Raw genomic sequence first — 163,373 nt, forward strand, 5'->3', positions numbered from 1 at the left:
GTCTTGATCATTGATGATCTTTACCACCTCAAGGCTGCTGAGCGTATCAATCTCGCGTGATGCCGCCAAGCGGCCTTCGGTGGTCAATTGCTGAATATTTTCGCTCATAACATCTCCTTTTTCTCTACTTTGGCAGATCGCACAAAAAATGCCAGCACCAAAATGCGATTTTGTGAGCTAGGTTACGTTTAAATTATTTGATCTTATTCGCATTTTTACGCATTGGTGCTACTCAAATACGGCAAAAGCGATTATGTTAATGATCTGTAAAATCCAAAAGGAGGCGGTATGAGTGGTTTAGGTTTAGTCATTTTGTTGAGTATAGCCATTATCTTTATTGTGGTGTCCACCGCAAAATTTAAGCTCCACCCGTTTGTGGCACTATTGATCGCCGCCTACGGCATTGCGCTGGGCTCAGGCATCACGTTAGATGATACGGTGAAAACCATCACTTCAGGTTTTGGCGGCATTTTAGCCTACATCGGGATTGTGATTGTGCTCGGCACCATCATTGGCACCATTTTGGAAAAAACTGGTGCGGCGATTGCGATGGCGGATTACATTCTGCGCAAAGTCGGCCGCCAACGCCCCGCACTGGCAATGACTATTATCGGTTACATTGTCTCCATTCCTGTGTTTTGTGACTCGGGCTTTGTGATTCTCTCCGCGTTGAAAAAATCTCTCGCCAAACAAACGGGCAAATCGGCTGTGACGCTCACTGTCGCACTGGCCACGGGGCTTTACGCCACGCACACCTTAGTGCCACCCACTCCTGGCCCCATTGCCGCGGCGGGTAACTTGCATGTTGACAATTTAGGGCTGGTGATTTTATTTGGGCTGGGCATTTCCATTTTCACGGCACTGGCAGGCTTTGCCTACGCCCAATGGATTGGCAAACGGGTGAAATCGGGCGAAGATGAAGCGATTAACCTGCGTGAGCATGACGATGTGCGCACCCAATACGGCAAGTTGCCCTCCACTCTCAACGCCTTTTTGCCGATTATCGTGCCGATTGCCTTGATTGCGCTGGCCTCGGTGGTGAAACTGCTGTTTGGTAAAGAGCAAAGCGTACTGCTCAGTGCCATTTATTTCTTAGGTCAACCTGTAACCGCACTTTTAATCGGCTTGTTCTTCGCCTTTCGCCTGCTGCCGCACTGGAATGAAGAAACGCTCAATGGCTGGATTGGCAAAGGCGTGAAAGATGCTGGCTCCATTCTCATCATCACCGCCGCGGGTGGCGCACTCGGCAGCGTGCTCAAAGCCAGTGGCATTGGCGATTATCTCGGCAGCGCACTGCAATCGATGAGCTTGGGCATTTTGGTGCCGTTTGTGATTGCCGCCGCGCTGAAAACCGCGCAAGGCTCCAGCACCACCGCGCTAGTAGTGACTTCCACTATCATTTACCCGTTGCTACAACCGTTGGGGCTAGAGAGCACCATCGGCTCGATTTTGACCATCATGGCCATTGGCGCAGGTGCGATGACCGTATCCCACGCCAACGACAGCTTCTTTTGGGTGGTGGCAGAATTTAGTGAAATGGACGTGGCCACCGCCTACAAATCCCACACCATGGCCACCTTGGTGCAAGGCTTGGTGACCATCACGATTGTGGCGTTGCTCTCAGTGGTGTTATTGTAAAACACAAAGTGCGGTTAACCGCACTTTAGTTTTTCAAATGCGCAACGCCGTATTGGTAGAGTGCATTTTTTTTCATGTCAAAAAGCTCGGCGGTGATGCTGGCGGCTTTTTTCAGGGGCAATTCGCGGCTTAATAAGGTCAGCGCTTTGATAGCCTGCTCGGGTATGTCTGACGTTGCAACCGCACTTTGCCCTTCGACAATCACCACCATTTCGCCTTTGCTGCGGTTGGCATCTTCCCCCACCCACTGGCATAACGCCTGAAGGGTGTCGCCGTGAATTGTCTCCCACGTTTTCGTTAATTCACGCGCGAGCACCACATAGCGATCATCGCCAAAAATAGCACGCATATCGGCCAGCGTGTCTTCAATGCGGTGGGTGGATTCATAAAAAATCAAGGTGCGCGGCTCATCGCGTAGCGCGCGCAATTTGTCGCCACGCGCTTTCGGCTTGGCGGGCAAAAAGCCTTCAAAACAAAAACGATCCGAGGCGATGCCAGCGGCGCAAAGTGCGGTAATCAGCGCGCTTGCGCCTGGAATTGGCACGATGCGAATGCCCGCTTGGCGGCAAAAGCGCACGAGATGAAAGCCAGGATCGCTTATTAATGGCGTGCCCGCATCGGAAATCAGGGCGATATTCTCGCCACGCTCAAGGCGGGTCAGCAACTGCGCCATCTTGTCACGTTCGTTGTGGTCATGCAGCGCAAAGAGCGGTTTTTTAATGCCAAAATGCGTCAAAAGCCCTGCGCTGTGGCGAGTGTCTTCTGCGGCAATGAGGTCAACCGCACTTAGGGTGTCCAACGCGCGAGCGCTGATGTCTTGCAAATTCCCGATCGGGGTTGCCACAATATATAAAATTCCAGGTTCTGTCGCCATATTTTACGCTCTTTGATTGATTTTCATGCGGGAGATAAGTAAGATCACGCAAGCTATTCTAACCAATTTGGAGCTACTATGCCGACTACTTTTTCTCATCGCAATAAAATTAAACACTTTGTTGCCTCCACCGCCATGGCATTATTGCTGTCTGCGTGTGGCACATCGCTGTTTAACAACCCGTCTGCTATTTTGTTACAAGATGCCAATGGCAACTCTGAATTCTACCTCAACCGTGCAGAGCAAGCACAAGATGTGGTAGAAAAACAAAACTTCCAATTGCTCGCCGCACGCGTGTTGTTAGGCGAAAATAAAGTGCGCCAAGCGGAAGTGTTACTCAGCGAAATCAACGATAAAGACTTAAGCGAAGAGCAATTATTGGACAAAAATTTAGTCAGCGCACACATCGCCGCCATTAAAAAGAAAAACACCCAAGCGGCAAAAATGCTCAAAGCCATTCCCCTTGAAGGGCTAAGCGCCTCGCAAAAAGCGCGTTATTGGCAAATTCAAGCACGCATTGAAAGCAACCAAAATCATACCATTGAGGCGGCACGCGCCTTGATTAATGCTGATAATCTCATCACTGACAACGAGCGCAAACAACAAAACATCAATCAAATTTGGCGCTTATTACGCTCTGCGAATGCAGGCAAACTCAACGCCACGCAACCACAAGCGGGCGAAACCGCACTGGCAGGCTGGCTTGCGCTGATCAACACTTACAATAGCACTATTTCACAACCAGAAAATATGAAAAGTGCGGTTGAAAACTGGCGTGCGCAATATCCAAACCATAGCGCGGCTTATATGCTGCCGTCTGAATTACAAAACGCCCTGAACTATCAGCATGTGGCGTTAAATCATGTGGCTTTGATGCTGCCATTAAGTGGTAACGGGCAGCCGTTTGGCGACATTATTTTAAAAGGCTTTAATGATGCAAAAGGCGCTGAAAGTGCGGTCAGTGTGACCACTTACGACACCGCATCAGGTACGCCAGTGGCTGATTTGCTTGAACAGGCCAAAATGAGTGGTGCCGAAGCCGTTGTTGGCCCTCTTTTAAAACCTAATGTTGACGGCATGCTGAATGCGAACACCACTGGCTTACAAGTGCTCGCACTCAACAGCACAGCCAACAATCGACCTGCGGTCAATATCTGCTATTATGGGCTTTCCCCTGAGGCCGAAGCCCGTTCTGCGGCGGATAAGATGTGGGCCGATAACGTGCGCACGCCTTTGCTGGTTGTGCCGCAAAATGACCTTGGGCAACGCACCGCTGCCGCCTTCAACCTGCGCTGGCAACAGCTATCAGGGCTAGATGCGCAAACCCAGTTTTATAACACCTCAGCAGATATTTTATCAGCCTTGCAAAGTGGCCTCGCGAACGGCGCCAATGGCGAACAGCCCGCCGTTTATATTGTTGCCAACAGCCAAGAATTACTCGACATCAAAAACGCTATCAACAACGCCGGCTTTGGTGCGAACTTGCCGCTTTATGCCAGCTCTCGCAGCAACAGCCCGAATAATGGTGCCGACTATCGCTTGACTATGGACGGCTTAAAATTCAGTGAAATTCCATTTTTAAGTGATGCTCACTCAAGCCAATATGCCCAAGCCAACAGCCTCACAGGCGGTGACTACACCATGATGCGCCTTTATGCGATGGGCGCTGACGCATGGCTTTTAATCAATAAATTCAATGAGCTGCGCCAAGTGCCAGGCTTTAGTATCAACGGCTTGACAGGTAAACTCAGTGCGGGCAATGGCTGCACCATCGATCGCGATATGAGTTGGTTGGAATACCGCGGTGGGCAAATTCGCGCGTTAAATTAATGCCTAATCAACGTGCTATCGGCGCGGCTTACGAACAACGAGCGCGCCGATTTCTTGAGCAGCAAGGCATGCGATTTCTTGAAGCTAACCGCACTTTTAAAGGCGGCGAGCTGGATTTAGTCATGCAAGACGGCCACACCATCGTGTTTGTGGAAGTGCGGTTGCGCAAAAATAATGACTTTGGCAGCGCGCTGGAAAGCGTTTCCACAACAAAACAAAAACGCTGGATTCATGCCGCAGAATTATGGCTTTTAGAGCGCCAACAAAGCATTGAAACCGCACTTTGCCGCTTTGATTTGATCACCTTTGACTTAAACCAAGTGCAGCCGACGTGGTTTAAGCATTTTATTGAGTTTAATTCATGATAGACACCGCTGACCCTTTGCTGGAAAAGGTGAAAGGGATTTTTAACGAGAGCATTCAAATTCAAATTGCAGCCGATCAAGAGTTGCCCGCTGTGTTAGTCAATGTTGCACAAAAAATGGTCGAATGCCTACTCTCAGGCAACAAAATTATGGTGTGTGGGCAAGGACGCGCCTATGCCAACGGGCAATTTTTAGTCGCCAATTTGCTCCATCGCTACAACCTTGAGCGCCCAAGCCTGCCTGCGGTATTGCTGGGTCTTGATGGTGCGCTGGGTTCTGCCATTTTTGCCGACAATAATCCTGCACAGCTGTTCACGCGTCAGTTTGAAAGCCTCGCACACAGCGGCGATTTGCTGGTCATTTTAGCGCCTTATAGCGCAGGTGAAGGCATTTTGAACCTTGTGCATATGGCCAATAGCCGTGAGATTCCCATTATTACGCTTACTGGACGACAAAACGATCACATTCGCGGCGCACTTGGCGAGCAAGATCTTGATGTTTGCGTGCCTGCGCAAAAAGAAGCGCGCATATTAGAAAACCACCTTCTGGTGATCAATATTCTGTGTGAATTAATTGAACACCAGCTGTTTTCCCATTAATATAGCTAAAACCAATTGTTCAAGGGGATGATTATGTTAACGCAATCTGGATTGATTAAAGGGCTTAAACTTTCAACCGCACTTTTGGCGATCATCAGTCTGCAAGCCTGCGTCACCGCGGCGGTGGTCGGTACTGGCGCGGCTGTTGCAACAAAAGTGGCGACCGACCCACGCACCACAGGCACACAACTTGATGACGAAACCTTGGAAGTGAAAGTAGTCTCCGCCATGAACAAAGACGCGGAAATCAAACAAGATGCCAATGTCAATGCGGTGTCTTACAACTCTCGCGTACTATTAATTGGTCAAGTGCCTAACGACAGCCTGCGTGACACAGCGAAAAACCTCGCCAGTGGTGTGGACGGCGTGACCGATGTGTATAACGAAATCCGCGTCGGGCAAAATATTGGGCTGGGGCAAAACAGCACTGACACATGGATCACAACCCAAATCAAATCCAAATTGCTGGTCAACTCTGAAGTAAAATCAACCAATATCAAAGTGGTCACCGAAAACGGTGAAGTCTTCTTGATGGGCAATGTCACACCAGCGCAAGCGAATGCCGCCGTAGAAGTTGCACGCCATATTGCAGGCGTGAAAAAAGTGGTCAAAGTGTTTTCTTATATTAACTAAACATTAGGGGATTTATGCTCTTAGGCACACGAAAAATGCTTGGCGCAACCACTCTGGCGCTGTTGCTCACAGGCTGCGCCAGTGAACTGGCAGTACCACCTGAAGTGGACACGGTGGCGCAGAGCGACGCCAGCTGGCAACAGCATTTGGCGCAATTGCGACAAATCAAACAATACCAAGCACACGGTCAGCTGGGTTATATTAGTGCGAAAGAACGCTTTTCCACCCAGTTTGATTGGCAATACGTCAACGACAACAATTATCAGCTGTTCTTATCATCGGGGCTAAGCCGTGAAACACTCACATTAAAAATGACGCCGATGGGGCTGGTGGTGAGCGATAACAAAGGCAATCAGCGCACCGAAAAAGACGCGCATATGCTACTACAAGAGATTGTAGGTATGGATTTCCCGATTGAACTGTTTAGCTACTGGCTCAAAGGTGAGCCGAAGGGCACGCAAGATTATAAAGTGCGGTTGAGCGATCATCTCTTAAATGAATTTGCCTACACCGTCAATGGCGAACGCTGGGTGGCAAACTACGGTGAATATCAGCCGACCACACCTAAATTGCCGCAGGATATTCTCATCCAAGGTGACGCGCAAAAACTCAAAGTGCGGGTTGATAAGTGGACATTCTAGCACCACACTTTGACCTAACAACTGCGCCGGCGCATTGGTATCCAAGCCCAGCGAAGTTGAACCTTTTTTTATACATCACAGGCCAGCGCAGCGATGGCTACCACACGCTTCAAACTCTTTTCCAATTTTTGAATTACGGCGATTGGCTGCGCATTACACCGCGCGCCGCGCCAGAAATCACCCTTTCACCAAGCCTTGATGGGGTGCGCGATGATCAAAATTTAATTATCAAAGCCGCGCGCTTACTTCAGCACGAAACGCAATGCCAGCAGGGGGCAGAAATCCTGTTGCAAAAAAATCTACCTATGGGCGGTGGCATTGGTGGAGGTTCATCGAATGCAGCAACCGCACTTTTGGTGCTTAATCAACTTTGGTCATTGCATCTGCCTCTCTCTGAACTTGCCCAGTTAGGCTTGCAGCTGGGTGCTGATGTACCCATTTTTGTTCACGGGCAGTGCGCTTTTGCCGAAGGCGTGGGGGAAATAATTACACCATGCCAGGCGCCTGAGCAGTGGTTTGTGGTGGCGAAACCCAAAGACACAAGCATTGCGACTGCAGCAATTTTTGCCGACCGCACTTTGCCACGCAATACGCCCAAACGCAGTATGGACGCCTGCCTACACGCGCCGTTTGGCAATAACTGTGAAAAAGTTGTCTGCAATCACTTCGCAGAGGTTGAACAACTGCTTAGCTGGTTGCTAAAATATAGCAAAGCACGACTAACGGGGACGGGTGCATGTGTGTTTGCGCCCTTTGATCAGGAAGCGGTTGCACGCGCGGTATTGAACGAATTGCCCGCGCAATTTAGTGGTTTTATCGCCCGCAGCTGTAATCGCTCGCCGTTACATACACTGCTAGCACAACGATTTATGCCGTAAAATTTGCCGATTGTTCACTCAATCATAAACTTTCATCGACTTGGGGTAACACAATGCCTGATATGAAGCTTTTCGCTGGTAATGCAACGCCTGCACTAGCACAAAAAATTTCCGAACGTTTATATACCTCTCTAGGCAAGGCGACCGTTGGGCGCTTTAGTGACGGAGAAATTAACGTTCAAATCAACGAAAATGTGCGCGGAAGTGACACATTTATCATTCAGTCCACTTGCGCACCAACCAACGACAACTTAATGGAATTGATCGTGATGGTTGACGCACTACGCCGCGCCAGTGCTGGGCGTATCACCGCTGTGGTGCCGTACTTTGGCTATGCACGTCAAGATCGCCGCGTGCGTTCTGCGCGTGTACCTATCACCGCCAAAGTGGTGGCCGACTTCCTCTCCAGTGTTGGCGTTGACCGCGTGCTGACCTGTGACTTACACGCTGAGCAAATTCAAGGCTTCTTTGATGTGCCCGTAGACAACGTATTCGGCTCCCCTGTGTTGCTCAACGACATCATTAAAAAACAAGATTTGGTCAACCCAATTGTGGTCTCGCCAGATATTGGTGGTGTGGTGCGCGCCCGTGCGGTTGCTAAATTGCTCAACGATACCGACATGGCGATTATCGACAAACGCCGCCCACGCGCTAATGTGTCACAAGTGATGCACATCATCGGGGAAGTGGCGGATCGCGACTGTATTTTAGTCGATGACATGATCGACACCGGCGGCACCCTGTGCAAAGCGGCCGCGGCCTTGAAAGAACGTGGCGCCCGTCGTGTATTTGCCTACGCCACCCACGCCGTATTCTCGGGCAATGCCGCTGAAAATATCGCGGGCACCGAACTTGATGAGATTGTCGTCACCGACACTATCCCACTGTCACCACGCATCGAAGCCCTCGGCAAAGTGCGCGTGCTGACACTCTCTGGCATGCTGGCAGAGGCCATTCGCCGCATCAGCAACGAAGAATCGATCTCCGCCATGTTCGATTAACACGCAACCGCACTTTGGTTTTAACTAAAGTGCGGTTGTGCTTTAGCCATTCAAATTTCACTTGATGCGCTGTGTTAGCGCATTGATACTCTTTACCCGAAAAGACTGGAAATTACGCAGTAAAATCGCTACAATCAAGGCGTTATGCTCGATAAAAGTGTAATAATTTAAAACAGTTACTTCCTTTTGACCGCCGTGGGCACGCTTGCGGCCTTTTTAACTGGAGAGACAATCTATGTCGTGGAATGGTTCGGACAATAACCATCAATCAGATCAAGACCCATGGGCGAAACCTGGGCAATCGACTGGCAAAAAGCCTGAACCCCAACGAGGCGAAGAACGCCCGCAGCAAGGTGAGCCGCAGTCTTCAAATGAGCAAGGCCCACCAGATTTGGAAGCCGTCTTTAGCTCACTTTTGAAAAAAATGGGGGCTGGCAAATCGGGCAACAATAACAGCGGCACACCCAATGGCTTTGCAGGCTTTGGCAAACTCATTCCCGTTGTGGTGGTGATTGCGTTAGTTGTGTGGGCCGTGAGTGGGTTTTATACCATTAAAGAAGCTGAACGCGGCGTGGTGTTACGCTTCGGAAAGGTGAATTCTATTGTGCAGCCTGGGTTGAATTGGAAACCGACTTTTATCGATCGCGTGTTGCCTGTCAATATTGAGCGTATTAGCGAGTTGCGCACCCAGGGTAATATGCTCACGCAAGATGAGAATATGGTGGTGGTCGAAATGACCGTGCAATATCGCATTAACGACCCTGTGAAATATCTCTTTAGCGTCACCAATCCTAATGACAGCCTTTCTCAAGCCACAGATAGCGCGTTGCGTTATATCATCGGGCATATGAATATGGACGAGATTTTGACAACAGGCCGCTCTGTGGTGCGGGAAGATACATGGCGTTATCTTGAAAAAGTGATCAAGCCATACGATATGGGGCTTGAGGTGATCGATGTCAACTTCCAATCTGCTCGCCCACCTGAGCAAGTGAAAGATGCGTTTGATGATGCGATTAAAGCGCAGGAAGATGAGCAACGCTTTATCCGCAATGCAGAAGCCTATGCTCGCGAAGTCGAGCCTATCGCACGAGGTAACGCGCAGCGTATTGTTGAGCAGGCCACCGCCTATCGCGAGCAAGTGGTGCTCGACGCACAAGGGGAAGTGGAGCGCTATCAACAACTGTTGCCAGAGTATAAAGCTGCGCCTGAGTTATTGCGTGAGAGAATGTATATCCAGGCGATGGAAAATATCATGAGCAAAACACCAAAAGTGATGCTTGATAATAGCGCAGGTAACAGCCTTAACGTTCTGCCGTTAGAGCAATTGCTTAAAGGCAAAGCGAGCAATAAGAACGCTAAAACGAATGATGACAGTAAGCCTGAGGGCAAAAGTGCGGTAAACAAACCGCGCGAGAAAGAAACTGTGCCGCCATCACGCTCTAGCAACCCAAGCAATGCGATGGAAAACTACATCGGCTCACAATATGACGAACAAATTTTCAACAATAACCGCCAAGGGAGATTTGAATAATGCGTAAATTTTTATTACCTGTTGTTATTGTTCTCGCGGCGGTGCTTTACTCAAGCCTGGTTGTAATCAACGAAGGCTCACGCGGCATTATGTTGCGCTTTAGCAAAGTGCTGCGTGATGAGGGCAACAAAGTGAAAGTCTATCAACCTGGGCTACACTTTAAAATCCCATTTATTGACAACATCAAAATTTTGGATGCCAAAATCCAAACCCTTGATGGGCAAGCCGACCGCTTTGTCACTGTAGAGAAAAAAGACCTATTGGTTGATTCTTATGTGAAATGGCGCATCAGTGACTTTGGACGTTTTTACACCAGTACTGGTGGCGGTGATTACACCCATGCTGAAAACTTGTTGCGCCGTAAAGTCAACGACCGTTTGCGCAGCGAAATCGGCTCACGCACGATTAAAGATATTGTATCAGGCACCCGCGGTGAACTGATGACGGGCGCGCTCAATGCGCTCAACACAGGGGCGGACAACGCTTCTGACTTGGGGATTGATGTCATTGATGTGCGCGTGAAACAAATCAACCTGCCTGAAGAGGTGTCATCATCGATTTATCAACGTATGCGTGCTGAGCGTGATGCCGTGGCGCGTGAGCACCGTTCACAAGGGCGCGAAAAAGCGGCCTTTATCCAAGCAGATGTGGATCGCAAAGTCACTTTGATTTTGGCCAATGCCAATAAAAAAGCGCAAGATTTGCGTGGTAATGGGGACGCCACCGCGGCGAAACTGTATGCGGATGCGTTCAGCCAAGATAGCGAGTTTTATAGCTTTGTGCGCAGCATGAAGGCCTATCAACGCAGTTTCAACGATGAGAACAACATGATGATTCTCAAACCGGGGGAAGATTTCTTCCGTTATATGCAATCCCCACAGCATAAATAACCGCACTTTAATGCCCCGCACTCGGGGCATTTTTTATGCTAAACAGATGATTGTTGATTGTAGTTATTGACAGAAAATAGTAAAGTAAACAGTTGCGAACTAAACTAGCTAAAAAGGTAAAACATTATGGGCAAAAGTGTTGTTATTCTCGGCGCACAATGGGGTGACGAAGGGAAAGGCAAAATCGTTGATCTATTAACCGATCGCGTCAAATATGTGGTTCGTTATCAAGGCGGACACAATGCAGGACATACATTAATTATCAATGGGGAAAAAACAGTCTTACGTCTAATTCCATCAGGTATTTTACACGATAATGTGACTTGCTTAATTGGTAATGGTGTTGTGCTCTCTCCAACCGCACTTATGCAAGAAATGGGTGAACTGGAATCCCGTGGCGTGAACGTGCGTGAACGCTTGTTAATCTCAGAAGCCTGCCCACTGATTTTGCCTTACCACGTTGCTATGGACCACGCCCGTGAAAGCGCGCTGGGCAAAAAAGCCATCGGCACCACTGGCCGAGGCATTGGGCCTGCCTATGAAGATAAAGTGGCACGCCGTGGCTTGCGCGTCGGAGACTTGTTTGACCGTGAAGGCTTTGCCAGCAAGCTCCAAACCATTTTAGACTACTACAACTTCCAGCTGGAAAACTATTACCACGTCGAGCCTGTGGATTATCAAAAAACCTTAGATGACATTATGGCAATCGCCGATGTGATCACAGGCATGGTGGCTGATATTCCAACCGTTCTATCGAAAGCCCGCGCAAACGGCGATAATATCTTGTTTGAAGGCGCACAAGGCACCATGCTCGACATTGACCACGGCACCTATCCGTTCGTGACCAGCTCCAACACTACCGCTGGTGGTGTGGCAACTGGTGCAGGCTTTGGCCCGCGCAATATTGATTACGTACTCGGCATCATTAAAGCCTATTGCACTCGCGTAGGTGGAGGTCCTTTCACTACTGAACTATTTGACGACATCGGTGCTGCCATCGCTAAAAAAGGGAATGAGTTTGGTGCGGTAACAGGTCGCCCACGTCGTTGTGGCTGGTTTGATGCCGTTGCTGTGCGCCGTGCCGTGCAACTCAACTCTATCACGGGTTTTTGTATGACCAAGCTCGATGTGCTCGACGGCTTTGACGAGCTGAAAATCTGCGTGGGCTACAAAATGCCAAACGGCGATGTGGTAGAATACGCCCCAACCGCGGCTGAGAACTGGGAAAACGTCGAACCCATCTACGAAACCCTCCCAGGCTGGAAGGAAAACACCTTTGGCGTGACAGACATCAACCAATTGCCAGACACTGCACGCGCGTACATCAAACGCATTGAAGAGGTCACCGGCGTACCAATCGCCATCCTCTCCACCGGCCCAGACCGCCTGCAAACGATGATCTTAGACGACCCATTCGCCGTCTAATCCCAACAAAAAACCTCTGCCTTGGCAGAGGTTTTTTTATTAAGATCTGAGCCACTAACTCTCTAAATCATATAATCAAGTGTAAACTCAGTCATATTTGTTTGTAATAAAAATTGTTTTGTTCTTTCATGCTGAGGATTGATAAAAAAAGCTTTGGCTTGGTTTTGCTCAACAACTTTCCCCTTGTCCATAAAAACAACAGTGTCAGCCACCTCTTTAGCAAACTTCATTTCATGTGTGACGATAATCATCGTCCACCCTTCATTTGCTAAAACTCGCAGTGTTTGTAGAACTTCACCCACTAGCTCTGGATCAAGCGCCGAGGTTGGTTCATCCAATAAAATTAATTTTGGCTCCATGGCGAGCGCTCGCGCAATACCTACTCTTTGTTGCTGACCACCTGATAATTGTGCGGGATAAAGCGCTGCTTGCTCAGCTAATCCCACTTTTTTTAATAATCGAAGTGCGGTTTGTCTTGCCTCATCTCGATTGACTTTTTTTACTACAATTGGCCCTTCCATCACATTTTCTATCGCACTACGGTGTAGAAATAGATTATAGTGTTGAAAAACCATAGATGTACTACGGCGTAACCTGAGTTCATCATGCTTATTAATATGCGCTGAAAAATCCAAAGTTAAACTACCATCGCTAAAAGATAAAATGCCTTTATCTGGCCGCTCCAATAAATTCAAGCAGCGCAAAAACGTTGTTTTCCCTGATCCTGAAGGCCCTAAAATCGCAACAACTTCACCCTTTTTAACATCCAAATCAATGCCTTTTAAAACATCATTGCCTTTGAAGGATTTATGAATATTTCGAATTTGTAACATGAGTACATACTCCTATAAGTGGCGTGAAAACCGCACTTCTAATCGTTGTTGCACAATAGAGAGGATAAAGCAAACAACCCAATAGATAAATGCCGCCTCGCTGTAAACCAAAATAAACTCATAAGAGGATGCTGCAACTTTTTGAGCCACCTGAAAAAGCTCTGAAACTAATACCAATGACGCCAACGAGGTGTCTTTCACTGTACTAATGAATGTGTTGGTTAATGGTGGCAAAGAAACTCTCAATGCTTGAGGCATAATCGTGCGCAAAAAAGCCTGCCGATAGCTCATACCAATTGAAAAGGAGGCCTCCCACTGCCCTTTAGGGATAGAGAGAATACCCGCTCGTAGGGTTTCAGATGCATAAGCGCCAATATTAATAGAAAACGCAATGATCGCAGTTGGAAAAGGATCTAACACCACACCCACTTCGGGCAATCCATAAAAAATAATAAAGATTTGCACCAATAAAGGCGTCCCACGTATCAGCGAGATATAAATTTTGCACAGTCCATTAATCAGCCGTAACACAGAATTTCGTGCAGGCATTGTCCGCACCACCGCAACACCTACTGCTATCAACAATCCCCCTATAAAAGATAAAATCGCCAGCGGTATGGTATTCATTATCGTTGCATAGAGCATTGGCAAAAAAGAGCTGATGATAAGATCAGCTCGTTGTGTGCTCATGAATGGCAAATGGCTTAAAAAATCATTGAGTAATGTCATCGCCAAACCATTTTATCGAAATTTGTTTTAATGTCCCCTCTGTGCGTAACTGTGCCAATGCTTGATTAACTTTATCAATAAGGGGCTGCTCGCCTTTAGTAAAAGCAAATGCTGTACCCAATTGAGCTTTATCTTCAAAAGCTATCACCAACCCAGAGTGCGGTATTTTTTGGAAATAATCGAGCACAGCCAATTTATCATTCACTGTTGCTTGCGCACGTTTTTGACGGATAAGCTCCAACGCTTGTGCCAATCCATCCACTGGAACAATGTGTGCAGCATTTTCTTGTGCAATTTTTGTGAAATTACTGGTTAACGACTGTGCTGCTTTTTTATCTTTTAAATCAGAAAATTGTTTAATGCTATCATCATCTTTTTTCACCACAACAACCGCACTTGAGTAGTTATATGGCTCACTATAATCGTATTTTTTCAGCCGCTCTGGCGTTGGTGTTGTTTGATTGGCTATTACATCAAAACGTTTGGCATTTAGCCCAGCATACATTGCATCCCATTGTGTTTCCTTGAACTCTACTTTAAGCCCCAATTTATCAGCAACTGCTTTCACAACATCAATATCAAAGCCTGTCAACTCACCTTGTTTGTTGTGAAAAGTAAAGGGGGCGTATGTACCTTCAGTACCAACTAATAGTGTTTTAGTTTCCTCAACTCGATCGGAAACTTCACCTGCATATGATGTAACCGATACGCTTGCCACACCCAATTCCAAAGCAGTAATCAGAATTGATTTAAGTGTCATTATTAACTCCTTTAATTTGAAATTGATAACAACAGCATAAAGGGTTTACGATATGAAATAAAAGAAGAAAAATGAATGTGATATAACGAATGGATATAAGGGGCTAATAGCCCCTTAAAACATTTTAGACCAACAACTCATGTGGGATTTTAACGACTAATTTTTTGATTTTTTCCGCTTTACCATTCACCCAGCAGGTTGGGGTGTGTTCTTCGTATGGGAAGAAGACGGCGAACATTTTCGGTTTTAGCACAATGGTGTTTTTGTTCGGGATGGCTTGAGGGGTGAGATGGAAGTCGTTTTCTTCGTTGTAGGGCTCGTAGCCGTCGAGATTAGGGTTACCAACACCATATTCCATCGCTTCTTGGCCACTGATGAGCACTTGAATGTCGGTGTGTAGGCGGTGGAGCTCAGGCTTGCGGGTAGAAGCTTCTTCAGTTTCTGGCGTCATCACATTCATGAAAATCTTATCATCAATGTCGTGGCGACCAGTTTCAAGTGCATCCAAATCCAAGGTATTGAGATAATCACACACGCGTTTGATTACAGGATGGAGACCAAATGCGTAATCTTTTTTTGTTAAATCACCTAAAATCATATTTTTATCCTATTTTTCTAGATTTTCACTCAACCACAGCGCTGCGCCAAGTAGGCGTTCATCTTGCACTGTGCCACGTTTGACAACTTCACAATGATAAAAGTGCGGTTGTTCATCAAGATACTCTTTCACTAAGTCGAGATAACCTTCTGATAGCCCTACGCTACCGCCGAGAGAAACACGCTCTACATCATCTACCACCACTAAATCAGCAACTAAATTAGCAATTACATGCGCAGAACGCTTAAGCATAGCCACCGCTTCGCCGTCACCTTGCTGATATTGCGCGAAAATATCTTCCACCGCACTTTGGGCACCTTGCATATTGGCAAAATGTACCATTGCGTTAGCAGAAGCCATCGCATCCACACAGCCTCGCCGACCACACTCGCAGGTTGGGCCGTTCGGATCGGCCAGCGTGTGGCCAATGTGACCAGCAATGCCTTTAGAGCCGATTTGCAGCTCACCGCTCAGTACTAGTCCGCCGCCAACAGCTTGGTCAACATCAATATAGGCAAAATTTTTCACCTCTTGTGGTGTGTTAAAGCGATATTGTGCAAAAGTCGTCGCCTGCAACCGAGTGAGAATACCCACTGGATGGTGGTAGCTACATTGGTTTAATGCGTGCTCAAGTGGGAAAGCCGCCAGCCCTGCAGGCTTATCAGGATTCAAGGCACTCAATGGGCCATTTTTCACGTTATCGCTCACCACCGCCACCGCATCGAACATGCCTTTATAATGCTTAAAAATTTCTTTGAGTTGTTGTTCCAGAACATTATCTTGATTTTCAGCCAGCAGTGGGAAATGCTGACGGTCTTCTAAAATTTGCTCTGTGACCAACGCACTTTCAATGTAATCGTTTCCAATATCAATCGCCAAACAACATTTCATAGCTCACCTCACATTGCCGCGAATACGGCTCATGACACAGTATAAACATTTCTAAAAAGGGATTTCAATAAATGATAGCCCTACTGTAATACGATGCTCAAAAAGCAACAACTAGCAAGACTAAAAAATGAGATCTCAAGCAGATTTTTCTCACTGACCGCACTTTTATTTTCCATTTTGAAAATTAAAAACAAAATAGCATTTAAATAAAATTATTAGATGAAATATAGTTTCATTGTCTTTTATTAGTTCATATCTAAAGTATATCGCCATTTATTAATTTTTAATAATTGACTTTAAACCGCACTTTGATAATATGCCTACTACTTCCTTTCTCATTGTTATTGGTGGACTATGGACTACATTAAGCAATTTTTTGATTTGATTGGCGATCTCACCTGGGGGTGGGCGTTAATTCCGATGTTAATTATCTTTGGGCTGCTGTTTAGCATCATCAGCAACTGGGCTCAATTTCGCTATTTCGGGCGTATGTTCCACTTTTTACGCTCAGACAAGCAAACCCAAAATAAAGAGGCAATTAGTGGGCGACAAGCCTTGCTGCTCTCCATTGGCGGGCGCGTAGGCGGTGGCAACATTGCTGGTGTTGCGGTGGCCATCTCGCTTGGTGGACCAGGCGCAGTATTTTGGATGTGGGTGGTGGCACTCATTGGCATGGTGACCAGTATCATTGAGTGTACACTTGCGCAGCTATTCAAACACAAAACAGCCGAAGGGCACTTTCGTGGCGGGCCAGCGCGCTTTATTTTGCACGGCTTAGGCGAAAAATACCGCTGGATGGCAATCGTCTATTCTATTTGTCTCATGCTCTCATTTTCCATCGGCTTTAACGCCTTCCAAGGCAACACAGTAGCAGGCGCTGCGCTCGACAGCCTTGGCATAGAACGTTTATGGACAGGAATAGCCCTGGCTGTGCTCGGTGGCTTAATTATTTTCGGCGGTATCAAACGCATCTCACAAGCTGCCGATGTCATCATCCCAATCATGGCGCTATTTTATTTGGTACTGGCGCTTATCGTTATCGTTATGAATGTCACTGAATTACCCGCGGTAATTGTCAGCATCGTGAAAAATGCCTTTGGGATCGATTCCGTTGTCGGCGGTGGCATGGGGGTGGCGATTTCACAAGGGATGCGCCGTGGCCTATTCTCCAATGAAGCTGGGCTTGGCTCTGCACCGAATGTGGCAGCCACAGCCTCGGTCAAACACCCTGTAACTCAAGGCATTGCGCAATCACTATCAGTGTTTATAGACACCATCGTGATTTGTAGCTGCACGGCGTTTATTATCTTGCTCGGTAAAGTGTATGTGCCTGGGGCTGAAATTGACGGCGTGGTGCTAACGCAACAATCGCTGGTGTATCACCTAGGAGATTGGTCAAAATACTTACTGACTTTCGCCATTTTACTGTTCTCTTTCAGCTCCATTATCTATAACTACTACCTTGGCGAAAATGCGTTGAGCTTCCTCTTTTTCGGCAAGCAAGAAAAACTGCCTATCTTTTTGCTACGCCTTGCTGTGATTGCAATTTTATTTATCGGCGCCACTGCCAAAGGCGCAACTGATGTTTTCTTCTTTGCTGATCCACTCATGGGTGTGCTTGCCTTGCTCAACTTATTGGCATTGATTATGCTCTTCCCAATCGCCTCGCGCTTGCTGCAAGACTACCGCCAGCAACTTAAACAAGGCGCTCAAGAGCCCGTTTTTGACCCAGATAAGTTTCCTGATCTCGACATTGATAGGAATGCGTGGAAGTGATCAGTGAAACATGACAAAAGACCGCACTTTGCGGTCTTTTTTATAAAGTGCGGTTAAGTCCATGCCACATTTTTGACACACTTTACGCAAAGTGCAATATGTTATATTGAGATATAAATTACAATATACTGAAAATAAAAAGGAATTTGGTGGGTCGTGAGAGGCTCGAACTCTCGACCAACGGATTAAGAGTCCGCTGCTCTACCAACTGAGCTAACAACCCATATCTAGTTGAAACTCGGTGGTGGGTCGTGAAGGATTCGAACCTTCGACCAACGGATTAAAAGTCCGCTGCTCTACCGACTGAGCTAACGACCCATCAGGGAATTTAAAGTGGTGGGTCGTGAAGGATTCGAACCTTCGACCAACGGATTAAAAGTCCGCTGCTCTACCGGCTGAGCTAACGACCCATCAAAGGGCTTAAGTCATGGTGGGTCGTGAAGGATTCGAACCTTCGACCAACGGATTAAAAGTCCGCTGCTCTACCGACTGAGCTAACGACCCATCAGAGAAACTTAAGTGGTGGGTCGTGAAGGATTCGAACCTTCGACCAACGGATTAAAAGTCCGCTGCTCTACCGACTGAGCTAACGACCCACAATGCTACATCACTGTAACGAGCCACTATGATACTTATTTCACAGAACATATCAATCAAAAATTGCATTTTTTTGCTTGATTGTCTGATTTGTCTACAATTTAGTGTTTAAAATGCGTAAATATAAAAAAACCTCAGCCAAGCTGAGGTTTCAAAATATTTGCCTTTGCAATTAGTACGCTAACACCGCGCGACGGTTTTTAGCGTAGTCTGCTTCTGAGTGACCCAATACCGCTGGTTTTTCTTCACCGTAAGAAACTGTTGACAGTTGGTTGCCATTAACACCTTTATTTACAAGGTAGTTAACTACAGCATCAGCACGACGTTGGCCAAGTGCGATGTTGTATTCTGGTGTACCACGTTCGTCAGTATTACCTTCAACAAGTACTTTGCTTGTTGGAGTGGCTGTCAGATACAACGCGTGAGCATCTAACAGTTGTTGATATTGACCTTCGATTGAGTATTGGTCAAAGCCAAAGTAAACGGTGTTGTAGCGTTGTTGCAAATCTGCAGCGCTGTAGCTACCGAACATTTGGCCATTGTTTTGACCTTGAGATGCAGACTCATCAGATGAGCTTCCACACGCTGTTAAAACAAGCGCTGGGGCTGCGATCATAAGCACTTTTGCAAGTTTTTTCATTTAAGATTACTCCTTAGTTTTTAGTAAGAAATGGAGACCAAGCTGGGAACTTAATTTGACCGTCCACACCTGGCAACCGCGCTTTAAAGCGTCCATCGGTAGACACCAATTGTAGCACTTTCCCCAAGCCTTGGGTAGAGCTATAAATAATCATAATGCCATTTGGTGATACACTTGGACTCTCGTCTAAGAAGGTTGAACCTAACACTTCAACTTTTCCTGTTGCGAGATCTTTTTTCACGATATGATCAGAATCGATCATAATGAGATTTTTACCATCTGACGTGATTTGACCACTGTAACTGCGACCACCGCTACCAACATAACTAGCACCACCGCCGTTAGCACTCATCATATACACTTGCGGGCTGCCGCCACGGTCTGAAGTAAACACAATAGAGCGGCCATCTGGCGACCAGCTCGGCTCTGTGTTATTACCTGCATCACGGGTGAGCTGTACTTCACCGCCACCGTTAATGTTTTTCACATAAATATTCAATTTACCATCACGCGATGACGCATACGCAAGGCGCGAACCATCTGGTGAGAACGCTGGTGCACCATTATGACGTGGCGCAGAAGCCACCACTTTGCGCGCACCTGAATTAAGATCTTGCGTGACGATTTGAGATTTTTTATTCTCAAAACTCACATAAGCGAGTTTTTTGCCATCTGCCGACCAGCTTGGTGACATGATAGGTTGCGAACTGCGGTTAACGATAAATTGGTTGTGACCATCATAGTCTGCAACGCGCAATTCATAAGGTTTCGAACCGCCATTGTGCTGCACTACATAGGCAATACGAGTACGGAAAGCACCACGAATGCCTGTGAGCTTTTCAAACACTTCATCACTGACAGTGTGCGCGCCGTAACGCAATTGTTTATTGTTTGGAATATGATAGCTGTTTTGCATTAATACGGAGCCTGCCGCACCACCACCGCCAATGGTATCCACCAGTTGATAAGCCACATTGTAGCCTGCGCCATCTGGCGTGATTTGCCCAACCACGATTTCACTAATGCCCAACGCTGACCACGCTTCGGGGTTCACTTCACCCGCTGAAGCTGGCTTTTGTGGCATACGAGCAGGCGCAATGGGGTTAAATTTGCCACTATTGCGCAAATCTGCCGCGACAATATCCGCAATATCTTCTGGCGCACTGCCGGGGCCATTCCATTTGAAAGGCACCACAGCGATAGGTTGCGCGCCATCGACCCCTTCATCAATCACAATGCGCACTTCTTCCGCTTTGACGCTGGCCACCAGCACAAATAAGAAGCCAAGTGCGGTCAACATTTGCTTAAGTTGTTTCATTCAAACCACCTATTATGAAAATTGCATTTATTTTAAATCAAACTCAATGGTTGGATTTTTGTATTTATTGTAAACTGCATCCGACGGCGCTGCGGGCACTTTACGAGTACCTTTAATTGCACGCAGTGCAGAGTTACAAATATCGTTTGGGCCTGACACATTGTCATAGCCTAAAATGGTTCCATCGCGAGCCAGTGAAATACGTACGCTGCACACCTTACCAGCAAAACTAGGATCACGAATGAAGCGGCGTTGGATCACACGTTTGATCATACCTGCGTATTGATCACCTACTTTATCACCATTACCACTTCCTGCCGCAGCACCTTGACCTTGTGAGCCTTTGCCGTTTTGGTTGGACCCGCGATTAGCCGAACCACCGCCAATAGTACCGTTGTTAATCAAGTCATCTAATGCGGCTTGCTGCGCAGCCTTCGCTTTCGCGGCTTTAGCTTTTACATCAGCTTCGGCTTTCGCCTTGGCCTCAGCGGCGGCTTTGGCTTTTGCGTCAGCTTCAGCTTTTGCCTTGGCCTCAGCGGCAGCTTTGGCTTTTGCGTCAGCTTCCGCTTTTGCCTTGGCCTCAGCGGCAGCTTTGGCTTTTGCGTCAGCTTCCGCTTTCGCCTTGGCCTCAGCCGCGGCTTTGGCTTTCGCCTCGGCTTGGGCTTTCTCTTTGGCCTCAGCCGCAGCTTTGGCTTTCATCTCGGCTTGGGCTTTCTCTTTGGCCTCAGCGGCGGCTTTGGCTTTCGCCTCGGCTTGGGCTTTTAATTCGGCTTCTTTTTTTGCTTTTTCTGCCAATTGAGCTTGGCGTTGAGCCTCTTCTTTAGCTTGTTTCTCTTGCTGTAATTTTTGTTGTTGCAATTTTTCTTGTTCTTGTTTTTGGCGTTGCGCCTCTTCCCGCGCCTGCTCAGCTTTTTGCTTTTCAGCCTCGCGTTGTTTTGCAAGCTCGCGCTGCTTTTGTGCCTCACGTTGTTTTTGTTCACGTTCGGCAATTTCACGCTTTTCTTGCTCTTGTTTAGCGCGTTCAACATCGCCTTTTTGTTGCTGTTTAACACGGCCTAACTCGCGCGCAGCTTGGCCTGTGTCAACCATCACCACACCCATGGTGTCGCCGTCGCCTTCACCGCCGCCCATCGCTGGCATATAGCGATACCAAAGCGAGCCGAGAATGAGCGTAAGAAAAAGGAGTACATGCAGCAAGATTGAAACAACAACCGCACGACTTAACTTCTTGTTTTTATCACTTCGCACACTGCTTCCTTTGCTTAGAGCGGGTTGGTCATCAAACCTGCTTTGTCAACACCAGCCAAATGGAGCAAACTCAGCCCCTTGATAATCTCTTCATAGGGGGCATCTTTTGCGCCCCCCACCAAAAAGGTCGTTTGGTTGTCTTTGTCGTAAATCGCTTTTGACATTTCAGTGACCGCACTTTCACTTAAATTTTCATTGCGTTGCCCGTCGATCACCAGCGTGTATTCCCCCACGCCCGTGACTTCCAAAATCACTGGTGTTTTGTCTTCATTAGAGACACTTTTGCTGTCGGTAGAATCAGGCAGCTCCACCTCAACACTTTGGCTGATGATAGGCGCCGTGGCCATAAAAATCAGCAATAGCACCAATAACACGTCCAAAAATGGCACAATATTGATTTCTGACTTGATATTACGTCTTTGACGTCGATATGCCATAACAACCTCGATTACGCTACTTGATGTTTTGCAAAGGCTTGGCGATGCAAAATGGTGGTGAACTCATCAATAAAGTTGCTGTAATTTTGCTCCAGTTTGCTCACCCGCAAGCTTAAGCGGTTATAGGCCATTACCGCTGGGATCGCGGCAAACAAACCAATGGCAGTGGCAATCAAGGCTTCAGCAATCCCTGGTGCGACCATTTGCAAGGTTGCTTGTTTAACGTTACTCAATGCCATAAATGCGTGCATAATCCCCCACACGGTGCCGAATAAACCGATATATGGACTAATAGAGGCTACGGTTGCCAAAAATGGAATGCGGTTTTCCACATCTTCAATTTCGCGGTTAAGGGTAAGATTCATCGCACGCGTAGTGCCTTGAATCACGGCTTCAGGTGAACTGTGGGTCGACTGCAAACGCAGAAATTCTTTAAAACCAACATAAAAAATCTGCTCGCTGCCACTTAAGCCATCACGACGATTTTCAAGCCCATCGTAGAGTTTATGTAGGTCTTCACCCGACCAAAAGCGATCTTCAAACGTGGCGGACGATTTCAGTGCTTGGCGCAAAATGGCACTACGCTGGATCATGATCGCCCAAGAGATAATAGAAAACAGGATAAGAATACCAATTACGATTTGCACCACGATACTGGCATCTAAAAATAATTGTAGAAAGTTTAACTCGTTTGACATTAAAAACCTCAATCGTCAAGATCACTACTTGGTAAAATAAAAGCACTGCGAATTTCAGTTGGCAGTGCCATCGGTTTCATTTTGCTTAAATTGACCGCAACCACCACCACTGTGGCCTGCGACAGACAGTTATCACTGCGCCATAGACTTTGCTTAAACACTAAGCTTGCACCTTTGATTTCGCTGACCGCACTTTGCACAACTAACGTATCATCGAGCCTAGCGGGCTGGCGATAATCAATCTCCAACCGCTTCACCACAAAGGCAAGCTGGCGTTCAGCTAACAATGCCTGCTGCGAAAAGCCAAGCTGGCGCAAATATTCGGTGCGCGCACGCTCAAAAAAGTGCAAATAGCGCGCGTGATAAACCACGCCACCAGCGTCGGTGTCCTCGTAATATACGCGTAGGTCAAAATGATGCACGGCGCAACTCCACTCTTCAAAGCTTGATATTATCAAGAATTTCTGCCCAATTGTCTAGCAATTGCATAACAGTTATCCAATATTACGCATTTAGACCGCACTTTTACTTGATTGTTCGATAAAAAGCATCCCTTAGAGATGCTTTATGCTAGAAAAGGTAGATAAATGCTAGCCCTGAAATAGCCGCAATGTAGCCGATGAACGGATTGAAAATCAGTTTCCAACGTGCTTTGATGAGATCAAGCCCGATACCATGAATCCATAAAATGGATGTTCCCCAAATCAAAAAGGACGTAAACAACGGCGACGGTCCACCAAAATCCAAAGCAAAACGTTTCGCATTGATAAACAAAGTGACCATCAATACCACGGCTAAGATAAGTGAAAGGGCTCGCCAGGAGCCCTTGTTGACTGATTGATAGAGTTTATCAAGCATTATTTACTCGTTATCAAAAGTGCCTGTTTTTTCAGCACTAATCGTCACGATGGCTGAGAACATCACAGCAAGCATAACACCCAAGATCCATACAACATAATACATCGTGTGTCCTCCTAGTAAAGTGAGCTTTTGTTGTTTTCAATGAAGTTACTGTCGATGCGGCCAAACATTTTAATGTATGCCCAAATAGTGTACGCCAGCAAAATCACCACGAAAACGAGAGCAAAGCCAAGCATCAAGGTCAACGTTAATTGACTTGATGTTGCATCCCACATGGTTAAACTTGTGTTCGGCTGTGTAATTGATGGCATAATGAATGGGAACATTGCCACACCACAGGTGAAAATAATACCAGCCATAGTCAATGATGAGAACAAGAAGGCAAAACCTGAGCGGTTAGCTTTCGAGAACACAATGTTCAACAACGCGCCCACCAAGCCCAACGCCGGTAAAGCCCATAAGATTGGCATCGCTTTAAAGTTATTGAACCATGCGCCTGTTTCCAGCGCCACTTCTTTGCCCAATGGGGTTGAAGCCGCGTTGTGATCCATCACGCTCGTGACCACAAAGCCGTCTTTGAACAACAACCACACACCCGCTAATGCAAAGGTAATCAAGGTTGCAAAAGCACCCACTTGAGTGACCATTCTGGCACGGTCACGTAAATCACCTGTAGTTTTCATTTGCAGCCATGCCGCGCCTTGAGTGGTCAGCATAGACAAACTAATCAAGCCACACAGTAACGCGAAAGGATTCAATAAGCCCCAGAAAGAGCCAGTGTATTTCACTTGCAAAATATCATTGAATTCAAATGGCACACCTTGCAATAGGTTGCCAAAGGCAACACCAAACACCAATGATGGCACCAAGCCACTGATGCAAAGGCCCCAATCCCACGCACTACGCCATTTTGGACTGTCGATTTTTGCACGATACTCCAAGCCCACTGGGCGGAAGAATAACGCAGCCAACACCAAAATCATGGCAATGAAAAAGCCTGAAAACGAGGTGGCATACACCATCGGCCATGCAGCAAACATTGCGCCCCCTGCGGTGAGTAACCAGACTTGGTTACCATCCCAGTGTGGGGCGATGGTATTAATCATCACACGACGCTCAACTTCTTTTTTGCCTGCAAATGGCAACAAGGTCAACACGCCCATGTCAAAACCGTCTGTTACTGCAAATCCTAACAGCAATACGCCAACCAGCAGCCACCAGATAAAACGGAGAATTTCGTAATCAATCATCTTTTGTCTCCTGCTTATTTCGCTGTTTGTTCAAAATAGTAACGACCTGTTTTTAGCGCGCTTGGGCCAAGGCGACCGTATTTGAACATCAAATACATCTCAGCAACCAAGAAGATACTGTAGATCGTACAGATTGTAATAATCGAGAACCAAAGATCGCCTGTGGTCAAATCAGAGTGCGCCACACCCACTGGCAACATATTATAAATCGCCCATGGTTGACGGCCATATTCTGTCAAGAACCAGCCACTTTCAATGGCAATCCAAGGCAGAGGAAGACCCCATAGCAACAAATGATGTAGCCAACGTCTTTGACCTATTTTTTTACTTACCGTGGTCGCAAAGGCTGCAATCAACAACAATATTAGCAATCCACCTACGGCCATCATCACACGGAACGCATAGAAAGTAGGCCCTACTTTAGGAATTGTAGAAGCGGCTGCTTGTTTGATTTGCTCATCGGTTGCATCAACCACATTGTCGGTATAGCTCTTAAGCAATAAGCCAAAGCCTAAGTCTTTTTCATATTCTTTAAACTGTGCTTTCTCTGCATCAGTATAGTCACCACTACGCAGTTTTTGCAGCAATTGGTAAGCCACCATACCGTTGCGTACACGTTGTTCATTTTCCACTTTCAAATCACGTAAGCCTGTGATTTCTTCAGTTAGTGAACGGGTTGCGATGATCCCCGCTGCATACGGAATAGAAATGGCAAAATCATTTTTCATTTCTTTCTCATTTGGAATGACAAACAAGTTCCAGTCAGCTGGTGCAGGCTCTGTATGCCATTCCCCTTCCATTGCAGCTAATTTTACAGGCTGAGCTTTACCAATATAGTAACCTGACTCATCCCCCATAATCACCACAGAAATTATCGCGATCAAGCCGAAAGGTGCAGCGACAGAGAATGAGCGTTTAGCAAAGCCAATATCACGCCCTTTGAGCAAGTAATATGAGCTGATACCTAATACGAAAATGGCACCACAAACATAACCTGCTGATAGTGTGTGCATAAATTTGGTTTGTGCAATTGGACTTAACCACAAATCGAGGAAGCTGGTCATTTCCATTCGCATGGTTTCAAAATTAAATTCTGACCCTACTGGTTTTTGCATCCAGCCATTGGCCACCAAAATCCACATTGCAGAAAGGTTTGAACCAATTGCCACGAGATAGGTTGACAACAAGTGTTTGCCTTTAGATAGGCGATCCCAACCAAAAAAGAATAGACCTACAAAGGTAGATTCCATAAAGAAGGCAAGCAACGCTTCAACCGCCAAAGGCGCGCCGAAAATATCCCCAACATAATGAGAATAGTATGACCAGTTAGTTCCAAATTGGAACTCCATAGTGATCCCAGTGGTCACCCCAAGGGCAAAGTTGATACCAAATAACTTACCCCAGAATTTGGTCATATCTTTATACACTTCTTTGCCTGTCACCACATACAAAGTTTCCATGATCACTAAGATAAATGAAAGCCCAAGTGTTAGTGGTACAAACAAAAAGTGATAAAGTGCGGTTAATGCGAACTGCAATCGAGAGAGTTCAACAATATCTAACATCTCAACTCCTTGTAAACACTACAAGTTTTAGTGTTTGATTACGCAATGTAATCACCCCAGCATTTAAATCAATGCCACTTCAAAATACTCACCGCACTTTTATATTTAATGATCAATACCCCATCAATAAACAAAAAGTGTGAATAAGCAAAAATTCTATTTATCATACCTGTGATCAGACACAAAAAACAGAAATTTTAATATTTCTGTCACATTTTATTACAAAGATCAAAAAATCACGAAATGAAACCGTCTGCAAAAATTGATATAAATCAACTTTATTAAAATTTTGTTATTTTTTAACCTTATACCTTATTAAATTACTGAAGTATTTTGTTAAAATTTACGTTAATTTAATGACAAAAAATAGACATAACGGTTTTAATTTGTTACTTTTGGAACGATTATACAATTTAAAATTATCAAGTATTTTGGAAAGGGCGTTTAAATGACTCACACTATTCGATTCACTCTAGGTATGCTTTTCGGACTCGGTCTATTAGCATTCAATGCACAAGCAGAGCAATTGCCAAGCCAATGCAAAAAGCTATTCACCGAAACAGAGCAACTGATCAAAGAAGCTGAACAACAACCTGGCACCCACACCCAATTCACTTCAATCAAAAACAAATTATCACAAAGCAAAAAACAAATTTTGGCGCTTGAACGTGAAGTCCAAATTAAAAGTTGCGACAAAGGTTTAACCGCACTTAACAATCTGAAAAACAAAGACATCAGCAATAACTGATATTAACGTTTGTCTTCAGGGCAATTAAGCCCTAAGTGCAAGTATGTCTGCGCTGTGGCTACACGCCCACGAGGCGTGCGCTGCAAAAAGCCACGCTGAATTAAAAAAGGCTCAAGCACATCTTCAATTGTCTCTCTCTCTTCACCAATCGCTGCCGCAAGGCTATCTAACCCTACAGGCCCTCCTGCAAATTGTCCTGTTAATGCCAGTAATAATTTACGATCCAAATAATCAAACCCTTGATGATCAATATCTAGCATTTTCAGTGCATCTTGCGCCACACTAAGCGTGATCTCACCTTGATTTTTGACATCTGCATAATCTCGCACACGGCGTAACAAACGGTTAGCAATGCGTGGCGTACCACGTGAGCGTTTAGCCACCTCAAGCGCCGCTTGTTCTTTGAGTTTCAAGCCCAAACAATGACTAGAGCGTTCAACAATCAAGGTGAGATCCTCAATGGAATAAAATTCCAAACGTTGCACAATGCCAAAACGATCGCGCAATGGCGAGGTTAATGATCCTGCACGGGTTGTGGCACCAACCAATGTAAAAGGAGGCAAATCCAATTTGATCGAGCGTGCTGCTGGCCCTTCACCAATCATAATATCAAGTTGATAATCTTCCATCGCAGGGTAAAGCACTTCTTCAATTGCAGGAGAAAGACGGTGGATTTCATCGATAAACAGCACATCATGCGCTTCCAAATTGGTCAACATGGCAGCCAAATCACCTGCTTTTTCTAACACTGGTCCTGAAGTGGTGCGGATATTCACACCCATTTCATTGGCAATGATATTGGCCAACGTGGTTTTACCAAGCCCTGGCGGACCGAAAATTAACAAATGATCGAGCGCATCTTGGCGCAACTTTGCGGCTTGAATAAAGATCTCCATCTGCGCGCGCACCGCACTTTGCCCGATGTAGTCTTGCAATAATTTAGGGCGAATGGCGCGGTCAATAGTATCTTCCCCGCCAAGATCGGCCGCGCTAATAATTCTATCCGCTTCTATCATCTTTCACCTATATCGCACTTTTTAGCGCATCACGAATCAGCATTTCGCAACTTACACCAGCCTTCGCCACGCGTTTGACCATTTTTTCCGCCTCTTGCCCTTTGTAGCCAAGCGCCATTAATGCAGCCACCGCTTCAGTGATAGGATCATCATCAAGCGGTTGTGTATTTGGCACAGCAGATAAGTCATCAACAAAAAACACGGGTTTGACGTCTTTGAATTTCCCTTTCAGCTCCACCAACAAGCGCTCGGCGGTTTTTTTGCCTACGCCTGGGATTTTCACCAATTTGGAAAGTTCTTCACGCTCAATCGCATAGGAAAACTCATCAGCCGACATCGCCGATAAAATGGCGAGTGCCAATTTAGGACCTACACCGTTGGTTTTGATCAGCTCACGGAACAAAGTGCGGTCGCGCTTTTGCATAAAGCCAAACAAGAAGTGCGCATCTTCCCGCACCACAAGATGAGTGAATAAACACGCACTGTTGCCCGTTTCAGGCAATTGGTAAAAACTGGTCATCGGCAGCAAAAGCTCATAGCCCACCCCGTTAACGTCAAGCAAAATTTCAGGGGGTTGCTTTTCGATTAAAATACCTTGTAAACGCCCTATCATCATCGTCCTTGGAAAAATTATGTACTTATAGCATAAATAAAAACTGTATAAATATCCAGTTATTTTTCTGCCTTCAAGCGAAAACGCCCGTGACTGTACCGTGCTTTAAGTGTAAGCGCGCTGGTATTTTGCATGTTGAGCGCTTGATTGATCTGTTGTGAATGCAGCGTACTGTGCGCGTGTGTGATGGCAATGGCGAGAGCGTCGGCGGCGTCTGCTTGTGGAGAGGCGGAGAGTTGGAGCATGGCGCTGACCATGTGCTGCACCTGTGCTTTATCCGCCGACCCGATTCCCACCACCGTTTGCTTCACCAGCCGTGCGGCATATTCAAACACAGGCAACTCGTGGTTGACCGCTGCCACAATCGCCGCGCCGCGCGCTTGCCCTAGCTTGAGCGCGGAGTCAGCATTGCGTGCCATAAACACCTGCTCAATAGCGAATATATCAGGCTGAAACTGTGCGATAATCTCACTCACGCCCGCGTAAATGCGCTTAAGGCGGCTCGGCAGATCATCCACATTGGTACGGATTGCACCACTGCCGAGATAAGTCAACTGCTTGCCTGTTTGGCGAATCACGCCATAGCCCGTCACACGCGAACCAGGGTCAATGCCGAGAATGATCGCCATATTTATTACAACAACGCGGCCACTTCGTCGCTGATCTCGGCGTTGTGATAGACGTTTTGCACGTCATCACAATCTTCAAGCATATCCACTAAGCGCATCAATTTAGGCGCACTGTCTGCGTCTAACTCCACACTCGTCGATGGAATCATAGTCACTTCGGCTTCACTGATCTTAAAGCCAGCGGCTTCAATCGCATCGCGCACCGCACTTAGCTCTTCCCATGCGGTGTAAACTTCAAAGCTGCCGTCATCTTGGCCTTGAATATCTTCCGCGCCTGCTTCAAGGGCGGCGTCCATCAAGGCTTCTTCGTCGCCTTCATCCACTAAAATTAAGCCTTTTTTGCTGAAAAGATACGCAACAGACCCATCTGTACCAAGATTACCGCCTGTTTTGGTGAATGCGTGGCGCACTTCAGAAACGGTGCGGTTACGATTATCACTCAAGCACTCAACATACACCGCGGTGCCTGCTGGGCCATAACCTTCATAGATAATGGTTTCCATGTTGGAGTCATCTTCGCCACCAGCGCCGCGTTGAATCGCACGGTTGATGGTATCACGAGTCATATTACTGGCCAGCGCTTTGTCCACTGCGGTTCGCAGGCGTGGGTTTGAACTGATATCCGCACCACCAATTTTGGCCGCGGTAACCAACTCACGAATCAGCTTGGTAAAAATTTTGCCACGCTTTGCATCTTGCGCCGCTTTACGGTGTTTAATGTTTGCCCACTTACTGTGACCTGCCATTATAAATCCTCTTTGTTGTTACGTTTTAAAATAAATTCTTCAATTGCTTGCGCATTATTCCATGATTTGGTGCGCCTAACCGCACTTTGAGCATCCAGCCATTGATAAGCATTATGTTCACTCAAGGTCAATGGCTGATGCTGACTCAGCGGTAATAAAAACCAATGTTCGCGACATGTGTTCACGCCTGGAGCATAGCGGTGCTTGAACTGTTGAAAAATCTCAAACTCCACCTCTTTTTGACAATCGTATAATTCAATTGTCTCATCAGCAAGCCCTAACTCTTCTTTAAGCTCTCGCCGTGCAGCTTGCGCGGGGGTTTCGTTGTGTTCTAAGCTGCCCGTGACCGATTGCCAAAAAGTGCGATCATCATTGCGTCGGAGCAATAACACTGCACCTGTACTGGGGTCATAAACCACCACTAATACACTTTCAGGCTGTTTAAAAATTTTCACTAAAATTAATCGATTTTATGCTGTCTGCTAAAAACTCAGATTTCACCACGCCAAAAAGCGTTTGATATGGCAAAATCAAATTAATTTCACCTTCGACATAAGAGCCCAATGCATACGGTGGAAATTTAAACTCAATACCACGATAGGTGAATGTGAAATTAAAATCATCAGCGGCAAAAGTATCTTTATAGTCATTTAAGCGTTCTCGCGCGATAGTATCTACATCTGTTGCACCATCAACACCTTGATTTTCAGCTTTGATATAATCTACATAAGCCGCTTTAAGCAAGTTAAGCAACACTGAACGTTGACCAGGCTCAACAATATTATCTATGCTTAAGCGTGTTTGACTATTTAAATCAAAATTAGTAAACGTTGTCGAGCCAAATCCATGTGCACCACCTTGAAACACATAAAAATCTTCACTAAACATAGCAATATTACCACGCTGTCCTAAAAAGTGCGGCGCGTAATAGCTTTCCCAGCCGATTAACGCATCTTCACCTGACAACACTTTTTTAACACTTTCTAGCTGTACTTTTGCTAACGTTGCAAGATCAAGTTTTGCAAATTCAACCTGTTTTTGTTTAATTACTTTTTCATCAAGATCAAAAGGTAAAACAGGCTCTAAGTAATTTCTTGCATTCTCCTCAAAATAACTATCTAACCATGCTTGCCCTGTTTTTAGAGTCACAACTTGAAGTGCATAACAGTGTAAATCGGGTTTCTCCATACACGCTTTTTCAGCTGTTAACTGCACCGGCTTCACATCCAGCAGCGGTGTTTGCGCCTGAACAGCAGTTGCACTAAGTAAAAGTGCGGTCAGCGCGGTTAATTTCAAAGACGTTTTCATGCTTAATCCTTTTGTTTCACAACACTGATAGCCAACTCATTTAATGCTTGCGCATTGCCAAAACTTGGCGCGTCGGTCAATAAACAGGCTGCTGCCGTGGTTTTCGGGAAGGCAATTACATCACGGATGTTGTCAGTGCCTGTGAGTAGCATCGTTAAACGGTCTAAGCCAAAGGCCAAACCTGCGTGTGGCGGTGTACCAAATTTCAACGCATCAAGCAAGAAGCCAAATTTTTCACGTTGTTCTTGCTCGTCAATGCCTAAAATACGGAACACGGTTTGCTGCATCACAGGGTCAAAAATCCGCACGGAACCGCCACCGACTTCATAGCCGTTAATTACCATGTCATAGGCATTCGCCACAGCTTGCGTTGGATCTTGCTCCAGTTGCTCTGGCGTTGCGTTAGCTGGCGACGTGAATGGGTGGTGCATCGCGGCAAGATTGCCCTCATCGTCACGCTCAAACATTGGGAAGTCGATAACCCACAGCGGTTTCCATTCATCAAGTGCGGTCAAGCCACAATCCCGTCCGAGTTTCAAGCGCAATGCGCCCATCGCATCGGTGACGATTTTGTAAGTATCCGCACCGAAGAAGATAATGTCACCTGTTTGCGCGCCCACTCTCTCGAGCACCGCACTTAACACCTCAGGGCTTAAGAATTTGGCAATTGGGCTTTGCACGCCGTCCACGCCTGCATTGATGTCGTTGACTTTCATCCACGCCAGTCCTTTCGCGCCATAAATGCCGACAAACTGAGTGTATTCATCAATTTGTTTGCGCGTGATGGTGTTGCCATTTGGCACACGGATCGCAGCAATGCGCCCGTTTGGATCATTGGCCGGACCGCTGAACACCTTGAAATCCACAGCTTTAAGCAAATCCGCCACGTCCACCATTTCTAGCGGATTGCGTAAATCTGGCTTATCTGAGCCAAAGCGGCGCATGGCTTCTGCAAAGGTCATCACTGGGAAGTTGCCCAAATCCACGCCCAAAATTTCTTGCCACAAGCCTTTGACCATCTCTTCCATCACGTCACGCACATCTTGCGCGCTCATGAAAGAGGTTTCCACATCAATTTGGGTAAATTCTGGCTGGCGGTCGGCGCGTAAATCTTCATCGCGGAAGCATTTAACAATTTGATAGTAGCGGTCAAAACCCGACATCATCAGCAACTGTTTAAACAATTGTGGTGATTGTGGCAGGGCGTAGAATTTGCCTTTGTGTACGCGGCTTGGCACGAGGTAGTCACGCGCGCCTTCTGGTGTGGCTTTGGTCAACATTGGTGTTTCAATATCCAAAAAGCCGTGGCTGTCCATAAAACGACGCACGAAGCTGGTGATGCGGGCACGGGTTTTGATACGATCAGCCATTTCAGGGCGACGCAAATCCAAATAGCGGTATTTCAAACGCTGTTCTTCGGTATTATTTTGGTTGAAATCCAGTGGCAGAACCTCAGAGGCATTAAATACGCGCACCGCTTTAGCGGAGACTTCCACTTCACCCGTGGTCATATTCTTGTTCACTTGATTATCAGGGCGCGCTTGCACATCGCCCACCACTTGAATACAAAATTCACCACGCAGACGTGAGGCCGCTTCAAACGCCTCTTGATTGGCAGGGTCAACAAACACCTGCACAATGCCTTGACGATCGCGCATATCCAAGAAAATCAAGCCACCTAAATCGCGACGGCGGTGTACCCAACCACTTAAGGTTACTTCCTGCCCAACATTTGTGGCATTTAAATCACCACAATAATGTGTTCTCATCATTTTTTTATCCTTTGTTTTAAAGAGGTTTAACTGGTCGATTATAGCTGAATTTACACTCGGTTTGAACACGTTTTTATCCAAACCGCACTTTACTTCCGTTGTGCCAAAAAGTGCGGTAGTGCCGCGATGGAGTCCAGCACCGCATCGGCAAGGAGCTCATCTTGTAGGGAGACCGCTTTGCCTGTGCGTACCAAAATATTACAACCAATGCCTGCCTGAAGACCTGCTTGAATATCCGCCAGCTTATCACCGATCATCACCGATTGCGTAGGATCAATATCCAGCTCGGCGATGGCTTGCAATAGCATACCTGGCGCAGGTTTGCGACAATCGCATGCTACGGCATACTCTCCTTTCCCCTCAGGCAAGTGCGGGCAGTAATAGATGCCGTCTAAATCCACACCTCGATCGGCCAACGACCAATCCATCCATTCAGTCAAAGACAAAAACTGCTGCTCACTAAATAACCCGCGCGCAATGCCCGATTGATTGGTCACCAGCACCAGCAAATATCCCATTTTTTTTAAGCTGATCAACGCCTCAATGCTGCCGTCGATAAAGGTAAAATCATCAATTTTATGGACATAACCGTAATCAACATTGAGCGTGCCGTCACGGTCTAAAAAGATTGCTTTGTTCATGCCTACCTACTTTATGACAAATTTTTGTCTATTATGCGGTATTTTATAGCATATTGGCGCAACTTTTTTGCGCCTAAGAGAAAATAGTGATTGACATAGCTATCTAGACGTCTAAAATGACCAAAATCATTATTTTTATTGTAGGGCTTTATGATTAAGCTAAAAAACATTAACAAAGTCTTCAGTGTCGACGGGCGCACGCTGACCGCACTTGATAATGTCAATTTGGAGATTCCCAAAGGGCAAATCTGTGGTGTGATTGGCGCCTCAGGTGCGGGCAAAAGCACCTTGATTCGCTGCGCCAATTTACTTGAAACGCCTACCAGCGGGCAAGTGTTTGTAGACGGCGAAGAACTTACTGCGATGACCAATAGCCAGCTAATCAAAGCGCGGCGTAACATTGGCATGATCTTCCAACATTTTAACCTGCTCAGTAGCCGTACTGTGTTTGGCAATGTGGCACTGCCGTTGGAGTTGCTGGGCGAGAGCAAAGCCACAATCAAACAAAAAGTGGATGATTTGCTTGCACTTGTGGGGCTGGCGGATAAAAAAGACGCCTACCCTAGCAACCTTTCAGGCGGGCAAAAGCAGCGTGTGGCGATTGCACGCGCACTGGCGTCAAATCCAAAAGTCTTGCTGTGCGACGAAGCCACCAGTGCGTTGGACCCAGCCACCACACACTCTATTTTGGATTTATTGCAAGAGATCAATCAAAAACTGGGCTTAACTATTTTGCTGATCACGCACGAAATGGAAGTGGTTAAGCAAATCTGTCACCATGTGGTGGTGATTGATAAAGGTCAACTAATTGAACAAGGCAGCGTGAGTGAAATCTTCTCCAATCCCAAAACAGATCTTGCCAAGCGATTTATCAAATCCACCGTGCGCATCAATTTACCTAAAGAGTATATTGATCAACTCTCCAGCTCGCCGAAAGGACCTAACTCATGGCCAATCATTAAATTTGAATTCACTGGCCGCTCGGTGGACGCGCCACTGCTTTCTCAGGCGTCGAAAAAATTTGGTGTGGAGCTGAGTATTTTAGTGTCACAAATTGACTATATCGGTGGTGTAAAATTCGGCTTTACTATCGCTGAGGTGGAAGGTCCAGAAGATGCCATTGAGCAGACCAAAATTTATTTAATGGAGCACAATGTGCGTGTTGAGGTGCTAGGCTATGTTTGATCGATTAACGCCGCAAGTTTGGAATATGATTGGGCAAGCCACCCTTGAAACACTGTATATGGTGTTTGTTTCTGGCTTGATTGCAACAGTACTTGCGATCCCACTCGGGGTGATTTTATTTATTTCTCGCAAAGGGCAAATTCGCCAAAATATGAAGCTGTACCGCACTTTGAGTATGGCAGTGAATATTGGGCGGGCCATTCCGTTTGTGATTTTACTGTTTTGGATCATTCCCTTTACCCGCGCGGTGGTGGGCACCAGCATCGGCACCACAGCGGCAATTGTGCCACTGACCGTCTCCGCTGTGCCGTTTATCGCACGCTTGGTGGAAGGCTCTCTGATTGAAATCCCAAGTGGGCTAACCGAAGCAGCGCGCGCGATGGGCGCAAGCAATTTACAAATCATCACGAAGTTTTTATTGCCTGAGGCACTGCCAGGCTTGATTAATGGCATCACCATTACATTAGTCGCGCTGGTTAACTACTCTGCTATGGCCGGCATCGTTGGCGGCGGTGGATTAGGTGATGTGGCCATTCGTTATGGTTATCAAACCCATGTGCCTGAAATTTTAACCACCGTGGTTATCATTTTGGTTATCATGGTACAAATCATTCAATTTGTAGGGGACAGCCTTGTTCGCTACGTTGATCATCGTTAAACCCAATGTCTATAAAAGGAAGTTAATTATGAAATTAAAATCTCTCTTTACCCTAAGTGCGGTTGCCGCAACCTTAGCGCTGTCAACATCTGCATTTGCAAAAGATGGCAAAGTGAAAATCGGCGTGCAAAACGGTCCTGAAATGACCGTAGCAGAGACTGCAAAACAAGTAGCCAAAGATCAATTCGGTCTTGAAGTAGAATTAGTGCCATTTTCAGACTATGTTACCCCAAATGCCGCATTGGAAGAAAAATCCATTGATGCCAACGCATTCCAACATAAACCGTATTTAGACTCACAATCGAAAGCGCGCGGCTGGACGGATTTAGTGATTGTAGGGAATACTTTTGTGTATCCAATTGCAGCATACTCACAAAAAATTAAAAATCTTGATGAGTTAAAAGATGGTGCAACCATCGCCATTCCAAACGACCCAACTAACGGCGGTCGCTCACTGCTTTTACTGCAAGCCCAAGGCTTGTTGAAATTAAAAGAAGGCACAGGCTTAACTCCAACAGAATTGGACATTGTGGAAAATCCGAAAAACTTAAAAATCCGCTCACTTGACGCAGCCTTGATCACCCAAGTGTTACCAGAAGTGGATTTGGCCATCATCAACAACACTTTCGCAGGCCAAGCGGGGCTTTATCCAAGCAAAGATGCAATTTTTGTTGAAGACAAAGACTCTCCATACGTCAACATCATCGTGGCACGTGAAGACAACAAAGATGATGAAGATGTGAAAAACTTTGTTAAAGCCTACAACTCTGAGCCAGTATATAAAAAGGCGATGGAAGAGTTCAAAGACTCTGTGGTGAAAGGCTGGTAAGCCAACCGCACTTTGTATTTTCAGTTCAAGCCGAAAGTTCGCTTTCGGCTTTTTTATGGAGAGAACATGACAGACTATGCCCTACTGGCCAAAACCTTACGCGCGGTAATCAGTGATGACGATGATACCATCAGCGTGCTTGCCAACAGCGCCGCGCTGCTCAACGATATCTTGAACGACATCAACTGGGTAGGATTTTATCTACTCAAGGGCAACACGCTGACCCTTGGGCCATTTCAAGGCAAAGTGGCGTGCACTCGCATCCCTGTCGGCAAAGGAGTATGTGGAAGTGCGGTGGCGCAAAGACGTGTGCTGCGCGTAGCCAATGTACATGACTTTGCAGGCCACATTGCCTGCGACAGTGCAAGCCAGTCGGAAATCGTGCTACCAATTATGGTAAACGGCAAGATCATCGCCGTGCTGGACATCGACAGCCCCGTATTAAACCGTTTTACTGATGTAGATGAACACGGCTTAAACGAGATTGCTTCCTTGCTGGGTGCGCACTTAAGCCACATTCACGGCATAAAATAACAAATTGACAGCAAGTATACTGAGCAAAAACTGCGCGCTGATAATAAATTCTAAAATGCCCACCTGCTTGACCGTTAAGCGAAAGTGCGGTGCAATCAGCGCGCGCAAGGCAGCAGGCAAAAAGCAAAGTGCGGTCGGCAGGTTGACCCATGCGCCAACCAACAGCAGCAATGCGATGTGATAAGCATAAGACGCATAAAGATAACGCACGTTTTTACGCTCACGCAGCATGGTTTTCACATACAACGTGGTGCCAATAAAAAACAGGGTTGGCAGCCAAAATACAGACCAAATTTGGGCATCAAAAGTGCGGTGCGGGAAATAGTACGCCGCCATGCCCGCGATACCAAAAATCACAATGGCGGCAATGTCGTTGCCTAGCGCGCGCTCATCTTTAGCTTTAACATAATGCACATTCACCAACGCAAAGGGCAACATTGGTAACAAAAATAACGCCACCGCAGGATTATAATACAGCGCTGGCAGTGCAAAAATCACCGCACTCAGGGCATAACGTACCGCCCAGCGGCGATTAAGCGCCAGATTGCGCTGTTTAAACAGATTAAAAAACGGATACGTAAACAGATACAGACAACACCACGCCAACAGCAATGACACATGCCACCACAGTGGATCGCTTGTCAACATGCCATAGAAAAAAGGCAGTAGCGCCATCACAATGGCGCCGTGCTGATTAGAAACGTAAAGTTTCATTAGTGGCGATCTTTTTCTTTCATTGCGGCAAAAAAGGTTGCCAAAATCGGGCCTGACACATTATGCCAGAAACTGAAAACCGCACTTGGAATAGCCGCCACAGGGTTTAAGTGTGCCGCAGCCAACGCCGCGCCAAGACCAGAGTTTTGCATACCCACTTCAATCGCCACCGCTTTACTGTCAAAAGTACTTAGACGGAACAGTTTTGCTGCTAGAAAGCCGACTAAATAGCCTAGACCATTGTGTAACACAACTACACCGAAAATCAGCCAAAACGCATCAAGTTGGATAAGTTTATCTTTGCTTACAGCCACCACTGCCGCTAAGATTAAAACAATGGCGATCACAGAAACTAACGGCATAGCTTGACTTAACTGTGTCGCTTTTTGTTTCAATAGTGCGCGCACAACCAAGCCTAAGAAGATCGGAAATAGCACCATTTTCAGCACAGAAATAAACATCGCCATAGCATTTATATCAATCCATTGGCTGGCGAGCACGTAAAACACAACAGGTGTTAAAATCGGGGCAAGCAAGGTAGAAATTGTGGTGCATGCAACAGAAAGCGCGGTATTACCACGGGCAAGATAGGTCATCACATTAGATGATGTGCCCCCTGGACATGAGCCAACCAAAATCACCCCCACTGCCAGCTCTGCTGGCAATGCAAATCCTTTTGCGAGGGCAAATGCAATGGCTGGCATAATAACAAATTGTCCCACAACTCCCACAAACACAGATTTTGGATGGCGTGCAACCTCACTGAAGTCATGAAAAGTTAACGTAATGCCCATGCCGAACATCACAATACCCAAGAGGTAAGGAACATAGCTCAATAGTGGCTTAAAGGTATCAGGAAATTGAAAGGCTAAAAAAGCGAACAGCAAAACCCAAACAGCGAAGGTTTTGCCCGCGAATTGGCTAATTTTAACTAACGCTTGCATAATTTTTCTCTATAAAATAAATGGAGATGTAACGTTACCAAAATTGAAAAGTAAGTTCAATTTACAACCAGCAAAAAAACCGCACTTTTTATCTAAAGTGCGGTGTAAGTAATTACTTACCAATACAAAACGAACTAAAAATACTCGTCAGCAGGTCATCTGAGGTGAATTGACCTGTAATAGTGCTCAGTGCGTCTTGCGCAAGGCGCAGCTCTTCGGCGAGTAATTCGCCGGCGTGAAACTCTACCAGTTGCGTATGCCCGCGTTCAAGACATTCAGCGGCGTGTGACAGCGCATCCAAATGGCGGCGGCGCGCCAAAAAGCCGCCTTCGGGGCTGGCTTGATAGCCCATCGCTTTTTTCAAATGCTCACGCAACAAGTCAAGGCCTGCTTGAGTTTTGGCTGACAGCGTAATTTCCGTGCGGCCATTTTCAACGCGTTGGCCTTCAGCTTCACCACTGATGTCGGCTTTGTTGCGAATCACCGTCAGTGGCATATTCTCAGGCAAGCGGGCGAGGAATTCACGGCTGGCAAAATCGAGCTGCTCGGCTTGTGGTGCAGCAGAGTCAATCATCAGTAAAACATGATCGGCCTGTTCAATTTCTGCCCACGCGCGGGTGATGCCAATTTTTTCCACCTCGTCGCTCGCCTCACGCAGGCCTGCGGTGTCGATGATATGCAGTGGCATGCCGTCAATGTGAATATGCTCGCGCAGCACATCGCGCGTGGTGCCCGCAATGTCAGTGACAATCGCTGCCTCACGCCCTGCCAACGCGTTAAGCAGGCTGGATTTGCCCGCGTTAGGACGCCCTGCAATCACCACTTTCATGCCTTCACGCAAAATCGCCCCTTGGTGCGCTTGCGACCGCACTTTGGCCAGTTGCGCAATGATCTCATTCAGTTTGCCTTCCACCACGCCATCGGCAAGGAAATCAATTTCTTCATCAGGAAAATCAATCGCTGCTTCAACATAAGTGCGCAGGTAAATCAACATATCGACCAGCGTGTTAACTTTGTTAGAAAACTCCCCTTGCAGTGAGTTCAGCGCACTGCGTGCTGCCTGCACAGAACTGGCGTCAATTAAATCGGCAATGGCTTCAGCTTGCGCCAAATCGAGCTTGTCATTCAAAAAGGCCTGCTCTGAAAACTCGCCTGGGCGAGCAAGGCGCACATCATCCAGTTTTAAAATTTGCTCAAGCAGCATATCCAACACCACTTGCCCACCGTGGCCTTGCAATTCCAGCACATCTTCGCCAGTAAAAGAATGAGGCGCTTTGAAATAGAGCGCGATGCCTTGATCCAGCACTTGCCCATCAAGGGTTTTAAATGGCAAATATTCTGCCAACCGCACTTTAGGGCATTTGCCTAAAATCGCCTGCGCCACCGCTGTCGCTTTTGGCCCTGAGATGCGCAAAATGCCAATCCCACCACGGCCAGGGGCGGTGGCTTGCGCCACAATCGTTTCATTTTTCATAATGCTAACCGCACTTTACTTTTTGGTGAACGATGAAAAAGGCACTCAGTGAGTGCCTTTAAGAATTATTTTTTCTTACGGGAATGTAACCCACGTTTCTCAAGCCCGCGATAAATCCATTGCTGTTGCGCGATGGTGATCAGGTTTGAGGTTAACCAGTAAAGCACCAAGCCAGATGGGAACCACAGGAAGAAGAAGGTAAATGCCACTGGCATAAAGGTCATGATCTTCTGCTGAGTTGGGTCAGCCACAGGGGTTGGCGACATTTTTTGCAGCAGGAACATAGATGCACCCATTAACACTGGCAAGATATAGTAAGGGTCTTGCGCGGATAAATCTTGAATCCAGCCGAAGAATGGCGCATGGCGCAGTTGCACCGCTTCCATAAACATCCAGTAAAGGGCAATGAAAATTGGCATTTGTAATAGAATAGGTAAACAACCACCCAATGGGTTCACTTTTTCTTCTTTATACAAACGCATCATCTCTTGGCTCATGCGTTGTTTATCGTCACCAAAACGCTCACGCAACTCTTGAATGCGTGGTTGTAGCATACGCATTTTTGCCATTGAGGTGTATTGCGCTTTGGTCAGCGGATACAAAATCGCTTTCACGATGATGGTAACACAGATAATTGCCAATCCCCAGTTTGACACAATGCTTTGGATAAATTGCAACAATTTGAACAGCGGTTTAGAGATAAACCACGCCCAACCATAATCCACGGTTAAGTCTAAGTGCGGTGCCACTGCTTCCATTTGGTTTTGCAGTTTCGGGCCTGTCCACAATTTGCTTTCCACGCTTTGAGTGGCGCCTGCTGGAATCACCATGCTCGGCGCACGGAAGCCAATAAAAGCAAAATCTTTGTTGGTACTGGTGTAAAGCTGATTGTCTTCATGCTGATTTGGAATCCAAGCAGTAGCGAAATAGTGTTGTAACAACGCCACCCAGCCTTGCTTAGTCGCAATTGATAAGTTCGCCTTTTCCATGTCTTCAAAGCTGTATTTTTTATAATTGGTTTCTGAAGAGGAATAAGCGCCCCCCGTATAGGTTGGCATTGCCAAGTTGGTGGAGTGTTCAATCAAGGTATGTTTAATTTGCGCATACGGCTGAATTTCAATCGGCTCAGCGCGGTTATTGGTGATGCTGTAAACCACATCAACCACATAACTACCACGTTTCACGATGAATGTTTTTTCCACTTTCATGCCGTCTTTTTCCAACACAAAAGGAATCCGCAATTCATCTTGCCCGTCGGCTAACGTGAACGCATTGCCATCCACGCTATACTGCGCGCGCCCTGCTCGGGTGTCAACCCCGTCTTTACCCACCAAGCCACTTTGCGCCACATAAACAAGGTTTTTGTCATTTTGCAACAGTGAGAAAGGCTTATCTGAGTTCAACTCTGCGTTGTATTGCAACAGTTCAGAATCCACAATATCACCACCATTGGTGGCAATTTTCAGGCGTAATACGTCACTTTCAACGGTCACCACATTGCCTGTTTCTTGTGAGTCAACCGCACTTTGAGCTGCTTGGCTGCTTACTGGTGTATCACTGTTGCTATCGACTGTGGTGGCTGTTGCACTGGCCGCTGGCGTTTCAGCTTTTGGCGAATGATAGTCAATTTGCCATTGTTGATACACCAAGAAAGAGATAAAGACGAGTGCAATCACTAATAAACTACGTTTAGAATTCATTATTTTTCTCTGTGTTGGTTATGGGTTGAGTGTTCACATTGTTTTTCAGGCACGGGATCATATCCACCAGCACTTAAAGGATGACATTTTAATACACGTTTGAGCGTAAGCCAACCACCTTTTAATGCGCCAAAGCGTTTTATCGCCTCAAGGCCATATTGCGAGCACGTTGGCGTGAAGCGACAACGCGGACCGAGCAGCGGGCTGATGACCAAGCGATAGCCTTTGATCAGCCCAATGAGGCATTTCGCGCCAAGCGACGATGACGATTGCATAAAATGTCCAACACTTCAAACAGCTGTTTGTTATCCATCTCTCCTAAGCCTTTGCGGGCAATCACAATAAAATCCATCGCGGGCAAATTGTGTTGGTTGCGCCGGAAATAATCACGGCACACGCGTTTGATGCGGTTGCGCACCACAGCACGCTTAACGTGTTTTTTGGCAATGGTTAATCCCAAACGTGGGAAGCCTAAATGGTTGGCGCGGGCAATAATGCTGATTTCAGGGCGAGAGGCTTTGACAGACTGTTGAAAAACAAAGGTAAACTGTTCGGGAGTTAACAGGCGTAACTCCCGAGAGAAAGGATACTTAACTCCACTCAAGGTGAGAATTAAGCTGATAGACGTTTACGGCCTTTGGCACGACGACGCGCTAACACTTGACGACCGTTTTTTGTTGCCATACGCGCACGGAACCCGTGAGTACGACTACGTTTTAATACGGATGGTTGAAATGTACGTTTCATAATTAATCTCTACTTATCGTTAAACTCTAATGTTTTAAGGTTAAGGCTATCGCCCAAAACGGGCAATCGAAAGTTAGCCCAAAAATAAGGAATCGAATTTTAATCGTAAACGGCGCAAGTGTCAAATAAGATTGCACAAAACAGCGTGAAATTTTGTCACCGCACTTTTTCCGATCGACCACTACGCCGCCGAGAGCAAGCAGTTAGAATGTTTAAGGCAAAATTGCAAGCACTTTTTTTGTGTTTTTTTGTGTGTAAACTCGGGATTTTTACTCCTCTTTTCGGTATTATTAACAAAAACCGTACTTCCCGTTTAGAAAATGGGGATAACCCAATGGAGTTTTACATGTCGTCTTCTCTTTGGAAAGATTTATGGCAAAATTGTCTTTCTCAACTGCAAGATCAAGTGTCGTCAAATGATTTCAGCATGTGGCTCAAGCCATTGCAAGCTGAGGTGAAAAACGACACGCTGTTGTTGTATGCACCCAATCGCTTTATCATTCAGTGGGTGCAAGATAAATTCCACAGCCTGATTGTGGAAATCATAAAAGGCTTAAGTGAAAGTGCGGTCGGCAAAATTAAATACGTTGAAGGCATCAAACCTAAAGCACTGACACCCGCATCAGCGCCTACTGCTGAGCCACCAGCACTTGAAATGCCTGCCACATCAGCGAACAACGCCCCAGAAGCTTACCGTTCTGGGCTAAATACCAAGCAGACATTCGAGAACTTTGTGGAAGGGAAATCCAACCAAATGGCGCGCGCCGTAGCGCAAAAAGTGGCGGACAACCCAGGCGGTGCCAACTCTAATCCGCTTTATCTCTACGGCGGCACGGGCTTGGGGAAAACACACTTGCTGCATGCCATTGGCAATGAAATTCTCGCACGTAATCCGCAGGCGAAAGTGGTGTATATGCACTCTGAGCGTTTTGTGCAAGAGATGGTGAAAGCACTGCGCAACGATAAAATGGAGCACTTCAAGCGCTTTTATCGCAGTCTTGATGCGCTTTTGATCGATGACATTCAATTTTTCTCCAACAAAGAAGGCTCACAAGAAGAGTTTTTTCACACCTTTAATGCCCTATTTGAACACAATCACCAAATTATCCTCACCTCCGATCGCTATCCGCGCGAGATTGAAAAAATCGAGGACCGTCTACGTTCACGCTTTGGTTGGGGTTTGAGTATTGCCATTGAACCCCCTGATTTGGAAACACGAGTGGCGATTTTGATGAAAAAAGCCGAAGAAAACCACCTTAATTTGCCTGAAGAAGTGGCGTTTTTTATCGGGCAGAAACTGCGCACTAATGTACGCGAATTAGAAGGTGCGCTCAATCGCGTAGCAGCCTATGCACAATTCACTGGCAAGCCAATCACCATTGATTTTGTACGCGAAGCGCTCAAAGATATGCTCGCGCTGCAAGATAAATTAGTCACGGTGGAAAATATTCAAAAAACCGTGGCGGAGTATTACAAAATCAAAGTCTCCGATCTCACCTCCAAGCGAAAATTCCGCTCTATTGCCCGCCCGCGTCAGCTGGCGATGGCACTATGCAAAGAGTTGACTAACCGCAGTTTGCCTGAAATTGGTAAATTATTTGGCGATCGCGATCACACCACGGTGTTACACGCCTGTCGGAAGATTGAAGAATTACGCGAAAAAGATAATAATATCCAAGAAGATTTTTCTAATTTAATTCGTATTTTATCTGCCTAAAAAGGGGCCGCTATGCAATTTTCAATAAGCCGTGAAAATTTGATTAAACCATTACAACAGGTCTGTGGCGTGCTGAATTCGCGCCCACCAACAGCCGTTTTGCACAATTTATTGCTGCAAATTGACGCACAGCGCTTGATTATGACGGGCACCGACTTAGAAGTTGAACTCTCCACCCAGTCACCGTTGCAAAGTGCCAGCCAAGACGGATTTTACACCATTCCAGGCAAAAAATTCTTGGACATTTGCCGCAGCTTTCCTGATGACGCCTTAATTGATGTCACGTTTGAAGATGACCGCGCGGTGATAAGCTCGGGTCGTAGCCGTTTCACGCTGTCAACCCTGCCAGCCTCTGACTACCCAAGCCTAACCGACTGGCAAGCAGAGGTGGATTTTACCGTGGCGCAAGATACCTTGATTCGCTTAATTGATGCCACGCAGTTTTCCATGGCCAACCAAGATGCGCGCTATTTCTTAAACGGCATGAAGTTTGAAACCGAAGGCAATTTGCTGCGCACCATTGCAACAGACGGCCATCGTTTGGCGGTGTGTACCATGGCGCTTGAGCAACCTTTGCCTAATCATGCCGTGATTGTGCCTCGCAAAGGGGTGCTTGAGTTAAAACGCCTGCTCAACGAGCCTGAAGAACAAGTGCGCATTCAAATCGGCACCAGCAATATCCGTGTGCAATTTGAACACACGGTGTTTACCTCAAAATTAATTGATGGGCGTTTCCCTGATTATCGTCGCGTGCTGCCACGCAACGCTGATCATATTATTGAAGCCGACTGGACAGTGTTAAAACAAGCTTTCACCCGCGCGGCGATTTTATCCAGTGAGCGAATGCACGGTGTGCGCCTTGCATTAAGCCCGAATCAAATGGCAATCACCTCTAGTAACGCTGAAAAAGATGTGGTAGAGGAAGTGCTGGATATTCAATACGATAACGAGGAAATGGAAATCAGCTTTAATGTCAACTATTTGCTTGATGTCCTCAACGCACTCAAATGTGACAAAGTGCGGTTTCGCTTCAGTGATGCCAACTCCAGCTGCCTGTTGGAGGATTGTAACGACAGCTATGCTGAGTATGTGATCATGCCAATGCGCTTATAGTTATGGCTCTTGCAAGGCTCGTTGTCGATCACTTTCGCAATTTACAAGCCGTTGATTTAGAATTAAATCACGGCTTTAACTTTATTGTGGGCAACAACGGCAGCGGCAAAACCAGCCTGCTGGAGGCGATTTATTATCTCGGGCACGGCCGCTCATTTAAAAGTGCGGTCAGCCAGCGCATTATCCACTACGACCAACCGCACTTTACCCTGTTTGCCGACATTCACCACGCGCAGGGTAAATGGTCGGTGGGCTTACAAAAAACACGCCAAGGGCAAAGCACGGTGAAAATCAATGGCGAAGATGGTAATAAAATTGCCGATCTTGCACACCTGCTACCCATTCAAATGATTTCCCCCGAGGGCTTAAGCCTTCTCAGCGACGGGCCAAGTTTTCGCCGTGCGTTTCTTGACTGGGGATTATTTCACCAGCATAGCCAATTTTTCTCGTTATGGAACCGCTTGCGTCGCGTGCTCAAACAACGCAACGCTGCACTGCTCAGCGCGCGCCGCTATGCCGACATGACACTGTGGGACAACGAACTGATTCCACTGGCGCAGCAAATTAGCCAATGGCGCGAAGCGTATGCCTTGGCGCTCGCCACTAATATCGAACAAACCTGCCAGCTTTTCTTGCCTGAAATTGAAATCCAGCAGCGCTTTTATTATGGCTGGGATAAAACGCAGGATTTCGCCGATGTACTCAAAATGGGCTTTGAACGCGACAAACAGCTCGGCTACACTTTTGCTGGCCCGCAAAAAGCCGACCTGCGTCTTAAAGCCAACGGCATTCCCCTTGATGACGTGCTCTCCCGCGGGCAATTAAAATTGATGATCTGCGCCTTGCGCCTTGCGCAAGGAGAACACTTAATGCAAAGCCGCCAGCGCCACTGCATTTTTTTGCTTGACGATTTTGCCTCTGAACTTGATCAACACAAGCGTGAGTTGCTTGCCCAACGCCTTCAGGCTTGCCAATCGCAGGTGTTTATCAGCGCCATTCATCTCAACCAACTCCAGCAAATGCCACTTGAGCAAAGTGCGGTTTTTACCATAGAAAACGGCACTGTTTCCCGCCAGCGCTAAATTCTGTATACGAATAGCCAATAAAGGCGTGCGAAAAAGCACAAAATTTGCTATAATTCTTCCAATTTTCGCAGACAAAAACGAGCTTAAAAACTATGTCAGAAAACACCAACTCAACAGCTTATGATTCTTCTAGCATTAAAGTATTAAAAGGGCTAGACGCCGTACGCAAGCGCCCTGGCATGTATATCGGCGATACCGATGACGGCAGTGGCTTGCACCATATGGTGTTTGAAGTGGTGGATAACGCCATTGATGAGGCACTGGCAGGCTTTTGTCACGATATTATTGTGACCATCCACACCGATAACTCGGTTTCCGTGCAAGACGACGGGCGCGGTATTCCTGTCGGCATTCACCCAGAGGAAGGCGTTTCCGCCGCAGAAGTGATTATGACCGTGCTGCACGCGGGGGGTAAATTTGACGCCAATTCCTATAAAGTCTCTGGCGGCTTGCATGGCGTGGGCGTGTCTGTGGTCAATGCGCTGTCTGACAAATTACAGTTAACTATTCGTCGTGAAGGCAAAGTGCACGAGCAATTCTACAGCCTTGGCGTGCCACAAGCACCGTTGGCGGTCATCGGTGAAACACAACAAACTGGCACCACCGTGCGCTTTTGGCCAAGCCCCGCTACATTCACCAATATCCATTTTGAATACGAACTGCTGGCCAAACGCCTGCGCGAGCTATCGTTTTTGAACTCAGGTGTGTCGATCAGATTAATTGACCAACGTAGCGACAAATCTGACCACTTCCATTACGAAGGTGGCATTCGCGCATTTGTGGAATATTTAAACAAAAATAAAAACCCGATCCACAACCAGCCGTTTTATTTCTCCATTGAAAAAGAAGACGGCATCGGCGTGGAAGTGGCGCTGCAATGGAATGACGGCTTCCAAGAAAATCTCTATTGTTTCACCAACAATATCCCTCAACGCGACGGGGGTACCCATTTAGCAGGCTTTCGTGCAGCATTGACTCGCACGCTGAATAACTACATGGAAGCTGAAGGCTTTAGTAAAAAATCCAAAGTCAGCGCATCGGGCGATGATGCTCGTGAAGGGTTGGTGGCCGTAATTTCCGTCAAAGTGCCCGATCCGAAATTTTCATCGCAAACCAAAGATAAGTTGGTCTCCTCTGAAGTGAAAGGCGCGGTGGAATCCGCCATGGGTGAGCGACTGCAAACCTATTTATTAGAAAACCCAACGGATGCCAAAATCATTGTAGGTAAAATCATTGACGCAGCGCGCGCGCGTGAAGCTGCACGTAAAGCACGCGAAATGACGCGACGCAAAGGGGCGCTGGATTTAGGCGGCTTACCAGGAAAATTAGCCGACTGCCAAGAGCGCGACCCCGCACTTTCTGAACTCTATATCGTGGAGGGGGACTCAGCAGGTGGCTCGGCTAAACAAGGCCGCAACCGTAAAAACCAAGCGATTTTGCCACTAAAAGGGAAAATCCTCAATGTGGAAAAAGCCCGCTTTGACAAAATGCTTTCTTCCCAAGAAGTGGCGGCGCTTATCACTGCGCTGGGCTGCGGCATCGGGCGTGACGAATACAACCCAGAAAAACTGCGCTACCACAAAATCATCATCATGACCGATGCGGATGTGGATGGCGCACACATTCGCACGCTGTTGCTGACCTTCTTCTACCGCCAAATGCCAGAACTGATTGAAAAAGGGTATGTGTATATTGCTCAGCCGCCGCTGTATAAGGTCAAAAAAGGCAAACAAGAGCAATATATCAAAGACGACGATGCCATGACCGAATATGAACTGGCGATCGCCCTTGATGGCGCAGGTTTATATGTCGCAGAAGGCGCGCCTGTGATGAACGGGCTAGCGCTGGAGAAATTGATCACCGAATACAACAGCGTGCATAAAATGATTGCCCGTTTGGCTCGCAATTACCCGACCGCACTTTTAAAGGAACTCATTTACGCGCCGAACCTTGACAATGCACTGCTCACCGACAAAGTGCGGTTGCAAAGCTGGGCAGACGACGTGCTGAACAATCTTCAACGCAAGGACGTGGGAGGCAATCACTACACTATTAAATTAAATCACAACAGCGAACGCAATGTGTATGAAGTGGTACTCACTGTACGCACGCACGGCATTGATAACGACTATCATCTCGATTATCAATTTATCGCAGGATCTGAATACCAGCGCCTGACAGCACTGGGCGCGCAATTACGCGATTTACTACAAGACGACGCCTATGTCATGCGAGGCGAGCGCAAACAAAACGTTGCAAGCTTTGAGCAGGCTGTTGACTGGCTGGTGAAAGAATCCCGCCGTGGTTTGAGTGTACAACGCTACAAAGGATTGGGCGAAATGAATCCTGAGCAACTTTGGGAAACCACGATGGATCCAACCGCGCGCCATATGCTACAAGTCTCCATCAAAGACGCCGTCGCCGCCGACCAACTCTTCACTACCTTGATGGGTGATGAAGTCGAACCGCGTCGCGAATTTATCGAAAGCAACGCATTAAAAGCGAATGTGGATGTGTAATACGTAGGGAATAATATGAAAATTGTGATTATCAATTTGCCCGATTCTCATGATCGCAGAGCGTATATGCAGGCGCAATTTGCACGCTTATCCCATGAGGATTTGGTTTTTGATTTCACCTTTTTCCCTGCTGTGCATGGCAAAAAAGAGCCCAATCATCCACTTTTTCAACACTATAATGAGCCTGCGCGTTTGCGACGCAAAGGTAATACACTCACATTGTCACAACTAGGCTGTATTGCTAGCCATTATCTTGTGTGGCAGAAATGTATCGATGAAAACACGCCTTTAATTGTGCTGGAAGATGATGTCAAGCTGACACCGCACTTTGCTCGTTTTTACGCCAAAGCTTCACAATTTGCCGCCAACTACCGCTTTTTATGGCTGCATAAAAATTACCGTAAAAGCCATTATTATATGATCGAGCAGCGTTGTGACTTCTCCATTGTGAAATATTATAAAGACTATGTTGGAACACTTGCCTACTTAATCACACCCGAGACGGCAAGATTACTCATCAATTATTTCCAAGAAGTGATTTATCCAGTTGATGACCAAATGGCGCGTTGTTTTGAAAATGGACTAGAAAACTTTGCACTGATCCCACCGTGTGTAGAGATTGAAGAAAGCCTTGAGTCCACTATTCAAGCGAAAAACGATCAAACATCAAAATTAACTGTGTTACAAAAAATCTGTCGTGAATACTATAATACAAAAGATAATATCGCTCGCTTTTGTTATCACGCAAAATATTTTTCAAAAGCTAAGCAGCGTTAATCTGTTGCCTTTTAATCACAAAGGTATATATCGCAGCTAAAAGTGCGGTTTGAATATACTCCCCTGTTTTGAAGAACAGGAAAGACTCAAACATATTGATGGTTGAAAAATAAATAACAAAAGCGATACTCGCAAAGAGCAAAAATGCTTTGTACTGTTGTGGCGCTGCTTTAACCACTGCGCGGATCAGCAGAGTATAAATCCCCAGCACAACCAACAAACCCATAATACCATAGCCGACTAACACTTCGACAAAACCATTATGAAGATGTGAATAATTCTTTTTGACATCTTGATCAAATAAGGTGGATTTTTTAATCACAAAATCCCGTGCATCACGATGCCCCATGCCATATACTGGATATTTTTCAATCCACGGCAAGGCTGAATAGACAAACTTTATTCTCAACCCTGTGCTGCTTGAGGGAATATCTTTCACATTTTTATGAATAAAATCATTAATAATATAGATTTCCTCTGTCACTCTTTTATTGATTTCAGGTTGGTGATAAGCCGAAAATAATAAAACGGATGACGCACCTAACAATACAATCAACTTAGCAACACTGCGCTGCTGAAATAAAAAACGGTAAAGTAAAAAACACAACGCCAAGATAAAAACCAGCAACAGCGCCAACCAAACTTCTCGCGATTTAGTGCCATAGACCACTATTGCATTGACGACAAAATTGATAACAGCAAAGAATACAAATGCTATTCTTACCTTTAAAGATAACACAACACGTCTTGAAACTAACCAATAGAGAAAAATTCCGCTCAATACCATCGCCACACCTGCGATAGTCGCTGTATGGTTGGCATTTACCAAACCAAAATCAACGCGTTCACCCTGCATTACCAACGCAAATTCATGCAAAAAAACGCCACTGTTGAGTATGTAGCTCAACGTGATGCCAAGACATAAAGCGACCAAGAAAAGTGCAGTTTTCTTTAAGCTCCCCTGAAGGAAGTAACCCAAAATAACGAAATAAAAAAGATTACCCAAGGGACTAATAGAAAAATGGTCTGGACGATAATCACCACTATTTTTATTGAAGAAAAAACTCACTACACTGACAATAACCGCAGCAAGAAAGAGTTTCAGCATCGTGTCTTTGCGCAAAAGTGAATCTTTAAATAATGCAACGATAAAACCGAGCAATAAAACCGTTAAGAAGACATCACCTACTGCACGATTGGCGTATTTAAATAGTGCATACCCCAGTAAAGAGATAAAAGTAATATAATAAGTTGATTTAAAATAAATAAGACTTTGTTTAATCATAATTATTTTAGACCATAGCGTGCATATTGTTCACCAACAAAAGACTCATTCAAAAAAGGTGCATCTTTATCAAAATTATGCCGACGTAAAAGCTCATTCCATAAATGCACAGCATAAGTGTTTTTAAATAGTTTTTCACCTGATAACGTGTGGTCGAACAGTGATAAAAAATGCTCTGCCGAAACAGGATAAAAGTGAGTGAAATCTTTTATCTTGATTGGGTTATTTTTATGATTAAGAAAGCGAGTAAGTGCTTTTGGTCCGGCTGTTTCTCCCCAACCAATACTGCGATTAATCCCCAATAATTTATTGATAATTTTTTTACGCTTAATTTTAGAGGTATCATAAGGTTTTAACTTATTTGGATTTAATGCAGAATCAAGCATTTCTTTTGCAATAAAATGTGCTTTGGGCAATTTAAGAACAGAAATATTCACGAAATCAGTGCTTTCTTGTCCAATAATAACCTCTTCTTCAAAATCAAATGGTCTTAGACAGAGAACATCTGTATCTGAATAGTATCCTCCCTGTTCAAACAATAGCTTCCAGCGGAATAAGTCAGCAAATAAAGCATAAGAACCATTTTTAGTGAAAATCTTATCCTTTGAAATAATTCGATTTGCATCTTTATGAATCACCCCATTAGGTACATTCTTAATCTCAGAATAGCAATAAAGATGAACAGGATGCCCATGGAATAAAAATGAAGAAATACACAAATGCTCAAGGCGAGAGAAACGCTCGCCGATCCAAAGCATCTTAATCGGATCTAACTTTTTTATCATAAAATACGTATACAAAATAATAGATAGCGTGTTCATTCTACACTAATTCAAAAAAAAACCGCACTAATAAAGTGCGGTTTTTTGCTGAAATTTACTCCACCACAAAGCAAGCGATTTTGCTACCGTCATCATGGGTCCGTAGCGGCGGTTTGGACTCAAAGCAGCGGGGCTCCGCCAAGCGGCAGCGGCCAGAGAAAGCGCAGCCTTTTGGTGGGTTGAGCGGGCTTGGCAATTCGCCTTTGAGTTTAATCCGCTCGCGGCGTTTCTCAGGGGAAAGACGCGGGGTGGCGGAAAGCAGCGCTTGGGTATATGGGTGACGCGGATTAGAGAAAATCTGCTCCGCTGTACCTTGCTCCACGCAACGGCCAAGATACATCACAATTACCTCATCAGCGATATGTTCCACCACCGACAAATCGTGTGAAATGAAAATATATGACAACCCCAATTCGGTTTGCAAATCCATCATCAAATTGAGTACCTGAGCGCGCACAGACACATCGAGTGCTGAAACTGGCTCATCGGCTACCACAATGTCAGGGTTAAGCACTAGCCCGCGAGCAATGGCGATACGCTGGCGTTGGCCGCCTGAGAACATATGCGGATAGCGGTCATAAAATTCTGCACGCAGGCCCACTTTTGCCATAATTTCTAACACTCGAGCTTTGCGCTCTTTTGCACTCAGTTTGGTGTTAATCAATAATGGCTCTTCGAGAATTTTACCTACTTTTTGCCGTGGATTAAGTGAAGCGTACGGATTTTGGAAAACGATTTGAATCTTCTCACGGCGGAGTTTTTTTACCTGTGTATCATTAACCAAAAAATTTTGTCCATTGTAATACAGCTCACCCTCTGTTGGACTCTCGATCATGGTTAACAGTCTCGCCAGTGTTGACTTACCACACCCCGACTCACCCACTACGGCTAAAGTTTTGCCTCGCCCAAGCTCAAATGATACGCCATCAAGCGCTTTGACCATTTGCTGTGGTGCAAACAACCCTTTTTTCACTGGATAATATTTTTTGAGATCGATACCACGCAACAAGGTGGCTTGATCAGCAGTTTGTGTTAATTGAGCATCAGACATGAACAGGCTCTCCTTGCGCATTTAATGGAGTGAAACATTTCACTCTTCGCTCGCCGATATGGCGCATTTCAGGCTCTTTGGCTCGGCATTCATCCGTTGCATACGGGCAGCGAGGATTAAGCAAGCAACCGTACGGTCTGTCATATTTACCTGGCACCACACCTGGCAGAGAGTGTAAACGTGATTTTCCCACAGCAAACTCTGGCAGTGATTGCAACAGGGCTTGGGTGTAAGGGTGCATTGGCTGCGCAAAAATCTCTTTTGCTGTACCTTCTTCCACCACTTGACCAGCATACATCACCAAAATACGCTCGGCAGCTTCAGCGACCAGCGCTAAATCGTGCGTAATCAGCACTAACGCCATGTTTTCTTTTTTCTGTAATTCTAACAGTAAATCAATGATTTGCGCTTGGATGGTCACATCAAGTGCGGTTGTCGGTTCATCGGCAATCAATAATTTTGGACGACAGGCAATTGCCATAGCAATCATCACCCGTTGACTCATTCCACCCGATAATTGATGTGGATAGACCGACAGGCGTGATTCAGGATCAGGAATACCCACCAAATTTAATAGCTCCAAAGTGCGCTCACGACGGCTTTGTTTCGTGCCGCCTTCGTGCACTTTGAGCGCTTCCATAATCTGAAAACCCACAGTATACGCAGGGTTGAGGCTGGTCATCGGATCTTGGAAAATCATGGCAATTTCAGAGCCAATCAGCTCACGTTTTTGATCTGGGCTAATGGAGAGCAGATCGTTTCCCGCAAAGTTAAGTGCGGTTGCCGATACACGCCCTGGGTAATCAATCAATCCCATGATCGCCAACGAACTGACGGATTTTCCCGAGCCAGATTCGCCCACAATACCGAGCACTTCCCCTTGCTTAATTTGATAACTGACGCGATCAACCGCCTTAAATGGGGTTTTCTCATCGCCAAAATGAACGGATAATTCGTTAACTTCAAGTAATGACATCATTCGCCCCACTTATTGTTTTAATTTTGGATCAAGTGCATCGCGCAAGCCATCACCCATTAAGTTAAATGCCAACACGGTGAGTAAAATCGCCAAGCCTGGGAAAGTTACCACCCACCATGCGCGTTGCACAAATTGCAAAGCTTCTGCTAACATGGCGCCCCATTCTGGTGTTGGTGGCTGCGCACCGATGCCCAAAAAGCCAAGAGCCGCCATATCCAAAATCGCATTAGAAAAACCAAGCGTAGTTTGTACAATCAATGGCGCTAAGCAGTTAGGCAAAATGGTAATAAACATCAAACGCAGTGCACTTGCTCCCGCCACACGCGATGCGGTGACATAATCACGATTAATTTCATTGAGCACCGACGCGCGCGTGAGACGCACATAACTTGGCAACGAAACAAAGGCAATGGCGAACGAGGCATTGATCAGTGATGGCCCCAACACAGCCACAATGGCAATCGCCAGTAACAAACTTGGCAGCGCCAGCATAATATCAATAATGCGCATAATGATAATATCCACAATGCCACCAAAATAGCCTGCAATTAGCCCTAAAATTACCCCAAAAATTAGAGACAGCCCAACCACCAGCAGCCCAATGAATAATGATAAACGTGCCCCGTGGATAAGGCGTGAGAGAATATCCCGTCCCACATCATCAGTGCCAAGAATATAACTCCAATTGCCACCATCAAGCCATGCTGGAGGCAATAAAAGGGCATCACGCGCTTGTGAAATAGGATCATGAGGGGCAACCACATCGGCAAACACACTCACTAAAAAAATCAGTACAATATAACTTAGCCCAATAACCGCACCTTTACTATGGCTAAAATGTGACCAAAACTCGGCAATAGGGCCTTTCGGTTCTGGTGCGACAGACTTTACTTCAATCACGTTTTCTGACATAACTTTGTGTCACTCCCATAAATTATTTGCGATGACTGATTCGTGGATTCAAAATACCATAAAGTAAATCCACAAATAAGTTCACCAAAATGATGATGGTGGCAATAATCAACACTGCACCTTGCACCACAGGATAGTCACGTGCTCGAATGGCTTCAATCACCCACTTACCAATGCCTGGCCAAGCAAAGATGGTTTCAGTTAAAATCGCACCTGAAAGCAGTTGCCCCACAATCAACCCCACAACGGTGACCACTGGAATCAGTGCATTGCGCAACGCATGCACAATGATGACGCGCATTTTAGAAAGACCTTTAGCACGCGCAGTGCGGATATAATCCTCACCGAGTACTTCTAGCATAGATGAACGCGTCATTCGCGAAATCACTGCCAGCGGAATTGTACCCAGCACAATAGATGGCAGCACCAAATGCGATAGCGCTGAAGCAAAAGCGCCTGGCTCGCCTGACAGCCAGCTATCCACCAGCATAAAGCCTGTGACATCATCTATCCAGTATTCTGCGCCAATGCGCCCTGACACGGGGGTTAAATCGAGTTGTACCGACATCACCAACATCAGCAACAAGCCCCACCAGAAAATAGGCATTGAGTAGCCAGTAAGAGAAACCGCCATTACGCTGTGATCAAACACGGAGCCGCGTTTAACCGCAGCTAAAATACCAATGGGAATGCCCAAGAGCACCGCAAACAAAATCGCACAGGTGGCCAGCTCAATAGTGGCGGGAAAGAGGCTTAAAAATTCATCAATCACAGGTTGGCTATTTTTAAATGAAATGCCTAAATCACCGTGAAAGAGATCGGTTAAATAATTGAAATACTGCTGATATAACGGTAAGTCTAACCCCATTTGATGCAACATTTGCGCGTGCATTTCAGGTGATAACCCACGCTCACCCATTCGAATTTCAACTGGATCACCAGGAATAAAGTGAATCAACGCAAATGTAAATAATGTTATCCCGATAAATGTTGGGATAATCATCAAAATACGCTTTAAAATAAATTGCAACATAGTTCGTTTTTCTCGAAAGTTGTCATGTAAATAAAACGGATGACAATGAAGAGGAAGACCGCACTTTTACCATAAAAGTGCGGTTAAATTCAAACATTATTCTAATTCTACATAATAAAAGTTATGTAAGCCAAATGGATCAATCACATAATTTTTCACATTACTGCGCACTGGCAAGAATGTTTTAGAATGTGCAATCGTAATCCATGGCGCTTGCTCTTTAAACACCACTTGAGCTTGCTCATAAAGCTTGGTGCGCTCGGCTTGATCTGTAATTTTAACGGCTTTAGTTACAAGCTCATTAAACGGCTGATAACAGAATTTAGCGTAGTTTGAACCTTGCTCTGCTGATGCACAACTTAACAATGTGCCGAAGAAGTTATCAGGGTCACCATTATCTCCCGTCCAGCCCATCAAGCCTGTTGGGTGTTCACCTTTTTTCATACGTTGGAGGTATTCCCCCCACTCAAAGCTGACAATTTTTGCCTTCACGCCTACGGCTGCCCAGTCAGATTGGATCAGCTCCGCCATACGGCGCGCATTCGGGTTGTATGGACGAGAAACTGGCATCGCCCAAATTTCTGTATCAAAGCCTTTTTCAAAGCCAGCCTCTTTCAGCAATGCTTTCGCTTTTTCAACATCGTATGGATAATCCTTCACGCTATCATTATAGCTCCACATAGTTGGTGGAATTGGATTTTTCGCTTTATCCGCCGCGCCTAAGAAAACAGCATCGATAATCGCATCTTTATTTACCGCTAAGTTCAACGCTTGACGTACTTTTTCATTGTCAAATGGTGCTTTTTGCGTATTGAATGCTAAATAGCCGATGTTCAAGCCCGCTTCTTCCATCACTTGGATATTTTTCTCGTTTTTCATCCGCTCTATATCTGCTGGATTTGGATATGGCATAATTTGGCACTCACCCTTTTGCAGTTTAGCATAGCGCACTGAAGCGTCTGGAGTGATAGCAAACACTAAACGATCGATTTTTGAGCGACCTTTCCAGTAATCGTCAAAGGCTTTATAACGGATACTCGCATCTTTTTTATAGCTGACAAACTCAAATGGACCCGTACCAATTGGGTTTGTATCCACTTTATTTGGGGAACCAGCTTTGAGCATCGTATCAGCATATTCTTTTGATAAAATGGAGGCAAAATCCATACCAAGATTTGCCAAAAATGGAGCATTTGGTTGTTTAAGGTGGAATTTCACGGTGTAGTCATCCACTTTTTCAACATGGTCGAGAATATTTTGCATGTCCATTCCCACAAAATATTCATAGCCGAGGTTAGATACATTGTGGTATGGATGTTTGTCATTCATTTGGCGCTCAAACGAGAACACCACATCATCTGCATTCATATCACGCGTTGGTTTGAAATCTTTATTTGATTGAAATTTCACGCCTTTGCGCAAATGAAAGGTGTAAACCAAACCATCATCGCTGATATCCCAGCTCTCCGCCAATGACGGCTGCACTTCTGTTGTGCCACGTTTAAATTCTGTCAAACGGTTATAAATGGCTTGCCCGCTGGCATCAATTGACGCACCATCAGTGACCAATTGCGGGTTAAAAGACGACGGCGAGGCTTCAGAACAATAAACCAATGTTTTTGTGTCTGCTTGCGCATTCATCGCCACCGCAAATGCGATAGCCGTTAAAGATAAGGTAGTTAATTTCTTCATCAATGCACTCCATAGTCAATCAAAAAGTATCAAAGTTAGGTAAATAAGCGCAGGCTTTGCATGTGCTTGTCTTCATTGATAACATTAATTGACTTATTTAACAATATTTATACATAACTAATTGTTAAAAATTGAAGGTTCGTCAAAAAATCGGGATAATTTTCTACAAATTCGAGGATTTTTTTTGCACTGCTTAAACCGCACTTTGCTATTTAACCTAAATACCAAATAGCAACTAACGATTGATCCGTTAGAAATTTGTTAATTTTCTGAGTCAAAAATGGCAGCCGAAGCTGCCATAACAAAAGTGCGGTCAATCTTAGTCTGCCAAGCGTACGCCGTAGAAGTAACTATAACCAAATGGGCTTTGCTTATAATCACGCACACGCAAGCTCAACGGGGTTGAGGTAATTGAGTGTGCAATTGGAATCCACGGTGCTTGCTCTTTCACAATCACTTGTGCTTTTTCGTAAAGTTTAGTGCGCTCAGCTTGATCAAAAATCTTAGTGGCTTGTTCAAGCAATTGATCAAATGGTTTATTACACCAGCGTGCATAGTTACTATAACCCACACTTGCGCAGCTCAGCAGCGGCGTAAAGAAGTTATCTGGGTCACCGTTGTCGCCCGACCAGCCGAAAATGCCTGCAGTCAATAAGCCTTCTTTAGAGCGTTTAACATAATCACCCCATTCGTAACTGACCAGTTTCACTTTCACACCAATTTTTGCCCAGTCATTTTGCAAAATTTCGGCTAAACGACGTGGATTCGGGTTGGAAGCACGCACCACTGGCTGAACCCATAGCTCACTTTCAAAGCCATCAGGATAACCTGCCTCAGCGAGCAATTTTTTGGCTTTATCTAAATCAAACGGATAGTCTTTGATCGCGTCGTTGTAGCCCCACACAGTTGGTGGCAGTGGGTTTTTTGCAGGTTTCCCCGCCCCTTGATATACCACTTTGATGATAGAATCTTTATCGGTGGCATAATTCAACGCTTGACGCACTTTTTGGTTGTCAAACGGCGCTTTTTCCACGTTCATGGCGATGTAAGACACGTTCATCCCTTCTTTTTCGATCATTTGAATTTTCGGATCGTGTTTCATTTTTTCCAAATCAGCACTGTTCGGGAAATCCATCATATCGCAGCGCCCCGTTTGCAATTTGGCATAGCGGGCGGTGGCATCGGGCGTGATACTAAAAATCAAGCGTTTGATTGGAGCAACTTCACGCCAATAGTCTTCGTTGGCAGAAAAACGAATGGCTTGATCCAGTTTGTAGCCGTCAAACACAAATGGGCCGGTGCCGATTGGCTCACGGTCAATAGTTTCAGGCTGGCCTGCTTTGAGCATTTTATCCGCATATTCTTTAGAATAAATCGACGCAAAATCCATCGCAATGGTTGCTAAAAATGGCGAAAACGGATATTGCAACGTGAATTTCACGGTGTAATCATCGACTTTTTCGATAGATTTGAGCAATTGGCTCATTTTCATCGCATTGAAGTACGGATAAGTTCCTTTGGAAACGTTATGGTATGGATTATCTTCTTTCCATTGGCGGTTGAATGAGAACAACACGTCGTCGGCGTTGAAATCACGGGTTGGTTTAAAGGTTTTGTTAGAATGGAATTTCACGCCTTTGCGTAAATGGAAAGTATATTCCAATCCATCATCACTGATGTCCCAGCTCTCCGCCAAGGCAGGCTCTAAATCTGTAGTACCACGCACAAAGCCCACCAAACGCTCATAAACTTGTTGTGAGCTTGCGTTATAGGAAATACCGTCCATTTCTAATGCTGGGCTGAAGCCACCAGGTGCGCGGCTGGTACAGTTAATGAATGTATCTTTGTCTAACGCCTGTGCACCAGTGCTCACAGCTACCAAAAGTGCGGTTAAAGAGAGTGTTGCGCTCAGTTTCATTATTCCCCCTCGGAATTCCATAAATTATGAAGACATTAATCCTGCGAAACAAGATAGCCTTTATCACGACGGTGTGAAAATATCTAATCGATCTTGATTATAACTAAATGTTCTAACAATGTAATACAGCTGCGCTGATTTAGCAACTGCCCATTATTTCATCTTTTGGCAATTCATATTCGCGCCATCATCTCGTTTAAGGCGTGAAATAATCCACAATTGCACCACACACAAGCCCGCCACAGTGAAAAAAGTCGCATGGAATGCACCGAGCACCGCACTTTGCCCATAAAGTGAAAGATAAATATTGAGCACCACCGCCGCAAACGCAATGCCCAAACTTAACCCCACTTGCTGGGTCACGCTCAGCAAGGTTGCGCCTTCGCTATTTTCTTCATCGGTAAATTCACTAATGGTTAGCGTATTGGTAGCAGTAAACAACATCGACATTGCCACACCATAAAGCACTAGTGCAACGAGTAGCCACGCAAGTGGCGTATGTGACGACATCAGCCCAAACAGCAATAAACTCACCGACAACATTAGCGTGGATAATAGCAGCACAGTGCGATAGCCCAAGCGCACCAGCAACGGACGCATTAACGGCTTGGATAAAATGGAACTTACCGCAATCGGCACCAACAGCCAGCCCGCGAATTGAGCGGAATAACCTAAGACGACTTGCAACATCAGCGGCAACAAAAATGGCACGCCAGATCCGCACAGGCGCAGCATCAAGTTAGCCTGCGTACCGATGGCAAAAGTGCGGTAGCGAAACAGTGCAAAGCTCAACAGCGGCATTTCCACCCGCGAGGCGTAAGCATAATAGCCCAGCAAAAGTATCAGCCCTAGCGCGAACACAACGCCAGCGCAGCACAACGAATGGGCGCTTGAGGCAAACATATCCAGCCCCAATGTCAACCCCACCAACGCAGAGCCAAACAGCACAAATCCACGCCAATCAAGGCGCACAACCGCACTTTTTAAATTGGGCATAAAGCGTGTGCTCAGCCACAATCCGAGTATGCCGATGGGAATGTTGATGAGAAAGATCCAATGCCAGCTGGCGTAAGTCACCAGCCAGCCGCCTAATACAGGCCCCATAATCGGGCCAATTAAGCCTGCCATCACCATCATATTCCATACTCTCAAGACTTCATGGCGTGGCACCGATTTGATGATCGAAAGCCGTGCGGTGGGCATAAGCAACGCGCCGCCTAAGCCTTGTAACACACGTGATGCCACCAACATATCTAAGTGCCATGCCATGGCGCAACACACCGAGCCGAGCACAAACAACACAATGGCGAAATGAAACATTCGCAGCGTGCCAAACCTGTCGGCCAACCAGCCACTCAGTGGGATAAATAACGCAACTGTCAGGGCGTAGCTGATCACCGCTAATTGCATTTGTAACGGCGATTGTTGCAGATCTTGCGCAATGGCAGGCAAAGCGGTATTTAAAATGGTGGCATCCAGCGTTTGCATAAATAACGCACTAGAGGCCACCCACGCTAATCCCTGCTGGTTTTTCTGCATAGGCTATCCTTGCGTTGCCTTTCTCCACCAGTCAAGCACAAAATCGGCAATCTTTTCAATGTCATTTAAATCCAGCCAAACCGCACTTTGCTTGGCCTGCCAGCGCACATCACTGGCAATGGCTACCACATGGGCGTCTTGCTCGGGCGGCGCTTTGTCTAACCCTTGACGATAGACCATAATTTTATCAATTGGCTCATGCTTAAACCCTTCAACCAAAATCAGGTCAGCCAAAGTGCGGTCAAATTGCCTGCCTAATTGCGTAAGCGAAATCGGCGCAGGCGTTTCAGTCATGATCGCCCAACGTTGATCGCACGTCACCGCCACTTGTTTGGCGCCGGCTTCGGTCATGCGCGCGCTGTCTTTGCCAGGTTTATCCGTTTGAATGTGGTGGTGGGTATGCTTGATGACACTCACCCGCAGCTTGCGCTTGGTCAGCGCGGGCAGTAATTTTTCCAACAAAGTGGTTTTGCCGCTGCCACTGTAACCACTGATCCCAAGCATTGGCAAGGTGGCTTCTTGTGCAGGCAAAGTGCGGTCAAGCGCGCGCAACTGCTCGGGGTAATTAATATTGGCAAAGCGGCTGGCTTGATCGCTAAAATCTACCACAGTGTAGCGCTGGCGCTGCATAAAATCACGCACCTTGCGCCCGCCGCCGAAGAGATAATCTTGTAAATAAGGAATCAAGCTGCGACGCATCAGCACAAAGGTGGGGTGCTCTCGCTCGCCGTCGCTCACATAGGCAATATCAACCGCACTTTGCTGTATATGGGCATACAATCGTGCGCAAAGATCATCGGGCAAAAAAGGCGCGTCACACGGCACAAACAGCACACATTCACTTTGCGCGTGCATCAAGCCTGTGAGCATGCCACTTAACGGCCCTAAAAAGCCATCTAGCTCGTCTTTTATCACGGGCAAGCCACTTTGGGCATAGCGTTCAAGGTGGCGATTCGCGTTAATACTCACCGACCGCACTTGCCCTTTGAGGCGCGCATAAACCCACTCAAACAGTGGCTTTTGGTGCAATAACTGCAAGCCTTTGTCTTCACCTTGCATGCGCCGAGATAGCCCGCCGCACAAAATGACAGCATCAATTGCGTTCATTTTCATCAATCTCTCTTTAGAATTGCCTCGTTCAATGGTATCATCGCCCCCATTGATCACCAAATAGTTATTCATATAGGACACGTTATGAAATGTCATCGTTTAAATGAAGTATTAGAGTTGCTCCAGCCGTATTGGTCACAAGACCCAGACCTGCACTTAACCGAAATTTTGCAAAAAATCGCCAACGAAGCAGGCTTTGACAAACCTGTAGCGGAGCTGACCGATGAAGTGATTATCTATCATTTAAAAATGGCCGGCACCGACAAACACGCACCAATCCCAGGTATCAAAAAAGACTACGAAGACGATTTCAAAACCGCACTTTTAAAAGCCCGCGGCATTTTGAAAGATTAAGCAACAATAGTATAAGGATATGCAATGAAAAAATGGATTGTCATGGCGCTTACCTGCCTCTTTTCACTGCCAAGCTGGGCGGGCGATTTCACCCCAGAGCAAGGCGAGCAGTATCAAAGCGTTGATCTAGCGCGCAGCCCGAATAAGCAAGTGATCGAGTTTTTCTCCTTTTACTGCCCACACTGCGCCGCGTTTGAACAAGAATACAAAATCCCACAAAAAGTGCGCTCGGGTTTGCCTGAGGGTGCAGAGTTTGTGCAATATCATGTGAACTTCTTAGGGCGCCAATCTGAAAACTTAAGTCGCGCGTGGGCGTTTGCCAATGTTTCCAACACCACCCGCGAAGTGGAAGATGCGCTGTTCACAGCCACCCAAGCAGGCAAAATCAACTCGATGGACGACATCCGCCAAGTGTTTATCGACGCAGGCGTGAGCGCTGAAAGTTTTGATAGCGGCATCAACAGCTTTGCCGTCAACGGCTGGGTAAACCAACAAAATCAAGCCTTTGAGCAATACAAACAGCAAATTGAAGGCGTGCCCGCCTTTTTTGTCAACGGCAACCAAAAATTGCTGGTCGAGGGCTTCAAATTTGACTTAAGTGATGAAAAAGGCCTTGAGCAATTCGCCAAGCATTATGCCCAAACCGTGCTCTACTTGCTTAACAACTAACTGCACTTTACTTTTTTAAACCCACCGCTTGGTGGGTTTCTTTTTGCCCTTGAAATCGTGAATTTGAACCTTATATCTATTGCGTTATAGCTGTTAAAAAAGAGGATAACTATGAGCCAAAATCAAGAAACGCGTGGATTTCAATCCGAAGTGAAGCAACTGCTGCAATTGATGATCCACTCATTGTATTCAAACAAAGAAATTTTCCTACGCGAGCTAATTTCCAACGCCTCCGATGCCGCGGATAAGTTACGCTTTAAAGCGCTGAGCGCGCCTGAATTGTATGAAGGCGACGGCGAGTTGCGCGTGCGCATCAGCGCCGACAAAGACAAAGGCACGCTGACCATTAGCGACAACGGCATTGGTATGAACCGTGAGCAAATCATCGATAATCTCGGCACCATCGCCAAATCGGGCACCAAAGCCTTTTTAAACGAACTCGGTGCTGAAAATGCCAAAGATTCCAATCTCATCGGGCAATTTGGGGTTGGCTTTTACTCTGCTTTTATTGTCGCCGATAAAGTCAGCGTGAAAAGCCGCCAAGCGGGTGAAAGTGCGGACAAAGGCGTGCTGTGGGAATCCAGTGGTGAGGGTGAATACCAAGTCGCGGACATTGAAAAAACCGAGCGCGGCACGGAAATTACGCTGCATTTACGCGAAGATGAAAAGGAATTCTTAGATGATTGGCGGCTGCGTGAGGTGATCAATAAATATTCTGATCATATTGATTTACCTGTGGAATTGCTGGTGCAAGAATTTGACGATGAAGGTAAAGAAACGGGTGTCAAATGGGAAAAAGTCAACAAAGCGCAAGCGCTGTGGACCCGCAATAAATCCGAGATTTCCGACGACGAATATAAAGAATTTTATAAACACATTTCCCATGATTTCAACGAGCCACTGCTGTGGGCACATAACCGCGTGGAGGGCAAGCAAGAATACACCAACCTGCTCTATTTGCCTGAAAAAGCACCGTGGGATCTGTTTAACCGTGAATACAAACACGGCTTGAAACTTTATGTGCAACGCGTATTTATTATGGACGACGCCGAGCAATTTATGCCGAATTATTTGCGCTTTATGAAAGGGTTGATCGACTCCAATGACTTACCGTTGAATGTCTCGCGTGAAATTTTGCAAGACAACAAAGTTACCCAAGCGCTGCGCAAAGCGCTGACCAAACGCGCGCTGGGCATGATGGAAAAACTCAGCCAAGACAAAGAAAAATACGCCGCATTTTGGAAGGAGTTTGGCTTGGTGCTCAAAGAAGGTGTGGCAGAAGATTTTGCCAACAAAGAGGCGATCGCCAAATTGCTGCGCTTTGCCAGCACGCACAATGATTCAAGCGAACAAACTGTGTCATTAGAAGACTACATTTCTCGCATGAAAGAGGGGCAAAAGGCGATTTACTACCTCACCGCCGACAGCTACATTGCCGCGAAAAACAGCCCGCACTTAGAGCTGTTCAATAAAAAAGGCATTGAGGTGCTACTACTCTCCGATCGCATTGATGAATTTATGCTGGGGTATTTGACCGAATTTGACGGCAAACCACTGCAAGCCATCACGAAATCGGATCTTGACTTGGGCGATTTAGCCGATAAAGAAGATGAAAGCGCGCAAAAAGCCAAAGACGAAGCATTTGCTTCATTCATTGAGCGTGTCAAAGGCTACTTAGGCGATCGTGTGAAAGATGTCCGCTTAACCCACCGCTTAAGTGATACGCCAGCTGTTGTGTCCACCGACAATGATCAAATGACTACGCAAATGGCGAAACTTTTCGCTGCCGCAGGGCAAGCAGTGCCAGAGGTGAAATACACATTCGAGCTGAACCCTGAACATACGTTGGTGCAACGCACAGCCGACATCAGCGACGAAGCCGAGTTCGCCGAATGGGTGGAATTGCTGCTTGACCAAGCGCTCCTGTCAGAACGTGGTGCGCTGGAAAACCCTGCCGCGTTTATCAAACGTATGAACAAACTATTAGGTTAACAGCCCAATATGTAAAAAGTGCGGTTTAACCGCACTTTTTTTATCTCGCCATCAGAGTTTTAACTGCTGCACCACTTTTTTCGCTTTTGCCAAGAAGGCTTTACGCTCTTTCGCTGGCAAGCCAGCATTGTTACCTGGTAATTTCACCGTCATTGGGTTGACAGGGCGATCATTGATATGAAATTCATAATGCAAGTGCGGTCCTGTTGAGCGCCCCGTATTACCTGAAATCGCAATGCGCTGCCCACGCTTGATTTGTTGCCCTGGTTTAACCAACGTGCGGCTAAGGTGCATATAGACCGTTTTATAATTGCGCCCGTGTTGCAGCACCAAATAACGCCCCGCGCCACGGGCTTGATAGGCCACTTTCACCACTTGCCCATCGGCTGGCGCAATCACTGGGGTGCCCAACGGCACCGAGAAATCCACACCTTTGTGTGGCGAAATGCGTTTTGTGATCGGGTGGCGACGATAAGGATTAAACGGCGACGAAATACGTGGCTGACGCGTGAGTGGATAACGCGCAAAACCGCGCCCGAGCGTTTCCCCATTCACATTAAAATATGCACCATTCGCCGCTTGAATCGCATAATAACTTTTACCATTATGCAACACATGAATGGCATCAACTTTGCCCTGCCCTGTCAGTTTATCACCAAGGTATTCTCGCGTCATCAAAATGGCAAATTTGTCGCCTTTGTGCAGCTCACGCATTTTCACCTGCCATTGCAGCGCATTAGACAACAACTTAATCTGCCGCAGCGACAACCCTTTGCGATTCAAACTGCTAGAAAAGCTGCCTGAAATTTCACCTTTGATCACTTCCGTTTTCCAGACACTTTTCTTCTCTAAAATTTGACGCTTAAATTTGCCGTCGGCTTGGCGCTGGAAGATCTGTTCTTGCTTGTCGGACACCAACCAGTTGATGTAATCCACTTGGTCGTTTTTATCCAAAATCCAATAAAATTGCTGCCCTGCTTTTAAATTTTTCAACTCAGGATATTGCTTAACCAACGCTTTCGCCACGCTTGGATCCTGACCTGACTGCTCTAAAATATCTTGCAGCGTTTCGCCGCCGACTACCGTTTCACTAAACTGATTATTAATCCGCCAAGCTTGATCTGCTGCGTCAATCAGATTATCAATGGCATCTTGCGCCTCTGGTGGCAAAAAGTCCGTGTTGTCGGTCAAGTTCTCCGACCCTGGCTCCACCTCATCGTCCTTATCAGAAAGCCCATCGTCTTCGCTATCTTGACTATCATCACTTTGCACTAAATCTGCTTTGTTGTCTGGCTCGCTCGTCTGACCATCAGTTGCTTGATTCGGTTGATTGTCAGCATTTTCGCTAGCGCTTTCCTCCGCATCGGATCGGGCTTCAACCGCACTTTGCTCAGATGCGCCCGCAGGGGCATTTTGCGCCGTTTTCGGCACGAGATCTTCTGTGGCGACATACTCGGTCGGGTGATCGGCGCTGGGCGCATTTTCATTGGGTGAAAACAAGGAAGGGTAGAGAAAATAAAGTGCGCTCGCCCACAACAACACGAACAGCGTCACAAAAGCAATTTTGCGGTTACGCTGTCGACGTTTACGATCGCGGGCTAAAATAACATTCTTCACTGTATATTCTCTTAGTTAATCGCGGTTATTTTACGGCAAAGTCAGCCCCGCGCCTAATTAAAGATAGTGTTATGACAGCAAATTGTGAGCAAAAGTTCTAAAGTGCGGTGCAATTGTTGATTTATCACTCAACACTGGTGTAATAATAAGCAACGTATTGTCTGTAAGACAAAAATCAGCTATTCTTCCTTCTTTATCACAAGGCAAAGTGCGGTGACAACTCAACCTTCTCCTTTAATCGAATTGCAAGACATTACGGTGATGGTCGGCGACAAAACCATTTTAAGCCATATTAATCTCAGGCTTTTCCCCAACACCGTCACCACCATCGTTGGACCCAATGGCGGCGGTAAATCCACTTTGTTGAAAGTGCTACTCAAGCTCATTAGCCCCAGCAGCGGGCGGGTGAAACACGCCACAGGAGTGCGCATTGGCTATGTGCCACAAAAAATCCACCTCGATCCAACATTGCCGATCACCGTCAAAAAATTTCTCTCACTTAACCGCTTTTGCAACAAGCAAGCACGCGATGATGTGTTAGACGAGCTAAAAATCGCCCATTTGAAAAATCAAACCATGCACAAACTTTCAGGTGGCGAAATGCAACGGGTGCTGCTGGCGCGTGCATTGCTAAATCGCCCGAATTTGCTGGTGCTTGATGAACCTGTTCAAGGGGTGGACATCACCGGCCAAGCCGAACTCTATCAGCTAATTAACCACAGTAAATCCAAGTTCAACTGCGCTGTGTTAATGGTGTCTCATGATCTCCATATCGTCATGGCCAACACCGATCATGTGTTGTGCGTCAACCAGCATTTATGCTGCGCTGGCACACCGCAGGCGGTGTCTGAGCATCCACAATTTATTCAATACTTCGGTGACCAATTTGCGCAAACATTTGCGCTTTACACCCACCATCACAACCACAAACACAACCTACACGGCGATGTGTGCTGCGCCAATAGCCAGCCGACAAACGACAATACAGTGTGTCAACATAAGGATTAAGCGATGTTTGATATTTTATTTCCCGCCTGGCTATGTGGCATGGTGCTCTCTACCATTACAGCGCCCTTAGGCTCCTTTGTGGTGTGGCGAAAAATGTCCTATTTCGGCGACACGCTCTCCCACGCCTCTTTGCTGGGGGTGGCGTTGGGGCTATTTTTTTCGCTTAATCCGTACCTTGCAGTGGTGATTATGGTGCTTATCATTGCTGTTGCACTGGTGTGGCTTGAAAATCACACCAGCTATTCACTTGACACCATTTTGGGCACCATCGCCCACAGTGCGCTCTCTTTAGGCGTGGTGGCGATTGCTCTGATGCAAAACGTGCGGGTGGATTTAATGTCTTATCTCTTTGGGGATATTTTATCAGTTGATTATGATGATTTACGCTGGGTTGGCGCAGGCGCGCTGATTGTGCTGAGCATTTTACTGTGGCAATGGAAGGCTTTTCTGTCCACCACTATCAGCCCAGAACTGGCACAAGTGGAAGGGGTCAATGTCAAGCGCGCGCGCTTGTTAATTGTGCTTATCACCGCACTGACCATTGCATTAAGCATGAAATTTGTCGGCGCGCTTATTATCACCTCGCTGTTGATTATCCCTGCTGCTACCGCACGCCGTTTTGCGCAAACACCAGAGCAAATGGTGGGCTTCGCCTTTGTCATCAGCGCACTTGACATCACACTCGGCTTGACCCTCTCCGCCTTTTACGACACGCCCGCTGGCCCCTCTATTGTGATTGGTGCAGCGACGATGTTTGCGCTGTCGCTGTTTAAACGCCAAACCTGACACTTGTCATAAAAAAGCCTGCATCACGCAGGCTTTTAAAAGTGCGGTTATTTCTTCTCACTAAGATACTGCGCATAATCAGCTGCGATATGCTCCGCCTCAGTGGCGTAAAAATCAGGCGCTTCGTAGTCTTTCGGCAAATCATCAATGGATTTGAGCGTCTTTTTACCTTGCGCTTTGAAACGCGCATTCAACACTGCCAAGCGGCGCGCGTCGTCTTTGTCGTTTTCCTCTTTACGCACTTTAAGGTTAAGCGAGAGAAATTTGCGCTCAGCACGCGCTTGTTGGATTTCCAAATCTTTTTTCAATTCCACAAACTCACGCTCATTGGCCATACGTTTTTCATGGCGAGGGGTGAGATAATCAATCGCGCCCTTTTCGCTGGCCATCGCGGTGTAATTCGCCGCGGGGATTTTATCCCAAGGCAACGCATTATCTTCACTGCTTTCACCGTTTTCTTTGGTGTCGATGCGCTCAGGAAAGGTGATTTCAGGCTCCACTCCTTTAATTTGCGTGCTGCCGCCATTGATGCGGTAGAATTTTTGAATGGTGTATTGAATAAAACCTAGAGGCAACTCATTGATATCGTAAACAAAATTGAGTGGGCGACTTTGTTGCACGGTGCCTTTACCAAAGGTTTTTTGCCCTAAAATCAATGCGCGGTGATAATCCTGCATTGCGGCGGCAAAAATCTCACTGGCTGAGGCACTATAACGGTTGATCATCACCACCAGCGGCCCGCCGTACACTTGCGTGCTGTCAGGGTCTTGATGAATGCGAATGCGATTATACGCATCGCGCACCTGCACCACAGGGCCATCGGAGATAAATAAACCACTCATGCCCACCGCTTCCGTCAAGGCCCCCCCGCCGTTGTTGCGCAAATCAATCACCAGTGCAGCAATTTTCTTTTTCTCTGCATCAAGTAACAACTTGCGCACATCGTCAGTCAAGCCAATATAGAAACTTTTAATCTTGATAACGCCGATATTTTTACCATCAATTTTATTGATTTCAAGCTTAGCCGCGTTGTCTTCAATGCGAATTTTATCACGCACAAGGGTAACAATTTTAGTGCGTCCGCCTTTGGCGGGCTGAATTTCTAACCGCACTTTGGTGCCTTTTTTGCCTTTGATTTTATCCACCACATCATCAAGGCGCCAGCCAATCACATCTTCAATCTCGCCCTTGGCTTGCCCCACACCGAGGATCTTATCGCCAGGTGCAAGACGTTTGCTTTTCTCCGCCGGCGCCCCTGGTACCAGTGAGCGAATCACGGTTTCATCATCTTCTGATTGTAAGGTGGCGCCAATGCCCTCAAGGGAAAGGTTCATATCTTCGGTGAAACTTTTCGCGCTGCGCGGCGAAAGATAACTGGTATGAGGGTCAATTTCACGCGCAAAGGAATTCAAAAACAGCTGAGAAATGTCATCAGCTTTGGTTTGTGTCAAACGTTTGATCGCCAGATTGTAGCGCTTGGTTAAGCGTTTTTTCACCTCTGGCCATTTTTTATTTTTCAGCCGTTCAGAAATGACATCATTTTTAAAGCGATACAACCACAGTTTATCTAGCTCCGCCTCATCTTTTGGCCATGTTGTCATTTTAGAGCGATCAATTTCAATTTGATCATCGCCGTTGAGATCGGGCTCTTTGTCGAGCAAGGAGAGCATATACTTATAACGCTCATAACGACGCTGCGCCATCAGTTGATACGCATTGCGCGCAAGGGTCAAATCCCCGTTATACAGCCCTTGTGTCAGTTGCTCATCAGCTTGCTGGCGCAATTTATCTACATCACTTTGCAAAAAGGTGTTATGGCTGTAATCTAAAAAATTGAGATAGCGCGTGAAGATTTTTTTAGCGAACTCATCGTCCAAGTTAAATTTGCGATAATGTGACTGTGTCAAACGAGCTGTTACACGTTTAGCTGCAATTGACTGACTTTCGCCCATTTCGGGCATTTTAATTTGCTCATATTTAATCGCAGGTTTAATGGCTAAACTCGCCTGCGAAAACGAGAAAAAAGAAACTAACAAAAGGGCATTCAACCCAAGCTGTAGTTTTTTGAGCTTCATTACGACTACCTTGTCATTACTTTTTACGTATCAATAACGAAACACCGCACTTTGGCGTTACCAAGTGCGATGCATGTTGGTTTAGATGCGATATAGATGTTCAAATGGCACATTGAGTGTCATGCCACTATTGAGTTGCACTTTAGCAGCATCTTTCATTACATCCAGCACTACCGCGTCATTAATGCGCTCAGCCACTTTCACTTTCACCGCCTCGCCTTTGGCGAGTGTGTCGGCTTGTACCGCCTTTAAGTTCACCTTCGGTGCTTTGTTTGGGCGTGGTTTTTTCACGGTTTTGACCGCACTTTTGGCTTTTCGTTCATCTTTTTTATTCGCATTTTGCTGAGCGCGACGCTGAGCTACGCGGGATTTCGCCTCTTTTAACTCAGCTTGAGCATGCTCAATGTGCTCTTGCTCCAAGGCACCTGCATCATTGCCGTCAAGATCAACGCGCACAGCACCTTCTTTGCAGCCGTAAAGATAACGCCAGCTAGATGTATAGTGACGCAACGCATGGCGAATTTGTGTTTTACTCACGTTTTGATCGCCTTCCAGCGCATTGGCTAAATCTTGGAAAATGCCAATTTTCAGCGGACGAGCCTCACCTTCAAGAGTGAAACAACGTGGAAATTTTTCGTTGAGATACGCCAACACTGCTTTTTGGTTGGCAAATTTTGAATTTTGAGTTGGCGCACTACTAGCCTGCTCGGCACTGGCTTGCGCGTTTTGAATTTCGTCAGACATTAATGCTTCCTGTGCAATGATCGAATATGAATTCACAAAAGAGAAATATAGTGCCATAGTCTAGCGTAAATTTGCTCACAATGACAATACAAAGTGGCGTTTTGCACCACAAACCGCACTTTTATCTTCAGCATAGTCATTAATTTGAGATTGTATTATACTACTGAGCAATAAAACCAAGGGAGATATGGCCATTAGCGCACGATTTTACCGAACCGAAAACGACCATTTGCTGCGCTGCGAGGAGTGCGACTTGCTTGTTGATATTCCTCGTTTACACGGCAAGCAAAGCGCCGATTGTCCGCGTTGTGGGCACTTATTGCGTTCGGGCAGCCGTTGGAGTTTAGATCGTTGTGCCATTATTGCGCTGTCAATTTTAATTTTGATGCCTTTTGCTTTCACCTTTCCGCTGCTCAGCATTGACTTGCTCGGCGTGCCGATTCACGCATCAGTGTGGAGTGGCGCATGGAATATTGCCGTGGGCGGCGATGTGTATACGGGCTTTATGGTGCTACTGTGCGCGATTATTATGCCACTGTGCTTTGCCTCACTGGTGCTGTTTTTGTGGCTAGCTAAACGCTTTGACCACCGCCCGCGTAATTTATTGCTAATGCTTGGCTACATCAAGCCGTGGGTGATGCTGGATGTGTATCTCGTCAGCCTTGGCGTGGCGGCATTTAAAGTGCGTGAATATGCCGATTTGCATATCGACATTTACTTCACAGCCTTTGTCTTCACCGCACTTTTGACCACCTTGCTGTTTATCAAAATTAACCCACTGGCGTTGTGGAACGAATTTTACCCACGCTTTCACTATCCGCGCGATAAAAGTGCGGTCACAGGCACCATTCGCCAATGTCACTGCTGTGAATTTGCCTTCGAAGAGCACTTAGGTGTGAAAGACACCCGCGGGCGCACCTATTGCCCGCGCTGCGAATCGTTATTGGACATCAACGACAAAATTAAACTGCAACGCACTTGGGCGGCGCTGATTGCGGGCATGATTATGCTCATTCCTGCCAATGTACTGCCGATTTCCTTCATTTACCTCAACGGCGTGGCCAGTGGCGACACCTTGATTTCAGGCGTGTGGTCTTTTTTACAAGCAGGCAGCTATTTTGTCGCTTTCGTAGTGTTCACCGCCAGTATTTTTGTGCCTTTTAGCAAAGTCTTTGCGTTGATTTATCTGCTGCTCAGTGTCCATCGGCAAAACGCGCGCCATATTCATTTTAAAATGAAACTGTTGCACTTTGTGCATTTTGTTGGGCGCTGGTCTATGTTAGATTTATTTGTATTATCTTTGATGATGTCGCTGGTTGCCCGCGGGCAGATCATTAATTTTTCCGTCGGCCCTGCCGCCTTTTATTTTGGCGCAGCCGTATTTTTAACCATGATTGCCGCCGAGCAATTTGACAGCCGAATTTTGTGGAAACTCTATGACAGACAACAAGCTTGACTCCCAACCCAAAACCGCGCCGCAGGATAAACCGCGTAATGCGACCATTCGCCGTTTACGCAGCATTTCGCCGTTTTGGCTGCTACCGATTGTGGCACTGATTATTGGCATTGCGCTGTTTGCCCGCATCTTGGATGAGCGTGGAGAAACCATCACGATCTATTTCACTAACGGCGCGGGTATCACCGCCAACAAAACGCCGATTCGCTATCAAGGCCTGCAAGTTGGGATCGTGAAAAAAGTGCGGTTTACCGATGATTTAAAACAAATTGAAGTCACCGCCAGCATCGACACCGCCGCCAAAACGATTTTGCGCGAAAACACCAAATTCTGGCTGGTGCAACCCAGCGCTTCACTTGCTGGTGTATCTGGTCTAGACGCCTTAGTTTCGGGTAACTACATTACCCTCTCCCCTGGCGATGGAGAGAGCGCCGATGAATTTGTCGCCGAATCTGAAGGGCCAATGGCACAGCTGGATCAAGGCGATATATTAATCCACCTGCTCGCCGACAGCCTCGGCTCGATTTCCTCGGGTGCGTCGGTTTATTACCGCAAAATGCCCGTGGGCACCATTGCTGATTATCGCTTTTTGCAAGATCAACAAAAAGTGGAAATTGATGTGGTGATCCAAAAGCCTTATGTGCATTTGGTGAAAGAAAACTCCCGCTTTTGGAATAGCTCTGGCATTCAAGCAGATGTTAGCCTTTCTGGCATTAGCGTGGATGTGGATAGTGTCACGTCCATGATCATGGGCGGCGTGTCATTTGATTCCCCGAAAGACTCAACGCCCGCTGAAAGTGGCGCCACCTTCACGCTTTACGCCGACCAAAAAGCCGCCCAACGTGGCATTATTGTGGACGTGCAAATCCCGAATATCCCAGGGCTGAAAGTCAACAGCACGCCAGTATATTATCAAAATTTCAAAGTTGGCACTTTGCTTAGCCTTGACAGTAATACCAGCGATAAACCAAGCCACTATGTCGCTGGCCAGTTATTGCTAAATCAAAATATGAAAAAGCTGCTTAAAAGTTCGACTAAAATTGTGCTTAATGAAAATTCACTTAGCTCAGCGAGTTTCAACAGCCTAGATAAACTGCTCGCGGGTCCTTCTTTCACCTTGATTCAAGGCGAGGGCGGCGAAGCGCAAGAGTACTTTAAAGTGCTCACACAATCGGAATTATTGCTCAGCCTGCCCAATACGTTGGTGCTCAACCTCAAAGCACCTGAAACCTACAATGTCAATGTCGGACAAGGGATTTATTATAATGGCATTCGTATCGGTGAAATCGCCAAACGTGATGTGTCGATTGACGGCGTGGAATTCCAGCTGGCGATCGCGGAAGAATACCGCCACCTAATTCATGCCAACAGCAAATTTGTCGCGGCGTCCAATTTGGATGTCAAAATTGGGGTCGACGGCATTCAATTCAATGCTGCCACGCCTGAAAAATGGCTGCAAGGTGGCATTCGCGTAGTGGCTATGGCGCAAGACAAAGGGCAAGGTGAGCCACTAAAAACCTACCCATTGTATAAAGATGTGGACGATGCCAACGCAGGCATTGACAGTAGTAATTTGCAACCGACCATCACACTCAAAGCGCAATCCCTCGCAGGGGTTGATAAAGGCTCACTGGTGCTCTACAAACAGTTCCCTGTTGGGCACATTCTGAACGTGCGCCCAACACAAAATGCGTTTGTGATTGATGTGTTTATTAATAAGCCGTACCGCACTTTGCTTACCAAGCGTTCAAAATTCTGGATCGAAAGTGCCGCCAAAGTGGATCTTTCACCGAAAGGGGTCAGCGTGCAGGCAAGCCCTGTGATGCGCACCCTCAAAGGCGCCATCAGCTTTGACAACATCGGCGCGGCTAATCAATCCAGCACGCTGTTTAACAATGAAACGGCGGCGCAATCAGCGGGCAATGAACTTGTTTTCTACGCCCAAGATGCCAAAAATTTAAGCGTTGGCATGCCTGTGCGTTACAAGGGGTTGACGATCGGGGAATTGAGCGCACTCACGTTGGATAGCAAAAACAATCGCATTCAAGCACGCGCGCTGATTCAAGGGCAATATTACGCACTGGTGAGCAAAAAAGGCAGCCGATTTAGTGTAATTTCACCTGAAATCTCTGCTGGTGCGATTGAAAATATCGACAGCCTCTTGCAACCTTATATCGACGTGCAAATCGGGCAAGGTGCTAGCAGCAAAACGTTCACCTTGCACCAGCAGCAAAGCCTCTCGGCGAAATTTACCACAGGCTTGCCGTTGATTTTGGAAACCACTAGCGCCTTCAATCTCTCTGAAGGGTCGCCTGTGCAGTACCGCGGCGTCGAAGTGGGGATTGTGAAAAAAATGCGCCTGAGTCAGCTCGGTGATCGCGTGTTGGTGGATGTGATTATCGGCAATCAATACCAGCATTTGGTGCGCAACAACTCGCAATTTTGGATCTCATCGGGGTATAGCTTTGATGTGGGGCTAAAAGGTTTTGCTTTTGAAACAGGCAGTATGCAGCAGTTCTTGAAAGGTGGTATCACTTTCGGCACGCCGTCAGGGCAAGTGGTGCAACCAATGGCCAAGCCAAATCAGCGCTTCTTGCTCCAACAGCAATTGCCTGATAATTCCAAACAGTGGAATCAAGGGGCTGCGCAGTAGTGCAAAAGGCAAAGTGCGGTCAACCGCACTTTAGCCATTCACTGCCATTTGTAACAACACCTTCGCACAGTGCTGCATGCCTTGCAGGCTCAACAATGCTTTGCGGGTGGCAAAATTAAACCCACCGATGGACAAACTCGGGCAGGCAACGCCAAAGCGCGCCAAATACGCTCCCATCGGCGTATCAAGCGCGCAGCTGCTGGCAAACGTCAGCCCACACTGGCTCACCGCGCGCTCAGCCACCTTGCATGCCAGCGGTGCGTTAGCGATACACTGCGCCATATTTTCCACCACATCATAAACCTGCAATGTAGCGCACACGCCCGCGCCACGCGCATTATCTAGCGCTCGTTCAACCGCACTTTGTGTTTGATCAAACGCCGCTTTTTCCAGTGCCGTCAAATGGTATTGCATTTTCACCTGCTGCTCATTGCCTTGCAACGTCAACAAACGCAAGCCATGACGAATGTGGTGCGAAAAATAGTGTTGCAAGGCGCAGCCATATTCCAATACATTGCCTTCACCGTCATCTGAAAGTTGAATGGCAAGATTGGCGCTGTAAAGGTTTTCCACCGCCAGCTGCCCCACGCCCTCCGCTTGCAGGCTAAACAACACATCGCAACGAAAGTGCGTAAAAAAATCCGCCGTCAATGCCACGCCATTATCAGGCACAAAAGCAACACGAATATTGTTCCCACGCACTTGGTGTTGCAGCTGTTCCAGTACCCACATCACCAGCGCAATGGCGCCTTTGCTCTGCGCGCCTAGCCCATGTTTGCCATCGCCGATGACCAGCGTGTGCTCATGCAGCTGGTGCATAAAAGGAAATTGCACAGGGCTAATGCACACTTGGCTTTCGCCCAGCGAAATATCCCCGCCGCGATAACACGGCAAAATCTCAGGTGCCACCGCCTGACAATTCAGCTCAGCTGGCGTAGCTAAATTTACCAGCCAACCAATGGTGGGCTTATTCGCCGTCGAGGCAGGCAAAAGTGCGGTCAAGACGCCGTCTTTAGCAAGGGTTATCTCTTTCAAGCCCAGCTCAGCCAGCTCACTGCACAACAGCTCTGCCAGCGCGCGTTGCCCAAGACTGGCTTGCACTTTATGCCCGCGCAGCTTGGTTTGGCAATCAAAGGGGAGATAACGAAAAAATCGAGTTAATAATGGGTCGCTCACAACAGCCTCCAGTCTTGATTGCACCATTATAAAACGCGACCACGCACGTCGCGATGATTTATAACAAATTTTCCGCAAAATATCGCGCATTTGCGCTGGCGCACAATTTGCATAATCAAGGCTTGAGTTTAGCGCCGTCTAGCGGTATGTTATAAGCCTGTTTTAGTCATCAAAGAGAGTTTTTATGAATATTATCCTCCTCGGCGCCCCTGGTGCTGGCAAAGGCACTCAAGCCCAATTCATCATGAACGAATACCACATTCCCCAAATCTCCACCGGCGACATGCTGCGCGCGGCCATCAAAGCAGGCAGCGAGTTGGGCAAGCAAGCCAAAGTGCTGATGGATGCTGGCAAACTCGTGCCCGATGATTTGATCATCGCCTTAGTCAAAGAGCGCGTGGCGCAAGATGATGCCAAAAACGGCTTCCTGCTCGACGGCTTCCCGCGCACCATTCCGCAAGCCGATGCACTCAAAGACGCGAATATCAAAATCGATTATGTGCTGGAGTTTGACGTGCCCGATGAGGTGATTGTTGAACGCATGAGCGGCCGCCGCGTGCACCAGCCATCAGGGCGCGTTTATCACGTGGTGTACAACCCGCCAAAAGTGGACGGCAAAGATGATGTCACAGGCGAGGACTTAATTATCCGTGCCGACGACAAGCCAGAAACCGTGCTTGACCGCTTAAAAATCTACCATAACACGACAAAACCACTGGTTGATTACTATCAACAAGAAGCACGCGACGGCAACACGCAATACTTCCGCCTCGACGGCACGCAAAGTGTGGAAAGCGTCAGCCAAGAATTAAAATCGATTTTAGGCTAAGTTAAAGTGCGGTCTAACGCCTAGCAAAAAGCCCAGTGGTAACAATTTCTCAAAACCGTTGCCACTGGGCTTTTGTCATAGTGGTTGCCACATCGCGCCTTGCGTCGGTAGCTGCCTTTGCCTTTTTTCGGCTTCTCCACCCGCGTGCGAAACAGTTTATCCGTCACTAGCGCTTTAAGCGCATTATCAGTGATCACACCGCGTTGATGCGCATACGCGTTGTTTGATTTCTTTTTACTCATATTTTCTCCTTGGTTAATTTGGCGCTTATTATACGCACTTTGGCCTTGGGTGAAAATGTTGGGTTTGATTGGGTCATAACGCCGTTATCACTATCTTTGGTGATCTGTTTTCTGCCATCACTCCGTCATAGCGCTACGGTTTCGCCGCAGGCGATTTCCTTTCTTTGCTTGCCCAAAGAAAGGAAGCAAAGAAACGACAATGGCCCCTGTCCATAAGATATTCGCTTAGCGTCAAATTACTAAGGCTCGCTCGGGATCAAACCCTCCCTCGCCTAGCACTTTAGACACACGCTCAGCATCTTATTCCTGGGCGCGGATCGTATAGCGTAATCTCTAATTTTGAAAACATAAAGTGCGGTTTTGCGATCTACGCGACCGCACTTTGTATTTTAACCCTCGTGAATGGCTGTGGTGTTTTTGGGCCCCATAGAGCCGCTAGTGCGGAGCGTAGTGGTTATCGGTGAGAATTTTTCGTGTCCGAAGCCCGCATAGCGGGCAAGTTAAAAATTCGAACAGTTAAATAACCACGCAGGCGCAGCACGGCCAGCGGCGAACCTGGGGTGCGTTGGGTTCTTAGGGGCTTGCGCAAACAAGCCCCTAAGCCGCCGTAAGCGGAACTGCGATAGTCATGACGAAGTTATGAAAGCGCGCGTCTAGCGCCTGCGCAAAACGGCGAAACCGTAGCGTGATAACGGAATGATGGCAAAGACAAACCACCCACCTAAGGCGGAAAACCATCACCCCGCCGTCAACCCCTCGGCCACGCTCTCAGCTTGTTGCAGCACAAACTCCACCGCGTCGTCTTGCATATCGGGTGGATACTTAAATTTCCGCAGCGTGCGCCGAATCAGCAAGCGCATTCGTGCGCGCACGGCGTCTTTATATTGCCAATCGAGCGTCACGGATTGGCGTAGCTGTGCGGTGATCTCTTGCGCGAGTTGAATCAGTGCCACATCGCCCATCTGATCAACCGCACTTTGATTGCGCGCGAGTGCGTCATAAAACGCCAATTCCGACGCGCTCAGCCCCAATTCATTGCCGCGTGATAGCTCTTGCTGGATGGCTTTTGCCATCTCAATCAGCTCTTCGAGGATTTCCAGCACGGTTAAATTGTGGTTTTGATAGCGGTTCATCGCCTCTTTGAGCTTGTCTTCAAACGACTTTTTCACCGCCAAGTTTTGCGCGGCTTTGTCGTTGATTTCGCTTTTCAAAAAGCTCTCCAGCGCCGCCACCCACAAATCTTTGCTGTCCGAGCGCTGCACAATGCCTAAAAATTCATCAGACAGCAGGGCAATATTCGGATGCTCTTGCGCGAGCAGGTCGAACAAATCCACCACACCGTCTGAATGCACGGCTTGGTTGAGCAGTTGCACCAGTTGCACTTGTCGCTCACGGGGGCTGGTGCGTCCGCGCGTTTCCTGTGCTTTGGCGATGGTGGCGCGCACCGCGTCATAAAATGCCAGCTCTTGTTTATACGGTGCGCTTTCAGGGCGTGTGCTGCACAGTGAAAAGCCCTTTTTCGCCTTACGCACGGCGTCCATAAAGGCATTTTTGCGTGGCGTGCCCTCGCTGCGTGGGTTGATTCTGTCCAGCGCTAAAATATGCGAGGCAGCACGGCGAATGGTGGCGAGCAGTGCGTTGGGTTCGGTGATGGCAAGGGCGGCGTGAACGTCGATTTTCTCGCCGTCCACTGGCGTGGCAAACTGGTCGCGAATGATGGTCAAATATTCTTGCATTTTAGCAAACACGGCTTCCACGTCGGTTTTGACCGCACTTTTACCGCCTGAGTTGGTGTAGGTTCGCGTGGCGTCGCGTAGTGCGTCGGTCAGCCCAACGTAATCCACAATCAGCCCGCCGTTGTCGCGGCTTTTGTTGGCAAACACGCGGTTAACGCGCGCAATCGCCTGCATCAAATTGTGCCCTTTCATCGGCTTGTCGAGATACATGGTATGACAACACGGCGCGTCAAAACCCGTCAGCCACATGTCGCACACAATCACCATGCGCAGGCTGTCGTCGGGGTCTTTAAAGCGCTTTTCAATCGTTTGCTTGTCTGCCTTGCTGTAAACGTGCGCGCGCATCGCCTCGTCGTCGCTTGCCGAGCCGGTCATCATGATTTTCAGGCAGCCTTGATGCACGTCCGCACTGTGCCATTCGGGTTTTAACTTGATGATTTCGTTGTACAATTTCAGTGCAATGCGGCGGCTCATCACCACCACCATCGCCTTGCCGTCGAAAAGTGCGGTGCGTGCAGCAAAGTGCGCGACAATGTCGGCGGCAAGCTGCGCCACACGCACGTCCGCGCCCATCAGCTGTTCGGTGAAGCGAAAGCGGTAGCTGTTTTCGTCGTCATCGTCGAGCAGTGCCTGCGCCTCATTCACCACATCGTCAAATGCCTCGCTTTGGTGCAGCGAAATTTGCCGTGCCTCGTAAATAATCGGCACGGTTGCACCGTCTTCCACCGCGTCGTGAATGTCGTAAATCGACACATAGCGCCCGAACACCTCTTGCGTGTCGCGGTCATCGAGCGCAATCGGCGTGCCCGTGAAGCCGATAAACGACGCCTGCGGCAGTGCATCGCGCAAATGGCGCGCGTAGCCCACGCGATATTCGCCCTTGTCGTTGATGTGTTGGTTCAGCCCATACTGCGAGCGGTGTGCCTCGTCGCTAATCACAATGATATTGTGCCGTGTATTGAGCACCGGGAAGCGACTCTCGCCCTCTGCCAGGGAGAATTTTTGAATGGTGGTGAAAATCACGCCGCCGCTTTCGCGCTTCGCCAACTCCTCGCGCAGCGCCTCGCGCCCGTCTGCCTGCACAGGCTCGGTGCGTAACAACGCCTTGCCACTGCAAAAGGTGGCAAACAACTGCCCGTCGAGGTCGTTGCGGTCGGTGACCACCACAATCGTTGGGTTTTGCAGCGCACGCTGGGCGAGCAGTTTGCCTGCGTAAAACAACATCGACAGCGATTTGCCCGAGCCCTGCGTGTGCCACATCACGCCAATGCGGTTGCTGCGCTCAGCGTGTGCCGCCAGCGTGCAGTCCACCGCCTCATTCACGCCGTAAAACTGATGATACGCCGCCTGCTTTTTCACCACCGCACCTTTCTCATTGCTCTCAAACGTGATGAAATTTTGCACATAATCGAGCCACGCCTCGGGTGCAAACAGCCCTGCAATCATGCCCGAAAGCTCATCATCAAAGGCGATGCGCCGACTGCTGTTTTTTTCGTCCACCACCTTCCACGGTGTGAAACGCTCAAACGGCGCAGTGAGCGAGCCGATGCGCGCGTGCGTGCCGTCGGTAATCACCTGTGCTTGGTTGAACACGAAAAGCTCAGCAATCTCCGCCTGATAGGTTTGCAGCTGGTTGAACGCACGGCGCAAATCGGCATTGACTGCGAGCGGATGCTTCAGCTCAAACACCGCCAGCGGCAAGCCGTTGACAAAGCCGATAAGGTCTGGAATACGCTTGCCCTTTTTGCCCGTAATCTCCAGCTGATTGACCATGCAGAAATCATTATTGGATGCCGTCTGAAAATCCACCAAGCGCGCGAACTCGTGCTTTTCCTCGCCGCTTTCCACAAAACGCACGCTCACGCCGTGTTTGAGCCAATCATAAAAAGTGCGGTTGCGTACCGCCAGCGGCTGAATGTCGGGCTGGGTAACGGTTTTGATCACCTCGTCCGCCACGCTTTCAGGCAGCCATGGGTTGATGCGCAACAGTGCGGTTTTTAAAAGCGGCGAGAGTACCACATCCGCCGTGGTCTCTCGCCACGGATTCGCCCGCCCCGCCAAAATCTCTTTGCCATGCACATAACGCCAGCCAAGCTGCTCAAATTGTTTGATGGCGTGCTGTTCGATGGTGGCTTCGTTGATGTTCATAGGGTTTCCTTTTGTTTTGCTTGTTTAACCGCACTTTTGGGTAGTGGAAAACTCAGCAAGCTTCATTTGAGCTAGCTGGGACTTTTCCATCTATAAATATCCTTGCCACAGCTCTAGTAGCTGTTATAAAAAGTGCTAGTAATACCTCACCTGGGTTTGGATTAGGCTGCTTCCTTACCCACTCATCACGCAATCTATAAGTGATTCCATCAATCTCAGTTTCACTCTTCGTAGCCAAACACATCGGAAAATTAATCGCGCTGTACCATTCTCCGTAGCTTTGGTATTTCATTGTCGTCAATTCTGGTAAATCTTTGAATGTTCTCTCTAAAACAATCTTTGCTTGGAAGTCATCATCATGTATTTCTTCAAGGTGATTTCTTATCTGCCCAACCGCAACGCTATGTATACTTGTCAGCACCTGCACAGCCTGTAATCCCTTCCACTTGTCATGCAGTGCATAAGTCACACCATCAAGTTCAATCGAACTCCCAGACTCAAGCATACCAGCACAAATAATCGCATCGATCCATTCATCATAGCTTTTATATTGCGTATCTTTTAATTCAGGTAAGTCTTGAAACGTTTCTTCTAATGCAATCTCAGCGGCGATCTCAGCCCCATTTACTGCATTAAGATCTATTGATGTCGTTTCGTCTTGTAATAGCATAAGGAGTTGTTCTTGTTCTTTAAACCATACTCCGCTTACTTCTATCTTGTTTTCCTTTTTTATTTTGCTTTCTATATCAGCTCTCTCTTGTATTTCATCTTCCTCTTCTATCTCGTCTTCCTCTTCTATCTCGTCTTCCTCTTCTATCTCATCTTCCTCTTCTATCTCATCTTGCTCTTCTATCTCATCTTCCTCTTCTATCTCATCTTCCTCTTCTATCTCATCATCTTCTTCTATATCTTCTTCCTCCTCTATTTCATCATCTGCAATTTTTTTATCATCATTTAGCGAAGACTCAATGAACAAATAAGAGTATATGCCATCGAAAGCATCACGAAGTTTTAGTAAGCTACGAATACCTCTTTCCACTTTTCTTATTTCTGATTGAAAACAAAATGCTCTAACTTCCAGCCTACCATCTTCTTTTCTACTGATTATTCTATCAGAATCAAAAATAATATCCGCATTTGTCTTTACAATCTTCTTCTTAACATTCTCAGCATAATATCGACCACCGAATAAATCATAAAAGTTGAATATATTATCTTCTGATGTCAATCTATTTATGTAGTTATAAAACTCTAATTCTGCTTTATCTGACCAAAATTTTTCTAAGGTTACAAACATCTTATAGCCAAACCCCAATCCTATAACATTTTTATCATTATAAATCTCTCTAACCGCAGGCATAATATCATTAAAATTACCCTGTAAAAATATAACTGAAAGATGATAGTAAGATGAAAACTTACATAATTCTGGTGAAAAATTTATTCCGATATGCTCTTCCCAGAATCCACGACGAGCAATATCAACAATCACACAAGCCAATAATTTTTTCAATGAGGCCACATCATTGTCTTTTAAATATTCAGATCTTACACGGAATGTAATTTCAATAGTAATTGTACTATCATTTTTATCATCATTAAAAGGCTTTAATTCTCTATCACCAACAGCAATATCATAATTGGATAATCTTCCACCAATTCTTTTCTCAATCGCTACGGCATTATCGTAAGCCGACATAAATAATTTTTTCTCTTTTTCTACTCTGTCTAGCATATATTGCTCATACGAATCAATCATATTTACTCCTCTTTTATCAATTTCTTTTCTCTATGTTTTTCGCGATAGTTCATTTTCCAACTACCCCAATCCCAACAGTGGACTCCAAATCTCATCACATGCTATAGACTACAACGTATCAACCTTTGTCACTCATAACACTTTTACTATTGGAAACCAGCAATCAGTATCTCACATATATTTCAGCCAGTTCGTCTATATTATCCCCGTTATATTTCTCAGGCTGAGTTTTAATTGAAGGACGATTGATAACCTATTTTCATCGGTTCTTCTTACTCCTGCCCCTCTGCCAAGCTTCCCATAACTCACTATGCTTATGCACGTGGTATCGAAATGAGTTAGCTTTCATACCCACAATCTTTGCCGCTTTCTCAATACTCCCTGTCAGCTCTAAGGCCAAGATAAACATCTCACGGTTCTCAGGCGTGTAAATTCCCTTACGCCCACGTGGCTTAGTTTCATGTTTATTAATCAAACGCGCTGTTACATCTCGCGTTTCAACTGACCGCACGCCGCAATGAGGCGTATTCTGGTCAATCCCTCTCATCGTGTTGTAAATAAAATTCCACACGTCCACATACTTGCGGTCGTTGCCAACACGAACAATAGGGCGTTTAAATTGCGTAGCCCCTGTCCATCGTGCGCGCTTTTCCCCTTTGTCATCAACATAAAATTCAATTCGCTGTGCGATCGCCTCTTTAGCCAACGCAATATGCTCTGGGGTGAACCCGTTATGTTTCTGTCCCATTACCCTCTCCTACACCTTTCCTGATGATTAAAGCAAAACACAAAGCCTGCAGTGGCTCGGCTATGTGCTTTTTCTCGTCGCCTGTGATCACGTTAGTCAACACGTTAAATTTCTGCTGTTGCATTTGCTTTTGTTAACCGCACTTTGGTGTTTTTCTAACCGCACTTTTATTTTTGATAATACGGTCGTGGCTATCGTGTTTTAGTTTTTACGTTGGCGCTTGGCGCGCGGTCATTACTCCGTAATCTCTATCGCTGTTCCGCCTTGCGGCGGCTCAGGGGCTTGTTTGCGCAAGCCCCTAAGAACCCAACGCACCCCTGATGATTTTCTCCGTCATCACGCTACGGTTTCGCCGTTGGCGACTTCCTTTCTTTGCTTGCTCAAAGAAAGGAAGCAAAGAAACGGCAGCCATTTTTAAGGAAATCTCGCTTGTTGGGAATTTCTACGTCGCATTTGATGCAGACGCTCAAATGCTTCCTTGAAATTTACCCAACCGCTCCATTTCCGCGCGAAAAATGGCGGGATCGAACTACAACGTTTCGTGTTTTGTTCTTCAAAGTGCGGTTACCGTGACCGCACTTTAGTTTCTAATAATTAAAAATTTTCTTGATTTTCAACTTCATTATCATCAAAGTCTGGTACTTTTGGCTCTCCAATTCTTTTTCTCTCTTCATCTAAAAAAGCACAAATTTCTTTCAAATATTTTTCAAGTTTATTGTTTTGATGATTTATCAGTTCTTCTATATCAAAATAAATAGGTGTAATATCTCCATCTTTTAGCGCTTTCACTTTTTCGTGAACTGTTTTTGATTTATTTTCTTCAATCCCCTCTTTATTTCTACTGCTATCAAATCTATATGGAAAGAAACCAAAAGTATTTAATCCATGAACAGCTATTCCATACGCATGATCTTTAGCATCATTATTGAATGGATGTGCTACAAGTTTATTTCTGAGCAATCTTATTACTTGAAAATCCTCATCTTCATTTATGTATATTCCTTTTTCATCTTTTTTAAAGATACTTTCTTTCATCAAAGTATTATAAACATTAATCAAAGCTTCATTTCTTAAGTTGAGAACTTGTAAAATTCCATATATGTAAACATAATTAATCCCTCTTCCTTCTAATTTTTTCAGTTTCAAATAATCATCAATTGCGCATTCCGCATCACCTAGCGCATCGAGAGCTGAGCAAAGATGATAATACTTTTTATTAAAACCCTTCTCTGTTCTATATGAAATATACTGATGATCTATATAATGACTATAATTTACAAAACCCCTAATTTTCTCAATATAAAAATTCATAATTTCACTTCTCCGTTTAATAGTTGAGGTAATAAAACATCTCTTGTATTCCCTAAAGATAAATTTTCTTTATTATTCATATAGATCTTTTCATAAAGATTATTCACTCTTTTTACAAATAATGAATGAACTTCTTTTGAAGGGATTAATATTTCTAGTTTAGAAATATTTTGAATTGTAATCTGTGGCTGCACAGATCCTGATGAAAAGACAGATAAATCTTTATTTTTTAGAAATCTTTCTAAGTAATATAAACTAATATTACTTTTTTCGTATTCAATTACTAAGGAATTACTCGTAACAAAAGAAAATGGCTCGCATATTGACACTTTCCCAACGGTTCCCCTACAACCGATAAGTACTTGTGGTTTTTCATATAGATAATTTTCACTATATCCAATAACTCCATTTGCGCCATAAACAGGAAATCCGTGCTCTTTTAATTTATTTTTAGGCAATCCTTTACCATAAACAACATTACACACATCAGTAATTTTCTTATATTCCCACCCCTTCGGCACTTCGCCGTGTTCGGTGGTGGTGAGTTCGTCGGGGAAGGCGCTAGCGAGGGTTTGCAGGTCGGTGTAGGCGGTGGGGTTGCGTGTCGCCAGTGCGGTGAGTTCATCGGCAGTTTTGCCGCTCAGGCTCATCATCGCGGCGCGTTCGATGTCAACCGCACTTTTGCCTTGCGCGCGGGCTTGTGCTTTGGCACGCACGGGGGCGAAGTCGATAAACCAGTGTTGAAACACGGTTTGGGCGATCTGTTCTAAAGTGCGGTTGGTGTCGGTGTTGAGTTGGATTTTTTTATCATAAGAATAAAGTGTGTCTACCACTTTATCTTGTATCTTTTTTTCAACAAATGGCACTTCTAATTTAGATAGCTCACTTCCTCTTATTCCTGCCGCTCCTGCACCTTGCTCTGTTATTCTTTTAATATTTTCTCTTCCCTCTACACTATTAAAATAATAAAAATAATAAAGAGGATTAACTGTTTCTTTATTCAATCTACACCTGATTATATGTGATTCAAAACACACATCTTCTTTATCAGAGATAAATATTGAGCATTTTCCTGCACCTGATAAAACCAAGGATTGTCTTGCAAATAATAAATCTTGATCTTCCAAGAATGAGTTTTGTTTTTCTTTTGATGTCAAAGGAACTCTATCCATTTTGATATTTTCAATAAATGAATAGGAAAATATCTCCCCCATATTCACCATTTTATATCCTTGCCCTCTAACTTTTTTCGGCTTTGTAACGCCATTTCGCAATGGAATTTTAAATAGGCTTTCAAATATTACTTTTTCCATTATCATCCCCCTTACACCGCATCGATGCCGTCTGAAAAGATAGCGAGGTTGCGACGGATTTGGGCTTCGAGCTGCTGCCCTTGGCTGAATTGCTGGTTTAAAAGTGCGGTCAGCTCGCGCATTTTCTCATCAAAAGGGATGCCGTCGTCTTCCACCTCTGCACTACCCACGTAGCGGCCGGGGGTAAGCACAAAATCGTTGGCTTGGATTTCCTCCAGCGTGGCGGCGTAGCAAAAGCCCGCTTGGTTTTCATAGTCTTTGCCGTGTTGCCAAGCGTGGTAGGTGTCGGCAAGTCGGGCGATGTCCTCTAGCGTGAAGTCGCGCAAAGTGCGGTCTTTCATGTAGCCGATTTGGCGCGCGTCGAGAAACAGCACTTGCCCTTTTTGTTGTTTCGCTTTGTTTAAAATCCAAATGCAGGCAGGGATAGACACATTGGTGAAAAGTTGCCCTGGCAAGGCCACCATGCACTCGACGAGGTCGGCTTCAATGAGTTTTTGGCGAATGCTGCCCTCACCACTGGTTTGACTGCTCATCGAGCCATTGGCCAGCAGCAGCGCCATGCGCCCTGTCGAATTGAGGTGATATAGCATATGCTGCAACCAAGCAAAATTGGCGTTGCCTTTGGGTGGTGTGCCGTAGGCCCAGCGCGGGTCGCCTGCAAGTGCTTCACTCCACCATTTGTCCATATTAAACGGCGGGTTGGCCATCACAAAGTCCATTTTGGTGTCAATATGTTGTGGCTCGCTGAAGCTGTCGGCGTTGCCTTTGCCAAAGTCAAAAGCAATGCCGCGAATCGCCATATTCATGGCGGCGAGCTTCCACGTGGTCGGGTTCGATTCTTGCCCATAGATGGTGACGTTGTTGATGTTGCCTTGGTGGGCGTGGATAAAGCGCTCCGCCTGCACAAAAAAACCGCCCGAGCCCATCGCAGGGTCATAAATTCGTCCTTTGAAAGGTTCAATCATCTCAACAATCAAGGTAACGATAGATTTCGGCGTGAAGTATTGCCCGCCTTTTTTGCCCTCAGCGGCAGCAAATTGGCCGAGAAAGTATTCATACACATGACCTAGGATGTCTTTGGCTGAAAGATGAATTGGTTTGCCGTTGTGCATCGGTTTGCTGAAGTATGTATCAGAGAAAATATCAATCAGTTGCGTTAATTTTGGCTCGCTGACTTGGTAGCCCGAAATGCGCTGAATAATGCCTTTGAGCTTGTCGTTTTCGCGCTCAATGGCAGCGAAGGCGTCATCAATCAAATTCGCCACGCCGCGAAATTTTTGGCTGCTATCCCAAGGTAGCGGGTCGCCTTTGTGCAACTGCGCAGCGCTTCTCAGGTTCTCCCAGCGCGCGGCGGCCGGCACCCAAAAGATGTGTTTTTCGGTGTAGTAATCACGCGTTTCCAGCTCGGCTTGTAGCGCTTCATGGTAATCGTTTGGGTAGTCGGCAGGGTCGAGATAGTATTCGTGCTCAGGGTTTTGCAGCTGTGCTTTGAGCTCGGCTTGAAAGGCGGTGAAGCTATCAGAGATGTATTTGAGGAAGATGTAGCCGAGAACGATGTGTTTATAATTAGCGGCGTCAAGCTCTGGCAGGAGGTTATCAGCGGCTTCCCAAAGCCGTGCGTCGAGAGCGTTTAGAAAGGCTTGTTCAGCAGATGCAAGTTGGGCAGTGCTGAGTGCTGAGTGCTGACATTATACTGTCTCCGTCATAAAAAGTCAATAAATTTGTTTAAAATCAATCACTAACCGCACTTTTATTATACAAAAATGCGCTCCAGTGGTTATAGTTTGGCATGGTGATATATTAATCCCAAACATTTGAGGATTCAATGCAATGTAGCCACCTCGTATAAAATCCATTTACATAAAAAAACCGCACTTTAAAAGTGCGGTTTTTGTGTTTATTTTCCTGTCAAATCATCGAAGAACTTTTTGACGCCGTCTAAAAAGCTCGAGGATTTAGGGCGGTGTTTGCTAGTGCCTTCAAGGCTTTTTTCCAGTTTTTTGAGCAGATCTTTTTGCTCGTCGTTAAGTTTAACGGGGGTTTCGACAATCACTTTGCAAATCAAATCCCCTGCGTAGTTGCTGCGTGCGGACTGTACGCCTTTTCCGCGCATTCTAAACAGTTTGCCCGTTTGCGTCTCCGCTGGAATTTTGAGTTTGACACGCCCGTCGAGGGTCGGCACTTCTATCTCGCCGCCAAGGGCTGCCATGGTGAAGCTAATCGGCACTTCGCAGTAAAGGTTGTTGCCGTCGCGCTCAAAAATGCGATGCGGTTTGACGTGGATCACCACATACAAATCGCCCGCTGGTGCACCATTTTCGCCCGCAGCCCCTTCGCCACTTAAGCGCAGTTGGTTGCCTGTGTCCACCCCTGCTGGGATTTTGACCGATAAGTTTTTCGCTTTGTGTACGCGCCCTTCACCGTGGCAAGCTGAACACGGTTTTTCGATTTTTTTACCACTGCCGTGACAGGTTGGGCACACTTGTTCGGTGACAAAAAAGCCTTGTTGACGGCGCACTCGCCCACTGCCATGGCAAGTTGGGCAGGTTTCGACTTTGGAATCTTTTTCTGCACCACTGCCATGGCATTTGTCACATTCGGCTAAGGTGTTGATACGGATATCTTTAGTGGTGCCTCTTACCGCTTCTTCCAAAGTAATTTCGAGATCGTAGCGTAAGTCATCGCCTCGCACTACACGACGCCCACCACGACTACCACCGCCACCGAACATATCACCAAAGATGTCACCGAAAATATCACCAAAATCCGCGCCACCGAAGCCGCCACCAAAGCCGCCTGCTCCGCCACCAAAACCACCTTGTTCAAAAGCAGCATGACCATATTGATCGTAGGCGGCGCGTTTTTGTTTATCCGTTAAGATTTCGTAAGCCTCTTGCGCTTCTTTAAACTTCGCTTCGGCTTCTTTGTCGCCCGGATTACGGTCGGGGTGATATTTCATCGCCAGGCGTTTGTACGCTTTTTTGATCGCCTTTTCATCAGCGCTGCGCTCAACCCCTAAAATTTCATAATAATCACGTTTCGACATAGTTTTTCCATTTTTATCCATTAATTTTTGATTGCACTAACAATGAGGTCGCACGGCGATATAAAGCTCGATCTTTCCATCTGGCAAGCGTTTTTCAAAATCTACGCTCAATGCGCGTGGCAACATGCCTTGGCGCGCTTTTCGAACAATACTCTGCCAAGTTTGTTCCAAATTTTTCTCACTGGTGAGCGTCTTGTCATACCACGTAAGCTCTTCAATCACCACTGGCTCTGCATCATTTGGCATTTCACTGGCAATAGCAAAATCACATTCGTGACCATCTTCACTGTAGTGGTAATACACGCCCACATAGTCATGTTCTGGTAAAAGTGCGGTTTGCCCCCATAGTTGGGTGCGTGCATTACTCCAGTTTTCATGGGTTAACCGCACTTTTGCAATAGGGTAAAAAAGCTTTGCCATAGGTCCTCACATAGCACAAAAGGGCGTATTACTACGCCCTTGATTTATGATAGAAAAGATTATTTATCCTTCACTTCTTCAAATTCAGCGTCAACCACATCGTCGCCGCCGTTGTTTTGGCTTTGACCTTGTTGTGCTTGTTGTTGCTGACCTGCCTGCGCTTTAGCTTGCGCTGCTTGAATCAGTTTTTCAGACGCTTGCACAAGGGCTTGTGTTTTCGCTTCGATTTCCGCTTTGTCTTCACCTTTGGCGGCAGTTTCCAGCTCGCTTGCAGCTTTTTCAATTGCGGCTTTGTCATCAGCACTTAAGCCATCGCCTACTTCTTGCAACTGTTTGCGTGTGCCGTGCACCAAGTGGTCTGCTTGGTTGCGTGCTTGCACTAATTCTTCAAATTTGCGGTCGGCTTCGGCATTGGCTTCGGCGTCGCGCACCATTTGTTGAATTTCATCATCGCTCAAACCTGAAGAGGCTTTGATGGTGATTTGTTGCTCTTTACCTGTACCTTTGTCTTTCGCTGACACGTGGATAATACCATCGGCGTCGATGTCAAAGGTCACTTCAATCTGTGGCATGCCGCGTGGTGCTGGGTTGATGCCTTCAAGGTTGAATTGACCCAGCGATTTGTTATCCGCCGCACGTTTACGTTCACCTTGCAACACGTGAATGGTGACCGCACTTTGGTTGTCTTCCGCGGTTGAGAACACTTGCGATTTCTTGGTTGGAATCGTGGTATTTTTCTCAATTAACGCGGTCATCACACCACCCATAGTTTCGATACCCAATGACAACGGGGTTACGTCAAGCAACAATACATCTTTCACATCGCCTGCTAACACACCACCTTGCACAGCAGCACCGATCGCCACCGCTTCATCAGGGTTAACATCTTTACGCGGCTCTTTGCCAAAGAATTCCGCCACTTTTTGTTGCACCAATGGCATGCGGGTTTGACCACCGACCAAAATCACGTCGTTGATGTCAGACACGCTCAAATCCGCGTCTTTAAGTGCGGTGCGCACTGGGTCAAGTGAACGTTGCACCAAATCTTCCACGAGCGATTCTAATTTCGCGCGGGTTAACTTGATGTTCAAGTGTTTCGGCCCTGTGGCATCGGCGGTGATGTATGGCAAGTTCACGTCTGTTTGTTGCGCAGAAGAAAGCTCAATTTTGGCTTTTTCAGCGGCTTCTTTCAAACGTTGCATTGCCAGTGGATCGTTGCGCAAGTCGATGCTTTGTTCTTTTTTGAACTCATCAACAAGGTAGTTGATCACACGGTTATCGAAGTCTTCCCCCCCTAAGTGGGTGTCACCGTTGGTGGCCAACACTTCAAAGGTTTTTTCGCCGTCCACATCATCAATTTCGATGATAGACAAGTCAAATGTACCACCACCTAAGTCATAAACGGCGATAGTGTGGTTGCCTTTGTTTTTATCCAAACCATAGGCCAGCGCTGCCGCTGTTGGTTCGTTGATAATACGTTTTACTTCTAAGCCTGCAATACGACCAGCATCTTTGGTGGCTTGGCGTTGCGCGTCGTTAAAATACGCCGGCACGGTGATGACCGCCTCGGTCACTTTTTCACCCAAGAAATCTTCCGCGGTTTTCTTCATTTTTTTCAGCACTTCAGCTGACACTTGTGGTGGCGCTAATTTCTCAGTGTCTTTTACTTGCACCCACGCATCGCCATTATCTGCTTTAACGATACTAAATGGCATAATGCTCACATCACGTTGTACTTCTTCGTCTTCAAAACGACGACCGATCAAACGTTTGATCGCAAATACGGTATTTTTCGGGTTGGTTACCGCTTGGCGTTTTGCTGGCTGCCCAACCAATGTTTCGTTATCTTGTGTATAAGCAATGATTGATGGCGTAGTACGATCGCCTTCGGCGTTTTCAATTACACGCACTTTGTCACCGTCCATCACCGCCACACATGAATTGGTAGTTCCTAAGTCAATCCCAATAATTTTTCCCATAATTCTTCTCTCCTAATAAATGATTTGTTCAGCCATTGGCTTGATGCTTATAAGATGTGGACACGATTTTGAATTTCAATAGCCCGTTGCAAAAAATTCCACATTTTTTATCACCACAAGCCCAGCAAGGTATGCTTAATAAATAGGGTTTGAAATCTGATTTTCAAGTGCTATAGCAAATTTTATTGTTGAAGTGCGCGCTTTTGCCTACAATAGGCTGATAAAAAAGAGAGCTAACATGAACAAAGACACCTTATTTTCCACGCCGATCGAAAAAATTGGCGATTTTACCTTTGATGATGCCGTGGCCGAAGTGTTCCCTGATATGATTCAGCGCTCTGTGCCTGGTTATAGCAATATCATCACTGCCATTGGCATGCTGGCGGCGCGCTTTGTGAAAGCCAACACTCATGTCTATGATTTAGGCTGCTCGCGTGGGGCGGCGGCGTTAGCGGTCAAACGCAATGTGGCTTGTGATGGCGTGCGCATCATCGGCGTGGATAATTCCAGCGCCATGGTCGAACGCGCCCGTGCGCACATGAATGCCTATTCGGGCAAAAGTGCGGTCGAGATTATTCAAGGCGACATTCGCGAAGTGAACATCGAAAATGCCTCAATGGTGATTTTAAATTTCACGCTGCAATTTATCGCCCCAGCTGAGCGACGCGTGCTGCTGGAGAAAATTTATCACGGCTTAAACGCAGGCGGCGTGCTGGTGCTGTCGGAAAAATACCGCTTTGCCGATAGCGTGGTCAACGATCTGTTAATCGACTTGCACCACACCTTTAAGCGTGCCAACGGCTACAGCGAGCTGGAGGTGAGCCAAAAACGCACTGCATTGGAAAATGTGATGAAGCCTGACACCATCGCCAATCAACAAGCTCTGCTGGAAAACATCGGCTTTGCCCATGTGAATATGTGGTTTCAGTGCTTTAACTTCGGCTCGATGTTGGCTGTCAAGGGGGCTTGATGATTGATTTCAATCCGTTTTATCAACAAATCGCCAGCACCGCACTTTGCCGTTGGCTAGAAACGCTGCCCGCGCAACTGCGCCACTGGCAAGCCAACACCCACGGTGATTTTGCCAAGTGGTGCAAAGTGTTGGACTTTTTACCTATGCGCGAGTGCGAGATTGAACTCAAAAGTGCGGTCAGCGCGCGCACCAAAACCGCACTTTCAGCTGGTGAAGCACAGCAACTGCGCCACCATCTAAGCCAGCTTAAGCCGTGGCGCAAGGGGCCTTATGATTTATTAGGCGTGTATATTGACTGCGAATGGCGCAGCGATTTCAAGTGGGATCGCGTTAAGCCGCACTTAAGCCCGTTGACTGGGCGTACTATTCTCGACGTTGGCTGCGGCAGTGGTTATCACATGTGGCGCATGGTGGGCGAAGGTGCCGCGCTAGTGGTGGGGATTGACCCAACGGAGCTATTTTTGTGCCAATTTGAAGTGGTGCGCAAGCTGTTAAACAATGACCGCCGCGCGCATCTCATTCCCCTTGGAATCGAACAAATGCAACCGCTCGGCGCCTTTGACACGGTATTTTCCATGGGCGTGTTATATCATCGCAAATCGCCACTTGAGCACCTCAGCCAGCTGCGTGATCAACTCACATCAGATGGCGAGCTGGTGCTGGAAACGTTGGTGATTGACGGCGATGAAAATGCCGTGCTGGTGCCACCTAGGCGTTATGGCAAAATGAAAAATGTCTATTTTATCCCGTCTGTGGCGGCGCTCAGCGTGTGGCTGGAAAAGTGCGGTTTTCGTAACGTGCGCTGTGTGGATGTGGCCACCACCACACCCGATGAACAGCGCGCCACCGAATGGGTCGGCAAAGAAAGTTTGATCGACTTTTTAGACCCAGCCAACCCACAGCGCACCATCGAAGGGCACCCCGCACCGCAGCGAGCTGTGCTTATTGCCAATAAATAGAGGAATTTATGTGGCGCGTAGTGAGTGATCATCAAGACATTGGTATTTTCCCAACCTTCGATAAAGGCACGAAGGTTGATAATTTCAGCCCTTGTGAAAATTACGCTGGGTGGAGTGCCTGCACCCTGTTGGGGCAGGCAACCTATGTACCCGATCAGATTGTTTACCAAAACCAATTGACGCAAGACTATAATCCGACCGAATTAACCATAGGCCAAGATCAGTTGGTTGAACTCATCGAACAATATGGCGACTGGGCATGGGTGCGCACAACAACACAAAAGTGCGGTTGGTTGCCTATGGCAAAATTACGCCATTACACACCCAAAGTCTTAGCGGAGCGCGCCGATATTGAGTTACTGGTCAATACGTTTTACGACAAAGTGCTTGCCGATGAGCGCATTGGCTATGTGTTTAAGCATATTGTCGGGCGCCATTGGCAAAAACATTTGGAAAAAATGTACCGCTTTTGGGCATCGGTGTTGCTTGCTGAAGACAGCTATCAAGGCAACCCGATGCTCACTCACATCAAGCTGCACAAACGTCAGCCACTGAGTGAGGCGATGTTTGAGGTGTGGCTGACACTGTGGCAAGACACCGTCAACGCGCTGTTTGTTGGCGAAAAAGCCGACGAAGCATGCTTTCGAGCACAATCGATTAAAACATTAATGACGCAGCGGGTGCTCAGCGATGAGCTACCGCACTTTATGCAACGCATTCGAGTTGAGAAGAAATAATATGAGCCAAACCTATTGCGACTATGTATTGGCGCACCCTGATGATGCGCTAAACCGAGCTTATCACGATCACGACTACGGTTTTCCCGTGGCAGACGACCGAGCGCTGTTTGAGCGTATGCTGTTGGAAATTAACCAAGCGGGGCTGAACTGGAGTTTGGTGCTAGAGCGCCGCGACGCCTTGCGTAAAGCCTATGCCAATTACGACATTGCCAAAGTGGCGGCCTTTAGCGTGCAGGATATTTTGCAAATGTGTGCGGATAAAACCATTATCCGTCACCGTTTAAAAATTGAAGCCGCGGTGTATAACGCCCAGCAAATTTTGAAACTGCAAGCACAATACGGCTCGTTCAAAGCGTGGCTTGACGCCCACCACCCACAAGGGCTTGAGCAATGGGTGGTATTGTTTAAGCAACATTTTAAATTTGTTGGCGGGGAGATTGTGAAAGAATTTTTGATGAGCTGCGGCTATCTTGAAGGCGCGCACCGCCCACACTGCCCGATTTACCAAAAAATTAGTGCGCTGTCGCCACCGTGGCAAGTGGCTGGCAGAAAAAAATAATCCGCGTAAAATAGGGGCAAATAGCCAAGGAGTAGATGATGAATTTAGATTATCAATTATTAAAACTTAACCAACAAATTCACCCTAATATCAGCCTGCGCACGGTAGGTGAAATTCCAGTGATTGTGCTGGAACACGCCGTGGGCAAAGCAGCCATTGCCTTGCAAGGCGCACAACTGCTGAGCTGGCAACCGCACTTTGCGCAACATGATGTAATTTGGCTCAGTGACAGCGAACCCTTCAAGCAAGGGACAGCCATTCGCGGTGGTGTGCCTGTATGCTACCCTTGGTTTGGTCGTCATGGCGAGCCAATGCACGGCTATGCGCGGGTGTCAATGTGGCAGCTAAGCACTTGGCAAGTGGATGAAGAGGCGGTGAGCTTAACATTTTGCCTGTTCGATGAGCAGCATTTGGTGCAAGCTAAATTGCAAATGACCTTCAGTGAGCAATGCCGTTTGCGCTTCACACACTATGGCGTAACGCCTGCTGAAGTGGCATTGCATACCTATTACAACGTGGGCGACATCACGCAAACAACGCTATTTGGGCTGCCCGATGCGGCATTCAACAATGCTGCGCAAAAAGACGTGAGCGTGCCTTCACCGCTGCTGCTCACTGGCGCCTTTGATGGTATTTTCAGTGCCGAGCAACACATCACGCACATCGACGACAAAGCACAAAATCGCATTGTGGAGGTTGAACACATTAACGCCTCCGATATTGTAGTATGGAACCCATGGGAAAATACTCCAAGCCAAATGCGCCCTGAGGGCTATCAAACCATGATCTGTGTGGAAACCGCGCGCATTCGCCACAAATTAGTACAAAAAGAGGCGATGGAAGCGGTGATTCGCCTACAACGTTAATCATTAAAGTGCGGTTTGACCGAGTAGCCGACCGCACTTTTTACTGCCCTTTCGTGCAAGGCACCCCTTTGCCATTCAAACGCCTGCACGGGCAAGGCTTCGCCTTGATTAAACAAGGCTAAATAAAACGGCAAATGATCATAAAAGCGCGCATAACCTCGTAGCGCAAACGGCGTGATGATTTCATGAGTTTGCACAGCGTGATGCACCGAATGTAATTTTGCTATGCCCACGCCTTGCGATTTCAACACCGCCTCACGCAGACACCACGCTTGGTAAAATGCGCGCGTTTTATCCTTTTGTTGAGCAAACCACGCCTGCTCGTCCGCGCTGGCAATGTGCTGGATAATTTTGCTGAAATTGCGAGGCTTTGGCATTTCAATGTCAACGGCAACCGCACTTTGATTGGCGGATAACAGCAGCCCGACCGCCACCCACGGCCCTGAATGGCTGATGTTGAAATCCACGTTGCCCACACCTGCAAGATAAGGTCGCCCTGTTGACGTACGTCTGAGTGTGCCTAATTGCGCACATGATGGATGATATTGCGCCAAGAAATACGCGAGGAGAAAGTGTGCCAACACTCGACATTGCTGCCGCAAGTGATTGTTCGCCACTGTTTTGCGCAGCTCCGTGATAAGTGAGGCAGGCAAGTATTGGCGCAAAGTGTGCTCATCGGGCAATTCATCAATGTGCCCCCACACAAGGCGCAATTTTGTCTCTATCGGCTGATTTTTATCAATGACAGGCATAATGATTTTCGCTAAACTGATGGCATTTTCCCTATTGTAGCGAGCTTTAGACAAAATGACGAGCAATCAATGCGTTACACCGCGTGCTTGGTCTTCGCTTTTGCGCCTAACGTTACCCATTGCGATGGGTTACTACGCCGCAGGAATCGCCTATGGCATTTTAGCCATCAGTGCTGGCTTGCCGAGTTGGCTCGTTATTATTTTAAGCGTGGTGGTCTTCTCAGGTGCTGCGCAATATGCCGCGATTCCTTTGTTTGTGGTGGGTGCTGGATTCTTTCCATTAGTGATCAGCACTTTTTTAATCAGCTTGCGACATCTGTTTTACACCCTTGCGCTACACCCCGATTTGCCCGACAAAGGCGTTAAGCGTTGGTACAGCGCGCTGGCATTAACCGACGAAAATTACGCTCTACTCTTCATTCAAACCAGAGAGGAGAGAAAAGCCAATATTGTACGAGTGAATATGTTGTGCCAATTTTATTGGGTTAGCGCCAGTGCGATTGGCGTCGTGCTGGGGCAACAATTTGCTGATGTGATACCGCACTTAGACTTTGCCTTGCCGTGTTTATTTGCTATTTTAGCCTATGAGCAATTTCGCCAAGCACAACAATGGCTGCCCTTCTTGCTGGCGACCGTCGGCTTTTTCATCGCCAAAGTGATTGCACCTAACTGGTCGATGCTCGGTGGTGTGCTGTTTTGTGCTGCAGTTATTTTAGTACGGTTTTACTATCAACAACGTCGGCAACAAGGTGGCGCATAATGAACACGCTGGATACCTTAATCACGTTGCTCGGCATGGCGGGTGCGATGGTTATTTGCCGCGGTTTTCCGCTATTAATGCCCGCCAGCTGGCTCCAAATGCGCTGGCTACAAGCCTTAAATCAAATGCTGCCGCTGTGCATTATGCTGATCTTACTGCTCAGCAGTTTAAGCCTGCCCACACTCTCTGGCGACTGGCTGCCCTTTGCGCGCGAGCTTGCTGCCTTGTGTGTGGTGCTCATCAGCTACAGAACATGGCACAACACACTGCTGAGCGTGGTGATCGGCATTGTCAGCATTAACGTAATCTATTTATTAGTTTAAAAACAAAAGTGCGGTCAGGCTGCCCCAACCGCACTTTGCCTTGTTGCTTGCCATTACTGCAAGCGGGTTTTGACCGTCAACAGGCTGTTAAGCTGTGCCAAATCGCTTTGATCCAGTGTGCCTTGCAATTGGCGCAATTGCAGCTCCAGCATCAAATATTGATAGCGTGCTTGCGACAGTTGACGCTGCGCGTTATGGCGATTGCGTGTCGCTGTAAGCACGTCAAGCACCGTGCGCGTACCTGCTTCATAGCCTTCTCGCGTGGCGTTGTAGGCGCTGTTGGAAGAGACAACATATTGTTGATACGCTTTAATGGAGCTTGCTGTGGCATTCAGCCCATTCACTGTTGAGCGAATATTTTTCACTAAGTCGCGATGCGTCGTTTCTAAACTCTCCGCGCTGCTGACATAGGCATGTTGTTGCTGGCGCACTTGTGAGCTGGTTCGCCCTCCCGTGTACAGTGGCAACGATACCTCAACGCCGATGGAGGCTTGATCAAGGGTATGATCAGGAATGCCATAATTCATCGCGCGTGGCAAGCGAGCATTGGTGCGATTTAGCCCCACAACCAAGTTCACTGTCGGTAAATGTCCACTTTCTGCCACCTTAATGCCTTGTTTTGCCAGTTCTTTTGCCATTTTGTAGTAGGCTAACGTCAGATTACGGGTTTCACCTGTTTGGATATATTGCTCTGGGCTGCCGTAATTTTTTGTTTTAAACCTTGCGGTGTTCAATTTGTTCAATTGGGTTGGATACTCACCCGTTATTGACGCTAAGTTTTCAATGCTGTTATCCACCGCATTTTTAGCCGCAATTTCACTGGCCACCACGCTATCAAACTGCGCGCGTGCTTCATTCACATCGGTAATTGCCACCAAGCCCACTTGATAAAGCTGATTGGTATCTTTAAGCTGATTTTGCACTGCGCGTTTTTCTGCACGCACAGAATCCAGCGCATCAAGGCTGTTGAGCACGTCAATATAGGCTTGCGCCACGCGATAAAGTAAATTTTGCTGCGCCGCTTGGTAAGCAACTTCGGCTTGTTGTGCCGCTTTTTCTTGTAGCGACAGCGTGCGCCACAAACTCATGTTATACAATGATTGGCTTAAATTTAGCCCAATACTAAAAGTGCGGTTTTGATTGAAACTGTTGTCCGCATAAGCGCCATGATCGCGACTGTGATCAATATAACGACTGGTGCTTGCACTGCCTTTCGCAGACAGTTGTGGCAACAAAGCGCCTTTGGCTTGCTCGCGCCCTTCCATAATTTGTTGACTGTCGGCAAACGCCTTTTTCACCACAGGATCACTGACTTTGGCTTGTTCATAGGCCTGAGATAAAGTGGTTGCCAGCGCAGATTGTGCCAACCCTAACAGCAGCACACTTGCCAACACACGCATTTTGTTCATTCTTATTCTCCGAATCTTCAATTCTCTACTATGTCATTTTGTTCTTATGAACGAACGTTCATTTTACACAAAAAAGTCAGAAATGTAAGTAAAAATAAGCAGAAATTTGGTACACTAATAATTATTTTTTACGGGATTCATTATGAAAATAGCACAATTTGGGCCTGGAGATCTGCACATTGAAAAAGAAACCCTCGTCTATGATGGTTTCTTCAAACTTTATACGATTGATTTTAAGCATAAACTCTTCGCAGGTGGCGAAAGTGGCTTGGTGCGTCGCGAACTGTTAGACAAAGGTGAAGCGGCTGCGGTCATTGCCTACGATCCTGAACATGATACTGTAGTGATGGTCGAACAAGTGCGCATTGGTGCCTACATCGGTGACAAAACGCGCTCACCGTGGTTGCTGGAATTGGTTGCGGGAATGGTGGAAAGCGGAGAAAAACCCGCTGAAGTAGCAAAACGTGAAGCTTTTGAAGAAGCAGGATTACACATTGATGAGGTAGAACACGTTATGAGTGTATGGGATAGCCCAGGCGGCATCACCGAACGTATTCATATGTTTGCTGGCAAAGTAAATACTGCTAATGTTGGTGGGCTTTATGGCTTAAGCTGTGAAAATGAAGACATCCAAGTGCACGTTATTCCGCGCGAAGAAGCCTATCAAGGACTGAAAAACGGGCGAATTGATAATGCTATTGCTGTGATGGGCTTGCAATGGCTACAGCTGAACTATCAATCACTACAAAAACGTTGGCTAAAAAAGTGATATATCTCGAAATTTCAGCAAAAAATTAACGAAAAATGTGCGTTCAGGCACACTTTTATGAGAAAAAGACTGACTTATTTATAAAACTGATTATCTTATTTGCTTGAATCACGTTATTTTATAAAACTATAGGTACTTTGTGAAAACGGCTTTTATTCACCAATCGCAAACATCCCCCGTGCGCTTTATTCAGCTCTCGGACTGTCATTTGTTTGCTGATAAAAATGCACAACTTTTAGGGATTAACACCTTTGAAAGTTATACAGCGGTGTTAAACGAAATTAAAAACCGCACTTTTGCCTTTGAATTCGTGCTCGCCACAGGCGACTTAGTCCAAGACAGCTCCCGTGAAGGCTATCGCTATTTTGGCGAAGAAATCTGTGCATTGAACAAGCCTGTTTTTTGGATTCCAGGTAATCATGATTTTCAGCCACACATGGTCGAAGAGCTTGCCCATTTCGCACCACTAATCTCACCGTTGAAACACATTTTAATCAATGATCATTGGCAGATTTTGATGCTCGATAGCCAAGTGCTTAATGTCCCTCACGGCTATCTCAACCAATACCAGCTCGATTGGCTACAAGCTAAACTGGCGCAATACCCTGATCGCTACACTTTGGTGGTGTTGCACCACCACATTGTGCCGACCCGCTCCGCTTGGCTCGATCAGCACAATCTGCGCAATGCTTCAGAATTTTTAAGCTGCCTGCGAGGGCACCATAAAATCAAAGGCATTATCTCAGGCCACATCCACCACGCGATGGACAGCCAATGGTATGACTACCCGATCATGACAACGCCATCAACGTGTATTCAATTTAAATCCGACAGTTACAACTTCAGCCTCGGCGTGTTGCCACCTGGCTGGCGTGAATTTGCACTGTATGAAGACGGCCGCGTGGAAACGCAAGTGCAGCGCATTAAAGATAACTTATTTGTACCCGATTTGAATATTTCTGGTTATTAATCAACGCCCAAAATAAAACCGCACTTTGATACAAAGTGCGGTTTTGAATTATCTCAATCTCGTTAACGAAACAGTGAGCGGCTGCTTACTCTGTGTCGCTTAAACTGACTAAGCGCGACAAAAGCAAAGACTACAATATAGACCCCAAATACCACGATCAGCCATTGTGGCATCGAAAAGCCTAGCCATTGCCATTTAATCTCACTGCATGGGCCGCTGGCTTGAAAGACTTGTGGTAACCACTGATCCAACGGCAATGTTCTAGGAAATTGCACCGTTAATGGGCATTGATTCCACGGTGCGGGATTGAGCTGAAAATCAACGTGTTTAATCGCCAATAATAAGCCTTTAACCGCGCAGAAAAGCCCTAAGGCAAGCGCGAGAATACGCACTAACACCCAGCGTGGCGCAAGCCATCCAAGCAAACCTGCCAGAGCGATGCCGGCGAATGCCACCCGTTCATAAATGCACATAACGCACGGGTCGAGTTGTTTAACGTGTTGGAAATACAAGCCGACACCTTCGAACGCGAGGGCTGAGAGTAAAACCAAAAACCAACTAAAACGGCTAAGAGAAATTCGCTTGAGATAACCTAACATTCACGATCCTTATAACGGTGTTACAATCCAACCCAGCATTTCAAACCAATGCATCACGGTTGGCAATACCAATTCGACACACGCCAAGCCCACCATCGACAACACAATAGTATAAGGCAGCGCCATATACACCATCTTACCATAAGATAAACGAATCAGTGGTGCAAATGATGAGGTTAATAAGAATAAAAATGCAGCTTGTCCGTTTGGTGTAGCAACCGATGGCAGATTCGTCCCTGTGTTAATTGCCACAGCAATCATTTCAAACTGCTCTTGGGCAATCACGCCAGATTGCAATGCGGCTTTGGCTTCATTGATGTACACGGTGCCGACGAACACGTTATCAGAAATGGCGGAAAGCACACCATTGAAGATATAAAATAGTGCCAGTTGCGTTTCATCGGAAGCGTGCAGCACGAGATGAATAATGGGTTGGAATAATTCTTGATCCACAATCACAGCCACTACAGAGAAAAACACCACTAAAAGTGCGGTGAATGGCAACGATTCTTCAAAGGCTTTCCCTAACGCACTTTCTTCAGTAATGCCACAAAGTGCGGTTGCAAAAATAATCACACTTAAACCAATTAACCCTACCGCAGCAAGGTGGAATGCAAGCCCGATAATCAACCAAATTCCAGCAAGCGCCTGAACGCAGAGTTTCATTTTATCTTGTGGGGTAAGTTTTTTGTTTTGTGCTTGTTGGAAACGCGCAAGTACCACCCACACTTTTTGTGGCAAGCGATCGCCATAACCAAACACTTTGAATTTTTCCAATGCTACACAAGTCAGCAAGCCACAGATGAGTACAGGCAATGTCACAGGCAACATGCGCAAGAAAAATTCACCAAAGCCCCACTGCACACGCTCTGCGATAATTAAATTTTGCGGTTCACCCACCATTGTCATCACACCACCTAGTGCCGTGCCCACACCCGAGTGCATCATCAGGCTGCGTAAAAAGCCACGGAATTGCTCCAACGTATTTCGGCGTTTAGTAATGCTTTGATCATTGAGCAAATCGCCATGCTCGTCATCAAAGTGATAACCTGACGCAACTTTATGATAAACCGCATAAAAACCTGTACCAACACTGATAATCACTGCCACCACAGTCAGCGCGTCCAAAAATGCGGACAAAAACGCCGCACTGGCACAAAAAGACAACGAAAGCAGTTTTTTAGAGCGCACTACCAACAACAGTTTGGTAAATACAAATAGTAGCAAATCTTTCATAAAGAAAATCCCTGCTACCATAAACATCAACAGCAATAGCACCTCCATATTCGCCACCACTTCATGGTAAACATGCTCTGGCGTGGTCATACCAATGAAAAGTGCTTCGATCACCAACAATCCACCCGCTTGTAGAGGGTAGCATTTTAAAGCCATCGCCAAAGTGAAAATAAATTCAATTACTAGCGCCCAGCCTGCGATAAAGGGGCTTACGAAGAAAAAGAGAATCGGGTTTAGCACCAAAAATAGCATAATGGTAGTTTTATACCAATCTGGACTTTTCCCTAAAAAGTTGCGTAGAAATGCACTGCTCATATCCATTGTCTAATCCTAATAATCATCTAGGGGTGAAATGTATTGTTATCTTTATGGGTAGGCCTCTTATTTTAGTCATCTGACGAAAAAAAATAAGTGTTTATTTATCCGCATAAAAAAAGTGTTAAGTCTGTCACATTTTTATTGCTAATAAGTATACCGACAAATATGAAACTCTGTTTTTGTTTCAAAAAACAGCGATATTATGGATCATTTTATTTTCGGCTGTCTTGATTTTTCTCAATTTTTTATTGTTTCAGATAGCATTCAATTTGTGATATACTTCACACAGTTACAGCATCAAGGTGATCGGTTCTATTTTCCCTGAACCTCTGGGTGTTGTAGTAATTTTGTTAAACTAACCAAAGGTAAAAATCTTATGGCAATTAAAATTGGTATTAACGGTTTTGGTCGTATCGGCCGTATCGTATTTCGTGCTGCTGCAAAACGTGATGATATCGAAGTAGTTGGTATCAACGACCTGATCGACGTTGACTACATGGCGTACATGTTGAAATACGACTCAACTCACGGTCGCTTTGAAGGTAAAGTTGAAGTACAAGACGGTCACCTTGTTGTTGACGGCAAAAAAATCCGTGTAACTTCAGAACGTGACCCTGCAAACTTGAACTGGGCTGAACTGGGTGTTGATGTTGCCGTTGAAGCAACTGGTTTGTTCTTAACTGATGAAACTGCACGTAAACACATCACAGCGGGCGCTAAAAAAGTGGTTTTAACTGGCCCTTCAAAAGACAGCACTCCAATGTTCGTTCGCGGCGTAAACTTCAATGACTACAAAGGCCAAGACATCGTTTCTAACGCCTCTTGTACTACAAACTGCCTAGCACCATTAGCCCGTGTTATCCACGAAACTTTTGGTATTAAAGACGGCTTAATGACTACCGTTCACGCTACCACTGCAACTCAAAAAACTGTTGACGGCCCATCAATGAAAGACTGGCGCGGCGGCCGCGGTGCAAGCCAAAACATCATCCCATCATCAACTGGTGCTGCTAAAGCAGTAGGTAAAGTATTGCCAGCACTCAATGGTAAATTAACTGGTATGGCATTCCGCGTACCTACTCCAAACGTATCTGTTGTTGACTTGACTGTGAACCTTGAAAAAGGCGCAAGCTACGACGAAATCAAAAAAGCACTGAAAGACGCGGCTGAAGGTAAAACTTTCAACGGTGAATTAAAAGGCGTATTGGGCTACACTGAAGATGCTGTTGTTTCAACTGACTTCAACGGTGAAGTCTGCACCTCTGTATTCGACGCAGACGCTGGTATCGCATTGACTGATACTTTCGTGAAACTCGTTTCTTGGTATGACAACGAAACTGGTTACTCAAACAAAGTATTAGACCTTGTTAAACACGTCTACGATTACAAAGGCTAATCCCTTGTGCTCGAAAATACCGCACTAAAGTGCGGTATTTTTTTACCCCAAAAAAGCAAAGTGCGGTCATCAAACCGCACTTTAGTCTATTTTCTACTGTATCAACGCATTAAGCATTTTTTGTTTGGCTATTTTTCTAGGCTATAGATCATCAAGAGTCGTATAGCCTAAGTTAAACCCTGTTTGAGCCGTTCCCTAACGCGTTGATTACTCTCTCGAATACGGGCAAAAGTAGCCTGCTTACTTAGTTGCTAGCAGCTGTGCCAGCGTGCGTGGCACATCACCACTTTGGGCAATAGCAGAAATTACTGCTACGCCATCCGCACCCGCCGCGCGAATGGTGACCGCATCTTCTGAACGAATGCCGCCAATGGCCACCATCGGTTTCTCAAGCCCCGCAGCACGCACCGCGCGGATAGCCTCAACGCCCACCGCTGGGTCGGCATCTGGCTTAGATTGGGTTGGGAAAATCGGCCCAAAGCCACAATAATCAATCCCTGAAATAGTATTTGCGGCGCTAAACTGTGCGATATTATGGGTTGAAAGCCCCACCAACATGCGCCCTTGCACGCGTGCAATCAGCTCAAGAATGGGCATATCGCCTTGCCCCACGTGAATGCCATCGGCGTGCAGGGTTAACGCCAGTTGGAGATCATCATCAATAAAAAAAGGAACGTGATAACGCTGACACAAGGCCTGTGCGGCTTTGGCCAGGTGCATAATGTCGTCGCGATGTTGCAGCGCGCCTGCGCCTTTTTCACGAAATTGATAACACGTCAAACCGCACTTTAAGGCTTGCTCAAGGCAGTCAAGCAACGCTTGCGGGCGATTTGTCGCCTGTTTAAAATCTTGACTGCCCGCCACAAAATAGGCGCGCAGCATTTCGCGCACATTCATACTATCTCCTTTTTCGCTCAACATACGCCCAATGATTGGTTGGGCCATGCCCGTGGCCAATATTCAGTGGGTGACTGATGGCGGCGGTGATAAAGGCTTTGGCGGTGCGAATGGCCTCCTCTTGCGCCACACCTTTGGCCAGCTCAGCGGCAATACACGCGGAGAACGTGCAGCCTGTGCCGTGGGTGTGGCGGGTGAGCACGCGCGGCGCTTCAAGTTCAAAGTCGCCCGTGTCGGTAAACACCCAATCACAGCACTTTTTGCTTTTACTCTCTTGGCTATGCCCGCCTTTGATCACCACGGTTTTAGCACCCATCGATTGCAAAATCAATGCCGCTTTAGTGGCTGAAAGCTTGTCCACCACCTCAATGCCCGTGAGCGCATATGCCTCAGGCAAATTTGGTGTGATCACATCTGATAACGGCACCATCAACGCACTCAGCGCGCTGACCGCACTTTTATCGAGCAAGCGTGAACCACCTTTTGCGACCATGACTGGGTCAACCACAATCGGGCCAAAACGGCAGGTGCACAGTTTTTCTGCCACCGCTTCAATCACCGATTGCGTGCCCAGCATGCCCACTTTGCACGCACTCGGATTAAAATCTTCATTAATAGCTTGCAACTGCGCCAAAATAATATCGATCGGCACAGAGTGAATGGCACTCACGCCATGGGTATTTTGCGCCGTGACAGCACAAATCACACTCATGCCATAAACCTCTCGCATTTGAAAGGTTTTTAAATCGGCTTGAATGCCTGCACCGCCGCCGCTATCCGAACCAGCTACGGTGAGAGCTTGCTTAATTCTATTTAACATCAACCTTTTCCTCTTGCTTTATGGTGGCAGGATTAATCTCAGCCAAACTGTCTAACAACGCCACTACAAACTGCCCGCATTGGTGGGCACGCAAACCCTGTGCTGCGCGCTGGCCTGCAATGGCATAATCACGACACGCCTGCCACAAGGCATGAAAGTGGTCCTCTTTGCTAAGGGCTAAGTAGGCACCACACACTGCACTGAGCAAGCAGCCAGAGCCTGTGATGCGTGGGAACAGCGGCGTGCCGTTGCTCACGCGCGCGATGCGTGTGCCGTCGCTGATCACATCCACCGCGCCACTGACCACCACAACGCATTGATAGCGATTGGCCACGCTGCTTGCCATCTCTGCCACATCGCCCTCGCCTGTGCCCGCATCCACGCCTTTGCTTTGCCACTGCGCGCCAACCAAAGTGGCGATCTCACCCGCATTCCCGCGAATTGCTGTAAAGCGAATCTCCGCCAGCAGGGTGTTGACCGTTTCCAAGCGGAAAGCACTCGCGCCCACACCAACTGGGTCAAGCACTACAGGAATGCCGCATTCATTCGCACGCCTGCCTGCCACACGCATCGCCACAACTTGATCACGGGTGAGTGTACCGATGTTAATCACCAACGCTTGGCAAAGTGCGGTCAACGCGGGCATTTCCTCCTTCGCGTTCGACATTATCGGTGAAGCGCCCAGCGCCAACAGCCCATTGGCAACAAAATTACTCACCACCACGTTTGTGATATTTAATACTAACGGATTTTTAGCGCGAATGTGAGATAAATAGTCCATTTTGTGTTATTTCTCCGATAATTATATAGCTATTGGCTCAATCGCCGCACCATTTTGATAAGCCATTGAGCATTTAAAAATGAGGCAAGCATATATTATGAAGACACGATTGCTTACAGTAAGCAAAGATCATTAACGGATAATGCGTTCACGCTGTTTAACCGCAATGTAAAGCGCGCGTGAGTGTTATGCAGATCGGGGGGTAAGATTGGCTTATTTGCATGGTTAGTTTCCTACGTCAGTGTTAACTGTATCAGGTTCACGGGTATCATCTCAGCAGCAAACTGCACCCCGACTAATGGAGATAATGTACAAGCAGTGGCGTTAAATTACAATAATTTTTTTACACGCCGAGCATAAAAAAGGCTGCCTAAGCAGCCTTTAATCCATATAACTCATTATGCCATTTCGGAATCAGGATCACCTTTGGCGATCGGTTTTAAGAGGAAGAAGAAGCAGAATACAGCAGCAACTGTTAATGCCACACCAACCCACACAGCAATGCCGTATGGCAGGTGGAAACCAATTGGGGCGTAAGCGAGGTAAGTCGCACTCACCATGGTCATAAAAATAGCAGGGATTGTGCAAATCCAGTGGAACTTGCCATAGCGATAGAGATAGGCACCTGCCGTCCACAACATCACCATGGCGGTGGTTTGGTTCGCCCAACCGAAGTAACGCCAAATGACACCAAAATCCACTTTAGAAATGATAAAGCCGATCACAAACAGTGGAATAGCAATAATCAAGCGTTTCATAATGTTGCGTTGATCTAATTTGAAGAATTCCGCAATGATCAAACGTGCCGCACGAAATGAAGTATCCCCTGACGTAATCGGCAACACAACCACACCAAGCACCGCTAATAAACCACCAAACATGCCCAGCATGTGCGTAGCCGAATCATAGACCACCTTCGCTGGTGTACCTACGTCAATCGCTTGTTGCATTAGGGCTGGGCTGTCATAGAATGTTAAGCCAACAGAACACCAAATCAAGGCAATCACCCCTTCGCCAATCATCGCACCATAGAATACGAAACGACCTTCTTTTTCATTTTCCATACAACGTGCCATCAACGGTGATTGAGTGGCGTGGAAACCAGACACCGCACCACACGCGATGGTTACAAACAACAGTGGCCAAATTGGCAGATCTTTTGGTGAGAAGTTTTGGAAGATTTTATCCAAACTCATACCGCCAACACTGTGGAAAAGCGATTTATCCTCAAACAACAAGGCGAAGAACATACCAAATGACATAAACAGCAATAATGCGCCGAAGAGCGGATAAACTCGACCGATGATTTTATCAATAGGCACCAGTGTGGCAATGATGTAGTAAACAAAGATAATCGCAGTCCAAATCATCAACACTTGCGGTTGCGCCCAACCAGCGCTTGCACCGTAGTTATCTTGTGTGATGTTGGTCAACAATGCAGCAGGGCTAACCACAAAGACCACACCGACCAACACCAGTAGCAATAATGCCAAAATATTCATAAAGTGTTTAACTGGGCGGCCTAAATATTTGCCTGACAAATTCGGCACCGACGAACCACCATTGCGCACACTGAGCATGCCAGAGAAATAATCGTGTACAGCACCTGCGAAAATGCAGCCAAACACAATCCACACCATCGCAACAGGGCCATACAAGGCACCCAAAATTGGCCCAAAAATCGGACCTGTTCCAGCAATATTCAGCAACTGGATAAGCCAAATTTTACGCTTTGACATCGGCACATAATCCACACCATCACCCAACTGATGAGCGGGTGTTGCGCGTTTTGGATTGATTTTAAAGATACGCTCTACGATTGAGCCATAAATAAAGTATCCCGCTAGCAATAAGCCAAGACAACATAAAAACCACAGCATAATTTCGACCTCTAGATAAGGGATTAAGAAAACAGGTAAGTCGGGGGAATTCTAACAGAAATTTTTTGCTGTAAAACAGATGTAAACAAATCTCGGCAAATTTATATCAAAAATGTGACAAAACACACATTTCTTACCCTGCACTGCAGAAGAAATAAGCGCACAACGGCGTTGACAAAGTGCGGTTGTATGCCTATGGTGGAGGCAAACAACCAACACAGGTGAACTATGAGTAACGCATTATTAATGGACTACTATGAGCTTAGCATGGCAAACAGCTACTTTGAGCAAGGCCGAACCCATGAGTGGGCGGTGTTTGATTACTATTTCCGCCGCGTGCCTGACAACGGCGGTTATGCCGTTTTCGCAGGGCTAACCGCACTTTTGGCGTTTGTCGAGAAGCTGCGTTTTAGTGAGGAGGATATTGCTTTTTTACGCCAAAAAGGCGGGTTAAGTGAGGATTTTCTAGCCTATTTAAACGATTTCCACTTTCGTGGCGAAATTTATGCTTTTCCTGAGGGCAGCATTATTTTCCCCAATGAACCCGTGGTGACCGTACGCGCGCCACTGATTGACTGCCAGTTATTAGAAACCATGCTGTTAATTCATCTCAATCATCAATCCTTAATTGCCACTAAAGCTGCACGCATTTGCACCCAAGCGGGCACTCGCCCCGTGTTTGAGTTTGGCGCACGCCGCGCGCATGGCGCTGATGCCGCATTGCTTGGCGCACGCGCAGCCTATATTGGCGGCATTGCAGGCTCCGCCAACACCCAAGCAGAACTCACCTTTGGTGTGCCCGCAGTGGGTACGATGGCGCATGCCTATGTGCAAAGTTTCGACAGTGAATACGATGCTTTTGCGGCCTACGCCAAATGTTACCCCACCAACACCGTGTTATTAGTAGACACTTATGACACCTTACGCCAAGGCATTCCAAATGCCATCAAAGTGCAGCGTGACATTCTCGCACCCCTTGGGCACACGCTGAAAGGCATTCGTATAGACAGTGGCGATTTGGCGTATCTCAGCACGCAAGCGCGCAAGCTGCTTGATGAAGCAGGCTTGCAGCAAACGCAAATTATGGTTTCAAACTCACTGGATGAATATTTGATTAAAGATCTCACCACTCAACATGCCGCAATCGATGCCTTTGGCGTGGGTGAGCGGCTTATCACTGCGCGCAGTGAGCCAGTGTTTGGTGGGGTGTATAAAATTGTATCATTAGAGAAAAACGGGGAAATAATCCCAAAAATCAAACTCAGCGAAAATGCCATCAAAACAACCACGCCAGGCTTTAAGCAGGTTTATCGCTTATATGATCAAAAAGCGATGGCGATTGCGGATTTGGTGACGCTGCGCGATGAAGTGATTGATGAAAATGCGCCTTACATTCTCTTTGACCCACTCAACCCGTGGAAGAAAAAACGCATCACCCATTTTACCGCCAAGCCGATGTTACAGTGTGTGTGGCGAGAGGGTAAGCGTGTAGGCACCATCAATACCCTTGAGCAAGCACGTTTGCAGGCGAAAGCGGACTTGCACAGCCTATGGGATGAGGTGAAACGGCTTGAAAATCCGCACGGCTATTACGTTGACCTATCCCAGGCGCTATGGCAACTCAAACAGGATTTAATTGAACAACACACAGGACAAATGCTATGAACACCCAAGATTACTGCAACTACCTCGTTGATTGGCTCGAACAACAACGCAAAACGCTTTATCAGCTTGACGGGTATGTGCTCGGCTTAAGTGGCGGAATTGACTCGGCGGTGTGTTTATATCTTGCCGCCCAAACGGGGGCGCCAGTGTATGTGTATATGCTCCCAACGGATGTCAACAATCCGCAAGATCTCACCCATGCGCAGCTGATATTAGACGATCTTAAGCTGAAAGGCGAGGTGATCTCGATCCAGCCGATGTATGACGCGGTATGGGACAATATTCAAAGTGCGGTCAACCCCACCCCTGAGCGAGAAAATGTGTTGTATGGCAACTTAATGGCGCGGCTGAGAATGGTCACGCTATACACGCTGGCGCAAAGCCACCGTGCGGTGGTGATTGGCACGGACAATTTAGCCGAATCCTACACGGGCTATTTCACTAAATTTGGCGATGGCGCAGCTGATGTGTTGCCACTGGCGCGCCTTCGCAAAGAGCAAGTTTATCAACTCGCGTGCACCCTTGGCGTGCCACAGCCGATTATTGATAAAGCACCGAGTGCGGGCTTGTGGGAAGGGCAAACCGACGAAGGCGAGCTAGGCTTTAGTTATGCCGAACTCGATGCCTTTTTGCGGGGTGAAAAGGTCAGCGATGCGGTGCAAGCGCGGATCGCCTATTGGCACAACCGCTCACGGCATAAACGCATGCTGCCCCCATCACCTGAAAAAGCATTGGACTAATCAGCAAAGTGCGGTCAACCGCACTTTACTTTTGATCACGCGCTTTTGCTTCAGGTTCAGGGTCTTGCTTAATAACAGGCACACAGCGGCGGCAGCCACCGTTGTCAACGTTAAGGTCTTTGCAAAGCTCGTTGTATTTGTCTAACAATCGGCGAAAAAGGCCCTTTTTCTCCACAGACTCTGTCATACACGCTCCTAATCACGGAAATTATTAAATTGAAATGGCTGCCCCAGCTCGGCATTTTTCACCAGCTGAATCACCGCTTGCAATTCATCACGGGATTTACCACTCACCCGCACTTGATCGCCTTGAATTTGGGTTTGCACTTTGAGTTTGGCGTCTTTGATGAGCTTGGTCAGCTTTTTCGCCATGTCTGTTTCGATCCCTTGTTTCACCTTGACTGACTTGCTGTAAATTTTGCCGCTGTGCTCAAGGTTTTCGCTCACATCAAGGCTAGCTTGCTCAATACCGCGTTTCATCATGGCGTTACGCAAAATGTCTAACAATTGCTCCACTTGGAAGTCTGATTCACTGCTAACATTGATTAACAACTCTTTTTCGTTGAGCGTGATAGACGCTTCCACATTTTTAAAATCCCAACGATTGCCCAAATCGCGGTTGGCGTTATCAACCGCATTTTTAATTTCATGGGCGGTCACTTCAGAAACAATATCAAATGATGGCATAGCTACTCCTTCAATATAACTCAATCATAGATTGCTGCTGCGCTGTTTGGCGGTGAGCAAAATCAAAAGTGCGGTCAAATCACAAAAATTCACTTTAATCTCTGCTTGTTGCTGCACTTTGGGTTTCGCGTGATAGGCAATGCCAAGGCCAGCTTGCGCCATCATAGCTAAATCATTCGCGCCGTCACCGATGGCGATCACCTGCGATTTTGCAAGCCCTAGCTGCTCACGCAGTGCGTTTAATGTGTTGGCTTTATAAGTGGCATCGACAATATCGCCTTGCACCTGCCCTGTCAATTTGCCATTGATAATCTCAAAGCGATTGGAGACCGCTGCAAGCAAACCGAGCTTGTCTTTTAAAAAATCGGCAAAATAGGTAAAACCTCCCGAGGCGATGGCCGCGTGCCAGCCGTGAGCGTGCAGTTGCGCAATCAGCGTCTCAAGCCCAGGCATTAAGGGCAAAGTTGACCGCACTTTGGCCAAAATAGCCTCATCTGCGCCCTTGAGCGTGGCAACACGCTTGCGCAGACTTTGTGCAAAATCCAATTCGCCCCGCATTGCGCTTTCCGTAATTCGTGCCACTTCGTCGCCTGTGCCTGCCAGCTTGGCGATTTCATCAATGCACTCAATTTCAATGGCGGTCGAATCCATATCCATCACCAGCAAACCTGGCTGGTTGAAATCAGGGATGTTAGCCAGTGGCGCAAAATCCAGCGCAAGTGCGGTCAACTTATCATCAAGGGCGGCCCATTCGCCACGCACAATCGCGCACGCCACGCCTTGCAGCACAAAAGTATCACACAAGGCAACCGCACTTTGGCTTTCGCTAAAAAGTGCGGTCAACTGATCAAACGTTAATGCCTTGCCATAAAGCACGGCCATTGGTGCATCAGCCCTTGGTTGACCATGCCCATTCAATGCAACAGGCTGTGACAACGCAAAGTGAGATTGACTAAGGGAATTGACGTTAGGCATTTTTCACTCCACAATACGGCTACTGGCAAATTCAGCCTAGATTACCTGATTCAATTTCGTGTTACAATCCCCAAATCAACACGAGCAGAAAAAGAGGCGCTATGTTAACCCTAAATCGATCAAACTTGAGCAAAATGGCGCTGTTTATCAGCATTATAACGCTGTGTGCGCTGATTTTGTCGATGGTGTTTTTAGGCTTAAAACAATTCAAATTAGGCTCTCAGCTCTCTGGCAATGCACAAGTTTCGCATCTCTCCCATGCGCTGGTACGCCAACAAGCCAATTTGCTTTCAGTGCTGCTCGCCAACACCGCCAGCCAAGATATGCTTAATGCCAGCTTGGCTGAATTTTGTCAGCAAGATTTTGCCCTTGACGCCACGCTTTACGCCAGTAACGGCGCCATTTTAGCCAGCGCGGGGGAGCAGCCTTTCAACGAAACACGCTTGAAAATGCAATCCCCTAATCAACAACAAATCGTTGAGCCGATTACCAACGCTGCAGGCTTGCAGGGCTATCTGCGCGTGAGTTTTGATATACAATATTCACAAGCACCATCTGTAAAACTCAATCATTTATTCCATCAACTGTATGCCCAGCTGATCATCGTGTTTTTGTGCGGGGCAATTTTTGCCAGTAGCCTGCACTTTTGGCATAAAAAAGTACACATTATGCCTTTTCGTCGTCCTAATCGATATTTGCCACAACAAAAAAGCCCTGCCCTGCGCTTTCATGCCAACCGTCGGCGCATAAAATAGCCGTTTTGCTTTATTCCATAGTTCATTTTATAATAAATCGTTATATTAAAAAATATATAACAAGAGGTATGAAATGAAAGTCAAGGTGGCGTATAAATTTATCTTGCTGTGTGCATTGACAATCGGCTTATTCGGCATTGTCATCAGTGGCGTGGCACTTTATCTTGGCTGGCAACCATGGCTACTTAGCGTACATTTAGGATTTGCTATGTTGTTAGTCACAAGCCTTGTGTTGCATATATATAGTCGCAAAAATAAAGCACTCAAAATTACCTCTCAATTTCGCGATCTCGTGCTCAAAAGCCGTTATCCGAGCTTTTGTAATCTCGATCGTCTCATCACCACCTGTGGGAACGTCACGCCACACGCCCTGGCGCAACAACTCGGCCTGAGCTTTCAAAGCCTTGAACACGCCTTGCACGCAGCCAATATTACCCTGTGTGCGCCCGATCGCCCGTTGCGTGACAATTTCCCAACCAACGACGAGAAAATTTTCTCCGTTGTCTCCATTGCACTCTATCTCTGCTTTTCTGTAAACCCAAAAGAAAAATCTTATGAAAACAACTCTCCTGTACGCGGACATTAGCCTAGCTTGTCTGCCCGCCGCCGCTCAAGTATTTGAACTTGGACAAATTGAAGTTGTGGATGAAAAATCTCTGATTTAAGCACGGTGCGTGTTAATCAAGATGAACAGCAACGCAATAATATGACTAACATCGCTGAAATAGCGAAAGTGCTTTCGGACTTAACCCTTGAATGCAAAGGGTATGTGCACGCAACGAGTAAAACTTACTCGCATGTGGTCGTATGTCTGTGTTTATCGACGGCATTCCTGTTTATGTACCTTATGACGGTAATATGGATATTGGCCACTTTTGATCTTGCCTGTTAATAAGTATGCAGCATAAGATGCACTTTCCGCCCATTTCTGACCATTTTCAAAAATCCTTTTTTACATAGCCACTCCACAAATACAATAAAGCCCCATAAATAGGGGTTTCTCTCAACATTTTCTGTACAAAATTTTTTCTTTCACTTATGCAAAATGAATCTGTATCCTGCACTAACAACCAAAGTGCGGTCTGACCGCACTTTGGTTGTTAGTGCATAAAAAAAACCGCACTTTAAAAGTGCGGTTTTTGCGATAAATAAAAGTAATTAAGCGGCTAATTTTTTGATTTGAGCGCTTAATTTTGATTTGTGGTTTGCAGCTTTATTTTTGTGGATTAAGCCTTTAGATGCCATTCTGTCCACAACTTTTTGCATTTCAAGATAAGCGGCTTGCGCAGCTTCTTTTTCGCCCGCTTCTACTGCAGCGTAAACTTTTTTGATGTAAGTGCGCATCATAGAGCGATGGCTTGCATTGTGTTGACGGCGTTTTTCAGATTGAATCGCACGTTTTTTAGCTGACTTGATATTAGCCAAGGTCAAACTCCCAAGAATTTCTGTAAAAAATTAAGACATAAAAATAAGGTCGTAAAATATGCCTTTTTTTTATGCGCTTGTCAATGAATTTATTCAAATTGGCGTGGGCCAATGTTGGTTCGGTGAGACACAACCGAAAAACCACCTTCAAAACGTGGCCTGCGTGTGCCTTTCTCCATTTTGACGATGTGGGCAGCATTTTAACAGTTTTTTGCGCGAGAATATAGCGAAAAGCGAAATTTTCTATACAATGACGCTATTGGCTAATTATTGAAGAGTGCAGTTTTGAGCAAAGGACTTTTAAAATCAGGCATGGTGGTCAGCGTTATGACCCTGCTTTCACGCGTGTTAGGCCTCATTCGTGATGTGGTGATCGCCAACATTATCGGCGCGGGCGCCACGGCGGATGTTTTCTTGTTTGCCAACCGAATCCCAAACTTTTTGCGCCGCTTGTTTGCTGAAGGCGCGTTTTCTCAGGCGTTTATCCCCGTGCTGGCGGAATACCGCAAAGAGGGCGATTTAACCCAAACGCAAGAATTCATCGCCAAAGTCAACGGCACCCTCGGTGGGCTGGTGGCGGTGGTCACGGCGGTGGCCATGATTGGCTCGCCCGTGGTGGCGGCGATTTTCGGCACTGGCTGGTTTTTAGATTGGGTCAACGGCGGCGCGGACGGCGAAAAATATGTGCAGGCCTCGTTTTTGCTACGCATCACCTTCCCGTATTTGTGGTTCATCACCTTGGTGGCGCTCTCGGGCGCGATTTTAAACACCATCGGCAAATTTGGCGTGATGGCCTTTTCGCCCGTGCTGCTTAACATCGCGATGATCGCCAGTGCGCTTTTTCTCGCACCGCACTTTGACAGCCCTGATATTGCGTTGGCGATTGGGATATTTTTAGGTGGCTTGCTGCAATTTTTGTTCCAAATTCCATTTTTAAAACAGGCCAATTTGCTGGTTAAACCGAAATGGGCGTGGAATGACCCTGGCGTGAAAAAAATCCGCACGCTCATGATCCCCGCCCTTTTTGGTGTGTCGGTCAGCCAAATCAATTTATTGCTCGATACCTTCATCGCCAGTTTTTTGATGACGGGCTCGATTAGCTGGCTGTATTATTCCGACCGCTTACTTGAATTTCCGCTGGGATTGTTCGGCATTGCAATTTCCACGGTGATTTTGCCCACCCTTTCGCGCCACCACGTCAACCGTGCAAGCGACCAGCTCAGCGCCGAGCAAAACTTTCGCACCACGATGGACTGGGGCGTGCGTATGATTTTGCTACTTGGCGTGCCTGCAATGATCGGCATTGCGGTGCTGGCGCAACCAATGATGATGGTGTTATTTATGCGGGGAGAGTTTGCGCTCAATGATGTGCAAGCCGCGTCGTATTCGCTGTGGGCGTTCAACGCGGGGCTGCTGAGCTTTATGCTGATCAAAATTCTCGCCAATGGCTACTACGCCCGCCAAGACACCAAAACGCCCGTACGTTTTGGCATTATCGCCATGGTCAGCAATATGGGCTTTAATTTGCTGGCGATTCCGTTTAGCTATGTCGGGCTGGCGATGGCCTCTGCCATGTCTGCCACGCTCAACGCAGCACTGCTCTATCGCGGCCTGCACCAAGCTCAGGTGTATCGCTTTTCACGCCAAAGTGCGGTTTTCTTGCTTAAAATTGTGCTAGCAGCGTTGGTGATGGGGGCGACGATTTTATATTTCTGCCCACCGTTGGAAGTGTGGGCCACAATGACGTTTTTTACCCGTGTGCACTGGCTGGCATGGCTGATTTTGGTGGCGGTATTGACCTATTTCGTGATGTTGGCGCTACTGCGCATTAAAAAGCGTGACCTCAACGGCGCATAGTGGGCAAAGTGCGGTTACGTTGGCATTCACCGCAGGGTGAGAATGCGCTATAATGACGCCATTTTTAATTGATTGAGTTCTCCATGCAACTGATTCGTGGCTTATATAATCTACCGCACTTTGCACAAGGCTGTGTGCTCACCATTGGCAATTTTGATGGCTGCCATCGTGGGCATCAGGCGATTTTAACGCAGTTGAGCGAATGTGCCAAACGGCTCGCCCTGCCTTCGGTGGTGCTGATTTTTGAGCCGCAACCGAACGAATTTTTTGCCCCCGTTGAGCACACGCCCGCGCGGCTGATGCGATTGCGTGACAAAGTGCGGTTTATGCAAACCACCGCCGTCGATTATCTGTTATGTCTGCGCTTTGACCGCACTTTTGCCACTCTCACGCCAGATGCCTTTATTCGCACGATCTTGCTGCAAAAATTGAACGTTAAGCATTTAATTATCGGTGATGATTTCCGTTTCGGTGCGCAACGCGCAGGGGATTTCAGCACTCTCAAACAGGCAGGCGCACAATATGGCTTTGCCGTGCAAGATAACGCTAGCTTTATGCAAGGCGAACAGCGCATCAGCTCCACCTTAATTCGCCATGCCCTCGCGCAAGATAACTTACCGCTGGCACAAAGCATGCTTGGGCGGCCTTATGCCGTTCATGGGCGCGTGGTGCATGGTAAAAAACTCGGGCGCACCATTGGCTTTCCAACGGCGAATGTGTTTTTAAACCGCAAAGTTATTCCTATCCAAGGCGTTTATGCCGTCGAGGTGGCTACCCGCCAAGGGCGCTATTTTGGCGTGGCGAACATGGGCAATCGCCCAACGGTGGACGGGCTTTCACGCCCACTTTTGGAAGTGCATCTATTTGATTTTTCGCACTCACTTTATGGGCAAAGCATTGAGGTCATTTTTCACCACAAATTACGCCCCGAGGTGAAATTCGCCAGCCTTGAGCAGCTCAAAGCCCAAATTTGGCAAGACGCAGAAAAAGCAAAACAGTTTTTTCATAAAAAAGACACCAAAGTGCGGTCAGACGTTTGCATAACGCCTAAAAAAACGCTATAACTAGCCGATTATCTTTTATTCTTTTAATTTTGTTTTAAGTGGACAACGAACATGACAACCGACTACAAAAACACGCTCAATTTGCCGCATACTGACTTCCCAATGCGCGGCGATTTAGCCAAACGCGAACCGAAAATGCTCCAAAATTGGTACGATAAAAATCTTTATCAGAAAATCCGCGCCAGCCGCAAAGGCAAAAAGAGCTTTATCCTGCACGACGGCCCCCCGTATGCGAACGGCACCATCCACATTGGCCACGCTGTAAACAAAATTTTAAAAGATATTATTATTAAATCCAAAACTGCACTGGGCTTCGACAGCCCTTATGTGCCAGGCTGGGACTGCCACGGCTTGCCGATTGAGCTGAAAGTAGAAGGCTTGGTGGGTAAACCTGGTGACAAAGTCAGTGCCGCCGAGTTTCGTCAAGCATGTCGGAAATACGCCAAAGAGCAAGTGGAAGGCCAAAAGAAAGACTTTATCCGCCTAGGTGTGCTCGGAGATTGGGAGCACCCGTATCTCACCATGAATTTCGACACCGAAGCGAACATTATTCGCACCCTCGGCAAAGCCATTGCCAATGGACATTTATATAAAGGCTCTAAGCCTGTGCATTGGTGCTTGGATTGCGGCTCTGCGCTGGCGGAAGCGGAAGTGGAATATTATGACAAAAAGTCACCGTCGATTTATGTGGCTTTCAATGCGGTGGATAAAAGTGCGGTTTTGAGCAAATTCAACGCCAATGCCGAAGGCAACGTACAGGCGGTGATTTGGACCACCACGCCGTGGACAATCCCATCTAACCGTGCTATTGCCGTTCACCCTGAGCTGGATTATCAATTAATTGAAAGTGCGGGTCGCTACTTTATCCTCACAGCCAATTTGGTCGATAGCGTGATGAAAGCCATTGATGCAGCAGATTATCAAGTGCTTGGCAACGTAAAAGGCCGCGATTTGGAATTGCTGGAATTTCAACACCCGTTTTATGACTACACTGTACCAGTGATTTTAGGCGATCACGTCGGCGATGATGCTGGTACTGGCTTGGTACACACGGCACCAGACCACGGTCAAGACGACTTTGTAGTGGCGCAACGCTACAACTTGCCGATGTCAGGATTGATCGGCAACGACGGCAAATTCAACGCCAAAGCTGAATTTTTCGCAGGTCTTGAAGTGTTTGCCGCCAATCCTAAAGTGGTGGAAAAACTCGACGAGGTGGGCGCACTATTAAAAGTGGAAAACATCAGCCATAGTTATCCTCACTGCTGGCGCCACAAGACACCGATTATCTTCCGCGCTACACCACAATGGTTTATCGGCATGGAAACCCAAGGCCTGCGTGCCAAAGCACTTGAAGAGATCAAAGGTGTGCGTTGGATCCCAGATTGGGGGCAAGCACGCATTGAAATGATGGTGGCCAATCGTCCAGACTGGTGTATCTCACGCCAACGCACATGGGGTGTGCCAATTCCGTTGTTTATTCACAATGAAACCGAGCAACTTCACCCACGCACGGACGAATTTATCGAGGCGGTAGCTAAACGCGTGGAAAAAGACGGCATTCAAGCATGGTGGGATCTTGACGCCAAAGAATTACTCGGCGAAGATAGCGCGCACTACCACAAAGTGCAAGACACCTTAGACGTGTGGTTCGACTCTGGCTCAACCTATTCCTCAGTTGTAGCCAACCGTCCAGAGTTTGCAGACCGTCATGCCGATATGTACCTTGAAGGCTCGGATCAACATCGTGGCTGGTTTATGTCATCGTTGATGCTTTCCACAGCCACCGACAACAAAGCGCCATACACCCAAGTGCTCACCCATGGTTTCACTGTGGACGGGCAAGGACGCAAGATGTCAAAATCCATCGGTAATGTTGTCACCCCACAAGAGGTGATGGACAAATTCGGTGGCGATATTCTTCGCCTTTGGGTGGCGTCCACCGACTACACGGGTGAAATGACCGTTTCCGATGAAATTTTAAAACGTGCCGCCGACAGTTATCGCCGCATTCGCAACACCATGCGCTTTTTACTCGCCAATCTCAACGGCTTTGATCCAGCACGTGACAGCGTAGCCAAAGAGAAGATGATCAGCCTTGACCGCTGGGCGGTGGATTGTGCTTTGCAGGCGCAAGAAGAGATCAAAAACAGTTACGATAACTATCAATTCCACCAAGTGGTGCAACGCTTAATGCGCTTCTTCTCAATTGAGATGGGCTCGTTTTATCTCGATATCATCAAAGATCGCCAATACACCACCAAAGCCGACAGCCTCGCTCGTCGCAGTTGTCAGACCGCACTTTACCATATTGCCGAAGCTGCTGTGCGTTGGATTGCGCCAATTCTTTCGTTTACCGCCGATGAAGTATGGCAACATTTGCCTGGCGAACGCGGCGAGTTTGTCTTCACGGAAGAATTTTACGATGGATTATTCGCCCTTGATGATACCGTGATGAACGATGCCTACTGGCAACAAATTCTCACCGTGCGTGCTGAAGTCAACCGCGTGTTAGAACAAGCACGCAATGACAAAGTGATTGGTTCTGCTCTTGAAGCCGAAATCACCGTTTACGCCAATGATGAATTGCGTGCACTGCTCGAACAGCTCGGCGATGAATTGCGTTTTGTTTTCATCACATCAAAAGCGCAAGTCAAGCCATTAAGTGAGGCCGATGTCAGCGAAGGTGAATTGCATGGCTTGGCGGTGAAAGTGGTGCGCTCAAGCGCAGAAAAATGCCCGCGCTGCTGGCACTATTCTGACACCATCGGGCAAAGTGCCGAACACCCTCAACTGTGCGCACGCTGCGTAGAAAACGTTGCAGGCAGCGGTGAAAACCGCCAGTTTGCTTAATCTCTAGGGGCGAAAGCCCCTTTGGAGACGCTTATGACAAAAACAAAAAATGGACTGATCTATCTTTGGCTAAGTGCGCTTGTTATCGCCCTCGATCTTGGCTCAAAATACCTCGTCACGCGCACATTTGAACTACATGAAAGCGTGCAACTGTTGCCTGTGTTCAACCTGACCTATGTGCGCAATTACGGCGCGGCATTTAGCTTTTTGGCAGATCATAGCGGCTGGCAGAAATATTTTTTCATCGCCATTGCGCTAGTCATCTCCGCTATTTTAATCTATTGGCTCGCTCGCACGCCCGCCAACCGCACTTTAGCTAATTGTGGGTATGCCAGCATTATCGGCGGCGCGTTGGGCAATATGATCGATCGCAGCTACCATGGTTTTGTGGTGGATTTTTTTGACGCGTACTGGGATATTTATCACTACCCTGTGTTCAATGTAGCAGATATTGCCGTCACCTTAGGTGCGGCGATGTTGATTTTAGATCACTTCAAACACCCCGAGCCGAAAAGCAAACAAGGAGCTGCATGAAAATTCTACTTGCCAACCCACGTGGATTTTGCGCGGGCGTTGACCGCGCTATCAGCATTGTGGAGCTTGCCCTTGAAATTCACAAGCCGCCGATTTATGTCCGCCATGAAGTGGTACACAACCGTTTTGTAGTTGAAGGCTTGAAACAGCGCGGCGCTGTCTTTGTGGAAGAGCTTGACGAAGTGCCAGATGGCGCGATTGTGATTTTCTCGGCTCACGGTGTTTCGCAACAGGTTCGCCAAGAGGCCAAAAAACGCAACTTAAAAGTATTCGACGCCACCTGCCCGCTGGTAACCAAAGTGCATATGCAAGTGGCGCGCGCCAGTCGCAAAGGCACCAAAGCCATCTTGATTGGCCACCAAGGCCACCCCGAGGTGGAGGGCACCATGGGGCAATACGACAACCCCGAAGGCGGCATCTATTTGGTGGAATCGATTGACGATGTCGCGAAATTGCCCGTGAACAATGATGACAATTTAACCTTTATGACCCAAACCACATTATCGATCAACGACACCAGCGGCATCATTGATGAACTGAAAAATCAATTCCCTAGCATTCAAGGCCCGCGCAAAAACGATATTTGTTATGCCACCACCAATCGCCAAAATGCCGTGGCAGAGCTGGCGAAACAGTCAGATTTAGTGATTGTGGTGGGCTCTAAAAATTCCTCAAATTCCAATCGCCTAGCCGAGCTTGCCTCGCGCATGGGCGTGCCGTCAAAATTGATCGATGATGCTGCCGACATCAATCCTAAATGGCTCGAAGGGATTAATACCATTGGGATTACCGCAGGTGCATCCGCCCCTGAGGTGCTGGTTCAGTCCGTTGTGAGCCGCTTGCAAGCGCTGGGCGCAAGCGAGGTGTTAGACTTAGAAGGCTGCGAAGAAAATACCGTTTTTGAAGTGCCGAAAGAGTTGCGCGTGAAAGAGATCAATTAATTTTACGATCACGATCGCAGTCATTCACACCGCTGCTCGAAATTTTCTTTTATTTTTCACACACTAATGGCGTCAGATAACTGACGTCATTTTTGTTTAAAATAAAAGGAAACGCTATGTTCAAGAAAATAACGCCCTTACTCACCGCACTTTGCTTATTATGCTCAAGTGCATTTATCTCAAGTGCCTACGCAAAAGATAAAGCTGCACAAACACCAGCTACTCAACAAAACGAAGTGCAAGCCGATACCTCAAAGGTAGAAAAATCAGAGAGCCAAAAAGTTCACCTCAACAGCGCAACAGCAGACGAGTTGCAACAAATGCTCTCAGGCATTGGCGCAAAAAAAGCCCAAGCCATTGTGGAATACCGCGAACAAAACGGCAACTTCATCAGCATCGACCAACTTGAAGATGTCAAAGGCATCGGCAAAGCCACCGTGGATAAAAACCGCCAGCTATTGGCACTTTGATGCTACTCCCATAGCGGCAAGTTTTGCCGCTATGGGATTTCACTCCAGTGTGTAAGCGTTTGTGAAAGATTAGCACCACCAAACAATGCACTGCCACTTACAATCCAATCAATGTCGTACTGACAAAATACTTTTGCCATGTCTAATGTCATGGAGCCATCTATGCTAATAATTTTGCGTTCACGCTCATCGCTAAGGAGTTTATGCAGCTGTTTAATTCGTTCAACTGTATAATCAATTGATGCTTTATCACCTGTTCTAGGATCGAATGTCAACAATTGAATAACATCAACATACTGCAAATAATCTTGTAACTTTTCAAGTGGTGTTTCAGGGCATAAACTGAGTCCTGATAAAACCTGCTGTTCTGGCAAATATTGCTGAGATAACCATTGTAGTGATTTCAGTATATTGCCAGACGCTTCTAATTGCAATGTGATAACATTTGCACCTGATTTTATACATTGGGTTATTAATTCAATTTCATACTGGTTATTTGTCAATAAATGCACGTCTTTAAAACAGCTACTAGGAAACTTTGATACCGCCATGGGGCCTACGGTAAATAGGGATGAAAAACTGCCATCGGCTATATCAAAATGTAAAAGATTTATATTAAACTGCTTTAATAATGACAAATTTTCTTCAAAACACAGCCAATCTGAAGAAATAATACCAGCACTGATTTTTTCAGTCTTTATTTTTTGAACAAAATCAGATTTATTCATCATAGTTCATCCAGCTTAGGTAGAAACCAATTGAAGATTTTTTTGCTTCTTGGCTTAGACATAAGTGGCTCAAGTTCTTTTATGCAGCGTTTATAATGCTCTGTTGTGCGGTGTGCCTCTAAAGCTTGTTCGTTTTGATAGACTTCATAAGCATAAAACCGAGTTGGAACATCTGGGTCTCTCAGCACATCAAAACGTACATTACCCTTTTCATTACGTGTTCCATAATGATTTCGAGAAAAAACCTCTAAAAACTCTTCTTCTTTTCCCTCTTTAATATTAATTTCCACTAACATTGCAAACATAGATTTTATCTCCGTTAAAAAATGGAGATAATAAATAGAAACTATTATCTCCATAGATAATTAATTAGATTTCAACTCTAAATAGAGTTGATAAGCTTTTTCTGCTGTTTCATTGTCATGTACAACAGCATTCACAGCTTTAAGCATAGCAATTGGTGCGTCCGATTGGAAAATATTACGTCCCATATCAACGCCCGCGGCACCTTGATCAATTGCTTTATAACACATTTCTAAAGCTTCTTTTTCTGGAAGCTTTTTGCCGCCTGCAATCACAATAGGTACTGGACATCCTGCCGTAACACGTTCAAACCCTTGCTCAACGAAATAAGTTTTAATGACATGCGCACCCATTTCAGCAGCAATGCGAGTTGCAAGTGAAAAATAGCGTTGATCTCGCGCCATATCCTTACCAACGCCTGTCACGGCCATTGTTGGCATACCAAAACGCATACCATCATCAATCAACTTAATGATATTTTTGATTGATTGGTGCTCATATTCAGACCCAATATAGACTTGAGCAGCCATTGCAGATACATTCAATCTCAACGCATCTTCAACACCAACAGCAACCGCTTCATTGGACAACTCTGTTAAAATTGAATTTGCTCCAGACGCTCTTAGTACTACAGGTTTCCTTGTTTTGGATGGAACAATACTGCGTAGAATTCCTCTTGTACACATCAATACATCTGTGTATTCAAATAATGGAGCAATATTGAGATCAATTCGCTCTAGGCCCGTTGTTGGTCCTTGAAAATAACCGTGATCAAAAGCTAACATCACGGTCTTACCCGATTTTGGATTAAAAATATTTGCTAATCGTGATTGCATACCCCAGTCTAATGCGCCTAATCCCTTCATGTAGAAAGTATCATTTTTTTGAGGTGTATCTAAACCAAAATCTTTACCATCACGAATGTCGTCTAAATCAGCCATTTACTCTCTCCATCTTGTTAAAAATTGTAGTCATCAATATTATCTTTAGTGAAAACAACACGCTCAGGTAAAACAATTACACCATTATCATCAGCCTCATAACTATAGCCTTGCACGCTATTAGGTGAAATTTCCACCTCACCAACATTAGGCACATTGACTTTGTCGCCGATTTTGAATGCTTTACCTTTAAGCATATCATTTGCAATCGCAACAGATAACTTACCTTGCTTAACAACGTCCCATAACCCAAATTGTTTTACTGTGCCACGTTTCACATAAGGTCTCATCACATTTGGTGTGCTAAAGCCAACAATAACAACGCCTTGACGTTTTAAATTTTCTGCTGCTTGGGCAGCAGCTGGCAATGCATTAGCATCAGGTGCAATAACCGCATCTAAGTCGGGATAAGCCTTTAAAATACCTTCTGCTGTCTGCAAGGATTTAATCGCATCATTATAGCCAAATTGTGTTGTAACAATTTCCCATTCAGGATGCTCTTTTTGAATTTTATCTTTTGCAACTTTAACCCATTGGTTCTGATCCGTCACCGTTGGGCTAGAGTAAAAGAATGCCACTTTAGCTTTTGGCTTGCTAATTTGTGATGATGCCATATCAACCAACATTGCCCCCAACTGCGTTGGTGTGCCTTGATCGATATAATAGCTTCGACATTCAGGATTTGTATCAGAATCCCATGTTAAGACTTTGACACCTCGCTTCATTGCTCTTTTGAGCGTCGAACATAATCCATCGGGTGATACTGCAGCAACAACAATAGCGTTATATCCTTGATTTACAAAGTTATTAATTAGCTGAACTTGGTTTGACACGCTAGGCTCAGTCGGTCCATCATAGGTAACATCGACACCAAGTTCTTTTCCCATTGCTTGGGCGCCTTGTCCGCCGCTCGTGAAATAACCTACGCCTACAAGTTTAGGAATAAATGCAATCCTGTCTTTAGCTGATGCCACTGTGCTTAGTGTTACTCCTAATCCTAACGCAACGGCCAAAGCGGTTGTTTTAAAGAATGGCTTTTTCATGATCTTTCTCCTTATGTGTAAAATGCTTAATGTGAACATTTACGACTAAACCAAGCGTATATTGAGCCTGAATATAAACTCAATGATTTGCCAATCAATACAATGATCAATAGTGCACCCGATAAAGCGCTTGATATTTCATTGGGTACACCCACCATTTGTAACCCTTGTTGTAAATAACCTATTAAAATTGCAGCAATCGCCGTTCCAATAACAGAGCCTGCACCACCATAAATATTAGCCCCACCCAGCACCACAGCAGTAATCACTGGCATTAATAATGAACTGCCAAGATCAGAGCGAGCTGAACCGAAATAGGATACTAATAAAATACCAACAAAAGCGGCAACAATACCCAAAGCACAATAGATAATAAATAACGTTTTATTGACAGGTACAGCACTATAACGGGCGGTACGCTCACTTTGCCCAATTAAAAATGTATTTCGACCAATTGTTGTCTTGTGCATCAACAACCAAAAAAGTGCGGTCATGATAGCAAAATAAATGATAGGCATAGGGATAATCCATAGGGTTTGATTGGCGAACTCAAGTAAAGAATCTGGAAATCCACCAATGCCTTCATAACCTGTCGCCCCTGCAAAGCCCGACATCAATAGTGCGCCACCTCCATATAGATACATTGTTCCCAGCGTGATCACTAAAGGATTGACTTTGGTATAAATAATCAACAGTGCATTTAATAATCCACAAAATGCACCCAATATAAACGTAAGCGGTATAGCAATCATGAGAGGAACATCTAATTTGTACAATACACCTAAAAATATTGCACATAATCCCACCGTTGAGCCAAATGAAATATCAATTCCACCACTGACAATAATAAGCGTTAAAGGTAGCGCAAGCATGCCTATATAGATAAAATCACTTGTACTATAAAGCAACACATTCATATCTAGCATTCTAGGGTTAAACGCACCAAACCCTATTATTTCAATAACGAGTAAACACAGCAGAGTCATTTCCCAAGAATATTTTTTAATAACACGCATTTTTCACCTCATGACCGCACTTTAATCTTTTAAAAAGCGAAGATATTTTTGTGTTTTAATACTTTTTTCAATCATCACTCGGATACGTCCATCAAACACTAGTACCGCTAGCAACACGATTCCAGCAATAAAGTTATTCCAGTATGCAGGCACCTTCAAAAGCACTAGGACAGTATCTATTTGTATTAAAAAATATGCACCAAGAATAGCACCTAAAATATTACCCGACCCACCAAGCAGACTTATACCACCTAATACACAAGCTGCTATCGCTTTCATCTCTAAACCATTCCCTGTTGAGTTAGGTACAAATCCAATTTGAGATGCAAATACAATACCTGCTAAAGAGGCCATTAATCCGTTAATCATAAAGGCAGAAATCCGAATATAATTGATATGCACACCCAGTTGTAAAGCACCTTGTAAGTTATCCCCTACCGCATAAAACTGTCTACCTAATCGTATCTTAGATAAAAAGAAATAGCTCACTCCAATCATTAAAATAATAAAAATACCAATAATAGAAATATTCATAATATATGGCTCAGATAATGATTTTAGTGATTGAGGAAGTCCTTCAATCCATTTTCCGCCAGTAATGAGAAGCATAATACCTCGGTATAAGCCCAATGTACCCAAAGTAGCTACAATTGCGGGAATCCGTAAGTTAGTCACTAAAACACCATTGAACAACCCTGCTAATAATCCAATGCCAACAGTTCCAATTAGGGCGATGAAAAATCCGTAACCTGTATTGAGCAGGCTCCCCATAATAACCGCACTTAACCCCATAATAGAGCCGACAGAAACATCAATGTTACGGGTTAATATTACAAACGTCGCACCAATGGCTAATAAAATCACTATTTGTGAAGAACTAAAAATCATGGTAATTGTTTGTAAACTAAAGCTATTCCCTGCCGATAGGAATAACAATATAAACATCAGCATAATGGCGAAAAAGATGGTTAACTCTCTATTTTTTTGAATAAATTTCCACATATTACTGCTCTCCACTAAATGCCATTTGCATGATACGTTCTGAAGATATTTGTTCCCCTATTAATGAAGGACTTATTTCTCCATCGTGCATGACAATAACCCTATCAGACATCAATTCTATTTCTTCTAAATCGGAAGAAATAAACAAAACAGCAACACTCTGTTTCGCAATATTTTTTATTAATTGATAAATGTCTGCTCTTGCGCCTACATCAACGCCACGGGTAGGCTCATCAACAATTAACAAGGCAGGGTTAGCCTCTAAACATTTTGCAATTAATATCTTTTGCTGATTGCCACCTGAAAGCGTACGAACGCTCTGCTCAGGACTATTAAACTTAATCCCGATAGCACGTTGATAACGCTCAAAAATAGCATTTTCTTTAGCGCTATTGATCAACAATCCCATTTTGCTATATGTCAATCCATTCGTATTCCAAGATAGCGGAGCATCTAAATAGAGTCCTGAGGCTTGCCTATCCTCAGGCAAATAAACAATACCTTGATCCAACCGTTCACGAATAGATAGCTTATTGATTATCTGATCAAGAAATAGAATCTCTCCTTGTCTTGCCTGACGAAGTCCATAGATGGTTTCGGCAAGTTCTGTTCGCCCCGCTCCCACTACACCAGCTAATCCCAAAATCTCACCAGGGAAAATCTCCAAATCAATTTGCTTAAAGCCTTCACCACGCAAATTCTTGAGCGTTAATACAGGCTTGGATTTATCTTTTATACGATGGTGTCCTGGTAACTCTAGCCATAACTTTTGTGAATCACTTAATTTTGCATTTTTAGAACCTGGCGTTATAGCATCAATAACATCATCTCTATTCAAATCAGGAGTGTTACCATGTAGAGCGATATAACCATCTCTCATCACACTAATCTCATCAGCAATTCGATAAACTTCTGGCAACTTGTGGGAAATAAAAACTATTCCAACCCCTTTTGATAAGAGCTTCTGAATCTGTTTAAATAAATTTTCTGTTTCTACGGGCGTTAACGATGCAGTAGGTTCGTCTAAGATGAGAATTTTTGCATCTCTCATCAACCCACGCATAATTTCAACAAGCTGTTGATCAGCCACCTCAAGTAAACCTGCTTGGCTGTCTAACGATAAATGACAATTTAAATCACCTAATAATTTTTCTAACTTTTTGATGTTATCCCTATGCTGAGCAAGCCCAAACAGAATATTTTCTTGTACGCTTAAATTCGGAAACAATAAAGGCTCTTGTGGAACCAAATAGATACCTAATGTATGAGCTTTATGTGGTGTTAAATGATCTTGCACGACATCATGAATCCTAATTTCACCACTATCAGGTAGTTCAACACCTGCGATAATTTTCATCAATGTCGATTTTCCTGCACCATTACCACCAAGTAACGCATGTACTCTTCCAGCCAGCAGCGTAAAATCGATATTTTTTAATACACTGACGCTGGAAAACGATTTACTCACACCCTGTACTTTGAGAAGTGCTGTTGGTTCAACTGTATTAGCCATATACCACCATTGAACAAAAATATTTTAAAAATTCATATGTTCAAAAATATATCATAAAATTCATTTTATTCTGTGATTGAAATCACAAAATTCTTAAAAATATTTTTTTTAATTATTTTTATAGACTAAAAAAGCCATTTTTTGAACTAAATCACAAAATTCACTTTTTTTAGAAAGAACAATTGGTAAAATAATTATCATATGATTATGCTAAACACATAAAGCAGAGGACATCAAAATGAATGATCTGGATAGTAACAAATTTACTTTTAGCTCAGATTGTGAGGAAGAGCTTTTAGCGAGGATTGGTTGGTTTTATTACCATGACAATCTTACACAAAATGAAATTGGAAAGTTACTCAATATCCCTAGGCTGAAAGTTTCGAGACTATTAGAGAAAGCGCGTCAAATTGGTTTGATTAAGGTTGAAATCCGCTCTCGTTTTACGGGTTGTCTAGAATTAGAAGAGGCTCTAAAGCGGACATTTCATCTAAAACATATTCGAGTCATTCCTGCCTTAGAGTCGCATGAAATCAATGCTCGCCTCGGTATCGCAGCATCACAGTTACTAGGTACACTTATGATGCCAAATGACTTGTTAGCCATTGGCTTTGGTGAAACCATCATGGAAACCATCAAACACAGTAATGAGTTTATCACTCATAATAATATTAAACTTATTACTCTCTCTGGTGGTGTGGGCCCCTATATGAAGGGAATTGGACAGCTGAGTAGTAATTGTAATGTCAGCATTATCCCTGCTCCTCTTAGAGTATCATCGCGAGAAGCGGCAAATTTCTTTAAAAAAGAAGATTCAATTAAAAATATCATGCTTGCAGCCAGTTCTGCTAATGTTGCCATCGTCGGTATTGGTGCAACGTTACAAAAAGGTCAAGCAACACTGCTACGCTCAGGCTATATTACTGAAGAAAGTCAGCAACAACTTCGTCAAGAAGGTGCTATTGGGGACATTCTTGGATACTTTATGCAGGCAGATGGACGAATTAAAGATAATGTATCGCTTCATGATGAATTAATTAGTGTATCACTTGATAAGCTAAAACAAATTACTAATGTAGTCGGCATCGCAGGCGGAGAAAACAAAGTTGATGCTATATACAGCGCACTGAAAGGCAAATATATAAATTCTCTTGTTACCGAAGAAAATACTGCAAAAAGACTACTCGCCAAACACATCTAGATTAATTCAACTTGTTCGAGGGAGTTCCTATGGCTAGTCAAAATCAATACTTAATGGCATTAGACGCTGGCACAGGTAGTGTTCGTGCTGTCATATTTGATCTTCAAGGTAATCAAATTGCAACCGCACAACAAGAATGGACTCACCAAACTGATCCTAATATTCCAGGATCAATGAATTTTAATTTAGAGAAGAACTGGCAACTTGCCATTTCGTGTATCGCTCAAGCTATCAAAAAATCTCAGATCCAGCCCTCTGATATCAAAGCAATATCTACCTGCTCTATGCGTGAAGCAATTGTATTATATGATTCAAACAAAGCACCTATTTGGGCTTGTGGTAATGTTGATGCAAGGGCAATAAAGGAAGTTAAGCGGTTAAAAAATCGTGATGATGACTACGAAAAAACAATGTATAACAGCTCTGGGCAAACGTTATCACTAAGTGCAGTGCCAAGATTACTATGGTTAAAAGAAAATCAGCCTAGTATCTATAAAAAAGCACAGTTTATGACAATGCTGAGTGATTGGCTTGGCTTTATGCTCACAGGTGAAATTTCAGTAGAACCTTCCAACGCGGGCACAACAGGATTAATTAATCTTGAAACGAGACAGTGGGATACAACATTACTCGAAAATGTTGGGCTAAATCCTAACTTGCTACCACCCGTGAAAGAAACGGGTGAACGACTGGGTTATGTTACCGAGAATATTACACACCAAACTGGGCTGGCTATTAATACGCCTGTTATTGTGGGCGGAGGAGATGTTCAGTTAGGTTGCGTCGGCTTAGGTGTAACAGCGCCCACCCAAGCGGCGATTATCGGAGGCACATTTTGGCAACAAGTTGTTAATTTACCAAATGCAAAAACCGATCCTAATATGAATGTGAGAATTAATCCTCATGTTATTCCACCACTGGTTCAAGCCGAATCGATCAGTTTCTTTACAGGACTAACGATGCGCTGGTTTAGAGATGTGTTCTGCCATGAAGAAATCGTCCAAGCAGAAAAGGAAGGCGTAGACGCTTATAGTTTATTAGAATCGCAAGCACAACTCGTCCCTGTCGGTTCAAATGATGTCATACCTATCTTTTCTGACGCAATGCACTATGCCAACTGGTATCACGCTGCCCCTTCATTCATCAATTTGTCTATATCACCTGAAAAATGTAACAAAGCCGTACTTTTCAGGGCATTAGAAGAAAATGCCGCCATTGTATCAGCTTATAATTTAAGACAAGTTGAGCAATTCTCAGGCATCAAATTATCTTCCATCATCTTCGCTGGCGGTGGGTCAAAAGGAACGCTATGGTCACAAATCCTTGCCGACGTAACAGGGCTTATTATCCATGTCCCTGTCGTTAAAGAAGCAACGGCCTTAGGCTGCGCCATTGCCGCTGGAGTCGGCATTGGTTTATATGCTTCAATGCAGCAAGCAGGTGAACAACTAGTCAAAATTGAACGTACCTACTATCCCAATCCAGAGCACAACCGCTTATACCAAGGCCACATGCAGAAATGGGAAAAAGTCTATTCTGCTCAGCTAGCCCTAGTCAATCATGGACTAACTGAATCGTTATGGAAAGCCCCTGGCGTTTAGGCACGTTGAACAAACACCTCAACTGTTTTTTCAAAGCGTGCTAGGCCTTGGGAGAATTCGTCATCGGTGATGTTTAGTGAAGGGGCGAGGCGGATGACATTGGGGCCTGCGAGCAGGAGCATTAAGCCGTGCTGGTTGGCAAGTGCGTTAAATTCTGCGGCTTTGCCGTGATAAAGTGTATCTAATTCGCAGCCTAGCAGCAGCCCCTGACCGCGGATTTGGCGGAATAACCGCACTTTTTGATTCAGGCGTTCCAGCGCGGTAAATAATTGTTGTGAGCGAGTGCTTACTTGTATTAAAAAGTGCGGTTGGCTAATCAAATCAAGCACTTTGTTCGCCACTGCACACGCTAGAGGGTTGCCGCCAAAAGTGGTGCCGTGTACGCCTAGAGTAAAACTTTTCGCAATGTGATCGCGTGCAAGCATGGCGCCAATTGGGAAACCATTGCCCAGCGCTTTGGCGGTGGTGAGAATGTCAGGCTCAATATCAGTGTGCATGTAGGCATAAAGTTTGCCTGTGCGCCCCACGCCCGTTTGCACTTCGTCAAAAATTAACAGTGCGTTATATTGATCACAGACCTCACGCAGCCCGTGTAAAAAGTGCGGTTCGGCTGGAATCACCCCGCCCTCACCTAAAATCGGCTCAACAATAATGGCGCAAGTGTGATCGTCAATCACGGCTTTCACCGCGTTAAGATCATTATATGGCACATGCACAATGTCTGCTGGCTTTGGCCCAAAACCATCCGAATATTTTGGCTGCCCGCCAACGCTAACCGTAAACAGTGTTCGCCCGTGAAAACTTTGTTTAAAGGCGATGATTTTCGTTTTATGCGCACCAAAACGATCCACGGCATAACGGCGTGCCAGTTTCAGGGCAGCTTCATTTGCCTCCGCGCCTGAATTACAGAAAAAAGTGCGGTCAGCGAAGGTTAAATCGGCTAATTTTGACGCCAATGCGAGCGCAGGTTCATTGGTAAACCAATTGCTTGAATGCCACAACGTTTGGCTTTGCGCTTGCAGCACCGACACTACCTCGAGGTGGCAGTGACCAAGAGCATTGACGGCGATGCCACTGGTGAAGTCAATATACTCTTTACCAGCCTGATCCCACACGCGAGCGCCTTGCCCACGCACAGGAATAAATTGTGCGGGTGCATAATTTTGCATTAAAACTTTATCAAAGAGATCGCGTGTCAGTTGCATAATTTGTCCTTAATATTGAATGATATGCAAAGTGCGGACAACACCGCACTTTTGAATAATTATGCAACAAAATAGAATTTATTGTCAATTATTATGATGTACCACCCACAGTGATGTGATCAATTTTCAGCGCAGGCTGCCCAACGCCAACAGGCACGCTTTGCCCCTCTTTACCACACACACCAATGCCTGGATCGAGTTCGCTTTCATCACCCACCATGGAAATTTGCTGCATGGCTTCAATGCCTGAGCCAATCAAGGTTGCGCCAATAATCGGCTTGCCTAGCTTGCCTTTTTCGATTAAATATGCTTCAGAGGCCGAGAACACAAATTTGCCTGAGGTAATATCCACTTGCCCGCCGCCAAAGTGCGGTGCGTAAATGCCATAATCCACGCTGGCAATCATATCCTCTAGTGTGCTTTCACCTGCAAGCATATAAGTATTCGTCATACGAGGCATCGGCAAATGTGCATAAGACTCCCGCCGCCCATTGCCTGTTGGCTGCATGCCCATTAAGCGCGCGTTCATTTTGTCTTGCATATATCCTTGCAGTACGCCATCTTTAATCAGCACATTACGTTGGCTTGGCACGCCTTCGTCATCAATCGTCAGCGAGCCACGACGGTCGGCTATCGTGCCGTCGTCCACGATAGTACACAAAGGAGAGGTCACCAGCTCACCGATGCGATCGGTGAAAAACGACGATTTTTTACGATTAAAATCTCCTTCCAGCCCGTGTCCAACCGCCTCATGCAATAACACACCTGGCCAGCCAGCGCCTAAAATCACAGGCATCATGCCAGCGGGCGCACTCACAGCGCTCAGTTTAACCAACGCTTGACGCACAGCTTCTTTCGTGAACCACACCGCACGACTTACGCCTTGATAGTCCTGCATAAACCATTGCAATGAAAAACGCCCACCTGCGCCTGCGCTGCCACTTTCTCGCTTGCCATCTTGCTCCACCAGCACCGAAATTGACAACCGCACCAATGGGCGGATGTCTGCCGCCAATGTGCCGTCGGTCGCGGCCACCAACACTTCTTCATAAAGTGCGTTAATGCTCGCCGAAACCCGCACCACCCGCGGATCTTCTGCCCGTGCTGTTTGATCTATCAGATGCAACAGCGCGATTTTTTCTTCACGTTTTAAACTTTCCAGTGGGTCAAGGTGTGTATAACGCTGCGGTGCGTACACGCCTTTGAGCTGCAAACCGCACTTTAGGCTACCTTGCGCCTGCACGATGCCTTTGGTGGCTTGCACGCACTGATTGAGCTGCGCAAAATTAATCTGATCAGCATAGGCAAAGGCCGTTTTCTCGCCACTGATAGCGCGCACGCCAACGCCACAGTCAATGTAAAAGCCGCCTTCTTTGATAATGCTGTCTTCGAGCACCCAGTTTTCATTTTTACTGCTTTGAAAAAAGAGATCAGCGTAATCGATTGCGCGATCACTGTATTGATCCAATACGTTGCCGAGATCATCAAAGGTTAAATTTTCAGGGCCTAATAACGCGTTACTCACTTGTGGTAACATAATTCATTCCTTAAAGTGCGGTTAGATCATAACCACATCAAATTGTTCTTGATGATAAAAAACTTCCGTTTTTATCTGTACTTGCTTGCCGATAAACACTTCTAATTCGGCTAAAATGCCGTGTGCTTCTTCGTTGATTAAATACTCTGCCACCGCACGCGAAGCATAGACTAAAAATTGCTCACAATCGTATTGATGGTGAATGCGCACAATCTCACGCACGATTTCATAACTGATGGTTTCCACCGTTTTTGCCATGCCACGCCCATGGCATGCTGGGCATTCTTGGCATAATACACGCTCTAAGCTTTCGCGGGTGCGCTTACGCGTCATTTCCACCAGCCCAAGCTGAGTGAATCCATTCACAGTGGTTTTCACCCTGTCTTTCGACAGCGCCTCGCTCAGCGATTGCAATACGCGTGTACGGTGTTCTTCACTTTGCATATCAATAAAATCAATGATAATAATACCGCCAAGATTGCGTAATTGTAATTGCTGAGCAATGGTTTGCGTAGCTTCAATATTAGTATTAAAAATCGTTTCTTCCAAATTGCGATGCCCAACGAAAGCGCCTGTATTGATGTCAATGGTGGTCATCGCTTCGGTTTGCTCAATAATCAAATAGCCACCCGATTTCAGGTTGACCCGCTTATCCAGCGCACGCCCGATTGCCTCTTCCACGCCATAGAGATCAAACAACGGTGGGCTGCCCGTGTAAAGGCTGACTCGCTCGGTTAATTCGGGCATAAACTCTTCAGTGAACGTTTTCACATCTTGATGGGTCAATTTGGAGTCGATACGAATCAGATCCAGCGGTGTGCCAACAAAATCCCGTAACACGCGCTGCGCCAATGCCAGCTCACCGTAAAGCATCGAACGTGTTGGATAACGCCCTTTGCGCTCCATCACCTTGCGCCACAACCGCTTGAGAAACTGCGCATCTTGCTTGATTTCCTCTTCCGAGCACCCTTCTGCGGCAGTGCGCACAATAAAACCGCCGAGTTCATCACAATAGCCACTGACTAAATCTTTTAAGCGCTGGCGCTCGCCTTCACTTTCAATGCGTTGCGATACGCCCACATGGCTATTTTCAGGCATAAACACTAAATAACGTGACGGCAACGTGATGTCGGTGGTCAACCGCGCGCCTTTGGTGCCTAGCGGGTCTTTGACCACTTGCACCACAATGTCTTGCCCCTCACGCACCAGCTCGCTGATATCTTTGACCACAAATTGTTGCTTTTCGCATTCATCAACGCATTCTGTGTGGGAGACAATATCCGAGGCGTGCAAAAAAGCCGCTTTATCTAACCCAATATCCACAAATGCCGACTGCATGCCAGGCAGCACGCGCATCACGCGCCCTTTGTAGATGTTGCCAACAATGCCGCGCTTGGCCTCACGCTCAATATGCACTTCTTTGAGCACGCCCGTATCTAACAGCGCAATACGCGTTTCATTTGGGGTGACATTGACTAACAATTCAACACTTGAGCTCATAGTATTTCCTAATAATTTCAATGATATTATTCTAACTCAAAGTGCGGTTGAGCAAAATCGACTTTTACAAATAAAAAAGACTAAGGCACGCTTAGTCTTCTTCAATCCCATTTCGCCTTAGCTGGCGTTAGCTTACTTGTATTGTAACTTAGGTGGCTCGTTGTCTTCGATCACCGCTTTGTCGATGATTACCTTCTCAAGGTTTTCGATCGACGGCAAGTCATACATCGTATCAAGCAACACGGCTTCTAGAATAGAACGCAGTCCACGCGCGCCCGTTTTGCGTGCTAAGGCCTTTTTCGCCATGGCTCGCAATGCGTCATCGCTAAACTCAAGTGCCACATTTTCCAAACCAAAAAGCGCTTGATATTGCTTAGTGAGCGCATTTTTCGGCTCGGTGAGAATTTTCACCAGCGCTTCTTCATCCAGCTCAGTCAGCGAGGCCACCACTGGCAAGCGTCCGATAAACTCTGGGATCAAACCAAATTTGGTGAGATCTTCAGGTTCGACTTTTTGCAGCAATTTGCTAACATCTTCTTTCTCTTTTTTGCCTTTCACCTCGGCACCAAAGCCAATGCCTGTGTGGACGTTTTCACGCTGGGCGACAATTTTATCCAAGCCCACAAACGCACCGCCACAGATAAACAGGATTTTCGAGGTGTCCACTTGCAAAAACTCTTGTTGTGGGTGCTTACGCCCACCTTGTGGTGGCACAGAGGCCACAGTGCCTTCAATTAGCTTGAGCAGCGCTTGTTGTACGCCTTCACCAGAGACATCACGCGTAATCGACGGATTTTCAGACTTGCGAGTGATTTTATCGATCTCATCAATGTAGATAATTCCACGCTCCGCTTGCTCGGGCTTGTAATCACAGCGTTGCAGCAGCTTTTGAATGATGTTTTCCACATCTTCGCCGACATAGCCCGCCTCAGTCAATGTGGTGGCATCCGCCATCGCAAATGGCACATTGAGCATGCGCGCCATCGTTTCCGCCAGCAAGGTTTTACCGCTACCCGTTGGCCCAATCAACAAAATGTTACTTTTACCCAGCTCAACATCACCTTTGACTTCATTACGCAAGCGTTTGTAGTGGTTATATACCGCCACCGCTAGCACTTTTTTGGCGTGGTCTTGACCGATGACATAGTCATCGAGGTGTTGGCGGATTTCATGCGGCGTTGGCAATTTTTGATTGGCGAAATCGTCTTTCGCTGGCGCTTCAACCGCACTTTCATCGTTGCCATCACCCGACATCAAATCATGGCACAAGTCGATACATTCATCACAAATATAGCCGTCAATGCCTGAAATTAAGCGTTCCACTTCGTGTTCATCTTTGCCGCAAAACGAACAACGACGCACTTGGGATTTGTCTTTATCATCTGCCATAATTATTCACTCACTGCTTCGTTGCGAGAGGTCAACACATCATCAATCAAGCCATATTCTTTGGCTTGTTGCGCCGACATAAAGTTGTCGCGATCGGTGTCTTTTTCCACTTGTTCTAACGGCTTACCACTGTGATGGGCAATGCGCTCGTTTAAGGTTTTACGAATTTTCAAAATCTCTTGTGCGTGAATTTGAATGTCACTGGCTTGCCCGCGATAACCGCCGAGTGGCTGGTGGATCATCACTCGCGCGTGTGGCAGTGCAAAGCGTTTGCCTGCGGCACCACCAGCAAGCAAAAATGCGCCCATAGAGCAAGCCTGTCCCACGCACAGCGTGCTAACATCAGGCTTAATAAATTGCATGGTATCGTAAATGGCTAAGCCCGCGGTGACTACACCACCTGGTGAATTGATGTAAAGGTGAATATCCTTTTCAGGATCCACTGATTCTAAATACAACAGCTGGGCGACAATCAAATTCGCCATATTATCTTCCACTTCACCACTTAAAAACACAATACGTTCTTTTAACAAGCGGGAATAAATGTCGTAAGAGCGTTCACCGCGGGAGGTTTGATCGACCACCATTGGAACTAATGCCATAAAATCCTCTTTTCGTCTCTTGATTAGTGGGGCTTATTTTAGCTTAAATTGGGAGAAAAATCCCAAAAACCGCACTTTTTTGCACCATAAACAAAAAGTGCGGTCACAGACCGCACTTTAATTACCGTTAACGCCTTAGGCTTGTGGGTTCATGATCTCATCAAAGGTGGCGGCTTTATCACTCACTTGTGCTTTTTCTAACACTTTTTCCACCGCTTGCTCTTCAAGCACCACATTGCGGATGTTGTTGAGCAATTCTTTGTTTGAGTTGTAGTATTCCACCACTTCTTTTGGTTGTTCGTAAGCGGCTGCAATGTCTTGAATCATCGCTTTCACGCGTGCTTCATCGGCTTTCAATTCATTACTTGAAATCACCGCACCGAGCAACAAGCCCACTTGCACACGGCGTTTGGCTTGTTCTTCAAAAATTTCGCGTGGCAATTGGAAATCTTTTGGGGCTTGGCCGCCAAAACGTTCCATCGCTTGTTTTGCCAACACATCAATTTCTTGCTCAACCGCCGATTTTGGCACATCGATTTCATTTTGCGCTAATAAGCCATCAATCACTTGATTTTTGACTTGTGTCATCACCGCATTTTTCAGCTCGCGCTCCATGTTTTTCTTAATTTCGGCACGCAAGTCAGCCACGGTTTTGGTATTCGGGCCAAATTTTTGCACGAATTCATCAGTCACTTCAGGCAATTCCATCTCTTCAACTTTTTTCAAATTGATTTCAAATTTAGCCGCTTTGCCTTTAAGATTTTCTGCGTGGTATTCTTCTGGGAAGGTCACATCAATCGTGAATTTTTCACCTGCTTTGTGACCAACGATGCCGTCTTCAAAGCCTGGAATCATGCGGCCTTGCCCCATTAATAAAACATAATCTTGCGCTTTGCCACCTTCAAAGGCTTCGCCATCTACGCTGCCGTCAAAATCGATAGTAACGCGATCGTCAGCTTTAGCAGCGCCGTCGATAGTTTTCCATGTAGCTTGTTGTTTACGCAACACGTTGACCATATTGTCAATGTCGGCTTCGGTGACGTCAACAACAGGTTTTTCCACTTTAATCTCTTCTAAACCTTTTAACTCCACTTCTGGATACACTTCAACGCGCGCTTTGAACACGAAATCTTTGCCAAGTTCATATTGCTCAGGCTCAAACGTTGGGCGGCCTGCAAAGTTGATTTTGTCTTGCATCACGGCATCGAAGAAACTTTTTTGCATTAAATCGTTCAACACATCTTGACGAACAGACGCACCGAAACGTTGTTCTAAAATCGCTGGTGGGATTTTACCTTTGCGAAAACCGTCAATGCGGGCATTTTTTGCCACACGTTTCATTTCTTCACGCACTGCCGCATCAATGTCGGCTGCAGGCACAGTAATTGTGATAAGGCGCTCAAGACCTTGTGTTGATTCTACAGAAGATTGCATTTTTTACCTCAAAATTCAGATGATCTCGGCGTCACAAAACTTATCGACAAACACCGAATGAATAAAATAGACGCTAGATTATACCGATTGAAACGAATTTCGTCGAGATGTAAACAGCGAAAAGCGGATATTTGTTTACTATTTAAACAAAAAAGCAAAGTGCGGTCGCAAAAAGTGAAAAGCCTAGACCACAGCTAGGCTTTTACGCAGGGAGAAAATTACAACCCTTTTGGCAGGCGGATTTTTTGCCCTGGGAAGATTTTATCCGCGTCTTTGATCACCTCTTTGTTGGCATCAACAATGGCGGTGTACTTTGCACCGTTGCCATAAGTACGCTCAGCAATTTTCCACAACGTGTCACCTTTTTGGATGATGTAAAACGCATCCTCTGAGTCTTCGACTTTTTCGCCACTGGCAACGGTTACCCCGTCGGCTTCTACTTTAGTAATGCCTGCAATATTGCCCGCCATCAAAATTGCTTTTTCAAGTGCGGTTGCATCTTTAGCTTGGCCTTCAATTTTCGCCACGCCATTTTCAACAGTTACATTGACGTTTTCTACACCAGGGTTGTCTTCACTGATGTGCTCTGTCACTGCTTTAGAAGCGTCTTCTTCTTTACTGAAGAGTTTTTTACCGATGTCACTAACAAAATCAAATAGTCCCATTTTTTTATCCTTAGCTAAAAGCGTTAAAAGTTCGTGTTATTAATACCGCACTTTGAAGGTTAAATCAATCATTACACCGAAAATGGATAGGCAATTGGCCCATGGGATTGATACCCCTCCACCTTAAAATCTGCCATCGTGACCCACGTTTCTAAATCCTGTAATGTTTTTATCTCTGGGTTAATGATCAGTTTTGGCAAGGGGAATGGCTCACGTTTAAGTTGTACATCACGCATTAATTCCAGTTGATCTTCGTAAATATGCGCATTGATAATTTTATGATATGCCTTGCCTGCTTTATGCCCCGTGATCTGCGCCATTAACGCTAAAAACACGTAAACTTGAATTTGATTAAAATTCAACCCTAATGGCACATCACAAGAACGCTGATAACTGGTTAAATAAAGTGTGTCGCCAAGTAACGAGAAGGTATGCGTATGCATACACGGGCGCAGGCAACCCAGCTCACTTTCACCTGGGTTATAAAAGGTAATGATTTCGCCACGGTCGTCAATGCCTTGGCGCAAGTGTTCCACCACTTTGGCAAGCTGGTCAACGCATTCGCCGTTAGGCTTACGCCAGCGACGCCCTTGCACGCCATAAACACGCCCCATATCATCTTCCCCTTTACGGTGAGGGCTTTGCAACCAATCAGGGTTAAGATTTGCGTTCGCATCCCAGGTTTTTGTGCCCAGTGCACGGAAGTCCGCTGCGTTGTCATAGCCACGAATATAGCCTAAAAACTCCGCAATCGCCGCTTTCCAATAGCTTTTACGCGTGGTAATCAGTGGGAACTGCCCGCCACCCACATCATATTCTAAATCCGCATTAATCACCGTCAAACAACGCTTGCCTGTCCGTCGATTTTCCACCCACTGCCCGTGGTCGATAATCCGTTGGCATAAGTCAAGATATTGTCGCATAGCCCCTCCTAAACCGCACTTTTACGTTGTTTATACGCCACCAGCATAATGGCTGCGCCAATGATGATCATTGGTAGAGAGAGAATTTGCCCCATGGAGACACTTTGGCCGAAGAAAAGGCCGAGTTGGGCGTCGGGTTCGCGGAAAAATTCCACCACAAAGCGGAAGATGCCATAACAGAGCAAAAATAGGCCCGCCACCGAACCCTGTGGACGTGGCTTTTTGATAAACAGATTTAAGATGATAAACAACACCACGCCTTCTAAAAAAGCTTCGTAGAGCTGTGATGGATGGCGTGGCAAATAACCACCTGATGGGAATAATACCGCCCACGGCACATCAGTCACTCGCCCCCAGAGTTCGTCGTTAATAAAGTTCCCAATTCGCCCAGCACCTAAGCCAAATGGGATAAGCGGTGCGACAAAATCAGCGGTGGCCCAAAAGTGGCGATGTTGCCATTTGGCGGTGAGCCACATGGCAATAATCACCCCTAACAAGCCACCGTGGAATGACATTCCCCCCTCCCACACACGGAAAAGGTAGAGCGGGTCTTGCAAGAAAAAGTCAAAATGATAAAACAATACGTAGCCAATTCGCCCACCTAAAAACACGCCTAAAAAGCCGTTGAACAGCAAATTATCGACTTGATCGACCGTCCAGCCACTATTGGGCTTTTTAGCACGGTGTACGGCGAGTGTGCGAGCAAAAATAAAACCAATTAAATACATCAAGCCATACCAACGCAATCCAATGGGTCCAAACTCAAAAATCACAGGATCAAAGTTTGGAAAGGCGATATATGAATTCATAACTATCCTTATTAGTTTAGTGCAGTAAAATTTTAGCAACTACAACCAGCAACAGCACAGCAAAAGCCTTTTTCAGTGTTGCCACCGGCAGCGTACTGGCAAGATTAGCGCCAATTTTTGTGGTCATAAATGACGTGAGCGTCAGTAAAATGACGGCTGGTAAATAGACATAGCCAATGGAATAGCCAGGCATCATAGGTTGATTCCAACCACTGATCATAAAACTGAGCATCGCTGACATACTTAAAAAGATCCCGCATGTTGAAGAGGTGCCGATGGCGCGTTTCATCTCAAGCCCGCGTGCGTTTAAAAACGGCACAATAAAGCTACCACCCGCAATGCCTGCAAAGCTAGAGAGTACGCCAATCACACTGCCGCCAATCAGGCACGATTTCGGCGTGAGCGGTTTATTGGCAGGCGCGTGTTTGATGGATAAAATCATTTTAAGCGCCAAATAAAGTACCATCAGCGCAAATAGTTTGCTGGTAATAGCTTTGGGCAAATAAGCCACAAACTGCCCTGCAATAAAAATCGAAACCACCAGTGCAGGAATCATATACTTGGCTGCCGCCATGTCCACATTACCAAGACGATAGTGCCGTAGTGCGGAGGCAAAAGACGTCATCATAATAGAGGCAAAGGTCGTCCCAAGCGCCACATTCATCAATTGCGCATCAGGCACGCCAACTAAAGGCATAATATAAAGCATAACAGGTACAATAATCGTACCACCACCGATACCAAACAAGCCAGAGAAAAAGCCCGCCACGGCGCCAGTTAACAAACAGACGATAATGACTGTTATCACTTATCCCCCCTTGGATTACGCTCATTTTCACGCTGAAATGAGCTAGGCACTTTATCCTCACCACGCCAGCGACGTGGGCGCTTTTTGTAATTTTTAGGCTTGCGCACCGCACTTTGCACCGCGCCTGTGGCCTGTTGCTGGGCATAAGCCATCACAGTGGGAGCGAACTCTTTCATCACTTTACGATACACATCCCGCTTAAACGCAATAACTTGACGCACAGGATACCAATAGCTCACCCAGCGCCAACCATCAAATTCAGGATGTTTCGTGGCGTTTAAATCAATTTTACTCTCCGCACAAATTAAGCGCAGCAAGAACCAACGCTGCTTTTGCCCAATGCACACTGGATTAGTATCAGGGCGAATCAGCCGCTTAGGCAGCTTGTAGCGCAGCCAGCCTTTGGATACGGCTAAAATTTGCACATCATTGGAAGAAAGCCCCACTTCTTCGAAAAGCTCACGAAACATTGCCTGCTCAGGCGTTTCGCCCTCATTGATACCACCTTGCGGGAATTGCCACGAGTTTTGCCCAAAGCGTTTGGCCCATAGCGCCTGTCCTTGGGCATTACAAATAATAATGCCTACGTTCGGTCGATATCCATCGAAATCGATCACGGTTATCCCTTTTTTCAATTCGTTTATAGCGCGATTGTTTCATATTCTGCTTGTGCTGACAACCAATTCGACGCCTGTGACAAAACGAAAGTGTGGTTTTGCGCGCCTGTCCACAATTTTTGTGGATAACTGTGTGCGCAATCGGTTTAACAACTGTGAACCTTTATCCCGTCTATTGGTCTAAATGCAGTAGTGGTGGGCTTTGCCTGCCAAAGTGCGGTTGTGCATTTTGGCAGGGTAAAATTTAACCATAGGTGAATTTGCCCACTATTTTGCACAGAATTTGAGATAAAAATGCACCACCACGATCATTAAACGATCCAGTAAACAATCGTGACTGGCTTATCCCCTTTTTTTGTGGATAACATTGTGCGTGAGTAGTTGAGCAACTGTTTATAGCGCTAAAAAATCCTAACCGCACTTTTTATTTTCAATTTAAATCAGAGAGATAAAAAGTTATTAAAGATGGAAGTCAAAGTGCGGTCATACTGATGAAATATCGCGCATTTTACCTCACGGGGTGTCATTGATATAATGACGACCATGCTAATACAATGTGATCCTGTTTATGGTAACCAAAGCGCCTGAAACTCAAACAGCCTTGCTCTCTCGTGCGCAGATGCTAGCAGGCCTAACATTAAGTGAGATCGCGGCAATGCACGATGTTGCCGTGCCTGCGGATTTGCGCCGCCATAAAGGTTGGGTGGGCACGCTATTGGAAATGGCACTGGGTGCCGACGCTGGATCGAAAGCGCAGCCCGACTTCGTAGCCCTTGGGATCGAGCTAAAAACCATCCCCGTGGATGGACAAAATCAGCCCTTAGAAACAACGTTTGTGAGTCTCGCGCCGCTGACAGATAACACAGGCGTGTTGTGGGAAACGAGCCATGTGCGACAAAAATTGCAAAAAGTGCTGTGGATTCCCGTTGAGGGTGAACGCCATATTCCACTGGGACAACGTCGTGTGGGCATGCCGATTTTATGGCAGCCCAGTGCCGAGCAAGAACAACAATTGGCACGAGATTGGGAAGAATTAATGGAAATGATTGTGCTGGGTGATTATGGCAAAATTAATGCTCGCGTAGGGGAAGTGCTCCAGCTGCGGCCGAAAGGTGCCAATAGCCGTGAACGCACGCGCGGTTTTGATGTAAAAGGAAATTCAATTCAAACCCTTCCACTGGGCTTTTATTTACGTAAAATTTTCACTCAAAAAATTCTACAGGATTTTCTCAATCGTTAAAGTGTAGTAAGATTACTACTTAGTGTGCGACGCTAATGTATTAACAAATAAGGAAATTAGCAATGGCAAAGAAAATTTTACTGGTCGATGACGATATTGAATTGACAGAACTTCTCTCAGAAGTGCTGCAACTTGAAGGGTTCGAGGTGGAAACAGTGTATAACGGTTTGCAGGCACTCGATGCCCTTAATGCCACCCATGATTTGATTTTACTGGACATTATGATGCCTGAACTCAACGGCATTGAAACGCTCAAGCGCATCCGTCAACATTACACTACACCGATCATTATGCTCACCGCTCGTGGCGATGACATTGATCGCGTGTTAGGTCTAGAACTTGGATCCGATGACTACATTGCTAAGCCGTTTAATGATCGCGAGTTGGTCGCACGCATTAAGGCGATTTTGCGTCGCACCGCAAATGCTAATGATGAAGCCAGTGAAAAATCCCATATTGATATTGACGAACATACACAAGTTGAATTTGCTGGGGTTACACTCTACCCTGGTCGCCAACAAGCGATGTATGGCAACCAAGATTTGGATTTGACAGGGACTGAATTTGCCTTGCTTTATACCTTAATCAAACATCAGGGCAAGATTTTGTCCCGAGAGTTGCTCAGCCTTGAGATTTTAGGCAAGCGTTTAGCCCCATTTGACCGCTCGATTGACATGCATGTATCGAACCTGCGTAAAAAATTACCTGAACGCAGTGACGATCTACCATGGGTGAAAACCTTGCGTGGGCGGGGTTATCTGCTAGTAACCGAAAGCTAATTTCACAAAAGGTGCTGTTATGGGGTGGCGGTTTTATCCAACGATAAACTCTATCAATTTTAAAATCTTCTCCCTATTTTGGCTGATTTGGTTCTCTTTCTTTGCGTTAATGGGCATCGCCTTTTTTATCCCTAACATGGATGCCCGTAACCTTAACGCCCTTTCCGAAGAAGATATTCATTTTTACCAAACCAAAGTGATCCGCCTCTCAACAGACAACACCTTACACGATCTGCAATATTTTGATCCTAATGCACCCGATACGGGGGCAAACAAAGATAAAGAAGACAAAAAGCAGACTTTCCATGTCGCTTTGGTCAATCCGAATAATTATGACGATGTGCTCGGCGCACCGAGTCAAGAACAAGCCAGCGCATTATTTCAATTTGTACGGGAATCCGCTGACCCGCTATCCCCTAAAAAACGTCGTTTTTCTAATCTTGATGTGGTTGGTCCTTTTGTATCATCGTACCCATTTACCGATGCTGAGCCGTATTTGCTCTATTTTATTGAAACGGTCAACCCACAGCGGGAATTTGTTAACTTTATCTTTGATCACCCACTGGTGATGCTCTCATTGCTGATGGTCACCTCAACACCGTTGCTGATTTTGCTGATTTTTAGCCTCACGCGCCCAATTAAACGCCTGCGCAATGCCGCCAATGACATCAGTAACGGGCATTTGCAAGTGATGCCAGAATTGGAAAAATCGGGTCCGCAAGAACTGCGCGAGGTGGGCAAAAGTTTTAACCAAATGATAAGCTCTGTGGATAACGTTATCCATTCACAGCAACGCCTGCTTTCCGACATTTCACATGAACTGCGCACGCCACTTACTCGTTTACAGCTCGCTACCTCTTTGCTTCGTCGCCGTAATGGTGAAACTAGCGAAGTGACTCGCATTGAAACGGAAATTGAGCGGATGGATAAAATGATCGCGCAGTTGCTGCAGATGTCGCGCCATTACTTCAAAATTGAAATCAACCGCACCACCTTCCCAATCATTGATATTTGGGAAAACGTGGTCGAAGACGCCTATTTTGAAAGCCAAGAACGCAACATTATTTTTGTCTTCTCGCAATTTGTCCAGCGCCCTGAAAAACTCTTTATGCTCGGCAACAGCGAAGTGCTCGCACGTGCGCTGGAAAATGTGATCCGCAATGCGTTTAAATATGCGAGCGGCGAGGTACATTTAACTACTACACAATTACATGGATCAAAGCTGGAAATCTTAGTTGATGACAACGGCAAAGGCGTGCCTGATAGTGAATATGAACGGATCTTTAAACCGTTTTATCGTACTGATGAAGCGCGTGCACGCACCACAGGTGGAACAGGGCTGGGCTTGTCGATTGTAGCTAATGCCATTGAACAGCACGGCGGCAGTGTAAAAGCGAGCAAAAGCCCGCTCGGTGGTCTACGCATTCAGATTATCCTGCCCATTAAAAGCTAAAATTCAGAGATAAAAAAACCGCACTTTTATCAAAGTGCGGTCGAACTTTATCAATTAATTACAGTACGTTGCGACAGTTGAGATCGTCAAACGATTGTTCCAAACGTTTAGACATTGACTCTTCCATTTTGCGCAACCATACGCGTGGGTCGTAGTATTTTTTATTTGGTGCATCTTCACCTGTTGGATTGCCCAATTGGCCTTGCAAATACGCCTCGTTGGCTTTGTAGTACTGCAAGATACCGTTCCAAGAGGCCCATTGTGTGTCGGTATCGATGTTCATTTTCACCACACCATAGCCTACGGCTTCTTGAATTTCTTCATGAGTTGAACCCGAACCACCGTGGAACACATAAGAAACTGGTTTTTCATCGCTTAAGCCGTGTTTTTCACGGATGTAATCTTGACCTGCTTTCAAAATTTTCGGGGTCAATTTCACATTACCTGGTTTATACACGCCGTGTACGTTACCAAATGCGGCCGCAACAGTGAAACGTGGGCTGATTTTTGACAGCTCAGTATAAACGTAGTCAATCTCTTCTGGTTTAGAGTACAAATCCATTGGATCGCGATCTGAGTTATCCACACCGTCTTCCTCACCACCAGTGATGCCCAGTTCAATTTCCAACGTCATGCCAATTTTAGACATACGCTCAAGATATTTTTTACAGATTGCCATATTTTCTTCTAACGGCTCTTCGGAAAGATCGATCATGTGAGAAGAAAAGAGCGGTTTGCCTGTTTCCGCAAAGTGTTTTTCACCTGCATCAAGCATACCATCAATCCATGGTAGCAATTTTTTCGCACAGTGGTCAGTGTGCAAAATCACTGGCACGCCGTAGTGCTCCGCCATTTGGTGAACGTGTTTAGCGCCTGCAATCGCGCCTAACACGTCGGCACGTTGACCTTCTGGCAACTTAATGCCTTTGCCTGCATAGAACGCCGCGCCACCATTTGAGAATTGCACAATCACAGGCGCTTTTACACGTGCGGCCGTTTCTAGCACAGCATTGATAGAGTCAGAACCAACGCAGTTCACCGCTGGCAACGCAAAGTTGTTTTCTTTGGCCACTTTAAAGACTTTTTGTACATCATCACCTGTCAACACGCCAGGTTTTACGAAATCGAAAATTTTAGACATAGTCATATCCTTCTAGAAAGGGAAGGCGAGTGTGTCTCGCCTTGTATTATTAAGCTAGTTATTTGGCGCGTTCTTCTAAAATCGCAACGGCAGGTAATACTTTACCTTCCACAAATTCTAAGAAGGCACCACCACCGGTTGAAATATAAGAAATTTTATCGCCGATGCCGAAGAGATCAATTGCTGCTAAGGTGTCCCCACCCCCAGCGATAGAAAACGCATCACTTTCCGCAATGGCACGGGCAACAATTTCAGTTCCTTTGCGGAAATTCGGGAACTCAAAGACGCCCACAGGGCCATTCCATAAAATGGTTTTGGCGCCACGGATGATTTCAGCCAATTTTTCTGCTGACTTGTCACCCAAATCCATAATTTCTTCATCATCTTGCACGTCAGTTGCAGGTTTCACGGTTGCTGGTGCGGTTTCAGAAAATTCTTTACCCACGCGCACATCGGTTGGCATTGGAATATCAGATTCACCCAACAAGCGTTTTGCTTCAGGGATCAAATCAGGCTCATGCAATGATTTACCCACATTCAAGCCTTGTGCCGCCACAAAGGTATTAGAGATGCCACCACCGACGATCAATTGGTCAGCGATTTTTGCCAAAGAATCCAACACGGTTAATTTAGTTGACACTTTTGAACCGCCAACAATAGCCACCATTGGGCGTGCAGGGTTTTTCAGTGCTTTGCCCAAGGCATCTAATTCATTCGCCAGTAGAGGGCCTGCGCAGGCAATCGGCGCAAATTTAGCTACACCGTGGGTTGAGGCTTGTGCGCGGTGTGCGGTGCCGAACGCGTCCATCACAAACACATCGCACAGTGCGGCATATTGTTTGGCTAAATCATCCGCATCTTTTTTCTCACCCTTGTTAAAACGCACGTTTTCTAACACAACCAGTTCGTTAGGTTTCACATCAACGCCGTTTAAATAGTCTTTTTCTAAGCGCACTGGCACATCCAACACCTTATTCAGATAATCCACCACAGGTTGTAAAGAGAACTCAGCATTGTATTCCCCTTCCGTTGGGCGGCCGAAGTGGGAGGTCACCATCACGCTTGCGCCTTGTTCTAACGCGCGTTTAATGGTTGGGATAGATGCTTTAATACGCGCATCGGATGTCACTTTGCCATCTTTGACAGGCACGTTTAAATCTGAACGAATCAACACACGTTTGCCACTCAGATCTAAATCGGTCATTTTAATTACTGACATAATAAGTCCTCTTTTGGTTAAAAATAAAAATCAATACTGCTAAATTATAACAACTTCATCTTTCATCTCAATGTAAAATGCGCACAACAGGCCATTATTTTAAACAATTAAATAATTCCTTGATTAACGTCAAAACCGCACTTTACTATTTCATCGGGCAGTCCATCGGCTGCCATGATAAATCGTAACAAATTTTCAGTTCTGTTTTACTCGCCGCCATGTATTTGCCCGCCAACTGCGGATTGTGTTGGCGCATAAAGCGAAACAAATCACCTTTGCGCAAATTTTCTTGTGGCAACGTGAGGCTATGAAAGAGGCGCGCAGTTTGTTCAAAATATGCCTGAGGTTGTGCGAATGCGCAGGCACCGTGTTTTTCCCACTCGCCTTGCAATAACTGCAATCCTGGCGACATCGTTAAATACTGGTTCAGCAAAGTGCGGTCAACGGCAGGCAAATCACCTTGGCAAAAACGAGGGTGATCGCCAATATCACGCGCTTTCGCACTTTGCGGCCACAGCCCGTGCACCACCCAGCCAAAGTGGGTTTTGCTGTTGCATTGAAATTGCACGGCTTGCGGCAAATTTTTGCCGTATTGCTCGCGCTGCTCAGCGCAAAAAGCAGGTGACCACGAGAGCACCAGCATATAATAATCCACCTTCGCGTGCGTATTTTGGCCGAGTTTGTCTTGCGCAAGAGAAACGTCATAATCGCGATTGGTGTCCTCCCTGACCGCACTTTGGCTTTGCTGATGCGATTGTGGCTCACTGGCAGGCTTAGCAGGCGGAGGGGTTTGTTGGCGAGAATAGAAAAGTGCGGTCACCACCACCGAGATGATAATTACAATAATGCGCACGGCTTGACGTAATTGAGCGGGGGTTAACTTCATTATGTTCCCTTAAATTTGGTTTTTCATTCGCTTTTAGATTATAATCTACGCCCTTTTTATCACCAACAACAAATTATTAATTTTGCCATGGCGTTATTCATCACAGAAAAATGCACCAACTGCGATATGTGCGAGCCTGAATGCCCGAATGAGGCAATCAGCTTTGGTGCGGAGATCTATGTGATCAATCCAGCCCTCTGCACCGAATGTGTGGGGCATTATGACACGCCTACCTGCCAAAAAGTCTGCCCGATCAACAACTGCATCATTACCGATCCTGCCCACGTGGAATCGGAAGAAACACTGTGGGAGCGCTTCGCACTGCTCCACCACAGCGATAAATTATAATTAACGGAAATACCAGCGCGACATCACCACGCCCGCATTCACCGCCGCATTCAGTCCTTTCGTCAACGGGTTATCAAATGACAGTACCACGGTCTCGTCCACCGCGCACGCTAACGCTTCACTGTTGTCTGTTAACACGAGTGCGAGCTTGTCTGCAAACCGCACTTTGTTAAGGGCACTGGCCTGTTTGTCTTGGGTTATCGCTATAACCTGATAGCCAGCACGTTGCAATCTGGCAATGCTCGCCGCAAGCGAAAGGCTGTCTACCACGCTAACGTGTTCTAGTGCCCCTTCTGCCACCCTCGCAGCGAGGGGGCTAGCCAGCGTGTTCGCATCTTCGCTAATCACCGCACCTGCGCCATAAAAGGCCGCCGCGCGCAAAATCGCACCCAATGTGTGCGCATTTTGTACATTATCTAACACCAGCACACAGTCTTGCCGTTTCGCCTGCGCAAGATAACGCTCCAATGCCATAGGCGGCGTTTTTTTCACTAATAAACACATTCCACCGTGATGTTCACTGCCGCTGACGAGTGCCAACTCATTGCTGCTGACGATATGATAGACCTTTTTTTGGCTGGCAAGAAAGCTCAGCTGCTCGCCAAGTTTGTGGCTCATTTCCACCGTTGCCCACAGCCGCACAATGCTTTCAGGGCGCTGTTTAAAACGAGCAAGGCAGGCTTCAACGCCATAGATTTTCATCTCTTCATCACGATTTTTGCGGATTTTTTCAGGCGCCCGTGGCGACAGGGGGCCGGTTTTTTTTACACCCACGTCACCTTTGATAGTCACTTTCACCTCACCACGAGCATTACGCCCCGCTTTTTGTGCCGCCATTTCGCTTTGCGCCCAGACAAAACCTTCTGGCTCACGCGCAGGTTTCGCTTTGCTCACGCCACGGCGCGGCTTGTCGTCTTGCTTATGCTCAAAACGGGGAGATTTTTTATCTGAAAAACGCTGTTTGCTTTTCGTTTGCTGGAATACAGGTTTGCCTTTATTAACTTGCTCGCTCATGGTGTCTTGTCTTGCTGGGATAGTAAAGTTTCAGTATAACAAATTTTTAGCACAAAGTGCGGTTTTTGATTTTTCTGTTAAATTACACCATTTCAGAGTAAACTAACCGTTTATGAATATGGCTTTATTCAGATATTATGCAAAATACTAACTATTATCATGCAATTGAACAGCTTAATCGTTTAGCGTTTTTGCCACAAAAAGCCAGTGATGTGGCGTTTATTGATTCACCAGCAGCGTTTAAACAAACACTGTTGGATTTGATCGGATCTGCGCGTCATCGTATTATCATGACCGCACTTTATTGGCAAAACGATAATGCTGGTCAAGAAATTCTCGACGCACTTTATCGCGCCAAAAAAGCCCACCCTGAGATGGACGTTTGTGTGCTAGTGGATCTCCACCGCGCGCAACGTGGGCGCCTCGGTGAGGAAGAGAGCCAAACCAACGCCCAGTGGTATGAACAACAACGCCTTGCGCACAACCTGCCAGCAGAGCAAGAAATCTGCTTTTGGGGTATACCGATCAATACCCGTGAGCTGTTTGGCGTACTGCACTTAAAAGGCTTTGTGTTTGACGACACGGTACTTTACAGCGGCGCGAGCATTAATGATGTCTATCTGCATCAGCATGAGCGCTACCGCTATGACCGTTATCAAAAAATCACCAATGCACCACTAGCCAATGCTATGGTCAATTTTGTGCAGCATGTGGTGCTTAACGACACAGTGGTCAAACGCCTTGATCATGGTGAAAATCTTGACCGCACTTTGCGCCCGCAAGTGCGTCAGTACCGTAAAACACTCGCCAGTGAAGGACAATACATTGTCCCAAATGGGCAAGCTCTAAGCGAAACACAGCTGCAAATCGCACCGATTTTTGGCTTAGGCAACCATAATTTACTCAATACAACTATTGAAAATTTATTCAATGTAGTACAGCAAAAACTGATAATCTGTACACCATACTTTAATTTACCTCGCTATTTGCAACATCAAATCAAACAATTGATTAATGATGGAAAACAAGTGGAAATTATTGTCGGTGACAAAACTGCGAGTGATTTTTATACTCCCCCTGATGCGCCATTTCACATGGCATCCGCATTACCTTATTTATACGAAATGAATTTATGCAATTTTTGTAAAAAGTTCCAAACAGAAATTACTGAAAAACTGCTCACGATACGGATTTGGCAACATAATGAAAATTCTTATCATTTAAAAGGTGTTTGGGTAGATAATGATTATATCTTATTGACAGGGAACAATCTAAATCCTCGTGCATGGCGTTTAGATGCCGAAAATGGGTTGCTGATCCATGATCCTGAGCATGAATTACTTACCGATACGAATAGAGAACTTGAAATTATTCGCTCACATACATCCATTTTGCACAACTATCAATTTCTCGATAGACTGGAGGATTATCCTGCACAAGTTAAACGTTTATTGACACGCTTTAAACGGATAAAAGCAGATACTATTGTCAAAATGATACTATAAAAAACGGCGCAACTTGCGCCGTTTTCAACGTAAAAGTGCGGTTATAGCCCGAGTTTTTTCTCCAAATAATGGATATTGCTGCCGCCACGATTGAAAGACTCGTCCTCCATAATCATTTCATGCAATGGAATATTGGTCTTTAATCCTTCAATAATCACTTCAGATAGCGCATTACGCATACGCGTAATCGCTTCTTCACGGGTTTCGCCGTAGCTAATTAACTTGGCGATCATAGAATCGTAGTGCGGTGGCACTGTGTAGCCATCGTAGATGTGCGAATCCCAACGGATACCAAAGCCGCCTGGAGTATGCAAGCGGGTGACTTTGCCAGGCGACGGCAAGAAGTTGCGTGGATCTTCCGCATTAATGCGGCATTCGATAGCATGCCCACGCACTTTGATGTCATCTTGCTTGAACGACAACGGCATGCCTGAGGCAATGCGCAACTGCTCTTTTACCAAATCAACCCCTGTGATCATCTCAGTTACTGGGTGCTCCACTTGGATACGGGTGTTCATTTCAATGAAATAGAATTCGCCGTTTTCATACAAAAATTCAAATGTGCCCGCTCCGCGGTAACCGATTTCTACACACGCATTGGCACAACGTTGTCCAATATCCTTGCGCAATTGGGCATCAATGCCAGGTGCTGGTGCTTCTTCTACCACTTTTTGGTGGCGACGCTGCATTGAACAATCCCGCTCAGCGAGATACACCGCATGTCCATGGGTGTCGGCCAGCACTTGTATTTCCACATGGCGTGGGTTCTCAAGGTATTTTTCCATGTAGACAACATCGTTATTAAACGCTGCTTTCGCCTCAGATTTAGTCATAGCAATGGCTTGTTCTAGTTCTTCAGGGCCACGTACCACGCGCATACCGCGGCCACCGCCACCGCCTGAGGCTTTGATGATAACGGGATAACCAATTTTTTCTGCCATCGCAAGATTTTTCTTAATATCACCACCCAATGGGCCATCTGAACCAGGCACACATGGCACGCCCGCGGCTTTCATCGCATTAATGGCAGAGACTTTATCACCCATTAAACGAATCACATCCGCAGTTGGCCCGATGAAAATAAAGCCTGAGCGTTCAACTTGTTCTGCAAAATCAGCATTTTCTGACAAAAAGCCATAGCCTGGGTGAATAGCATCAGCACCAGTCACTTCAGCAGCAGCAATCAATGCTGGAATGTTGAGATAGCTTTTACTAGATGGTGCTGGCCCAATACAAATGCTCTCATCGGCGAGCAAAACATGTTTTAAATCTCTATCTGCGGTAGAATGCACTGCAACGGTTTTAATGCCCAGCTCTTTACAAGCTCGCAAAATGCGCAACGCAATTTCACCACGGTTAGCGATCACAACTTTTTTTAACATACACTCAATCCAAGATAGTCAAACCGCACTTTTAAACAAAAAGTGCGGTTGGATAATTATTCAATAATGATCAGTGCTTGATCAAATTCAACCGCGTCGCCATCATCAACCAAAATCGCTTTCACAACACCTGCTTTATCGGATTCAATCCGATTCATCATTTTCATTGCTTCCACAATGCACAATGGATCACCTACTTTCACTTGGCTGCCCACTTCAATAAATGGCGAAGCTTCAGGGCTTGGTGAGCGGTAGAATGTACCCACCATTGGGCTGCGAACTTCATGTCCTGAAGGCGTTGCAGGTAGCGCTGGTGCTGAGCTTTCGCTGGCAACTGGCGAGGCTGGCGCAGCTTGCATAGGAGCAGCTTGTGGGAGGGTATATTGCACCGCTTGTGGCGCACTACTGCCACGGCTGATGCGCACAGACTCTTCCCCTTCGGAAATTTCAATTTCCATAATGCCCGACTCTTCAACTAACTCGATTAACTTTTTAATTTTACGAATATCCATTACGTTCGCTCACTTTTTGTTTATCAATTTCAAGCCAAAATAATTTCAGCCTTTAAAAATAACACTACGGTAATTTTGGCTAGACTACCCTAATTTCGGGAAAATTGCGATAAATTTCGTTGAAATTAGCCAAGATGGCGCACAATTTACCCTTTTTGCTGCAAATAATCAACGGCAAAACGCAGCGCATAATGATAACCCCGCGCACCCAAGCCACAAATCACACCGACAGCTTTATCACTCAAATAGGAATGATGACGAAACGGCTCGCGCGCGTGCACGTTGGACAAATGTACCTCCACAAATGGAATTGCCACGCTTAACAGCGCATCGCGCAGCGCCACGCTGGTGTGGGTGAAGGCTGCAGGATTGATGATGATGAAATCCACTTTTTGAAAACTTTGGTGAATTTTATCAATGAGTTCCACTTCGCTATTCGTTTGAAAGCACGCCAACGTCACGCCTAATGTTTGCGCCTCTTGCGCCATATTTTGCTCAATTTGTGCCAGTGTCAAGCGCCCGTAATGCTCAGGCTCTCGCTTGCCGAGCATATTCAAATTAGGGCCATTGAGTAATAAAATGTTCATGCCGTGTCCTTTTTAAATTTATGCCATTATACGCAAGTTTTATCAAATAACCGCACTTTTCTCATCATTTTCCACGAATTTTGTGACAAACTCGACATTAAAGTGCGGTGATAAATTCGCTTTCAAGCCCTGCGATGGGTAATGATGAACCTTTCCATGGGCGCACAAGCTGAGTTTGCATGAGATCTAAGGTGTCCAGCCCTGGCGTGGTCTTTGGCGTATATTGCGCCGCGATGCGTGCGAGTTGTGTCAGCCCAAAACTGGATTCAATCGAAGAGCTGATCACCGCCAGCATACCCTGTGCGTGGGCTTGCTCAACCAACTCAACACAACGCTCAAGGCTGCCAATCAGCGTCGGTTTAATCACGATGGCTCGCACCCATTCATTTTTTTGCACGTCAGAGTGCGGTTCGCGTACGCTTTCATCCCACGCTAACGCAATGCCCGTTTCACGCGCAAATTCAAGGCTCAACTGCGGTGTTTTGCACGGCTCTTCGATAAATTGAATACGTGCGCGGTGCTCAGGTTTGACGTATTTAGCAAACTGGCGCGCTTTTTCCAATGTCCATACACGATTAGCGTCAAGACGCAACTGCAAGTCAGGGATGGCTTCTAAAAACATATCGGCAATCAGCCCGTCACGATTCGCTTCATAAAGCCCGACTTTGATTTTAGCGACTTTTTCACCTTCAATTTTATCCAATTTGGCATAAAGCTCATCAGGATCGCCATAACACAACGGCGCACTGTGGGTGTTCATCGCCTCACCTAGCTTTCCGCTAAGCTCCGCCATCGCACAACTTAGTCCAAACGCCACCGACGGATAAAGCCCTGTGAGCGACATTTTTTCGCATGGGCAACGCAGCGCCGACCAATCTTCAAGCCATGCACGCGCCTGCACCAAAGCCTGCTCGAGCGTTTCCGCGCTGTATTCTGGCAAGGGTGCAATCTCACCCCAGCCTTCATGCTCACCGCACTTTACGTGAACCAGCAAGCCCTCACGCTGTTTTAAAAATCGGTTACGCAGCACCACCTGTGAATCCATTGGAATGGTGTAGTGATAAAGTTGATATGATCGCATAATCATTCCTTTTGCAGTCAAAGTGCGGTCAACCGCACTTTATCTTACGGGTTACGTTTAAATTTGCTGAAATCGGGTTCGCGTTTTTGATTGAAGGCGTTGCGCCCTTCTTGGCCTTCTTCGGTCATGTAGAAGAGCATGGTGGCATTGCCAGCCAGTTCTTGTAAGCCTGCTTGCCCGTCGCAATCGGCATTCAATGCGGCTTTCAAGCAACGCAGGGCGATTGGACTGTTTTGCAGCATTTCGCGACACCAGCGCACGGTTTCACGTTCAAGTTCAGCATACGGCACTACGGTGTTGACCAAGCCCATATCAAGCGCTTCTTGCGCGCTGTATTGGCGGCATAAAAACCAAATTTCGCGCGCCTTTTTCTGCCCTACGATGCGTGCCATATAGCTTGCACCCCAGCCGCCGTCGAACGAGCCGACTTTTGGCCCCGTTTGCCCAAACACGGCATTATCGGCCGCTATGGTTAAATCACACATCATGTGCAGCACGTGACCACCGCCAATGGCAAAGCCCGCTACCATCGCCACCACCGGTTTTGGGCAGGTGCGAATATCGCGCTGAAAATCCAATACGTTGAGATGATGCACGCCACTTTCATCTTTATAGCCGCCATAATCGCCGCGCACTTTTTGATCGCCGCCAGCGCAAAAGGCTTTTTCACCTTGACCAGTGAGCACAATAACGCCGATCTTTTCATCAAAACGGGCATCAGAGAAGGCGTGGATCATCTCTTTCACCGTTTGTGGGCGAAAGGCGTTGCGCACTTGTGGGCGGTTGATGGTGATTTTCGCAATGCCGTCGGGGGATTTGTGATACAAAATATCGCTGTAATCACGGCTGCAATCGACCCACTCAACAGGGGCATATAATATTTCTTCGCTTGGGTATAACATGGATTATCCTTATAACAATGATTTAAAAAGTGCGGTCAACACTGCCGCATAGGCTTTGGGATTTTCACGGTGCGCATTATGCCCAGCGTGGGCGATGGTGTGTGTGATGAGTGCGTGCTCTTGCGCCATTTGGCAGAACTTTTGATCCTGCTCGCCACACACATAATGCACCGAAAAAGGGCTATTTTTCACCGAATCGATAAAACACGGCTGTTTTGCAAGGCTGGTGGCAAGCAGCATTTGGCTGATGGCCATAGGATCGTTGCCTGCACGCGCTTCCAGCAATGCGTTGCGCGCGCTAGGGGAAAGTGAAGCAAACACCTCTTGTTGATACCATACGCTTAATGTTTGATCAATGGGATGATGGGCAAAGTGTTCTGCCCATAGGGTATCATGCTCCCAACGTAATTGACGAGCGGTCGGGTCATTTAAACCAAGATTGCCCCCCTCAAGTATTAGCAAGTGCGGTTGCCGCCCTTTCGGCAAAAACGCATAGCTATAATACAGTGCAATGCGTGCGCCCAAAGAATACCCCACCAAAATCAGCGGGCGTTTGCGATAACTCTCCAGTTCGCCATCAAGCCAACACGCCACATCAAAAAAACTCTCCACGCTCACATCACGATTTTCACCATGCAAAGGCAAATCAAGGCTTAAGGTATCAATGGCAAGTTGTTTTTCAACCGCCTGCCAGTCCTGTTTGTCGCCTAGCAGGCCGTGTAAAAATACTGCAATGGGCTTAGCCACCGATCACCGCCTTAGCAATTTGGTCTAATAAATTACGATAAATATCGCTGCCTTCACTTGGGGCTGATTTAATTTCAATCAGCGTGGTTTCTTTGCGCGCGTAGGCTTGCTTGAGAACCGTATTGAGATCCGCCCATGTGTACGGGCGCTGATAATTCAAACCAAACATCGCCGCCGCTTGCGCAAATTCCAGCCCATGCGGCATACGATAAAAGGTGTCTTTAACATCTTGTTCAACGCCCAGCATATTAAAGATTGCCCCGCCATTATTGTTGATCACAAATACGATAGTTGGCTGCGGCACTTGGCGCAACAACGCCAACGAATTGAGATCATAAAGCGCGCTGACATCACCTATCATCGCCACCAACGGCTGCCCAGTGGCTTGCCCAACGCCTGCGGCTGTGGCAATTAAGCCGTCAATACCACTGGCGCCACGATTGGTGAACACGGGGTAATCCTCTGGCAAAAAGCCTAGGGCATCAACCAAACGGACAAATAAACTGTTGCCTAAAAATAATACGCCATTGCGTGGCAAAATCCGTTCCACAAAATGCGCTAATGACGCCTCATTGAGCTTGCCACCGACTTGTTGAGCGATAAATTCGCGACAAAATTTTGATAATGCTAAAGGCTCCAGTAGCCACTCACGTTGACGCAATGGTGGGTGTGCGCGTAGCCAGTGATGCACAGGCGCCACAAAGCGAGTGGCATGATGATGGTGCGGATCACAAGCGCTTGCCATTGTGTCCACCTGCCAAAATTCGCCCGAAAAGGTCGCCAAAAATTGCTGAACGCGTTTGCTAATGATTTGTCGCCCGAATTGAATCACAATGTCGGCGTTCAAGAGTTTGGTGCGCACCGCCTCATTAGCCAGCCAAATATCCGCATGTGGTAACGGTGCGGCGATCCCTGATTGAATATCAGTGATCATCACCCAGCCGAGCGTTTGCGCCCACTGTGCCAAGCCCATGCGTTCGCGCGCGCCGAGCTTGCCCACCACAATCACGCCGCGTTTGGTGCGCCACTCATCCCAATTTTCATGCACTAACACCTCGCGCTGCCCGTGGGGATAAATGCGCCAATGCTGGCTGCTTTTAAGCCACGGTTGAATAGGCTCAAGCCAGGGGTGGGCATTGACCGCACTTTCATCTACACCATAAAGCGGTTCTGCAAATGGCGCATTGATATGCACCACGCCACCTTGCTGCTGTTTGAATAGCGCCTCACTGAGCACACTCAACAACCACTGGGGCTTAAGTTCCTCGCTCGGGCGCGGCAAATTCAGTGCCGCTACGGGATAATCGGCGAAAATCCCTTGTTGCTCAATAGATTGATTGGCACCACAATGTAAAAGTTCCACAGGACGATCGGCTGAAAGCACCACCAATTTCACACCAGTGAGTGAGGCTTCAATCACCGCAGGATAAAGGTTCGCCACAGCTGTGCCAGATGTTGTGATGATCACAACACATTGCTCGCTGGATTTCGCCAAGCCTAAAGCATAAAATCCCAGCCCGCGCTCATCAAAATGCGTATGCACGCGCACGCGCTGCTCGCGCGCAAAACGCGCGGCTTCAAGCGTTAAAGGGGTTGAGCGCGATCCTGGCGCAATGCAAATATGCTGCACCCCTTGACGGATAAGTGCGGTTAAAATAACACGCGCCCAAACGCGATTAAACAGTGCAACCGACATGATTATCTCCCGTTATAATGCAAAACAGACAAAATCCCTGCTGTTTTGCGTTCAATTTCTTGCCATTCTAGCAAGGGATCAGATCCTCTCACAATCCCTGCGCCAGCGTAAACGCGAATTTGCCCCGCTATGCGATCAGCGCATCGGATCGCAACGCAAAATTCACTGCACTTTTGACTCATCAACCCAAACGTGCCCGCATACCAGCCCCGCTCGATATTGTGCTGCTTCAAAAAGGCCAAGGCAGGCGCTTTCGGCAGCCCGCCCACCGCAGCACTGGGGTGAATGGCGTGCGTGCATTGCGCATCGCTGACCGCACTTTTCAGGCGTGCGCTGATAGGGCGTGCCAAATGCTGTACATAACCCAACACGCGCCCTTCCAGTTCGCCGACTTCAATCTGATATGCAAGTGGCGTGAGCTTGTGCACAATATCCTCCACCACAAGATGATTTTCGTGGCTATTTTTATTGTCTTGCATCAGCCACGCCAACGCGCGCTGATTATCAACAGTGTGCTCACCGCACTTCACCGTGCCTGCTAGCGCCTCAGTGTGCAGCAGGCATCCTGTGCGGTGGTAAAAACGCTCTGGGCTGATGCCAAAAAAGGCTTGCGTTGGGCTTTGTGCCCACAAAAAGCCATAACACTGTGGCTGCTGTGCTTTCGCATGCGCAATAAAGTCGAGTGCGCAAAATGGGCTGTCAAAGTCGTAACATTTCATCTGTGCAGGCACCACTTTGACAAATTCGCCTGCATCAATTGCCGCAAGTGCTCGCGTCACTAAGGCACACCATTGTGCTTGATTGTAAGCTTGGCTAGTAAAACGCAATGCCGTTGTTATTGGCGCAATAGGTAACGGCTCACGCAAGCCGTCAAGCCAGTGCGCAACCGCACTTTTCTCTTCGCCTGCTTGCAAACACAAGGTGGCGTGTATCGCCGTTTCGCTACACGATAGCATTAAACGAGGCAATAAAAATTGCGCGCTACCATCAAATTTCACCCCGCCGATTAAACTCAGCGCGGTGCGATCCACCACCGCCTGCGCACAAGCAAGGTCACTTAACAATGCCACCTGCCCCAACGCCAGGGTGAGGTGCGATTGATTACGCGGCTGCCAAACACACTGCGGGAAATGCTGTTGCCCTTTAAGCCATGACAGTGCACTAGCATCGTCTTGACTGATAGGCACAGTGCAGCTCAGGGCGTAATAATCTTGCCAGTTTTCCTCGGCACTGCGCAAAGCGGTGTGGAGCGCGCGTTGTAATGATGCCCAACAATTCAGCACAAAAACCCCAAACTCGATCAATTCAATAAAGGGAGAATTTTACCGCACTTTTGCAAAAATTGCGGATAAAATCTTTAATTTTTTGCGCCAAAAGCGTAAAGTAAAGGCAATGATCGCTTAGTTTAAGGACTGCCAATGAACACGTTTCCGAAATCAGATAAATTAGAACACGTCTGCTATGATATTCGCGGCGTGGTGCACAAAGAGGCACTGCGTCTTGAAGAAGAAGGACATAAAATTCTCAAGCTCAACATTGGCAATCCTGCCCCGTTTGGTTTTGAAGCACCCGATGAAATTTTAGTCGATGTGATGCGCAACCTACCAACTGCACAAGGTTACTGCGACTCAAAAGGGCTTTATTCTGCGCGCAAAGCGGTGGTGCAATATTACCAATCCAAAGGCCTGCGCAGTCCATCGGTGAATGATGTGTATATCGGCAATGGCGTCTCTGAGCTGATTGTGATGTCGATGCAAGCGCTGCTCAACGACGGCGACGAAGTGCTGGTGCCGATGCCAGATTATCCACTGTGGACGGCGGCGGTGACACTCTCGGGTGGCAAAGCAGTGCATTATATGTGCGATGAAAGCGCCGATTGGTTTCCTGACATTGACGACATCAAAAGCAAAATCAGTGAACGCACCAAAGGGATTGTGATTATCAACCCGAACAACCCAACAGGGGCGGTTTATAGCCGCGAATTGTTGCTGCAAATTGCGGAAGTGGCGCGCCAAAATAAATTGATCATCTTTGCCGATGAAATCTACGACAAAATTCTCTACGACGGCGCAGTGCATCACCATATCGCCGCCCTTGCACCTGACCTGCTAACGGTGACCTTCAATGGGTTATCTAAAGCCTATCGGGTTGCAGGCTTTCGCCAAGGCTGGATGTTGCTCCACGGGCCGAAACACGCCGCAGCGGGCTACATTGAAGGCTTAGATATGCTCGCCTCCATGCGCCTGTGTGCCAACGTGCCGATGCAACATGCGATTCAAACCGCACTTGGGGGCTATCAAAGCATTAACGAATATATTCTCCCCGGTGGGCGGCTTTTGGAGCAGCGCAACAAAGCCTATGAGATGCTCAACAGCATTCCAGGCATCAGTTGTGTGAAGCCGATGGGTGCGATGTATATGTTCCCGAAAATCGACACACATATGTACAGCATCTACGATGATGAGAAATTTGTGCTCGATTTACTGTTACAAGAAAAGGTTCTACTCGTGCATGGCCGCGGCTTCAACTGGCATCAACCCGACCACTTCCGCGTCGTCACCCTCCCACACGTGCAACAACTTGAAACCGCACTTAAGCAATTAGAAAAATTCTTAAGCGGTTATCGACAATAACGTTCTCTCCCCTACTAGCTTATGGGATTACTGGAATATAAAGTGCGGTTAGACCGCAC

155 protein-coding genes, 5 tRNA genes, 1 pseudogene and 1 riboswitch (1 of these 162 cut by a window edge) are annotated in these 163,373 nt (G+C 46.4%); of the genes and pseudogenes, 58 read left to right on the plus strand and 103 right to left on the minus strand.

All coding sequences use genetic code 11. The features are described 5' to 3' along the window. A protein-coding gene (gene murQ / locus HPC38_RS05365) for an N-acetylmuramic acid 6-phosphate etherase (protein WP_208120264.1) crosses the window boundary here: on the minus strand, positions 1-108 show its 5' end (the start). It extends 804 nt beyond the left edge of the window; the window shows 108 of its 912 coding nt (coding positions 1-108); it begins with the start codon at positions 106-108; the stop codon falls past the left edge of the window. Positions 109-288: 180 nt separating this feature from the next. On the opposite strand from murQ, the gene HPC38_RS05370 reads away from it, so the two are divergent. Further along, complete coding sequence (locus HPC38_RS05370) at positions 289-1,638, plus strand: GntP family permease (protein ID WP_208120265.1); 1,350 nt, start codon at positions 289-291, stop codon at positions 1,636-1,638. Positions 1,639-1,663: 25 nt separating this feature from the next. On the opposite strand, the gene rsmI is transcribed toward HPC38_RS05370, so the two are convergent. After that, positions 1,664-2,512, minus strand: a complete 849-nt coding sequence (gene rsmI, locus HPC38_RS05375) for a 16S rRNA (cytidine(1402)-2'-O)-methyltransferase (RefSeq protein ID WP_208120266.1) — start codon at positions 2,510-2,512, stop codon at positions 1,664-1,666. Between the two features lie 78 nt (positions 2,513-2,590). Here rsmI and HPC38_RS05380 point away from each other — a divergent pair, with 78 nt between their 5' ends. The 10 genes from HPC38_RS05380 to HPC38_RS05425 all read left to right on the plus strand — a co-directional run bounded on the left by HPC38_RS05380 (position 2,591) and on the right by HPC38_RS05425 (position 12,308). Beyond that, complete coding sequence (locus HPC38_RS05380) at positions 2,591-4,342, plus strand: penicillin-binding protein activator (protein WP_408021845.1); 1,752 nt, start codon at positions 2,591-2,593, stop codon at positions 4,340-4,342. Beyond that, entirely contained in the window at positions 4,342-4,707 is a 366-nt protein-coding gene (locus tag HPC38_RS05385; protein WP_208120267.1) for a YraN family protein, read from the plus strand. Before HPC38_RS05380 ends, HPC38_RS05385 begins: the two co-directional genes overlap by 1 nt. 17 nt (positions 4,708-4,724) lie before the next feature. Then, positions 4,725-5,306: a D-sedoheptulose-7-phosphate isomerase gene (locus HPC38_RS05390; protein ID WP_208120411.1), complete on the plus strand. Its 582-nt coding sequence runs from the start codon at positions 4,725-4,727 to the stop codon at positions 5,304-5,306. A gap of 33 nt (positions 5,307-5,339) precedes the next feature. Then, positions 5,340-5,939: a division/outer membrane stress-associated lipid-binding lipoprotein gene (dolP, locus tag HPC38_RS05395; protein ID WP_208120268.1), complete on the plus strand. Its 600-nt coding sequence runs from the start codon at positions 5,340-5,342 to the stop codon at positions 5,937-5,939. A 14-nt stretch (positions 5,940-5,953) separates the two neighbouring features. Then, complete coding sequence (gene lolB, locus HPC38_RS05400; protein WP_235977650.1) at positions 5,954-6,580, plus strand: lipoprotein insertase outer membrane protein LolB; 627 nt, start codon at positions 5,954-5,956, stop codon at positions 6,578-6,580. After that, the gene (gene ispE / locus HPC38_RS05405) at positions 6,568-7,458 is read left to right on the plus strand and encodes a 4-(cytidine 5'-diphospho)-2-C-methyl-D-erythritol kinase (RefSeq protein WP_208120269.1); all 891 of its coding nucleotides are present in this window, start codon (positions 6,568-6,570) and stop codon (positions 7,456-7,458) included. Before lolB ends, ispE begins: the two co-directional genes overlap by 13 nt. Before the next feature lie 53 nt (positions 7,459-7,511). Further along, positions 7,512-8,459 (plus strand): ribose-phosphate pyrophosphokinase, encoded by a 948-nt coding sequence (locus tag HPC38_RS05410; RefSeq protein WP_208120270.1) that lies wholly within the window; start codon positions 7,512-7,514, stop codon positions 8,457-8,459. 235 nt (positions 8,460-8,694) lie between these two features. Continuing rightward, a complete protein-coding gene (gene hflK, locus HPC38_RS05415; protein ID WP_208120271.1) occupies positions 8,695-9,993 on the plus strand; it encodes an FtsH protease activity modulator HflK in 1,299 nt (432 codons plus the stop codon). Further along, positions 9,993-10,883, plus strand: coding sequence for a protease modulator HflC (gene hflC, locus HPC38_RS05420; protein WP_208120272.1), 891 nt, complete (start codon positions 9,993-9,995; stop codon positions 10,881-10,883). Before hflK ends, hflC begins: the two co-directional genes overlap by 1 nt. A 126-nt stretch (positions 10,884-11,009) precedes the next feature. Further along, positions 11,010-12,308, plus strand: coding sequence for an adenylosuccinate synthase (locus HPC38_RS05425; RefSeq protein WP_208120273.1), 1,299 nt, complete (start codon positions 11,010-11,012; stop codon positions 12,306-12,308). Between the two features lie 62 nt (positions 12,309-12,370). Here the strand turns inward: HPC38_RS05425 and HPC38_RS05430 are convergent, their stop codons facing one another. The 5 genes from HPC38_RS05430 to HPC38_RS05450 form a co-directional block, all read right to left on the minus strand. Continuing rightward, the gene (locus tag HPC38_RS05430) at positions 12,371-13,141 is read right to left on the minus strand and encodes an amino acid ABC transporter ATP-binding protein (RefSeq protein WP_208120274.1); all 771 of its coding nucleotides are present in this window, start codon (positions 13,139-13,141) and stop codon (positions 12,371-12,373) included. 12 nt (positions 13,142-13,153) lie between these two features. Next, complete coding sequence (locus HPC38_RS05435; protein WP_208120275.1) at positions 13,154-13,870, minus strand: amino acid ABC transporter permease; 717 nt, start codon at positions 13,868-13,870, stop codon at positions 13,154-13,156. After that, positions 13,854-14,630 carry an amino acid ABC transporter substrate-binding protein gene (locus HPC38_RS05440; RefSeq protein ID WP_208120276.1) on the minus strand — a complete coding sequence of 259 codons (777 nt, stop codon included), beginning with the start codon at positions 14,628-14,630 and terminating at the stop codon, positions 13,854-13,856. Before HPC38_RS05440 ends, HPC38_RS05435 begins: the two co-directional genes overlap by 17 nt. Before the next feature lie 124 nt (positions 14,631-14,754). Next, entirely contained in the window at positions 14,755-15,228 is a 474-nt protein-coding gene (gene nanQ, locus HPC38_RS05445) for an N-acetylneuraminate anomerase (protein WP_208120277.1), read from the minus strand. 9 nt (positions 15,229-15,237) lie between these two features. Continuing rightward, positions 15,238-16,119, minus strand: a complete 882-nt coding sequence (locus HPC38_RS05450) for an ROK family protein (RefSeq protein WP_208120278.1) — start codon at positions 16,117-16,119, stop codon at positions 15,238-15,240. A 354-nt stretch (positions 16,120-16,473) separates the two neighbouring features. Between HPC38_RS05450 and HPC38_RS05455 the strand changes: the two genes are divergently transcribed. Beyond that, positions 16,474-17,895: an alanine/glycine:cation symporter family protein gene (locus HPC38_RS05455; protein WP_208120279.1), complete on the plus strand. Its 1,422-nt coding sequence runs from the start codon at positions 16,474-16,476 to the stop codon at positions 17,893-17,895. A gap of 147 nt (positions 17,896-18,042) precedes the next feature. Here HPC38_RS05455 and HPC38_RS05460 read toward each other — a convergent pair. The 15 genes from HPC38_RS05460 to HPC38_RS05530 all read right to left on the minus strand — a co-directional run bounded on the left by HPC38_RS05460 (position 18,043) and on the right by HPC38_RS05530 (position 26,509). Next, positions 18,043-18,118: transfer RNA gene (locus tag HPC38_RS05460), tRNA-Lys, on the minus strand. Positions 18,119-18,137: 19 nt separating this feature from the next. Next, positions 18,138-18,213, minus strand: a tRNA-Lys gene (locus HPC38_RS05465). Positions 18,214-18,229: 16 nt separating this feature from the next. After that, a tRNA-Lys gene (locus tag HPC38_RS05470) sits at positions 18,230-18,305 on the minus strand. 18 nt (positions 18,306-18,323) lie between these two features. Next, positions 18,324-18,399, minus strand: a tRNA-Lys gene (locus tag HPC38_RS05475). A 16-nt stretch (positions 18,400-18,415) separates the two neighbouring features. Beyond that, positions 18,416-18,491: transfer RNA gene (locus HPC38_RS05480), tRNA-Lys, on the minus strand. 173 nt (positions 18,492-18,664) lie between these two features. After that, a complete protein-coding gene (gene pal / locus HPC38_RS05485; protein ID WP_208120280.1) occupies positions 18,665-19,132 on the minus strand; it encodes a peptidoglycan-associated lipoprotein Pal in 468 nt (155 codons plus the stop codon). Between the two features lie 13 nt (positions 19,133-19,145). After that, positions 19,146-20,450 carry a Tol-Pal system beta propeller repeat protein TolB gene (gene tolB / locus HPC38_RS05490; protein ID WP_208120281.1) on the minus strand — a complete coding sequence of 435 codons (1,305 nt, stop codon included), beginning with the start codon at positions 20,448-20,450 and terminating at the stop codon, positions 19,146-19,148. A 27-nt stretch (positions 20,451-20,477) separates the two neighbouring features. Then, complete coding sequence (gene tolA / locus HPC38_RS05495) at positions 20,478-21,698, minus strand: cell envelope integrity protein TolA (RefSeq protein WP_208120282.1); 1,221 nt, start codon at positions 21,696-21,698, stop codon at positions 20,478-20,480. Between the two features lie 14 nt (positions 21,699-21,712). Further along, positions 21,713-22,135 (minus strand): colicin uptake protein TolR, encoded by a 423-nt coding sequence (tolR, locus tag HPC38_RS05500; protein WP_208120283.1) that lies wholly within the window; start codon positions 22,133-22,135, stop codon positions 21,713-21,715. A gap of 11 nt (positions 22,136-22,146) precedes the next feature. Then, on the minus strand, positions 22,147-22,833 hold the full coding sequence (gene tolQ, locus HPC38_RS05505; protein WP_208120284.1) for a protein TolQ: 687 nt from the start codon (positions 22,831-22,833) through the stop codon (positions 22,147-22,149). Positions 22,834-22,841: 8 nt separating this feature from the next. Then, positions 22,842-23,255, minus strand: a complete 414-nt coding sequence (gene ybgC / locus HPC38_RS05510) for a tol-pal system-associated acyl-CoA thioesterase (RefSeq protein ID WP_208120285.1) — start codon at positions 23,253-23,255, stop codon at positions 22,842-22,844. A gap of 148 nt (positions 23,256-23,403) precedes the next feature. Then, complete coding sequence (locus tag HPC38_RS05515) at positions 23,404-23,691, minus strand: cyd operon YbgE family protein (RefSeq protein WP_208120286.1); 288 nt, start codon at positions 23,689-23,691, stop codon at positions 23,404-23,406. A 3-nt stretch (positions 23,692-23,694) separates the two neighbouring features. After that, entirely contained in the window at positions 23,695-23,796 is a 102-nt protein-coding gene (locus HPC38_RS05520; RefSeq protein WP_208120287.1) for a cytochrome bd oxidase small subunit, CydX/CbdX family, read from the minus strand. 11 nt (positions 23,797-23,807) lie between these two features. Beyond that, positions 23,808-24,944: a cytochrome d ubiquinol oxidase subunit II gene (gene cydB, locus HPC38_RS05525; protein ID WP_208120288.1), complete on the minus strand. Its 1,137-nt coding sequence runs from the start codon at positions 24,942-24,944 to the stop codon at positions 23,808-23,810. A gap of 14 nt (positions 24,945-24,958) precedes the next feature. Then, on the minus strand, positions 24,959-26,509 hold the full coding sequence (locus HPC38_RS05530; protein ID WP_208120289.1) for a cytochrome ubiquinol oxidase subunit I: 1,551 nt from the start codon (positions 26,507-26,509) through the stop codon (positions 24,959-24,961). 448 nt (positions 26,510-26,957) lie between these two features. On the opposite strand from HPC38_RS05530, the gene HPC38_RS05535 reads away from it, so the two are divergent. Then, positions 26,958-27,257: a DUF5339 domain-containing protein gene (locus HPC38_RS05535; protein ID WP_208120290.1), complete on the plus strand. Its 300-nt coding sequence runs from the start codon at positions 26,958-26,960 to the stop codon at positions 27,255-27,257. Between the two features lie 2 nt (positions 27,258-27,259). Here the strand turns inward: HPC38_RS05535 and ruvB are convergent, their stop codons facing one another. The 8 genes from ruvB to gmhB all read right to left on the minus strand — a co-directional run bounded on the left by ruvB (position 27,260) and on the right by gmhB (position 33,982). Continuing rightward, complete coding sequence (ruvB, locus tag HPC38_RS05540; RefSeq protein ID WP_208120291.1) at positions 27,260-28,273, minus strand: Holliday junction branch migration DNA helicase RuvB; 1,014 nt, start codon at positions 28,271-28,273, stop codon at positions 27,260-27,262. A gap of 7 nt (positions 28,274-28,280) precedes the next feature. After that, positions 28,281-28,886 (minus strand): Holliday junction branch migration protein RuvA, encoded by a 606-nt coding sequence (ruvA, locus tag HPC38_RS05545; protein ID WP_208120292.1) that lies wholly within the window; start codon positions 28,884-28,886, stop codon positions 28,281-28,283. A 59-nt stretch (positions 28,887-28,945) separates the two neighbouring features. Then, positions 28,946-29,515, minus strand: a complete 570-nt coding sequence (gene ruvC, locus HPC38_RS05550; protein ID WP_208120293.1) for a crossover junction endodeoxyribonuclease RuvC — start codon at positions 29,513-29,515, stop codon at positions 28,946-28,948. Positions 29,516-29,520: 5 nt separating this feature from the next. Beyond that, positions 29,521-30,261, minus strand: a complete 741-nt coding sequence (locus tag HPC38_RS05555) for a YebC/PmpR family DNA-binding transcriptional regulator (protein ID WP_208120294.1) — start codon at positions 30,259-30,261, stop codon at positions 29,521-29,523. Further along, the gene (gene nudB / locus HPC38_RS05560) at positions 30,261-30,716 is read right to left on the minus strand and encodes a dihydroneopterin triphosphate diphosphatase (RefSeq protein ID WP_408021846.1); all 456 of its coding nucleotides are present in this window, start codon (positions 30,714-30,716) and stop codon (positions 30,261-30,263) included. Before nudB ends, HPC38_RS05555 begins: the two co-directional genes overlap by 1 nt. Beyond that, entirely contained in the window at positions 30,703-31,557 is an 855-nt protein-coding gene (locus HPC38_RS10570) for an RsiV family protein (RefSeq protein ID WP_208120295.1), read from the minus strand. The genes nudB and HPC38_RS10570 overlap by 14 nt, the downstream gene beginning before the upstream one ends. A 14-nt stretch (positions 31,558-31,571) precedes the next feature. After that, a complete protein-coding gene (gene aspS / locus HPC38_RS05570) occupies positions 31,572-33,341 on the minus strand; it encodes an aspartate--tRNA ligase (protein ID WP_208120296.1) in 1,770 nt (589 codons plus the stop codon). 89 nt (positions 33,342-33,430) lie between these two features. Beyond that, positions 33,431-33,982 (minus strand): D-glycero-beta-D-manno-heptose 1,7-bisphosphate 7-phosphatase, encoded by a 552-nt coding sequence (gene gmhB, locus HPC38_RS05575; RefSeq protein ID WP_208120297.1) that lies wholly within the window; start codon positions 33,980-33,982, stop codon positions 33,431-33,433. 150 nt (positions 33,983-34,132) lie between these two features. Here gmhB and metN point away from each other — a divergent pair, with 150 nt between their 5' ends. The 4 genes from metN to HPC38_RS05595 all read left to right on the plus strand — a co-directional run bounded on the left by metN (position 34,133) and on the right by HPC38_RS05595 (position 37,188). Beyond that, entirely contained in the window at positions 34,133-35,167 is a 1,035-nt protein-coding gene (gene metN / locus HPC38_RS05580; RefSeq protein ID WP_208120298.1) for a methionine ABC transporter ATP-binding protein MetN, read from the plus strand. Continuing rightward, complete coding sequence (locus HPC38_RS05585) at positions 35,160-35,825, plus strand: methionine ABC transporter permease (RefSeq protein WP_208120299.1); 666 nt, start codon at positions 35,160-35,162, stop codon at positions 35,823-35,825. The genes metN and HPC38_RS05585 overlap by 8 nt, the downstream gene beginning before the upstream one ends. Before the next feature lie 28 nt (positions 35,826-35,853). Then, complete coding sequence (locus HPC38_RS05590) at positions 35,854-36,654, plus strand: MetQ/NlpA family lipoprotein (RefSeq protein WP_208120300.1); 801 nt, start codon at positions 35,854-35,856, stop codon at positions 36,652-36,654. 66 nt (positions 36,655-36,720) lie between these two features. Next, positions 36,721-37,188, plus strand: coding sequence for a GAF domain-containing protein (locus tag HPC38_RS05595; RefSeq protein WP_208120301.1), 468 nt, complete (start codon positions 36,721-36,723; stop codon positions 37,186-37,188). Here HPC38_RS05595 and HPC38_RS05600 read toward each other — a convergent pair. The 7 genes from HPC38_RS05600 to rpmH all read right to left on the minus strand — a co-directional run bounded on the left by HPC38_RS05600 (position 37,162) and on the right by rpmH (position 42,767). Continuing rightward, on the minus strand, positions 37,162-37,902 hold the full coding sequence (locus HPC38_RS05600) for a YwiC-like family protein (RefSeq protein WP_208120302.1): 741 nt from the start codon (positions 37,900-37,902) through the stop codon (positions 37,162-37,164). The genes HPC38_RS05595 and HPC38_RS05600 overlap by 27 nt on opposite strands. After that, complete coding sequence (locus HPC38_RS05605; protein WP_208120303.1) at positions 37,902-38,846, minus strand: bile acid:sodium symporter family protein; 945 nt, start codon at positions 38,844-38,846, stop codon at positions 37,902-37,904. The genes HPC38_RS05600 and HPC38_RS05605 overlap by 1 nt, the downstream gene beginning before the upstream one ends. A gap of 112 nt (positions 38,847-38,958) precedes the next feature. Then, on the minus strand, positions 38,959-40,320 hold the full coding sequence (mnmE, locus tag HPC38_RS05610; RefSeq protein ID WP_208120304.1) for a tRNA uridine-5-carboxymethylaminomethyl(34) synthesis GTPase MnmE: 1,362 nt from the start codon (positions 40,318-40,320) through the stop codon (positions 38,959-38,961). Between the two features lie 65 nt (positions 40,321-40,385). Further along, on the minus strand, positions 40,386-42,020 hold the full coding sequence (gene yidC / locus HPC38_RS05615) for a membrane protein insertase YidC (RefSeq protein ID WP_208120305.1): 1,635 nt from the start codon (positions 42,018-42,020) through the stop codon (positions 40,386-40,388). Beyond that, the gene (gene yidD / locus HPC38_RS05620; protein WP_208120306.1) at positions 42,020-42,295 is read right to left on the minus strand and encodes a membrane protein insertion efficiency factor YidD; all 276 of its coding nucleotides are present in this window, start codon (positions 42,293-42,295) and stop codon (positions 42,020-42,022) included. Before yidD ends, yidC begins: the two co-directional genes overlap by 1 nt. Further along, on the minus strand, positions 42,250-42,624 hold the full coding sequence (gene rnpA, locus HPC38_RS05625) for a ribonuclease P protein component (RefSeq protein ID WP_208120307.1): 375 nt from the start codon (positions 42,622-42,624) through the stop codon (positions 42,250-42,252). Before rnpA ends, yidD begins: the two co-directional genes overlap by 46 nt. Before the next feature lie 8 nt (positions 42,625-42,632). Continuing rightward, positions 42,633-42,767, minus strand: coding sequence for a 50S ribosomal protein L34 (rpmH, locus tag HPC38_RS05630; RefSeq protein WP_084255372.1), 135 nt, complete (start codon positions 42,765-42,767; stop codon positions 42,633-42,635). 346 nt (positions 42,768-43,113) lie between these two features. Between rpmH and dnaA the strand changes: the two genes are divergently transcribed. The 5 genes from dnaA to HPC38_RS05655 all read left to right on the plus strand — a co-directional run bounded on the left by dnaA (position 43,114) and on the right by HPC38_RS05655 (position 49,978). After that, complete coding sequence (gene dnaA, locus HPC38_RS05635) at positions 43,114-44,484, plus strand: chromosomal replication initiator protein DnaA (protein ID WP_208120308.1); 1,371 nt, start codon at positions 43,114-43,116, stop codon at positions 44,482-44,484. Positions 44,485-44,496: 12 nt separating this feature from the next. Beyond that, on the plus strand, positions 44,497-45,597 hold the full coding sequence (gene dnaN, locus HPC38_RS05640; RefSeq protein ID WP_208120309.1) for a DNA polymerase III subunit beta: 1,101 nt from the start codon (positions 44,497-44,499) through the stop codon (positions 45,595-45,597). A 2-nt stretch (positions 45,598-45,599) separates the two neighbouring features. Next, positions 45,600-46,679, plus strand: coding sequence for a DNA replication/repair protein RecF (recF, locus tag HPC38_RS05645; RefSeq protein WP_208120310.1), 1,080 nt, complete (start codon positions 45,600-45,602; stop codon positions 46,677-46,679). Between the two features lie 95 nt (positions 46,680-46,774). Continuing rightward, the gene (gyrB, locus tag HPC38_RS05650; RefSeq protein ID WP_208120311.1) at positions 46,775-49,201 is read left to right on the plus strand and encodes a DNA topoisomerase (ATP-hydrolyzing) subunit B; all 2,427 of its coding nucleotides are present in this window, start codon (positions 46,775-46,777) and stop codon (positions 49,199-49,201) included. 15 nt (positions 49,202-49,216) lie between these two features. Further along, on the plus strand, positions 49,217-49,978 hold the full coding sequence (locus tag HPC38_RS05655) for a glycosyltransferase family 25 protein (RefSeq protein ID WP_208120312.1): 762 nt from the start codon (positions 49,217-49,219) through the stop codon (positions 49,976-49,978). Here the strand turns inward: HPC38_RS05655 and HPC38_RS05660 are convergent. From HPC38_RS05660 to mobA, 10 genes are all read right to left on the minus strand, one after another. Next, complete coding sequence (locus HPC38_RS05660; protein WP_208120313.1) at positions 49,965-51,263, minus strand: O-antigen ligase family protein; 1,299 nt, start codon at positions 51,261-51,263, stop codon at positions 49,965-49,967. The two genes, HPC38_RS05655 and HPC38_RS05660, sit on opposite strands and share 14 nt — an antisense overlap. A gap of 2 nt (positions 51,264-51,265) precedes the next feature. Further along, entirely contained in the window at positions 51,266-52,048 is a 783-nt protein-coding gene (locus tag HPC38_RS05665; protein WP_208120314.1) for a glycosyltransferase, read from the minus strand. Between the two features lie 91 nt (positions 52,049-52,139). Continuing rightward, on the minus strand, positions 52,140-53,135 hold the full coding sequence (locus HPC38_RS05670; RefSeq protein ID WP_208120315.1) for a peptide ABC transporter ATP-binding protein: 996 nt from the start codon (positions 53,133-53,135) through the stop codon (positions 52,140-52,142). Continuing rightward, complete coding sequence (gene dppD, locus HPC38_RS05675) at positions 53,128-54,111, minus strand: dipeptide ABC transporter ATP-binding protein (RefSeq protein ID WP_208120414.1); 984 nt, start codon at positions 54,109-54,111, stop codon at positions 53,128-53,130. The genes HPC38_RS05670 and dppD overlap by 8 nt, the downstream gene beginning before the upstream one ends. Before the next feature lie 12 nt (positions 54,112-54,123). Continuing rightward, entirely contained in the window at positions 54,124-55,026 is a 903-nt protein-coding gene (gene dppC, locus HPC38_RS05680) for a dipeptide ABC transporter permease DppC (RefSeq protein ID WP_208120316.1), read from the minus strand. A 22-nt stretch (positions 55,027-55,048) separates the two neighbouring features. Continuing rightward, positions 55,049-56,059, minus strand: a complete 1,011-nt coding sequence (locus HPC38_RS05685) for an ABC transporter permease subunit (RefSeq protein WP_208120317.1) — start codon at positions 56,057-56,059, stop codon at positions 55,049-55,051. A 96-nt stretch (positions 56,060-56,155) separates the two neighbouring features. Further along, complete coding sequence (locus tag HPC38_RS05690; protein WP_208120318.1) at positions 56,156-57,751, minus strand: ABC transporter substrate-binding protein; 1,596 nt, start codon at positions 57,749-57,751, stop codon at positions 56,156-56,158. A 319-nt stretch (positions 57,752-58,070) separates the two neighbouring features. Further along, complete coding sequence (locus HPC38_RS05695) at positions 58,071-59,669, minus strand: ABC transporter substrate-binding protein (RefSeq protein ID WP_208120319.1); 1,599 nt, start codon at positions 59,667-59,669, stop codon at positions 58,071-58,073. A gap of 153 nt (positions 59,670-59,822) precedes the next feature. Next, positions 59,823-61,208, minus strand: coding sequence for a DHA2 family efflux MFS transporter permease subunit (locus HPC38_RS05700; RefSeq protein WP_208120320.1), 1,386 nt, complete (start codon positions 61,206-61,208; stop codon positions 59,823-59,825). A gap of 3 nt (positions 61,209-61,211) precedes the next feature. Next, entirely contained in the window at positions 61,212-62,390 is a 1,179-nt protein-coding gene (mobA, locus tag HPC38_RS05705; RefSeq protein ID WP_208120321.1) for a molybdenum cofactor guanylyltransferase MobA, read from the minus strand. Between the two features lie 12 nt (positions 62,391-62,402). On the opposite strand from mobA, the gene HPC38_RS05710 reads away from it, so the two are divergent. The 3 genes from HPC38_RS05710 (at position 62,403) to htpG (ending at position 65,333) form a co-directional block, all read left to right on the plus strand. Further along, the gene (locus tag HPC38_RS05710) at positions 62,403-62,672 is read left to right on the plus strand and encodes a YihD family protein (RefSeq protein WP_208120322.1); all 270 of its coding nucleotides are present in this window, start codon (positions 62,403-62,405) and stop codon (positions 62,670-62,672) included. A 24-nt stretch (positions 62,673-62,696) separates the two neighbouring features. Next, complete coding sequence (locus tag HPC38_RS05715) at positions 62,697-63,341, plus strand: DsbA family protein (RefSeq protein ID WP_208120323.1); 645 nt, start codon at positions 62,697-62,699, stop codon at positions 63,339-63,341. A gap of 111 nt (positions 63,342-63,452) precedes the next feature. Further along, positions 63,453-65,333 carry a molecular chaperone HtpG gene (htpG, locus tag HPC38_RS05720; RefSeq protein ID WP_208120324.1) on the plus strand — a complete coding sequence of 627 codons (1,881 nt, stop codon included), beginning with the start codon at positions 63,453-63,455 and terminating at the stop codon, positions 65,331-65,333. Positions 65,334-65,384: 51 nt separating this feature from the next. Here htpG and mepM read toward each other — a convergent pair whose 3' ends face one another. Next, complete coding sequence (gene mepM / locus HPC38_RS05725; protein ID WP_208120325.1) at positions 65,385-66,950, minus strand: murein DD-endopeptidase MepM; 1,566 nt, start codon at positions 66,948-66,950, stop codon at positions 65,385-65,387. Positions 66,951-67,163: 213 nt separating this feature from the next. On the opposite strand from mepM, the gene znuC reads away from it, so the two are divergent. Both znuC and znuB read left to right on the plus strand, forming a co-directional pair. Then, positions 67,164-67,958, plus strand: a complete 795-nt coding sequence (gene znuC / locus HPC38_RS05730) for a zinc ABC transporter ATP-binding protein ZnuC (RefSeq protein WP_328805243.1) — start codon at positions 67,164-67,166, stop codon at positions 67,956-67,958. Between the two features lie 3 nt (positions 67,959-67,961). Continuing rightward, positions 67,962-68,744, plus strand: a complete 783-nt coding sequence (znuB, locus tag HPC38_RS05735; RefSeq protein WP_208120326.1) for a zinc ABC transporter permease subunit ZnuB — start codon at positions 67,962-67,964, stop codon at positions 68,742-68,744. A gap of 47 nt (positions 68,745-68,791) precedes the next feature. Here the strand turns inward: znuB and prc are convergent, their stop codons facing one another. Together prc and proQ are read right to left on the minus strand one after the other, a co-directional pair. Then, positions 68,792-70,819, minus strand: a complete 2,028-nt coding sequence (gene prc, locus HPC38_RS05740; protein WP_208120327.1) for a carboxy terminal-processing peptidase — start codon at positions 70,817-70,819, stop codon at positions 68,792-68,794. Between the two features lie 81 nt (positions 70,820-70,900). Beyond that, entirely contained in the window at positions 70,901-71,563 is a 663-nt protein-coding gene (gene proQ, locus HPC38_RS05745) for an RNA chaperone ProQ (RefSeq protein WP_208120328.1), read from the minus strand. A 187-nt stretch (positions 71,564-71,750) separates the two neighbouring features. Between proQ and HPC38_RS05750 the strand changes: the two genes are divergently transcribed. After that, positions 71,751-73,019 carry a paraquat-inducible protein A gene (locus HPC38_RS05750; RefSeq protein ID WP_208120329.1) on the plus strand — a complete coding sequence of 423 codons (1,269 nt, stop codon included), beginning with the start codon at positions 71,751-71,753 and terminating at the stop codon, positions 73,017-73,019. After that, positions 73,000-75,672 carry a PqiB family protein gene (locus HPC38_RS05755; protein ID WP_208120330.1) on the plus strand — a complete coding sequence of 891 codons (2,673 nt, stop codon included), beginning with the start codon at positions 73,000-73,002 and terminating at the stop codon, positions 75,670-75,672. The genes HPC38_RS05750 and HPC38_RS05755 overlap by 20 nt, the downstream gene beginning before the upstream one ends. A gap of 30 nt (positions 75,673-75,702) precedes the next feature. Here HPC38_RS05755 and HPC38_RS05760 read toward each other — a convergent pair whose 3' ends face one another. Then, a complete protein-coding gene (locus HPC38_RS05760) occupies positions 75,703-76,848 on the minus strand; it encodes a zinc-binding metallopeptidase family protein (RefSeq protein ID WP_208120331.1) in 1,146 nt (381 codons plus the stop codon). Positions 76,849-77,032: 184 nt separating this feature from the next. Here HPC38_RS05760 and adk point away from each other — a divergent pair, with 184 nt between their 5' ends. Next, on the plus strand, positions 77,033-77,677 hold the full coding sequence (gene adk / locus HPC38_RS05765; RefSeq protein ID WP_208120332.1) for an adenylate kinase: 645 nt from the start codon (positions 77,033-77,035) through the stop codon (positions 77,675-77,677). A 20-nt stretch (positions 77,678-77,697) separates the two neighbouring features. On the opposite strand, the gene HPC38_RS05770 is transcribed toward adk, so the two are convergent. The 10 genes and pseudogenes from HPC38_RS05770 to dnaK all read right to left on the minus strand — a co-directional run bounded on the left by HPC38_RS05770 (position 77,698) and on the right by dnaK (position 92,379). After that, positions 77,698-77,919 (minus strand): alternative ribosome-rescue factor A, encoded by a 222-nt coding sequence (locus HPC38_RS05770; RefSeq protein ID WP_208120333.1) that lies wholly within the window; start codon positions 77,917-77,919, stop codon positions 77,698-77,700. Positions 77,920-78,656: 737 nt separating this feature from the next. Then, positions 78,657-81,803, minus strand: coding sequence for a type I restriction endonuclease subunit R (locus tag HPC38_RS05775; protein ID WP_208120334.1), 3,147 nt, complete (start codon positions 81,801-81,803; stop codon positions 78,657-78,659). A 52-nt stretch (positions 81,804-81,855) separates the two neighbouring features. After that, positions 81,856-83,562 carry a hypothetical protein gene (locus tag HPC38_RS05780; protein ID WP_208120335.1) on the minus strand — a complete coding sequence of 569 codons (1,707 nt, stop codon included), beginning with the start codon at positions 83,560-83,562 and terminating at the stop codon, positions 81,856-81,858. Between the two features lie 259 nt (positions 83,563-83,821). Continuing rightward, the gene (locus tag HPC38_RS05785) at positions 83,822-84,310 is read right to left on the minus strand and encodes a hypothetical protein (protein WP_208120336.1); all 489 of its coding nucleotides are present in this window, start codon (positions 84,308-84,310) and stop codon (positions 83,822-83,824) included. 594 nt (positions 84,311-84,904) lie between these two features. Beyond that, positions 84,905-85,621: a hypothetical protein gene (locus HPC38_RS05790; protein ID WP_208120337.1), complete on the minus strand. Its 717-nt coding sequence runs from the start codon at positions 85,619-85,621 to the stop codon at positions 84,905-84,907. Next, positions 85,618-86,934: a restriction endonuclease subunit S gene (locus HPC38_RS05795; RefSeq protein WP_208120338.1), complete on the minus strand. Its 1,317-nt coding sequence runs from the start codon at positions 86,932-86,934 to the stop codon at positions 85,618-85,620. Before HPC38_RS05795 ends, HPC38_RS05790 begins: the two co-directional genes overlap by 4 nt. An 11-nt stretch (positions 86,935-86,945) precedes the next feature. Then, a pseudogene (locus HPC38_RS05800) lies at positions 86,946-88,580 on the minus strand (class I SAM-dependent DNA methyltransferase); the annotation flags it as partial. A 251-nt stretch (positions 88,581-88,831) separates the two neighbouring features. Next, complete coding sequence (gene dnaJ / locus HPC38_RS05805; RefSeq protein ID WP_208120339.1) at positions 88,832-89,980, minus strand: molecular chaperone DnaJ; 1,149 nt, start codon at positions 89,978-89,980, stop codon at positions 88,832-88,834. A gap of 36 nt (positions 89,981-90,016) precedes the next feature. Beyond that, positions 90,017-90,400: an AraC family transcriptional regulator gene (locus HPC38_RS05810; protein ID WP_208120340.1), complete on the minus strand. Its 384-nt coding sequence runs from the start codon at positions 90,398-90,400 to the stop codon at positions 90,017-90,019. A 59-nt stretch (positions 90,401-90,459) separates the two neighbouring features. Further along, a complete protein-coding gene (gene dnaK, locus HPC38_RS05815; protein ID WP_208120341.1) occupies positions 90,460-92,379 on the minus strand; it encodes a molecular chaperone DnaK in 1,920 nt (639 codons plus the stop codon). Between the two features lie 238 nt (positions 92,380-92,617). Here dnaK and cmoA point away from each other — a divergent pair, with 238 nt between their 5' ends. The 5 genes from cmoA to HPC38_RS05840 are packed head-to-tail and all read left to right on the plus strand — an operon-like array spanning position 92,618 to position 96,476. Then, complete coding sequence (gene cmoA, locus HPC38_RS05820) at positions 92,618-93,349, plus strand: carboxy-S-adenosyl-L-methionine synthase CmoA (RefSeq protein ID WP_208120342.1); 732 nt, start codon at positions 92,618-92,620, stop codon at positions 93,347-93,349. Then, complete coding sequence (gene cmoB / locus HPC38_RS05825) at positions 93,349-94,311, plus strand: tRNA 5-methoxyuridine(34)/uridine 5-oxyacetic acid(34) synthase CmoB (RefSeq protein ID WP_208120343.1); 963 nt, start codon at positions 93,349-93,351, stop codon at positions 94,309-94,311. Before cmoA ends, cmoB begins: the two co-directional genes overlap by 1 nt. 8 nt (positions 94,312-94,319) lie before the next feature. Continuing rightward, the gene (locus HPC38_RS10455; RefSeq protein WP_235977651.1) at positions 94,320-95,048 is read left to right on the plus strand and encodes a group III truncated hemoglobin; all 729 of its coding nucleotides are present in this window, start codon (positions 94,320-94,322) and stop codon (positions 95,046-95,048) included. Between the two features lies 1 nt (position 95,049). After that, positions 95,050-95,610 carry a DNA-3-methyladenine glycosylase I gene (locus HPC38_RS05835; RefSeq protein ID WP_208120344.1) on the plus strand — a complete coding sequence of 187 codons (561 nt, stop codon included), beginning with the start codon at positions 95,050-95,052 and terminating at the stop codon, positions 95,608-95,610. 35 nt (positions 95,611-95,645) lie between these two features. Next, positions 95,646-96,476 carry a D-hexose-6-phosphate mutarotase gene (locus HPC38_RS05840; protein ID WP_235977652.1) on the plus strand — a complete coding sequence of 277 codons (831 nt, stop codon included), beginning with the start codon at positions 95,646-95,648 and terminating at the stop codon, positions 96,474-96,476. On the opposite strand, the gene HPC38_RS05845 is transcribed toward HPC38_RS05840, so the two are convergent. Next, complete coding sequence (locus HPC38_RS05845; RefSeq protein WP_208120345.1) at positions 96,473-97,228, minus strand: 4'-phosphopantetheinyl transferase family protein; 756 nt, start codon at positions 97,226-97,228, stop codon at positions 96,473-96,475. The two genes, HPC38_RS05840 and HPC38_RS05845, sit on opposite strands and share 4 nt — an antisense overlap. A gap of 55 nt (positions 97,229-97,283) precedes the next feature. On the opposite strand from HPC38_RS05845, the gene HPC38_RS05850 reads away from it, so the two are divergent. Both HPC38_RS05850 and HPC38_RS05855 read left to right on the plus strand, forming a co-directional pair. After that, entirely contained in the window at positions 97,284-97,988 is a 705-nt protein-coding gene (locus HPC38_RS05850; RefSeq protein WP_208120346.1) for an AzlC family ABC transporter permease, read from the plus strand. Continuing rightward, a complete protein-coding gene (locus tag HPC38_RS05855) occupies positions 97,988-98,311 on the plus strand; it encodes an AzlD domain-containing protein (protein ID WP_208120347.1) in 324 nt (107 codons plus the stop codon). The genes HPC38_RS05850 and HPC38_RS05855 overlap by 1 nt, the downstream gene beginning before the upstream one ends. A 53-nt stretch (positions 98,312-98,364) precedes the next feature. On the opposite strand, the gene HPC38_RS05860 is transcribed toward HPC38_RS05855, so the two are convergent. Continuing rightward, a complete protein-coding gene (locus tag HPC38_RS05860) occupies positions 98,365-99,720 on the minus strand; it encodes a TolC family outer membrane protein (RefSeq protein WP_208120348.1) in 1,356 nt (451 codons plus the stop codon). Between the two features lie 142 nt (positions 99,721-99,862). Between HPC38_RS05860 and HPC38_RS05865 the strand changes: the two genes are divergently transcribed. Both HPC38_RS05865 and cpdA read left to right on the plus strand, forming a co-directional pair. Further along, the gene (locus HPC38_RS05865; protein ID WP_208120349.1) at positions 99,863-100,489 is read left to right on the plus strand and encodes an NUDIX domain-containing protein; all 627 of its coding nucleotides are present in this window, start codon (positions 99,863-99,865) and stop codon (positions 100,487-100,489) included. A gap of 139 nt (positions 100,490-100,628) precedes the next feature. Then, positions 100,629-101,459, plus strand: coding sequence for a 3',5'-cyclic-AMP phosphodiesterase (gene cpdA, locus HPC38_RS05870; protein WP_208120350.1), 831 nt, complete (start codon positions 100,629-100,631; stop codon positions 101,457-101,459). Between the two features lie 62 nt (positions 101,460-101,521). On the opposite strand, the gene dsbB is transcribed toward cpdA, so the two are convergent. After that, the gene (gene dsbB, locus HPC38_RS05875; RefSeq protein ID WP_208120351.1) at positions 101,522-102,058 is read right to left on the minus strand and encodes a disulfide bond formation protein DsbB; all 537 of its coding nucleotides are present in this window, start codon (positions 102,056-102,058) and stop codon (positions 101,522-101,524) included. 9 nt (positions 102,059-102,067) lie between these two features. Further along, entirely contained in the window at positions 102,068-103,615 is a 1,548-nt protein-coding gene (gene nhaB, locus HPC38_RS05880; RefSeq protein WP_208120352.1) for a sodium/proton antiporter NhaB, read from the minus strand. 373 nt (positions 103,616-103,988) lie between these two features. On the opposite strand from nhaB, the gene gap reads away from it, so the two are divergent. Beyond that, positions 103,989-105,008: a type I glyceraldehyde-3-phosphate dehydrogenase gene (gene gap / locus HPC38_RS05885; RefSeq protein WP_208120353.1), complete on the plus strand. Its 1,020-nt coding sequence runs from the start codon at positions 103,989-103,991 to the stop codon at positions 105,006-105,008. 240 nt (positions 105,009-105,248) lie between these two features. On the opposite strand, the gene thiE is transcribed toward gap, so the two are convergent. The 4 genes from thiE to HPC38_RS05905 all read right to left on the minus strand — a co-directional run bounded on the left by thiE (position 105,249) and on the right by HPC38_RS05905 (position 109,386). After that, a complete protein-coding gene (gene thiE / locus HPC38_RS05890) occupies positions 105,249-105,905 on the minus strand; it encodes a thiamine phosphate synthase (protein WP_208120354.1) in 657 nt (218 codons plus the stop codon). A 1-nt stretch (position 105,906) separates the two neighbouring features. Next, positions 105,907-106,725 carry a bifunctional hydroxymethylpyrimidine kinase/phosphomethylpyrimidine kinase gene (thiD, locus tag HPC38_RS05895; protein WP_208120355.1) on the minus strand — a complete coding sequence of 273 codons (819 nt, stop codon included), beginning with the start codon at positions 106,723-106,725 and terminating at the stop codon, positions 105,907-105,909. Next, positions 106,715-107,506 (minus strand): hydroxyethylthiazole kinase, encoded by a 792-nt coding sequence (thiM, locus tag HPC38_RS05900; protein ID WP_208120356.1) that lies wholly within the window; start codon positions 107,504-107,506, stop codon positions 106,715-106,717. Before thiM ends, thiD begins: the two co-directional genes overlap by 11 nt. A 213-nt stretch (positions 107,507-107,719) precedes the next feature. Beyond that, positions 107,720-107,810, minus strand: a riboswitch (TPP riboswitch). 94 nt (positions 107,811-107,904) lie between these two features. Next, positions 107,905-109,386 carry a carbon starvation CstA family protein gene (locus HPC38_RS05905; protein WP_208120357.1) on the minus strand — a complete coding sequence of 494 codons (1,482 nt, stop codon included), beginning with the start codon at positions 109,384-109,386 and terminating at the stop codon, positions 107,905-107,907. Positions 109,387-109,614: 228 nt separating this feature from the next. Between HPC38_RS05905 and HPC38_RS05910 the strand changes: the two genes are divergently transcribed. Continuing rightward, on the plus strand, positions 109,615-111,051 hold the full coding sequence (locus HPC38_RS05910; protein WP_208120358.1) for a nicotinate phosphoribosyltransferase: 1,437 nt from the start codon (positions 109,615-109,617) through the stop codon (positions 111,049-111,051). Beyond that, entirely contained in the window at positions 111,048-111,791 is a 744-nt protein-coding gene (gene nadE, locus HPC38_RS05915) for an NAD(+) synthase (protein WP_208120359.1), read from the plus strand. Before HPC38_RS05910 ends, nadE begins: the two co-directional genes overlap by 4 nt. A 25-nt stretch (positions 111,792-111,816) precedes the next feature. On the opposite strand, the gene HPC38_RS05920 is transcribed toward nadE, so the two are convergent. Genes HPC38_RS05920 through serB form a run of 3 tightly spaced genes read right to left on the minus strand, consistent with a single transcriptional unit; the run spans position 111,817 to position 113,453 of the window. Further along, on the minus strand, positions 111,817-111,978 hold the full coding sequence (locus HPC38_RS05920) for a DUF5363 domain-containing protein (protein WP_208120360.1): 162 nt from the start codon (positions 111,976-111,978) through the stop codon (positions 111,817-111,819). Positions 111,979-111,986: 8 nt separating this feature from the next. Beyond that, a complete protein-coding gene (locus HPC38_RS05925; RefSeq protein WP_208120361.1) occupies positions 111,987-112,478 on the minus strand; it encodes a YajQ family cyclic di-GMP-binding protein in 492 nt (163 codons plus the stop codon). Positions 112,479-112,502: 24 nt separating this feature from the next. After that, positions 112,503-113,453, minus strand: a complete 951-nt coding sequence (serB, locus tag HPC38_RS05930) for a phosphoserine phosphatase SerB (protein ID WP_208120362.1) — start codon at positions 113,451-113,453, stop codon at positions 112,503-112,505. 101 nt (positions 113,454-113,554) lie between these two features. Between serB and HPC38_RS05935 the strand changes: the two genes are divergently transcribed. Both HPC38_RS05935 and HPC38_RS05940 read left to right on the plus strand, forming a co-directional pair. Further along, positions 113,555-114,208, plus strand: a complete 654-nt coding sequence (locus HPC38_RS05935; protein WP_208120363.1) for a YtjB family periplasmic protein — start codon at positions 113,555-113,557, stop codon at positions 114,206-114,208. 73 nt (positions 114,209-114,281) lie between these two features. Next, positions 114,282-114,794 carry a hypothetical protein gene (locus HPC38_RS05940; RefSeq protein ID WP_208120364.1) on the plus strand — a complete coding sequence of 171 codons (513 nt, stop codon included), beginning with the start codon at positions 114,282-114,284 and terminating at the stop codon, positions 114,792-114,794. Positions 114,795-115,366: 572 nt separating this feature from the next. Here HPC38_RS05940 and rpsT read toward each other — a convergent pair. Next, a complete protein-coding gene (rpsT, locus tag HPC38_RS05945) occupies positions 115,367-115,633 on the minus strand; it encodes a 30S ribosomal protein S20 (protein ID WP_208120365.1) in 267 nt (88 codons plus the stop codon). Between the two features lie 285 nt (positions 115,634-115,918). Between rpsT and murJ the strand changes: the two genes are divergently transcribed. From murJ to HPC38_RS05975, 6 genes are all read left to right on the plus strand, one after another. Beyond that, the gene (gene murJ, locus HPC38_RS05950; protein WP_208120366.1) at positions 115,919-117,490 is read left to right on the plus strand and encodes a murein biosynthesis integral membrane protein MurJ; all 1,572 of its coding nucleotides are present in this window, start codon (positions 115,919-115,921) and stop codon (positions 117,488-117,490) included. An 83-nt stretch (positions 117,491-117,573) separates the two neighbouring features. Beyond that, entirely contained in the window at positions 117,574-118,554 is a 981-nt protein-coding gene (gene ribF / locus HPC38_RS05955; protein ID WP_208120367.1) for a bifunctional riboflavin kinase/FAD synthetase, read from the plus strand. Positions 118,555-118,605: 51 nt separating this feature from the next. Continuing rightward, positions 118,606-121,407 carry an isoleucine--tRNA ligase gene (ileS, locus tag HPC38_RS05960; protein ID WP_208120368.1) on the plus strand — a complete coding sequence of 934 codons (2,802 nt, stop codon included), beginning with the start codon at positions 118,606-118,608 and terminating at the stop codon, positions 121,405-121,407. A gap of 33 nt (positions 121,408-121,440) precedes the next feature. After that, positions 121,441-121,941 carry a signal peptidase II gene (lspA, locus tag HPC38_RS05965; protein ID WP_208120369.1) on the plus strand — a complete coding sequence of 167 codons (501 nt, stop codon included), beginning with the start codon at positions 121,441-121,443 and terminating at the stop codon, positions 121,939-121,941. Further along, a complete protein-coding gene (gene ispH, locus HPC38_RS05970) occupies positions 121,938-122,882 on the plus strand; it encodes a 4-hydroxy-3-methylbut-2-enyl diphosphate reductase (RefSeq protein WP_208120370.1) in 945 nt (314 codons plus the stop codon). The genes lspA and ispH overlap by 4 nt, the downstream gene beginning before the upstream one ends. A 116-nt stretch (positions 122,883-122,998) precedes the next feature. Next, positions 122,999-123,352, plus strand: a complete 354-nt coding sequence (locus tag HPC38_RS05975) for a ComEA family DNA-binding protein (RefSeq protein WP_208120371.1) — start codon at positions 122,999-123,001, stop codon at positions 123,350-123,352. A gap of 29 nt (positions 123,353-123,381) precedes the next feature. On the opposite strand, the gene HPC38_RS05980 is transcribed toward HPC38_RS05975, so the two are convergent. From HPC38_RS05980 to lsrA, 7 genes are read right to left on the minus strand one after another with little or no spacing between them, the layout of a single operon-like run. Further along, positions 123,382-124,083 carry a beta/alpha barrel domain-containing protein gene (locus HPC38_RS05980; RefSeq protein ID WP_208120372.1) on the minus strand — a complete coding sequence of 234 codons (702 nt, stop codon included), beginning with the start codon at positions 124,081-124,083 and terminating at the stop codon, positions 123,382-123,384. Then, positions 124,080-124,385, minus strand: coding sequence for a (4S)-4-hydroxy-5-phosphonooxypentane-2,3-dione isomerase (gene lsrG, locus HPC38_RS05985; protein WP_208120373.1), 306 nt, complete (start codon positions 124,383-124,385; stop codon positions 124,080-124,082). Before lsrG ends, HPC38_RS05980 begins: the two co-directional genes overlap by 4 nt. 60 nt (positions 124,386-124,445) lie before the next feature. After that, on the minus strand, positions 124,446-125,324 hold the full coding sequence (gene lsrF, locus HPC38_RS05990; RefSeq protein WP_208120374.1) for a 3-hydroxy-5-phosphonooxypentane-2,4-dione thiolase: 879 nt from the start codon (positions 125,322-125,324) through the stop codon (positions 124,446-124,448). A gap of 17 nt (positions 125,325-125,341) precedes the next feature. Beyond that, on the minus strand, positions 125,342-126,367 hold the full coding sequence (lsrB, locus tag HPC38_RS05995; RefSeq protein WP_208120375.1) for an autoinducer 2 ABC transporter substrate-binding protein LsrB: 1,026 nt from the start codon (positions 126,365-126,367) through the stop codon (positions 125,342-125,344). Positions 126,368-126,393: 26 nt separating this feature from the next. Continuing rightward, positions 126,394-127,383: an autoinducer 2 ABC transporter permease LsrD gene (gene lsrD, locus HPC38_RS06000; protein WP_208120376.1), complete on the minus strand. Its 990-nt coding sequence runs from the start codon at positions 127,381-127,383 to the stop codon at positions 126,394-126,396. Between the two features lie 21 nt (positions 127,384-127,404). Beyond that, on the minus strand, positions 127,405-128,385 hold the full coding sequence (lsrC, locus tag HPC38_RS06005; RefSeq protein ID WP_208120377.1) for an autoinducer 2 ABC transporter permease LsrC: 981 nt from the start codon (positions 128,383-128,385) through the stop codon (positions 127,405-127,407). 1 nt (position 128,386) lies between these two features. Then, positions 128,387-129,898 (minus strand): autoinducer 2 ABC transporter ATP-binding protein LsrA, encoded by a 1,512-nt coding sequence (gene lsrA, locus HPC38_RS06010; RefSeq protein ID WP_208120378.1) that lies wholly within the window; start codon positions 129,896-129,898, stop codon positions 128,387-128,389. Between the two features lie 238 nt (positions 129,899-130,136). On the opposite strand from lsrA, the gene lsrR reads away from it, so the two are divergent. Together lsrR and lsrK are read left to right on the plus strand one after the other, a co-directional pair. Continuing rightward, positions 130,137-131,099, plus strand: coding sequence for a transcriptional regulator LsrR (gene lsrR, locus HPC38_RS06015; RefSeq protein WP_208120379.1), 963 nt, complete (start codon positions 130,137-130,139; stop codon positions 131,097-131,099). Between the two features lie 29 nt (positions 131,100-131,128). Then, entirely contained in the window at positions 131,129-132,700 is a 1,572-nt protein-coding gene (gene lsrK, locus HPC38_RS06020) for an autoinducer-2 kinase (protein WP_208120380.1), read from the plus strand. Here lsrK and HPC38_RS06025 read toward each other — a convergent pair. From HPC38_RS06025 to rppH, 11 genes are all read right to left on the minus strand, one after another. Next, positions 132,697-133,908, minus strand: a complete 1,212-nt coding sequence (locus tag HPC38_RS06025; protein ID WP_328805246.1) for an aspartate aminotransferase family protein — start codon at positions 133,906-133,908, stop codon at positions 132,697-132,699. The genes lsrK and HPC38_RS06025 overlap by 4 nt on opposite strands. Before the next feature lie 88 nt (positions 133,909-133,996). Continuing rightward, complete coding sequence (gene tldD / locus HPC38_RS06030; protein ID WP_208120382.1) at positions 133,997-135,442, minus strand: metalloprotease TldD; 1,446 nt, start codon at positions 135,440-135,442, stop codon at positions 133,997-133,999. A 21-nt stretch (positions 135,443-135,463) separates the two neighbouring features. Further along, positions 135,464-136,942, minus strand: a complete 1,479-nt coding sequence (gene rng, locus HPC38_RS06035; protein WP_208120383.1) for a ribonuclease G — start codon at positions 136,940-136,942, stop codon at positions 135,464-135,466. Between the two features lie 132 nt (positions 136,943-137,074). Next, complete coding sequence (gene clpX, locus HPC38_RS06040; RefSeq protein ID WP_208120384.1) at positions 137,075-138,331, minus strand: ATP-dependent protease ATP-binding subunit ClpX; 1,257 nt, start codon at positions 138,329-138,331, stop codon at positions 137,075-137,077. A gap of 2 nt (positions 138,332-138,333) precedes the next feature. Beyond that, positions 138,334-138,933, minus strand: a complete 600-nt coding sequence (gene clpP, locus HPC38_RS06045; protein WP_208120385.1) for an ATP-dependent Clp endopeptidase proteolytic subunit ClpP — start codon at positions 138,931-138,933, stop codon at positions 138,334-138,336. A 135-nt stretch (positions 138,934-139,068) separates the two neighbouring features. After that, positions 139,069-140,367 carry a trigger factor gene (gene tig, locus HPC38_RS06050; protein WP_208120386.1) on the minus strand — a complete coding sequence of 433 codons (1,299 nt, stop codon included), beginning with the start codon at positions 140,365-140,367 and terminating at the stop codon, positions 139,069-139,071. A gap of 218 nt (positions 140,368-140,585) precedes the next feature. Next, entirely contained in the window at positions 140,586-141,032 is a 447-nt protein-coding gene (gene lysM / locus HPC38_RS06055; RefSeq protein ID WP_208120387.1) for a peptidoglycan-binding protein LysM, read from the minus strand. A 71-nt stretch (positions 141,033-141,103) separates the two neighbouring features. Further along, complete coding sequence (locus tag HPC38_RS06060; protein WP_208120388.1) at positions 141,104-141,955, minus strand: thymidylate synthase; 852 nt, start codon at positions 141,953-141,955, stop codon at positions 141,104-141,106. A gap of 8 nt (positions 141,956-141,963) precedes the next feature. Beyond that, positions 141,964-142,764, minus strand: coding sequence for a prolipoprotein diacylglyceryl transferase (gene lgt, locus HPC38_RS06065; RefSeq protein WP_208120389.1), 801 nt, complete (start codon positions 142,762-142,764; stop codon positions 141,964-141,966). Between the two features lie 16 nt (positions 142,765-142,780). Next, the gene (locus tag HPC38_RS06070; RefSeq protein ID WP_208120390.1) at positions 142,781-143,572 is read right to left on the minus strand and encodes a sulfite exporter TauE/SafE family protein; all 792 of its coding nucleotides are present in this window, start codon (positions 143,570-143,572) and stop codon (positions 142,781-142,783) included. Next, a complete protein-coding gene (gene rppH / locus HPC38_RS06075; RefSeq protein ID WP_208120391.1) occupies positions 143,569-144,189 on the minus strand; it encodes an RNA pyrophosphohydrolase in 621 nt (206 codons plus the stop codon). Before rppH ends, HPC38_RS06070 begins: the two co-directional genes overlap by 4 nt. 568 nt (positions 144,190-144,757) lie before the next feature. Between rppH and mutH the strand changes: the two genes are divergently transcribed. The 3 genes from mutH to cpxA all read left to right on the plus strand — a co-directional run bounded on the left by mutH (position 144,758) and on the right by cpxA (position 147,661). Then, entirely contained in the window at positions 144,758-145,429 is a 672-nt protein-coding gene (gene mutH, locus HPC38_RS06080; RefSeq protein ID WP_208120392.1) for a DNA mismatch repair endonuclease MutH, read from the plus strand. A 62-nt stretch (positions 145,430-145,491) separates the two neighbouring features. Beyond that, positions 145,492-146,208, plus strand: coding sequence for a response regulator (locus HPC38_RS06085; protein WP_208120393.1), 717 nt, complete (start codon positions 145,492-145,494; stop codon positions 146,206-146,208). A gap of 19 nt (positions 146,209-146,227) precedes the next feature. Then, a complete protein-coding gene (gene cpxA, locus HPC38_RS06090; protein WP_208120394.1) occupies positions 146,228-147,661 on the plus strand; it encodes an envelope stress sensor histidine kinase CpxA in 1,434 nt (477 codons plus the stop codon). Positions 147,662-147,719: 58 nt separating this feature from the next. On the opposite strand, the gene fbaA is transcribed toward cpxA, so the two are convergent. The 3 genes from fbaA to HPC38_RS06105 form a co-directional block, all read right to left on the minus strand. Then, a complete protein-coding gene (gene fbaA, locus HPC38_RS06095) occupies positions 147,720-148,802 on the minus strand; it encodes a class II fructose-bisphosphate aldolase (RefSeq protein ID WP_208120395.1) in 1,083 nt (360 codons plus the stop codon). 58 nt (positions 148,803-148,860) lie between these two features. Continuing rightward, positions 148,861-150,021: a phosphoglycerate kinase gene (gene pgk / locus HPC38_RS06100; protein ID WP_208120396.1), complete on the minus strand. Its 1,161-nt coding sequence runs from the start codon at positions 150,019-150,021 to the stop codon at positions 148,861-148,863. A 145-nt stretch (positions 150,022-150,166) separates the two neighbouring features. Continuing rightward, a complete protein-coding gene (locus tag HPC38_RS06105) occupies positions 150,167-150,907 on the minus strand; it encodes a ribonuclease T2 family protein (RefSeq protein WP_208120397.1) in 741 nt (246 codons plus the stop codon). An 87-nt stretch (positions 150,908-150,994) separates the two neighbouring features. On the opposite strand from HPC38_RS06105, the gene HPC38_RS06110 reads away from it, so the two are divergent. After that, entirely contained in the window at positions 150,995-151,255 is a 261-nt protein-coding gene (locus tag HPC38_RS06110; RefSeq protein WP_208120398.1) for a YfhL family 4Fe-4S dicluster ferredoxin, read from the plus strand. On the opposite strand, the gene HPC38_RS06115 is transcribed toward HPC38_RS06110, so the two are convergent. After that, positions 151,256-152,269: a TrmH family RNA methyltransferase gene (locus HPC38_RS06115; RefSeq protein WP_208120399.1), complete on the minus strand. Its 1,014-nt coding sequence runs from the start codon at positions 152,267-152,269 to the stop codon at positions 151,256-151,258. Between the two features lie 137 nt (positions 152,270-152,406). Here HPC38_RS06115 and pssA point away from each other — a divergent pair, with 137 nt between their 5' ends. Further along, positions 152,407-153,774 carry a CDP-diacylglycerol--serine O-phosphatidyltransferase gene (gene pssA / locus HPC38_RS06120; RefSeq protein ID WP_208120400.1) on the plus strand — a complete coding sequence of 456 codons (1,368 nt, stop codon included), beginning with the start codon at positions 152,407-152,409 and terminating at the stop codon, positions 153,772-153,774. A 41-nt stretch (positions 153,775-153,815) separates the two neighbouring features. Here pssA and accC read toward each other — a convergent pair whose 3' ends face one another. The 8 genes from accC to HPC38_RS06160 all read right to left on the minus strand — a co-directional run bounded on the left by accC (position 153,816) and on the right by HPC38_RS06160 (position 161,964). Then, a complete protein-coding gene (gene accC, locus HPC38_RS06125; RefSeq protein ID WP_208120401.1) occupies positions 153,816-155,156 on the minus strand; it encodes an acetyl-CoA carboxylase biotin carboxylase subunit in 1,341 nt (446 codons plus the stop codon). A 56-nt stretch (positions 155,157-155,212) separates the two neighbouring features. After that, positions 155,213-155,668: an acetyl-CoA carboxylase biotin carboxyl carrier protein gene (accB, locus tag HPC38_RS06130; RefSeq protein WP_208120402.1), complete on the minus strand. Its 456-nt coding sequence runs from the start codon at positions 155,666-155,668 to the stop codon at positions 155,213-155,215. A gap of 146 nt (positions 155,669-155,814) precedes the next feature. Next, positions 155,815-156,255: a type II 3-dehydroquinate dehydratase gene (gene aroQ, locus HPC38_RS06135; protein ID WP_208120403.1), complete on the minus strand. Its 441-nt coding sequence runs from the start codon at positions 156,253-156,255 to the stop codon at positions 155,815-155,817. A gap of 97 nt (positions 156,256-156,352) precedes the next feature. After that, positions 156,353-157,342, minus strand: coding sequence for an o-succinylbenzoate synthase (menC, locus tag HPC38_RS06140; RefSeq protein ID WP_208120404.1), 990 nt, complete (start codon positions 157,340-157,342; stop codon positions 156,353-156,355). Between the two features lie 38 nt (positions 157,343-157,380). Continuing rightward, entirely contained in the window at positions 157,381-158,238 is an 858-nt protein-coding gene (menB, locus tag HPC38_RS06145; RefSeq protein ID WP_208120405.1) for a 1,4-dihydroxy-2-naphthoyl-CoA synthase, read from the minus strand. 9 nt (positions 158,239-158,247) lie between these two features. Continuing rightward, positions 158,248-158,985: a 2-succinyl-6-hydroxy-2,4-cyclohexadiene-1-carboxylate synthase gene (gene menH / locus HPC38_RS06150; RefSeq protein WP_328805245.1), complete on the minus strand. Its 738-nt coding sequence runs from the start codon at positions 158,983-158,985 to the stop codon at positions 158,248-158,250. Next, positions 158,978-160,681 carry a 2-succinyl-5-enolpyruvyl-6-hydroxy-3-cyclohexene-1-carboxylic-acid synthase gene (gene menD, locus HPC38_RS06155; protein ID WP_208120406.1) on the minus strand — a complete coding sequence of 568 codons (1,704 nt, stop codon included), beginning with the start codon at positions 160,679-160,681 and terminating at the stop codon, positions 158,978-158,980. Before menD ends, menH begins: the two co-directional genes overlap by 8 nt. Positions 160,682-160,683: 2 nt before the next feature. Then, entirely contained in the window at positions 160,684-161,964 is a 1,281-nt protein-coding gene (locus tag HPC38_RS06160; RefSeq protein ID WP_208120407.1) for an isochorismate synthase, read from the minus strand. A 135-nt stretch (positions 161,965-162,099) separates the two neighbouring features. Between HPC38_RS06160 and HPC38_RS06165 the strand changes: the two genes are divergently transcribed. Then, entirely contained in the window at positions 162,100-163,314 is a 1,215-nt protein-coding gene (locus HPC38_RS06165) for a pyridoxal phosphate-dependent aminotransferase (protein WP_208120408.1), read from the plus strand. Positions 163,315-163,373: the final 59 nt, after the last annotated feature.

The sequence above is a fragment of the Spirabiliibacterium pneumoniae genome (assembly GCF_014884995.1).
GTDB classification, from domain to species: domain Bacteria; phylum Pseudomonadota; class Gammaproteobacteria; order Enterobacterales; family Pasteurellaceae; genus Spirabiliibacterium; species Spirabiliibacterium pneumoniae.

Bases quoted from the DNA above. Each gene is read 5' to 3' on its own strand.
- cmoB (WP_208120343.1), top strand. From the start codon at position 93,349: ATGATTGATTTCAATCCGTTTTATCAACAAATCGCCAGCACCGCACTT.
- metN (WP_208120298.1), top strand. From the start codon at position 34,133: ATGATTAAGCTAAAAAACATTAACAAAGTCTTCAGTGTCGACGGGCGC.
- lgt (WP_208120389.1), bottom strand. From the start codon at position 142,764: ATGAATTCATATATCGCCTTTCCAAACTTTGATCCTGTGATTTTTGAG.
- ispH (WP_208120370.1), top strand. From the start codon at position 121,938: ATGAAAATTCTACTTGCCAACCCACGTGGATTTTGCGCGGGCGTTGAC.
- cpxA (WP_208120394.1), top strand. From the start codon at position 146,228: ATGGGGTGGCGGTTTTATCCAACGATAAACTCTATCAATTTTAAAATC.
- gmhB (WP_208120297.1), bottom strand. From the start codon at position 33,982: ATGAACAAAGCAATCTTTTTAGACCGTGACGGCACGCTCAATGTTGAT.
- dnaN (WP_208120309.1), top strand. From the start codon at position 44,497: ATGCAATTTTCAATAAGCCGTGAAAATTTGATTAAACCATTACAACAG.
- HPC38_RS05435 (WP_208120275.1), bottom strand. From the start codon at position 13,870: ATGACATTACTCAATGATTTTTTAAGCCATTTGCCATTCATGAGCACA.
- pal (WP_208120280.1), bottom strand. From the start codon at position 19,132: ATGAAAAAACTTGCAAAAGTGCTTATGATCGCAGCCCCAGCGCTTGTT.
- HPC38_RS05660 (WP_208120313.1), bottom strand. From the start codon at position 51,263: ATGATTAAACAAAGTCTTATTTATTTTAAATCAACTTATTATATTACT.
- HPC38_RS05785 (WP_208120336.1), bottom strand. From the start codon at position 84,310: ATGGGACAGAAACATAACGGGTTCACCCCAGAGCATATTGCGTTGGCT.
- HPC38_RS05700 (WP_208120320.1), bottom strand. From the start codon at position 61,208: ATGCAGAAAAACCAGCAGGGATTAGCGTGGGTGGCCTCTAGTGCGTTA.
- HPC38_RS05855 (WP_208120347.1), top strand. From the start codon at position 97,988: ATGAACACGCTGGATACCTTAATCACGTTGCTCGGCATGGCGGGTGCG.
- HPC38_RS05600 (WP_208120302.1), bottom strand. From the start codon at position 37,902: ATGAAACTTTACGTTTCTAATCAGCACGGCGCCATTGTGATGGCGCTA.
- ileS (WP_208120368.1), top strand. From the start codon at position 118,606: ATGACAACCGACTACAAAAACACGCTCAATTTGCCGCATACTGACTTC.
- HPC38_RS05910 (WP_208120358.1), top strand. From the start codon at position 109,615: ATGAGTAACGCATTATTAATGGACTACTATGAGCTTAGCATGGCAAAC.
- pssA (WP_208120400.1), top strand. From the start codon at position 152,407: ATGCAAAATACTAACTATTATCATGCAATTGAACAGCTTAATCGTTTA.
- serB (WP_208120362.1), bottom strand. From the start codon at position 113,453: ATGCCTAACGTCAATTCCCTTAGTCAATCTCACTTTGCGTTGTCACAG.
- hflK (WP_208120271.1), top strand. From the start codon at position 8,695: ATGTCGTGGAATGGTTCGGACAATAACCATCAATCAGATCAAGACCCA.
- HPC38_RS05515 (WP_208120286.1), bottom strand. From the start codon at position 23,691: ATGCTTGATAAACTCTATCAATCAGTCAACAAGGGCTCCTGGCGAGCC.
- HPC38_RS05750 (WP_208120329.1), top strand. From the start codon at position 71,751: ATGGCCATTAGCGCACGATTTTACCGAACCGAAAACGACCATTTGCTG.
- HPC38_RS05655 (WP_208120312.1), top strand. From the start codon at position 49,217: ATGAAAATTGTGATTATCAATTTGCCCGATTCTCATGATCGCAGAGCG.
- HPC38_RS05670 (WP_208120315.1), bottom strand. From the start codon at position 53,135: ATGTCTGATGCTCAATTAACACAAACTGCTGATCAAGCCACCTTGTTG.
- HPC38_RS05690 (WP_208120318.1), bottom strand. From the start codon at position 57,751: ATGAAGAAATTAACTACCTTATCTTTAACGGCTATCGCATTTGCGGTG.
- znuB (WP_208120326.1), top strand. From the start codon at position 67,962: ATGTTTGATATTTTATTTCCCGCCTGGCTATGTGGCATGGTGCTCTCT.
- HPC38_RS05790 (WP_208120337.1), bottom strand. From the start codon at position 85,621: ATGAATTTTTATATTGAGAAAATTAGGGGTTTTGTAAATTATAGTCAT.
- lolB (WP_235977650.1), top strand. From the start codon at position 5,954: ATGCTCTTAGGCACACGAAAAATGCTTGGCGCAACCACTCTGGCGCTG.
- gyrB (WP_208120311.1), top strand. From the start codon at position 46,775: ATGTCAGAAAACACCAACTCAACAGCTTATGATTCTTCTAGCATTAAA.
- HPC38_RS05590 (WP_208120300.1), top strand. From the start codon at position 35,854: ATGAAATTAAAATCTCTCTTTACCCTAAGTGCGGTTGCCGCAACCTTA.
- accC (WP_208120401.1), bottom strand. From the start codon at position 155,156: ATGTTAAAAAAAGTTGTGATCGCTAACCGTGGTGAAATTGCGTTGCGC.
- HPC38_RS05710 (WP_208120322.1), top strand. From the start codon at position 62,403: ATGAAATGTCATCGTTTAAATGAAGTATTAGAGTTGCTCCAGCCGTAT.
- lysM (WP_208120387.1), bottom strand. From the start codon at position 141,032: ATGGGACTATTTGATTTTGTTAGTGACATCGGTAAAAAACTCTTCAGT.
- rng (WP_208120383.1), bottom strand. From the start codon at position 136,942: ATGAGCTCAAGTGTTGAATTGTTAGTCAATGTCACCCCAAATGAAACG.
- HPC38_RS05685 (WP_208120317.1), bottom strand. From the start codon at position 56,059: ATGTTGCAATTTATTTTAAAGCGTATTTTGATGATTATCCCAACATTT.
- mnmE (WP_208120304.1), bottom strand. From the start codon at position 40,320: ATGAAAAATGAAACGATTGTGGCGCAAGCCACCGCCCCTGGCCGTGGT.
- HPC38_RS06105 (WP_208120397.1), bottom strand. From the start codon at position 150,907: ATGAAGTTAACCCCCGCTCAATTACGTCAAGCCGTGCGCATTATTGTA.
- recF (WP_208120310.1), top strand. From the start codon at position 45,600: ATGGCTCTTGCAAGGCTCGTTGTCGATCACTTTCGCAATTTACAAGCC.
- HPC38_RS06165 (WP_208120408.1), top strand. From the start codon at position 162,100: ATGAACACGTTTCCGAAATCAGATAAATTAGAACACGTCTGCTATGAT.
- rsmI (WP_208120266.1), bottom strand. From the start codon at position 2,512: ATGGCGACAGAACCTGGAATTTTATATATTGTGGCAACCCCGATCGGG.
- HPC38_RS05925 (WP_208120361.1), bottom strand. From the start codon at position 112,478: ATGCCATCATTTGATATTGTTTCTGAAGTGACCGCCCATGAAATTAAA.
- HPC38_RS05380 (WP_408021845.1), top strand. From the start codon at position 2,591: ATGCCGACTACTTTTTCTCATCGCAATAAAATTAAACACTTTGTTGCC.
- nanQ (WP_208120277.1), bottom strand. From the start codon at position 15,228: ATGATTTTAGGTGATTTAACAAAAAAAGATTACGCATTTGGTCTCCAT.
- dnaJ (WP_208120339.1), bottom strand. From the start codon at position 89,980: ATGTCGAAACGTGATTATTATGAAATTTTAGGGGTTGAGCGCAGCGCT.
- tig (WP_208120386.1), bottom strand. From the start codon at position 140,367: ATGCAATCTTCTGTAGAATCAACACAAGGTCTTGAGCGCCTTATCACA.
- HPC38_RS10455 (WP_235977651.1), top strand. From the start codon at position 94,320: ATGTGGCGCGTAGTGAGTGATCATCAAGACATTGGTATTTTCCCAACC.
- accB (WP_208120402.1), bottom strand. From the start codon at position 155,668: ATGGATATTCGTAAAATTAAAAAGTTAATCGAGTTAGTTGAAGAGTCG.
- HPC38_RS05410 (WP_208120270.1), top strand. From the start codon at position 7,512: ATGCCTGATATGAAGCTTTTCGCTGGTAATGCAACGCCTGCACTAGCA.
- prc (WP_208120327.1), bottom strand. From the start codon at position 70,819: ATGAAGCTCAAAAAACTACAGCTTGGGTTGAATGCCCTTTTGTTAGTT.
- HPC38_RS05595 (WP_208120301.1), top strand. From the start codon at position 36,721: ATGACAGACTATGCCCTACTGGCCAAAACCTTACGCGCGGTAATCAGT.
- dnaA (WP_208120308.1), top strand. From the start codon at position 43,114: ATGTCGTCTTCTCTTTGGAAAGATTTATGGCAAAATTGTCTTTCTCAA.
- HPC38_RS05865 (WP_208120349.1), top strand. From the start codon at position 99,863: ATGAAAATAGCACAATTTGGGCCTGGAGATCTGCACATTGAAAAAGAA.
- fbaA (WP_208120395.1), bottom strand. From the start codon at position 148,802: ATGTCTAAAATTTTCGATTTCGTAAAACCTGGCGTGTTGACAGGTGAT.
- tolB (WP_208120281.1), bottom strand. From the start codon at position 20,450: ATGAAACAACTTAAGCAAATGTTGACCGCACTTGGCTTCTTATTTGTG.
- HPC38_RS05530 (WP_208120289.1), bottom strand. From the start codon at position 26,509: ATGTTAGATATTGTTGAACTCTCTCGATTGCAGTTCGCATTAACCGCA.
- cydB (WP_208120288.1), bottom strand. From the start codon at position 24,944: ATGATTGATTACGAAATTCTCCGTTTTATCTGGTGGCTGCTGGTTGGC.
- tolQ (WP_208120284.1), bottom strand. From the start codon at position 22,833: ATGTCAAACGAGTTAAACTTTCTACAATTATTTTTAGATGCCAGTATC.
- yidD (WP_208120306.1), bottom strand. From the start codon at position 42,295: ATGCAATCGTCATCGTCGCTTGGCGCGAAATGCCTCATTGGGCTGATC.
- aroQ (WP_208120403.1), bottom strand. From the start codon at position 156,255: ATGAACATTTTATTACTCAATGGCCCTAATTTGAATATGCTCGGCAAG.
- tolR (WP_208120283.1), bottom strand. From the start codon at position 22,135: ATGGCATATCGACGTCAAAGACGTAATATCAAGTCAGAAATCAATATT.
- dppC (WP_208120316.1), bottom strand. From the start codon at position 55,026: ATGTCAGAAAACGTGATTGAAGTAAAGTCTGTCGCACCAGAACCGAAA.
- HPC38_RS05795 (WP_208120338.1), bottom strand. From the start codon at position 86,934: ATGGAAAAAGTAATATTTGAAAGCCTATTTAAAATTCCATTGCGAAAT.
- lsrF (WP_208120374.1), bottom strand. From the start codon at position 125,324: ATGGCTGATTTAGACGACATTCGTGATGGTAAAGATTTTGGTTTAGAT.
- HPC38_RS05665 (WP_208120314.1), bottom strand. From the start codon at position 52,048: ATGATAAAAAAGTTAGATCCGATTAAGATGCTTTGGATCGGCGAGCGT.
- HPC38_RS06110 (WP_208120398.1), top strand. From the start codon at position 150,995: ATGGCGTTATTCATCACAGAAAAATGCACCAACTGCGATATGTGCGAG.
- ruvA (WP_208120292.1), bottom strand. From the start codon at position 28,886: ATGATAGGGCGTTTACAAGGTATTTTAATCGAAAAGCAACCCCCTGAA.
- HPC38_RS05940 (WP_208120364.1), top strand. From the start codon at position 114,282: ATGAAAGTCAAGGTGGCGTATAAATTTATCTTGCTGTGTGCATTGACA.
- HPC38_RS05370 (WP_208120265.1), top strand. From the start codon at position 289: ATGAGTGGTTTAGGTTTAGTCATTTTGTTGAGTATAGCCATTATCTTT.
- htpG (WP_208120324.1), top strand. From the start codon at position 63,453: ATGAGCCAAAATCAAGAAACGCGTGGATTTCAATCCGAAGTGAAGCAA.
- cmoA (WP_208120342.1), top strand. From the start codon at position 92,618: ATGAACAAAGACACCTTATTTTCCACGCCGATCGAAAAAATTGGCGAT.
- lsrK (WP_208120380.1), top strand. From the start codon at position 131,129: ATGGCTAGTCAAAATCAATACTTAATGGCATTAGACGCTGGCACAGGT.
- menD (WP_208120406.1), bottom strand. From the start codon at position 160,681: ATGTCGGTTGCACTGTTTAATCGCGTTTGGGCGCGTGTTATTTTAACC.
- clpX (WP_208120384.1), bottom strand. From the start codon at position 138,331: ATGGCAGATGATAAAGACAAATCCCAAGTGCGTCGTTGTTCGTTTTGC.
- HPC38_RS05430 (WP_208120274.1), bottom strand. From the start codon at position 13,141: ATGTTACAAATTCGAAATATTCATAAATCCTTCAAAGGCAATGATGTT.
- HPC38_RS05775 (WP_208120334.1), bottom strand. From the start codon at position 81,803: ATGAACATCAACGAAGCCACCATCGAACAGCACGCCATCAAACAATTT.
- lsrC (WP_208120377.1), bottom strand. From the start codon at position 128,385: ATGTGGAAATTTATTCAAAAAAATAGAGAGTTAACCATCTTTTTCGCC.
- HPC38_RS05605 (WP_208120303.1), bottom strand. From the start codon at position 38,846: ATGCAAGCGTTAGTTAAAATTAGCCAATTCGCGGGCAAAACCTTCGCT.
- menB (WP_208120405.1), bottom strand. From the start codon at position 158,238: ATGTTATACCCAAGCGAAGAAATATTATATGCCCCTGTTGAGTGGGTC.
- HPC38_RS05905 (WP_208120357.1), bottom strand. From the start codon at position 109,386: ATGCTGTGGTTTTTATGTTGTCTTGGCTTATTGCTAGCGGGATACTTT.
- nadE (WP_208120359.1), top strand. From the start codon at position 111,048: ATGAACACCCAAGATTACTGCAACTACCTCGTTGATTGGCTCGAACAA.
- lsrR (WP_208120379.1), top strand. From the start codon at position 130,137: ATGAATGATCTGGATAGTAACAAATTTACTTTTAGCTCAGATTGTGAG.
- HPC38_RS05780 (WP_208120335.1), bottom strand. From the start codon at position 83,562: ATGATTGATTCGTATGAGCAATATATGCTAGACAGAGTAGAAAAAGAG.
- lsrG (WP_208120373.1), bottom strand. From the start codon at position 124,385: ATGTTTGCAATGTTAGTGGAAATTAATATTAAAGAGGGAAAAGAAGAA.
- HPC38_RS05935 (WP_208120363.1), top strand. From the start codon at position 113,555: ATGTTAACCCTAAATCGATCAAACTTGAGCAAAATGGCGCTGTTTATC.
- HPC38_RS05520 (WP_208120287.1), bottom strand. From the start codon at position 23,796: ATGTATTATGTTGTATGGATCTTGGGTGTTATGCTTGCTGTGATGTTC.
- HPC38_RS05755 (WP_208120330.1), top strand. From the start codon at position 73,000: ATGACAGACAACAAGCTTGACTCCCAACCCAAAACCGCGCCGCAGGAT.
- HPC38_RS05450 (WP_208120278.1), bottom strand. From the start codon at position 16,119: ATGAAATGTTGTTTGGCGATTGATATTGGAAACGATTACATTGAAAGT.
- adk (WP_208120332.1), top strand. From the start codon at position 77,033: ATGAATATTATCCTCCTCGGCGCCCCTGGTGCTGGCAAAGGCACTCAA.
- HPC38_RS05845 (WP_208120345.1), bottom strand. From the start codon at position 97,228: ATGCCTGTCATTGATAAAAATCAGCCGATAGAGACAAAATTGCGCCTT.
- thiD (WP_208120355.1), bottom strand. From the start codon at position 106,725: ATGTTAAATAGAATTAAGCAAGCTCTCACCGTAGCTGGTTCGGATAGC.
- aspS (WP_208120296.1), bottom strand. From the start codon at position 33,341: ATGATGAGAACACATTATTGTGGTGATTTAAATGCCACAAATGTTGGG.
- HPC38_RS05555 (WP_208120294.1), bottom strand. From the start codon at position 30,261: ATGGCAGGTCACAGTAAGTGGGCAAACATTAAACACCGTAAAGCGGCG.
- nhaB (WP_208120352.1), bottom strand. From the start codon at position 103,615: ATGGATATGAGCAGTGCATTTCTACGCAACTTTTTAGGGAAAAGTCCA.
- dnaK (WP_208120341.1), bottom strand. From the start codon at position 92,379: ATGGGAAAAATTATTGGGATTGACTTAGGAACTACCAATTCATGTGTG.
- yidC (WP_208120305.1), bottom strand. From the start codon at position 42,020: ATGAATTCTAAACGTAGTTTATTAGTGATTGCACTCGTCTTTATCTCT.
- thiE (WP_208120354.1), bottom strand. From the start codon at position 105,905: ATGAATGTGCGCGAAATGCTGCGCGCCTATTTTGTGGCGGGCAGTCAA.
- tldD (WP_208120382.1), bottom strand. From the start codon at position 135,442: ATGTTACCACAAGTGAGTAACGCGTTATTAGGCCCTGAAAATTTAACC.
- dsbB (WP_208120351.1), bottom strand. From the start codon at position 102,058: ATGTTAGGTTATCTCAAGCGAATTTCTCTTAGCCGTTTTAGTTGGTTT.
- lsrD (WP_208120376.1), bottom strand. From the start codon at position 127,383: ATGCGTGTTATTAAAAAATATTCTTGGGAAATGACTCTGCTGTGTTTA.
- gap (WP_208120353.1), top strand. From the start codon at position 103,989: ATGGCAATTAAAATTGGTATTAACGGTTTTGGTCGTATCGGCCGTATC.
- HPC38_RS05425 (WP_208120273.1), top strand. From the start codon at position 11,010: ATGGGCAAAAGTGTTGTTATTCTCGGCGCACAATGGGGTGACGAAGGG.
- lspA (WP_208120369.1), top strand. From the start codon at position 121,441: ATGACAAAAACAAAAAATGGACTGATCTATCTTTGGCTAAGTGCGCTT.
- hflC (WP_208120272.1), top strand. From the start codon at position 9,993: ATGCGTAAATTTTTATTACCTGTTGTTATTGTTCTCGCGGCGGTGCTT.
- HPC38_RS05715 (WP_208120323.1), top strand. From the start codon at position 62,697: ATGAAAAAATGGATTGTCATGGCGCTTACCTGCCTCTTTTCACTGCCA.
- clpP (WP_208120385.1), bottom strand. From the start codon at position 138,933: ATGGCATTAGTTCCAATGGTGGTCGATCAAACCTCCCGCGGTGAACGC.
- HPC38_RS05840 (WP_235977652.1), top strand. From the start codon at position 95,646: ATGATGAATTTAGATTATCAATTATTAAAACTTAACCAACAAATTCAC.
- HPC38_RS05810 (WP_208120340.1), bottom strand. From the start codon at position 90,400: ATGGCAAAGCTTTTTTACCCTATTGCAAAAGTGCGGTTAACCCATGAA.
- mobA (WP_208120321.1), bottom strand. From the start codon at position 62,390: ATGAATAACTATTTGGTGATCAATGGGGGCGATGATACCATTGAACGA.
- HPC38_RS05835 (WP_208120344.1), top strand. From the start codon at position 95,050: ATGAGCCAAACCTATTGCGACTATGTATTGGCGCACCCTGATGATGCG.
- HPC38_RS05385 (WP_208120267.1), top strand. From the start codon at position 4,342: ATGCCTAATCAACGTGCTATCGGCGCGGCTTACGAACAACGAGCGCGC.
- mutH (WP_208120392.1), top strand. From the start codon at position 144,758: ATGGTAACCAAAGCGCCTGAAACTCAAACAGCCTTGCTCTCTCGTGCG.
- dppD (WP_208120414.1), bottom strand. From the start codon at position 54,111: ATGTCATTACTTGAAGTTAACGAATTATCCGTTCATTTTGGCGATGAG.
- HPC38_RS05695 (WP_208120319.1), bottom strand. From the start codon at position 59,669: ATGAAACTGAGCGCAACACTCTCTTTAACCGCACTTTTGGTAGCTGTG.
- HPC38_RS05535 (WP_208120290.1), top strand. From the start codon at position 26,958: ATGACTCACACTATTCGATTCACTCTAGGTATGCTTTTCGGACTCGGT.
- ribF (WP_208120367.1), top strand. From the start codon at position 117,574: ATGCAACTGATTCGTGGCTTATATAATCTACCGCACTTTGCACAAGGC.
- proQ (WP_208120328.1), bottom strand. From the start codon at position 71,563: ATGTCTGACGAAATTCAAAACGCGCAAGCCAGTGCCGAGCAGGCTAGT.
- HPC38_RS05975 (WP_208120371.1), top strand. From the start codon at position 122,999: ATGTTCAAGAAAATAACGCCCTTACTCACCGCACTTTGCTTATTATGC.
- menC (WP_208120404.1), bottom strand. From the start codon at position 157,342: ATGATTATGCGATCATATCAACTTTATCACTACACCATTCCAATGGAT.
- ruvB (WP_208120291.1), bottom strand. From the start codon at position 28,273: ATGATAGAAGCGGATAGAATTATTAGCGCGGCCGATCTTGGCGGGGAA.
- HPC38_RS05920 (WP_208120360.1), bottom strand. From the start codon at position 111,978: ATGACAGAGTCTGTGGAGAAAAAGGGCCTTTTTCGCCGATTGTTAGAC.
- HPC38_RS05860 (WP_208120348.1), bottom strand. From the start codon at position 99,720: ATGAACAAAATGCGTGTGTTGGCAAGTGTGCTGCTGTTAGGGTTGGCA.
- HPC38_RS05770 (WP_208120333.1), bottom strand. From the start codon at position 77,919: ATGAGTAAAAAGAAATCAAACAACGCGTATGCGCATCAACGCGGTGTG.
- HPC38_RS06060 (WP_208120388.1), bottom strand. From the start codon at position 141,955: ATGCGACAATATCTTGACTTATGCCAACGGATTATCGACCACGGGCAG.
- thiM (WP_208120356.1), bottom strand. From the start codon at position 107,506: ATGGACTATTTATCTCACATTCGCGCTAAAAATCCGTTAGTATTAAAT.
- rpmH (WP_084255372.1), bottom strand. From the start codon at position 42,767: ATGAAACGTACATTTCAACCATCCGTATTAAAACGTAGTCGTACTCAC.
- HPC38_RS05440 (WP_208120276.1), bottom strand. From the start codon at position 14,630: ATGACACTTAAATCAATTCTGATTACTGCTTTGGAATTGGGTGTGGCA.
- dolP (WP_208120268.1), top strand. From the start codon at position 5,340: ATGTTAACGCAATCTGGATTGATTAAAGGGCTTAAACTTTCAACCGCA.
- lsrA (WP_208120378.1), bottom strand. From the start codon at position 129,898: ATGGCTAATACAGTTGAACCAACAGCACTTCTCAAAGTACAGGGTGTG.
- HPC38_RS05455 (WP_208120279.1), top strand. From the start codon at position 16,474: ATGGACTACATTAAGCAATTTTTTGATTTGATTGGCGATCTCACCTGG.
- ruvC (WP_208120293.1), bottom strand. From the start codon at position 29,515: ATGGCGATCATTCTCGGCATTGACCCTGGTTCGCGTGTGACGGGCTAT.
- pgk (WP_208120396.1), bottom strand. From the start codon at position 150,021: ATGTCAGTAATTAAAATGACCGATTTAGATCTGAGTGGCAAACGTGTG.
- HPC38_RS06115 (WP_208120399.1), bottom strand. From the start codon at position 152,269: ATGAGCGAGCAAGTTAATAAAGGCAAACCTGTATTCCAGCAAACGAAA.
- lsrB (WP_208120375.1), bottom strand. From the start codon at position 126,367: ATGAAAAAGCCATTCTTTAAAACAACCGCTTTGGCCGTTGCGTTAGGA.
- HPC38_RS06085 (WP_208120393.1), top strand. From the start codon at position 145,492: ATGGCAAAGAAAATTTTACTGGTCGATGACGATATTGAATTGACAGAA.
- HPC38_RS05585 (WP_208120299.1), top strand. From the start codon at position 35,160: ATGTTTGATCGATTAACGCCGCAAGTTTGGAATATGATTGGGCAAGCC.
- HPC38_RS05850 (WP_208120346.1), top strand. From the start codon at position 97,284: ATGACGAGCAATCAATGCGTTACACCGCGTGCTTGGTCTTCGCTTTTG.
- HPC38_RS05980 (WP_208120372.1), bottom strand. From the start codon at position 124,083: ATGATGAATAAATCTGATTTTGTTCAAAAAATAAAGACTGAAAAAATC.